This window comes from Klebsiella sp. C349492 (assembly GCF_042055345.1).
GTDB lineage: Bacteria > Pseudomonadota > Gammaproteobacteria > Enterobacterales > Enterobacteriaceae > Klebsiella > Klebsiella scottii.
In genome coordinates, this window is the sequence record NZ_JANQCE010000001.1 from 1,313,301 (window position 1) to 1,542,574 (window position 229,274).

A 229,274-nucleotide genomic window follows, 5' to 3' on the forward strand; every position below is an offset into this window, starting at 1 on the left:
GCCCGACAACAAAGTATTTTGCAAATGGTCATCGATAAAGGCCGCATGAGCGTGGCCGATCTCGCGAAGATGACCGGTGTCTCTGAAGTGACCGTTCGTCAGGATTTAAATCTGCTGGAAAAGCAGAGCTATCTGCGTCGTACCCACGGTTTTGCCGTTCCGCTGGATAGCGAGGACGTAGAGACGCGAATGATGACCTATTTCGCCATTAAGCGTGAGCTGGCTATGCGGGCCGCTACGCTGGTTTCTCCCGGCGAGACGGTGTTTATCGAGAACGGGAGCTGCAACGCCCTGCTCGCCAGGACGCTTGCCGAGCGTGGGGATATCACCATCATTACCGTCAGCAGCTATATCGCCCACCTGCTGAAAGAGACGCCGGGAGAAGTGATTCTGCTCGGCGGGATCTATCAAAAACGCAGCGAGAGCATGGTCGGCCCGCTGACCCGGCAGTGTATTCAGCAGGTCCATTTCAGCAAGGCGTTCATTGGCATCGACGGCTGGCAGCCTGAGACCGGCTTTACCGGACGGGATATGATGCGCGCGGATGTGGTTAACGCGGTGCTGGAAAAAGGCTGTGAGGCGATTGTGCTGAGCGACAGTTCAAAATTTAGCGTCGTGCACCCTTACCCGCTCGGCCCGGTTGGGCGCTTTAATCGCATCATTACCGATAGCAACCTGCACGATACCGCCCGCCAGCAGCTGGCTGAAAGTGGTTTAACCGTCGATATCGTCAACGTCTCCTGATCCCTCTGCGATCCCTTTCTCCGTCGCCCACCCAGGTGGGCGCAGGCCGCGTGGCGCCACGTCTGAGAGTATTCCGAGCCCCCAATTCAGACTTTTTACCTGCCGGTTAAATTTAAAGAAAGTAGAATTATTGTTAGCGATATAACAGGAAGTGACTATCACCCGCGTGATTAAAGTAACACCTGCGCAACTAAACTTCATGGAATACCCCTTAACTCATAGTTCACGCTATGCTTTAAAGGAAGTTGTATCCATGAATAGATTATTCAGGAGAAAATTATGATGACTTCAATGAGCAAAAAAATGGCTGCGGCAGTTCTGGCTGTAACAGTGGTAATGTCCCTGAGCGCGTGTTCTCACTGGTCAAAACGCGATCGTAATACCGCCATTGGCGCCGGCGCTGGTGCACTGGGCGGCGCGGTATTAACCGACGGCAGCACCCTGGGCACCCTGGGCGGCGCAGCGGTCGGCGGGATTATCGGTCACCAGGTGGGTAAATAAGTTTTAAATCAGTTCAAATAAAAAATAATTGCTCGCGGATTTGCTGACTCACGCACCGGAAAAAAATCAGGGCCACGGTATTTACCGTGGCCCTGTTGTTATTATCAGCCGCCGGCCAGCTTCACCTTCATACCCTTAGCTTCGAGCAGCGATTTTATCAGGTCGCGTTTGTCGCCCTGAATTTCAATCACCCCCTCTTTTACCGACCCGCCGCAGCCGCATTTCTTTTTCAGCTCAGCGGCCAGCTTCGCCAGCGCTTCATCATCCGCATCAATGCCGACGATCAGGCATACGCCTTTGCCTTTGCGGCCGCTGGTCTGGCGCTGAATACGCACCACGCCATCGCCTTTCGGGCGCTCGATAACCTGCTTTGGCTCATCGATACGTCCGCTCTCCGTCGAGTAAACCAGACGGCTGTTAGAATCGGTCATTATGCCCCCATATTCAGCGATGCGTTAATCTGGCGTAAGGTCGCCGCCGGGTCGGCAGACTGCGTCACCGGACGGCCAATAACCATATAGTCCACGCCGGCCGCCTGCGCCTGCTCCGGCGTCATAATGCGGCGCTGGTCACCCGCATCGCTGCCCTGCGGGCGAATGCCGGGCGTCACCAGCTTAAACGCCTGCCCCAGCTCCTGTTTGAAACGCGCCGCTTCCTGCGCCGAGCAGACTACGCCATCGAGGCCGCAGCGCTGGGTCAACGCCGCCAGTTTTGCCGCATGGTCGGCCGGAGAGAGCGTGATCCCCAGCTCCTGCAAATCGCTGGCCTCCATGCTGGTCAGCACGGTGACGGCAATCAGCAGCGGGGCATCTTTGCCATACGGCAGGAGAGCTTCACGCGCCGCGGTCATCATCCGCGCTCCGCCGCTGGCATGGACGTTGACCATCCAGACGCCAAGTTCGGCCGCCGCCGCAACGGCGTGAGCGGTGGTGTTAGGGATATCGTGAAACTTGAGATCGAGGAAAACTTCGAAATTACGCTGGTGCAAATCGCGAACAAACTGCGGCCCAAACAGCGTAAACATCTCTTTGCCGACCTTAAGGCGGCAGTCCCGCGGGTCGATGCGGTCGACGAACGCCAGCGCTTTATCGCGGTTATCATAATCGAGAGCCACAACAACGGGAGAGGATGTGACAACGCGAGAAGAAGATGTAGCAGTAGACGTCATGACCAGACCTTAATTGTTGATGGGCGCCGGGCTCGGCGCAAAAAAGGTAAACGGGCAGCATTCTACCTGCGATAAGGGGAAAATAACAGGCTGCGTTTCAGCGCCTGCCCGACGATGGCGGTTCGATGGCTTAACCGTGGGAAGGTTAAAAAAGCCATTAGTATGTTGTAACTAATGAGGGGCTTTTTTTAAATGTTACTGGCCGTCAAGGCCGCGAATCGGTTTGATGGTGGACCACGATCGGCAGGACGGGCAGTGCCAGTAGAGGGTGTGGGCGGTAAAGCCGCATTTTTGGCAGCGGTATCGCGGCTTGCTGCGTACCTGCTCGCCAACCATATCGCGCAGCACGCCGAGGCTCTCTTTCGCGCGCCCCTCTTCCGCTTCGTTAAGATGGTAGTCCATCAGCTTGTGGAAAACGCGCATCGTCGGATGGCGCTCCAGCTGACGGGTGACGTAGCTTTGCGCCGCTTCAATCCCCTCGCGCTGCTCGAGGATTTGCGCCAGCATCAGCTCGGCGGTCGCGCCGGTATTTTCATCGGCGCAGCGGCGCAGAAACGTTTCCCACTCGTCGATTTTGCCCAGCTGCTGGTAGCAGGTCTGGAGCATTTCGAGCGTCTCGCCGACCAGCTCTTTGTCCTGATTGATCACCCGCTCCAGGCTTTCGACCGCCTTCGGATAATCGCCCTTTTCCATCCACACCCGCCCCATCATAATGGATACCCGGGCGCTGTTGCGATCGGCCGCGGCGCCTTTTTTCAACAGCGACATAGCCTTGTCCATATCGCTGTTCGCCATCTGCTGCAGCGCCAGCTCGCACCAGAAGTTGGCGATATCCCCGCGATGCTTCTCTTTGCCCAGCTTCACCAGACGTTCGGCAACATCAATGGCGGACTGCCAGTCGCTGGTCGCCTGGTAAATTTGCAGCAGCTGCTGCAGCGCGCTAAGGCGAAAGTCGGTTTCATCCACCAGCTGTTTGAACATATCCTCCGCGCGGTCGTACAGGCCGGCGGCCATATAGTCGCGCCCCAGCTGCTGCACGGCCAGCAGGCGCTGATCGTAGGTCAGCGAAGCGCTTTCCATCAGGCTTTGGTGAATGCGGATCGCCCGGTCAACCTCGCCGCGGGAGCGGAACAGGTTGCCGAGGGTCAGGTGAGCTTCAACGGTGCCGGTATCCTCTTTCAGCATATCGAGGAACAGATCCACGGCTTTATCCTGCTGATTACTCAGCAGGAAGTTAACCCCGGTCACATAATCACGCGACAGGCGGCTAGCGTCGTCCTGTTTGGACTGTTGTGCACTTCTGCGCCCCATGTACCAGCCGTACGCGGCGGCTACGGGCAAAAGCAGAAACAACAACTCCAGCATAAACGATTATTCCTTCACCGCAGGGGTGCCTGCGTCGACTGGCGCTACGCCCGCAGGCGCAATCTGGTGCTCAAGGCGCTTAACTTTACGCTCAGCGCGAGCCAACGAAACCCGAACCCGCAGCCAGAAAAGGCCGCAAATCAGCCAGCCAATCGCAAACCCTGCCGCAAAGAGAACCGCCAGCAGCGTTGAAATCCGGAATTCACCCTGTGCGAGTAAATAGTTGAACGTAACCAGTTGGTCATTTTGCGCACCCAGCGTCACGGAGATGACGAAGATCGCGAGTACCAGTAAGAAAATGAGTAAATATTTCACACTACTTCCCGTTATGTGGGTTGCGCGAAAAAATCCCGCGTTCAGCCCTATAAAGTATCATTTTCGCTGCAGAGGTGGAATGGAAAAGCACGACACCACGACAGGATATGGGGTCGTATGGCGCGAAAAACAACTTTAGCCCTGTTTTAGCGCCCGTTTCTTAATATCCTGCGCCTCTTCCCCAGGCGGCGTCAGCGGGCCGCACAGCCGCTGAGTCAGCCAGGTGGCCAGCGTCACCAGCAGCCATGAGATAAGCGTAGCGACGAGCAAATCCTGCGGCCAGTGCATTCCCAGCGCCAGCCGGCTCCCCATCACCGCGGTAGCCCAGACCATCAGCAGCGCGATGGTCAGCCGGCGACGCCGCGGCCACAGCAGCCCCACGCCGAGCAGCGCCCAGCTGGCCGCAAACATGGTGTGTCCGGATGGAAAAGCAAAACCGGTCTCTTTCTGCCAGTGTTTACGTAAGAATTTAGGAATCCCCTGCTCCTGAACCAGCTGTTCATGCACCAGTTTAGCGCGTTCTTTGCGTTTTAACGCGTAGAATTGATCGACCGGAACCTGCTGCGTTTTTTCCAGCCAGATAACGAAGGGACGCGGCTCCTGCACCTGGCCTTTGATCCAGGACTTAATGCCCTGCCCGAGCAAAATGGCCGCCGCCAGAATCATAAACAGCACCACGGCCGCCCGCAGGCGAAATCGCAAGCACCATAAGAACCAGCCGCAAAGTATCGTATGGGTGATGATGCCCCACGGCTGAGTCACGCTTTCGGTAACCCAGTACAGCAGCTTTAACCCCCGCTGCGGAAGTTCCGGATGCCACTTCCAGCCGGCTAGCCAAACCACTGCGGGCATAATCATTAATAGTGCCGCACCGGTGGCGGTTCGTCTGGCAATCGACAGCATTTCATCTCCTTAATCCTTTCTGCCGACTATCATAACGGAAAGTGGTTCGTTTGTGCGCTTTACGCGCAGGCAGTAGTGCGTAATTAGGAGAACCTTACGGCCTTGTGGCAAAATAGCGGCAAACAGAAAGCACATTCAGGTGCTGACAAAGTCTGGAGAATCACATGCAGCTTAAACGTGTGGCAGAAGCCAAACTGCCAACCCCCTGGGGCGATTTCCTGATGGTGGGTTTTGAAGAACTGGCAACCGGGCAGGATCACGTCGCGCTGGTTTTCGGCGATATTTCGGGCCAGGCGCCCGTCCTGGCTCGCGTACACTCTGAGTGTCTGACGGGCGATGCCCTTTTCAGCCTGCGTTGTGATTGCGGTTTTCAGCTGGAAGCGGCGCTGTCACATATCGCCGAAGAGGGTCGCGGGATCCTGCTGTACCATCGTCAGGAAGGCCGCAACATTGGTCTGTTAAACAAAATCCGCGCCTATGCCTTACAGGATCAGGGCTACGACACCGTAGAAGCGAACCATCAGCTCGGCTTTGCCGCCGACGAGCGCGACTTTACGCTGTGCGCTGATATGTTCAAACTGCTGAACGTCGAGCGCGTCCGCCTGCTGACCAACAACCCGAAAAAAGTAGAAATTCTGACCGAGGCCGGGATCAATATCGTGGAGCGCGTGCCGCTCATCGTCGGACGCAATCCGAAGAATGCCCACTATCTGGATACCAAAGCCGCCAAGATGGGGCATCTGCTGAATAACTGATTCGGCACCATTAATTCAGGGCCAGCGATTGCTGGCCCTTTTTTTTTACAGCATATTGCGGATCACATAGTGCAGAATGCCGTCATTCTGATAATAGGTCAGCTCCGTAGCGGTATCGATACGGCAGCGGCAGGCAATCACCTCCTGCTTGCCGTCCGCCCCCGTTAGGGTTACCGGCACCGTTGCGCCGGGCTCTAGCGCCTGCAGCTGGCTGATATCAATCCGCTCTTCACCGGTTAGCCCCAGCGTTTTGCGGGTTACGCCCTGCGGGAATTCCAGCGGCAAAATCCCCATGCCTATCAGGTTAGAACGGTGAATACGTTCAAAGGATTCGGCGATCACCACCCGGACGCCGAGCAGACGCGGGCCCTTCGCCGCCCAGTCGCGGCTGGAGCCGGAGCCGTACTCTTTCCCGGCAACCACCGCCAGCGGCGTGCCTTCGTCCTTATAGAGCATGGCCGCGTCATAAATCGCCACCGGCTCGCTGCCCGGCAGATGTCGGGTCATGCCGCCTTCAACGCCGGGCACCATTTCGTTGCGAATACGGATGTTGGCGAACGTCCCGCGCATCATCACCTCGTGGTTACCGCGTCGCGATCCGTAGGAGTTAAAATCGATACGCTCAACGCCGCGGTTTTGCAGATAGCGCCCGGCGGGGCTTTCCGCCTTGATGCTTCCCGCAGGAGAAATATGATCCGTGGTCACCGAGTCGCCGAGCATCGCCAGAATTCGCGCGCCGCGAATATCCTCTACCGGTTTGGGCTCAACGCCCATCTCATCGAAGAACGGCGACAGGCGGATGTAGGTTGAGTCGCTCTGCCAGTCATAGGTATCTGAACGCTCGACGTCGATAGCCTTCCATTCAGGCGTACCTTCAAAGACCTCGGCATACTCTTTATGGAACATGTCGGTAGAAACCTGCTCTACCGCCTGCGCGATCTCCAGGCCGCTCGGCCAGATATCCTTCAGATAGACCGGCTGACCGTCTTTGCCGTCCCCCAGAGGATCGCGGGTCAGGTTGACGTTCATATTGCCGGCCAGCGCATAGGCCACCACCAGCGGCGGCGAGGCCAGCCAGTTGGTTTTCACCAGCGGGTGAATGCGCCCTTCGAAGTTGCGGTTCCCGGAGAGCACCGCCCCTACGGTCAGATCGCCCTTTTTAATCGCTTCTTCAATCGGCTCCGGTAGCGGACCCGAGTTACCGATACAGGTGGTGCAACCATATCCCACCAGATTAAAGCCCAGCGTATCGAGATAAGGGGTGAGTCCCGCATGCGCAAGATAATCAGAAACCACCTTCGATCCCGGCGCCAACGACGCTTTGACCCACGGCTTCGGCTTCAGGCCGAGTTCAACCGCCCTTTTCGCCAGCAGGCCGGCGGCCATCAGTACGCTGGGGTTGGAGGTGTTGGTACAGGAGGTAATGGCGGCGATGGCCACCGCCCCGTCCGGCAGCGAATATTGCTGTCCGTTCAGCGTATAGTCGACCGACCGTTTATCTTTCTGCGCGTGATTGACCTCCAGCTCCGTGCTGGCCGCAAACGCTTTCGGCACGTCCCCTAACGCGACGCGGTCCTGCGGACGCTTCGGCCCGGCGAGACTTGCTTCTACCGAGCCCATATCGAGCGCCAGGGTGCTGGTAAATACCGGCTCATCGCCGGTCATCCGCCACATTCCCTGCGCTTTGGCGTAGGCTTCCACTAACGCGACCTGTTCTTCACTACGGCCGCTCAGGCGCATATAGCTGAGAGTCACCGCATCGATCGGAAAGAAGCCGCAGGTTGCACCGTATTCCGGCGCCATATTGGCGATGGTTGCCCTGTCCGCCAGCGGCAGTGAGTCCAGTCCGTCGCCGTAAAACTCGACAAATTTACCCACCACGCCGTGCTGGCGCAGCATCTGGGTGACGGTCAGCACCAGGTCCGTCGCGGTGATCCCTTCACGAAGCTTGCCGGTCAGCTTAAAGCCGACGACGTCGGGGATCAGCATCGATACCGGCTGGCCTAACATTGCCGCTTCGGCCTCAATGCCGCCGACGCCCCAGCCGAGCACGCCGAGGCCGTTAATCATCGTGGTATGCGAGTCGGTGCCGACCAGGGTGTCGGGCCAGGCAAACCACTCCCCGTTGCGCTCTTCGCTCCACACGGCCTTGCCGAGATACTCCAGGTTGACCTGGTGGCAAATGCCGGTACCCGGCGGCACCACGCTAAAGCGGCTGAACGCCTGCTGCCCCCAGCGCAGGAAAGCATAGCGCTCGTGGTTACGCTCCATCTCCAGGCGAACGTTCTCTTCAAACGCATCATCGTTACCAAAGCGGTCCACCGTTACCGAGTGGTCAATCACCAGGTCGACGGGGGAAAGCGGGTTAACCTTAGCGGTATCACCTCCCAGGCGTTTCACCGCTTCGCGCATGGCGGCCAAATCCACCACCGCCGGCACGCCGGTGAAGTCCTGCATCAGTACACGCGCCGGTCGATAGGCAATCTCCCGGTCCGCGTGGGCCTGCTTGAGCCAGGCTGCCAGCGCGTGGATATCCTCTGCGGTGACCGAGTCACCGTCCTGCCAGCGCAGCAGGTTTTCCAGCAGTACTTTGAGCGATTTCGGTAAACGGGTCAGATCGCCCAGTTCTTTAGCGGCCAGCGCGAGGCTGTAATAGTGGTAGGTTTTATCATTGACCTGTAGCGCGTCCTTACTGGCTGCTCGTAGGGTTGACGACATAGCTCCTCCTTTATCTCAGGGATGGCATGCCCTGATGCTCCTCAGGGTTAATATTAAAGATAACACATACCAGGCATAACACTTTGATAACAACCCGAATTGCTAAAATCGGCGAAATCGTACAAAGATATTGCACCAAAATAGACAGCAGGTTTTTTGTGGTTATAAAGAGATGAGATCGCGAGGGATATTATTATTAGCAGGAAGAGCTCTGAGGAGCGAAATGCGAAAAAGAACTAATCGCCGGTTCTCTGACGATTAGTTCAAAGGAATGGATTATTGATTAAAAACCATCGTGGCGAAATATATCCTCCTTAATGCCGTTAGTTTATTAAAGTGAAATAAACACCGAGGTTCTTACTGTCATAAAAGTGACATTTTTACAAAGGCGGAAAAGCGTCGCTTAGCTCACGATCCAGACGTTACAGATGACTAGTGCAACGATACTCCAGAACATTGCAAGCCCGATGAACACAGCGCCCCAGGCCCGACTTCTCAACACAGGATCCACTTCCGTCTTGTCACCGGCCTGTGACATCGCCAACTTCATATAATCGATATCACTTATCATATCTTCACCACCAATCGTTGAAATTATCAGGTACAGTTAAATCTTAATTACGGACCATCTATTAATCCAGTGAATTTTGCCCGGAATTATTATCTTTAACCGTTATTTTGATCGGAGTAGGTATAATTGCAACCGTGTTAAAAGGAATAATGAAATTTGTGAGTTATACGAGGTTTACAATGTTAATTACGCGTCATTATAGGTATTGGCATCCCGGGGATGGGATGCCGAATATTTAGACAAATCATTTTTCCGGCAGTTTAATATCCTTAAACATCGCCTCAATATCTTCATTCGAGCGCAAAGCCACCGCCGTATCCACCACGTCGCGCGTCAGATGCGGCGCAAAACGTTGAATAAAATCATACATATAGCTGCGCAGGAAGGTACTGCGACGGAAGCCTATTTTCGTCGTGCTGTGGCTGAAGATGCCGTTGGCGCTGAGTTTGACGAGGTCCGGATCGGACACCGGGTCAACCGCCATGCTCGCAATAACCCCAACCCCCAGTCCCAGGCGAACGTAGGTTTTGATGACATCGGCATCGGTTGCGGTGAAAACGATGCGCGGCGTCAGGCCGGCGCGGTTGAACGCGGTATCCAGCTCGGAGCGCCCGGTAAAGCCAAAGGTGTAGGTCACCAGAGGATACTGGGCCAGCTCTTCAATCGTCACCGAGCCTCTGGAGGCGAGCGGATGCTCAGGCGTCACGACAATCGAACGATTCCAGTGGTAGCACGGCAGCATCACCAGGTCATCATAGAGATGCAGCGCCTCGGTAGCGATGGCAAAATCCGCATTTCCCTTTGAGACCGCCTCGGCGATCTGCGTTGGCGACCCTTGATGCATATGCAACGAGACGCGCGGATAGCGTTCAATAAAGCCCTTGATCACGCCAGGCAGCGCATAGCGAGCCTGGGTATGAGTGGTCGCCACGTACAGCGACCCCTTATCCGGCCACGTGTGCTCGCCCGCCACTGATTTGATGGCGTCAACTTTCGACAGCACTTCGCGGGCGATGCGGATAATCTCCTGACCGGCAGGCGTCACCTGAGTTAAATGCTTGCCGCTGCGGGCAAAAATCTGAATACCCAGCTCATCTTCCAGCATGCGTACCTGCTTGCTGATGCCGGGCTGCGAGGTATACAGGCCTTCGGCGGTAGAGGAGACATTCAGATTATGGTTAACAACCTCAACGATGTAGCGGAGTTGCTGTAGTTTCATGGCTGATATCCGTTAACGCGTAAAATGAATTCGCTTGATACAGTTTACGTTCAGGCCGCCCGTCGGCAGAGAGGCTACGCGCCGCTGCCGCCCCGGCGATTCGCCGCGCTGGCGCCACAAAGCGTCCTGAAACGAGAATGTAGTAAGACGATTTAATAATAAAAAAGGGATTAACTATAACCACTATATCATTTATATCTACAGTGTATAGACACTAACGGAAAATAATAAGGCGGTTATAAGGCCGGAGATGTGCGGCAAAACTTCAAGGATTTCAGCGACGAGCGGAAAAAGAAAGGGCCGCAGTGTGCGGCCCTTTTTAGGGGTAAGGCGCTTACTTTTTAGCTTCAGTCCATTTGCCGTCGATGTAGAAGGCTGACCAACCGGTGGCTTTGCCATCTTTTTCAGACGCAACGTACTGCTGCTTGGTTTTACGGCTAAAACGCACCAGCGTTTTATTGCCTTCCGGATCCTGCTGCGGCGCATCGGCGAGATAGCGCAGCTTCTCCGCAAGGCGGTCACGGAAGCGGAACAGCTCCTCAACCAGCGGCGCGCGGGTTTCGCGGGATTTCGGGAAGGTGTTCGCCGCGAGGAAGACGCCGGCAGCACCGTCACGCAGAACAAAATAGGCGTCCGATTTCTCACACGGCAGCTCCGGCAGCGGAACCGGATCTTCCTTCGGCGGAGCCACTTCCCCGTTACGCAGAATTTTGCGCGTATTCTTACATTCGTCGTTGGTGCAGGCCATGTACTTACCAAAACGCCCCATTTTCAGGTGCATCTCAGAACCACATTTTTCGCACTCAACTACCGGGCCATCGTAACCCTTAATGCGGAATTCGCCCTCTTCAATCTCATAGCCGTCACAGGTCGGGTTGTTACCGCAGACATGCAGCTTACGCTTAGGATCGATAAGGTAGCTGTCCATCGCCGTGCCGCATTTCTGGCAGCGACGCTTGGCACGCAGCGCGTTGGTTTCGGCGTCGTCGCCTTCCAGCACGTTGAGCACTTCGTTTTCCGGCACCAGGTTAATGGTGGTTTTGCAGCGTTCTTTCGGCGGCAGCGCGTAGCCGGAGCAGCCGAGGAATACGCCGGTGCTGGCGGTACGAATACCCATCTCGCGGCCGCAGGTCGGACAGTCGATGCTGGTCAGCACCATCGGGTTAGGCTGCATGCCGCCCTCTTCCGGGTCCTTCTCCGCCGTTTCCAGCTGAGCGGTGAAGTCACCGAAGAAGTGATCCAGCACCTGCCGCCACTCGGCCTGATGATTCGCCACCTGGTCGAGGCGGTCTTCCATTTGCGCGGTAAAGTCGTAGTTCATCAGATCGCGGAAGTTCTCTTCCAGACGATCGGTGACGATCTCACCCATTTTTTCCGCATAGAAGCGACGGTTTTCCACCCGAACGTAGCCGCGATCCTGAATAGTCGAAATGATCGACGCATAGGTTGACGGACGGCCAATACCGCGTTTCTCAAGCTCTTTAACCAGCGATGCTTCGCTAAAGCGCGCAGGCGGTTTGGTAAAGTGCTGCGCCGGGCTGAGCTCGACCAGACTTAAGCTGTCGCCCTGATTAACCACCGGCAGGACGCGATCTTCATCGCCCTTACGCAGCGCAGGCATGACTTTCGTCCAGCCATCAAAACGCAGGGTACGGCCACGCGCCTTGAGTTTGAAGTCACCGGCTTTCACCGTCAGGGTGGTGGAGTCGTACAGCGCTGGCGTCATCTGACAGGCGACAAACTGGCGCCAGATCAGCTGATAGAGCTTCAGCGCATCGGATTCCATGCCTTTTAAATCTTCCGCCATCACGTTCACATCAGAAGGACGAATCGCTTCGTGCGCTTCCTGCGAGTTTTCTTTGCTGGCGTACTGGTTGGCGTTCTCAGGCAGATACTTTTTACCAAAGTTATCACCGATGTAGCCGCGCACCATGCTCAGCGCATCCTGGCTCAGGTTCGTCGAGTCAGTACGCATATAGGTAATGTAGCCAGCCTCATACAGACGCTGCGCCATCATCATGGTTTTCTTCACCCCGAAGCCCAGACGCGTACTGGCCGCCTGCTGCAAGGTTGAGGTGATGAACGGCGCGCCCGGCTTGCTGCTGGTCGGCTTATCTTCGCGTTCCAGCACGCTGTAGCCGGCTTTCTCCAGCAGCGCGACGGCAGACATGGTCTCATCGCGGTTAACCGGACGGAACGGCTTGTCGTTCTTGTGCGTAACCTGCAGCGCTAAAGCATCTCCGCCTGGCGTGGTGGTGCTGGCGTCAATTTCCCAGAACTCTTCCGGTACGAAGGCTTTAATTTCGCGTTCACGTTCGACCACAAGGCGCACGGCAACGGACTGAACGCGGCCTGCCGAGAGGCCGCGAGCGATTTTTTTCCACAGCAGCGGAGAAACCATATAGCCCACGACGCGGTCCATGAAACGACGCGCCTGCTGGGCATTAACACGATCGATATTCAGTTCGCCCGGCTTGTCAAAAGCCTGACGGATCGCGTTTTTGGTGATTTCGTTAAATACGACGCGGCTGTAGCGTTTTTCATCACCACCGATAACTTCCCGCAGGTGCCATGCGATGGCTTCCCCTTCGCGGTCAAGGTCGGTTGCGAGATAGATGTGGTCGGCTTTTTCCGCCAACTGCTTGAGTTCTGAAACTACCTTTTCTTTACCCGGGAGTACTTCATAGTGCGCATCCCAGTCATGCCACGGGTCGACGCCCATGCGATTGACCAGAGCGCTACGTTCGTCCTTTTTAGGCTTTTTGGCCCCTTTGGTGGCGGTAGAGTCGGCGCTCTTTTTGGAAGCTGAGCCACTGGTCGGCAAATCGCGGATATGACCGACGCTGGACTTAACCACGTAGTCATTACCCAGATACTTATTGATCGTTTTGGCTTTTGCCGGGGACTCAACGATAACGAGAGCTTTACCCATATTCACCTTTACCTAATTTGATTCATCCAGGAATACATCGCACATTGATTCACCATCCGCTGGCGACGTCCGTCATATGTTGCGTCGTCGTCGAAGAATATCAACCCTCTGCACGTCCGGCCTCACGTCCATAAAACCAGATAGCCGGGTTTACTGACTTTGTTCAGTCAGGTGACATAGCACGAATAATTTTTGGCCGAATGTCAAGCGAATCTGCTGCCAGATCGCTGAAAGCGTCACACTGTACCTGATAAAATTCGTTACGCAACTTTATTAGCATGCAAAAGCAAATCCTGCCAGTAAAGTCATGTTTCTTAGGCTGTTGTCAGTACCCCTGCAGCGTCAATGGAAAATTTGCCCCTGCCCGCCGTGCGGCGTAGACTATTGCGCGAAGAATCACAGGAGGCCGTTATGCAAGGTACAACCCAACCAATCGATCGCCAGACGCTGCTTGAAAAAGCCAACAAACTTATTCGCGAACATGAAGATACGCTAGCCGGGATCGAAGCCACCGACGTCGTTCAGCGTAACGGCATTCTGGTATTTAGCGGCGAGTTTTATCTTGATGAGCAGGGTTTGCCTACGGCGAAGAGCACGGCGGTATTTAACATGTTTAAATACCTGGCGCATGCGCTGTCTGAAAAATATCATCTGGTCGATTAAGCCCTTGCTTTCAGCAGGGATCTGAACGAAAACGCGAGGCCTGGGCCTCGCGTTATTTTGTCTACATCAGCGGTTTTTGTCCCCGCTGCCACCAGCGCAGCAGCAGACGATCGGCGCTTTCAGCGGCGCTGCCGGTGAAGCGGTCAAACATCTTTTTCCTCTGCTGGTAACGCACGCTAATCACATCGTGGCTGTCTATCAGCCCCAGCAGCAGCTCATCGCTGGTTTCTACGGCATCGACCAGCCCTTTCTCCAGCGCCTGAACGCCGTACCAGTGCTCGCCGGTTGCCACCTGTTCAATATCCAGCGTCGGCCGCATTTTGTGGACGAAATCCTTAAACAGCTGATGGGTATCGTTCAGATCTTCCCGAAACTTGCGCCGTCCTTCATCGGTGTTTTCACCGAGCATCGTCAGGGTGCGCTTGTACTGCCCGGCGGTATGCAGCTCAATATCGATATCCTTATTTTTAAGGAAACGATTAATGTTAGGAATTTGCGCGACCACGCCGATGGAGCCGAGAATGGCAAACGGCGCCGAGACGATTTTATTGGCAACGCAGGCCATCATGTAGCCGCCGCTGGCGGCAACTTTATCTACCGCCACCGTCAGCGGAATTTGTTTGTCGCGAAGGCGCTGCAGCTGCGAGGAGGCCAGGCCGTAGCCGTGCACCACGCCGCCGGGGCTCTCCAGGCGGATGATGACCTGATCGCGCGCTTTCGCCGTGGCCAGAACGGCGGTGATCTCTTCGCGCAGGCTGCTCACCTCGTGGGCGTCCATGCTGCCTTTAAAGTCGAGCACCCAGGCACGGGGTTTGCCGTTTGGTTCCGTAGAACCGAGATTCGCCCGCGCTTTCGCGGCCTTGGCTTCCTGCTTGAGCTTTTTCTTTTGCGCTTTATGCCAAAGCTTCTGCTGCGGGCCGTCGAGTAAAGCCACCGCGAGCTCCTCCCGCATCTCTTTATACTGCTCGCTAAGGTTGGTGACCCGCAGTTCCCCGCGCTGTTTCTTGCGCTGGGCGAGGTTAACGATAATTGCGGCGACAGCCGCAATAGCGACGACAACAGTCGCTATTTTGGCCAAAAATAAGCCATATTGAGCAAGTAATTCCACGTTTTCACCTTGTGTTAACCACTGACGTTGAAGCACAGTGTACATCAGCCTTTGCCGGGAAGTCTCTGCGCTTTGTGTCGTGTGCGAGGCGCCTTCTTGTTTTTTTCAGCGACGATGAAATCGTTGCAAGATATTAATTCCGCAAAGAGTTTCCGCTTCGCCGATTGCAATACCCGGCCGTTTCAGGCATAAAACGCAAAAGTGAACGACCGAAGAGAAAGCGTGACCCGTCAGCAGGTCACCCAAGGAGTCACCGTGCACTATCAGCCGCAGCATCATTTATTGAAAGATCGCATCATCCTGGTGACCGGCGCCAGCGACGGGATCGGCCGCGAAGCCGCGCTGACCTACTCCCGCTACAGCGCCAGCGTTATCCTGCTCGGCCGTAGCGAAGAGAAGCTGCGCCGCGTGGCGCAGGAAATTGAGCAGGACGGCGGGATCCCGGCGCTCTGGTTTACCCTCGATCTGCTCACCTGCACCCCGCAGGAGTGCCAGCAGCTGGCACAGCAGATAAGCGTCCACTACCCGCGCCTCGACGGCGTACTGCACAACGCCGGTCTGCTCGGCGACGTCTGCCCGATGGATGAGCAAAAGCCGGAAGTCTGGCAGCAGGTTATGCAGGTCAACGTCAACGGCACCTTTATGCTGACCCAGGCGCTGCTTCCTTTATTACTCAAATCCGAGTCCGGTTCGCTGGTTTTCACCTCCTCAAGCGTAGGCCGTCAGGGTCGCGCCAACTGGGGTGCCTACGCGGCGTCCAAATTCGCCACCGAAGGGATGATGCAGGTGCTGGCGGAGGAGTATCAGAGCCGCCACCTGCGGGTCAACTGCATCAACCCGGGCGGCACGCGCACGCAAATGCGCGCCAACGCTTTCCCGACGGAAGATCCGCAAAAGCTTAAGACCCCCGCCGATATCATGCCGGTGTATTTGTGGCTCATGGGCGACGATAGCCGTCGCAAAACGGGAATGACCTTCGATGCCCAGCCAGGGCGTAAACCAGGAATTGTACAATGAGTGAAGAACGCCACCGCGAACGTCAGCAGCGGGTAAAAGATAAGGTCGACGCCCGCATAGCCGCAGCCCAGGAAGAACGCGGGATTGTTATCGTCTTTACCGGCAACGGTAAAGGTAAAACCACCGCCGGTTTTGGTACCGTCACCCGCGCAATCGGGCACGGCAAAAAGGCCGGCGTGATCCAGTTTATTAAAGGCACCTGGCCGAACGGCGAACGTAACCTGCTGGAGCCGCACGGCGTCGAGTTTCAGGTGATGGCGACCGGTTTCACCTGGAATACGCAGGATCGCGAAAGCGATACCGCCGCCTGTCTCGCCGTGTGGCAACACGCTCGCCGCATGCTCTGCGACGAAAGCCTCGACATGGTTCTGCTCGACGAGCTGACCTATATGGTGGCCTACGACTATCTGCCGCTTGAAGAGGTGCTTAGCGCGCTGCGCAATCGCCCGGCCCAGCAAACGGTGATTATCACCGGACGCGGCTGCCACCGCGAAATTGTGGAGCTTGCCGATACCGTCAGCGAATTACGCCCGGTTAAGCACGCCTTTGACGCCGGTATCAAGGCGCAGATGGGCATTGACTACTAAGCGCCAGCCTTTCCAGCAGCGCGTCGTTTAGCGCCAGGCACAGGCAATCCTCGCCCGGAGCCAGTACGCTTTCGAGACTATTTTGCCGGGAGATAAAGCGCTTACGGTACTCGGTCGGCGTCAGCCCGCAGTATTTTTTGAAGGCGGCAATCAGGTACTTATGCTCCTGAAAGCCGCAGCTATGGCTAATGTCGGTAATTGGCGTGCGGGTATCGCGCAGCAGCGTCTTCGCCTTGTTCAGCCGCACCAGCGTCAGATACTCCTTGAAATTATGCCGGCTCACCTTCTTAAACAGCCGCGAGAACCACGAATAGCTCATTCCGCTGCGGCTCGCCACCTCGCTCAGGGTCAGCGGCTGGTCAAAATGCTGGTTAATAAAGTCGATGCCTTTCTTTATCATCGCATCTTCGCGCAGGGAGCTTTCCGCCTGCGGCACCGCTTCCCCCGCCAGCACCAGCGCATCAAGCAGCAGATAGATAGTCGCGATGCGTTGAAACGGGGCGCGGTTGTCAATCAGCTGACTTAACAAACTCAGCAGCCGTTGACGCACCGCGCCATCGGCCTCGGTGCAGCTGCGCCCCTGAGTACACCAGCTCAGCACCGGCGCGGGATGCAGCTCATCGAACAGGCCCGGTGAAAACTGCACGGTCACCAGCTGGCTGCCGGCTTCCTCCGCGCATAATGAGTGCACCGCCTCGGCATTGATATACAGCATGTCTCCCTGGGCCAGATCCGCGCTCTGCTGGCCGACAACGATGGAAAATCGTCCCGTCAGCACGGTTATCAGCTCCGGCGCCGGGTGCCAGTGCGGTTCGCAGTAGCGTACCTCGGCGGCAAACGCATTCAGCTTCTCGGCATCAAAAGCAATCAGCTCATAGCCGCTGTTAACCGTATGCCGCCCGGCCTCGGTCGCCGAACGGGGGTGAGTGACTGAAAAGGGAAACATGCGCCATCTCCTGTAGTCGGACGATTATTCGCGCCCGGCAAGTACGCGATTCAGCTCGTCGCTGTCGATATCGAGCGCCAAAAACTCCGTCAGGGCGATCAGCAGGCCGCAGAAGAGATCAGGCGCCAGCTGGATCAGCCTGTCGCGGATCTGCGCCGGCGGCAGCCGGCTCTTGCGCGCAATCAGGGCAACCACCCGGTCAAGCGCCTCGGGCTGTTGAATCAGCTGCTGCAGCGAATTGTCATCCCGCAGCGGCACGTAGCGCGGCGGGCAGACCACATCGACTTCGGCGGTAAGAGGCAGATCGCGCGAGGAGCCGCCAATTCGCACCTGCCAGCGGCCCGGAGTGATAACCCAATCCGCCAGCCCCGGGTGATAGCAGGCCAGCTCAGCAACCGGCAGCTGCAGGCTGACGCGACGGCGCTCACCGGGAGCAAGGGCCACTTTACAGAAGGCCTTCAGCGCCCGCTCTTCGCGGAGCAGCTCACCGCCCGGCGCGCTGACGTACAGCTGCGCGATCTCTTTCCCCGCCCGATCGCCGTCGTTGGTCAGGGTGAACGACACGGTCAGCGTATCGTCAGCCCCGACGCGAGAGGCTGAAAGTTCTGGCTGGCCGTAGGTAAACCGGCTGTAGCTTAGGCCAAAACCAAACGGGAACAGCGGCGTCATCCGGCGTTTGTCATAGTAGCGATAGCCGACAAACAGCCCTTCGCCATAATGGTGGCGCAGGTTCTCTCCCGGGTAGTTCAGCCACGCCGGCGTCTCTTCCAGGGCGTTCGGCACCGTCACCGTCAGTTTACCGCAGGGGTTACGCTGGCCGAAGAGAATTTCCGCCACCGCCCTGCCCATGCCCTGACCGGCGAAGAAGGTTTCCAGCAGCGCTTTACAATCCGCCAGCCACGGCATCACCACCGCATCGCTATTGGCCAGCACCACCACCACGTTGGGCTGTACCGCCGCCACCTCGCGGATCAGGCGCTCATGTACCGCCAGAATATTTAGATCATGACGATCGCCGTTTTCGCCATCCTCGCCCACCGCGGTACTGACAAAGATAACCGCCACATCCGCTTCCTGCGCCACCGCCCGCGCCTGCGCCAGAGCCTGCTCATCGCAGCGCAAATCATCCGGCGCGCCAACCGCCCATGTGACGGAAAACTCGTCGCCCGCCAAATCGAAGATCTCATCCAGCGGGCGATCCAGCAAATAGGGAACCGTCGTGGCGCAGCCCGATCCCTGAATTACCGGCTCCTGCGCCGGTTTGCCCAGCACCGCAATCCGACGGCTGCGCTCCGGGGTCAGCGGCAGCAGATTGTCTTCATTTTTCAGCAGGACGATGGACTCCCCGGCCAGCTGCTGCGCCAGCTGGTGATGGGCCGCGAAATCGGCCTTAGTCTCCGGGCGACGGTGGCGCTGCACCTTCTCTAATAGCGCCAGCATTCTCCGGCAGGCGCGGTCGACTACCGCCAGAGGCACCTCTCCGGACTCGATCGCCGCCAGCAGCGTCTGCTTGTCGCGTCGGGTTTCCGGCATCGCCAGGTCGTTGCCCGCCAGCAGCGATGCCGGACGGTCCTTGATGCCGTACCAGTCGGACATCACCAGCCCGTCGTAGCCCCACTCATCCCGCAATACCTGGGTCAGTAAAAAGGGATCCTGCGAAGTCTGTACGCCGTTAAGGCGGTTGTAGGAGGACATCACCGTCCACGGCTGCGATTTCGCTATCGCCCGCTGGAATCCCGCCAGATAGATTTCCCGCAGCGCCCGCTCTTCGATTATCGAATCCATCTCGGTACGGCGATATTCAGAGTTATTGGCGGCAAAATGCTTCAGGCTGGCGCCCACCCCTTCGTGCTGCAGGCCGTTAATCAGCGCCGCGGCGATATCGCCGGAGATGACCGGATCTTCGGCATAATATTCATAGCCTCTGCCCGCCAGCGGCGTGCGGCGAATATTGATGCCGGGCCCCAGCAGGATCCCGACGCCCATCTGCTGACACTCGCGGCCCAACGCCTGGCCCATCTGATACACCAGCTCCACGTCCCAGCTACAGGCTAAGCTGGATCCGTTGGGAAAGCAGGTTGCCGGCAGCGAGGCGCTGAACAGCGCTTCGCTGCCGCCCTTCGCCGTTGGCTCCTCCGCGCTGACCTGGTCAGCGGTTTGGGTGATGACCGAAATAAAGTCATCCATGCTCCATTTTTCACTGCCGTCGATTTGTGCGCTGCTGTAGCGCACGCCGTAGGTTCCGTCGGTCATCACGATATCGTTGATGCCATGCTGCGGCAGCGATGCCGTGCGCCACAGGCCGCTGCCGGTCAGCAGCGCCACTTTTTCCTCTGCCGTCATCGCCGCAATCACGGTATTAAATTCACTCTTCATCTCTCTGGCTCCCTGAGGTTACAGCGCATTCTGCTTGCGCAGGCTAATTTTATGGACAATATCGCGGTAGGTTTTTTCATCCAGCGAATAGCACGCCACAAATATGGCGCTGAGAGCAAACATGGCACCGGGGAATAATGTCATCAAAATATTAATCCCGTTAATCGCGCTCGCCGTGATATTCCCTGCGTCATAATGATAATAGTCCAGCATCCATCCCGCGCAGCCGCCGCCAATCGCCATCGCGATTTTAGTGATGAAATTAAAGAAGCCGTAGATCGCGCCTTCACTGCGCACGCCGTGATGCCATTCAGCATATTCTACGGTGTCGGCAATCATCGACCACATCGCCACAAAGCCCATCCCCAGCGTAATGCTATACAGGCACACGCCGGTCATAATCAGCCACAGGTTATTTCCGGCCACAAAATACTGCATCATCACCCCCAGGATACCAATCCCCAGCGCAATCAGCGTCATTCTCTTTTTACCCATCAGGGCAATGACTTTTTCAGAAATAACCGTCCCGACGATATATGCCGCAGACTGAATCAAAAAGAAGGTCGCGGTATAGCCTTCGCTACCAATGATATATTTAATAAAGTAGATCGCTATCGCCATCCAGACGGTATAGGCGATATAGAAAAATACCGTAAACAGCGACAGGTTAAGCAACGGAATATTGCCCGTCACCGCACGCAGCATCTCGCGCAGCGTCGGCGCAGGCGCCTCATCCTCGTCTTCGCCCACCCGCTCTTTGGTCATGCCAAAACAGGCGAGGAACAGAAAGGTGGCCAGCAGCGCAAAGCACGAAACCGCGAAAACGTAGCCTGACTGTTTATCCGTAAACGGCGAAATTAGCAGATCGGCGGTCGTCGAAACAATTAAATAGCCGACGATCGCCAATACAAAGCGATATACCGACAATGACGAGCGCGAGGCTTCATGCTGCGTCAGGCGGTTAGTCAATGCCGAGTACGGCGTATTTACCGCGGTATACGCCAGGCAATATATCGTATAAGAGATTAAGGCAAAATAGAATTTCGCTTCGCCGCCAAACGGTACAAAACACAGCACCGTCAGAAAACCGAGCGGAATCGATCCGTATAATAACCAGGGACGCAGCTTGCCGTAACGACTGTGCGTTTTATCAATAGCAAAACCAATCAGGATATTAAAAATGGCATCAATTACCCGGGCAATAACAAATATCAGGCTGGCCTGCACCGCGCTGATGCCATAAATATTGGTATAAAAGAAGAGTAAAAACAGCGAAACGAAACCGAATGACAAATTAGAAGCAAAGTCGCCGAAGCCATAGCCTATTTTCTCTTTGACCCCGATAACGACATAACTGGCCGATAGTTTTCCTGCTGTATCCATTTTTGGCTACCTGTTTTTGTAATCAGTGTTGCCAGTATATGGCGTTCGCCGGCGCTTCACTTTGCGTTATTTGTCCGGGTATTTCCTGTTTTTTGTCTTTATACGGAAGTGTGAAAGGAATCACATGCGGGAGGGAAAATAAGCGTCCGGCGGGAGCCGCCGGACGTCACGACATCAATCTTTACTGCGACCAGCGGAGCGGCGGTTATTGCTGCTACCCACCTGGCTATGGCGTTTAACCGCGCGGCGGATCTGGTTCGCCTTCACGCGGCGGCGATCTTTCTCTACCGCCACTTTAGAGGCGGTTTCCGCCGGCAGCTCCACCAGCTCGCGCAGGTAGTTCGTCTGAGCCAGATCCAGCTCGGTATAGCCGCCGCGAGGCAGGCCTTTCGGCAGCAGAATATCGCCGTAGCGCACGCGGATCAGGCGGCTCACCTGGACACCAACCGCTTCCCACAGGCGACGAACCTCGCGGTTACGCCCTTCCGTCAGCGTGACGTTGTACCACTGGTTAATCCCTTCGCCACCGGTGAATTTGATGGTTTTGAAGGCCGCAGGGCCATCTTCCAGCTGCACGCCGCGCGACAGCTGACGCAGCTTGTCTTCATCGACCTGGCCGAATACGCGTACGGCATATTCACGCTCAACTTCCCGGCTCGGGTGCATCAGTCGGTTCGCCAGCTCGCCATCGGTAGTGAACAGCAGCAGACCGCAGGTATTCACATCCAGACGACCGACCGCGATCCAGCGCGCGCCGCGCAGCTTCGGCAAACGGTCGAAGACCGTCGGGCGACCTTCCGGATCGTTGCGGGTGCAGAGCTCGCCTTCCGGTTTGTAGTAGGCCAGAACGCGGCAAATTTGCTCAGCGGACTCTTTCACCGAAATCAGGTGACCATCGATACGAATTTTTAAACCAGGAACAATTTCTACGCGATCGCCGAGGGTAGCGATTTTGCCATCGACGCTGACGCGGCCAGCTTCGATTTTGGATTCAATTTCACGGCGGGAGCCGTGGCCAGCGCGTGCCAGCACTTTCTGTAGTTTCTCGCTCATTGAGCTTCCTTAAGGTGTCGCCTTCCCAGGCGTCTGATATACTTTATGAAACAACAAGTTAATAAAGCCATGACCTGTTGTTAGGTAAATACTTTTGTCCCGAAGGGGTACCGCAGCCGGAGTCTGATAACCGTCACGACTGAGACACGCCTGCAAACGTGGTCGCACATATTACACTAACTTCAAAATGAATGCTTCTTCAGGTTATATTCGCCGCACTCTGGCAGCGGCGCCCGGAGGTGGGCTGCATTGATTATGAACCAGCCGCGGTCATTTATCCCTGTCCCGGTGCGAAATCCTGCGCTATGCAGCAATAAAATGTCGCAAGCCTGCCGCCCGTAGTTGCTGTTGGCCACGCGACCACAAGCATGGCGCTCTCCCCTCCGGAGACTGCGGCGCTCAGTCGCCGCCCTTAGCGCCCCCGCTCTGCCGGTAATAATGCTGCGCGAGGATTTTCCTGATCCTCTCCGGCGCGAGCCCCTGCTGCATCAATGTCAACAGCGTCTGCATAATCGGTAAAACGTGGCGCAGATGCAGCATGTAGCCGTCGCAGAAGTAATTCTTATTGGGTCGTCCATCGTCGGACAGCATGAAGCGGTGCTTCGGACAGCCGCCGTTGCAGACCGGGCGGAGCGAACAGTTAAGACATTCGCGGCCGATGTTGGTCCGCTTACGCTGGGCAAAGGCGATATTCTGCGCCGAGTTAACCAGCGCGGAGAGGCTATCGTGGTTGATGTTGCCCAGCTTATGCTCGGGATAAACGAAATGATCGCAGGAATAGATATCGCCGTTGGACTCCACGATCGGATTGTCGCCGCAGGTTTCGCTCATCACGCAGGAGCCGGATCTGCCGGCTATTTTTGCCAACGTCTGCTCGAAGTTCATCACGAACGCGCTTCCCATATCGTTTTGCACCCAGCTATCGAAGATAGCGTTGAGAAAGCGCCCGTACGCTTTGGCCGGCACCGACCATTCGGTCACCCGGCACTGCGCGGAAAAATCAGGAGAAATCAGCGTCAGACCGTTGGCATCGGGCTGTGCGGCTCGCCGCTCCACCAGCGGAATAAACTGCATGTAGCGGCTGCCGATATGCTTAAGGAAACGGTAGATTTCCAGCGGCCGTTTGACGTTTTCCGCATTCACCACCGTCAAGGTGTTGAAGTCCACATTGTGCCTTTTCAGCGCCTCCAGACCGCGAATAACGGCGTCGAAGGTACTTTTCCCCCCGCGCGTCAGGCGATACGCATCGTTGCTGAGGCGATCGCCATCGAGGGAGAGACCGACGAGAAAACCGTGCTGTTTCAGGAACCGGGCCCAGTTATCATCGAGCTTTATCCCGTTAGTCTGAAAAATATTGTCGATGCGCTTCCCGCTGCGGTAGCGCTCCTGTAGCCGCAGCGCCTCGCGGAAAAAGTCAATCCCGAGCAGGGTCGGCTCGCCGCCCTGCCAGTGAAAATGAACCGTTTGCGCCGGCTGGCTGGCGATATTTTTCCGCACGTAGTTTTCCAGCGTCGCGCCGTCCATTTTCCAGCGGGCCTGCTGCTGCGGATAGAGCCGCCGCTTTTCCAGATAGTAGCAGTAGGTGCAATCGATATTGCACACCGACCCCGACGGCTTCGCCATCAGCTGAAACTGATTGATATGACTCATAGCCCGAGATAGCGAATAACCGCGGGTTTCGCCGGTTCGCCGCCGCGCGTGGTCACTCCATCCAGCCAGCTATCCAGCAGCTCCGGACGGCGTTTTAACTCTTCTCGCGCCGCCTCCTGCGCCGTTTGCTGCTGGTCCAGCATCCGGGCGATCACCGCGTTTTCCAGCCCGACGTTAAATGTCAGCTGGCTGTAAAAGCGATTCAGATTCGGGCATTCAGCGGCAAAATTCTTCCGCGTCACCGTATTCACCGTAGCGCTGCCATAGTTAGCGCCAAAATACCGGTCGCCGCCGCTGAGGTAGACCAGCCGGAAGCGCGTGTTCATGGCGTGCGGTTCCCAGCCGAGGAACGCGATCCACTGCTGACGCTCCACCGCGCGCGCCACCTGCGCCAGCATGCCGCTTTCGCTGGACTCGACTAGCGTCCAGTTTTCGAGGGCGAAATCATGCGCATCAAGCATCTTCTTCAGACTGAGGTTAGCCGGCGCGCCGGGGGCAATGCCGTAAATTTTATGGCCGAACTTATCGGCAAATTTTTGCAGGTCGGCAAAATCTTTTACGCCAGCGGCGGCGACGTAATCCGGTACGGCAAGCGTAAAGCGGGCGGCGGGAAGATTCGTGCCGAGCACCTTAATCGCGCCATCGGCGGTGAACTTACTGATAACCGGTTCCTGCGCGGGCATCCAGTTGCCGAGGAACACGTCGACCTGGCCGGTTTTCAGCCCCTGAAACGCCAGCGCCACCGACAGGTTTTGCACTTTTTGCTGATAGCCCAGCGCGTTCAGTATCGTCCCGGAAAGGGCGTTGGTCGCCGCAATATCCGTCCAGCCCGGATCGGACTGCGTAACGGTGGCGCAGCGCGCGTCATCGGCGGCGAAGCCGCTCAGCGGCAACCAGCCGGCAACCGCCAGCAGCATCAGTCGGGTCATGCGTTTCATTTTCATTATGATTCCTGGTGTTTCACGGGGGAAGGATAGCGGGCGAACGCCTCTTGCTCATCCAGGGTTTGATGGTTACGGATATAGCGCGTTGATGCGCGCTGAAACGGCTGATAGTCCCAGTTCGGAATGGCATCCCGTCCGGCGACCTGGGTCAAAAACAGCCGTTTTTGCTGACTGGCGAGCACCTGCTGGTAGAGGGCATCGAGATCCCAGCGCCCCCGGATTTCATCGACGAACGCCTGCACGACCGTTTGGTAATGCTCATTCGCCGCCAGGTTCACCCGCTCATGGGGATCGTCGCGTAAATTGAACAGCTGCGGCGCCTCGCTGGCGGAATGAATGTATTTCCACTCGCCCCGGCGAAACATCAGCATCGGCCCGAGCGCGCCTTCGGCCAAATATTCGCTCACCGCGCCGTCCGGCCCAGGCAGCCCCTGGAGATGCGGCACCAGGCTGTTGCCGTCCAGCGGGGCGATGGCCTGCGCTTTGCGATCTTCGCCGCTGGCAAGCTCGACAAGGGTGGGTAAAAGATCCACCAGCGATACGCTTTCGCTGACCCGACGGGCCGCGAAGCGCGCGGGGTTATGCACGATTAACGGCACGCGCACGGCGTTCTCGAAGAAGTTCATCTTGTACCACAGGTCGCGCTCGCCGAGCATTTCCCCATGATCGGCAATCACCACCACCACGGTATTTTCGGCCAGCCCCGTCTCTTCGAGGGTGCGCACCATTTCGCCAAAGCAATCATCAACGTAGGCCAGGGCGCCGTAGTAGGCGTGGCGGGCGCGCCGAATATGCTCATCGTGGATCAAGCCCGGTTCCAGCTGATACATGGCGCGCATTCGCGCCGAATGCGCATCGTCTGCAATATCTTTGCCGCGCGTGACGGGCATATCGATATCTTCTTGCGCAAAGCGATCGAGGTAGCGTTTGGGTATCGCGAAGGGATCGTGGGGATGCGTTAGCGAAAGGAGCAGCATAAACGGCTGCTCTTCGGGGCGACGGGCGGCGTCATACAGGCGCTGGCGGGCGAGGAATAATGCCTCATCATCGAAATCGAGCTGGTTGGTGCGCACGCACTCGCCGGCTTCCAGCACCGAGCTCATGTTGTGATACCAGTCGAGACGGCGTTCCGGGTGTTGCCAGTCCGGCGTCCAGCCGAAATCGGCGGGGTAGATATCCGTTGTCAGCCGTTCGTCAAAGCCGTGCAGCTGATCGGGGCCGCAGAAGTGCATTTTCCCCGACAGCCAGGTGCGGTAGCCCTGTTCGCGCAGATAATGGCAAAAGGTCGGCGAGTCGGCGTGGAACTCGGCGGCGTTGTCATACACCTGGTTACGGGAAATATACTGCCCGGTCATCAACGATGCTCGCGATGGCGCGCACAGCGGGCTGTTGCAATAGGCGGAATCAAATACCACCCCTTCACGGGCTAATTTATCTATATTTGGCGTCAAACTAACGTTATTCCCGTACGCTCTTAAGGCGCTGGCAGTTAACTGATCGGCCATCAGAATAACGATATTCGGTTTATTTATAAGCATGACCTACCTGCGAAGTAAAATAATTAATAAAACGTGTTAGCCTTATCTCATGTATCGACAGGCCCTGTGAAGGGGCTATTTTTTTATCATGGCATAAGGTGAATTTATGGCAGGGAAATTACAGCTTCCGCCTTTACAGGCGCTGGTGGTATTTGAAGCGGCGGCGCGTTTAGGTAATTTTACCGCTGCCGGAAATGAACTCGGGCTATCGCAGCCGGCGGTCAGTCAGCGTATTCAGATGCTGGAGAATCTGGTCAATTCACCGCTATTTGAACGCCGTCATCGCGGCGTTCAGCTGACCGAATCCGGCAATAGTCTGTATCTGATCGTCCGCAGCAGCCTGCTGGAAATCAGCGAGCAGCTCGAACGCACGCGCCTGCAGCGTAATGTCCTGCGCATCGATACCGATATGGGTTTTGCCAGCTACTGGCTGTTACCCCGTATGGAGAGGCTGCAGGCGCTAATTCCGGGGGTGGAGGTACAGATAACCACCTCGCCCAACGACTATAACCTTCGCGACAGCAGCGCGGATCTGGCTATCTATTTTGGCCAGGGCAGCTGGGCCGGAACGCAGAACCAGCGGCTGTTCCCTGAAATTGTCATTCCCGTTTGCAATCAAAAGATTAAGCAGGAAATGGCGCCAGCCGCCTCCCCCGAATCTCTGCTGAATTATCCCCTGCTGAAGCTGCCGGAATCCCGGCCCCAGCGCTGGATGACGTGGGAAGACTGGTTCCGCCAGCATCAGGTGCACGGGCAACACCAGGCCGCTTCCCGGACCTTCAACGCCTATTCCCTGGTGATCCAGGCCGCTCTGGAAGGCCAGGGGATCGCCCTCGGCTGGCAGCCCCTGATCGCGCCGTTTCTGGCCAGTAAACAGCTGGTACAGTGCGGCCCGATGCACCGTACCGAACGCGGCTATTACCTGATTTCCGCCAATGCTAAACCAGCCTCGGCGCAGCAGGAAAAGGTCAAGGCGTGGTTATTGGATGAAGCCTGGAGTTTTCACTCTTCCGGTCATCTAATCGCAGAAAACAAATAAGCTAATGCAGAAAACGCATATTGATTTAATGAAATACATTAGCGCTACCAACGGTTTTATATGTTAGCTTTTTAAGGCCACCCTAAAATAAATTTGACGCCATGTTACAACCTATATTTGAGTTACGGTCAGTTAATAAAAATTATTATTCATCCGGGAATAAACGTTTTTTCTCAACGACGCCCAAAAGCGCGGCGATTAATGCCTTGAGCGATATCAATTTAAAGATATATGGCGGAGAAATTTTTGTCATTGTCGGTCTTTCCGGCTCCGGCAAGTCGACGTTGCTGCGCACGCTTAACCACCTGCTCCCGGCCAGTTCCGGCTCGGTGATATTCCAGGGTAAAACGCTTTCCGCTCTCCGGGAGTCCGAGCTGATCGCCCTGCGTCGCCGTCATATCGGCATGGTTTTCCAGTCGTTCGCGCTGTTTGACGAACGCAGCGTGCTGGATAACGTGGCGTTCGGCCTCGAAGTGGCCGGCGAATCCCGGGATGTCCGCTATCGGAAAGCTCGCGACATGCTGGCAAAAGTCGGGCTTGGCGACGTTGCCGAACAGTATCCGCCTCAGCTTTCCGGCGGCATGCAGCAGCGGGTCGGTCTCGCGCGCGCGCTGGTCATGGATCCCACAGTGCTGTTAATGGACGAAGCATTTTCCGCGCTCGATCCGATTATTCGCCGTGACATGCAGACGCTACTTCTGTCGCTACAGGCGGAATCCCGGCGCACAATCGTCTTTGTCACCCACGATATGGAGGAGGCGCTGCGCCTCGGTACGCGTATTGCGATTATGGAAAAAGGCAAGCTGGTGCAGGTTGGCAAACCGGAAGAGCTGATCAACGCGCCTGCGACCGCGTATGTTCAACACTTTTTCTCCGGAGTCGACGTTTCGCGCTGGCAGCTCGCCGAAAGCTATGCCGATATCTGGACAGCGCGTCAGGAGCCATCATGAGCTACCCCCTCGATTTTAGTCGTCAGATTGACGCCGCCGTGCAGCGCCTGCTGGTACACGCCGGCGGCGGCTTTGACGGTTTCGCCCATGCTATCGACAGCTTCGCCGGGGGCATCGAGAGCGTAATAAATGCGCTTTCGCCGTGGGGGCTGGTGATTATCGCGGTCTGGCTCGGCGCGTGGCGAATTGGCAAAAGTTTCGCGCTGTTTGCCCTGCTTGCTTCGCTGTATATCATTTACAGCGGCTACAGCGAGCACGCGGCGGTGACGCTGGCGCTAACCCTGTCATCCACGTTTTTCAGCCTGCTGATCGGTATTCCGCTCGGGATCTGGAGCGCGCGACGCGCGGCTATCGGCAGCATCATTCGCACCGTGCTTGATTTTATGCAGACCATGCCCGCCTTTGTATACCTGATACCCGCGACGATTTTGTTCGGGCTTGGCCGCCCTCCGGGGATCTTCGCCACGATTCTGTTTTCTATGCCGCCGGTCGTGCGCCTGACCGATTTAGGCATTCGCCTGGTTAACGCTTCGCGCATCGAGGCAGGCATCGCCTTTGGCTGCACGCCGTGGCAGCTGCTGTGGAAAGTGCAGCTGCCCGCCGCGCAGCCCTCGATTATGGCCGGCGTGAATCAATCGATCATGATGGCCATGTCGATGGTTATCATCGCCTCGATGGTCGGGGCCGGTGGGCTGGGTAACGATATTTTGAGCAGCATTCAACAGCTGGAGATTGGCACTGGCCTGCAGAGTGGTTTCGTGGTGGTGCTGATTGCCATCCTGCTGGATCGGCTCTCCGCAAGCTTTGCACGACGCGGCGAGCCTTCTGGCGCCAGAAGGACGATTCTCGGCGGACTATTTCGACTCAGGTCAAAATAAAGCTACCTGCATCATGCGCCGATGGGGCAAGCCTGTCGCGATCCCGGCAGCCTGGATCGCGATGCTGCCGGGGAGGAGGGATTCCGTTACTGGAACGGCTTCACGTCGCCAACGCCTTCACGTACCACGACCGGCGAATCTTCGGTCAGATCGATAACCGTGGTCGGCTGCTGGCCGAGATAGCCGCCGTGGATAATCAGATCGACCAGCTTCTCCAGCCGATCCTTAATCTCTTCCGGATCGGACTCGGTGAATTCGCTGCCCGGCAGCATCAGCGAGGTGGAGAGCATCGGCTCGCCCAGGGTCTCGAGCAGCGCCTGGGCAATCGGGTTCGACGGCACGCGCATGCCGATGGTTTTACGTTTTTCCTGCAGCAGGCGACGCGGCACCTCTTTGGTCCCCTTGAGGATAAACGTGTAGTTGCCCGGCGTATTGTTTTTAATCAGGCGAAACGCCACGTTGTCGACAAACGCGTAGGTCGACAGCTCGGAGAGATCGCGGCACATCAGGGTGAAGTTGTGGCCGTCCGGCAGCTGACGAATGCGGCAGATCCGCTCCATCGCGCCCTTATCTTCAATCTTACACCCCAATGCGTAACCTGAATCCGTGGGGTAGACAATCACCCCGCCTTTACGCACAATCTCCACCGCCTGGTTAATCAACCGCGCCTGCGGGTTGTCCGGATGGATGTAAAAAAACTGGCTCATACTTCCCTCTCAATTTTATTCTGCGGCCGTTTCCCAACTGTGCCAGATCCCTTCTACACCTGCGGGTAGCCAAAGTTTCCGGCCCAGCTCAATCCACGGGCAGGGCTGATGGAAATCAGAACCCTGTGAACCCAGAAGACCAAACTGTACGGCGTACGCGGCAAGCTGCGTGCGCTCATGCGGCGCCTGCTGACATTGGGCCAGCTCCATCGCATCGCCGCCCTGCTCGCTAAAGTGGGCCAACAGCCTTTTCAGCCACTTGGCGGAGAGATCGTAGCGCCCGGGATGGGCGACAACCGCTTTGCCGCCAGAATGATGAATGACATCAATCGCTTGTTTTATTGTACACCACTGCGGCGGAACGTAACCGGTTTTCCCACGGGCGAGATATTTTTTAAAAACATCGGCCATATTGCTGGCGTGGCCTGCCTCCACGAGGAAACGGGCAAAATGCCCGCGGGTCACCGCCCCGCCGTCGGCAAGCTTCATCGCCCCTTCCCACGCCCCGGGAATTCGGGCCTTATCCAGCCGCTCGGCAATCATCTGCGCCCGCAGCTGGCGGCGCGCCTTCTGCTCATCAAGCAGGGCCAGCATCGCCGGATGCTCAATATCAATATTCAGGCCCACGATATGAATTTCATGGTTTTCCCACAGGGTTGAAATTTCCACCCCGGTCACCAGCGTCAGCGGCAGGCCGGCGCGGGCAATTTCCGCCCGCGCCGCAGGAATGGCCGCAACGGTATCGTGATCGGTAATCGCCAGCGTCCCGACCCGCATCTGGTGGGCGCGATGGACAAGTTCTTCTGGAGTCAGCCGCCCGTCAGAGGCGGTGGTATGGCTATGCAGATCGTAAATCACTGCGTAAAGGGTATCGCTCAAGATGACTCCTGCTGGACATGGACTTAAATAAGCGCATTATCATACCGACTCGCGGAGAAAATCTGCAAACAGGGGTTGACATTATCCCTCTGGACTAGTTAACTAGTACGCAAGTTCACATGAAGGGGTATCACGATGAAAACGCAAATTATCACTCTGCACGGCTGGTGGCGCACCTCCTGATAACGGGCGGCGTGATCGCGTTTTGCACTCAGCATACAGATACCCGGCCCGCCAATGAGCGGGCTTTTTATTGGACAAATTATTATACCGAACAGGCGAGAACAATAATGCAAACATCAAAACCGGCACTCGAGCTTCTCACCAGCGACGCCATCTATCGCGAAAACCCGACGGCGCTGTTCCACCAGCTGTGCGGCGCGCGTCCGGCAACCCTGCTGCTGGAATCTGCCGATATCGACAGTAAGGATGATTTAAAGAGCCTGCTGCTGGTTGACAGCGCGCTGCGCATCACCGCCTTAGGTGACACTGTCACCATTCAGGCGCTTTCCAGCAACGGCGCATCGCTGCTGGATTTACTCGACAACGCTCTGCCCTCCGGCATCGAAAATCTGCGTCAGCCGAACGGCCGGACCTTAACCTTCCCGCCGGTCAGCGCCCTGCTGGATGAAGACGCCCGCCTGTGCTCTTTGTCGGTTTTTGACGCCTTCCGCCTGCTGCAGGAGCTGGTGACCGTTCCGCACGACGAGCGCGAAGCGATGTTCTTCGGCGGCCTGTTTGCCTATGACCTGGTGGCCGGTTTCGAAGACCTGCCGCCTCTGGAAAGCGACACCGCCTGCCCGGACTACTGCTTCTACCTGGCGGAAACGCTGCTGGTTATCGATCACCAGAGCAAAAGCACCCGCATCCAGTCGAGCCTGTTCACGCCGCTGGCGAGCGAAAAGCAGCGTCTGACGCAGCGTATCGCCCAGCTTCGCCAGCAGCTCAACGAACCGCCGGCGCCGCTGCCGGTCACCGCGGTAGAGCAGATGACCTGCGACTGCGACCAGAGCGACGACGAGTACGGCGCCGTGGTCCGCAAAATGCAGCGCGCAATTCGCGCCGGCGAAATTTTCCAGGTGGTGCCATCGCGTCGCTTCTCTCTGCCCTGCCCGTCGCCGCTGGCAGCCTACGACGTGCTGAAGAAGAGCAACCCGAGCCCGTACATGTTCTTTATGCAGGATAACGACTTCACCCTGTTCGGCGCGTCGCCGGAGAGTTCGCTGAAGTACGATGCCGTCAGCCGCCAGATTGAGATCTACCCGATTGCCGGTACCCGCCCGCGCGGTCGTCGCGCCGACGGTTCGCTGGATCGCGATCTCGACAGCCGTATCGAACTCGAAATGCGCACCGACCATAAAGAGCTCTCCGAGCACCTGATGCTGGTCGATCTGGCGCGTAACGACCTCGCCCGCATCTGCACGCCGGGCAGCCGCTACGTGGCCGACCTGACCAAAGTCGACCGCTACTCTTTCGTGATGCACCTGGTTTCCCGGGTGGTCGGCGAGCTGCGTAACGACCTCGACGTTCTGCATGCCTATCGCGCCTGTATGAATATGGGCACCCTGAGCGGAGCGCCGAAGGTGCGCGCGATGCAGCTTATCGCCGCCGCCGAGGGCAAGCGTCGCGGGAGCTACGGCGGCGCCGTCGGCTATTTCACCGCCCACGGCGACCTGGATACCTGCATCGTGATTCGCTCTGCCTACGTGCAGGACGGCATTGCCACCGTTCAGGCCGGCGCCGGTATTGTCCTGGATTCAGTGCCTCAGTCAGAAGCAGATGAAACCCGAAATAAAGCCCGCGCGGTGCTGCGCGCAATTGCCCAGGCCCACCACGCTAAGGAGACTTTCTAATGGCCGACATTCTGCTGCTCGATAATATCGATTCCTTTACCTATAACCTGGCAGACCAGCTGCGCGCCAACGGCCATAACGTGGTGATTTACCGTAACTCGGTTCCGGCGCAGACCTTAATTGAGCGTATCGGCACGATGGACAATCCGGTGCTGATGCTCTCCCCAGGCCCGGGCACGCCGAGCGAAGCCGGCTGCATGCCGGAGCTGCTGACCCGGCTGCGCGGCAAGCTGCCGATCATCGGCATCTGCCTTGGCCATCAGGCGATTGTTGAAGCCTACGGCGGCTACGTGGGCCAGGCGGGCGAAATCCTGCACGGTAAAGCCTCCAGCATCGAGCACGACGGCCAGGCGATGTTTGCCGGCCTGACTAACCCGCTGCCGGTTGCCCGCTACCATTCGCTGGTCGGCAGCAATATTCCGGCCGGGCTGACCATCAACGCCAACTATAACGGGATGGTGATGGCGGTGCGTCATGATGCCGATCGCGTTTGCGGCTTCCAGTTCCACCCGGAGTCGATTCTTACCACCCAGGGCGCGCGTCTGCTGGAGCAAACCCTGGCCTGGGCGCTGCAGAAGCTGGAGCAAACCAATACCATCCAGCCGATTCTGGAAAAGCTGTATCAGGCGGAAACCCTCAGCCAGCAGGAGAGCCACCAGCTGTTTTCTGCGGTGGTGCGCGGCGAAGTGAAGCCCGAGCAGCTGGCCGCCGCCCTGGTCAGCATGAAGGTGCGCGGCGAGCAGCCGCAGGAGATTGCCGGAGCGGCCACCGCCCTGCTGGAAAATGCCGCGCCGTTCCCGCGTCCTGACTACCCGTTTGCCGATATCGTCGGCACCGGCGGCGACGGCAGCAACAGCATCAATATTTCTACCGCCAGCGCGTTTGTCGCCGCAGCCTGTGGGCTGAAGGTCGCGAAGCACGGCAACCGTAGCGTCTCCAGCAAATCCGGCTCTTCCGACCTGCTGGCCGCATTCGGCATCAACCTGGATATGAACGCCGATAAATCCCGCACCGCGCTGGATGAGCTGGGCGTCTGCTTCCTGTTTGCGCCGAAATATCACACCGGTTTTCGCCACGCGATGCCGGTCCGTCAGCAGCTGAAGACCCGGACGCTGTTCAACGTGCTGGGGCCGCTGATTAACCCGGCGCATCCGCCGCTGGCGCTGATTGGCGTCTACAGCCCGGAGCTGGTGCTGCCTATCGCGGAAACCCTGCGCGTGCTGGGCTACCAGCGGGCGGCGGTCGTCCACAGCGGCGGCATGGATGAGGTGTCGCTCCACGCGCCGACGGTGGTCGCGGAGCTGAATAACGGCGAGATCAAAAGCTATCAGCTGACCGCGGATGATTTTGGCCTGACGCCTTATCACCAGGAACAGCTGGCCGGCGGCACGCCGGAAGAAAACCGTGACATTCTGACGCGCTTACTACAAGGTAAAGGTGAAGCCGCTCACGAAGCCGCTGTCGCCGCCAACGTCGCTATGCTGATGCGTTTACACGGGCATGAAGACCTGAAAGCCAACGCCCGACAGGTGATTGACGTGCTGCGCAGCGGAGCGGCCTATGACAGAGTGACCGCATTAGCGGCAAGAGGGTAAATAATGCAGACCGTTTTAGCAAAAATCGTTGCCGACAAAGCGATTTGGGTAGAAGCCCGCAAGCAGCAGCAGCCGTTAGCCAGTTTTCAAAACGAGGTCGTCCCGACGCAGCGTAACTTTTACGATGCCCTTGCGGGGACGCGCAGCGTGTTTATTCTCGAGTGCAAAAAAGCCTCGCCGTCGAAGGGCCTGATTCGCCAGAATTTTGACCCGGCGGAAATTGCCGGAGTGTATAAGAACTACGCCTCGGCGATCTCGGTGCTGTGTGATGAGAAATATTTCCAGGGCAGCTTTGATTTTCTGCCCATCGTCAGCGCCATCGCGCCGCAGCCGATACTGTGCAAGGATTTCACCATCGATCCTTACCAGATCTATCTCGCGCGCTACTATCAGGCCGACGCCTGCCTGCTGATGCTGTCGGTGCTGGACGATGAACAGTATCGCCAGCTCGCCGCCGTCGCGCACAGTCTGAACATGGGCGTGCTGACCGAAGTCAGTACTGAAGAAGAGCTGGAGCGCGCCATCGCGCTGAAGGCGAAGGTGGTCGGGATCAACAACCGCGATCTGCGCGATATGTCGATTGACCTCAACCGCACCCGCCAGCTGGCGCCGCGTCTGGGCCATGACGTCACCGTGATCTGCGAATCCGGGATTCATACCTACGCCGAAGTTCGCGATCTCAGCCACTTTGCTAACGGCTTCCTGATTGGCTCAGCGCTGATGGAGCACGATGACCTCGACGCGGCCGTTAAGCGCGTGCTGCTCGGTGAAAACAAAGTCTGCGGCCTGACCCGTGCTCAGGACGCGCAGGTGGCCTATGAATCCGGCGCCCTCTACGGCGGGCTGATTTTCGTCCCTGGCTCACCGCGCGTCGTCAACGAGGCGCAGGCTAAAGAGATTATCCAGGCCGCCGGACTGCGCTACGTCGGGGTGTTCCGCGATGCGCCGCTCCAGGAGGTGGCTGACCGCGCAGAGAGCCTCCGGCTGGCTGCGGTTCAGCTGCACGGCAGCGAAGACCAGGCCTATATCGACGCGCTGCGTGCGCGGCTGCCGGGTCAAATCCAGATCTGGAAAGCGCTCAGCGTGGGCGACACGCTGCCGGAACGCAACCTGCAGCAGGTCGATAAATATCTCTTCGATAACGGCCAGGGCGGCAGCGGCCAGCGTTTCGACTGGACGCTTCTGCAAGGCCAGGACCTGCGTAACGTCCTGCTGGCAGGCGGACTCGGTGCCGATAACTGCGTAGAAGCCGCCAAAAGCGGCTGTGCCGGACTCGATTTTAATTCAGGCGTTGAGTCGCAGCCGGGTATTAAAGACGCCAGCAAGCTGGCCTCGGTTTTCCAGACGCTGCGCGCATATTAAGGAGCAATGCAATAATGAGTACTTTACTGAACCCCTATTTTGGCGAATTTGGCGGTATGTACGTCCCGCAGATCCTGATGCCCGCCCTGCGCCAGCTGGAAGAAGCTTTCGTCAGCGCGCAGAAAGATCCTGAGTTCCAGGCTGAATTTAGCGACCTGCTGAAAAACTACGCCGGTCGCCCAACGGCCCTGACCAAATGTCGTAACCTGACCGCAGGCACCCGCACCACGCTGTACCTCAAGCGTGAAGATCTGCTGCACGGCGGCGCGCATAAAACCAACCAGGTGCTGGGCCAGGCGCTGCTGGCGAAGCGCATGGGCAAAACCGAAATCATTGCCGAAACCGGCGCCGGACAGCACGGCGTGGCCTCCGCGCTCGCCAGCGCATTGCTCGGCCTGAAATGCCGCATTTATATGGGCGCTAAAGACGTTGAGCGCCAGTCGCCAAACGTCTTCCGCATGCGTCTGATGGGCGCGGAAGTGATCCCGGTGCACAGCGGTTCCTCCACGCTGAAAGACGCCTGTAACGAAGCGCTGCGCGACTGGTCCGGCAGCTACGATACCGCTCACTATATGCTCGGTACCGCAGCCGGCCCGCACCCGTTCCCGACCATCGTCCGCGAATTCCAGCGCATGATCGGCGAAGAGACCAAAGCGCAGATCCTTGAGCGCGAAGGCCGTCTGCCGGATGCGGTCATCGCCTGCGTCGGCGGCGGCTCCAACGCAATCGGCATGTTTGCTGACTTTATCGAGGAAACCAACGTCGGCCTGATCGGCGTGGAACCGGCGGGCCACGGAATTGAAACCGGCGAGCACGGCGCGCCGCTGAAGCACGGTCGCGTTGGCATCTATTTCGGCATGAAATCGCCGATGATGCAGACCGATGACGGCCAGATTGAAGAATCTTACTCTATCTCCGCCGGGCTGGACTTCCCGTCGGTGGGCCCTCAGCATGCGTTCCTCAACAGCACCGGCCGCGCCGACTACGTGTCGATAACCGACAACGAAGCGCTGGAGGCTTTCAAAGAGCTCTCCCGCCATGAGGGGATTATTCCGGCCCTGGAATCCTCCCACGCCCTGGCCCATGCGCTAAAAATGATGCGTGAAAATCCGGAAAAAGAGCAGCTGCTGGTAGTTAACCTGTCCGGTCGCGGCGATAAAGACATTTTCACCGTACACGATATTCTGAAAGCGCGAGGGGAAATCTAATGGAACGTTATGAGACGCTGTTTGCACAACTGAAATCCCGCCAGGAAGGCGCGTTTGTTCCCTTCGTGACGCTTGGCGATCCAAATCCGGCGCTGTCGCTGCAAATCATCGACACGCTGATCGAAGCGGGCGCCGACGCCCTGGAGCTGGGTATTCCCTTCTCCGACCCGCTGGCCGATGGCCCGACGATCCAGGGCGCAGCCCTGCGTGCGTTCGCCGCCGGCGTAACGCCGGCGCAGTGCTTCGAGATGCTGGCGGCGATCCGTCACAAGCACCCGACGATCCCCATCGGCCTGCTGATGTACGCGAACCTGGTGTTCAGCCCCGGCATTGACGCGTTCTATGCCGAATGCGCGCGGGTTGGCGTGGATTCCGTGCTGGTCGCCGATGTCCCCATCGAAGAGTCGGCGCCGTTCCGCCAGGCGGCGATGCGGCACAATATCGCGCCCATTTTCATCTGTCCGCCGAATGCCGATGACGAGCTGCTGCGCCAGATCGCCTCCTTTGGTCGCGGCTATACCTATCTGCTGTCGCGCGCCGGGGTCACCGGGGCGGAAAACCGCGCCGCCCTGCCGCTGCATCATCTCATTGAGAAGCTGCGCGAGTATAACGCCGCGCCGCCGCTGCAGGGCTTCGGTATTTCCGCCGCCGATCAGGTTACCGCCGCGATTGACGCCGGTGCCGCCGGGGCGATTTCCGGCTCCGCCATCGTCAAAATCATCGAACGTAACCTCAGCGATCCGCAAACGATGCTGGCCGAGCTGAAGGCTTTTGTGCAGGGCCTTAAAGCCGCCACTAAAGCGGCGTAACACCTCTACCGCCTGGCGGCTCGTCAGGCGGTTGTTTTTTGCTGCAGGCTGTCCGCGTATTTGCGCGTCAGGCGGAACAGCGCCAGCACATCCTCCTGCGTCCAGTCCATCAGCACCTGATTCATCAGCCGCGTTCTGGCAAGCGCAATGCGTTCAATCAGCGCCTTACCCTGCTCGCTCAAAGTCACTTCACTAATCCGTCGATCGCTGACGTTAGGCTGCTTCAGCGCCAGGTTCTGCGCCTCCAGCTTTTTCACCTGCCGACTAACGGTGGTGTAATCCCGTCCCAGGCTATCCGCCAGCTCAACCACGCCAACCGGCCCATAGCGCCCTATCGCCACCAGCAGCGGAAAAAGGATCTGATCGAGCTGCACCTCGGCGGCCTGCAGTATCTGCTCATCGCGCACCGGCAGATTCATCACGCGGATGATATCCAGCAGCGCCCCGTGAAAGTCGGTGATGTCGTAATTATTATGTGCATCTTGCATATATTATTTAACCCGGGGTATAGTGCCGCCATCTGATATGTGCATTTTACACGTAATTTCTTCCCGGAGGTAACACCATGAAAGCAGCCGTCGTATTTGAACTCCAGCAGGGCCCGGTGTGGGCGGACTTTGCCGATCCGCAGGCCGATGAAAACCATCTCCTGGTTGACGTACGCGCCGCCGCCATCAGCCATGTCGTCAAGGGCCGGGCGAGCGGCAAACACTATAGCTTTGACGGTCGTCTGCCCTTTGTCGTCGGCATCGACGGCGTGGGAACATTGCCGAACGGGCAGCGCGTTTACTTCGCCTTCCCTCGCGCCCCCTGGGGCAGCATGGCGCAACGGGCGCCGGTGGCCGCGGCTAACTGCCTGCCGCTGCCGGATGCGCTGGACGATGTTACCGCCGCCGCTATGGCCAACCCCGGGATGTCGGCCTGGGCTGCGCTGGTGAAACGCGCGGGCTTTATCGCCGGTGAGACGGTGCTGATCAACGGCGCCACCGGCAGCGCCGGCCAGCTGGCAATCCAGATCGCCCGCTATCTGGGAGCGAAAAAAGTGATCGCCACCGGACGTAACGCAGGGTCGCTGGCAACGCTCGACGCGGATGTCTGCATCAACCTGACCGCAGACGATCCCACTTTGCGGGCTCAGTTCGCCGAGCTTGCTGCGGGGCAGATCGACGTCGTCGTCGACTATCTGTGGGGCCCCAGCGCCGAACTGCTGCTACCGGCGCTGGCAAAAAGCAGCCCCGGCCATGCGCCGGTGCGCTACGTCCAGGTCGGCTCTCTCTCCGGGGCAGATATCTCACTCAACGGCGCGGTATTGCGTTCGGCGCCGCTGCAGCTGCTGGGAAGCGGGATCGGCAGCCTGTCAATGACCCAGCTGCTGGCAGCGACCGGGGAGATGCTGCAGGCCGCCGCGGCCGGCGGGTTTACTATCGCCACCACGCCGCTACCGCTGCGCGAAGTGGCGGCGGCCTGGCCTCGCGACAACAGCCAGAAGCGCAGCGTTTTTGTGATCGAGTAAAAAAAATCGCTTCCGCACAAAAGATGGGGTTGATATCTTAAATGAGAAACATTATCTTTCTCATTACCGAATAGTTGAGCAAAACACTCAGGTATTCGGTACGACATTGCTCACATTGCTTCCAGTATTTTTCGCCCGCATCCGTTGCGGGCTTTTTTTTGCTCTTATGACGCCTGACGACACACGCTAAGCACCTGCTGACGCAACCAGCGGTGGCCCGGCTCCTGCTCCTGTCGGGGATGCCACATCTGCGAAACGGTAATTTCCGGCGTCGGCACCGGAAGCTCAAAAACGGCAACATCGGCCGCAGGGCTATCGCCAATGTAGGACGCCGGGACCAGCGCAATCAGCCGTGAACGGCGGGCAACCGCCAGCGCGGCGGCGAAGCTGGGCACCACCGCGGCAATCTTACGCTGCAGGCCAAACCCGGCCAACGCATCATCAACCGGCCCCCGCACCATGCCATGACGAGACGTAATCACGTGCCCGCAGGAGATATACGCTTCCCGGGTCATGCTTGCCGATTGCGCCAGCGGGTGGCTCTTTGCCAGCACGCCGACGAAGCGATCGCGAAACAGCGCCTGCAGGCGGATTTCCGGCCCCATATTCTTGAGTACGCCAATCTCGAGGTCCACGCGCCCCTCGCGTAAAAACTGCGGGTCCTTCTCGGTCTTAGCCACAAATGTCAGCGTCACCCCCGGCGCATCCCGCGCGCAGGCAGCAATCAGCGCCGGAGCAAAGGTTTCGACGAAGCCTTCGTTGGTACGCAACGTGAAAGTTTGCTCCAGCGTCGGGAGATGGAGCGGCGCAAGGGAAGCATTCAGCACCGAGCGCATCTCGAACAGCACATTCTGGGTTCGCGCTTTGATATTTTGCGCATACGGGGTTAACACCATTTTACGCCCCGCCCTGACCAGCAGCCGATCGCCGGTCGCATCGCGCAGGCGGGTTAGCGTCCGGCTCATTGCCGATGCGCTGAGCCCCAGACGCCGCGCCGCGCCGGCAACGCTCTCTTCGGCCAGCAGAGCCTCCAGCGCAACGAGTAGATTAAAATCGGGGTCGGTCATGAGGTATCCTGGCGTAAGATATGGCGTGCGGCGCATGTTAACAGTGCATATGCTGCGCCTTCCGCCTGATATAACCTATGACTATAGTCAGATCCTCACTCTTTGTTGCGGATTTCTCCTATGACCCCTCTTGCTCATCACAGCGTTTTAATCGTCGGCGCCTCTCGCGGGCTGGGCCACGCCATGGCCGCCGAATTTTTGCAGCTCGGCTGGAACGTAATCGGCACCGTACGCGATATTCAGCATCCGACGCCGCTTCATCAGCTCGCGCAGGACAACCCCGGTCGGGTGCGCCTGGAAACGCTGGATATCTGCGACGACGAACAGCTGGCCGCGCTGGACCACAGGCTCTCGGGAAGTCGCCTGGAGATGCTCTTTGTCAATGCCGGAACCACCAACCGCGATCCTTCGCAGACCATCGGCGAAGTCTCCACAGAGGAGTTTATGCAGGTGATGCAGACCAATGCCCTGGCGCCAATGCGGGTCATAGAGCGCCTGCAGCGGCACGTTACCCCGTCGGGATTGCTCGGCGTGATGTCTTCCGGACAGGGGAGCCTCGGCAATAACCTTAGCGGACAGCGCGAACTGTACAGAGGCAGCAAGGCCGCGCTGAATATGTTTATGCGCAGTTTTGCCGCCCGCGCGGCTTCGGCGACGCATCCTATGGTGGCAATGGCGCCGGGCTGGATCCGCACCGCGCTGGGCGGCGGCGATGCGCCGCTGACCATCGAGGAGACCATCCCCAGCCTGATCAGGGTGCTGCTGGAAAAACGCCAGCGGCCGGGGCTGGAGTATCTGGATTATCAGGGACGCACCGTTCCGTGGTAATGCGTCACAGGACGACATTACGGGTGGAAGGCGCTCCGTAAGGCGGATACGTACGTAAGTCGTTCGCAGGTATCACAGCAGCACTGATCAGATAGCGACCAGTGCTGTTGAGAGGCTTAGAACCGATATCCCGCAGAGAACATAAACACCCACGGATCGATGCGGGTGCTGACCTTCTGGTCCACGCCGCCGGCTTTGAATTTCACGTCGGTGTCGATATCCATGTACCACACCGACATGTTGAGCAGCCAGTCGCGGTTAATCAGATAATCCAGCCCTACCTGACCGGCGGCGCCCCACGAATCCTTCAGGCTCAGATCGGACAGCCCGGCGTCTTTGCCGGTATCGTTAAAGTCTTCATTAAAGAAGGTGGTGTAGTTAATACCGGCGCCGATATAGGGACGCACTTTGCTTTGCGCATCGCCAAAATACCACTGCGCCATCAGGGTTGGCGGCAGCTGGTGCACCGTCGCGATGGTTCCCGTCGGGCCGGTACCTACCTTATGGCGGAACGGCGTGGCCGCCAGCAGCTCGATGCCGATATTATCCGTAGCCATATAGGTGAAGGTTAATCCCAGCTGAGTGTTATTACTGACGTTAAAACTACCCAGGCTATTTAACACGTTGTCAGAACCTTCCGTCGGACGAACGGTGGCCGAACCTGCGCGAATGAAAAACTCTCCGGCTTCGTGCGCCCAGACGCCCCCGGAAAGCGTACTCAAAATTAATCCTACCGCTGCTAACTTCTTCATACCCACTTCCTCATTATGGTTATTAAGCGCGAAGAATATACCCACAATGAGTTATGTTTGATCCAACATAGATCACACAAAATCATTAGTTTTAACATTTGTTGATCCAGATTAATTTTTGCGGTCGAATGTAATAAGCAAATGATTAGGCAGATCAATTTTTGGCATTTTCTGGCCCAGGCGAGCCATCGCCCCGCTTTTGCGGCGACAGCGACCGTGCCAAAAGCCATACTCAGCGGGATACGGCGCTCACTCCTCTTTACAAAGATATACTTAGCCTGGCGTGAGCAGAGGCTGCTACGCTGAAGCGATTTGCGGTACAATCGCCGGCTAGTTAACACCTGCAATACTCAAGGAGAGTGCATGTCTATCACGGCGAAGTCCGTCTACCGTGACACGGGAAATTTTTTTCGTAATCAGTTCATTACCATTTTGCTGGTTGCGTTGTTGTGCGCGCTAATAACGGTAGTCCTTGGCCACGCGTTTTCACCCAGCGAAGAGCAGCTCTCGATTCTGAGCGAAGGCGATAATCTGGCGGGTAGCGCAGGCTTGTTTGAGCTGGTGCAGAACATGACGCCGGAGCAACAGCAGGTTCTGCTGCGCGCCTCTGCGGCCTCAACCTTCTCCGGGCTGGTGGGCAACGCCATCCTTGCAGGCGGGGTTCTGCTGATGATTCAGCTGGTCTCCGCCGGGCAGCGCGTCAGCGCTCTGCGCGCGATTGGCGCCGCGGCGCCGGTTCTGCCGAAGCTGCTGCTGCTGATCCTGTTCACCACCTTCGTGGTGCAGATCGGGATGATGCTGGTGCTGGTGCCGGGCGTCCTGTTAGCCATCGTGCTGGCCTTTGCCCCTATTATGCTGGTACAGGATAAGCTGGGGATTTTCAGCGCAATGCGCGGCAGCATCCGCCTGGCGTGGGCGAATATGCGGCTGGTCGCGCCGGCGGTTCTCGGCTGGCTGCTGGCCAAAACCGCGCTGCTGCTGCTGGCTTCCAGCTTTGCGGTGCTGACGCCAAACGTCGGCGCGGTGGTGATTAATACCATCAGCAACCTGATTTCTGCGCTGTTGCTGATCTATTTATTCCGCTTGTATATGCTTATCCGCAACTAAATTTAACCAGGGTCGGGAAACCTCCCGACCCGCTCTGAACTACGGAACCTATGCATGAAGCAGTTTCTGGATTTTTTACCGCTGGTCGTCTTCTTCGCATTCTATAAGCTCTACGATATCTACGCCGCCACCACGGCGCTGATTGTCGCCACCGCGGTCGTGCTGATCTACACCTGGGTGCGCTATCGCAAAATTGAAAAAATGGCGCTGATCACCTTTGTGCTGGTCGCCGTTTTTGGCGGCCTGACGATTTTCTTCCATAACGACGAGTTTATTAAATGGAAGGTTACCGTCATCTACGTGCTGTTCGCAGGCGCCCTGCTGTTCAGCCAGTGGGTCATGAAAAAGCCGCTGATTCAGCGCATGCTCGGCAAAGAGCTGACGCTGCCGCAGCACGTATGGTCACGTTTGAACCTGGCCTGGGCGGTGTTTTTCATCCTCTGCGGGCTGGCGAATATTTACATTGCGTTCTGGCTGCCGCAGAACATTTGGGTCAACTTCAAGGTCTTTGGCCTCACCGCGCTGACCCTGGTTTTCACTCTGCTGAGCGGCGTCTATATCTATCGCCATATGCCACAGGATGATAAGTGATCGATAAAGGTAAAAACCTTTATCGATCAAATCGTTGATTGTGAATTTAAAACTAAAAAGCACGCTGCGGGTTCTGATAACGCGAAGCGTGCTTTTTTTGCGCCGCGGAGCGTTGACCCCGATCTGCTCGCGACGGGTTTGCGGCACTCACGGAGGCCGCCTCGCGAGCTAGGGTTTGTTCCTGTTGAGGGCGGCAAACCAATCATACTTCTGCCGCGTGCCGATCTCTTTTTCTCCCTCATCTAATTTGATGAGAAATCTGCGCTTATTGATGTCATCCAGGTTAAAGAAGTAAGGCGCCAGACGCTGCGATAAGGCCTCATACATTGCCTGCGCGATCCCTTCCCCGCCATCTTCCCCATGCTTCTCGAATTCATCTTTTATCGCCTGGAAATCGTCGTTCATACTAGCGTCCTCAACTTATTACCGAGGGAGTGAGTATGATTTAGCCGTCATACATTTTCCATACCCATTAATATTCAGCCGGCCTGGCAGCTGACGGCCAATAGCCGCGCGGCGATGGCTATTCTCACGCGGCGATTTTCATAGTAGCATCGCGCCAGATCTTCATTGACCACACAGAGTACAGAATGACAACAACAGACCTCGCCCCGAAGGGCGAAATGGTTTTACGCACCCTGGCGATGCCGGCAGATACCAACGCGAATGGCGATATTTTTGGCGGCTGGCTGATGTCGCAGATGGATATCGGCGGCGCGATTATGGCCAAAGAGATTGCCCACGGCCGCGTCGTCACCGTCCGCGTGGACGGCATGACCTTTTTGCGTCCGGTCGCCGTCGGCGACGTGGTGTGCTGCTACGCCCGCTGCGTAAAACGCGGCAATACCTCTATCACCATTAATATTGAAGTCTGGGTGAAAAAGGTCTCATCGGAACCCATCGGGCAGCGCTACAAGGCAACGGAAGCGTTATTTATTTACGTAGCGGTGGACAATCAGGGCAAGCCGCGCGCCATCCCCGGCGAGTGAAACATTGCCCGGCAGGCCGGGCAATCTATCGCTTTACAGGAAGCCGAGCAGCGAAAAGAAGAAGTAGCCGATAATAATAATCACCACCGGCAGAACGTACAGCGGGAAGTACTGCACGAGGATCGTATGGCGCGGCACCACGATACGTTCAGCGATTTGCTCCCGCGTCAGCCCTTCCGCGCCTTTGGCCTGTTCCAGAATCAGCTGATCCTCAACCCCTTCGCGAAGAAACTTCGCCTGGCGGCCCATCCGCGCGCCGGAGGCCTGCAGCGCCATCCCGACAAAGACCAGAATATAGATTATCCAGAAGCCAATATTCAGGCCGTGCTTAAAGTCCGGCAGCGGCGAGTTGTACCAGAAAAAGTTAAGAAACGGCGTATTGAAACGCATCATTTCAATCATTACGTGCGCAAAGTCCATCATCACCGCATCAATACCCGGCTTCTTCTCGCTATGCTCATACATAAACTTCAGTACGGAAATCAGCGTCGATATTACCGCGGGAATAAAGATGACCCACCCCAAAATACGTTTAAGTACTGCAATGCGTCCAGCTTGTTGATACGTCATGGGTTCCCCTTGTTTAAGACGCCTTCACTGCCAAGAACCAACCGGTCAGGTTCTAAGTCTACCTTCACTGGCGAATTTCGCCCAATAAAGCGCGGTATGATATACCATGAACGCAAATTGGTTATCGACTTACGCTACAGGAGAGGGACATATGTCAGCCAGGCGCCAAATTCATGCCGCAATCTTCGATATGGATGGATTACTGATTGATTCTGAGCCGCAATGGGATCGGGCGGAGCTGGAGGTGATAGCAAGCCTCGGTGTGGATATCAGCCGTCGCGGCGAACTGCCCGATATTCTCGGGTTGCGCATCGATTTAGTGGTGGACCTGTGGTTTGCGCAGCAGCCGTGGACGGGGCCGGACCGCGCCGACGTCACCGCGCGTATTATCAGCCGTGCCATTGAGCTGGTGGAAGCCTCGCGTCCCCTGCTGCCCGGCGTGCGTGAAGCCGTTGCGCTGTGCAAGGCGCAGGGGCTGAAGATCGGTCTCGCCTCCGCCTCGCCGCTGCGGATGCTGGAAAAAGTGCTCACCATGTTTGAACTGCGCGACCAGTTCGACGCTCTGGCCTCCGCCGAGCTGCTGGCGTACAGCAAACCGCATCCGCAGGTCTACCTCGACTGCGCGGCAAAGCTAGGCGTTGACCCGATGAACTGCGTGGCGCTCGAAGACTCGGTTAACGGCATGATCGCCTGCAAGGCGGCGCGCATGCGCTCAATCGTGATCCCGGCCGAGGAGCATAGTCATGACCGGAGATTTGCGCTCGCCGACGTTAAGCTGACAACGCTGACGGCGCTTAGCGTCAGCGACCTGCGCGGCTAAGCGGCCGGAGTGATGAGGGAGCAACGGCTGCCTCATCACATAAAATAAAACACCGTTTCATTTTTAATTGTTTTTTCCCTCTGGTGCCTCTATGCTGGCTGCAACGGCGTGTATTCACGCATACATCAGCATACGGAGGGACATATGGTACTTAACGCCTTCGATCTTACGGGTAAGGTCGCGATCGTGACGGGATGTGACACTGGGCTGGGTCAGGGAATGGCCGTGGGGCTTGCCCGGGCCGGGTGCGATATCGTCAGCGTCAACCGTAAGGTCCCGCACGAAACCGCAGAAAAAGTCCAGGCGCTGGGCCGCCGCTTCAGCGCGGTTCAGGCGGATCTCAGCCGCCAGGACGAGATAAGCCAAATCGTGGCTAAAGCCGTTGCCGCCATGGGTCGGATAGATATTCTGGTCAATAACGCCGGGACAATCCGTCGCGCCGATGCGCTCGATTTTAGCGAGCGCGACTGGGACGATGTCATGAACCTCAACCTGAAGTCGGTGTTCTTTTTATCCCAGGCGGTCGCCCGGCAGTTTATTCAGCAGGGCGGCGGCGGCAAGATCGTTAATATTGCCTCGATGCTCTCCTTCCAGGGCGGGATCCGCGTCCCGTCCTACACCGCCTCAAAGAGCGGCGTACTCGGCTTAACCCGCCTGATGGCCAACGAATGGGCGGGACATAACATTAACGTTAACGCCATCGCGCCGGGCTATATGGCGACCAATAATACCCAACAGCTGCGTGACGATAGCGAGCGCAGCAAAGAGATCCTCGACCGCATCCCCGCCGGGCGCTGGGGAGTAGCGGACGATTTGCAAGGACCGGTGGTGTTTCTCGCCTCGGCCGCGGCGGATTACGTGAACGGCTACACCCTGGCGGTGGATGGCGGATGGCTGGCGCGCTGACAATTTTGTGACAAAGAGTTACACCGTCACCTCTTTCGCACACTGTATAAAAACCCTATACTGTATGAATCGACAGTTTAGGGTTTTTATCATGACGGCGGAAGGCCATCTCTTCTTTTCTATCGCCTGTGCGGTATTTGCTAAAAATGCGGAGCTCACGCCCGTGCTGGCGCAGGGCGACTGGTGGCATATCGTCCCCTCCGCGGTGCTGACCTGCCTGCTGCCCGATATCGATCACCCTAAATCACTTCTGGGCCAGCGGCTGAGCTGGATCTCCAGGCCGGTGGCGCGCGCGTTTGGTCATCGGGGGTTCACCCACAGCCTGCTGGCGGTATTCGCGGCGATCACCCTTTTCTATCTGAAAGTCCCGGAAAGCTGGTTTGTGCCCGCCGACGCGCTGCAGGGGCTGGTGCTCGGCTATCTCAGCCATATTCTTGCCGACATGCTGACCCCCGCCGGCGTGCCGCTGCTGTGGCCCTGCCGCTGGCGTTTTCGCCTGCCTATCCTCGCGCCGCGCAAGGGCAACCAGCTGGAGCGCGCGCTGTGCATGGCGCTGTTTGTCTACGCGGTGTGGATGCCGCAAACTCTCGCCGAAAATAGCGCCGTGCGCTGGTCGTCCGGCATGATTAATACGCTGCAGATAACCTTTAATCGCTTCATTAGTCAGCAGACCGGACGATAAATAAACGAAATATCAAATTAGTTATAATCAATTCCATTTGAATATAAGTAATGAATTCCGCTTCTGCTAACCTTGCGCCATAAGAGCTGGTAAACAGGCCAGCCCAGGTAATAAAGATATCAGGAGAACGGGGATGAACTTTCCACTTATAGCGAACGTTATCGTGTTCGCGATTTTGCTGTTTGCGCTGGCCCAAACTCGCCACAAACAGTGGAGCCTCGCCAAAAAAGTGCTGGTCGGTCTGGTCATTGGCGTCGCGTTCGGTCTTGCGCTGCAGTTTATTTACGGTTCCGACAGCCAGGTACTAAAAGATTCCATTCAATGGTTCAATATCGTTGGCAACGGCTACGTGCAGCTGCTGCAGATGATCGTAATGCCGCTGGTATTCGCGTCTATTCTGAGCGCCGTCGCGCGCCTGCACAATGCTTCACAGCTGGGTAAAATCAGCTTCCTGAGCATTGGTACCCTGCTGTTCACCACCCTTATCGCCGCCCTGGTTGGCGTACTGGTGACCAACCTGTTTGGCCTGACCGCCGAAGGGCTGGTCCAGGGGAGCGCGGAAACCGCCCGCCTGAACGCCATTCAGAGCAACTACGCCGGTAAGGTCGCGGATCTCAGCGTTCCGCAGCTGATCCTTTCCTTTGTGCCGAAGAACCCGTTTGCTGACCTGACCGGCGCTAACCCGACCTCTATCATCAGCGTTGTTATCTTCGCCGCCTTCCTCGGCGTCGCTTCGCTGAAGCTGCTGAAGGACGACGTCGCCAAAGGCCAGCGCGTGCTGACCGCCATCGATACCCTGCAGGCCTGGGTGATGAAGCTGGTACGCCTGGTGATGCAACTGACGCCGTACGGCGTGCTGGCGCTGATGACTAAAGTCGTGGCGGGCTCCAACCTGCAGGACATCATCAAGCTCGGTAGCTTCGTTGTCGCCTCCTACCTTGGACTTGGCATCATGTTCGTGGTCCACGGGCTGCTGCTGGCGGTTAACGGCGTGAGCCCGCTGAAATACTTCCGCAAAGTGTGGCCGGTGCTGACCTTTGCCTTCACCAGCCGCTCCAGCGCCGCGTCCATTCCGCTGAGCGTGGAAGCGCAAACCCGTCGTCTGGGCGTACCTGAATCGATCGCCAGCTTCTCCGCCTCGTTTGGCGCCACGATTGGTCAAAACGGCTGTGCCGGCCTCTACCCGGCAATGCTGGCGGTGATGGTCGCGCCAACCGTCGGCATCAACCCGCTCGATCCGCTGTGGATTGCCACCCTGGTCGGGATTGTTACCGTGAGCTCCGCCGGTGTTGCCGGCGTCGGCGGCGGCGCAACATTTGCCGCGCTGATCGTCCTGCCGGCGATGGGCCTGCCGGTGACGCTGGTCGCGCTGTTAATCTCCGTTGAGCCGCTGATCGACATGGGCCGCACCGCGCTGAACGTTAGCGGTTCAATGACCGCCGGAACCCTGACCAGCCAGTGGCTGCGCCAGACGGATAAAACCATTCTTGAGAGCGAAGACGACGCGGAGCTGGCGCACCGTTAACCTCAGGTCGGGATAAAAAAAACCGCAGATAGCGCCCTATCTGCGGTTTTTTTATTGCTCAATTCTGCGCTCAGGGCGCCAGCTCGTTTTCCTGACGAGTTTGCGTCGCCCAGCGCTGCGCCGCTTCCGGCACGCTAAACGCAGGAGAGCGACGAAAGCGTTCCCCGAGCAAAATAAAGGCCACGTACTTACCCCGCAGCAGCCACACGTCGCGAAAACCGTCCATTTTGACGGCGTGTTCCGGCGGCGCTGGCTCCGCTCGAGGCACGTAGCTAATGACAGGGCGATTTTGTTGGCGAAGTGTTTTCATAGCTCATGGATTCACTAAACAAAGCGGGAACAGAACCGCCATCATAGCCGAAGATCCCCCTTTGCGTCGCCCCCTGCTTGCCACTCGTTTTGCTTCGACAAAACGCAATAGCCGTAACGCCCCATTGTCATCGGGGGTTGGGTTCAGCAACGACCGTTTGCCGTAACGGCGCGATGGTTAATGTGTTAACCCTGATGGCGGCGCTCCCGGCATAGCAAAAGGCCCGGCAGCGTCTCCCCTGCCGGGCCTTTACCGCGGGCCAATCCGCGCCTTATACGTCGCGGTAGGTCCCGAGACGATAGCCGCGTTCGGCCACAGCATATTTCAGCGCCTCGGAGGTCAGCACCTCCAGCTCAGCCAGCCGCGGGTAGCAGTAGGCGCTGCTCATGATGGTGTGGTCAATAAACGCCGGGTGGCACATCACTTCCAGCGACGCCTCTTCCCGCTGGATTGAATCATCCAGAGTCTGCAGGAACAACGCTTCAGAAATCGCGTCGCCATAGAACTCGCTGGCAAAGCCATCGCTGCTGCGCGCCGCATCCTGCGCCAGGCCGTCGCGCTGCGCCTGCTGACGGTCAATACGCAGCGCCACGCCCTTCTCGCGGGCAAATGCCGCCACGATGGGATAAATCTGCGCAATCATATGCACATGGTGATGGCTGTCGATATGCGTCGGTTCATAGCCAAACAGCTCGATAAACCGCTGATACTGACACTCCAGCTCGTGCGCGATCTCATCCAGCGGCAGGCTTCCCTCTTCCGCCATCTGCCAGATCCACTTCCCCAGACGCCCTTCGCGGGTGAGGCCCGGCATCGCGGAGAGCGGCTCGCCCAGCGTCAGGACGAAGTGCATCCCGACGCCCAGCTCCGGCACGCAGCGGCTGAGCTGGGCCGCGTGGCCGATTGCCGCGCCGTTAACCAGCGCGGTGGTCGAGGTCACCAGCCCGTTTTTGCAAGCTTCAATAATGCCGTAGTTCTGCCCCTTGCTGAGGCCAAAATCGTCGGCATTAACGATTAACACGCGTTCCATCAGCCGCTCCCGTTACTGTTTCAGTTTCTCAATCGTCGCCGCAAAGTTAGGCAGCCATTTTTCGTGGGCGAGGATCATTTCACGCGCCAGCATTTCGGCATCGCGGTCGGAGTGAATCAGCGGGCTCAGATTGAGCGCCAGCAGCACATCGTTCAGCTCGCCGCTTATCGCCGCCTGGCTCGCCGCCACTTCAAAGCCCTTGATGGTGTAAATCAGCCCCTGGACTTTTTCATCGAAACGGGTGATGCGCGGCGTCGGCTTCGCCCCGTCGCGGCCGAGCGTACAGGTCATTTCCACCGCCCAGTCGGCCGGGATATTATCGATGTGGCCATGGTGCGGAATATTCACGTAGTGCTCGGTCTGCTTGTCGTTGTAGATAGCGTTGATCACTTCGCAGGCCGCGTCGGAGTAGTATGCCCCGCCGCGCAGCTCCAGCTCCTTCGGCTTAACGTTGAGATCCGGATTTTTATACAGCTCGAACAGCTGTTTTTCCACCTTCTGCACCACCTGAGCGCGGGCACCGCCCTTATAGTACTCGCCCATTTCAATCGCCAGCATCTCTTTCGGCTTGAAGTAGTACAGCAGATAGGAGCACGGAATTAAGCGCAGGGAGCGAATCAGCCCTTCGCTGAACGGCAAATCGAAGATGTTTTTCACCGAGTTGGCGCTCAGGCTCCCGGACGCGACGCCGTCCAGCAGCTCGTCGAAGCGCGATACGCCGTTCACCAGCACGTCGCGCACAAACACGAGGTGGTTGAGGCCAAAGAGGTCGATATTCAGCTCATCGCCCGGGCTCAGTTGCAGCACGTCGGTAATAAACATTTTCATGCCGATCGGAATATTGCACACGCCGATAAAGCGCCGGAAGTTCGTATGGCGATATACGGCCTCGGTCACCATTCCCGCCGGGTTGGTAAAGTTAATTACCCATGCGTCCGGGCAGATCTCCTGCACATCTTTGACGATATCAAAAATCACCGGAATGGTGCGCAAACCTTTGAACAGGCCGCCGGCGCCGTTAGTTTCCTGGCCAAGATAGCCGTGGCTAAGGGGGATACGCTCGTCTTTTTCACGCGCCTTCAGCTGCCCAACGCGCAGCTGAGTGGTGACGAAGTCCGCGCCTTCCAGCGCCGAGCGGCGATCCAGCGTTTTATAGACTTTCAGCGGGACGCCGGCTTTTTCCACCATCCGCTCGCAGAGAGCGTGGATAATATCGAGCTTCTCCTGCCCTTCCGCCACATCCACCAGCCACAGTTCCGTAACCGGCAGCTCGTGATAACGCTTCAGGAATCCTTCGAGGAGTTCAGGGGTATAGCTGCTGCCGCCACCGATAGTAACGATTTTTAATTTCTGGCTCATTATATTCTCCCTTGTGGCGCCACGAATTGCGCGTAGCCCACTCTCCGTATCAATACGGACAGTTAATCTGAATATTTTCCAGCGCGGAAGGTTCCGCTCCGGTTAATTAACGATGGTAAGCTTCTTACGATAATTGCTTGGCGTAAATGAGGTCAGTTTTTTGAATGTTTTAATAAACAAACTGGGGCTACTGTAGCCTGATTCGTAAGCAATATCGGTTACCGAGTAGTTGGTAATTTCCAGCTGTTTCTTGGCGAAGTTAATGCGAATGTCATTAATAATCTGCATCGGCGTTTTACCATAATAGCGTTGGGTTGCCCGGGTTAAATATTCCTGAGTTTTCCCGGAGAGCTCGACCATCTGTTCCAGCGCCCCTTCGCCAAATTTATGTTTATCGTGCATATCCTCGACGGTATTTTTTAGCCACTGCGGAATGACATCCTGCACCGGCTCCTCGCGGTAGTGCCGTAAACGATTAATGGTGTAAAACGAGACCAGTTCAATAAATTCGTCAAATTCAGTTTCGCGAAAATTCAGCGAAGCAATCACCGATTCGATGTAGCTGAGAAAGGTGCTTTTGACCGCGTAGACCTGCGAAGCGACCAGCCCAAACGGCAGCAGCGGCAGATAGTGTTTCTCAAAGAAACTCCTGCTGATGCCGACGTTAAGAATGCGCGTCGCGCCAAACTCGTAAAAGCTTTGATGGTGCGACCCCATTGGGATGAATACAAAATCCCCGCGCTCCAGCAGCACCCGTTTGCCATTAATTTCCTGATAATAGCGCCCGGTTAAAACGATGGTGTATTCGTAATAGTCGTGCTGGTGAAGCCCGCTAACGCTTTCCGTCTTGTTGTAGATGACCACATGAAAGTTTTTCCCGTTGAAGAGCTGCTGTTCGCGGGCGGTACTGATTTCTGTGGTCATCATCTTTGGCTGCCTCATCGTGTAGATGGCCTATTGTACCTTCTCATGTAGCTCAATCAATTCGGCGACCAGTTCGCGGGCCAACATTGAGGTCATCAGATGATCCTGCGCGTGAACCAGCACCAGGCTGACCTTCATTTTCCCTTCGCCTTCATCGCTTTCAATCAGCTGAGTCTGTACGCGGTGGGCTTCGCTCAGCGCCACCCGCGACTGCTCCATCATCGCTTTAGCGGCGGCGAAGTCGCCCTGTTTCGCCTGCTTCAGCGCGGCATAGGCCAGGCTGCGGGCCTGTCCGGAGTTGATAATCAGCCCCATCACCACCTCTTCGAGGTCATTCTCAGGCATCTCTTCTGCTTCGATATGGTCCAAATCAAACATATTATTCCCTCATTTCTCAGGCGGTACGGGAAAGCTCCCGTACCGCTCGACATCAGAATTTCAGTGCGTTAGCGATATCTTCTTCGCTCTCTTCCTGCTCGATGGTGCTTTGCGCTTTATTGGAAATCGCGACAAATGGCAGGTAGATCAGGGTCGAGACACCAAGGTTGAACAGCGCCACCAGCAGAGCAGCGACGCTGCCGTTACTGTTAAAGAAGGCGCCCAGACCGGTCGGCATAGTCCACGGGGCCAGGTTGGTCACCGGAGGAATAATCCCCATGCTGTAGGCCGCCAGGGTGATGGCTGCCAGAATCGGCTGCACCAGCACGAACGGGATAAACATCACCGGGTTCATGATAATGGGCAGGCCGAACAGAATCGGTTCGTTAATCTGGAAGATGCCTGACGGCAGCGCCAGCTTAGCAACCTGACGATGGTCGGCACGGCGCGAGCCGATAAAGATGGCGATAATCAGGCCCAGAGTCGCGCCGGAGCCGCCCAGCAGGATGTACGAATCGAGCATCGGCTTGGCCCAGAAGTGGAACTGTTTGCCCGCCTCAATGGCCGCTTCAACGGAACCATACTGGTTATACAGCGCAATGTTTTCCAACGCCCACGGGGTCATGATGCCGTTATCCAGCGCGGTCAGCGCCAGCGAACCGTGTACGCCAAAGAACCACAGCAGGGAGTTGAAAATAACGTACGCCCAGCCGACAACGCTGCCCATCGCCGCCAGCGGCGTGGAGATGGAGTCCATAATAATCTGGTGGAAGTTGCTACCATACGAGGCCAGCAGCCAGGAGACGATGCCGAAAACCGACAGGATCAGGAAGCCTGGGATCAGCGCCGAGAACGAACGCGATACCGATGACGGCACGCTGTCCGGCAGGGTAATGACCCAGTTGCGACGAATAACGAAGGTAAACAGTTCCGCCACCACCAGACCGATGATCATCCCCGAAATAATATTTTGCCCGCCCAGCCAGTTGGCGCCCACGGCGTAAGCATCGCCGACGCTATAGGGAGTGACGGTCATAAATGCTGCGACGGCTAACAGCCCGGCGGCCATCGGGTCGACCTTGCGCTCTTCCGCCAGCGCCGAGCCGATAAAGAACGGCGCCATCAGCGACATAATGCCTAAGGTACCGTTATAAACGTTACCGCCGATAGCTTTAAAGCTGTTTAAGGTTTCAATGGTTGAGGCATCCAGGCGGACCCCCATTGAATAGAAGAAAGAGCCTTCACCAAAGCTGAGAAAGACGTTGTTAATTAATACGAACATGGCCCCGGCGAGGGTCAACGGCATTAATTTAATAAAGCCGTTTTTAATCGCATTAATGTGCGGTTGCTTTCCTATTTTAACAGCAAAAGGAAGGAGTACCTTTTCAAGCGAGTCAATCACTTTACTCATAGTCAATACCCTTTAAAGCCGTAATTGTGCGATTACGGCATAATGATGAAATTACTCTTTGACGGGAAAATAAACTCTTTATTATTCGGGCGGCCAGCACGGCAGATATTTCATTAAGCCGAAAATTCGCTTCGCCAGCGACCCGAAAGGTCGAGTTTTAAAATTAAATTATTGTGCAGCAGCTTTCTTAATGGCCGCAACGGCCGCTTTCAAAACACCTAAACCATCAACTTTGCCGTACAGCGCAGAGTCGATCACTTCCACCGGCTTATTGGACAGCAGCCGCTGAATCTCGGGAAGCATATACGCAATCTGTGGGCCTAATAAAATAACGTCGGCTTCCGGCCCCTTCTCCCCGGCGAGGGTTTCAGGAAATGCTTCAATAATGACCGGCACTTCATATTTTTCAGCCTGGGCACGCATTTTGGATACCAGCAGCGAAGTGGACATTCCAGCCGAGCAAAACAGATAGATATGTTTCTTTTCCATGAACGCTTCCTCAATTTGTAGAACCTGGCGGCCTTCTGGCAGAATATTATGCCGAAGAGCCGGGTAAGGCATGTCACTGTTCAATTGATATTGTTTATGCATTGAGTATACGACATCGCCTGCCGCCTGGATAATTCCTGGTTAAACAAAATTGTCTCTCATTGACCTCACGTTTTGACTACCCTCACATTTCCCTCAAATAATTCGCGCAATTAAATAAGAATCAGCGCGCATAAAAAAACCCGACCAATGGTCGGGCCTTCGTAGGGCTCAGTATCAAATACTACTTGCTGTTGCGCGGGTCCGTATCGTATTCCGAGCAGGTCTGATAGCCAGAGTTCATTACGTGACCGGTCTCGTCGAGAGCGACGAAGTAGGTCTCCATTTTACCATCCCGTTGACCCAGGATGTATGTCTGACAGGTGCCGCGGGCGTGAATCATCGTCACTTCAGATGACGGTTTGCCCGCCACCTGCAGTACCTGGGAGCGCGACATCCCTTTTTTGACATCTTTAACAACCGGCTGTGTGAACTGGTCTGCAGTACGATCGTAGGCTGTACACCCAGCCAGCATGGTCAGTACTGCCGCTGCGCCCATAAGTCCTGCTAAATTCTTATTCATATTCCGTCCTCTTTTATTTGGCGTGTGAATAAGCCTGGAATAAATATCGTTACTTTTCAAGCCGAAGGTTGATTTAAGCTAAATTTCAGGCCGATAGGGCCAGATTCACCCGCCGCACAATGCATCCTGCGGGCCGCAGTACGTACCATAAAAAAATCGTATGTCATTGATTGCCTTCTTTTGCAGCACTCAAAACGACGATCCTTGTCGTTTCAACGGCAAAGAGGTAGCTTTAAGCCATGCTGGTTGCCAAACAGATTCACTTTCCGGAGGGCGCGATGACGCTACAACAAGAAATTATTCAGGCGCTGGGGGCCAGACCCCAGATCGATACAGACGGTGAGATTCGCCGCAGCGTAGATTTTTTGAAGTCCTATCTGCAAACCTATCCCTTTATTAAGTCGCTGGTTCTGGGCATCAGCGGCGGCCAGGATTCAACCCTGACCGGTAAACTGTGCCAGCAGGCGATCAATGAGCTGCGGGCGGAGGGCGACGACAGCCGCCAGTTTATCGCCGTCCGCCTGCCCTACGGCGCGCAGGCGGATGAGCAGGATTGTCAGGATGCCATCGCCTTTATTCAGCCGGATCGCGTGCTGACGGTAAATATTAAGGGTGCGGTGCTGGCCAGCGAGCAGGCGCTGCGGGAAGCCGGGATTGAACTCAGCGACTTTGTTCGCGGTAATGAAAAAGCGCGCGAGCGCATGAAGGCGCAGTACAGCATCGCCGGCATGACCCACGGCGTGGTGGTCGGCACCGACCACGCGGCGGAAGCGATCACCGGCTTCTTTACCAAATACGGCGACGGCGGCACCGATATCAACCCTATTTTCCGCCTTAACAAGCGTCAGGGTAAACAGCTGCTGGCGCGGCTGGGCTGTCCGGAGCATCTGTACAAGAAGCTGCCAACCGCCGATCTGGAAGATGACCGCCCCTCCCTGCCGGATGAAGCCGCGCTGGGCGTCACCTACGATAATATCGACGACTATCTGGAAGGGAAAACCCTCGACGAGAAAACGGCCAAAATTATTGAAGGCTGGTACCTGAAAACGGAACACAAACGTCAGCCGCCGATCACCGTCTTCGACGACTTCTGGAAGAAATAATCCTCTCCGCAGCCCCGGCACCCGCCGGGGTTATTTTTTGCTCTTTTCGCCCGCCCCCACGGACTGCTATACTGGTTATATAAACAGCATCAGGAGCCATTGTGGTCAGAAGGCAATCCGCCCCGCGTCTGGAGTTTGAAGCGGCGGCAATTTATACATATCCCGAACATCTGCGTCCCTGGCTGGCGTCTCTGCCCAGCCTGCCGGGCGTCTATCTGTTTCACGGCGAAAGCGACACCCTGCCGCTGTATATCGGTAAAAGCGTCAATATTCGCAGCCGGGTGCTATCGCATCTGCGCACGCCGGATGAAGCCGCCATGCTGCGCCAGGCGCGGCGCATTAGCTGGCATCGTACCGCGGGCGAACTCGGCGCGCTGCTGCTCGAAGCGCAGCTTATTAAGGAGCAGCAGCCGCTGTTCAATAAGCGGCTACGGCGCACTAAACAGCTCTGCTCGCTGCTGCTGAGCGACTCCCGCCCGCAGGTGGTGTATGCCCGTGAGCTGGACTTTTCCCGCCAGGAGCATCTGCACGGCCTGTTCGCGAACCGCCGAGCCGCTTTGCAGGCGCTGACCAACCTCGCTGATGAACATCAGCTCTGCTACGGCCTGCTGGGGCTGGAACCGCTAAGCCGCGGCCGGGCCTGTTTTCGTTCGGCGCTGGGACGCTGCGCCGGCGCCTGCTGCGGTAAAGAGAGCGTCGAGGCCCATAACGCCCGGCTGCACGCCAGTATGGCGCAGCTGCAGCTGGTGTGCTGGCCCTGGCCAGGCCCGGTTGCGCTGGAAGAGACCGGGCCTGATATGACCCGCTATCACGTGATTCATAACTGGCTGTGGCTGGGGGCGGTCGAGACGCTAGCGCAGGCGCAAACGCTGACGCAGCTGCCGGCGGGCTTCGATCATGATGGCTACAAAATTCTCTGCAAGCCGCTGCTGCGCGGCGATTTTACGCTACATCCGCTCGGGTCAGCGTGATAAGAGGACGAAAAAAAACCGCCGGTCCTGCCCAAAGCCTGACGGCGTATGTTGGGCAGAACCGGCGGTCTTCATTCCGCGGGCTGAATTACTCAGCAGATGGAGGCATTTTACCTTCCGGCGCTTTACGATCTGTCAGATGCTTCTCAAAATTAGCATTGAACTGTTTTTTCTGTTCCGGCGTCAGAATGTTGTAAATCTTGTTCTGGGTTTCGATACGGGAGAGCGCCATATCTCTATGCTGCGCTTCCATCTTGTCGATTTGCGCTTCCGCTTTCGCCTTATCGAAGGTATCGCTGGCAATTAGCTCATGCATCGCGCGGCGCTCGTCGAGGGAAGGACGCTTCATATTTTCGCGCTGGCTTTTCATGATGTCGCGGATCTGCTGTTTTTGCGCATCGGTCAGGTTCAGGCCTTTAAACATCATATCGTGCTGGCCGCCGGGCATCCCTTTATGGTGCATCATTGGCTTGCTGTCGGTCGGGGTCGCGGTGGTATCCGCGGCGTGAGCAAGGTTAGCAGCACCCAGGGCCAGAGTAGAGGCAACAAACAGAGCAGTAATCTTCTTCATATTCAGTCCTTACTTTAAGTTATTCTCACGGCCTGGTGCCGTGTTGACGAGATAAACTTTACGACGTTTATCGTCAATTAGTCAGAGCAAGCGTAAAACAATGAAAGTGTAAAAAACATTTTCTCACCAATTGTGGAGAAAATAAGGAAAATGAGGAGGTAATTGCAACTAAAAATATTTAATAAGCTGTTTTATAAAGAAATAATGGAGATTATAAAGCAGCAGAGATTAAAAACAAAGCGGTTAGCCAGGAATAATCTGTAATCAAACGTCGGGGCACGAAAAAATAAGATTATACGATCCGGTTCACGGTGAAAATTTACGCCGCCGCCGCCGCCGCGGACGGGCAGCGGGCGTATTTATGTTCAGGACAACCGCTCCAGCATCAGCCCGGCCCGCAGGCCCAGCGCGACAGAAGGGTTTGGGAACAGGACATACTCCAGGGCCTTTTCCACCACGTAGCGGGTCTCACCATCTTCCGCCAGCAGCGTCCCGGCGCTAAACGGCGTAAAGTTGAGCGTCTGCGCCGGCATATGCAGCTGAAAATGTTCGCTGCCGCGGGTGATCTGCTGGACCACCCGATAACGCAGCGCTTCGTGCCCCTCTTCTACCGCCAGATCGCCGACCAGTAAGTGCATCAGCGCGCGCAGGGTGACGGCAAACCGCTCCAGCTCATTCGCGCCAAACGGCAGCGCCTTGCCCAGCTCAAGGGTGCAGGAGAGCGCCGCAAAGCGGTCGCTGCTGAAGTGGGTAAACGTGCCCGCCGGCTGCTGATGAAATACCAGCGCCTCCAGCCCTGCCGCGCCCAGCCAGCTCAGAAAACCGTCATCCCACGGAGTCTGTCGCGCCGGAAGCACCCCAAAGCGGAGGTGATGCGATCCGCGGATCGCGGTATGTAAATCAAGATGCCAGCGGGCGCCGCCAGCGTCGGCATAAAACCGCGTCAGCACCGTTTCCAGCCGCCGCGCCCGCCTCGTTTCATCGCTGGCGGGAAAGTCCTGCCAGCGTCCGCTGAACATACGGTTCATATCGCTGGCGAGGTAGCGCCTGTCGGCCCGCAGCGCCGGAGGGTTGCCCAACACCACCAGCAGCCGCCAGCGTAGCGGCAGCTCGCCGCTGAACAGCTGCCGCAGCAGAATATCGATCATCTCAACCGGCGCGGTTTCATTGCCGTGGAGCCCGGCGGAGAGCACCAGCGCCCGCTCGCAGCGCGCGTGCGGCGTGAGCTGTAAAATACCGCAGTCCAGCCAGTGCCAGCGGAAGTGCGCCGTTTCGCCGTGAAAATGGTGGGGCAAACGCCCCGCCAGGGTTAATGCCAGAAAGTCGTCCACTGCGTCTCCTTTATTGCTGGAACGGATAAACTGAACCGAGCTGCAAAATCTGCGTCAGTTGGTCAAGGGCCTCGCGCCCTTCGCTCAGCAGCTGCGGGTCAGCCAGATCCGCCTGCGTCAGACGATCGCGGTAGTAGCGCTCGACCCAGTCATTGAGCGCGATGAACAGGCGATCGTTCATCAGCACCGCCGGGTTAACCGCCCGCAGCTCGTCTTCCGTTAGCACCACCCGCAGGCGCAGGCAGGCCGGGCCGCCGCCGTTGGCCATGCTCTCCCGCAGATCGTAGACCTGCAGCTCGTCGATGGGGTTGTCCTGCTCCAGCAGCCGGTTCAGATAGCGCCAGACGCCGGCGTGCTCCTGCGCCTCCTGGGGCAAAATAAGCCGCATCGCCCCGCCGGGCTTGCTCAACAGCTGGCTGTTAAACAGGTAGGTCGCCACCGCCTCTTCGACCTTCACGGCGCTCGTCGGCACCACGACCGGCGTAAATCCGGCCACCAGCCCGGCCAGCTGGCGCAGCAGCTGGGGCTGACCGACAAACGCTTCTTCATGGCAAAACAGCACCTGCTGATTGCTCACCGCAATGACATCGTTATGAAAAACGCCTTTATCGATCACCGCCGGGTTTTGCCGGGCGAAGATAATCTGCCGCGGGTTGACCTGATTCAGCCGGGCGACGGCCTGGCTGGCCTCCAGCGCCTGACGCGCCGGATAGCGCACCGGCAGGCCGTCTCCCCCCTGCTCGCGGCCATAGACAAACAGCTGCAGGCCGGGCGCGCCGTACTCGCCGCCGAGCCGGTTATGGTTCGCCGCCCCTTCGTCGCCAAACAGCGCCACCTGCGGGAGCGCCGGATGCACGGCAAACCGCCGTTCGTCCGGGAAAATGGCGCGCAATAGCGCCTCGGTGGTCGGCGCCTCGCTGGCGCGGTGGAATTTGTCGTTCAGATTGGCAACGGTCAGATGCACTCTGCCATCCAGCGAATCGGCGGAGGGCGACACCGTCGCCGCGTTCGCCACCCACATTGAAGAAGCGGAGCTGACCGCGGACAGCAGGTCCGGCGCCTGCCGCGCGGCACGTTCCACCACCTGCGGATCGCTGCCGGTAAAGCCGAGCTGGCGCAGAAGCGCGACGTTCGGCCGCTCCTGCGGCGGGATCACCGCCTGCCGGTAGCCCGCGTCCGCCAGCGCCTTCATTTTTTTTAACCCTTGCTTCGCCGCCAGCTGCGGGTTCGATACCCGATAGCGATGCTTCGTCGACGCCTCGTTGCCAAATGAAAGCCCGGCGTAGTGGTGCGTCAGGCCGGGCAGGCCGTCAAAATTAACTTCCCACGCGTTCATCAGGCCGATCCTTGCCGGAAGTCGAGGCCCGGGCTGAGGGTTTCCGGCAGCGTCAGATCCGGCGATTCGAGGCTGGCCATCGGCCAGGCGCAATAATCCGCCGCGTACCAGGCGCCGGGACGATGGTTGCCGGAGGCGCCGGTGCCGCCAAACGGTGCGGTGCTGGCGGCGCCGGTCAGCGGTTTGTTCCAGTTGACGATCCCGGCCCGCGCTTCCAGCAGCAGCCGATCAAACTTCTCGCGCTCGGCAGAAACCAGCCCGCACGATAATCCAAAACGCGTGGCGTTCGCCAGCGCGATCGCCTGCTCAAATTCGTCATAGCGCCAGACGCACAGCAGCGGACCGAAGACCTCCTCATCTTTAACCTCGGCGACATCGGTAAGCTCGACGATCCCCGGGGTCAGCAACGAGGTTCCGGCCTCCAGCAGCCGCGGCTCCAGCAGCGTTCTGCCGCCGTTGGCGACATGCTGCAGCCAGGCCTGATGGACCTTCTGCGCCGCCTGCGGGGAAATTAAACCACCGAGGAACGGCTGGGGTTCAGCGTTCCACGCGCCGGGAACGAGCCGCTGCGCGACGGCCACCAGCCGGGCCAGAAACGCATCCCCGACCTCGCCGCGCTTCACCAGCAGACGGCGGGCGCAGGTACAGCGCTGGCCGGCGGTAATAAAGGCCGACTGGATGGTCAGATGCACGGCGGCATCAATATCCCGCGGCTCGTCAACGATCAGCGGGTTGTTGCCGCCCATTTCGAGCGCGAGGATCTTCTCCGGCTGCCCGGCCAGCTGGCGATGCAGCTGAAAGCCGGTAGCGGAGCTGCCGGTGAACAGCAGCCCGTCGATATCCGGCTGACCGCTCAGCGCTTCGCCGGTTTCGCGCCCGCCCTGCAGCAGGTTCAGTACGCCCGGCGGCAGGCCCGCTTCGGCCCACAGCTTAACTACCGCCTCACCGCTTTGCGGGGTCAGCTCGCTCGGTTTAAACACCACCGTATTCCCCGCCAGCAGCGCCGGAACGATATGGCCGTTCGGCAGATGGCCGGGGAAATTGTACGGGCCAAATACCGCCAGCACGCCGTGCGGCCGATGGCGCAGCGTCGCCGAACCGTCGCCCATGACGGTTTGCGCCTCGCCGGTACGGCTGTGGTAGGCTTTTAGCGAAATGGTAATTTTATTGATCATCGCGCCAACTTCCGTCGCCGCCTCCCAGCGCGGTTTGCCGGTTTCTTCGGCAATGATGGCCGTCAGCTGCGCTTTGTTGGCCTCCAGCAGGGCGGCAAACTTTTCGGCGATCGCCTGCCGGGCGCGAAACGGCTCTTTGGCCCAGGCCGGAAACGCGCGCCGGGCGGCCTCAACCGCCTGCGCAACCTGCCCGACGTCGGCATCATTGCCCTGCCATAGCTGTTCTCCACTCACCGGGTTCCTTTTACTGCGTGCCGGGCCGCGCCCGGTTTGCCAGTCGCCGTTAATCCATAGACTCATGACTTTTTCTCCTCAGGGATCAGGCGCACCATGCGGATACGGTCACCGGGGTGACATTTGAGGGCATCCAGCTCGCGGGCGCTCAGCAGCAGACGATCGCTATCGGGGTCGGCATGCACCAGCATCGCGCGAAACTGCTGATACTGCTCGTTGGCGACCAGGCACAGCGGCCACTCGCCCGGCGCCGGCTGTCCTTCAGCCACGGCGACCAGCCGACTTTTGCGAATCGCCCGCACCCGGTCAATATCGCACTCGAGGGTTGGGCCGCCGTCGAAAATATCGACATAGTTAAGATAGCGGAACCCCTCTTTCTCCAGCACCGCCCGGGCAGGGGCGGTTTGCGGATGCACCTCGCCAATGACCGCCCGCGCTTCATCGGATAAAAAGTCGATATAGAGCGGATGCTTCGGCATCAACGCGGCAATAAACGCCTTTTGTCCGGTGCCGCACAGATAGTCAGCGCGGGCAAACTCCATCGCAAAGAAGCGCTTGCCCAGGCTTTCCCAGAATGGCGAGTAGCCGCTGTCGTCGATGACTCCGCGCATCTCCGCCACCACTTTTTCGTTAAAGCGTTCGCGGAAGGCGGCCATGAACATAAAGCGCGATTTAGACAGCAGATAGCCGTTGCCTTCTTTACGCCACGCCGGGTCAAGAAACAGCGTGCACAGCTCGCTGCTGCCGGTGTGGTCATTGCTGAGAAACAGGGTCGGCAGCGCGTTATAGACGTTCAGCTCTTTCGAGGCGTGCACCTGCGTGCCGACGCGATAGTTGTACCAGGGATCGTTCAGCCCCACCGCCACCTCGACGGCGCAGATCCCCACAACCTTCCCGCTGGCCGTATCCTCCAGCACGAAGACATAGCCCTGCTCGCTTTTCGGCAGCTCGCCGCGCCAGGTTTTTTGCGAACGATCGATACGCGCCGCCAGCGTCGCTTCATCGGCCGGCAGCGACGTCAGGCCGCCGCCGGTTACCCCCGCAAGCGCCAGCAGGCCCGCCAAATCGCCCTGTTCCACCGGACGGATAACCATCATGATGACGCTCCCGCGAGAAAGTGGTGGCAGGCCAGCTCAAAGCGATCCAGACCCGCGTTAACCTCTTCCTCACTCACTATCAGCGCTGGCGCAAAGCGAACCACGCTCGCGCCGGCAATCAGGATCATCAGCCCATCCTCCGCCGCCTGGGTGCTGATGGCTTTTGCCTTCCCGGCGTACTCATCCTTCAGCACGCAGCCAATCAGCAGTCCGAGGCCGCGGGTCTCTTTGAACAGGCCATAGCGGGCGTTAATCGCCCCCAGCCGCTCGCTGAACCACTGGTGGCGCTGCTTAACGCCGTTCAAAACCGCCGGCGTATTGATAATGGAGAGCACCTCTCCTGCGACGGCGCAGGCCAGCGGGTTGCCGCCGTAGGTCGTGCCGTGGGTACCGACGGTCATCACGCTGGCGCATTTTTCGCTGGCCAGCAGCGCGCCAATCGGGAAGCCGCCGCCCAGCGCTTTGGCGGTCGACAGCACGTCCGGCGTCACGCCATAGTGCATGTAGGCATAGAGTTCGCCGGTGCGCCCGACGCCGGTTTGCACCTCATCGAAAATCAGCAGCGCATTATGGGCGTCGCACAGCTCGCGCAGACCACGCAGGAAAGCCGGGTCTGCCGGCACCACGCCGCCTTCGCCCTGCATCGGCTCGACGATGACCGCGCAGGTATCGTCGTCAATCAGCGCGCGGGCGGAGTCAAGATCGTTATAGACCGCGTGCTGGATCTGCGGAGGCAGCGGCGCAAAGTCTGCGGAATAGGCCGGCTGCCCGCCGGCGGAAACGGTAAACAGCGTCCGCCCGTGGAACGCATTTTTGAACGCCACGATGCCGCTTTTCTGGCTGCCGTAGCGATCGTGAGCGTATTTGCGCGCCAGCTTCAGCGCCGCTTCGTTGGCCTCAGCGCCGGAGTTGCAGAAAAAGACCCGATCGGCAAAGGTGGCGTCGATAAGCTGTTTCGCCAGCCGCAGCGCCGGCTCGTTGGTATAGCCGTTGCCGGTATGCCAGAACTTGCCGGCCTGCTCCGTCAGCGCGTTAACCAGACGAGGATGGGCATGCCCGAGCGCGTTCACCGCGATACCGCCGGCAAAATCGATATACTCTTTCCCCTGCTGATCCCACAGGCGTGAGCCCTCGCCGCGTACCGGAATAAACGCCGCCGGCGCGTAAACCGGCATCATCCATTGATCAAAGTTGCTACGCGTAATTGACTGAGACATATCGACCTCTTCCGGTAAATAAAAAGTATGCATAATGTTAAATATTATGAGTTATTACGCTGTAAATGTAGATTGCACGCATCGTGCCAGCCAGAGGAGAAAATGCATAAATTGAAGTTGATCGCGGAATATCAATAGCTTACAAAACTAAAATATTCACATTAAATGCATAAATAGTGAATAACAATCCGATTTACGGTGATGAACAGTGAATAAAATAGATAGTTTATTCATCGGTAAGATATAATTCTGTATTTGTGATCCTCTACGAAATTTATCGTAGATATTCGCCCTTTTTTGGCGCGCGGCGCGCCAGAATGGTGCAGGATTTAGCCATTCGCCGCCGTATTCCCGGCGTTGTGGACAATAAAATGCCTTCCGGCAGCCAGCCTGCCGAATTTCTGCTAACATCCCTGCACTATTCACCTTGCACAGTGGCAGCGACTATGAAATTTGTCTCTTTTAATATCAACGGCCTGCGTGCGCGCCCGCATCAGCTGGCCGCCATCGTCGACAAGCATCAGCCTGACGTCATTGGCCTACAGGAAACCAAAGTTCACGATGATATGTTCCCTCTCGAAGAGGTGGCAAAGCTCGGCTACAACGTGTTCTACCACGGGCAGAAAGGTCACTACGGCGTCGCCCTGCTGACCAAAGAAACGCCGGTTAGCGTGCGCCGCGGTTTCCCGGGCGATGATGAAGAGGCCCAGCGCCGCATCATCATGGCGGAAATCCCTTGCGCATCCGGTAACGTGATGGTGATCAACGGCTACTTCCCCCAGGGCGAGAGCCGCGATCACGCGACAAAATTCCCCGCCAAGGCAGCGTTTTACCAGAACCTGCAAAACTACCTCGATACTGAGCTGAAAAAGGACAATCCGGTGCTGATTATGGGCGATATGAACATCAGCCCGACGGATCTCGATATCGGCATCGGCGAAGAGAACCGCAAGCGCTGGCTGCGCACCGGTAAGTGCTCGTTCCTGCCGGAAGAGCGCGAGTGGATGGAGCGCCTGCTGGATTGGGGTCTGGTCGATACCTGGCGTCACGCCAACCCGGAAAACAACGAGCAGTTCTCATGGTTCGACTATCGCTCCAAGGGCTTCGATGATAATCGCGGTCTGCGTATCGATCTGCTGCTGGCAAGCACGCCGCTGGCGCAGCGCTGCATAGAAACCGGAATTGATTACGAAATCCGCGGCATGGAAAAACCTTCCGATCACGCGCCGGTCTGGGCTACCTTTAAGCCGTAACCCCCGCAGCCCCAACTCTCCGGCCGCGGCTGGCCGGAGAATCTGATTATCCTGAGCAAAATCAACAAAGCGGCGCCCCCGGCAATCTGCCCGGTGTCGCGTTATATATTATCGCCACGCGGTACCGGGCGCCGTTCTGGTGGCAGCGATCCCAGGGCGGTCGGGCACGGCATATCTCCAGCGGGCTAAGGGGTTGTCTGGTCGGCGCAAAGGCGGTGATAATAGGCCATTATTCCGTACAGAACGATGATTCAGATGCTAAAAACCATTGATGTTGTCGCCGCCATTATTGAGCAGGATGGCAATATTCTGCTTGCACAGCGTCCGCCGCACGCTGACCAGCCGGGAATGTGGGAGTTTGCCGGCGGAAAGGTGGAATCCGGCGAGAGCCAGGCGCAGGCGCTGACCCGCGAACTGCAGGAGGAGCTTGGCATCACCGCCCTTCCCGCCCGCTACATCGCCAGCCACCAGCGGGAGGTCTCCGGGCGGCTGATTCATCTCCACGCCTGGTGGGTGCCCAGCTTTAGCGGTACCCCAACCGCGCACTATCACAGCCAGCTGCGCTGGTGCTCGCCGCAGGAAGCCTTAACCTTCAACCTCGCGCCGGCGGATATCCCCCTGCTGGAAGCCTTTATCGCCCGTAGCGCCGCCGACCTTCCCCGCTGACCCCTCCGCTGCCGTCATCATCGTTTTTAGTTATGACAGCCGGCGGATTATAAATTTTGCTGTCAGGATAACTTTTCCTTGCTTGCCTAACGATTGCTGGTGTTATAGTCGGAAAATCGGCTTTTTCAAGGGCCGAACCATAATAAAAATACATAAAATCATTCAGGTTGCATCACGGCGGCAAAAGAGTCGCTCCCCGGCGGCTGACATCGGTAAGCGGCGGGGGTGAGCGAGCGCGGTCGGCAAAGAGGCAGACCTGACGGATGAGATGTATAAACGCAACCACAACCATAAGGGGAAGTTATATCTATGGATCAGACGTGCACTCTGGAAGGTTTTCTCGCCCGCGTTCAACAGCGCGATCCTCATCAAACCGAATTTGCTCAGGCCGTCCGCGAGGTGATGACCACCCTGTGGCCTTTCCTTGAGGAAAATCCGCGCTATCGCCAGCTCAATCTGCTGGAACGTTTGGTTGAACCGGAGCGGGCTATCCAGTTCCGCGTCGTATGGGTTGATGACCGCAATCAGGTTCAGGTTAACCGCGCCTGGCGCGTGCAGTTCAACTCCGCCATCGGCCCGTATAAAGGCGGCATGCGCTTCCACCCGTCGGTCAACCTGTCGATCCTGAAATTCCTCGGCTTCGAGCAAACGTTTAAAAACGCCCTGACCACCCTGCCAATGGGCGGCGGTAAAGGCGGCAGCGATTTCGACCCGAAAGGGAAGAGCGACGGCGAAGTGATGCGCTTCTGCCAGTCGCTGATGACCGAACTGTATCGTCATTTAGGCCCGGACACCGACGTACCGGCTGGCGATATCGGCGTTGGCGGTCGCGAAGTCGGCTTTATGGCCGGGATGATGCGTAAGCTCTCCAACAACAGCGCCTGCGTGTTCACCGGCAAAGGGCTCTCCTTCGGCGGCAGCCTGATTCGCCCGGAAGCGACCGGCTATGGCCTGGTCTATTTCACCGAAGCGATGCTTAAACGCCACGGTCTTGGCTTCGAAGGGATGCGCGTAGCGGTTTCCGGCTCCGGCAACGTGGCCCAGTACGCCATCGAAAAGGCTATGGAGCTTGGCGCGCGCGTGATCACCGCCTCTGACTCCAGCGGCACCGTGGTCGACGAAGCGGGCTTTACCCCTGAGAAACTGGCGCGCCTGTGCGCGATTAAAGCCAGCCGCGACGGTCGCGTTGCCGACTATGCCCGCGAGTTTGGTCTGAACTATCTCGAAGGCCAGCAGCCGTGGTCCGTGCCGGTGGATATTGCGCTGCCGTGCGCCACGCAAAACGAGCTGGACGTTGACGCCGCTCGCCTGCTGATCGCCAACGGCGTTAAGGCCGTGGCCGAAGGCGCAAATATGCCGACCACCATCGCCGCAACCGACCTGTTCCTCGAAGCCAACGTGCTGTTCGCTCCGGGTAAAGCGGCTAACGCCGGCGGCGTGGCGACTTCCGGTCTCGAAATGGCGCAGAACGCCGCGCGAATGAGCTGGAAAGCAGAGAAGGTTGACGCCCGTCTGCACCACATCATGCTCGACATTCACCACGCCTGCGTGGAGTACGGCGGCGAAGCGAAGCAGACTAACTACGTGCGCGGCGCCAACATTGCCGGGTTCGTTAAAGTGGCCGACGCGATGCTGGCGCAGGGCGTGATTTAACCCGCAGGCTTTCCCGGGTCGCGCGTATCCGGGAGAGCAGCTGATGGGTTCCTACGGATAAAGACCCCGGCCTGCGGGGTCTTTTATTATGGATTGTCGGCAGGCGCATCCGCCGCCGGCTTTTTGCCCTTCGTCCTGGCTTTCGGCTTGCCTTTGCTGAACTCCTTCTTACCGCCTCCCGGCGCAACGATACCGCGGAACTGGCGAGCCGGCGTGCTGCGCGCCTGGTCGATAAGCTGATAAAGCGTTCCCACCAGCGGCTGCATAAAGTCCTGATAGCGGCACTGCTTTTCGCTGATTTGCGTCAGCACCGATTCCCAGTGCGCGGTCATATCCGGCCTGGCGGCCATTTCGGGCAGGGAGTGAATCAGCGCGCGTCCTGCGTCCGAGGAGTGGATATAGCGCCCTTTTTTGACTAAAAACCCGCGTTTAAACAGCAGCTCAATAATTCCGGCGCGGGTCGCTTCCGTACCCAGGCCGTCGGTAGCGCGCAGGATCTTCTTCAGATCCTTATCCTGCACAAAGCGGGCAATCCCGGTCATCGCGGAGAGCAGCGTCGCATCGGTAAAATAGCGCGGCGGCTGGGTTTGCCGCTCCACCACTTCACCCTTTTCACACAGCAGCTCATCGTCCTTCGCCACCACCGGCAGCGGCGTACCGTCGTTCTCTTCATCGCGCTCTTTATTGCCCAGCAGCGCCCGCCAGCCGGCCTCGGCGAGGAAACGGGCCTTGGCAACAAACTTGCCGTTGGCGATCTCAAGGTCAATCTGGCATTTGCGGAATACCGCGTCCGGGCAAAACTGCATCAGGTACTGGCGTGCGATCAGGCCGTAGACCTTGACCTCGTTCTCCGTCAGCCGCACCTGGCTGCTGCGCGCGGTGGGAATGATGGCATGGTGCGCATCAACTTTTTTATCGTCCCAGCAGCGGTTGCGGATTTCCGGGTTAACCACCGGCTGGGGCAATAAATCCGGCGCGTGGACGCCAATGGCGTTGAGTACCGCATGGCGGCCGGCGAAGTGCTCCTCCGGCAGATAGCGGCTGTCCGAACGCGGGTAGGTGATCAGCTTGTGGGTCTCGTACAGCTTCTGGCAAATATCCAGCACGTTTTGCGCGCTGAAGCCAAAACGCTTTGCGGCCTCAATCTGCAGCGCCGAGAGCGAAAACGGCAGCGGAGCGGGTTCCGAATCCCGCTTATCGTTGTAGGCCGTGACCATCGCGGGCTGGCCGGTAATCCGCGCGACGACGTGTTCGGCCAGCGGGCGATGCAGCAGGCGCCCCTCCTCATCCTGCCAGGATTCGCAGGCATCGCTCGGCTGCCAGGTCGCGACGAAGCGCTCCTGCAGGGGAGTGACGATATGCGCCTTAACGTCGAAGAAATCCTTCGCCACAAAGTTCTCGATCTCTTCATCCCGACGCACTACCAGCCCGAGCACCGGGGTCTGCACGCGCCCAACCGAGAGAACGCCCTGATAGCCCGCGTTGCGCCCAAGCAGCGTGTAGGCCCGGGTCATGTTGATCCCATACAGCCAGTCGGCGCGCGCGCGCGCCAGTGCCGATACGCATAGCGGAATAAACTCGCTGTTGGCCCGCAGACGAGAAATCGCCCGCTCGACCGCCTGCGGGTTAAGATCGTTGATCAGGCAACGCTGCACCTGCTGGCGCTTTTCCGGCGCCAGCTGCAGATAGTCGAGGACTTCATCCACCAGCAGCTGACCTTCCCTGTCCGGGTCACCGGCGTGGATCACCTCTTCGGCGTCGCCCAGCAGCCGCTTGATGACGTTAAGCTGTTTGCTGACCGACGGTTTCGGCTGTAGCTGCCACTTATCCGGGACAATGGGCAGATCGACCAGGTTCCAGCGCGCGTAGCGCCCGTCATAGACATCCGGCTGCGCCTGCTCAAGCAGATGGCCAATACACCAGGTGACCACCTGCCCGTTGCCGCACTCAATATAGCCGTCGCCCTTGCGATGCGGCTTGGGTAACACCTCGGCAATGGCGCGGCCGAGGCTCGGTTTTTCTGCAATAAACAGCCGCATGTAATCAACGGATCTCGATCATGGGGCGTCCGCCGCGGGCGGTAACCAGCTCGCCGATAGCGGCCAGCGTCACGCCGGACGCCTCGGCCGCCGCGCGGACCTCGGCTTCGGCTTCCGGCGATACCGCCAGCAGCAGGCCGCCGGAGGTTTGCGGATCGCACAGCAGATCGCGCCACTCCGGCGGCATTTCGCCCATCAGGTGGCCGTAGCTGGCAAAATTCCGCCCGGTGCCGCCGGGAACCGCGCCGGCGAGAATGTACTCTTCCACGCCCGGCAGTTTCGGGATGTCGGCATAGTTCAGCTGCGCCTGTACGCCCGCCCCGCGGCACACTTCGCTCAGGTGCCCAAGCAGACCAAAACCGGTGACGTCGGTCATCGCCTTCACGCCATCAATATTGGCAAATGCGGAGCCGACGAGGTTCATCTGACACATGGTTTCGGTGGCCAGCCCCTGATGCTCAGGCTTGAGCAGCGATTTTTTCTCGGCGGTCGTCAGCACGCCGATCCCCAGCGGTTTGGTGAGGAACAGCCGGCATCCCGCCTCGGCGGTGCTGTTTTTCTTGATACGTTCGGTGGGCACCACGCCGGTCACCGCGAGACCGAAAATAGGCTCAGGCGCGTCAATGGAGTGGCCGCCGGCCAGAGAGATCCCCGCCTGCTGGCAGGCGAAACGGCCGCCGTCAACCACTTCGCGGGCGATTTCCGGCGCCAGGGTGTTAATCGGCCAGCCGAGGATGGCTATCGCCATAATCGGTTTGCCGCCCATAGCGAAAATATCGCTGATGGCGTTAGTCGCGGCAATGCGCCCAAAGTCGAACGGACTGTCGACAATCGGCATAAAAAAGTCGGTCGTGCTGATGATGGACGTGCCGTTACCCAGGTCATAGACCGCCGCATCGTCGCTGGTTTCATTGCCCACCAGCAGGTTGGGGTCAATAAATTTTGCCTGGTCACTTTTAAGGATAGTTTCCAGCACTTTAGGGGAAATTTTACACCCGCAACCGGCTCCGTGGCTGTATTGCGTTAAACGAATAGCTTGCTCGCTCATGGACATCTCCTGTCATTGCAATCCCGCTATGGTAGCGCCCAAACGTCGAGGTGGTAAGTACGACAGTCTGAAATCGCGAATAGTTGCTCATTAAGCACACAAATATGCGATTTTGCGATAGGGAGCCATTTTTTTAACGGCATTTTAACTTTTACTAAAAGATGACAGAAATGTGACAAAGAAACATTCTGCTCTCTCTGGACAGATAACAACGAAAGGAAATTTTGATGAAAAAGCGCGTTCTCGCCCTTTGCCTGGCAGGCCTCTTCTCCGTTAACGCTTTTGCCCTGGTGGCAACGGGTAACGATGCCACGACCAAACCTGACCTCTATTACCTGAAAAATGCGCAGGCCATCGATAGCCTGGCGCTCCTGCCGCCACCGCCGGAAGTGGGCAGTATTGCCTTTTTAAACGATCAGGCCATGTATGAGAAAGGACGTCTGCTGCGGGCGACCGAGCGCGGTAAGCTGGCGGCAGAGGACGCAAACCTTAGCGCAGGCGGCGTGGCGAACGCCTTCTCCGGCGCATTCGGCTCCCCGATCACCGAAAAAGACGCGCCGGCGCTGCACAAGCTGCTGACCAATATGATTGAAGATGCCGGCGACCTCGCAACCCGCGGGGCGAAAGAGAAGTACATGCGCATTCGTCCGTTCGCGTTTTACGGCGTTGCCACCTGCAACACCACCGAGCAGGATAAGCTGTCGAAAAACGGCTCCTATCCTTCCGGCCACACCTCTATCGGCTGGGCCACGGCGCTGGTACTGGCCGAAGTTAACCCGCAGCGGCAGAATGAAATTCTCAAGCGCGGCTACGAGCTCGGCGAGAGCCGGGTCATCTGCGGCTATCACTGGCAAAGCGACGTCGATGCCGCGCGCATTGTCGGCTCAGCGGTAGTGGCGACGCTGCATACCAATCCGGCTTTCCAGCAGCAGCTGCAAAAAGCGAAAGATGAGTTTGCGAAACAGCAGAAGTAGTCCGTAAGGCAGCCCGGCGGCAAGCGCCTGCCGGGCAATTCATGCTCAGAAACGCACGACGAACGGCGCGGTATCGGCGACGGCGATGCTGGTTGATGCTTTAAGCAGCGGCGTGCCCAGATAGAGGAAACCGACGATTTTATCCTGTTCGCGGCAGGCAAAACCTTCACGCACGATGGCGCTTTCGGTTAACGCCCCGCTGCGCCAGATACCGTTGAATCCCTGAGCGACCGCGGCCATCTGCATCGCCATGACCGCACAGCCCGCCGACATCTCCTGCTCCCACTTAGGCACCTTCGGATGATCCTCACAGCGGGCAACCACGGTGATAATCAACGGCGCCCGGAACGGCGCGCTGCGCGCTTTCTCTACGCCCTTTTCATCCTGCCCGGCGGCCAGCGCGCCTTTTTCCAACAGCTGGCTGAAGCGCTCGCGCCCTTCATCGGCAATAATAAAGAACCGCCACGGCTGTAATGTCCCGTGATCCGGGGCGCGCAGGCCGGCGCGGAGAATATTTTCCAGCTGTTCGCCGGCCGGAGCCGGTTCAGCCAGGCGTGAGGCGCTGCGGCGGTTAACCAGTAGGTCGAGAGCATCCATCTATGTGACTCCTGTGAGGTTATTTTTCATAAAATTAACATGCTCACGAATTTTGTTACAGCCCGACGGGTGATTCCTGCTGACAAGCGCCGATGGTCTCTTTAGGATAGCCAGACGCGGCAGCCCCTGCGGTTAGCCCACTTTTGATAATGTTAGGGAGAATACATGCGAACCCTTTGGCGACTGATTGCCGGATTTTTTAAATGGACGTGGCGAGTACTTAATTTTGTTCGTCAGCTCGCGCTAAACCTGGTTTTCCTGCTGCTGGTGCTGGTTTGCATCGGCATCTGGGCGCAGTTCAGCAGTACCACCACGGAGCATGCCGCTCGCGGCGCGCTGCTGATGGATATTACCGGCGTAGTGGTCGACAAGCCTTCGGCCAGCAGCAAGCTTGGCGTGATTGGCCGCCAGCTGTTTGGCGCCAGCTCGGACCGCCTGCAGGAAAACTCGCTGTTTGATATCGTACAAACCATCCGTCAGGCGAAAGACGACCGCAATATCACCGGCATCGTGCTGGATCTGAAGAATTTTGCCGGCGGTGACCAGCCGTCGATGCAGTACATCGGCAAAGCGCTGCGCGAATTCCGCGATAGCGGCAAGCCGGTCTACGCCATCGGCAGCAGCTACAGCCAGGGGCAGTACTATCTGGCAAGCTTCGCCAATAAAATTTGGCTCTCGCCGCAGGGCGAAGTTGACCTGCACGGTTTTGCCACCAACGGCCTGTACTACAAGTCGCTGCTCGATAAGCTGAAGGTGTCCACCCACGTTTTCCGCGTCGGAACCTATAAGTCAGCGGTCGAGCCGTTTATCCGCGACGATATGTCCCCGGCCGCCCGTGAAGCCGACAGCCGCTGGATTGGCGAGCTGTGGCAGAACTATCTCAATACCATCGCCGCCAACCGGCAGATCACCGCCCAGCAGCTGTTCCCCGGCGCCCAGGGCGTGCTCGACGGCCTGCGCAAGGTCGACGGCGATACGGCGAAATACGCGCTGGACAGCAAGCTGGTTGATGAGCTGGCAACCTCTACCGATATCGAAAAGGCGCTGACCAAACAGTTTGGCTGGAGCAAAGCGGATAACAACTATCGCGCCATCAGCTATTACGATTACAGCGTTAAGACACCGTCCGACCAGGGTGCCGCAATTGCGGTTATCTTCGCGAACGGCGCGATCATGGACGGTGAAGAAACGCCGGGCAACGTCGGCGGCGATACCACGGCGGCCCAGATCCGCGATGCGCGCCTCGATCCGAAGGTGAAAGCCATCGTGCTGCGCGTTAACAGTCCTGGTGGCAGCGTCAGCGCTTCGGAAGTGATTCGCGAAGAGCTGGCGGCGGCGAAAGCGGCGGGCAAACCGGTGGTGGTTTCTATGGGCGGCATGGCGGCATCCGGCGGCTACTGGATTTCCACCCCGGCGGATTACATCGTGGCGAACCCGAGCACCCTCACCGGCTCCATCGGCATCTTTGGCGTGATCAACACCGTTGAAAATACCCTGGGCTCCATCGGCGTACATACCGACGGCGTGTCCACTTCGCCGCTGGCGGATGTCTCAACCACCAAATCCTTGCCGCCTGAAGTGCAGCAAATGATGCAGCTGAGCATTGAGAACGGCTATAAGCGCTTTATTACGCTGGTGGCTAACGCGCGTAAGAGTACCCCGGAGAAAGTTGACCAGATTGCCCAGGGCCACGTCTGGACCGGCGAAGATGCCAAGGCCAACGGCCTGGTTGATAGCCTCGGCGACTTCGATGATGCGGTGGCGAAAGCCGCAGAGCTGGCGAAGCTGAAACAGTGGCACATTAACTACTACCAGGAAGATCCGACCTTCTTCTCAATGGTGGTTGATAGCCTGACCGGTTCCGTTCGCGCGTCGCTGCCGGCAGCGCTGCAGGCCTGGCTGCCCGCACCCGTCGCGGCGGCGGCCGATGCGGTGAAGGCCGAAAGCGACAAGCTGGCGGCATTTAACGATCCGCAGAACCGCTACGCCTTCTGCTTAACCTGCGCCAATATCCGCTAGCCCGCCCCGTTCGACATTAAACCCCGGCTATCGGCCGGGGTTTTATTTTTCCCCCGCAATAGCAGGTATACCCTAAATAATTCGAGTTGCATGACAAAACGGTTAACCGTTTTGAACAGCGCTTGCGCTGGCCCCGAAGGGGTGAGGCCGTAGGCCGAATCACGCGGCAAGCGAGCGAATCCCCGGGAGCATAGGCCACTATGTGACCGGGGTGAGTAAGCGCAGCTAACGCATCTGCAGCTCGAAGTATGACGGGTACGGGTATATACGCTGTATTTTTTTCGCGACCACTTTATACTGCGCCTGTCTACGTACAACCTAAGCGATGCTATGCACAAGAAATCGATTTACGTTGCCTACACCGGTGGGACCATCGGTATGCAGCGCTCCGAACACGGCTATATTCCCGTCTCCGGCCACCTGCAGCGTCAGCTCGCGCTGATGCCTGAGTTCCACCGTCCGGAGATGCCGGACTTTACTATTCACGAATATGCCCCGCTGATGGATTCGTCCGACATGACGCCGGAAGACTGGCAGCATATCGCGGAAGATATTCGCGCCCACTATGATGAGTATGATGGCTTCGTGATCCTCCACGGAACCGACACCATGGCGTTTACCGCCTCGGCGCTGTCGTTCATGCTGGAGAATCTGGGCAAACCGGTAATTGTGACAGGGTCACAAATTCCGCTAGCCGAGCTGCGCTCCGACGGGCAGATCAATTTGCTGAACGCGCTGTACGTCGCCGCAAATTACCCGATTAACGAAGTGGCGCTGTTTTTCAACAACTGTTTGTATCGCGGCAACCGCACCACTAAAGCCCATGCCGACGGGTTCAACGCCTTTGCTTCTCCGAACCTGGCGCCGCTGCTGGAGGCCGGGATCCATATCCGCCGCCTCGGGACGCCGCCGGCGCCGCACGGCGTGGGCGAACTGATCGTGCACCCGATTACGCCGCAGCCGATCGGCGTGGTGACGATTTATCCGGGGATCTCCGCCGACGTGGTGCGCAATTTTCTCCGCCAGCCGGTGAAGGCGCTGATCCTACGCTCTTATGGCGTCGGTAACGCCCCGCAGAACGGCGAGTTTATTCGGGTTCTGACCGAAGCCAGCCAGCGCGGAATTGTAGTGATTAACCTGACGCAATGCATGTCCGGCAAGGTCAACATGGGCGGCTATGCCACCGGCAACGCCCTCGCCCAGGCGGGCGTGATCGGCGGTTTCGACATGACCGTCGAGGCGACGCTGACCAAGCTGCACTACCTGCTGAGCCAGAATCTGAACGTTGAGGCCATTCGCCGCCTGATGCAGGAAAACCTGCGCGGTGAGCTGACTCCCGATGAGTAAGGAGCTTGTGATGACCAATCGTGCCCTGCTGTTGGTTGATTTACAAAATGATTTTTGCGCGGGCGGCGCGCTCGCCGTTCCGCAGGGCGATAGCACCGTTGATGTCGCCAACCGGCTGATCGACTGGAGCCTGGCGCGCGGCGAAATAGTCGTTGCCAGCCAGGACTGGCATCCGGCAAACCACGGCAGCTTCGCCAGCCAGCATCAGGCCGAGCCCTACTCGCAGGGCGAACTCGATGGCCTTGCGCAGACCTTCTGGCCGGATCACTGCGTGCAGCATAGCGCCGGGGCGGAGCTGCATCCGCTGCTTCAGCAGCAGGATATCTCCGCCGTGTTCCACAAGGGCGAAAATCCGGCGATCGACAGCTATAGCGCCTTTTTCGACAACGGTCATCGCCACAAAACCCAGCTCGACGACTGGCTGCGCGCGCGCGGGATCGCCGAACTGATCGTGCTGGGTCTGGCGACCGACTACTGCGTTCAGTTTACGGTGCTGGACGCGCTCGACCTCGGATATCGCGTTAACGTGATTACCGACGGCTGTCGCGGCGTCAATATCCAGCCGCAGGACAGCGCCCACGCCTTTATGGCTATGGCCGCCGCCGGCGCGACGCTCTATACCCTCAGCGACTGGCTGGAAACCCAGGCCTGATCCTTCGCCCGAAGCCGCCGCTTCGGGCCACTTCTTTGCGCCTCCTCTGAGCGATTCATTGAGCTAACTCGCAGATTCAACAGGCTATTGCTGATAGTGTGGGCGGGCTTTTTTTCGCCACGCCATTCCCGTGGCGTGTTTGCTTTTTTTAATGTCAAAGAGGATCGTCCATGAAACTTTTGCCTTTACTGGCAGCATTACCCCTGCTTTGCGCCTCAGTTGTCTCTGCTCACTCCCTGATGTCCGTCGGCTATTTTAACGGCGGCGGCGACGTGACCGCCGGTCCGGGCGGCGATATCGATAAACTGGACGTGCGCCAGATTACCCATCTCAACTACTCCTTTGGCCTGGTCTACAACGACGAAAAGGATGAAACCAACGCGGCGTTAAAAGACCCTGCCAGGCTGCATCAAATTTGGCTGTCGCCAAAAGTACAGGCTGATTTGCGCAAAATCCCCGCGCTGCGCCAGCAGAACCCGGAGCTGAAGGTTCTGCTTTCCGTTGGCGGCTGGGGCGCACGCGGATTTTCCGGCGCGGCGGCCAGCGAGGAGAGCCGCGCGGCGTTTATCCGCTCGGCGCAGGAGATCGTCGCGCAGTATGGCCTGGACGGTATCGACCTCGACTGGGAGTATCCGGTCAACGGTGCGTGGGGACTGGTTGCCAGCCAGCCGGCCGATCGCGATAACTTTACCGCGCTGCTGAAGGAGCTGTGGGCCGCATTTGGCCAGAAAAAGCTGGTGACCATCGCCGTGGGAGCCAACGCCGAAAGCCCCAAAAGCTGGGTCGATGTCAAAGCTATCGCCCCGCTGCTGGATTACATCAACCTGATGACCTACGACATGGCCTACGGCACCCAGTACTTCAACTCTAATCTGTACGACTCAACCCGGTGGCCGACGGTGGTGGCGGCGGATAAGTACAGCGCCGATTTTGTGGTTAATAACTATCTTGCCGCCGGTTTGAAGCCGGGCCAGATGAACCTCGGCATTGGTTTCTATGGTCGGGTGCCAAAACGGGCGGTTGAGCCGGGCATCGACTGGAGCAAACCCGATGCGCAGAAAAATCCCGTGACTCAGCCCTGGTTCGGAACCGAGCAGATCGCGCTGTTCAAATCCCTGGGCTTCGATCTGAGCAAAGATACCTACGTAAAGTACAACGATATCGTCGCGAAGCTGCTTAACGATCCGCGCCAGCGCTTTAGCGAGCACTGGGATGACCAGGCGAAGGTGCCGTGGCTGTCGGTGCAGTCGGCGGACGGCAAGGCGCTGTTTGCGCTGTCCTACGAAAACCCACGCTCCGTTGCGCTCAAAGCCGACTATATCAAGAGTAAGGGGCTGGCAGGCGCGATGTTCTGGGAGTACGGCGCCGATGAGCAAAACCAGCTGGCCAAACAGCTGGCCGAGTCGTTAGGGATTAAGCACTAACCTCATGATCGTTACCGCCCGCAGCGCGGGACGCGGCGCCCTGAAGGAGATGAGGTGTGTCGCGTCCGGCGATAGGTTATGATTGTCGCAATCGGCTGCGCCAGGTTTGGCGCAGCTTTTCATTTGCTACAGGAGGCATGGGGCTTTATGGCTTTTATCCCCAAAAACTACGCCCGTCTGGAAGTCGGTTATCGCGAAAAGGCGCTAAAACTCTTCCCGTGGGTCTGCGGACGCTGTTCCCGTGAATTTGTCTATTCGAATCTGCGTGAGCTGACGGTGCACCATATCGATCACGATCACGGCAACAACCCGGAAGATGGCAGTAACTGGGAGATGCTGTGCCTGTACTGTCACGACCACGAGCATTCCAAGTACACGGAAGCCGATCAGTATGGTTCAACGGTGGTGGCGGGCGAAGACGCGCAAAAGAGCGTCGGCGACGCGAAATATAACCCTTTTGCCGATCTTAAAGCGATGATGAACAAGAAGTAACCGGTCCGTAAAGCTTCAGCGCCCGGCGGCGAAACCCGCCGGGCCTGCGTAAGCAGCATACCAGCGCGAGCCGATCAGGATTTAAACGTCACAATAGGTTCTGGCAAAATGCCGAACTCCACTTTTAGCTCCTGCTTGCTCTTCATCACCATCTGTCCGTTGGTATCGATCGTCATATGCTGGGCCTGGACGTTGTGTCGCGCCTGCCACAGCATCACCAGCTGCAGGCTGTTCTCTTTCTGCTCCGGGGTTAACGCCACCCCATCCGGCCATTTTCCCAGCTCCACCGCCGTGGCCAGACGCTGATAAACTTCCGGGGTCATACTGTCGATAATTTGCTCGATATCCATCGTCCGCTCAACTCCGCATTGGAATAATTTGCTGAATCGTTTCTTTAGCCCTTGATCTGCTCGCCGTTATCATCGTCGCTGAAGCTTAACGAGGCCGAATTTACGCAAAAACGCTCGCCGGTCGGCTGCGGACCATCCGGGAAGACGTGTCCGAGGTGAGCATCGCATTTACCGCAGCGAATTTCCGTGCGCTGCATACCGTGAGAGTAATCGTTCAGATAGCGAATGGCCTCGTCGCTTACCGGCTCAAAAAAGCTCGGCCAGCCGCAGCCCGAATCGTACTTGGTTTGCGAGTGAAACAGCGCCGCGTCGCACACCAGGCAGTGGTAGACGCCGTCTCGTTTGTTGTGGAGCAGTCGGCCGGTGAACGGCGGCTCGGTGCCGTGATTCTGCGTCACGTAAAACTGCATCTCGCTCAACTCTTTTTTGAGCTCGTCCGAGGAGGGTTTATTCGACATGTGCATGCTTCTCGCTGTGAAAGGACAACTTTAACTGCTCGATTCTAACAAAACATTAACAATGAAGCGTGGACTTTTGTTCTAAACTTATTCGATGCCGATGGGCAGCTAGATAATTGTGACATAAATCACATTTTTATCTTTAATGACCTTTAAAATTCCGCGCGCAGTCCCCATATGGAATTGGGCTCAAAGGGAGAGTGAGGCAAATCAATCGCGCAAAGGTGTGCTCTGGATTGATTTGTCGCAATGATTGACACGATTCCGCTTGACGCTGCGTAAGGTTTTTGTAATTTTACAGGCAACCTTTTATTCACTAACAAATAGCTGGTGGAATATATGACTATCAAAGTAGGTATCAACGGTTTTGGCCGTATCGGTCGCATTGTTTTCCGTGCTGCTCAAGAACGTTCTGACATCGAGATCGTTGCAATCAACGACCTGTTAGACGCTGACTACATGGCTTACATGCTGAAGTATGACTCCACTCACGGCCGTTTCAACGGTACCGTTGAAGTGAAAGACGGTCATCTGGTCGTTAACGGTAAAAAAATCCGTGTTACCGCTGAACGCGATCCGGCTAACCTGAAGTGGGACGAAGTTGGCGTTGACATCGTTGCTGAAGCAACTGGTCTGTTCCTGACTGACGAAACCGCTCGTAAACACATCACTGCTGGCGCGAAAAAAGTCGTTCTGACTGGCCCGTCCAAAGACAACACTCCGATGTTTGTTAAAGGCGCTAACTTTGACAAATACGAAGGCCAGGACATCGTTTCTAACGCATCCTGCACCACTAACTGCCTGGCACCGCTGGCTAAAGTTATCAACGACAACTTCGGCATCGTCGAAGCGCTGATGACCACCGTTCACGCGACTACCGCTACTCAGAAAACCGTTGATGGCCCGTCTCACAAAGACTGGCGCGGCGGCCGCGGCGCATCCCAGAACATCATCCCGTCCTCTACCGGTGCTGCTAAAGCAGTAGGTAAAGTACTGCCAGAACTGAATGGCAAACTGACCGGTATGGCGTTCCGCGTTCCTACTCCGAACGTATCCGTTGTGGACCTGACCGTTCGTCTGGAAAAAGCTGCTTCTTATGAAGAAATTAAGAAAGCCATCAAAGCTGCTTCCGAAGGCGCAATGAAAGGCGTTCTGGGCTACACCGAAGACGACGTTGTATCTACCGATTTCAACGGCGAAGTTTGCACTTCCGTGTTCGATGCTAAAGCAGGTATCGCCCTGAACGACAACTTCGTGAAACTGGTTTCCTGGTACGACAACGAAACTGGTTACTCCAACAAAGTTCTGGACCTGATCGCTCACATCTCCAAATAAGTTGAGATGAGAACCTGATCCAAAAAGGCGACTTCGGTCGCCTTTTTTTATGGCTTAACTCAGTACCTGTACACCAAGGATTGCACCATGATTAACAAAATTTTTGCTCTCCCGGTTATTGAACAAGTTACTCCTGTCCTCTCCCGCCGCCAGCTTGACGACCTCGACCTGATTGTCGTTGACCATCCGCAGGTTAAAGCTTCCGTCGCCTTCCAGGGCGCCCACCTGCTCTCCTGGAAACCTGCCGGCGAAGAAGAAGTTCTGTGGCTCAGCGCAAACACCCCGTTTAAAAGCGGCATCGCGCTGCGCGGCGGCGTGCCGGTTTGCTGGCCGTGGTTTGGCCCGGCGGCGCAGCAGGGTCTTCCTGCCCATGGCTTTGCGCGCAACCTGCCGTGGACGCTGAAAGGTCACAATGAAGATGAAAGCGGCGTGATGCTGACCTTCGAACTGAAAAGCAGCGATAAGACCCGGCAGTACTGGCCGCACGAATTTACGCTCTACGCGCGCTTCAAGCTGGGTAAAACCTGCGAAATCGAACTGGAAGCGCACGGCGAATTTGAAACCACCTCCGCCCTGCATACCTACTTCAACGTCGGAGATATTGCGGCGGTGAAAGTCAGCGGCCTGGGCGATCGCTATATTGATAAGGTTAACAACGCCCAGGAAGGCGTGCTAAGCCACGGCGAGGAGACCTTCCCGGATCGTACCGACCGCGTCTATCTGAACGCGGATGCCTGCAGCGTTATTCACGACGGCGCGCTGAACCGCAGCATTGACGTTATTCATCACCATAACAGCAACGTGGTGGGCTGGAACCCTGGCCCGGCGCTTTCCGTGAGCATGGGCGATATGCCGGACGACGGCTACAAAACCTTCGTTTGCGTCGAAACCTGCTGCGTCACCGGATCGCAGAAAGCCAGCGAAGAAAAACCGTCTCGCCTGGCGCAAACTATCCGCGTCGCGAAAAGAGGCTAATGCCGCTGCGCTCCTGAACCGGAGACGCGGGATCAAAAACAGGGCGCAATCGCCCTGTTTTTTTACTGATGCCGCATGCGACGTTGTTCCGTTACCAGAACCCCACCAGCTTCATCCACGCGCCCCCCAGCACCAGCCAGATGAAGATAGACGCAATCGACACCACGAAACTGACGCCCCACCACTGACCCGTGGTGTTATAGCCGGAACCAAACAGAGCGGGCCCCGGGCCGCCAGAGTACTGCGTCAGCCCCATCGACAGGTTCGAGGTATAGCCCAGCACCAGGGCGGCGAAAAGCGGCGGCACGCCGACGGAAACGGCAACAGCCAGAAACGCCAGGTACATAGCGGAAATATGCGCCATCGCCGAGGCGAAGAAATAGCGGGTATAGAAATAGACCGCGACCAGCAGTAAGAAGACCGTTATCCACTCGAAGTGGCCGACATAGCCGACAATCCGCTCCGATATCCAGCTAATCATGCCGTACTTGTTGAGCGCGTTGGCCATCATCACCAGTACGGCGAACCAGAACATCGTATCCCAGGCCGTTTTTTCTTCAATAATGTTTTTCCACGACATGATATTGCTGACCAGCAGCACCATCAGCCCAATAAACGCGGAAAGGGTGGCGGGAATGGCAAAGAAAATGTCGCCCACCGTCCAAAGCAAGATCAGCAGGACAAAATCAAGCGCGAGGATTTTTTCCGCCAGCGACATCGGCCCCATTTTGCGCAGCTCTTCTCTGGCGATCGCGGGAATTTCCGGCGTTTTCTTCAGCTGCGGCGGATAAATAGCGTACAGCACCAGCGGCAGCAGGATCAAAGAGGCAATCCCCGGCACGATCGCGCCGACAAACCAGGTCGTCCAGGTGATTTCAATGCCCTGGCTTCTCGCCAGTTCGGCTATCAGCGGGTTACCCGCCATCGCCGTTAAAAACATCGTACAGACAATGGCGTCAATCTGAGAAACGCAGAGCATTAAAAAGGCGCCGGCTTTTCTGGCCGTCGCGCCAGGTTCCGACTGGTATGCGGTCGCAATGGACTGCGTAATAGGATACATAATGCCGCCGCCCCTCGCCGACGCCGAGGGAATGCCCGGCCCCAGGACAACGTCAGACAGGGCCAGACCATAGGCTACGCCCAGCATGCTTGAACCGCATTTGGAAATAAACCACAGCGCCACCCGCTTGCCCAGCCCCGTCTTAATCACCGCCCGGGAGATGAACATCGCGATACCAATCAACCAGATCGTACCGTTGGTAAACCCGGAAAGCGCCGCGATTTTGTCGCTTTTACCCGGCGAGAGAGGCGTCACCCCTAAAAATGCGGAGACGATCAGCGCAATCATCGTCACCGCCCCCATCGGCATCACCTTCAGGATGATGGCAAAGATCGTTGCGGCAAAAATAGCAAACATTTGCCATGCATGAATGGCCAACCCTTCAGGGGGAGGGGTAAACCAGATAATTGCGCCGAACAGGATTGTCAGGGCGGCTTTCCAGAGGGGAAAAGCCAGCTTCACGTCCAGAGGCTTGTTAGGTTCAGTCATGTCATTCTCCTTTTTCTTTTATCTTTAAAAGGATAATCACAACTGAGCATTGATATCCATCAACGAAACCCGCAGATGTCTTTGTAAAATCAGCGCCTTTACACCATATCTAAGGGCGTTTTGCGCCCCGGCGCCGGAAAGGCCCTTTCCATCACCGCGATATCGTTCTCATCCAGCACCACCTCGAGCGCGGCCGCGTTCTCTTTAACGTGCGCGATGCTTCCGGCCTTTGGAATCGTCATCACCCCTTTGTGGCTGATTACCCACGCTAACAGGAGCTGCGCGACCGTGACGCCCTTTTCCAGCGCCAGGCTGCTGAGGGCGGGATGATTCATTAAGCCATCGCGCAGGCGACCGGCCTGGGCCAGCGGGCTGTAGGCCATAACCGGCAGCTGCTGCTGCTGACACCACGGCAGCAGATCGTGTTCAATGCCGCGCGATGCCAGATGATACAGCACCTGGTTGGTCGCGCAGCGTCTGCCTCCGGGCACCTGCCACAGCGCCTGCATATCGTCGGTATCGAGATTGGAGACGCCCCAGCGGCGAATTTTGCCCTGAGCAACCAGCGCCTCCATCGCCTCGACGGTTTCTGCCAGCGAGAAATCACCCCGCCAGTGCAGCAGATAGAGATCGAGATAATCGCTCTTCAGACGACGCAGGCTGGCTTCACAGGCCTCGCGCATCCTGCGCCCACCGGCGTGCCACGGATAGACTTTGGAAACCAGCGTCACGTGGTCGCGCAGGCCGCGAAGCGCCTCGCCCACCACCTCTTCCGCCCCGCCGTCGGCATACATTTCGGCGGTATCGATAACCGTCAGCCCGAGCTCAACGCCCGCTCGCAGTGCAGCCACTTCCTGCGAGCGATGCGCGCCGTTTTGTCCCATATACCAGGTCCCCTGCCCGATGGCAGGAACCGCCTGCTGGTCGCCAAAGCGGCCCATTTTTACCGTCATCGCTACCTCCCGTCGCTTATTGCACCACCGTAATGCAAAACAGGGCGCTACGCCCTGTTTTGATGCACAGATGTGTCTATAAAGATGCACAATCAGAAAGTGTAGGTGATCCCGGTGGAGATCAGACCGCTCCAGGATTTGTCCACCATCGGGCTGTCGGTGATTTCGTCGGAGAGGCGGGTGTAGCGCGCCGCGCCGTATACGCTCCAGTCGCCGAGGAAGCGATAGTTTGCCGACAGTTCGAGATACGGGTTCCAGCTGCTATCCGGGTCGTAGCTGCGCATGCCGCTGCGATCGGATTCGCGCTTCGAAACGCCGTAGTAGTATTCGTTCTGGTTGTCGCTGCTCCACTCCACGCCGATACCCGGCGTTAAGGTCAGGTTGCCGTTGGTGTAGCGATAGAGCCAGGCCATGTCCCAGGTAATCCCGTTGCTTTTATCCAGCGTATCGCCGGCGAGGGTGGTACGCAGGAAGCCATACGGGGTGTTGTGGACATAAGACAGCCCGGCCATCATCGTCGATTTACGCCGATCCAGCTTACGCATCTGTTCGCTGTCGCTGTCGCCCGGCTTAAAGTACATCGGCGACCAGTAGGCGGTAACCGACAGCTTATCGCTCTCGTCATTCCATAAGTAGTAACCGCCGCCTAAGCCACGGAACCAAAAGCTGTCGCTCTCGTAGCTGATTGCCGGCACCGGGTAAACATCGACGTCATATTGCTTATACGGGCTTTCGACGATACCCACGCCGGCCCCCAGCGTTAACTTCCCGTCGGCGTGCGCTGCCGACACACAAGCCAAAAGGCACACGCCTGGTGCCAGAGATTTGATCTTCTTCACAATCCATATTCCCGTTTGTCAAATAATCCGCGCAGGCAGTTTAACGTCGTAGCCCTCATGCCTCAAATTCTTTACCCGTCATTACAAAAAATGACTCCCCCGCTCATCAATACAGGGTTTCGGACCTGCAGCTTCATGACAACACGATGAAGGCCCCCGGCAGGACGTGCGAAAAAGCGGCCTTTTTTAGGATGAGTTATTGATATGTCATTGAAATTGATTTTTCGCTGCATGCAAGTTTTCTAAATGCATCTACGCTTTAATTTAGAAGATGTCATTGCAGGGCACGTTATCTTAATCTTGTCGACAACCTGGCATAAGGGTTGCTGGAGAATCAGTAGACGTCGCGCTCTGCTTGCCTCTTCCGGGAGCACCCACTATTCATATGAACGCTCTCAACTTGTGCTAAATACGAAAGGACGGCATGCCATGAATATATTCGATCACTATCGCCAGCGTTATGAAGCTGCCAAGGACGAAGAGTTCACACTGCAGGAGTTTCTTACCATCTGCCGGCAAGATCGCAGTGCTTATGCCAACGCGGCAGAAAGGCTGCTGATGGCCATTGGTGAACCCGCAATGGTCGATACGGCCCTGGAGCCAAGGCTGTCCCGTCTCTTTTCAAACCGGGTTGTCGCACGCTATCCGGCATTTGAAGAGTTTTACGGTATGGAAGATGCCATTGAACAGATCGTTTCTTACCTGAAGCATGCTGCGCAAGGTCTGGAAGAGAAGAAACAGATTCTGTATCTGCTGGGGCCGGTGGGCGGCGGTAAATCATCCCTTGCCGAGCGTCTGAAATCATTAATGCAGCGCGTACCGGTTTACGTGCTGAGCGCGAACGGCGAGCGCAGCCCGGTGAACGACCATCCTCTGTGCTTGTTTAATCCGCGGGAAGATGCGCAGATCCTCGAGAAGGAATATGGCGTACCAACCCGCTATCTCGGCACCATCATGTCGCCGTGGGCGGCCAAGCGTCTGCATGAGTTTGGCGGCGATATCACCAAATTCCGCGTCATCAAGGTGTGGCCGTCGATTCTGGAGCAGGTTGCCATCGCCAAAACCGAACCCGGCGATGAGAACAACCAGGATATTTCTGCCCTGGTCGGTAAGGTTGATATTCGCAAGCTGGAGCACTACGCCCAGAACGATCCGGATGCCTACGGCTATTCCGGCGCCCTATGCCGCGCCAACCAGGGGATTATGGAATTCGTCGAGATGTTCAAAGCGCCGATTAAGGTGCTGCATCCGCTGCTGACCGCCACTCAGGAAGGCAACTATAACGGCACCGAAGGGATTTCCGCCCTGCCGTTTAACGGGATTATCCTCGCGCACTCGAACGAATCTGAGTGGGTGACCTTCCGTAATAACAAAAACAATGAGGCCTTCCTCGACCGCGTCTATATCGTCAAGGTGCCTTATTGCCTGCGCATTTCTGAAGAGATGCGTATTTATGAAAAACTGCTGAATAACAGCGAGCTGACCCATGCGCCCTGCGCACCTGGCACCCTTGAAACGCTGTCGCGCTTCTCGATTCTGTCGCGCCTGAAAGAGCCGGAAAACTCGAGCATTTACTCCAAAATGCGCGTCTATGACGGCGAGAGCCTGAAAGATACCGACCCGAAAGCGAAATCCTACCAGGAGTATCGCGATTATGCCGGCGTCGACGAAGGTATGAACGGTCTCTCCACCCGCTTCGCCTTTAAAATATTGTCGCGGGTATTTAACTTTGATCATGCCGAGGTTGCCGCTAACCCGGTTCATCTGTTCTACGTTCTGGAACAGCAAATTGAGCGCGAGCAGTTCCCGCAGGAGCAGTCGGAGCGCTACCTGGAATTCCTCAAAGGCTATCTGATCCCGAAATATGCCGAGTTTATCGGTAAAGAGATCCAGACCGCCTATCTCGAATCCTACTCCGAATACGGGCAGAACATTTTTGACCGCTATGTCACCTATGCGGATTTCTGGATTCAGGATCAGGAATACCGCGATCCGGATACCGGCCAGCTGTTCGACCGCGAATCGCTGAACGCGGAGCTGGAGAAAATTGAAAAACCGGCGGGGATCAGCAACCCGAAAGACTTCCGTAATGAGATAGTCAACTTCGTGCTGCGCGCCAGAGCAAACAACAGCGGACGCAACCCGAACTGGACCAGCTACGAAAAACTGCGCACGGTTATTGAGAAGAAAATGTTCTCCAATACCGAAGAGCTGCTGCCGGTCATTTCGTTCAACGCCAAAACCTCTACCGACGAGCAGAAAAAGCACGATGACTTCGTCGACCGGATGATGGAGAAAGGCTACACCCGTAAGCAGGTACGTTTGCTGTGCGAATGGTATTTGCGCGTACGTAAATCGTCCTGACGTGCGGCAAGCCCGATCGCTGCGGGGCAAAAAAGAGATACCAACAATTCGAGTTGCAGGGAGCCCCGGAGGTTTACTCAGGTAAGCGTCCGGGGTAAGCAACGCACAATGCGGCTTGAAGTATGACGTGTATGGTTGGCAAATGCAGTACGGGGGGCATATGACCTGGTTTATAGACCGGCGCCTGAACGGGAAGAATAAAAGTGCGGTGAATCGCCAGCGCTTTTTGCGTCGCTACAAGGCGCAGATCAAACAGTCGATCTCCGAGGCGATCAACAAGCGCTCGGTGACCGATATTGAGAGCGGAGAATCCGTCTCTATTCCGACGGATGATATCAACGAACCGATGTTTCATCAGGGTCGCGGCGGCCTGCGCAATCGCGTGCATCCCGGCAACGACCATTTTGTGCAAAATGACCGTATTGAACGACCGCAGGGTGGTGGCGGCGGAGGTAGCGGCCAGGGGCAAGCCAGCGCCGATGGCGAAGGCGAGGATGGGTTTGTCTTTCAGATATCCAAAGACGAGTATCTCGACCTGCTGTTTGAGGATCTCGCCCTGCCGAATCTGAAGAAAAACCAGCAGCGGCAGCTTACCGAGTTTAAAACGCATCGGGCGGGTTTTACCGCTAACGGAGTCCCGGCTAACATCAGCGTGGTGCGTTCGCTGCAAAACTCCCTGGCGCGACGTACCGCCATGACCGCCGGTAAGCGACGCGAGCTGCGCGCGCTGGAGGCGGATCTGGACTTCATCACTAAAAGCGAACCGGCACAGCTGCTGGAAGAAGAGCGGCTGCGTCAGGAGATAGCCGAGCTGCGGGCGAAGATTGACCGCGTGCCGTTTATCGATACCTTCGATCTGCGCTATAAGAATTATGAAAAACGGCCCGAGCCCTCCAGCCAGGCGGTGATGTTCTGCCTGATGGACGTTTCCGGCTCCATGGATCAGGTAACCAAAGATATGGCCAAACGTTTTTACATCCTGCTGTATCTGTTCCTCAGCCGGACCTATAAAAACGTCGAGGTGGTCTATATCCGCCACCATACCCAGGCAAAAGAGGTGGACGAACACGAGTTTTTCTATTCGCAGGAGACCGGCGGCACGATCGTCTCCAGCGCGCTGAAGCTGATGGATGAAGTGGTTAAAGCGCGCTACGACCCGTCGCAGTGGAATATCTACGCCGCGCAGGCGTCGGACGGCGATAACTGGGCGGATGACTCGCCGCTGTGTCACGAACTGCTGGCGAAGAACATCCTGCCGGTGGTGCGTTACTACAGCTATATTGAAATCACCCGTCGCGCCCACCAGACGTTATGGCGTGAATATGAACACCTGCAGGCGACCTTTGAAAACTTCGCCATGCAGCATATACGCGACCAGGAAGATATCTATCCGGTATTCCGCGAGCTGTTCCATAAGCAGAGTGCCAATACCACCAGCTAACGTAAATAAATCAGCCAGTTAATTATATTTTCTGGCTGATTTTCTATCCCTCGCACGCAATATTATTCTCCCGCTGACGCAATGGTTAGCGCCTGTTCCGGCATCATGCTCCCCTTTTCGTTTCCCGTACGCCGCGTCCTCGGTCGCGCCAGTATCAGGCTTAGCCAACGCCGGGGTTATTATCCCTGGGGACAGCGAGGACCTACCGTGCTAATTTGCTGCTTCGGCTTATTAAGAGGTTGAGAGTAATGAGAAAAAAGCTTCAGAACATGTGCTGGCTGCTGGGAGCTATCGCGGGCGGCGCATCAGCAGAGCAATTTGGCACTCCCGTATCAATCTGCCTTGATAATCACACGGTCCCGTTCATTAAAACGGATAAGCCAGCCATTGAGATTGTTGACGCCGCTTACCGGCAGTGCGAGGCCGCGCTCAGGCTGTGGAGAGACGAGCGCAAATCATTGCCTCCTGAAATGGTTGCCAAACAGGACCAGGAGTTTCATGACTTTTATGTCCATATGATTGAAATAAGGCGCAAGGCTCCGGCGGGAGCAGAATAACGGAAGCGGCGTTGCGTTGGCGGTCGTGAGTGACGCTTCGCCCAAAGCCGCCTCAGGCCATCCATCACCGGGGAAGATAATTCGGACTTTAAATCGACCCGCCGCGGGCCGCCTGAACAACAAGATGGCGCCGCATTACCGCCGGCCTGGCTATTCCTCCGGATTCACCCGGCAATTCATCAGGATATAGCGGGCGTCTTTTCGCTTATGCTGGTCGATTAAAGGGACCAGTCGTCTGAAATGCTCGCTGGCGCAATGCGCGTCAAGGGCCGCGTGGTCTGGCCACTCCTCAATAAAAATGAAATGTCCGGGATCCTTCTCATCAATATATAAATCATAAGCGATACAGCGCGGCTCTTTCTTCGTTGCCGATACCAGTTCCCGGTACAAAGGGAGAACGATTTCAACGCATTCGGGTTTTATAAAATCTTCGGCAGTGACTTTTAACATACGCGCCTCTTAGTTAAAACGAATACTGACTCGCCGGGGATGAATGATACCTCAGCGTCATCAGGCCCGTTCTCCGTTGGGATAGCGCTGACGCTGGTCATTTTCTGCAAGCATCATAGCCTTTGCTCTCGGGAAGTGCACGACGGTCCGCCCTTCCCTCGGGAAAGTCAAAGGAGGGTCGCGGGCAGTTTTATGGCAGAGGTGGACTACCGCAGCGGCCTGAGATGAGGGAGAGAAGCAGCAAATATAAACGGGGAGGTTTTTATATAGATTAAATTTTATCCAGACGTGGTAGACTGAAACACATTCATTGAAAGGTTAATCATCATGTCATTTCTCGATTACGCAATGAAGCTCATCGGTGGAACGTCCACCGCCACCTGCCCCATCTGCGGCTTAAAATCCCCCCAGCCTGCATCAAAGATTCGGTTAAAGCAGGCAATGCTATGCCCGGGATGTAAGGCCCTTTTTGTCTCGCCACGCTAACCCCTTACGCCGGCTCACGTACAAACCGGTGTTCTATACTGAAATAAAGACCGGCAGCTGTTAAATCCCTGATGCCTTACGCCCATCCTGAGAGAACGTTTCTGAACTGATTTCGCAACTGCTCCTGCGCGTTAATGTCGCATCAGAGCAACGCTATGAAAATGAATCCCCGAGCATGGTTTAGCCGCTCCCGTATGTCTACGAAAGCCCCTGAACTGGTGCCGTTTCCTGCCAACGACTCAACAAGCGAAAATAGCTTGCGCTCAGAGCTGTTTTCGACGCCTCAGATGGAACGTTACGGCCAGAAACTGGCGCATACTCATAAGTTGTCGCCGGACAAGCTGCCTTACTATCTTCTTAAACGGCTGGGGGATAATGAGGCTGCGATCACGCAAAACTGTTATGCGCTCAATGCCGGGAAAAAATCGAGCATCATGCCCGCGGGTGAGTGGCTGCTTGATAATTACTACCTGATTGAGGAACAAATCCGCATTGTCCGCCAGCATCTGCCAAAAAGCTTTGGCAAAGGCCTCCCGTCCCTGGCATCGCCTCACCACTGCCCGCGCATTTACGATATCGCATCTGAAGCTATTGCCCACGGAGACGGGCGCTGGGACGTGGCCAGCCTGACCAGTTATATTGCGGCCTATCAGCAGGTGACGCCGCTGACGTTAGGCGAGGTCTGGGCGCTACCGGGCATGCTGCGTCTGTCTCTAATCGAAAATCTGCGTCGCGTCAGTATGGAAGTAGTAAAAGCCCAGCAAGAGCGCAGCCTGGCAGATACATGGATTACGCGGATTTTCGAATGTGCCGAGAATACTCCGGCAGACTTAATCATGGTGGTCGCCGACATGGCGCGCGCGCGGCCGCCGCTGAGCAGTGCGTTTGTCGCAGAACTGGTACGCCGCCTGCAGGGGCGCGGCAATGCGCTGGCACTGCCGCTGACCTGGGTGGACCAGCGTCTTGCTGAACAGGGCGTGACAACCGAGGTTCTCATTCACCGCTTCAATCAACAGCTTGCGGCCAGCCAGCTTTCCGTCAGCAACAGCATCGCGGGCTTGCGTTTGCTGAGCGAAACGAACTGGGCTGATTTCGCCGAGGCAATCAGCGTCGTAGAACAGACATTGCGTCTCGATCCTGCCGGCACCTATTCCCGTATGCACTTTGATACCCGGGATCATTACCGCCACGTCATCGAGATCCTGGCCAGAGACAGTCGTTTCAGCGAGTCAGAGGTAGCCAGCCGGGTACTGGCGCTTTCTGTGGAAAATGCGCCCGGCACGCCGGGGCATCATATTGGTTATTATCTGGCCGGTGGAGGCCGCGAGCTGCTGGAAGTGCAGCTTTCCGCAGATACCTCAGGGCTGATACGCCTGCGGCATAGTTTCAACAAAATCCCCTTGTTGTCATGGCTTGGCAGCCTGAGCCTGCTGACGACAGCGGTGACGGCCGGAATTTTGCACGAAACCGCGCAGCAGGGAATGGGCTGGATGCTGATACTTTTGGCGTTGCCGCTTATTTTGGCGGTCAGTCAGTTAATGAACGATTTGTTGAGCGAAGCGACCACCCGCTTTCGAATACCCAGACCGCTGCCGCGAATGGATTTTTCCGCTGGAATTCCGGCGGATTGCGCGACCCTGGTAGTGGTCCCTTGTATGCTGACAAGTCACGAAAGCATCAGCAAGCTCCTCACCAGCCTGGAAGTGTGCTGGCTGGGTAATCAGAACGAAAACCTCCGCTTCGCCCTTCTTACCGATTTTGCCGATTCCGCCGTTGAAAAACCGCCAGAAAACAGCGGTCTGCTCAGACAGGCCATCGCGGAAACAGAGGATCTTAACCGCCGCTATCCAGCCAGCCGCCCACGCTTTTATCTTCTGCACCGACAGCCAGAATGGGCCCCCACGCAGGAAAAATGGATGGGTTATGAACGCAAACGGGGAAAGCTGGCGTTGCTGAACAACTGGTTGCGCCATCCCGCGGCGCAATTTTCCAGCGTCGCAGATGCGCCAGCGCATCTGTTGCCGGGTCATATTAAATATGTCATCACCCTGGACAGCGATACGGTGTTACCGCGCGACACGGCGCATAAGCTGGTCGCGACAATGGCGCATCCGCTCAACCTGCCAGAGTATGATCCGCTACGGCAGAGGGTCGTCAAAGGGTACGGCATTTTACAGCCCGGGCTGGCGGAGGAAATGCCGCGCAACGGACAGGGACGCTATGCCGCCATGCGCAGCAGCGTGCCGGGTAATAATCCCTATTCGATGATGTCTTCAGATATCTATCAGGATCTCTTCGGCGAAGGATCGTTCGTTGGTAAGGGCATTTATGACGTCGATATCTTTGTCCTGGCCACCGCCAACGCCTGCCCGGAAAATCTGGTCCTCAGCCATGATTTACTCGAAGGGTGCTACGCTCGCTCCGGGCTACTCAGTGAAGTTTTACTCTACGAGCAGTACCCGAACAACTATCTGTCAGACGTTGCCCGCCGCACGCGCTGGATCCGTGGCGACTGGCAGCTGCTTAACTGGCTCAGCCCGTACGTCAGAAAGGCGGATGGAACCCGGGATAAAAATCCGCTATCGGCGCTTTCCTGCTGGAAGTTATTCGACAATTTACGCCGCAGCCTGGTCAGCCCGTCTTTGCTGGCGCTTCTTTTTTGCTCCCTGCTGCTGGTCCCCAACCCGCTTTATTGGCTTGGCGCGCTGGCGCTGGTGTGGTTATTGCCTTCAGCGCTGAGCATCAGCCACGACCTTCTGCATAAACCTCTTCGTCGCCCTTTGCGGCTGCATATTCCACTCGTCGCGGCCGGGGCGCTGAAACGGTTTTCCCGTATCGGGCTCAATTTTGCGATACTGCCGCATGAGGCCGGATACTCATTGTACGCCATTGCCGTGACGCTCTGGCGTCTTGGCGTCAGTCAGCGCAATCTCATCCAGTGGACCAGCCACAGCCCCGACGGCCATCAGCCCGGCGTTTCGGTGATTCGTTTTTATCGGGCGATGTGGCTGAATGTTGTCGCCGGGGCGGCATTGACGATGATGACTTTTCATTTTTCCCCACGGCTTCTGACTATCGCTCTGCCCGTCGGCGTTCTATGGTGTCTGGCCCCCCTGCTGCTGAGCTGGCTAAGCCGCCAGCCTGAACGTAAGGCGATTTCGCTGAACCAGGAACAGAAGCAGCTGCTGCGTCAGACGAGTCGCGAAATCTGGGCCTTCTTTGAAACCTTTGCCACGGCAAAAGAGAACTGGCTTCCACCGGACAATTACCAGGAAATACCGCAGCCAACCATCGCACATCGCACCTCCCCCACCAATATCGGACTTTCCCTGATGGCCAATCTGACCGCCTGGGATTTTGGCTACCTGCCCGGGGGAGAGGTTTTACAGCGCGTGACGATGACTCTCGACTCAATGGATAAAATGGAACACTTCCGGGGCCATCTCTTTAACTGGTATGACACCCGCACGCTTGCGCCCCTCAGCCCACGCTATGTTTCGAGCGTTGACAGCGGCAATATGGCCGGCCATTTACTGACATTGCGCGAAGGCCTGTCCGCCATGCGTCATCAGCCGGTTTTGAACAGCGAGCAGATCCTGGCCGGGCTGAACGATACGATAATCATTCTGGAAAAACACTGGGGTCAGAACGCGCCAACCGGTCTGCGACTGCTGCGCAAGCACTGCCTGAACGCAGCGTCGCTGCCTCCGGCGCAGCTGTTCAGCGAACTTAAAAAAATGCGCGCCCAGTGTAACCATCTGACGACGCAGTGCGCTCAGGAGAGCAGCCTTGTGGTGCGCTGGACAGGACACCTTGAGCATCAGCTGGTGCAGCTTTGCCATGAATGGTCGCATTTGCTTGGCTGGATACCTCAGACGTATAGCGAACAGATGCTGCCGACATTGAGCTGGCTTGCCGGCGCGAGCTATTGCGGCGAAGGAACGCCTCCGGCATCGGCTACGGCGCTGGCCCGCATGCGGCTGAAGATTATCACTGAACTTGAACAGCGGCTGAACGATCATGCGAGAATGGATTTTGCTTTTCTGTACAGCGAGGCGACCAGCCTGCTCAGCGTCGGCTACAACTGTGATACGAACACACCCGATAAAAGCCATTACGATCTTCTGCCGTCTGAAATCCGTCTGACCAGTTTTCTCGCCATCGCGACTAACCAGCTGCCGTTAAAAAGCTGGTATGCCCTGGGACGGTTGTTCACCACCATTGACCATGAAACCGCGCTGATGTCGTGGAGCGGTTCGATGTTTGAATACCTGATGCCGAACCTGGTGATGCCCACCTGGCCCGGTAGCCTTCTCGATGAAATGAGCCAGTCCGCGGTTAAGCGTCAGATACGCTGGGGCAAAGAGCGTGGGGTGCCGTGGGGGGTATCGGAGTCCGGTTATCATGCTTTTGACGTTCAGCACAATTATCAGTATCAGGCATTTGGCGTACCGGGTCTCGGTCTGCGGCGAGGACTTGCTGACGATATGGTCATCGCCCCGTATGCGACACTGCTGGCGCTAACGATCTCTCCGCAGAAAGCCTGCGAGAATCTGCTCAGCCTGGAAAAAAACGGCGCGCGCGGCGAATACGGTTTTTATGAAGCGCTGGACTATACTCCCTCCCGCCTCGCAACCGGGCAGCTATATGCCGTCGTGCAGTCCTGGATGGCGCACCATCAGGGGATGGCATTTCAGGCGCTGGCTCACGTGCTGCTTAACGCCCCGATGACGGAGCGATTCATGTCCAGTACCGTCTTCCGCTCGGCGAGCCTGCTGTTACAGGAGCGCGTGCCGGATGCGGTCGATCTCTACAGCCCGCGCCGTCATTTCGAATCCCATGAAGGAAGGGTCAAACCCGTTCGCTACGAACCGCGTATTTTTACCGGAGCAGATACGCCGGTGCCTGAAGTTCAGCTGTTGTCCAACAGCCATTACCATCTGATGTTAACCCCCGGTGGCGGTGGCTATAGCCGCTGGAACAATATTGCCCTCACGCGCTGGAGCAGCGATACGACCCGGGATAACTGGGGAGCATTCTGCTATATCCGCGATTCGCAAACGGGCGAAGTCTGGAGCAATACCTGGCATCCCACCGGCAAAGACGCCGATAACGGCGACGAGGCGATCTTTACCGATGCCGGCGCTGAATACAGGCGTACTTTCGGATCGCTGAGTGTCAGAACCCAGATTGTGGTCTCCCCGGAAGATGATATTGAACTACGGCGGCTCACGCTGGTACACAGGGGGCGAATGCCGCGCGACCTTGAACTGACAACCTATTCCGAAGTGGTGCTGGCGTCCGACGCCAGCGATCGGGCCCATCCGGCATTCAGCAATTTATTCATCCAGACCGAGATTAACCCCGATCGTGACGCGATCCTGTGCCATCGCCGCCCGCGTTCGCTGGACGAACAGAACCCGTGCATGTTTCACATGGTGGTCGTGCATGGCAATAACAGTAAGAGCATCTCGTTTGAAACCGACAGGGCAGCATTTATTGGCCGCGGCAGAACCCCTTCAAATGCGCTGACAAGCGTAAAAAAAGGACCGCTCAGCAATACCTCGGGGGCCGTTCTTGATCCGATACTGGCGATTCGCCACGCTATCACGCTACTGCCGGGACAGCCCGTCACTATCGATATCGTTTACGGTATCAGCGAAAGCCGCCAGCACAGCCTGGCGTTGCTTGAAAAATACAGAGATCACCCCATCGCTGACCGCATCTTTGAACTGGCCTGGTCCCACAGTCTGGTGGTGTTACGCCAGATGAACGCCAGTGAAGATGATGCCACGCTGTTTAACCGTCTCGCCAGCGCGGTGCTTTACCCCTGTCACGAGCTGCGCGCCGACGGCCAGATTATCAGCCGTAACCGGCGAGGTCAGTCCGGCCTGTGGGGCTGGGCGATTTCAGGCGATCTGCCGATAGTGCTGTTCAGTATCACCAGCGAAGAGGGTATCGCCTCGGTAACAACACTTATTCAGGCGCACCGATACTGGCGCCAGAAAGGGCTGGAGGTCGATTTGGTGATCCTCAATGAGAGCCCCGGCGGCTACCAGCAGGCGCTGCAAAACCAGATTATGGATTTGATTTATGCCAGGTCGGGAGCCAGCCTGCTGGATAAATCAGGCGGGATTTTTGTCCGTAATGGCGAGCATCTCTCCGCCGAGGATAAGCAGCTTCTGATGAGCGTCGCCTGCCTGTACCTTGATGATCGAGCCGGCGGGCTAAGTGAACAGCTTAACCAGCGCATTCATACCCTAAAACCCCAGGCCAGGTTGCTAATTCCGCACCCTGCAGCAGAGGGCAATCGACATACCGACTGGACGCCTGATACCCATCAGCTGCGCCATTTCAATGGGCTCGGCGGCTTTTCTCAGGATGGTCGGGAGTATCAGATTGTCCTCAGGGAAAACGAGCCGACGCCAGCCCCGTGGTCAAATGTGCTGGCAAACGCCGATTTTGGCAGCGTTATCTCAGAGGCGGGACAGGCCTACAGCTGGTATGAAAATGCCCATGAATACCGCTTAACGCCCTGGGAAAACGATCCGGTGAGCGACCGCAGTGGTGAAGCCTTCTATCTGCGTGATGAAGAGAGCGGTGCGTGCTGGTCGCCGACGATACTGCCGGTGCGCGGCCACGGCGACTATTTGACCCGTCATGGTTTTGGCTACAGCGTGTTTGCCCACCGGGAGAGCGGGATAGACAGTGAGTTGACGATACTGGTCGCCGAACAGGCACCGGTTAAACTGGCGATCCTGACGCTCAGTAATAATTCGGGACGAACGCGTAAACTGTCCGTCACCGGCTATGCGGAGTGGACGCTTGGGGATTTACGAACCCGTTCGGCCTCCCATATCGTTACGTATCCAGTCAACATTTCTGGCGGTTGCGGGGTGATGGCCAACAACTTTTACGGCGCTAACGGCGGCGAGCGCACGGCATTTTTTGCCGTCAGCGGCTCCTACTGCTCGCTGACGGGCGACCGCCGCGAGTTTATTGGCCGAAACGGTTCATTGCAAAATCCGGACGCCATGAAGCTGCGTAGGCTCTCGGGGAAAACGGGGGCCGCGCTGGATCCCTGCGCAGCAGTACAATCCGCGGCCACGCTAATTGATGGCGACCAGAGAACGTTTATTTTTGTCCTTGGCGTGGATGAAAATCATAACCGGGCTCAGGAGACCCTGGCCCGCTATCTGAATGAGGATAACGTCCGCCAGGAGCTGAACAACGTTCACCGCTATTGGCATCACGTACTCGATAAAATGGTGGTCAATACCCCGGACACCTCCGTGAACTTACTGGTCAACGGGTGGCTGCTGTACCAGACGATGGCCAGTCGCCTTATGGCGCGTAGCGGTTACTATCAGTCCGGCGGCGCATTTGGTTTTCGCGATCAGCTGCAGGATACGCTGGCGCTCAGTCACGCCGCCCCGGAAAGGATGCGCGAACAGATAGTGCTGTGCGCAACACGGCAGTTTGTTGAGGGAGACGTGCAACACTGGTGGCACCCTCCTCACGGTAACGGCGTGCGTACACGCTGTTCGGATGACTATCTCTGGCTCCCGCTCGCAGTCTGTCACTATGTCGAAACGATCGGGGACACGGAAATACTGGAATTGAATATTCCTTATCTGCAAGGTCGCCCGCTCCATCCGGGTGAAGAGTCCGTCTACGACACGCCGGTCATCAGCAGCACCGAAGAGACGCTATGGTTACACTGCGTCAAAGCTATTCAGCATGGATTACGCTTCGGGCAGCACGGTCTCCCGCTGATGGGGGCCGGCGACTGGAATGACGGGATGAACCAGGTGGGCATTGAGGGAAAAGGTGAAAGCGTCTGGCTGGGCTTCTTCCTGTACGATATTTTACAACGCTTCGCTTCGCTTGCCGATCGGCGACAGGATGCCAGCGTCGCTTCAATGTGTCGTTCAGAGGCGCTGCGCCTGCAAAAAAATCTCGAAACCTCGGCATGGGACGGTGAATGGTACCGGCGAGGATATTTTGACGATGGTACTCCCCTGGGCTCAAAAGCGTCGCAGGACTGTCGAATTGATGCGATTGCGCAAAGCTGGTCGGTACTGTCCGGGGTCGCCAGCGAGGCGCGTAGCGTCATGGCGATGCAGGCGCTGGATAAGCATCTGGTGGATAACGAGGCCGGGCTAATCAAACTGTTAACGCCACCTTTCGATGGACACGGGCTGAATCCGGGATATATCCAGGGCTATCTGCCAGGAGTGCGGGAAAACGGGGGGCAGTATACTCATGGCGCCATCTGGGCGGTGATGGCGTTTGCCCGGATGGGGAATGCAGAACGCGCGTGGCAGCTGTGGTCAATGATCAACCCGATAAACCACACGCTGGATGCCGGTGGAGTGGAAAGATATAAAGCGGAGCCCTACGTCATGAGCGCTGATGTGTACAGCGTCGCGCCACATACGGGTCGTGCCGGATGGAGCTGGTATACCGGTTCCGCAGGCTGGGCATACCGTTTGTTGGCAGAGGAGCTGCTGGGGATAAAACGTTGCGGTACTTCCCTTACCGTTCATTCTCTGTTGCCGGACAACTGGCCGTCGTTTTCCATGACATATCAGTACGGCGACAGTCAGTATCACATTAGCGTTTCACGTGGCGTCGGGAAATACCAGGCCACTCTGGACGGCATCATCCTCCCCGATGACAGCATTCCGCTGATGGATGACGGACAATTCCATACCATTGATATCATTCAGAACTGACGCTGGCTTAGCGTGCGCATTAACGTCTGCCGTTAGTGCGCTGATTGTCCCGGAGAACATCAATTGCGGTCTTCATCGCGGTTTTGTCATCCCTTCTTTTTTGTTTGTCCTGCATCACCTGCAGGTACTCAAGCAACGTCCGGGTGTTAATGGGGCGGCCCTGTTTGCCGACGGCCAGCACGGCTTCACCAAGGATAATTTTCACTGGCGGCAATTGCGCCGGGTACCAGTCGAGGATGTCTTCTGATTTCATTATAAATTTCTCACGGAAGGGTATTATATCACAAATCACCCAGGTGGTCTGCGGGTCTGACTTGCTGATTTAGTAATAAATCCACATAACATTATCTAAATAATCTTGTTTAAAGGCGTATAATGAATATTACACTCCATAGAGTATCAATTTATGTCTTATACAAATGGACTCAGGCATTTTAAAGAGAGACCCGTTCACGTGGCTTGCCCGGTATGTGCCCACCGGGCCGATCAGAAAGCAGGTAAATTACGGAAAAATGCGGTTCTGGAGTGCCCCGCCTGCGGGCTATTATTCAGACCGTCAGAATGCTGGTGTATTGGAGGCTGATCGGCGGTCTCGCATTTGAAAGATACACAAATGGGAAAATGGCGACCTACCTGTTTTACTCCTGTAATGAAGGTCATGCTTATGAAAACCAGTAAAGTTGTTCTGATTGAAGGAGATATCATTGGCAGCCGTCTTTCCGGCGAAATAAATCAACCTTTCTGCATTCACAGGGTCAGATTTAGCAATGATAAATATGCGATTGTGCGGGTAGCATCAGGGCAGTGCTTCACGCCAGGGGAGATCATTGAACGGCACGGGAACGAATGGTTTTACAACCATGAAAAAATTCGCCTGCTCGGGTTTGAATACCTTGACGAAAAGGAATCCGCCAGACAATTCCATGAACATTACTGGCATATATAGAATAACCCAGAGGGATATTTTACTGATGCAAACCGAAAAGTTATAATTTCTGGCCCTGACTAAACTCTGCATTTTGGCGATTCTATTTAAATAGATGAGCATCATCAACGTTAACATACGCCGTTAAATATTAGCCCTACCGTTATTTATCCTGCGCGCCATAACATGCAGGCACATGAAAGAAAAAAGATACGAGATGTAAACGAGCCATACCCTTTTCGGCGGTATTGGCCGGCCCCTCACAGACGTAATTTCCGCTCCTCGCTCATAGCCGTCGTCATATGGCCTCGGGCCTGTCCGCTCCATGCCTGAAGCGGACGTTAATGTCAGTATCCTTAGACAGAGCCAGACGTGGAATCACTGCCTCTGATAATCAAACACTTCAAAAAAAACAATGTTATCAATAGCATAAGGGTAGTAAAGCAGAGTTAACTTTGGATATCATTTTTCATATCCGTATAAATTAATCCTACCTGACAAATATTCACCTAAATATACTTCACTGATTTTATTGAAGCCTTGCTCCGCGATTTTATCTTCTAACCAATCACTGTCTTTGTTAATAATTTCAAGCAGATCATGGTTAGCTAACCCATCTACTATAATTGGATAACGTATATTTTCATCGCCACTTTGGATAATAGTCAACTGCCCATTCTGTTCGAGAACTACGCGTTTTAGTTGCTCCACTTCATATATGCCATTTGCTCTTAATTTAAACATCAAATCATTTGCAGAAACACCATTCCTTAAACACTCTTTAACATTAACGCTGCCATTATGTACCAAAGTAATAGGCTTGCCATCAATAATTCGTTTAACGAAGCGATTATTCTCTTTTAAAAACTTAAGAACAAAAACAAGCAAAGTCCAGATAATTAACACTAGTATAAATTGTAGTACGGTTATCGATTCATTGTAAATTACGCCACCGATGATCCCGCCTAATACATAGTTTTGAACCTGATCCATTGCGGATGAGGGGGCCAGATTCCCTTTTCCCATGAGATTTATTTGAACAATCAAACACAGTATTCCCAGCCCCAACTTTATAATGATAGGTGTGTAAACAATCATTTTATTCCTCAATTTCTTATAATTTCTATTTCGGGATTTATTAACGAGACTTCTACTAACCTGTAAGTCTTTTGATCCACACTTAAGTTAATACGGTAATAGGAATCATTAATTTTAACAATGACGCCATCCGATAATTGTACTGAACTGGGAAAGATCGAGTTTACACTCACATCTTTTTCTTTTGATAACAACCTCACAAAATTAACCATTTGCGATGATTGTGAGTGTACATTTTGGCTATCTGTATAATCTGCATACTGAACACCCGAAATGAAGAGTAAAAATAAGAAGGCGATAATCGTTAAGTCCCGATATTTAGTCTGCAGGCGATGACGCATATACAGGCTAAAAACGACAATGAGGATAAACAAAGTGCTAAATATAATAATATATTTTAAATAATCATTTATATTAGACTGCATTTGTAGATAATTTATTCCATAAAACTTCATCTAGGCATAACTCCTGATTTTTTAAGACTCCCACCTTTATTATAGTGATTCATTGCCATTTTTCACGCTGATGTTACATAACAACTAATAATTATCAGCTATCATCTGAGGTCTGTCATTGATTTTTTAAGCTGAAGTATAGATAAGAAGTATAAATCATCGATGGTTTAAGTATCTGGCGAGGGCGGTAGTTGGTTCGAAAAATTCCCTGATTTCCATTAACAGCTTAATCAAAGGCGCACATGAATAATGTCTGCTGCTTGCTCAAAGCAGCCTCTTAGAGAGTTGCACACGGCGGCTTCGTGCAGCAGACATTACACACGGCGTATTGTTAAAAATTTGTGTTTATGGAGAACGATGGACGTCAGCCTGGCTCGGGGAAGAGGATGTGAATACCGGCCAGTTATGCCGGGAACACACCCCCATCCCATATGCTGCTGAGAGCTAGTAATAATGCCAGGCTGACCTGCCCGCGAATAACATAGCGGATTAAAGCCGTTATTTTATGGGGGTGATTTTCGTCACTGAGCCTGTTTGAGCTTTATCCCCGGTAGTACCATACATAGACACCAGATAAACGGCACCATCAGGCCCGGCGGTCAGGTGGTTTGGCGTATCATCCATCGGGATATTAGCGACCAGTTTACCGTCCTTGTCCAGAACAGCAACGGTTCCGCCTGCACGCGTGGCGGCGAAAACCTGCGACGTCACGGGATCCCAGGCAACAGAGACGCCCCCGGCGCCAATGTAAGTATCAGCGAGAACCTTGCCGTCCGCATCAAGAACCACGACATTGTTTGTCTCCTGGGAAGCGACGTAAAGACGGCCGGTCTCCGGATCGCGAGCGATGTCGGTTGCACCTTGCGCCTGAGGTATTTTCACCGTCGTGCTCTTGCCCGTTTTGAGATCAATCCAGCCCACCCAGGGCGTATCGCGGCTGACGCCATAGAGTTTCCCACCGGTACTGTCGAGGGCAAGATCTGTACTGTAAAACTGGTCGCGGCCGCGGTTCGTCACGAACTCCATCTGACCGATATGTTCCAGCGTTTTGGTATCATATACCTCGATAAAACCGGTCAGCGCTGCGCTGACATAAGCCCGATTGCGGGCTTCATCAATAACCACATCGCGTGGATGTGTGACCGACCCTTCCGGAAAGACTTTCACGACGGAAAGCGTTTTTGCATCATAGACGGTCACCGTCTCGGCAAGCGTGTTCGTCGTCCAGACATGATTATGGACATTATCAACACCGACGCCGAAGACACCAATTTGCTCACCCTTTTTGTCTTTAGGCAGAGTAGCCTCCGCTTCGACAGCCAGCGTTCCAGCGTTCAGCCTCATCAGGCGGCTACCATCCTTCGGGCCGCGTGCAGAGGTCACGAACAGCTTCCCGTCGGCCGAAACTGCCGACTGGTAAGCCCGCTCACCCACGGGAATTGTTTGTAGCCTGAAAGCCTCAGTGTTTTTCGGGGGAACAATTTGGGACAATTTCAACATAACCTGCGAAACGCTCGCGGGATTTTGCGTGATAACAGTGAGTGGATGAAGGCCTGTAGCGGCATCGGCCGGAACGGTTAGCGGAATAGTAAGGTTTCCCTTTTCGTCAGCGGTCAATGGTTTCGGTGTCAGGACTTCAGTGCCATTCAGCATGGTGACGGTCGTGCCCGCCTGCAGGCTCTTAATCGCTATGACAGTTTTATCTCCGGGCTTAACGGGAACGTCCCGTGACCCGGCACGGATACTGCCAGGGAACGTCGTGGTGGCAGTTGCCCATTGGCTATCGGCGTATGCCGCTGTGGCGGTTGACATCGCAATAGCGGAGGCCAACAGCACTGAACGCACTGAAATTCTTCTCATCTTATCTCCATAAATTGTATTGATGCTGCATCTCAACGCAGCCACCGGTTATACCCCATGCGCTGAGTCTTACCTTCTGCCATGAGAAATATGTCTTGTTATAAGCGCATTTAACATACCACACCGATGTAAATAGTTATCATTACTGTTTTGGGTGGTATCTTAAATGCAGGGCGTTTTATGTATAGCTTGTGAGCGAGCTGTAGATTTCCGCTTAGGGGGCGGCATTGTGCCTGAAGAGGACGTCGCGATATGTTCCGCTTTCGGCTCCGATCGGAGTGAGGTAACGTACAGGAATATTTTTACCGGACGCAATCAACATGCCTTCCATCGAAACGTTTATGACTTTCCTGTTAGCTCTTACACTTCTGGAGATCTCTCCGGGCCCAGACATGATGCTGACCATCGCGAGGGGAGTTGGTCAGGGAAGGCGTATCGCTTTGCTTACAGTCATGGGGAATGTTTTCGTTGCAGGATCTGTGCAGGTATCTTTTCTGGTTCTGGGGCTTGTAACCGTTGTTCACGCCTGGCCGGTTGCGCTGGATCTGCTGAGGTGGGTAGGTGCCGCTTACCTGATCTGGTTGGGATTTAAGATGATCGCGACATCAGGCACAGATACCCGACTGCGGAAAACAGTCAGAATTTCTGACTGGAATGCGGTCAAAGAGGGCGCGCTGAACAGCCTGACTAATCCAAAATCCCTTCTATTCATGTTTGCTTTTCTGCCCCAGTTCGTCGACCCCGCCGCCGGACCTGTCTGGCTACAGCTGCTTGTTTTAGGCGGTATACAAAAGCTGGCCGGGATTATATCTCTGGGTTCGGTCGCAATGGCGTCAGGAACGTTCGGAAACTGGTTAGGTAAACATCCTGCATTTATTAAATGGCAGGAGCGATTTACAGGTGTTGTCATGGTGGCACTTGGCGTTCGAATGCTATTTAGTGGTTCTGGTGTTGTATCGACACCTAAAAATTAAAACCCCCTCACCTGCCTGACACCGTAAGCACAACGTCGGTTTCTTACCCATAGCACGCGTCTTACGCCTCGGCCCGTACCCTTTACGCCAGGCGCAGACGTTGCTATGTATCATTGAACAAGAGCAGGTCAGTATTAAATACAGTATCAGGACAGCGAAATCTCAATAACTAAACGGTTCGCTGTACGCTCGTTTGAATGTAATGTCCTGAGGGAGTAAATTAATTTATAAATCAAAGGCATGCTTCAGAAACTGCGTGGCTGTCCTCGAACATGTGAAAACGGGTAATGAGACCATCTTCAATGCACATATCGAATACAAATTCGGTTTCAATCAACTTACCTGTTTTTTTAACGCGTGATGCAAGCTCACCGATAGCCACGACACGCTTATCTTTGATAAGTATATCTTTAATTTCAAAATGTTCTGATGAAATCTGCGTCCTGATTTGCGCATAGAATTCTGCCGCACCTTTTCTTCCGTGTTTGCGACCAATCCAGGGAACTACACGAGTATTTCCCGCAACCAGCCAGTCTACATTTTCACTAACCAGTTCAGCTATTTCATGAACATCTTCTGCCGTGGCTATACGATGAAAAAAAGCTTCCGTTACTGCCTGGGGAGTTTGAATTGTCATAACCTGTCAGTCTCAGTAATCGTAATTAAGGATCTTTAGATTAATTGATTGTCTTAAAAATCACCTTATCCTCAGGTGCTGTTCAGTGATGCAATTGAGGAGCCGTTGGCACATTACTCAGCCAGCTTCTCCTTCAAAGCAGCCCGTCATGCCAGCGTGAGCAGCGGGCTTAACGAAGATATTTTCCAGGCGCTCCCCTAATGGCGCCTGTGAAGTGGCCGGGGAAAATTCATGGTGAAAGACAGGCGTAGGATGAAACCACCACCAACCACCACGTGATTCGCCAAAGCCTTACGGGTGCGCAACTGACCGAAAGCTAAGCAGCCTGATGATCGAGCGCTATAGTCGATCAGGGCTAAACGGGACGAAAAAAAACCCGCAGAGATATGGGCGGGCTGATTCAAGAGCGTAAAATCCATTTACTGCAAATAACATCATAATAACCGGAAGTTATTATATGACGCCCGGCATAAAAATACGCCTCCCTGTTTGGGGGGGATTAAGGAGAGAACCAGCGTGCCATCGTCCATTCCGTGGATACCAAAATCGCGCAAGGCTGGTAACACATAATGCGTATATCAGTAAATCCCTCGCGAATTTCTTTTTAAAAATATCCATATTTGCCCGGACAGATTTGATAATGCCTCAGCCAACAGTGTTTCTCTATCATAATTAATGTATGCTAAGTTAAACCAGCATCTACTAAATGAGCTATTAAATATCTGGAGTTGACAATGAGACGGATACGCGCCCCTTTATATTCAGTTGTATTACTGTCCTGTTTATTTATTACTTCATGCACACACACAAAAGAGAATGAGGTGAAGAACGCACATGAAACCGTGTCAAAGGAATCCGATATAGAAAAGGGACAGCTGGATGATTTATTATCTATAAACAATGGGTTAGCCAGCCAACCAAACAGATCAAAACCGTATCGCTATTCTATACAGATACAAACCGCCATTCGGAGCAAAATAGAAAACTACGAAGTATACAAAGGGAAAGAATGTGACCTGAATATTAAACTATTTCGTGATGGCAGTGTTGAAGATGCAACCATCAATAAAGGTGACCCTGAGCTTTGTAACATGGTCCGAACCGTAGTATTAAACTCTCAGCTCCCGCCCCCGCCGGATGAAGAGACCTGGCTGAAATTCAAAAATATCAGGATGGAGTTCTTACCATAAAAAGTTAATGAATCCTCGCGGATTTGGCAGCCATCTTAGATATCTTTTCTGATGCACTCCACCCCGGTAAACGCACCGTCCCTTTCGACGGTGTTGCCAACCCCTAAGGTAAACCTTAACAAACCACCATATTGAAGGCCGGGAACACCCTTGTTTAAACACCAGCGTTTAGTTCAAAGACTTTGCATGCTGGTATATGTAAACCCTTCCCGGCTGTAGTGAAGCCACGCCGGGACGTCCAGCGATGAGAACCGCGTTTGCCCGCGCCAGAATACAGGCCCAGGCGCTACCGCGTTGAATTCATCGGCCCACCGACGGTACCAGGTGTTCACGGGATCGGTCCGGGTATGCTGTATTTCCGGGAACAGCCCGGTCTGAACGTCTGAAGACAACGGTAACGGGCAGAGCTCTCGGTGACCGCCGATAAAGTGCTTCCTCCACCGGCTATCAGCAGGCGTTGCTGAAGAATGAAAAACCCGTTCGACAAGTTCTGACTATGTGGGAACCATAAGCTGCAGCATTGGATAACGCTCCAACCATCTTTTGGCGGCAGCCCGCTGTTTAAATACGGGCAACTTTTCATCCGCAAACTGAGGCGTCGGCCTTAAACGAAGCTCGAACAAATCAGCGAGGCCATATGGGGCGATAATCTCAATAAGGCCCGTATCGCCGGTTCTGACGGCGACAGCCGTGGCCGTTTCAGGCCAGTAGCGGATAGCATTCTCCGTAGAGTGATACGGCGCATTGCCGCCATGGTGATGCATTCTGGCCTGGTTCTTCACCGACCAGTCGAACGTTGAGGTCATTTGGCTAAGCGTTGCTTCCAGATGGCGATCGTAATCAGGAGTGCAGCGCGCTGCGTCAAACCAGACAACATCAACGTCTCCGCAGACAGGCCGTTGGCCATATCCATGCAGGTGATCCCAGACCGCATCCCGCACAAATCCGGCGCCGATCCAGCCGTCGTTGAGCCTTAAGGTTTGAACGGCATAAAGAGCCTTCATCCTCCCGGGATCTTCTGACAACAATCTCTGTAACGCCTTCTGATATTCCATCGTCATCCTCAACAACACCATTATTGCAGAATATCTTAACTGCACTCTGCCGCTCGCGACATGCTTCAACGACCAGCGGCTCAAATAATGGCGGCGATGCCAGCGCTGTTCATCATATTTTCAATGCCTCACCCACGCTGCGGCAAAGATTCCACAGGCGATAGCAATTAAGGGCCGTTTAAGAACCAGCATCAGGATGGCGGTTGTCAGCAACGCCATCTGCGCGCCGCGGTCACCGGCTGCTGCTGTGGGAGCGAGAATTGCCACGAGTACGGAACCGGACATGGCCTGAATAAAGTTTTTTATTTTGCTGTTGAACGGCACAAAAGACATCACGTATACGCCGCCCCAGCGGGTAGCGAGCGTTACCAGCGCCATCGCGATGATAATAATTAAGGCACCTGCGTCCGACATCTCAATGTTCACTATTTTTACCTCCCGGCACGATCCCAACGATCCCTCCGGCCAGGGCTCCGGCAATGACGTGGCTATTTGCTGGCAACCATTTATAGGCCATCAGCGATGCGCCGGCCGCCACCGCCCAGATAATGAACGTCCGCGGGTTTCTTTCCCCCTCAAACACCATTGAGAGGAGAAAGCATCCCATCACCATATCGAGACCATAGCTTTTGGGATCGCGGATGGCGCTGGCGAAATAAAGCCCCGCCATCGTGCCGATAACCCAAAAAAACCACAGCGCCAGACCGCCGCCAAAGAGTAAACCCAGCCCCGGCGTTCCCCTGCTAAATGCCTGAATGGACATGGCCCAGTTCGCATCGGATGCGACCATCATGATCCCATAGCGCTTCGCCGGCGATAAATAACGTAACCAGGGGTACAGCGTGGCCCCCATTAAAAGATGTCTGGCATTAATCGCAAAAACGGTCGCCATAAGGGTGAATAACGGTACCTGCTCGCCCCACAGACTGAGCGTGGCGAACTGAGCATAGCCTGCGAAAACCAGCAGGCTCATCATGGTCGCCGTAAGATGGCTTAACCCTTCCTGCGACGCAGCGAGCCCAAAGGCGGCGCCAAAAACAGCCACAAATAATGAAATCGGCACCAGCTGGCGAAAACCAGAGCAAATTGATGAGCGGCTCAGCAGATATAAATCGGGGTTCTTTTTTGTCATCTCGGGCATCGTATTCTTCCGGTCGCGTAAACCTGAACTGAGAGTCACTATGCCTGCATTGCGCACTCAACAAAAACGCATAATAATTGATAATACTATTTGATTATCGAATACAAGGAACCAGCGTGCATTGTCAGGATCTGCAGATGGACTGGCTCAAATGCTTTGTCGCAGTCGTGGATGCGGGGTCGCTTTCTGCGGCGGCGCCTGAAGTTCATCGTTCCCAGTCGGCGGTCAGCATGCAGCTTAAAAAGCTTGAATCGGCTTTGGGTTGCCAGCTTTTACTGCGCGGCCCCCGGCAAAACCAGCTCACGCCTGAAGGACAAAAACTGCTGGGATATGCCCGGCGGATGCTCGATTTGCACGCTGAGACGCAGGCCGCATTTCACGGCGAGGAACTAACGGGGCGCATTCGCCTGGGCGTTCCGGATGACTATGCTGCAAAATACCTGACGCCAGCCCTCAAGAGATTTGCGCCAAACTTTGGCTCGATAGAGATCGAGTTAAGTTGCGAACAATCGACGTCGCTTATTCCTCGCGTGGAGAGCGGCGATTTAGACCTTGCGCTGGTCTCCCGGGAATATGCCAGCCAGGGGACTTTATTATTTTATGAACCGATGGTGTGGGTGGGTTCCGCGCAATTTGAGGTCTGGAGGCGCGACCCGCTACCTGTTGCGGTATATGAAAGCACAAGCATGGCAAAGCGCAGCGCTATCAACGCGTTAGCGCTACAGGGCCGGCGGTATAAAGTGGTGTACAACAGCTCCAGCCTCTCAGGCCAGATTGCGGCGGTGGAGAGCGGTCTGGCGGTCGCGGTCCTTACCCAGTGTAGCGCCCCGCCTCACCTGCAAATTTTGGGAAGGGAGCAGCTTTTGGGGCCGCTGGAGCCGATGGCCGTGGCCCTGTACCGAAGCCGGGCATCGAAAGACTCTTTGGCGGTCGGGAGTCTGTATGAGTCGCTGCTCAGGACGCTGAGAACATCGGCTGCGTACCCTTTCGCTCCCGGCAACCCTGAGCCGAGGTGACGGCCCGTCTTGTGTCATGAACGGGCGTGGTTAACGCCGTTGGTTCACCGCGCCCGGCGACAGATCCAGAGTCCCGGAATAATCGTCAGGATTGCGGAAGATCCGTACGATCTCCGCGTGTCGTCGGATGAGAGATAACGATAAATTCGACGGGAAATACGCTATCGTTTCTGGCCTGATGCTCTGAACCGGGAGGGATTTCTAACCCCTGCTGAGCGCAGATCTCGTGCCTCTTACCTGCCAGTTCCATTGTCAGCACGCCCTGAAGCACGAAGAAAAACTGTCTGGAAACGGAATGATAGTGTCGCTTTTCGTATGTGCCTGGCGGCATTTTTTCGTGAATGACCAGCATATCCTGGCGGTTTACCAGATACCAACCGTCGCAATTATCACCCCAGACATAATGCCCGGCGTTGTCTTTTGAAATCATCGCCCTGCTCCTTTTTTACGCTACCCGCATTTCAGGTAAGAGATTTACTCCGCCAGGTAGCCGCCATCAATGGGATAAACGCCTCCGGTACAGAACCCTGACTTTTCTGACAACAAGAACAGTATAAAATCCGCCACCTCCTGCATTTTAGCCATTCTCTTTACAGGATGGCTATTTGCAAACGCGCGTTGAATAGATGCCGGGAGCTCATTAATACGCGGCGTGCTGACGTATCCCGGGGCCACCGCATTTACCCGGAGGCCCTGTTCCGCAAACTCCAGCGCTGCCGTTTGGGTTAAGCCAATAACGCCGTGTTTGGCCGTGGTATAAGGTGCCAACCCTGGAATACCGACCAGCCCATTGACTGCGGATAAATTAACGATCGCACCGCCGCCGGATTTTACTATCTGCGGAATTTCATATTTCATACCGTAAAAAACGCTGCTCAAGGAGGTCGCGATCACCCTCTCCCAGTTTTCGATGGTCTGCTGCGTAATATTTTTATTATGATCGCCGGTTATACCTGCATTATTAACCGCATAATCAAGCCTGCCAAAACGGCCCACGGCTTCATCAATCATACGCTCCACCTGCGCCGGCTGCGAAACATCGCACGCGATGCCCAAGGCGGTCCGCCCGTCGGGTGACAACGATTTAGCCTTTTGCTCCGCCTGTTCGCGCGATCTGGAGACCACGATCACCTTCGCGCCCGATTTATGTAACTGCTCTGCGACCACCTCCCCGATACCGGCGGTGCTTCCGGTGATGACCGCGACTTTGTCCTGAAAATTCATGCTCGCTCCTGTAAAGAATCATGATGTTTTTGCTCTACAGCAGCATATAAAATGGCAGTGACAGCTTTTGTCAGTACTCATCATCCAGGCTAAGGCCCTCTTGCTTCCTCCATTTTCGCAACAGGTGGACCCTGCTTTCATTATATTTATCGGCAAGCATCGAGATCCGAACGATCCTGTCGGTTCTGAAATGACGGAAATCGCTTCGCAGCTCACACCATCCGGCCAGCAGCCAACACTCCTCCATATAGACCAGCGCCACCGGCCATATTACCCGGGAAGATCGCCGATCGTTTTTATCGCAATAGGTTATTTCAATTTTATTTCTGTAGTTAATTGCATGACGTAGCTCAGCAAAAAAAGCCTCATCTTTTTCATCCGGCCCGGTCAGAAAAGATTGATATTCGATGTGCTCCTTTAATTTATCCGGCATAACTGAGCGTATTTTAGCCAGCGTGCTTTTGGCGATCTTTTTAAAATCAGAATCGGTGTTATGACATACCCAGTTTAGCCCGAGAGTGAGGGCGTTAATTTCCTGCGGGGTAAAAGTCAGCGGGGGTAAATGATAGTCAGACTTAATAATATATCCAATGCCGGAACTGCCCTCAATACACACGCCCTGCTGCTGGAGCGTTTGAATATCCCTGTACACGGTACGCACACTTATTCCTAATTTTTCTGCAAGGGTCAATGCTGTTACCGGATACCGGTGCTCGCGCAGTATCTGGAGCAATTCAAGCAGCCTTTGCGTTCGGGTCATAGCGTTTTCCTGTTATACAGCATATGGCGCTCAGCGAACTTCCCGGCGCCTGGCTCGAATAAGGACGCGATACGCAGAAAATCACCGGCTCCCGGGTTTTGCCCGGCTTTAGCCCGCCGTAAATTTTTTGCGTCGGAGTTGCGCGGGCTCTCCTGCGGGACGCCGAGGATTATCACCATGTTCGCTCTTTCCCTGAAGTGGCCGATTGCCGACGGCATAACGTTTATCAACAGCGGCCCGATGACAGACTGCCGAAGAATACCTCATCCTGGATGCAGCTACATATCATTCCTTTAGCTGAGATATAGCCCGTAGAGTTTAAGAACGATTTATGCGCCCGTTCCTGCGGGTCTGTCCGCAATCCAGCCCAGGCCTCGTAGCGTCATGTGAACAGCGTCATCAAGAGGAGTATGCGGCTCGGAGCCCAGAAACTTATGTGCAGGCGCACCGGCTGACGCCCCAGGTAGCGCATCTCTAAAATTTCGCGCAAGGTCGCCCTGAAAGGCGCGGCCATATAAATGAACCACCAGGGAAATGGTTTTATTTTAGCCACGCCGCCATAGCTTGCCACGGCTCGCTGAATCGCTTTTATCATTTCCGCGCCATCGGGGTCCCGGTGACCTTGTATATGGAAGTCCTGCGGCGGTCATTGCCGAAGTTGATGCCATTAGCCTGATATCAGCTGGCAAACGCCGATGTCTCTTGTGCCAGAATACCGGGAGGTCGCTCTTTATCTCTCAGATAAATTACTTTACGATTTTATCTGTTGCGCTAGATAATCAACAGCAAGGTAACTTTCTCGAACATGAAAACGCAGACTCGACGGGAAATCGGAACCCAGCTTTCATTCGCGCTTTATGGCGCGGCCAGCCGGATGAACCGATTGCATAAGCCTTTCCTTGATCCGCTGGGGCTTACCTTCCCCCAGTATCTGGTCATGCTTGAACTCTTTCGTATGACTCCCCGCACGGTGGGTGAAATCGGTAATAATCTCGGCATGGACACCGGGACCATCACGCCGGTACTGAAGCGTCTTGAGCGCGCAGGGCGCATATGTCGTACCCGTGACAATACGGATGAAAGGCGGGTTCTCATCACCCTGACCGATGAAGGAAATGCCCTGCAGGACAAACTTTGGTGCATCAGTGGCAGCATAGAATCCGCCAGCCAGCTGTCGGAAGCCGAGCTTGAAGCGCTTCGTGACACCCTGAATAATTTTGCGCAACCGGCTAAAGATACCGCCAGGTGAATGACGCGGAACAAGAGAACAGAGATGACGTTAAATAACCCGGCAGGAACCAGCATGAAGCCAAAACAAGCGGAAATCATCCGCCAGTCCATGTCTCTGTTTAACAGGGAGGGATATCAGTCGCCAAGCATCGATCGTATTTCGGAGTGCGCGGGCATCTCCAAAATGACGTTCTATCGCTACTATCCGGATAAAGAAGCGCTCATCCTTGCCATTTTACAGCTGAAAGAGTACGAGTTTATGCAGGCTCTGCAGAGCATTACTGCGGATAAATCCTCCCCGCGGGAGAAGCTGTTTGCCGTTTTTGAGTACTATAACAACTGGTTCACCTGTGAGGATTTCCATGGCTGTATGTTTACCCGCGCGCTCTTCGAATATGGCACCTCATCCCCGGCAATCCGGGAGAAATGTTCGCAGTTTAAATCGCGCCTTTACCAATTTTTCCGCGATATTCTCGTGCTGATATTAAAACCGGAACCGGCGGAACGGGTGGCGATGATGATGCTCATTCTTATCGATGGCGCAATCGCCGCCCAGCAGGCAGAGTCGTCAGAGTGTCGGGAGATCCCCCCGGGAATGACGGCCTGGAGCGCGGCGAAAGCGCTTATTTACTCCGAAGGCGGGACGCTCTGACCTTCACACGGCGTCGGAAGCCTTCAGCGCCTGCAGGGACTCAAGCAGGCAATCGTAGTAATCGCAGCATGTTTGCAGACGCAGCGCTGCGCCCACGTAGACTTCCTCCAGTGCTGCCGGATATTTTTTGCCGATGGGAACAATCACGTTATTCAGCCATCCATCGGCATGACCGATATCCACCGTGATGTGTTCCGAGTAATAATGCACATCGCGTTCCGTCAGGCCAATGCGGCGGCACCCTTCGACGAGTTTCTGATACTGCGGCGGATCCAGTAGCTCCGTCATCGCCATCACGCCAAGCGATTTATAGTAATGCTGCCGGTTCACGCCGCCGAGCATGAACGCGTTATACCCGGCAAGCCCCTGCCACTCATACAGGTGAGCGAAATGATTTTCGGGTAAGGCGATATCTCTGCGTTTCAGTAGATCCTTATACAAATTGACGTGAGTGATTTCGTTACTTCCCTGCCCTATCTCATCCCAGAGGTTTTGGGCAATCTCTGCCCGCGTTTCCGGCAGGGAGCCCACCAGCCCCATCGCAACCAGATCGAAAAACAGAAGATTAAGCGCGCTATCGCTTTTGAAAAAATAATCTATTTGCGCTGCGGAAGCTGAAGCGGAGAGAAAGTCGAAAAGCGGATGGTGTGAGGCTGGATGCTTCTGACATAAATCACGAAGCTCATCCACGATATTACCGGCGTTAAGTACGGGCTTATGCGAAATAAAACGTTTCTTTTCCGCCCGAAGCCACTCTGACTCAATATAGGTCCTTACTGCGCTGAGCAGAGGGTGGAACTGGTTATTCGCCGGCGCGGATAGCGGCTCAGCCAGCCAGGCCTGATAAAGCGTGAACAGCGCGCCGTGGGCGCACTTTCGTGCTTCGGGATCGGCAGCGGAAAAAGCCCTGACGCAGGTATTCTCCGTAAGATGCCAGAGCCTGTCTGCAAGAAGCGGATTGGCCGTCAGTTTCAGCGACAGTGCATTGCTGTGGATGAGCTGGTCAATCATTTCATCCAGAGAAGGCATTGAGAGAGAGGAATTACGCTCGTTGCCGGTGACATCATTCGCAATGGTACGCATTAATTTATCCCTGTAAAATGCATGGTATATATACGTTATAGTACAGCCAAACATGCTGCAATGAGATTTTTATCACTTCCGTTAAAAACAGTTAACTAAATGATAATATTAATTAAAATTCAAAACTTCATTTTCATTTAAAAAAAAGTTGATGTTATTAAAATTTTAACGTTACCATTTAGTACAGTTTTAAGCGATGCAAGGAATTAGCATGCCTTATCTGTTACTCACGCTGGCGGCCCTGTTCTGGGGAGGGAATTATGTCGTAGGGCATATTCTCGTTCAGGGTGCAGATCCGATTCTGATGACCGAAGCAAGATGGGCGCTGACGGCGCTGCTGCTGGTTGTGCTTTATCATCGGCAAATCGGGGAGAGTCGCATGCTGCTGCGTAAAAACGCCGCCACGCTGCTGATCTTAACGCTCTGTGGACAGGTTAGTTTCCCCTTAACGCTCTATATAGGCCTGCAGACCACCTCCGCGCTGAACGCCGCGATCTATATGTCCGCGACCCCCTGCATGGTTCTTATTATTAATCGTCTTATTTTCCGCGACCGGGTTTCGGCACGTAACTGGTTGGGCGTTATCTTCAGTACGGCCGGCGTGCTGATCCTCCTTTTGCAGGGCAACCTGCTGCACCCGGAGGGACTGAAGAGTTTCAGGTCGGGGGATCTCTGGGCTATGGGATCGGCGCTAAGCTGGGCACTGTACTGTTCTCTGCTGCGCAATAAAGACCGACGCATCCCTGCGAACGCTTTCGTCGCCGTCAGCTCGCTTGTTGGCGCCCTTCTCCTGATTCCGGTGGTAATAGTCTGGCTATCGCGACAGCCGGCCATCTCCTTCAGCGCATATCACGATGCTTTTTTCCTCAGCGGCCTGGCGTACCTGGTTATTTTCCCCTCATGGCTGGCCTATTTATTCTGGAATAAAGGCATTGCCGCGATTGGCGCTACTCGCGGTGAAATTTACACTCATATAATCCCTCTTTCTGGCGGTATATTAAGCATCCTGTTTTTACATACCCAACCGCATTTATATCATCTGGCGAGCGCTCTGTTAATAATGACAGGGATCGGCATCTGTTCCATCGAGAAAAAAGCCATAAGAAATTAAATAACAATCCCCGATGATTTAACCCGCTAAATTAAGGAAGCATTTATTATGCTCAGGATGTATCTGTATCTTATTCTTGCCGCATCGGTATCGGCGCTGGCAACGGATATGATCGTGCCCGCGCTGCCGATCCTACAAACGGCCTTTAATACAGATTACTCAACCATCCAGTTGACTATTAGCGGCTTTCTTGTGATATACGCAGCGAGCCAGTTAGTATCGGGATTTATCGGTGATAAATTTGGTAAATTACGGGTACTGACGCTCAGCTTTGCCATTTTCCTCGCCGGAAGCATCCTCTGTTTTATGGCCGAGAATTTAATGATGCTCCTGTCTGGCAGGGTATTACAGGCCGTGGGCGCCGGTGCCGGCCCCGTGCTTTCAAAAGCCATCGCCAAAGAAACGTTCCCCCCGCTGAAGCTAAAACGCGCGCTTTCCGATATATCCTCAGCCAGTGCCGTCGTTCCTCTTATTGCCCCGCTGGCGGGCGCGGTGATCCTCGGGCATCTGAGCTGGAACGTGATTTTTCTGATCATGGCGCTATTTAGCGTCCTGACCATGCTACTGTCCCCGCGCGCCCTCGCGCATCACGATCGCGTAGCCACTTCCTCAACCGGCGGATTTATCACTCCGGCATTTATCCACGGAACCTTGCTGGTTTCGCTGATCCTGAGCTCACTGTTTTGTTATATCTCGCTGTCGCCGGCGATCTTTATGCAGCAGCTTGGTCTGAGTACGATGAACTATTCCCTGCTGTTTTCAGCATCGGTGTTGTTTTTCATTATCGGTAATCAGGCTGCGAAATTCGAACAGTTCATCAATCCGTGGGTTTTATTTTTGCTAAACGCCCTGTCGGTTGCGCCATTTATCCTCGGCAGCCACTCGCTTATTTTATGCATTGTCGGCGCGATGGTTTTTAACTTCAGCCTTGGCGCTTATTATCCGACCGCTAACTTTATCGCTCTGCAAATTAAAGGCAATAAGACGGGGGTTGCCGCATCCCTCACCGGCTTTATTCAAACAGCGAGCGCCGGAACGATTAGCTTTTTCGCGGTAAAACTGACGGATACCGGTATTGGTTTCGACAGGACGCTTGGCGTAAGCAGCTTATCGCTGGCGATCCTGTCTCTTCTGGTAGTCACTTCAATGAAGGTAACACAATGGAAAACTGGCAAAAAAAGAAAATAGACAGGCACCCTCGGCGACAGGGCTCCTGATGCTGGTGACGTGGCCGATCCTCGTCGATATCAATATGCGATTTCCCCAGGGAGCAAGCTTTCACACCTTCACGAAGGCGCTGCTCGGCCCCGGCGCCAGCGTAGTCATCGGTATCGCGTTTTGTGTTGTGCTTTATTTGCTCACCTATGCGTATATATCAGGCGCGGCGTCAATATTAAACGGCCTCTTGCCTCCCGCCGGGATGGGCCGCGGCTGGCTCCCGATTGCCCTGCTGTCGCTGACGACCTCGCTTATTCTGTGGGCAGGCGGCAGACTACCCGGCTATATTCTCTCCTGCCTGATTGCGGTGAAGTTTAGCCTCTTTCTGCTGCTGTTCGCAGGCGCTGCCGGCGGCGTGCAGCTGCTCAGGCTGATGGAAACCAGCCGTGGAACGTCGCTACAGCACTACCTGCCAGTCATTCCGGTATGTATTATTGCCTTTGGTTTTCATGGCAGCATTCCCTCCCTGACGAGGATGTACAGACGGGACAATCACCGCGCTATTACGCGGTCTCTCTATTACGGCTTTGCCGTTTCGTTGCTCATCTACGCCTTCTGGCTGACCATTATCATGGGAGTACTCACTCCTCAGGCTATTCAGCATGTCAGCGACGAAGGTGGAAACATCGGCGCGTTTATGGCGGCCCTCAACATCAACCAGCCCGCGTCCGGCACCGGTCTGATGTTCATATCATTCGGATGCATTGCCGTTTTGGCCTCTCTGATGTCAGCCTCAATCGGCCTGTGTGATTATCTTGAGGATATGCTTAATAACCGGTACCGCCGCGCCTCGCGGCCGCTGGCGATATTTCTGACATATTTTCCTCCGGCCCTGGCCGGCATTTTCACCCCGCAAGGTTTTTTATCTGCTCTGGCCTTTGGCGGACTCTCATTAGTGCTGTGGAGTATATTACTCCCGCCCTCCTTGCTCATTAAGGCCCGACGCTCGTCGCTGCCTCCGGTATATACCTTCCCGGGGAATAACCTCCTGCTGAAATTTATCATTGTCGTTGGCGCCATACTTTGGCTGCTGATGATTTACGCCTTTATTTAACGATAAAAAATTTAAGCATTCACAACGTACTTCATAAGGAAAAAATTATGTCTTTTGTTAAACGCCGCACGGCGGTTGCGGTTGCACTATCATCTCTCATGATGACCTGGGCTTGTCCGGGTTTCAGCGCCCCCGCCTCCTTCGCCGAGGATATCGGCGTTCATAAGGAAAATACTTTCCCGGCATGGTGGAAAGAGGCGGTTTTTTATCAGGTGTATCCGCGTTCTTTTAAAGATACCAACGGCGATGGCATTGGCGATATTCGAGGCATTATCGAAAAACTGGACTATATCAAATCACTCGGCATTGACGCTATCTGGATAAATCCCCATTACGACTCGCCGAATACCGACAACGGTTATGACATCAGCAATTATCGTCAGATCATGAAAGAGTACGGCACTATGGCGGACTTCGATACGCTCATCGCCGAAATGAAAAAACGAAATATGCGCTTAATGATCGACGTCGTCATCAATCACACCAGCGATCGGCATCCGTGGTTTATTCAAAGTAAAAGTGATAAAAACAATCCTTATCGTGACTACTACTTCTGGCGTGACGGAAAGGATAATCAGCCACCGAATAACTATCCTTCCTTTTTTGGCGGCTCGGCGTGGCAAAAAGAGGCGAAGTCAGGACAATACTATTTGCACTATTTTGCCAAACAGCAGCCCGATCTCAACTGGGATAACCCGAAGGTCCGCGAAGATCTCTACGCAATGCTCCGTTTCTGGCTGGATAAAGGCGTTTCAGGGATGCGCTTTGACACCGTGGCGACCTATTCAAAAATACCTGGATTCCCCGACCTGACTCCTGAGCAACAGAAAAATTTTGCCCAACAATACACCATGGGCCCCAATATTCATCAATATATTCAGGAAATGAACCGGGAGGTCCTTTCCCGCTATGATGTCGCCACCGCAGGGGAAATCTTTGGCGTGCCGCTGGATCGCTCGTCGCAGTTTTTTGACCGCCGGCGCCATGAGCTGAACATGGCTTTTATGTTTGACTTAATTCGTCTTGACCGCGACAGCAATGAGCGCTGGCGCCATAAGCCGTGGACGCTCTCTCAGTTCCGTCAGATCATCAGTAAAATGGATACCACCGTCGGGGAGTACGGATGGAACACGTTCTTCCTCGATAACCATGACAATCCCCGCGCGGTATCTCATTTCGGCGATGACAAACCGCAGTGGCGGGAAGCATCGGCTAAAGCGCTGGCGACAATCACCCTCACCCAGCGGGCGACGCCGTTTATTTATCAGGGGTCAGAGCTGGGAATGACCAACTATCCTTTTAAAAAGCTAAGCGAATTTGACGATATTGAAGTTAAAGGTTTCTGGCATGATTATGTCGAAAGCGGAAAAGTGACGGCAGCGGAATTTCTCGACAACGTGCGCCTGACCAGCCGGGATAACAGCAGAACGCCTTTCCAGTGGGATAACAGTCATAATGCAGGGTTTACGTCCGCTACGCCTTGGTTTCACGTCAATCCGAACTATGTGCAAATCAACGCTGAACGCGAGTTAACTGAGGATAAATCGGTGCTGAACTACTACAAACAAATGATTCACCTGCGTCATCAAATCCCGGCGCTCGTTTATGGCGCGTATCAGGACCTCAACCCGCAGGATAATACCGTTTACGCTTATACCCGAACCCTGGATAATGAACGTTATCTGGTGGTGGTGAACTTTAAAGAACAGCCGGTTCGCTATACCCTGCCGTCTAAGGACGCCGTTGAGCAGGTTGTTATCGAGACGAATCAGCGCCGTGATACAGCAAAAGAAAGTACCGCGATCGCATTGAGTCCGTGGCAAGCGGGGGTATATAAATTACAGTAAGCCTGTACAGGACATTATCGGCATTATGTTTCCGCAATGTATTGCGCTATTGGACACGCATAAAAATACGCGGGCGATGATGTTCCAGAGGTGATTAAATAAAACGCACGGCCCCCGGTATAATATGGAAAACGGTACCGGGGAAGCTATTTAAATTTATTAAAATCGCCGCCGGATGGGGGGCTGACGCGATTGAAAAATAGCCCATCCACGCTGAAACTCTCTCCCTTTCAGACACCGGGTTTGGGCATGATAAGCCCACCTGTGAACGAAAGCCATTCCGATGGAATATTCACGATTGCGCCAGCGTAGGGTTTGTCAACTACCATTACTGGCCCTCGATATACTCTCATTTCATGATAAATACCAGTGCGATTCTATGAGCTTAGCGTGATCGAGATCAAAGAATTGAATCTACATATTTATGAGTATGAATAATCGTAAACTTATGTAATTCCGAGGTGGTAGAAATGGCAGTTAAAGATTTTTTTGTGCAGACGGAACCCGGCCGGCGTCGTTATGGCGTCGCGTTATTTGTAGGTATTATTGCCGGGGTAATGTCGGCGTTTGTAAAATGGGGAGCAGAGGTTCCTTTGCCGCCGAGAACATTTTCCGGCGGCCGGGATGAGTTTAACCCGCCGTACATTTTCTTGCGTGATTATCTTGGCATTGATCCTACTCATACGGTCTACACTTTTTCAGAACACATTATTAACCCGGTCATGGTTACGCATATTATTTTCTCTCTGGTGTTCGCCATTGGTTATTGTGTAGTCGCTGAGGTATTTCCTAAAGTGAAATTATGGCAAGGGGCATGGGCGGGGATCGTCGCCACCATTGCTGTTCACTGGATCTCATTCCCGTTACTGGGCCTGACGCCATCATTGCTCAATATCCCCGCCAGTGAATATATCTCTGAACTTGTCGGACATATATTTTGGTTCTGGGCGATTGAGATGATCCGTCGCGATCTGCGTAACCGTATTACTCACCAACCCGACGCAGAAGTCCCTCTGAGCTCTCCGTTCAGGTAATCCGGACCGCACTGCAAAAATTGGCCTCAAGGGGGGAGTAAAGTGCACGATTTTTTTGCCCCCCTGCTCCCCGATAAGGGCTAAGGACGGAGTTCAGGTATGTTGTGTTTGCGAGCCTTGTGGGCAAGTTAATGCATCCTCACAAGGTACCCTGGGCACCTTTTCCAGCTAAGATCGCGGATCGCGACCGCCTGCGCTCCGCTGCTGTGCAAAGCCATGATGAAAATGCCCGACCAGCTTCATCGGGCATAGATAAGATTATCGGCAGGCGGGGCTTAATTCAGCGCCGGCCAGTAGCTGCGGTTAGCGACAATTAAATCATCGAGAATTGCTTTGGCCACCGAGGCGCTCGGCACCGTTTTAGATAAGGTTATTGCCTGCCAGAGCTTCTGATAGCTGCCCTCAACCCAGGCATCAACAACCAGCTTCTCGACGGCCACCTGCTGCTCCATCATCCCCTTCTGGAAAAGCGGGATTTTCCCCATCGCCAGCGGTTCCGGGCCGTTAATGCCCACCAGGCAAGGAACCTCAACCATCGCAGTATCATCAAAATTAGCGATAGCGCCGTTATTTTCCACAATCAACAGCATCCGCTCCTGAGTATTAAACGCGATTGCGCAGGCGAGGTCGACGATGAAGGTGGCGTGCGCGCCGGCATGGAAATGGGCGTCCCTCGCGCTCTGCCGAACGACTATCTCTCTGGCCATATCGAACACCTCTTTTTCTCTTCCCGCCATGACCTCGTTGGCGCGGGTAAAGTCAGGGTCGGAGTGGGCAACCTCGTAATCCGCATAGAAATAGTATTTCAGGTAGGTATTTGGCAGCGTCTCGGGATCGAGCGCAAAGACGTCTTTCACCTTTTTAAAGGTTTCAATCCAGCTCGGGGCTTTATGCTGAAAATCCTCTTTCGGACTGCAATAACCCAGCTCGGCGACATGACTCTTCAAGGCGGGCATTAAATCATTGCCGGCTTTATCCGTAATACTGGTCCACCAGCCGAAATGATTCAGGCCAAAATATCTCACGTTCATCTCTTTGCGCGAGGGAAGCCCAAGGATGTCGGCAAACAGCCCTTCAATCGCCACAGGCATGTCGCAAATATTGATGATTTTGGCCGCGGGCCGTAAGCGGCGTGTCGCCTCGGCAACGATAGCGGCCGGGTTGGAATAGTTAAGCATCCACGCCCCAGGCGAGTAGGCTTCCATATAGTCCACCAGCTCAAGCACGCCGGCGATGGAGCGCATACCATAGGCAATTCCCCCCGGCCCACAGGTTTCCTGGCCGATAACGCCATATTTGAGGGGGATTTTTTCGTCTTTTTCACGCATCTCATAGAGGCCAACGCGAATATGGGCCATCACAAAATCGACGCCGCTGAACGCCTCCTGCGGATCGGTGGTGAAGCTGAAGGCGACCTGAGGATAGCGCTCCGCCACCAGAATGGTACAAGCTTCGCCAATAACGCGCTGACGATCGTGATTATTGTCATAGAGCCGAATCTCACTCAGGGGGAAACGGTCCATATTTTCCAGCAGCATCATTACAATACCCGGTGTATAGGTGCTTCCGCCGCCGGCAATAGTGACAACAAATTTATCTTTCATTCTCCACCTCTTTATTCATGAATATCTAAATAGCTATTTACGGCATTGCGAACTTTATTTACCCCTAAGCCGTAGATAACCTGAACGTGATGACCATTGATAATGACGCTGGCGCCACCGCTATTCTTCAGTATGCTTTCCTGAATCAAAGCGGGGTCCCGCACGTCGACCCGAAGTCGGGTAAAGCAGCTCTCGACGGAGCAGACATTCTCTTTTCCGCCCAGCCCAAGGACGACCTGTTCACCGGATGCTTTACCGGCAGGAGCGGCGCTCGCTTGCTTTTCGCCGACGGGCTCTCCCTGCTCCTGGCCCGGCGTGTTCATCCTGAAGCGGGTGATCATGAATTTACCGACAAAGTACATCGTCGCCGTTTCCATTAAGCCGAGGACCACAAAGATGGGCCAGCGCGTCAGGTGCACGCCTGCCGGAATGTTATAAACAATGAAATCGATAATGCCGTTGGTCGCACATACCCGGACGTTAAGAAGCCAGGCAAGCATCTGGAAAAATCCATCCAGCAGCGAATAAACCAGCCAGAGCAGCGGCGCGGTAAAGATAAATAAAAACTCAAAAGGCTCGGTGATGCCGACCAGAAACGAGGTCACGATCAATGGAATCAGGGTGATTTTTAATTTCTGCTTATTTTCTGCTCTGGCGGTTTTATAAAATGCCAGGGCCATGCCCGCTGTACCAAATATTTTCACCATCCCGTAGGTTAAAAAACGCGCCGAATCGCTTAACGCGCCGCCGGTATTACTGGCGATTTCAGCGAGGAAAATGGGCTTCGCGCCGACCACCGTTTGTCCCTCTATCAGCAGCTGCCCGCCGATGGAGGTAAACACAAAGGGCGACCAGATCAGGTGGTGTAATCCTGTCGGAATAAGGAAACGATTAAGGAAACCATAGAGAAACACGCCCGCCGCACCGAAGGTTTTCATTACTCCGGTGAGAGCCGATATCCCATGTTCAACAATCGGCCAGAAATAAACGGTACCGATGGCAAACAGGCCCACCAGCGGGATCATGATGATAAGCACGAGCTTACTGTTGCCATAGATGGAGAATGCGCCGCGAAACTCGATATCTACGAATCGGTTGTGGATAAACGCCACGGCACAGCCAAGAATGATGCCGAGAAACACTCCCATATCAATAACCTGGAAGCCAAAAATAAAGGTTTGGCCGCTGCCGTATAGCTGCGCATTACTGCTGCCTGCGGCCAGTCGTTGAGTGAGGGTTAGCCAGCTGTTATTCGCCGCCAGATACATAAACCAGGTCATGGATGCAACGAAAGCCGCTTCCGCTTTACGGCTTTTCGCCAGCCCGCTGGCCAGCCCCAGGCAAAAGAAAAAGCCGAGATTATTCATGATTGCCCAAAGCATACTGGAAACATATTTACCCAGTAGATAAAGCGTGCTGCTTTCGGCCACCCATATTTTATTGCTAGTGATGCTGAGCAATGCAATCAAAAGGCCAATAACCGGCAGATATAAAACTGGCCCAATCATCGCTTTTGAAAAGTCCTGTAACTTTTTAACCCCAACCATTATCGACCCCTTTACCATCCGGCGCCTGCCAGCGCCGCGGAACATGGAACTCAGCTTATGTCGGGGTCGAAATAAATCAGATCGGCAAAATCATCATTTGTGATGAAAGTCATATACCTTTGAATGGAATAGATATATATGTAAAAGCCTGTTTTTAGATGACATTTCGATATCGGTAACGGTTAATTTATTTATTTTATTATTAATCAATGAATTAAATTATAATCTCGCAGCAACTCATCCATCAGAGACATCTATAAGTGATATACAAATCAATTGCAGGTGAGCTAAAAAATCGCATCAACAGCGACGAATACGAAATCGGGGATGCGTTACCCAGCGAAAAGACGCTGGCGCAGGAGCTTCAGGCTTCGGTGATGACTATCCGTAAGGCGCTAACGCTGCTTGAAGAGGAAAAACTGATAGTCAAACGGCACGGCAGCGGCTCGTATGTGGCGCGCAAGAGCAACTATCATGGAGGGGAGCTCGATGGGTTTAACTACCAGATGCATGTCGTCGGCGTGACCAATTATCGCAATAAGGTGATTGAATTCACCATGATCAACGCCCCTCTAGCTATCGCCCAGCAGTTAAAAATTGAGCCTGGGGAAAAAGTCTATTACGTCCGACGCATTCGCCTTATCGACGACGTGCCCATTCTGATTGAAAACAGCTATATCCCGGTGGCGATTTTTCCGTGGTTAAGCATCGGCAATCTGGAAAGATCGAAATTTAACTATTTCAAGAAAGAGTGCAATATTTCCATTCTCGAGAGCCATCGTAGCTATTCGCCGGTTCTGGCAACCCGGGAACAGGCGGAGTTCCTGCAGGTGCCGCAAAACAGCCTCCTGCTGCGGGTGCAGTCGCTCAGCTATGCGCAGAATAATATCTGCGTCGATTTATCCGATATCTACCAGAATACCAACAAATACAACGTCAAACATATCACCCGCCGTTAGAGCGCCGAGCCTCAGCTGGCGGCACGCTACGGCCCCGGCAGTCCGTTTGCATTTAGTTTGTCAGCACAGAGGGGCATATGTTTCCCCCTCTGCCGCACAACGCGCCGGATGCGGTATTTGACGCCCCAGGGATCGGGGCGCCGCTTCAGCTCACCTCGTGTTTATCGATGCGGCTACGCCTCATACGCCGCGGTATGGAAATCGATCTCCCACTGCAGCACCTCGCCGTACAGCGCTGACAGCGCCTGCTTTTCGCTTTCATTAAGCGCCATCGCGCAGCGGTCCAGCTCCTCCTTCAACCAGCGGGCCTGGCGGTAAAACTCCTCTTCCGCATGCATTTCTACCCAGCGCCGGAGGTCCGCATCGCTCTGGCTGCCCCCGCTCACCCGCCGGCACCAGTGGTAGTACATCCACTCCGCGCCGAACATCAGGGTAATAATCTGTTCATAGCTCCCCTCCCGGGCTATCCGCAGCATGCCGTCGCGAAAGCGGCGCACCCCGGGCCGATCGTCCGGATAGTCGGCGGGATTAACCCGGCGCTCGGCCAGTACCTGTTCAAACCAGGCGATCTGCGTGTCCACCAGCGCATTGAGGACGCCGATCAGCCAGCGCTGCTGGCGAATATCCGGCGCCTTGCTGACGCCGAGGGCAAAAATCGCAATCGCCGTAGCGACGAAGTTGCCCTCAAAAACCAGATAGCGGTTAAATACCGTCTCCGGCAGGCGGTCCTGCTCAATATCAACCACAAAGCGGTGCTGCTGCATCGCCTGCCAGACCTGCTGATGTTCACGCAGCAGGCGCTCGCTAAACGCTTCCATTACGCATCCTCCAGCACGGACTGGGCGACCGACATAAAGTGCTTAACCCGCGCCAGATCGACATCGTTCCACCAGACGCCGTCCACCTTCATGGTGCTGGCGACGATCACTCCCTGGGTGCGTCCGAGGATCTGGCAGACGTTAGCCGGCGTCACGCCGGAGCCCACCAGCAGCGGTAGCGCGGTTGCGGCGCGGATCTCATCGATTTCCTCCGTGGTGGCGCTATCGCCAGTGCGCTGGCCGGTGGCGATCACCGCGTCGGCCTCGAAGAAGTCCACGTCGCGGGTCAGCTCCTGAATCGAACGGTCGGCCACGATTGCGTGGCTGCCGTGCTTGACGTGGCTGTCGGCAAAGACGCGAATATGCTCCGCGCGCAGCTGGCTGCGATAGCGCAGCGCCTTCGCCGCCGCCCCTTCAATAAACCCCTCGTTGGCGATATAGGCATTGGCCCACTGGTTTACGCGGACGAAATCGGCCCCCCCCGCCAGCGCGGTAGCCAGCGCCGGAATAGCGGCGTTGGCCAGCACGTTAATGCCCAGCGGCACGCCGAAGCGCTCGCGAACTTTCTCGGTAATGACCGCCATCAGCGCCGATGTTTCAGGACCGATATCCTCTGGTTTGGAAAAGGGAATATCGCCGTGGTTTTCAACAATCAGACCGTGAACGCCGCCCGCAATATAATTTTCCGCATCACGAAGCGCCCGTTCAATAATACCACCTACTGATTTACCACGATATTTAGGCGTACCAGGAAAAGGGTCGCAGTGAATCACACCAATGACTACTTTACTACGTGAAAAAATATCTTGTATTGCATTGGTCTTTTCTGCTGATATAGAAGTCATGTTATCCATCCTGTTAAGGGAACACTATGCGTGTTTACGTTATCGGTAATATTACCGTAGATGAAACCTGGTCCATTTCGGATATCCCGAAAAAAGGCGCCTCAATTCATGGTATTAAAGTTTCGCAGGATCTCGGCGGAAAAGGCGCGAATCAGGCGATTATATTATCCCGCTGCGGCATAGATACACGCTTAATTGCGGCCACGGGAAATGACAGCAACGGAGCCTGGATACGCCAGCAGCTAATAAATGAACCACTGACGCTGCTACCCACCGGACATTTCAACCAACATAGCGACACCTCGATTATCTTAAATAGCGCCGACGGCGATAATGCGATTATTACCACTACCGCCGCCGCCGATACATTTAGCCTCGATGATATTATTCCGCATCTGGCAGACGGCGCTGCAGGCGATATTTTGCTGCAGCAGGGTAATTTCTCGCTGGAAAAAACGCGGGCTCTGTTTCAGTTCGCCAAAGCGCGCGGTATGACGACGGTATTTAATCCTTCGCCGGTCAATCCTGATTTTTCTCTCCTGTGGCCGCTGGTCGATATCGCGGTCGTCAATGAGTCAGAGGCGGAGCAGCTGCAGCCGTACGGCGTGCAGACCTTAGTCATTACCCAGGGCGCCGCCGGCGCCTGGCTGGTCCGCGAAGGCCAGCGCCGTTTCTCGCCCGCCGCCGCCGTCGAGGCGCTTGATACCACCGGCGCCGGCGACACTTTTCTCGCCGTCATGCTGGCCTCCGCGCTGCGGCGCGGAGTGGCGCCGGACGCCCTGGCGCTGGCTCATGCCAGCCGCGCCGCCGCCATCACCGTGAGCCGACGGGGGACGTTCAGCGCATTCCCCGACGGCCAGGAACTCGCCGCCTTGTTAGCGACGGGCGATGCCTGAAGATTACTTAAACAACGAGCGGTAGGTATCCACGTTCGCTTTGGTCACCACCGTAGCCGGAACCAGAATGGTTTTCGGCACGGTTTTACCCGAAGCGATCGCGTTCAGCGCCTTCAGGGCCTCAGCCCCCATCTGCTCAGGGTCCTGCTGCAGCACGGCGGTAACGTAGCCGCCGTCAATGCCCGAAATCGCCTTCGCCGTCAGGTCCCAGCCGAAGACTTTAATATCCTTCTGGCGCCCCTGGTTTTCCACTGCGGCAATGGCGCCCAGCAGAGCGGGTTCGCCGGTGGCGTAGATCGCCGTCAGATCCGGGTTACCGGTAATCAGGTTTTCCGCCGCGGTCATCGCTTTATCCTGCACGTTCTGCCCGTCGACTACGTTGGCGATGGTAATTTTCGGGTTGCTTTTCAGCGTCTCTTCAAAGCCCTTCTGCCGCTGGTTCTGAATCGCCGAGTTCAAGGCGCCGACGATACCCAGCCGCGCCTGGCCGCCCATCTCTTTCTGCACGTAGTCAACGAAGTATTTACCAATGATTCTGCCTCCTTCGATATTATCCACGCCGACCTGAGCCGCCTGAGGCCCCGCCGGTAATACGGCATCGATAGCAATCACCGGAATGTTAGCGGCGGCGGCTTCTTTTACCGCTGGCATAATTCCGTTAACGTCGATGGCGGCGACGAGGATGCCTTTAACTCCTTGCTGAATATAGTTTTCAATCGCATCATTCTGCGCGACGGGATTATCGTTGGAGTTGAAAATGACTAAATCCTTTCCGCTCGCTTTGGCTGCATCCTGCGCGCCTTTATTCATCAGATTAAAAAACAAAGCCTGCTGATTAATTTGAACTAAAGCATAGGTTGGATTGGCGGCACTGGCGGAAGAAATAAAACTAAGCGATGCCAGCAGAGACGTTGCAATAGCAATAGAACGCAGTTTTCCGGTGTTAAATAACATCATCAGTATCCTCATCGGGAATAGTTGATAGCCAGCAGAGTTCCGCGCCGCGGTGCGAACGCAGAAGGATTATTTTTTGGCGGGCAAATATCGTCCAGATGGCCAGAACGATCGTCGATTGTTCGGCTGGACCTGCTTAATTTCATTCCGGCAACCGGTCCGTGTCGGTGCGCGACTGGAATGACTTAAACGGGTTTGGGAATCACTTCCCGGATGATGCGGTAAACTGCCTATACAATTCTCCGCCGATTAAATTTTGTCAAGCATTTATTTAACGTCGTTGTTGCCCGAGAAATTGCTGTATTGACCGCGCTTAACTATGTTACAGATAGCCGACTCTGGTAGAAATGGCGCAGGAAATGAGTATAAAACGCGTATTGTTATCCGATGTGGCAAAGCTGGCGGGACTGTCGAAGGCCACTTTGTCTCGCTATATGAACAACAATATTGTGCTGCCGCAGGAAACTATCGACCGCATTGAAACGGCGATCCGCGAGCTGGACTATCGCGGAAATAGCCTGGCGCGCCGCCTTAGCAAAGGGGGCAGCGAAACCCTCGGGCTGGTACTCCCCGATATTACCAACCCCTTCTTCGCCGAACTGGCCGATGCCGCCGAAGAGGCCGCCTCGGCCAGCGGCTACAGCCTGGTACTGTGCATCACCCGCAATAATCCGGAAAAAGAGTGCCAGTTCATTCGCTGGCTGGATACCTGCCAGGTCGACGGCCTGCTGTTCACCACCAACCGCCCCGATAACGGCCTGCTGCGTAAAGAGATCCAGCGTCACGAGCGCATCGTTTTGCTGGACGAGGATATTCCCGGCAGCAAGGTGCCGAAAGTCTTTGCCGATAACGTCCAGGGCGGGCGGATTGCGACGGAAAAGCTGATCGCCGCCGGGCACCGCCGTATCGCCTTCGTCGGCGGGCCGGACAAGCTGATGAGCGTCCGTGAACGCTACCAGGGATTCTGCACCGCGATGGAGCAGGCCGGTTTGAGCTGGCCCCCCGAGTGGGTAATGTACGGCGACTACCAGCGCGAGTTCGGCCAGCAGGCGCTGCGGCACCTGTTCAGCCAGCCGCTTCGCCCCACCGCCGTCTTCGCCGCCAGCGACTATCTGGTACTTGGCCTGCTCGACGGGCTGCGCGCCTGCGGGCTGCAGGCGCCGGAGGCGCTGTCGCTGGTCGGCTTCGATGACGCAAACTATGCCGATTTTACCCAGCCGCGCATCTCAACCATTCGCCAGCCCGCGCGCGAGCTGGGCCGCACCGCGGTGAGCATCATGCTGCGCCTGCTGAATAACGAGAAAGATATCCCGGCGGAAACCCGCCTGCCGGTGGAATGGATCGGTCGCGATTCGATCAAGATTTGTTAAGCGCGTCCCAAAATGGCGCAAAAGCGCCCAGTTTTGGCGCAAAAAACGTTCAACTCAAAATCTGTTGATTATAATTAGTAAACCGGTTTACTTATAAACCGTTAATAAATTCTTTCTTTTACAGAGAGTTAAGTAATGGGGCTGCTGTGTTTTTTCTGCCCTGGCACGGATGCTGCAATGTTCTAACTGGCGAACAAATATCTTAAATAGCGTTTGACCTGACCGTGCTTGTGAAAGCTCCACTCCGCAGGTAAACCGGTTTACAAGGGTGTAAGCCGTGTTGGATGGAGTTCTTTTACCCGGAAGGGCGAACATTTTCCCGGCAATAGCGATGGGAGTGATCGGATGCAGCAGCCACAAACTACCCCGCCAAGGGTAGAGATGATCAATATCACCAAGACCTACGGGTCGATACGCTCATTGCGCGGCGTGAACCTGGAGCTGGCTCCGGGCGAAGTGCTGGGCTTAGTGGGCGATAACGGCGCGGGGAAATCAACCCTGACCAAAGTGCTATCCGGGGCGGTGATCCCCACCAGCGGCACCATCCGCATCGATGGCGAACAGCACCAGTTTACCAATCCGGCGGACTCTCGCCGCTGCCATATCGAGATGGTGTATCAGGATCTGTCGCTGTGCGACACGGTCGACGTCGCGGGTAACCTGTTTATGGGCCGCGAGCCGATGAAATCGGTGCTCGGCATCCCCTTCCTCGACGAGGCCAAAATGCACGCCGACGCGCGGGAGATGCTAAAGGGGCTGGGTATTTCTATTCCCGATACCCGTCTGCTGGTACGCAATCTCTCCGGCGGCCAGCGCCAGGCCATCGCCATCGCCCGCGCGGCGGCTTTTGACCCCAAGGTGCTGATTATGGATGAGCCCACTGCCGCGCTGGCCGTTGCGGAAGTGGAAGCGGTTCTGGAGCTTATCCGCCGCGTTTCCGCTCGCGGCGTAAGCGTCATTCTGATCACCCACCGCCTGCAGGACCTGTTCCTGGTCTGTGACCGGATCATGGTGATGTATGAAGGCACCAACGTCGCCGACCGCCGGGTGGCCGACACCAGCCTGAGCGATATCGTTAACCTGATCGTGGGCGAAAAATTCACCGCCCGCTCTGCGGCTGCACACTGAGGTAACAGGATGAGTATCATGAACTTAAGCAGCTCCCGCATGATCCAGCATTCGCTGCCCCGGCGCCTGCTGCATAACCACTCGGGCGTGGTCAGCATCGCGCTGTTTTTCGTATTCTGCTGCGTGGTGTTTTCGCTCATTACCAGCAACTTCCTTACCGGTACCAACTGGCTGAATATCATTCGCCAGAGCGCCCCGCTGCTGATCGTGGCGACCGCGATGACCCTGGTGATTACCACCGGCGGCATCGACCTGTCGGTGGGCTCCACCCTCGCGCTGGTGGGCGCGCTCTCCGCCATCGCCCTCAACAGCTGGGGTTTACCGTGGCCGGTGGTGCTGCTCGGCGGTCTGCTGCTCGGCGGATTAGTCGGCGCCATTAACGGCTTCTTTATTGCCTATGAAGGCATTCCGGCGTTTATCGTCACCCTCGCCACCCTGGCCGTTGTTCGTGGCATCGCGCTGCTGGTGACCCAGGGCTATTCGATTCCGGTTCCCGCCGACAGCCTGTTTACCTTTATCGGGCGCGCCTGGGTCGTGGGTATCCCCATGCCGGCGCTGATCGGCGTTATGGTTCTGGTTATCGGGCATATCGTGCTGAATCATATGCGCTTTGGCCGCTACGTTACGGCTATCGGCGCCAACGCCGAGGGCGCGCGGCGCAGCGGGATTAACACCAAAGCGGTGACTATGAGGGTGTACATCATCAGCGGAATGGCCGCCGCGCTGGCCGGAATGATTATTACCGCGCGCCTCGGCAGCGGCTCATCCAACCAGGGGGAAGGCTTCGAACTGCAGGTGATTGCCGCCGTGGTCCTCGGCAGCACCAGCCTGTTTGGCGGCTTCGGCACCATTATCGGCACGCTGCTCGGCGCGCTGTCGATTGCGGTTATCCAGAACGGGCTGATCCTGTCGCATATCTCGCCGTTCTACACCCAGATAGCCACCGGCACCATTATCCTGCTGGCTATCTGGCTGAACACCCGCATTCTTAACCCCACGCGATCTGCGGCGAAAGGATAGCTCATGAAAGGATCAATTTTTCGCCACCCTACTCCGCTGCCGGTCGGCGTCAGCAGCGGCTACGTAATGACGGTGCTCGGCCCGCTGCCGGTCAGCGAGATGGGCGTCACGCTGATGCATGAGCATATCCTGCTGGATGCCTCCGGCAAGTGGGTACCGCCCTGCTGCTGCAGCGATCGCCATCTTGCCGAAATGCCGGTGAAGATGGAAAACCTCGGCGAGCTGTCGCTGAATCCGCTGATCAGCCGCGATAACTGCCAGCTGTTTGACGTCGACGTGGCGATCGAAGAGCTGACCAAATATCGTGCCCTGGGCGGGGAAACGGTGGTCGACCCGACCAATATCGGCATCGGCCGCGATCCGCAGGCGCTGGCGCGCATCGCGCGTCTGACCGGGCTGAACATTATTATGGGCACCGGCTTCTATCTCGAGCCGTCGCATCCCGAGTGGGTGAAGAGCAGCAGCGTCGAACGGCTGACCGAGCGGCTGATCTACGACGTCGGCGGCGCGGAGGAGAAGCCGGAGATTGTCGCCGGGCTGATCGGCGAGATCGGCGTCTCCAGCCGCTTTACCGCGGATGAAGAGAAGTCCCTGCGCGCGGCGGGCCGGGCCAGCGCCGCGACCGGCGTGCCGATCGAGGTCCACCTGCCGGGCTGGGAGCGTCTGGGCCATCGGGTGCTGGATATTCTCGAACAGGAAGGGGCCGATCTGCGCCATACGGTGCTGTGCCATATGAATCCCAGCTTTGCCGACAAGCGCTATCAGCGCGAGCTGGCGCAGCGCGGAGCGTTCCTCGAATACGACATGATCGGCATGAGCTACTACTACGCCGATGAGTCGGCGCAGTCGCCCTCCGACGAGGAGAACGCCCGCGCCATCCGGGAGCTGATTGACGACGGCTATATCCAGCAGATTTTGCTGTCGCAGGACGTTTTCCTGAAGACCATGCTCACCCGCTACGGCGGCCACGGTTACGGCTACATACTCAAGCATTTCGTTCCCCGCCTGCGGCGCCACGGCGTCAGCGGCGAACAGCTTGAAACCCTGATGATTGGCAATCCCCAGCGGGTATTTGGCGGATAAAAAGGAAAGTTATAATGAAGAAGAAAGTTTTACTGGTCGGTGAATCCTGGACCAGCACCTCAACGCACGTTAAAGGCTTCGATCAGTTTGCTACCGCTACCTGGCACAACGGCGCGACGGATTTCCTGGCCGCACTGGCCGATAGCCACTATGCCATCACCTATATGCCGGCCCACGCGGCGGCAACCGAGTTCCCGCTGACGCAGGAGGAACTGCAGCAGTGGGATGCGATTATCCTGTCGGATATTGGCGCCAACACGCTGCTGCTGCACCCGGACACCTGGCTGAAAAGCCGCCGTACCGCCAACCGTCTGACGCTGCTGCATGACTACGTTGCTGCCGGCGGCTCGCTGATGATGATTGGCGGCTATTACAGCTTCCAGGGGATTAACGGCAGCGCGCGCTATCGCCATACCGCGGTGGAGAAAGTTCTGCCGGTGCGCTGCCTGGCGTGGGACGATCGCATTGAAACCCCGGAGGGCTGCTATGCCGAAGTGACCGAATCCCACGCGCTGTTTAACGATATTCCGGGCGAGTGGCCGTGGCTGCTGGGCTATAACGAAGTGGAAATGCACCCGGAAGGCAGGCTGCTGGCTACCGTTGCCGGCACCGGGCATCCGCTGCTGGCGGTGCGCGAATATCAGCAGGGGCGTTCGCTGGTGTGGACCAGCGATATGTCCGCACACTGGCTGCCCGAGGAGTTTGCCAAATGGCCCGGCTATCGCCAGCTGTGGATTAACTGCCTCGACTGGCTGACGGAACGCGGCTGATGGCGACCACCACCCTCGAACTGGCCCGGCATCTGCTGGGCTTTAACACCATCAATCCGCCGGGAAACGAAGCCGACTGCATGCGTTTTTTTGCCGACTGGCTTCGCGATAGCGGCTTCGAGATTTCGCTGTCGTCGTTCGGCGAAGGGCGCAGCAATCTGATTGCTCGTCTGCCGGGAGCGGCGCCCGGTAAACCGCTGGCCTTTACCGGCCATCTGGATACCGTTCCGCTCGGCAATGCGCGGTGGCGGTATGACCCCTTCGGCTCGCAGATCGAGAACGGGCGTCTTTACGGACGAGGCTCCAGCGATATGAAAGCGGCGATAGCGGCGTTCGCCGTCGCCTGCGTCCGGCGGCGGGAGGAGATCCTCGCCGGACTCGGCGCGGTGCTGCTCATCACCGGCGGGGAAGAAACCGGCTGCGACGGCGCGCGGGCGCTGATCGAGTCCGCTCCGCTGCCGGAGATCGGCGCGCTGATCGTCGGCGAACCCACCGCCAACTACCCGGTTATCGGGCATAAAGGGGCGCTGTGGCTGCGCGCGGAAACCCGGGGGAAAACCGCCCACGGGGCGATGCCGGAGCTGGGGATTAATGCTATCTATCTGGCGGCGGATGCCCTGGGTAAGATCCGCCATTTTTCGCCGGGTGCGCCGCATCCGCTGATGAAGCAGCCCACGCTGAACGTCGGGCGCATTGAGGGCGGGCTAAATATTAATTCCGTGCCGGACCGAGCGCGTTTTGATGTGGATATCCGCAGCGCGCCCAATTTACAGCACGCCACCATTCGACAGCGGCTGAGCTCGCTGCTTGGCGAGAGCGTGACGCTCTCCACGCTGGTCGATCTGCCCGCGGTGCTGAGCGAAGAGAGGCATGCATGGATAGCGCAGATTTATCGGCGCTGCCAGCCGCTGCACGACAGGCCGCTGGAGCCGCGCGTTGTGCCCTACTTTACCGACGCCTCCCTGCTGCTGCCCGCGCTGGATAATCCGCCCTGCATTATTCTCGGCCCCGGCGAACCGTCGATGGCCCACCAGACCGACGAGTACTGCCTGCTCAGCCGGCTGGACGAGGCTGAGCGGCTGTACGGGGCGATTATCGACGACTGGATGGACTAACGGCGCCAAAACGCTGCCCGCCCCTTCCGGATAAAGGCGGATTTTTTACTAAATAATCATCAGGGGCCGCCCTGCCCCTGCATCAGCCAGCTCCGCAAGGAAAGCGCAGCCGGCGCGGATGCCGAACGCGGTTTATCAAATAGCCTGCCCAGCGCCGGAGGCCGGCGTTAATGACCCGGCGGAGCGCGGGTAAATAAGGTCTGGTCACGCGCCGCAAAAGTTTCAATTTCACCCCGAGGGGAAATATTATATCTTCATCAATCATCTGGCACCGCCCAGCCGCGTAGCTCCAGCACCGCCCAGCGCTATGCTATTCATTGATTAACAATATTGAGGTTGATCATGCAGCATCTTGTCAGATTTGGTCGTATAGCCGCCGTGTTACCCGTTAAAAACATCATGATTGCCAAAGAGTTCTATATCAACGGGCTGAACTTCAAGGCCGTTTTTGAAAACGGAGATCCGCTGGGTTTTATGATAATAAAGCGTGAAGAGGCTGAGCTACATTTGACTCTCCAGCCGCGGCACAAAGCGTCCTCGTGGCCTGTCGCACATCTTCTGGTTGATGATGCAAATGCCCTGTACGCCCGTTGTCAGGAAATTGGCGCCAGGATTATTAAAGGCCTGGAAGATAAAGATTATGGTATTCGGGCATTTGTTTTCGCCGACCCGGATGGAAATCGTATCGATGTTGGGCAGATCCTGCAGAAGTAATTAAGGTCGGTTTTATAGCCAACCCCCATATGTCCTTATACCGGTAATTTTCCACCGCCATAATAGCGTCGCTGTCGCCATCCCGTCTGCGACGCTAATATGCCGGGCGCTTATCTTACTGCTTCAGCTTTACTTCCTGCGGTGGTAGCATTTTAAGGCTTTCTTTCCATAAGGACTTTAAATGAGCATCATTTATGTAGTTGTTTTAACTTATATAAAACCACTCGAAGAAGTTGATTCTCAAATACCTGCACATGTTGAGTGGCTTAAACAAGGCTACTCCGATGGCGTGTTTCTGGCATCAGGAAGAAGAATTCCCCGTAATGGCGGCGTCATACTTGCAAAATCTGACAGCCTCGAATCTCTGGAAGAACGTCTCAGCCAGGACCCATTCCAAAAATTAAAAATAGCTAAAGCGGAAATTATTTCCTTCGATGCCAGTATGAAGGCTCCGCTGCTCGAAAATATTTTCTGACTTTACATCGGCTCAGTAGCTCATATTGAGCCGCCCATAACGGAACATTCCCCAGTTTGAATCGCCGCCGGCGCCTGACTATGCGGAAAACACCGGTCATAAAGAGAGCAAGCAACGCGTTTCATCTCCGTCAGGCAGCAATCAGGTGAAAAGTGATGTTGATGCGGGGCCGGGATACTTTCGGACTGACGAAGTGCAGAGATTCAGGAAAGGAATCGCTGCCAGGCCCCGCTGTGGCGGTAAACTATTTATGCAGGGATAAACCCTTTATAACCTTATCCACCGCTTTTTTATGGCCGCGGATACCGATACCGACGAAGTCCAGATTATCCGCATCGGCGGCCATAAATACTTCGCGATTTGCCTCATCATGCCCGGTGGAGAACATGGCATGAATATAAGGAATGATGGTCACTTCCCGCTCCAGCGCCTTACGGTGAACCGCCTGCAGTTTTTCAAGGTCCGCTTCAAAAATCAGCATGGGCTGGCCGGACATGTTGCCATAATGCCGGCCTAGCGAATCGACGTAAGGTTTACCCATAATTTCCGGAGCCGCAGAAGCAATTCCCGTAGCCAGAAATGCCACAACATTCAGGCGCTGCCAGTCAGGTAAGTCATCTCTCACGATAAATGCAATTTTGGTGTCAAACGTCATTCAAATATTCCCGTCTTTAACTACGAAGCAGGCATGTTCACATGACGGCGGAATATCAGTATAGAACGTTTGAGCAGTGATTCTGGAATGCCGCAGGAGACATGCGGTAAGCGCGTCTGAACCAGCGGCCTAAATGACTTTGGTCGGCGAACCCCGTCTGCGACGCCACCAGCGACGGAGCAAATCCTCGGGCCAACAGCCCGCGCGCGGTGCGAAGGCGTAGCCTGACAAGATAGGCATGAGGCGACTGACCGAATGCAGCCTTGAACTGGCGGCTTAAGCGAAAGCGATCGATACCGCTGACCTTTGCCAGCTCATCAAGTCCGGGATTTCTTGCCAGATGCTCATACAAATAATCCCTGACCCGGTTCATTTTGATGCAAGAGTCGGTCAGCTCTTCCGAGGGCTTCAGTTCGACATGGGGTGTGAGGTGAGCCAGCAATCTGTCCAGACTTTCATCCCGCGCAAGCCTCCCCTCGCCGTTGTGTAGCGCATCAAAAGCCCGGGAGATCGACGCAATTAACGCGCGGTCATCCGTGAGGGTATGGCGAAAAGCCGCCTGTATTAGCGAAATATCCCCCATACCACGCTGGCGGAAGCTGTCCGACACCCACTGTTGCGGAATATACAACATGGAATACGTGAAGCCATCGCGTTGGGCGGCGTAACCATCATGCACAGCGCCGGGCTCGATGAGGATGGCCTTGCCCGGCGTGCTGGTATGTACCGTGCGATGGCAGCTGAAGCGCTGTGAACCCTGCAGGGTTACGCCCAGAAGTAGCTCTTCATGATCGTGGCTATCATAGGCGTGACCCGTAAAGTGGGCGTTAACGCTTTCGATGCCCGTTTCGGCATCACGACGAAAATCGAGCCAGTCTCCAGGCATCGCCTGCTCAGCAACTTCTGACATAACCACGCTCTGACAAAGATCGACGGAGAATCAGCCTGACTGCCTGCATTATTAGATGTTGTCCTGTTCAAATTCGGCTGCCACAAGACGGGACAACAGGTCCTGCAGCGTCGCCGCCTCCGCCTTCCCAAGTTTTTGTTCAAACTGCTGCTGCGCCTGCGCCCAGCTGGCATCCGACTCGCCGAGTTTTTCCCTGCCGGCCGGAGTCAGTGACACCAGACGCGAGCGCCCATCGGAGGGGTCTGCGTCGACGCTTATCAGGCCATCCCGCTGGAGAGGTTTGAGCGTATGGGCAAGTCCTCCCCGATCCATGACCAGGGCCTCAGCCAGATGGCTGACCGACAGGCTGCCAGCTCGCCGCAGCTGGGCCAGAATCGCCCTCTGGGTGGTCTTGAGCCCGCTTTCAGCCAAAATACTGTCGTAATATTGCGACAGACGTCGGGAGGCTTTGCGCAAGGTAGTGCAGTGACAACTTACACCAGACGACGCGCCGATACCCTCATTCTGAGACATACATCCCCTTCCTGATTAACGTTGACGTCTTGATTTTACCAGCATATGCTGATATTGCAAATAAGAGCATATGCACGTATTTTCAATCAGCCGCGAGGAGACGTTATGCCATTTGTTCGCATCGATTTACGTAAAGGGAAACCCGCCGACTATCGTCAGAAAGTAGCTGACGCGGTCTACGACGCATTGGTGAGCGTGGGCGTCCCGGAGAATGACCGTTTTCAGGCGATCGGTGAATATGAGCCGGCAGGGTTGATTTATGATCCGGGCTACCTCGGCATAAATCGCACCGATGACTTCGTTGCCATTCAGATAACCTGGAACGAAGGGCGTAACACGCAGCAAAAAAAGGCGCTGTACCGGGCCATTGCAGACGGACTCCACCACGCGGTGGGACTTCGTCAACAAGATGTCTTTATCAGTCTGGTGGAAGTCAAAAAAGAAAACTGGTCCTTCGGCAACGGTGAGGCGCAGTACGCGGACGAATGATCCCGGGCTACGGGGTGCGGTCAGAAGTGAAAAATAAAGTCGTTGATGACGTTTTATCAATTAACCTCGAGGGTTTTTAATGACATTTTCGCAAAATAAAAGCTTCTGGCTGATTACTGGCGGGGCGCTGGTCCTCTTTCTCTCCCTTGGGATAAGGCATGGATTCGGCCTCTTTCTGCATCCTATGAGCGCTGAGTTTGGCTGGGGACGCGAAGTTTTTGCGTTTGCGATGGCAATACAGAATATTATCTGGGGAGTTGCGCAGCCGTTTGCCGGGGCGCTGGCGGATCGCTTCGGGACTCGCAGGACCATCATCTCGGGGGCGATTTTTTATACTGCGGGACTGATGCTAATGGGGTTTGCGCATACCCCCCTGCTGCTCTCGCTCAGTACCGGATTACTGATTGGTATTGGTCTGTCCGGCACTTCATTTTCTGTCATTCTCGGGGCGATTGGCCGCGCCGTTCCCGCTGAAAAACGTAGCATGGCAATGGGGCTCACTGCCGCGGCGGGGTCATTTGGGCAGTTTGCCATGCTGCCCGGCAGCATGGTGCTGATCCAATGGCTGGGATGGGCATCGGCCCTGATCGCTCTCGGCATGGTTGCTATGCTAATGCTGCCCGCCGCGGCGCTGTTTCAGCGTCAGGAAGCGGCGCATTCTGAACCGCATCAGACGATGAGCGAAGCATTACGGGAAGCTCTGGGACACTCCGGATTCTGGCTTTTATCCCTCGGGTTCTTCGTCTGCGGATTCCAGGTCGTCTTCATTGGTGTTCACCTACCCTCATATCTTATGGATAACCATCTCCCGGTCATCGCCGGAACCACCACGCTGGCTCTGGTCGGTTTATTTAATGTTTTCGGGACCTATTTCGCCGGGATGCTTGGCAGCCGCTATTCAAAAACAAAGCTACTGAGTCTGATCTACATTGTCAGGGCGGTAATCATTACCTTGTTTATCTCGTTCCCGGTTACAACCTGGTCGGCCTACTGTTTTGGTATCGCTATGGGGCTTCTCTGGCTTTCAACCGTACCGTTAACTAACGGAACGGTAGCAACAATGTTTGGCGTAAGGAACTTATCAATGCTGGGGGGAATTATCTTCCTGATGCATCAGGCAGGCGCTTTTCTTGGCGGCTGGCTGGGAGGATATCTTTACGATATCACCGGAAGCTATAGCATTGTCTGGTACGTAAGTATCGTTCTCAGCGTTATCGCTGCGGCGCTGAACTGGCCCATTCGGGAAGTTTCAAAGCGTGCGCTGACGGGGCTGAAAGTATGAATTGTTCATTCAGGACCGTAGCGGCTTGCCTCATTCTGGCCCTCCTGCTGCTGATATTTCTCATGTGGCGAGAAAATAAAGACCTGATACTGCATATCGGCATGAGCCACTGCTTCTGATTAACTTTTCACTTTACAGAGCCGCGTCGCTGTTATTATCGTCAGCGACGCCTTCTTAATATCCTCATCTCCGTTCGGCATATTTGCTGCGTTTATGTTGATAGAGTAAATCGTCAGCTTTGAGCATCGCCTGCGCCAGCGTATCCCCCGACTGAAGTTGATACGCGCCCCAGGAAAACGCCACCAGCCTATCACGATCGATGGTGAGCAAATGTTCCTGCGCGCGGGCAATAACATCGCGGGATTTATTCAGGGAATAATCAATAAGAACCAGACAGAACTCATCGCCGCCCAGCCGTATTCCGTAGTCGCTCTTACGAATGGCGCTCCCCAGCGCTGAACCCAGCATCTGTATCGCTTTATCCCCCATATGATGGCCCTGGGTATCATTAATTTTTTTAAGCCCATCGCTGTCAATTGCAATAACCGTGACCGGGATATTTCGCTCAACGAGGGAGCGGATTTTTTGTTCAAACTCCGGCGTCATGATTTTTCTGTTACACAGTCCGGTCATCGCATCCGTCACGTTATCCCGGGAAAGCGATTCATGCCTGATTAACTGCTTACGAGCATAGCGACATAGCGCCCAGGTTCCCAGGATATAAAGCATGAACAGCCATAAATTGGCAATAATGACGTAGATGGCGTCCAGCTTCGCATGGAGGGTGTAATACTGGGTAAGCGAGTCTGCGTAGCTGATCAAATCATAAGTTTTGACGTAGGGTTTATGGAAAAAAATATGCGTTCCAGTCACATTATCAGTAACATACAACGAGAGGAAGCGCCACAGCAGCGGGCGATCGACGGTTTTAAACGAAACCACAAGATCGTTAATATTGATGTCTGTGATCAGAATGCCCTTCACCTTATCCCCCAAAAACACCGGGGTAAGCATGCTGATAATATTGTTTTGGGTATATCCATCATGATAGATATGAGACAACGTGCTTTCACCTTTAAGCAGGTCATTCAGGGCGTTGTCATCAATAGAAATGGTGTGCGCGCTGCGCGCAATATTGATGCTGCTATTATCGCCAACTAACCAGTTACTAAAAGTGTAATTCTGTGTATTAATCAAATGATTAATATAAATATAGTTATGAGAAAGATCGATATAGTATCTGATATTCCTGAAAGTATAACCGGCATAGTTTGAAAAGCTGTACTTCGATATAGCCGCGCTCTCCGCAGAATGAATAACCGCCAGCGCATTAATATCACCCGCCCATTCTTCACACGATTCATTGCGGGTTTGCAGGGTACCTTGCAGGTTATTTCTGTTCTTTTTCAGCAGATTGAAGCCGTGGATGTCGCCTTCAGTTTCAAGGGACTGACAGACATTTTTCCGTTCACGTTCGCTTGAGGGGGCAGAAAATGCCTGGGTATAAAATGCCCGCGAAAGCCGGGTGGCAATATTCTGGTTAATGGACTCTTCATGGAAAAGTGCTGATTTACCATTTTCGGCAACATATCCCATATAATTCTGCAAAGCACGCCCTTCACGAACGGCCAACGCGGTAAAAAGAGCCGTAGTGCAAACCACGATCAGTACGATTGCGCTGATATATTTTTGACTGGACAAGATGGCTAACTCCCTGTCGTACCACCAACAAGTGACGGCAATTATAGCACCAATCAATACCTTCTCACCCGGTAATGACCACGGGAAACATGTCCGTTGAGCTCAACCGGCCGCGAAATTCCCGGCCACGACGGTTTAAAGCAATATCGGGCAGCAAATACCGCCGGCGACGTGACGGCGCTGCCCGCAGAGAGCGATCCCGGTCAAGGCATTCAGCGCGCTACCGTGGCATAATGCGTGAATACCGTACGGTATAGTTATTCATTTTTTAACCAGCTAAGGGTTCAACATGAAGGTACTGACGCAAGCGCGCCGCGAGGGGATCGTGGCCGCCGCCGCCGAGGTGTTTCTGGAGGTTGGCTACGAACGTGCCTCAATGGATGAAGTAGCCAGACGTGCCGGTGGCTCGAAGGCCACGCTCTATAAATACTTCTCTTCAAAAGAGGCGTTGTTTGAAACGGTTGTGCGCAACTACAGCGCCAGGTTTCTCACCGAAGCGGCAAGCGGGCTGACTCAACCGGAAAACCAGCACCTCTCCCTGGAACAAAAACTCATCCGCTTTGGTGAAGATATGCTGCGGGTAGTGGCATGCGATAACCAGGCGCTGCAGATCTATCGCGTTGTGCTGGGCGAAGCCGGCCACTCCGATATCGGGAAACTGTTTCTGGAATCCGGCATCCGCCAAAGCATGGAGGCGCTGGCCCAGGAAATGCAGGCGGCGATGGAACGGGGTGAACTGGCGCCGTCGGAGCCAATGCTTCGCGCCATCCAGTTTACATCGCTGATCAAAGCGGAAACCGAGGTCTTGTTTTTCTTGCGCAATATGCCCGATTTTACTCAGGAAAAAGTCAGTGAGATGGTCAGGAATGGCGTGCGGCTGTTTCTCGACGGCGCGCTTAAAAAACCTGAATAGCCCCTGCCCGGCCAGCGGGCATGTGAAGACCGGGTTCGCCGCCGCGAACCCGGTTGTTTATACGCTAAGAAAGTTACGCTAAGAAAGATTAGTCACGGCGACAAACTGCCGCGCCCGTCGCCACCCAGTCCGTCGCGGTCTGTCCTATCTGGCTCGCCAGGCGCTCAACCACGCGCTGCCAGGCAGCAAACATCTGCGCCGGATCGCCGGAGAGAGTTTGCGACAGGTGGCTTTTGCACACCAGCCGGCGATTTTCGTCCCCTCGCTGCGTGGATAGGCTCCAGCCAGCATCCAGGCTGACGGCCTTGCCGGGCCAGCTATCAAAACGCCGAACCTGCAGCAGAACCCGTACCACAGGTTTGCTGTTATCCCGCGCCAGCCCCGCCACATCCACAGTGTTAAGCTGCTGCGTCATGCTGAGGGACAGCGCCGTCTGCAGCTCATCGCCCAGCGGGCTTAGCCAGCGATCGTTGTCCAGAACGACGATGCGACTGTCGCTTTGGCGAACCACAACTTGTTGAGTGTCCAGCTGGGCCGGAACGCCAACGGGCAGCAGATCAATCACAAAGTCGGCCGGCGCGACGGCGCGGGAAACGGGGTCAGAATTGACCAGCGAGTGGTAGCGCACCTGGGGAGATGAGCATCCTGCCGGCAGGCACATGACGCCGAGGATAAGACATAAAACGGTTCTCATGGTCGTTCTCCTGCCTTAAGTGAACGGGGATCGTTCAGCTCCGCATCTGCGGAGCGGCCCTGCAATAGCGATTCCGGCTGGCGATCCAGCTGGTTTGTCAGGCTGCGGACGGCCCGCAGCGTTCGCGTGGTCTCCTGTAAGGACTGCAGGAGGTTAATCATCAGGGGGGAATCTTCCGCCAGCAGGTTCCGCGCGTCTTGTGTCGTTTTCTGAGTCTGTTGCATCAGGCGGTTGGCGGCGGGCAGAGACTGATTGTTCACCATTCGCAGAGTTTTATTCAGCTCTTCCAGCGTGTTATTCATGTTGGTCCCGATCTTATCCAGCGGCATTTTGTTTATTTTCCTGGCGATATCCGTGAGCTGGTCCTGAAGGATTGTCAGCCCGCCATTCACGGTGGGCAGCTCAACCGGGCGCCTGGTCGCATCAAAGTTCACTTTTGGCGCATCCGGTAAGAAATCGAGCGAGATGTAAAGTTGCCCCGTCAGCAGACTGCTGGAAGTGGCCTGCGCTCGCAGCCCGTGCGCGATCATCTCGCGCGTGAAAAGGGCCGTATTGAGGTCCGTGTCGCCTGTTGGTTTCGGCAGCTTTTCCAGCACATTGCCCATCCGCGAGGGATAAACGTCAATATCCACAATGGTCGGAAAGCGATATCCGTCGGGGTTATAGTCAAGCTCGACGGCGGCAACGCGTCCGATCCGCACGCTGGAAAACTCAACCGGAGCGCCAATGTTCAGGCCATGTAAGCCGTGTTCAAAACGCAGTTGAAAACGCACCGGCGGACCATCCTCAGGCGCCATCGCGCTTTCCCGATCCGCTGCCAGTTTGTAACGCGTTTGCTTATAGAGCACGCCGCGGGTTGGGTCATCCGGCCTTGAGAACGCGATCCCCCCCGCCATGATGGCGGCGAGCGTCTGGGTTTTAAGCTGAAAACCGTCGCTCCCTACCGAGAGATCCACGCCGCTCACATTCCAGAATCGCGAATCCGCCGTGACCAGGCGGTCATAAGGGGCATCAATAAAGATGTTGAGATCGATTCCCCTGCCGTCTTTGCGCAGCTGCCAGGAGGTGACCCGCCCCACCGGAATGCGGCGATAGTAAACCGGAGAGTTAATATCCAGCGATCCAAGGTCGTCCGCTTCCAGCATAAACTGGCTGCCCGTCATGTCGTTGACGATAGCCGGAGGGGTTTCCATTCCGGTGAACTGGTATTTACTTTCATCGGACTTCCCTCTGTCCACGCCGATGTAGGCCCCTGACAACAGCGTATCAATGCCGCTGACGCCGCTCATCCCGACTCGCGGCCTGACCACCCAAAATCGGGTGTCGGCGAGCGCCAGATGCTGAGCGCTTCTGCCAAGCGTGACCCGTACTAACACCTGGGTGTTATCGGGGCTGAGGGTGATTTCCTTCACCAGCCCGACGGTGACATCTTTATATTTCACCGCTGTTTTTCCGGCTTCGAGACCGGCGGCGCTGCGAAACGTAATCACCACCTCCGGCCCGACTGACAGGCGTGCCTGGATAACCATCGACACGGCGACCACAAACGCGACCGCGGGGATCAGCCAGATGACGGCATTGCGCCAGCGGCCGTGACGAAAAAGAGGAATACCCGAAACAGGAGGCTTCATTGCTTGTCTTCCCATAGCGTTTTTGGTTTAAAACTCAGCGCACAAAACATAGTCAAAATGACCACCAGGCCGAAAAGCAGAATCCCAACCCGGGGTTCGGCCTCGCTGAGCACATGAAAGCGGAGCAGGCCGCACACTGCGGCCACCACCACCACATCCAGCATCGACCAACGGCCAATCCACTCCGTTATCCGGTACAGCCTGGCCCGTTCGCATCTGGCCCAGCGGCTCTTTCGGGCAGTTGAGATCAGCAATACGCTCATTGACAGAAATTTCAGGCAGGGAACCATCACGCTGGCAATAAAAATGATCGCCGCAATGCCCCACGACCCGCTTCGCCAGAAGGCCACGATGCCGGAAAGGATCGTGCTTTCACTGCCATGACCGAGAAGCGTTGTGTACATTACCGGGAAAATATTGGCGGGTACGTATAGGATCATGGAGGTTAAAAGCAGCGCCCAGCTCAAATGCGGACGCCCGGGCTGGCGGCCGGGCAGCACCGTCTGGCAGCGAGGACATTTACCACGCACGCCGAACGCCGTTTCGTCGGCGCACACCAGGCCACACAGAGAACAGCGGCACACCTGCATCTGACGGGCAAAGGGGGGATTACTCACCACGGCCCTTCTCCTCGACCGTAAGCAGATCCCACAGCGGACGCAGATCGTGGCTGTTGATGAGGACAACCAGCACGCAAGATAGGGCCAGCGCCCAACCGCCCGGCCCTATGGAGACATCCAGCAGTGACGAGAGCTTTATCCCGGCGACAAGAAACCCCAGCACGCCAACTTCCACCATGCTCCAGGGATGCAGCCACTTGAGCGCTCTCATAATGAAGATAAACGCCGGTGCCGGACGCGCGAAATACGCAAAGCTCAGCAGCCATACCGTTAGGGTTATCTGTAAGAAAGGGGCAATAACCAGAAGAAAAGCGGTACAGACCGCCATAATCGGATTGCCATCTCCGGCAGCCAGCGCCCATGCCACATTCCACAGCGTGACGTCGTTCGCCATCCCGTGAAACCCAACGGATATAACCGGAAAAATACAGGCCAGAAATAGGATGATTGCCGCCGTCAACATCAGGGGCAGTACATGGCCAGGCACACGCCGGTGACCACGCCATAGCACTGCGTAACAACGCTGGCAGAGCGCGATTTCGCCCGATGCGCAGGGTAATCTCTGGTAAACGCTGTCGCAATGTGGGCAGATGATCAGATGCGGGAATGTCTTCATAACGCCGGGCCGCCAGGACGTTGCTAATGGGGAAAATCACAGCCGGTTGCGCTTAAAAGCTTCCGGCTGCGCGTACTGTGTCTGAGGCTACCTGAGCGCTTCCGCCAGCTCTTCCGCCCCTTTTTCAATACCGACTTCTGCGGCGCTCAGCGAGCCGATGCTGGCAGAGATATTCATGGCATTCGGATACTGCCGGGCAACGTAGGCTTTCAGCAGTTCGTGGCTGTTTGCGTCATAAATTTCGACGGCATAATCCACCGAACCGCTCATCAGCCCCCGACCGCCGCGCACCGATTGCACAATGTTGTAGGGGCCCCCTGCCAGATCGAATTTGGTGAACGTTCCGATCACCTGCGGGGTGGTGTCAGCCCCGGTCAGCGTCAACTTCAGACGCAAGGTATTCGCCGCGGGCTCTTTGAGCTCTTTAAAGCGCGCGCTAAGAGCTTTGCTGAACTCCTGTTGCATGTGAGCGGCAAGCGTTTGGCGATCGGCCTGCGCCATATCGTCAAACTGTCCATCGTTGCCCTGATAAATTCTCACCGGGTCAATGATGATGCTGTCGTACTTACGCCAGTCCACCAGAGGCGAATAACGATATGGCATGCGATCGGCATTATCATCGGTGTTTGCCGTCAGCTTTGAAGCCGAGTCGATACCGCTGTAACGCACGGGCTCATTACCGGCACAGCCCGCCAACAGCAGGGTGACACCGATAACCGCCAGCCCACCGATTTGCCTTAACATCTTCATGTGCAGATCCTTTCGTTTTGGTTAAGGGCTGCGCCTACCGGCCAGCCTTGCGTAAAAACAGTCAAATTCACACTCAATGTGAACTGTACGGTTTAGTTTTGATCGCATCACTGAAATCTGTCAACTTAATTGTTCGGCGAAAATATTCTGTTTGGGAATTAACGCATAGATGCAGCGCGGATGGCTTTTTTGAGGAGAGCGGGTCGCGTATGACAACGCGGCGCCCGGCGCGGACAATGCGCCGGGCGTATTAGTTCATAACTCGTTGAAAAAAAGGTATTTAATGCCTCTTACGGGCCCGGATATGATATCTTTCGCCTTGCCGAACCATAGGAAGAACACCGTTGTGTCGCGCCAGGCGAAAGTTAGCCGGCGCCGATCATCAGGTTCAGGTTTTGCACCGCGGCTCCCGATGCCCCTTTGCCGAGGTTATCGAAGACCGCCGTCAGCAGTATTTGCCCGCTCTCAGGATTTGAAAATACGCCAAGTTCCATCTCGTTGCTGCCGTTCAGCCGCTGGGGATCGAGACGCTCAATCTCGCCGACGACTTCAGGCGCCAGCACCTTGACCAGATCGCTATGGCGATAATGCTGCGCCAGGCAGGCATGTACTGCTGCCGCATCGGCACGTTCAGGCAGCAGGCGCTGCTGTAGCGGCACGCTGAGGATAATCCCCTGGCGGTAGGCGCCGTAAGCCGGCATGAAAAACGGCGGCGTGGAGAGCCCGGCATAGCGCGCGATCTCCGGCACATGCTTGTGCCTGAGAGCTAAACCATACGCCTGAAAAGCAGGCCCGGAGCCTGCAGAACCGCCTTCGTACAGCTCAATCGCCGCCCTTCCGCCTCCTGAATAGCCGGATACGGCATGGATGGAAACGGGATAATCAGCGGGCAGCAGCCCGGCGTTCACCAGCGGGAGCAGGAGCCCAATGGCGCCGGTTGGGTAACAGCCTGGATTGGTTACGCGCTTCGACGCTCTGATGCGATCGGGCTGGTCGGCGCTCATCTCCGGGAAACCGTACGTCCACCCTGAGACGGTGCGATGCGCCGAACTCGCATCGATTACCCGCACCTGCGGATTCTCCAGCATCGCCACCGACTCGCGCGCCGCCTCATCGGGCAGGCACAAAATGGCGATATCGCAGCCGTTCAGCATCTCCGCCCGAAGGCGCCGATCTTTGCGCTGGGATACGGGCAGAGTCATCAGCTTAATATCTGAACGGTGGCGCAGACGATCGTGGATTTGCAAACCCGTTGTGCCCTGCTCGCCATCAATAAATACGTGAGTCATCGTCGTTTCCTTAAACCAGACAGAACTTCAGTGCATGAATGTTGTGCCTGGTTTAAGTATTGGTAAAGTTGAATTATCCTAACGTCAAATTCAGTTTTTCTGAGGTACGCTTATGCGGGAGATCAATCTCGATCAGCTGCGCACGCTGATCACCATTGCCGATACCGGCTCTTTCAACGAAGCCGCCCGCCTGCTGCACCTGGCGCCACCGACGGTCAGCCTGCATATCTCCGAGCTTGAAAGCCGCGTCGGGGCTAAGCTGCTCTCCCGCACCCGCGGCAAAGTCAGGCCGACGGCCATTGGAGAGAACATGGTCGCGCACGCCCGCCGGCTCCTTGCCGACGTCGCCTATGCGCTTGACGACATATCCCGCCAGGCTCAGGGGTTGAGCGGTCAGGTCAGGCTTGGGGCGTCGACCGGAGCCATTGCTTATCTGCTGCCGCGGGCGATTGAAAAACTGGCGCAGTCCCATCCGAGTATTGACGTACACATTACCGTCCTGACGTCGCAGCAGACCCTTGAGCAGCTGAAATCCGGTTCGCTCGATATCGGCATCGTGGCGCTTCCACAGCCCCGGAGCAGCGGCCTGAAAATTGATGCCTGGCGGCGAGATCCCGTTGTCGCGTTCCTGCCTGCGGACTGGGCGGCACCGGAGGTGGTGACGCCGGAATGGATGATTGCAAAGCCCCTGGTGCTGAACGGCTCCGGCACCCACCTGTCGCAGCTGACCAGCGGCTGGTTTGCCGATACGGGCCATAGCCCCACGCCGCGGATCAAGCTTGATTACAACGATGCCATTAAAAGCCTGGTGGGTGCCGGGTATGGCGCCACGTTGCTGCCTCTTGAATCGGGTACCCAGCTCTCCGCCGATAGCCGTATCGCCATTCGTCCCTTAAAGCCGGCGCTGTGGAGAGAGCTAGGATTAGCCTGGCGGGAGAGTGAAAACGAGCTATCGACGCAGCATCTGCTTGCAGCGCTGCGGGATCTGCAGCAGGAGTAGATTCACCGGAAACTGCCGAACGTGATTGCGGGAATGCCTGCCCCAGGTTTTATCTCCCCGGGGCGGCCTATCGGGCACGTCCATCGTCGGGCATAGGCCCCGCCGCCGAACTTTAGCGAGGGGCGGTAGCCCGGGCCGATTTTGCGCTTAGCGGTTTTTCAGCACCTGAGGATCGATCTGCGCCACGATCAGATCGGCGATATCGTGCTGCTGGTGTACCTTGCCGCATTTAACGATGATCTGCCGCGCGTTGTCATACCCCGGCGCCCACAGCCGGTTGTTCATCCGCACATCTTTATAGACCGCAACCAGCGGTTTCTTCCACGCCGCCGCCATGTGCACGATCGACGTATCCGGCGAGATAACCAGGTCGGCTTCGGCAATCAGCGCCATCGCATGATGCAGGGTTTTAAACGGATTCACGCTCACCTTCTCCGGCAGCGGAATGCGAATTTCGTTGCGATGATCGAGCAGAATAACGTTAACCCGAGGATACTCCGCCTGCAGCCTGGCGATAAGCGCCGACAGCTGCTCCTGCGACAGGCTGCGATCCTGATGGCCGGCAAAAATGTTCACCACCGCTCTGGGTCCGTCGATAGCGGCCAGATGCTGGCGAACCTGCTGGTGGACATCCTGCGGAATATGCAGGTCGTAGGTTGTGAGATGTTTCTTATCCAGATTCATATGCTCAGCAATAAAATCAAAGGTTTTGCTGACATGCCAGTTTTCACAATCAAATTTAAACGAGGTGGTGTAATGATTAATTGATGGCCATTTATTAAAGCCGAGCACTGATTTTGCTTTTATTTGTCGGAGAAGCAACATTCTGTGTACGGGCATATCAAACAAAGAGGGGTCAATAACGATATCGTACTTATTATTCGCCAGCTCATTAATAACAGACTGAGGAACATTGTGCGTAAACTTGCGCAGAAAAGCGGCGGAATCGACATTGTCAGCCTCATAGATGTGGCGGATTCGCGGGTTATGGCGCATCACCTGACTATTCGATTTGGTCAGCAGGAAATCCACGATATAGCCGGATTCATGAAGGCATTTGACCAGCGCGGAATCAACGACCACGTCCCCTACCGCGCCTTCGTTACGCATCAGCAGCACGGTTTTCGCCGAACTGACGTCGACCTCCCGACGGGTATGCTTGTCCCAGAACGCTTTAGCAATATAAACACGCATCACGTTGCGGACTTTCTTTATAAAATAATTACGGCGCCTGTTCAGTTCCCTTATTTTTTTGAACTTCCGGGGGGATACCTGCACCGCTGCGTTTTCCATCATCATAACCTCGTTACCACTATCAACAGCACCTCGTTAGTCTGATTAAGGACTAAAGAAAATGAGAAAAGTTCGCTTGATTAATAAATTCCTTTCGCTTTGAGCAGCGGGAGGATAGTAATACTTTTCACTATTCCAGCATATCGTTCCGGAGATAAAATGAGTGAAATATGAATTTAATGTGGAAGATCGCGGCAACGGCCGACGGTTTTCATCCGGCGCGGAGAAGATTAAACTTGCCGTTTTGTCCCCGGAGAGAACCGCGCATGAATGCACCTGAAAAACCGAACACCCACCGCCGGCTGCTGGCGTTACTCGACGAACGCCAGGCCCGCTACCGGCTGGTAGAGCATGAGGCGGTGGGAAAATGCGAGGCGGTTTCTGAAATTCGCGGCACCGCTCTCGGACAAGGGGCGAAGGCGCTGGTCTGCAAAGTGAAAGGCCACGGCATAAATCAGCATGTGCTGGCGATCCTCGCCGCCGACCAGCAGGCCGATCTCTCGCGCCTGGCGCTGCACATTGGCGGCAGCAAAGCCTCGCTGGCCAGCCCCGCCGAAGTCGATGCCCTGACGGCCTGCGTCTTTGGCGCCATTCCCCCTTTCAGCTTCCATCCGGCTCTGCGCCTGGTGGCCGACCCGCTGCTGTTCGAAAACTTCAGCGAAATCGCCTTTAACGCCGGACGGCTGGACAGGTCAATTATCCTCGATACGGCCGACTATCTCCGCATCGCCCGCCCCGAACTGGTCGCCTTTCGCCGGGAAGCCTGAGCGGTCTCGCATTAGCTGCCTCCTGAAAGCGCGCCAGCGTGACAAATAAGCCTGTTTATTCACGCTATTATGCGTAAAGTAGACGGGCTTATTATTTTGGCAAGGATCTCCTGACATGTTCGATACCACCCTGTTCGTGCTTCTGGGGCTGGCCGCGCTCGGCTTTATCAGCCACAACACCACCGTGGCAATTTCTATCCTGGTTTTAATTATCGTGCGCGTCACGCCGCTCAACGTCTTTTTCCCGTGGATTGAAAAACAGGGGCTGACGATCGGTATTATCATTTTGACCATCGGCGTGATGGCGCCCATCGCCAGCGGCACTCTGCCCCCCTCGACGCTGCTGCACTCGTTCGTTAACTGGAAGTCGCTGCTGGCTATCGCCGTCGGCGTGTTTGTCTCCTGGCTCGGCGGACGCGGCGTCTCGCTGATGGGTTCTCAGCCGCAGCTGGTCGCCGGACTGCTGGTGGGGACCGTCCTCGGCGTCGCGCTTTTCCGCGGGGTGCCCGTCGGCCCGCTGATCGCCGCGGGGATCATCTCGCTGTTTATCGGAAAGTCGTAGTCAGGCTGGCAAGATAGCGTCCGGGAGTTTGGCCGAGGCCCTTTTTGAACATGGTGATAAACGCGGTCGTCGAGTCATACCCCAGGCCGTGCGCGACCTGCTGCACCGTTTGCCCGCGGATCAGCATCTGCAGCGCCAGGATCAGCTGCAGCTGATGCCGCCAGCGGCGAAAGCTGAGGCCGGTTTCGCGAACCACCAGCCGCGCCAGGTTACGCTCGCTCATCGCGAACTCCGCCGCCCACTGGCCGAGGGTCTGCCACTGCGCCGGAGATACCGCCATCAGCTCCGCCATCTGGCGGATTTTCGGGTGCGCGGAAACCGGCAGCTGCAGATGCTCCTCCGGCTGCTGCGGAAGCTCGTCAAACAGCACCTGCACCAGCCGTCGGGTCGTGGGATTGTCACTCTCCGTCGCGCTGCGCCCGGCAAGGGTCAGGATCAGCTCGCGCACCAGCGGAGAGATCTTCAGCGTGCAGCTGCGCTGCGGCATCGGGGCCGCTCCCGGTTCGATAAACAAAAAGCAGATCCGCGCTCCCGGCGTTGCGCGGTTGCTGTGGGGCTGCTGGCCCGGGACCCACACCGCATACTGCGGCGGCACCATCCACATCCCGTTTTCCACCTCACAGGTTAGCGCGCCGTGCAGCGCCAGGATCAGCTGCCCTTTGCGGTGCTGATGGCGCGGAATAAACTGCTCATCCTCAACCACCTGAATATGAAACGCGAGGGCCGCTTCGCGCCCGCTGTCCGGGTCATAGCCGTCAAGACTCAAACCAATCATCAGATTGTCCGATATTAGCGATAATCTGTCATTTTAGCTTGATTTAAACAATCGGCAAACGCGCTATTGTAGCCACCCTGTTTACTGGTCTGAGATAGCCATGAGTTCTGTTCCTCCCACTGCCGGCCGCCGTAATCTGCTGCTGATTGCCGGTATTTTACTGATCGCCACCACGCTGCGCGTGACCTTTACCGGCGCCGCCCCGCTGCTGGACGCCATTCGCGCGGAGTACGGTCTGACCACCGCCCAGACCGGGCTGCTAACCACCCTACCGCTGCTGGCCTTTGGTCTGGTTTCGCCGCTGGCGGCAGGCGTAGCCCGCCGCTTTGGTATCGAACGCAGCCTGCTGATCGCGCTGGGGCTGATTTGCCTCGGTATTGGCCTGCGCTCGCTGCCTTCCGCCGCGATGCTCTTTGGCGGTACGACGGTGATCGGCTGCGGTATCGCCTTAGGGAACGTGCTGCTGCCGGGCTTAATCAAGCGCGATTTTTCGCAGCACGTCGCTAAGATGACCGGCGCCTATTCGCTCACCATGGGCGCCGCCGCGGCGCTGGGTTCGGCCGTGGTGGTCCCGCTGGCGCTGGCCGGCTTTGGCTGGCGCGGCGCGCTGCTCATGCTGATGGCCTTCCCGCTGCTGGCGCTGTTCTTCTGGCTGCCGCAGTCGCGCAGGCAGGTCGCCGCTCCGCTGACCGCGTCAGGCGCAATGCACAACCGCGGGATCTGGCGCTCGGCGCTGGCCTGGCAGGTGACGCTGTTCCTCGGCATTAACTCGCTGGTGTATTACGTGATAGTCGGCTGGCTGCCGGCAATTTTGCAGAGCCTTGGCTATAGCGAAGCGCAGGCCGGCTCCCTGCACGGTCTGCTTCAGCTGGCCACCGCCGCGCCGGGCCTCGCGATCCCGCTGATTCTGCACCGACTGAAAGACCAGCGCGGCATCGCGGTGCTGGTGGCGCTAATGTGCGCCGTCAGCTCCGCCGGGCTGTGGCTGGCGCCCGGGCAGGCGGTTATCTGGGCGCTGGTCTTTGGTTTCGGTTCCGGGGCGACGATGATTCTGGGACTGACGTTTATCGGCCTGCGCGCCAGCTCGGCGCACCAGGCAGCGGCGCTTTCCGGTATGGCGCAGGCCGTCGGCTATCTGCTGGCCGCCTGCGGACCGCCGGTGATGGGGAAAATCCATGATGCCAACGGCGACTGGCATATTCCGTTAATCGCCGTGGCGCTGAGCGCCGTGGCGATGGCCATATTTGGCGCCCTTGCCGGCCGCGCCAGGGAGATTAACGGCTAAAGCGCTCTTTTGCCCTCGCCCTGACGGCCCCGGCGTTCCGGGGTCGTCGTGCGGGCCAGGGTTAATTATTGGCTGGCGGCGCGTAAAAAGGCGTGTACCAGCGGCGACGGACGTCCGGCAAGCGCGTTGCGCTCGTGCTGGAACAGCGTCGCGACAAAGAACGGATGCGTCACCAGCTCCACCGCCCGAGTATCACCCTCTTCGTCCCAGCCCGTCACCCGCAGGTCGCCCTGCTCAAGCTCGCGGGCAAACTCCTCGGCAATACCGTAGCTGCAGTGATAGCCCTCTTCGATGCTGTCGCGGCCGTAGGCGCGGGCGATCAGCGTATTAGCGCGCAGCTCAATCGCCGCCGTTTTCTCCACCAGCGAGCAGCTCAGGGGCGCGATAACCATTCGCCCTTCGCTATCCGTTTCCGCATGCCCCGCATCCTGCCAGCCCATAACGTTGCGCGCATACTCGACGATCGCGTGCTGAAAACCGCCGCAGGTGCCGAGGAACGGAATGCTGTTTTCGCGCGCATAGCGGATCGCGATAAACGCGCCGGCGGCATTTTTATAGGGGCTGGCGGGAACGACCCAGATGGCGTCGTAATCGGCAAGCGCCTCGGCATCGTGGATATCGCTGGTCGCCAGCCAGTCATAGCGCAGGGGCAGTTCCAGCACGGCAGCAGCGTCGTCAATGGCGAGGGGAATCGCTTTGTGAGCAATAACGTCAGGGTTGTAGTCGCCAACCAGGGCAATACGCAGGGGAGTGTTCATAGCAGGGTCCTTATGTCAGAACGATTTTCGGGCAACACAAGGAGCCTCAGATTAGCGATCTCCCTCACGGAACACAATCCTTATTTTTCGCCCGTCGGACAATCGGCGTTTGGCGTGAGGGGCGTTATCCGCGGGGGAAATAAATAAAAAAATATAGCTTGTCTTTCACTATCCTGTTCAATTCCCGCTATTTATTTATCCCTTTTTCTGTAGCTATTTTGTTAAATAAAAAACAGTGTTATTACTATCGCAAAAAAGAAATTATTCGCTTTATTTATAAATTAGCCTGTTAAATAATCTGTAACGATTTATTAAGCAGTAGAGGCAGCAAGATGCGTTTCAGTACGATGTCCGATAGCGAAATTATCTCTGAACTGTGCCGCAGAATTAAAGAAACTCGCATGCAGCTCGGGCTCTCCCAAATTGAACTCGCCGAGCGCGCGCAGGTCGGGGCGGCAACCATCAAACGCGTAGAATTAGGTGAATCCGTTACCCTCAGCACGCTGATCGGAATATTGCGCGGTCTGGATCGGCTGCATCAGCTGGAGTCGATTTTATTCGATTCGCACATTCGAACTTTTAATGCGCAAATCAATGCCACCGCCCCTCCCCGCATCCGTATTCGCAAAAAAGCGCAGCCGCCAAAAGAGAAATGCGCCGTCGCCGAACAGGCCAGCGAAGCGAACGCCACCATTAACGAATGGTACACCTCGTCAGCGTCCCACAGCGTTGTCTGGTCTTTTCTGCCGTCGGAGGCAGAGAAAAAAAGCTAGCCTGATAAGGGAAACAGCCCGCGGGCTGGAGTAGTCGTTCAGGAGGAGGGCCGAAAAAAACCGCCTGCGGCGCAGGCGGCGTTGGCGGACTTCAGGATTCGCAGACCGCGACTTTAATCGCCAGCCCGCCGCGGGCGGTTTCCCGATATTTCGCGTTCATGTCTTTCCCAGTCTCAAACATGGTATCGATGACTTTATCCAGCGAAACTTTCGGATCGCTGGTGCGGTGCATCGCCATGCTGGCCGAGTTGATCGCCTTCACTGCCGCAATCGCGTTGCGCTCAATACAAGGTACCTGTACCTGACCGGCAACCGGATCGCACGTCAGCCCGAGGTTGTGCTCCATGCCGATTTCAGCGGCAATGCAAACTTTCTCCGGGCTGCCGCCCAGCAGCTCCGCCAGCCCGGCGGAAGCCATGGAACACGCCACGCCCACTTCTCCCTGGCAGCCAACTTCCGCGCCGGAAATAGAGGCATTCATTTTGTACAATATGCCTATCGCGCCGGCGGTCAGGAAGTAGCGCATATAGATTTCCGGCGTCACCGTTTTGATAAAGCGGTCATAATAGGCCAGCACCGCCGGCACGATGCCGCAGGCGCCGTTGGTGGGCGCAGTGACCACCCGTCCGCCGGAGGCGTTCTCTTCCCCCACCGCCATCGCGAACATGTTGACCCAATCCATTGCGCTAAGCGGCGTAATTGACTGGCTTTGGGGAGCCAGCACGCGGTGCAGCGCCGAGGCGCGACGCGGCACCTTTAACGGCCCCGGCAGAAGGCCTTCGGTACTCATGCCGCGGTTAATGGCGTTTCTCATGGTCTCCCAAATTTTCGCCATATTCTGCTCAACGCTGTCTCGTCCGTGGCGGGCGGCCTCATTTTTCATCATCACCGCGGAAATCGACAGGCAGTTGTCGTGGCAGTGCGCCAGCAGGTTGCGGGCTGAGTAGAACGGGAAAGGGATGTCGACTTCAGCATCCTGGCTCTTGCCGAACTCCTCCTCGGTGACGATAAAGCCGCCGCCGATGGAGTAATAGGTCTGGAAGTGGACGATTTTTCCGTCGCAAAGCGCCGTAATGCTCATACCGTTTTCATGCAGCGGCAGAAACTCATTATGAAAACGCATGCATTCCACCACCGGGAACGCAATTTCCCGCTGGCCCTCTTCAATACGCAGACGCTGCAGGGTATTAACGTCACGAATAATCGAGGGAATGGCGTCGATATCGACGGTATCCGGCAAATAGCCGGAGAGTCCAAGAATAATCGCAATATCGGTATGGTGGCCCTTACCGGTTAACGAAAGGGAGCCGTATACGTCCACCACCAGGCGAGTCACTTTATGCAGCAGGCCTTTTTCCTGCAGGGTATCGACAAAATGTTTCCCCGCCTTCATCGGCCCGACGGTGTGTGAGCTGGAGGGCCCGATACTGATTTTGAAAATATCGAAAACGCTAATCATGTGGCACCCATAGGGTTACAAAGCAAAACGAATGCGCCTCCTGTGACAGGAGGCGCCGGGGGCTTAGCTGAACAGAGAGTAGAAGATGGCGGAGATGGCAATCAGGCCAATCACCACCACAAACGCGTTGCTGATGTGGCCGCTGTACTTACGCATGGCCGGTACTTTATTGATGGCGTACATCGGCATCAGGAACAGGATCATGGCGATAACCGGGCCGCCGAGGGTTTCAATCATACCCAGAATGCTCGGGTTCAGGGTCGCCACTATCCAGGTGGTCACCAGCATGAACAGCGCGGTGATTTTGTTCAGCTTGGTAATCTCGATAGATTTGCCTTTACTGCGCAGAGACTTGATCACCATGCCGTTAAAGCCTTCACGCGCGCCGAGGTAGTGGCCGAGGAAGGACTTGGTAATCGCGATCATGGCGATAATCGGCGCCATCCATGCAATCAGCGGCGCGTTGAAGTGGTTCGCCAGGTAAGAGAGGATGGAGATGTTTTGCGCTTTCGCTTCCGCGAGGTTTGCCGGGGAGAGGCTCAGCACGCAGCTGAAGACGAAGAACATCACCGTCAGCACCATCATGATGTGCGCATAGCTGAGGATGCGGGCGCATTTACGCTCGGCGTCCTGGCCATACTCTTCACGTTTCGCCACCGCGAAGGATGAGATAATCGGCGAGTGGTTGAAGGAAAACACCATCACCGGAATAGCCAGCCACAGCGTCATCCACAGGCCGTTCCCCGTTGCGGAGGCGCTGCTCAGCGAGAGGGTATCCAGAACCGCACCGTTCCACTGTGGAATCAAATACAGCGCCAGGATCATCAGCGCCGCCACAAACGGGAACACCAGCACGCTCATCGCCTTAACAATCATTTTTTCGCCAAAACGCACAATGCCCATCATGCCCACAATTAAAATCAGCGACAAAATTGCGCGCGGCGGAGAGACCAGGCCAAGCTGATGGGTAATAAAGCTGTCGACGGTATTGGTGATCGCGACGCTATAAACCAGCAGAATCGGGTAAATAGCAAAGAAGTAGAGCAAGGTAATAAGCTTGCCGGCGCCAATGCCGAAATGCTCTTCCACCACTTCGGTAATATCTTCGCCAGGGTTTTTACCTGAGAGCACGAAACGGGTTAAACCGCGATGGGCAAAAAAGGTCATCGGAAATGCGAGAATAGCCATGATGATCAGCGGAATTAAACCGCCACCCCCGGCGTTAATCGGCAGAAAAAGAACCCCGGCGCCAATAGCCGTCCCGTACAGTCCCAGCATCCAGACGGTGTCACTTTTTCTCCAGCCGCTGCTCTCGCGAGCGACGAGGGTATTTTGAACGCTTTCCATAATATGGCCTCAATAATATAGAGTGGAACCCAATTTAACGGGCTCTGTTTCAGGTAATAAATCGCAGTGTTTGTTTTGCTATTTTATTAAACTAAGCCAAACTGATGTACATACGGCGATCACATAACCTGATTTATCACGAGGACTTTTAAAGTATCAAAAATAGCACCTGAGATTTAATATATTTTTAAGGTATCATTTTTAATACGTTATTATAAAAAGAACTTCAGATAGTCGCGAAATAATATATTACAAGAGCCGCGTGGCGTAGAGAAGCCCCGTTTTTTAAATAAAAAAAACCCGCAGAGATACGGGCTGATTCAAGAGCAAAATCCATTTGTAGCAATAACAACTCAATGTGTCCTGATCTATTCTATGCGTTGCACAAAAAAATAACACTCCTGATTCCAGGGGGATTGCAGCCGTTGCAACAAGACCACCCCCTGCCGGCAGCGACGCCCTGACACGCTTTGGCAGTCGGTCATGGCAGATGATAATATCTGCATTGCCAAACGCTGTGGGCTGCTTTGCGCGCCTGCCGCGATATCACTGAGGCATCACAGTGAATTTTTTATACCGGAGATACCGATGCTAAAACCACTTCCCATTATGGATGATGACGGGACGACCCGTTCGCTTTCGCCCCGGCCGGAGCAGCCTGGCGCTATTACCGGCGGTAAAATATTGGTGAGCGCCTGCCTGATGGGGTTTCAGGTACGCTATAACGGCAGCGGCAAGGCGCAGCTGGCCGAGACTCTGGCGCGCTGGCAGCGCGAAAACCGGCTGGTGATCCACTGCCCTGAGCTGGCCGCCGGGCTACCGGTGCCAAGACTGCCGGCAGAAATTCTCGATGCCCAGGGCGCGGAGGTGATGCAAAATCGCGGGCGCATCGTTGAAAGCGACGGCCACGACGTCACCGCGCACTATCAGCTGGCCGCCTGGCTGGCGCTGAAGGCCGCCCAGGAGGGAGGCTGTCAGGCGGCGCTGCTCACCGACGGCAGCCCGACCTGCGGCAGCCAGTTTATCTACGACGGCACCTTTAGCGGGCAGCGTAAGCCCGGCTCCGGCGTGGCGGCCGCCCTGCTGCGCCAACACGGTATTACGGTTTTTTCCGACGGGCAGATCCCGCAGCTGCTTGCCTGGATGGAACAGATGGAGAATAGCGATGATCCAATGTAAACGCGTCTACGATCCGGCTGAAGCCGGCGACGGCTATCGCGTGCTGGTCGACAGGCTTTGGCCTCGGGGAATTAAAAAAGAGGCTCTGCGCTACGATGAGTGGTGCAAAACCCTGACCCCCTCCGCGGAGTTACGCAAGGCCCTGCACGGTGAAGTCATCGATTTCGCCAGCTTCCGCGAGCAGTATTGCCGGGAGCTGGAAAGCCACCGTGACGAAGGATTGCGCCTTGCCGCGCTGGCTCGCCAGCAGCCGCTAACGCTGATTTACGCCGCCAAAAATACCCGGCAAAACCATGCGCTGGTGCTGGCTGAGTGGCTGGAAAACCTGCCTGCCGGCGAGGTTACGCCTTAGCGGGGTGATCCCGGCGCCACAGCTCCCATTCATCGAGGGTTTCCCCGCCGGGCAGCTTACAGTCGCTGCGTACGCCCTGCGGCGTCTGTACCGGTATCAGCTTACCGCCCTTCTGACCGCAGTAGACCGAGGCCGGGTTCGCCATGCCGATAGACTTCGGCGGCGGCGGCGCATCCTGCGGCTGCGGCTGTATCGCGCATCCGGCCAGTGCCAGAGGCAGTAGTATGGTCATCCACTTCATTTTGACTCCTTTTGTTGATCAAAGCCGCTATGGTGCCCTGATTCTTCACGGTTTCTCCATTTTAACTACACTTTTGCGCCGTAGAGTAGCGCTTGTTCTCTAATTGACCAGAGAACAGATCATTCCATAATCAATGAGTTTTCCCCGTCGCCCCCGACGGGGCTTTTTTCCCGCTGCGACCGCAGGTATTCCCTCAGCTAATGTGTTAAATTTGTTGTATCTATGTTTACTTTTCGCTGTTGGCCGTTTTCAGCCTTCTTTACCGGCGATAACGCTCGGCGATCGGGAGCCGTACATTCATGTCAGATTTTATTCTTGCCCGCGTCTCGCAAACGCTCGCCAACGAACATTCGCTGGAGCTGTTAGTGCGACAACTGCTTGAAATGTTGGAACTTGTGACCCGAATGGAGTCAACCTATCTGACTCGTATTGATCTTAGCGCTCAGCGCCAGCTGGTTATGTATGCGCACAACAGTAGCGAAATGACGATACCGGAAGGATTTTCCATAGCGTGGAATGAGTCGCTGTGCAAACGTGCCATCGATGATAACTGCCTGTTCAGCAACGACGTTGCCAGCCGCTGGCGCTCGTGCATTGCCGCCCAGGAGCTCGGTATCGCCACCTTTTTCAGCATTCCCGTTCGCCTGACCGACGGCTCATTGTACGGCACGCTCTGCGCCACCAGCCGTCAGAAACAGCCCTACAACCTGGAAGGTGAGCAGGTGATGAGCCTGTTCGCCAACCTCATCTCCCATTACGTTGAGAAAGAGACGCTGGTCGAACAGCTGCGCGCCGCCAACTCGGCGCTGGAGATGCACTCTTACACCGATGAATTAACCCGCCTACCCAATCGTCGCGCGCTGTTCAAGCACCTCTCGGCGATGTTCCCGCGCGCGCGCGAACTGCAGCGCAATATTTTACTGATCTTTATCGATCTCGATGACTTTAAGGCGATCAACGATCGGTTCGGCCATCCGTGCGGCGATAGCTTCCTGATCCAGATCGGCGAACGCTTAAACGCCCGCGTGCGCGAAGGGGATCTGGTGGGTCGCCTCGGCGGTGACGAGTTTTTGATTGTCGGGGCGGGTCTCGACGCCGAAGAGCAGCGGGCGTTTATCGCCGCTCTGCGCAAAGAGATCAGCGGAATTTACTTCCTGGCCGGGCATCGTATCAGCTACCCGGGCGCCAGCTTTGGCGTGATTGACGTCAATCCGCAAACGATGGATATGGAGAGCGCGCTGCGGGCCGCGGACGATGCGATGTATCAGGATAAAAAGTCGCGCCGTAAAGAGACCTTCCTGGATATTGACTAAACTGCCGGTATTTCCAGTATGATAGCGGACATCACTCGCATGCTCAGGGACAACACAATGAAATTGGGTATTCTTTTTCCGGTAGTAATTTTTATCATCGCCGTTATTTTTCTTGGCTGGTTCTTTGTTGGCGGCTACGCGGCACCGGGCGGCGCATCGTGAAAAAAAGCACCATTCTGATGGTTATTATCGCCGCTATCGCGCTAGCTGGCGTGCAATTTGGCTGGTGGTAACCGCCCTTTGCCGTCGCGCTTAAATTGCAGAGTTGTCTTATCCACTCAATAACTTAACGCGATACACTCACTTCACCAGCCGAACCCGCCGCCAGTCGCGGGCGGACGGCGGACTAACGGAGAAGTGAGAATGAAAAAACCGATCGTGTTGTCGTTGCTGCTCGCGCTATGCACGCTGTTATCGGGATGTATCGTTGATGATGGCTATCATCACAGACACCACCACCATCATTACGACGGAAGAGGCTGGTGAAAAAAGGCGGATCAAGGCGAACCGGCGTTCGCCTTGTTTCATTTAGTCCTGGCGGTCAGAACCTAAAAAGACGAAGCCCAGCGGAATGGAGAAAAGCAGCGTAAACACGATGCTGTAGACCGTCACCATCGCCCCTTGCAGGAAGAACATCGAGGTTGTCCACTCGGAGTACGGCATATTGTACTCACTCACCACGCCGCCAAACGTCGCACGTCCAACTACGGCAAGAGCGATGGCAAACACCACCGTTACCGACAGGAAAAATTTCTTACTGTTTTTATTGCTGATGAGCTTATGCAGAATCATCCGGGTTCCCTTTTATCTGACCGATAATCGGCTGTATATGTAACACCAACGCAATTAAAATTGAAGGGCTTTTGTTACAAGCCAGAGATTATTGCTGCCAGGCCGGCTCAGCGATACCGGCCGACCGTTTACGACTGCAGCGTCGCCAGGCGCGCAGCAAAACCGACAAAGATCAGGCCAATCAGGCTGTTGCCAATTTTGGCGAGCTTCTTTTTCGTTTTAACGTAGCGCGTCACAAAAGAGCCGGAAACAATTAAGAAGCTCATGTAAATAAAGCTAATCACTTCCAGGGTCAGCGCAAGAATAAAGAAGGCCAGGCCCGGCGTCTTCGCGGTAACGTCGATAAACTGGACGAAAAAGGAAACATAGAACAGGATAGCCTTCGGGTTGGTCAGGCTGAGGGTCAGCGAACGTTTCAGGATCGCGCTCGCCGGCTCGGCGTCGGTGTCGGCATGACCTTCCCGCTGCGTCAGCACCGCGTAGAGCATTTTCCCGCCCAGCCACAGCAGATAGATGGCGCCGAGATAGCGCACAATATTGAACAGTACCGGCGTCGTCTTAATCAGCGTGGCTACGCCGGCAAAGGCCAGCAGCATCAGCACCGCGTCGCCGATAAACACGCCGGCCGCCGCCAGATAGCCCTTCCGGACGCCGTGCGCGATGCCGGTTTTCAGGACAAAAAAGGTATTTGGGCCAGGCACCAGAATGATAAAAATAGCCCCGACCAGGTAGGTCAAATAGTTCAAAACACCAAACTCAGCGAACACACTGCACTCCTTCGCGTTCAACAAACAATATGATCGCGCTCACGTTAACGCAACTAACGTGATTTTGAAAGAGCTTACGGTGCCTGTTGGCTTAGTACAAAGAACCTTCGCCCAGCGGACGCGTTTTGAAACGCCGGTGAACCCACAGGTATTGCTCGGGCGCGCGCAGAATCTCTCTTTCGATAACCCTGTTGATGTAGCCGGCCGCTTCCTGCTTATCTTCGCCAGGATAATCGTCCAGCGTCTCGCTGATATATAAGGTGTAGCCTTGGCCGTTCGCTTTACGCACCATGCTGATGGTCAGCATTTTGGCGCCGGAGAGACGCGACAGGACGTAGGTACCGTTGGTCGTCGCGGCCTGCGGCACGGAGAAAAACGGGGCAAAGACGCTGCCTTTCGGGCCGTAATCCTGATCGGGGGCAAACCACACCGCTTCGCCGGCCTTCAGCGCGTGCACCAGGCCGGACAAATTACGGCGATCGATCATCGCTTTATTCGAGCGCAGGCGTCCACGGGTCTGCACCCACTCCATCAGCGGGCTGTTGTGCGGACGATAGGTCGCCATCATCGGCCGACACAGGCCCATAGTACGACCGCCGAGCTCAAGAGAAATAAAGTGTACGCCGACCGCCATTACGCCCTTACCAGCATTCATGGCCTTTTCGAGATTTTGGAGACCTTCTACGTCAAACCATTTCCTGACGCGCTCATCGCTCCAGAACCACGCCATGCCGGTCTCAATCAACCCCATTCCCAGCGACATAAAGTTCTGCTCGATCAGCTTTTCTCTCGCTTCAGCAGACATGTCGGGGAAACAGAGCTCAAGGTTTCTTCTGGCAATATGCTCCCGGCGTTTGAGGAAGCGTCGCGAGGCCTTACCGGCGGTGGTGCCGATGCTGTGCAGGAGCGGATAGGGTAATTGCACGATTGACCAGAGAATGGCCAGGCCAAACCAGGTCCCCCAATTGCGGGGATGCAAAAGACTCTTATTAAAAGCGGAAGGCATGATTTTTCCTGTAAACATCCTAAATGAGGTAACGCTTAAGGAAAAAACGATTCCTTTCATCAGTCGTTAGGCGGTACATATAGCTAGTACGACAATAGTAATCTGCCTAAATTCACTCGGGCAAGTAAAAATGAACAGGGAGGGGAAAAAAACATAATACCAGCATACTTGTTACAAAATGTAAATTAAAAATGAATAATAAATTAAAAGTATTCTTCTGTAAAATCATTTCCATGCTATTCATTTATGCAGGTGATGGGCCTGCACCTGCAGAAGAGCCCCTTTGTGCCGCCGCGCTCCGCCTCGCACCCGGCACCGCGCCCGTTCAGCAAAGGCCCGGCGCCCCGGCGCTGTCAGCGCGTTCAGCGCCCCCTGGCGCGGCGTAATAATGACGCGGGCCGGGACGCAGAGTAAGCAGCCGCGAGGTCCAGGGCGGCATCGGTGCGAATAATTCTCCCCGTTCATATTGGAACAAAAATTTATCGCCGGCGGGGAGAACAAAAATAAGACTCGGCTTATTTTATCTTCCTGACAAATAATGACAGATATATAAGGTTGCTTTTATTTCGAACGCTTATTCCGCATTATTTATGTACAGCAATGCCTTTCGCCGAACAGCAGGCAATAAAATTCAGCTGCCGCCGCTGACGCCGGAAAAAGCGCATCATCGCCAGAAAACGCGGACGATTCTCCCGCTTAAGCAGGCCATTACAGATGATTCTCAGCGCCTGGCTGAAACCTTCGTCTTTGATCAACCCCCGCGCCGACATCAGCGACATCGGCCCCGCGTGGCAGCGAACGGAGTCAAACCCCACCTCTTCAAAGAGAGACTGCCAGCGCGCCTGGCTCATGGGGCTGACGTGAGATTTGACCACCCCCTGCAGCTCCATGCGCTCCCCCTCCCCCAGCGCCTGCTGAGTGTACATAATATCGTGGGTCAGCAGGCGGCCGCCGGGTTTGAGCACGCGATAGTATTCCGCCACCAGCTTCTCTTTGGCTTTATCGGCATACATGGTCAGCATCGCCTCATTAATCACCACATCAAAGGTGGCATCGGGAAACGGCAGCCGGGTGGCGTTAGCTTCCATCACCAGCACCTTATTATCCACACCTTCCAGCACGATATTTTGCCGGGCCTTCGCCAGCGCATCTTTATCCATATCGATGGCGTACACGCGGCAGCCAAATCGTTTCGCCAGCTCTATCGAAGTGGTTCCCATATTACAGGCCACCTCCAGCACCGTACTCTCGGAGGATAAATCGGCCTGGCGGAACAGCCACTCCGTCGCTTCTACGCCGCCGGGCCGCAGCCGGGTTTTTCCCAGACTGGCTAAAAATGTGTGTCCGGCCTTTTCACTCGCATTCATCTGCAGCACCTCATGATTTATAAGATGCATTATAAATACATCATTATCTTTGACGAGGGAATATTGATAATGACTTTTATTTGCATTTGACCGTTCGCAAGCCGCTGCCGCGCGCCGGTAAAATCAATTGCAATTGATAACAATTACTTAAAGTAACCACCCGGCCTGGAGACGAACTTAACGCTGCGTTTTAATTGTAATGAGAAACATTCTCATATTAACATATGCGCTATCGTTCCATTTTTCTGAATTCGGCCATGTCCTCACTTTCCGCCACCGCCGCACCGCTGACGCTTGCTTCGCTGTATCACGCCCATCACGGCTGGCTGAAAAACTGGCTGACCGGCAGACTGCAATCCTCGTTCGACGCCGATGACGTCGCCCAGGACACCTTTATGCGGGTGATGGCCGGTGAATCCTTAACGACCATCCGCGATCCGAAATCCTTTCTGTGCACCATCGCGAAACGGGTGATGATCGATCTGTTTCGCCGCAATGCGCTGGAGCGCGCCTGGCTTGAGATGATTGCCCAGCTCCCCGAGGCGCTGGCGCCCTCTGCCGAGCTGCAGCAAATTCAGCTGGAAACGCTGCAGCAGATCGACGCGATGCTGGATGGCCTGAGCCAGAAGGCGCGGGAAGCCTTTTTACTCTCGCAGCTGGAAGGCCTGACCTACGCCGAGATCGCCGTACGCCTGACGGTCTCCGTCAGTTCGGTGAAAAAATATGTGGCCAAAGCGACCGAGCACTGCCTGCTCTTTCGCCTGGAGAACGGTCTGTGACCACGAAACTTACCGACTCGCGTCGCCAGGCCCTGCGGTCGGCCTCCCACTGGTATGCCCTGCTAAGCGACGGGCGCCCCAATCCGCAGCAGGAAGCCCGCTGGCAGCAGTGGTATGAGCAGGACCTTGACCACCGCTGGGCCTGGCAGCAGGTCGAAAACCTGCGTCAGCAGATGGGCCACCTTCCGGGCGCGCTTGCCAGCCGGGCCCTCAACGACGGTCGGGCAGCCCGCCGTCAGGTGCTGAAAGGATTGATGCTGCTGGCGATCGCCGGCGGGAGCTGGCGGCTGTGGGACAGCGAGCTGGCGGAGGGGCTTCGCGCCGACTACCGCACGGCCAAGGGGATAACGCGTCGCCAGCCGCTGGCGGATGGCTCGGTTCTGACCCTGAACACCGACAGCGCCGCCGACGTCTATTTCGACGCGCAGCAGCGCCTGGTGCGCCTGCGCTACGGCGAAATTGCCATCCGCACCGCCCGCGACGCTCTCCAGCGGCCGTTCCGCGTACAGACCCGCGACGGCAACCTCACCGCTCTGGGCACGGAGTTTACCGTTCGCCAGTTTGCCGATGAAACCCGCCTGGCGGTGCAGCAGCACGCCGTTGAGGTGCGATTAGCGCACGGCCAGTACCGGAGGGTGGAAGCCGGAGAAAGCCTGCGCTTCAGCGCTGAAGCCTTCTCCCCGATACAGACGCTGAGCGCCGGTGAAGATAGCTGGACTCAGGGCGTGCTCAGCTTTCGCGACCGCCCCCTGCGCGAGGTTATCGCCACGCTGTCCCGCTATCGCCCCGGCATTCTGCGCTGCGATCCCCGCGTTGCCGATTTACGCCTGAGCGGCACCTTCCCGCTGAACGATACCGGGACGATTTTGCAGGTTATTACGCAAACGCTGCCGGTAAAACTGCAGTTTGCCACCCGCTATTGGGTCACCGTCGTCCCCGCCTGAGAAAAAAAATACAAAAAATTCTCATTCTCCATTGTCCCTTTTCCCCTGCTCGTTCGACTTAACAGGTGAAAACAACCAAAACAATCGTGGAGAACACATGACGCCTTTACGCGTTCTACGCAAACCAATGCCTCTGGTGATGGCAATCCGTTTAAGCCTGCTGCCGCTGGCGGCGCTGGCCGCTGCGCCGGTCTTTGCCGCCGCTCAGTTTGATATCGCCGCCGGAGATTTAGATACCGCGCTCAATCAGTACGCCGCCCGCAGCGGCATCACCCTCTCAACCGACGCCAGCCTGACGCGGGGCAAGCATAGCGATGGCCTGCACGGCAGCTACGACGTTGAGGATGGTCTGCAAACGCTGCTGAACGGCAGCGGCCTGCGGCTCAAAGCGCTGGGCCATAACGCCTGGACGCTGGAGCCCGCACCCGTTGAGAATGAGGCGTCGCTGACGGTTATCGGCGACTGGCTAGGAGACGCGCGGGAAAACGATGTCTTTGAACACGCCGGCGCCCGCGACGTCATCCGCCGCGACGAGTTTGCCAAAACCGGCGCCGCCACCATGCGTGAGGTGCTGAACCGCATCCCGGGAGTCAACGCCCCGGATAATACCGGCACCGGCAGCCACGACCTGGCGATGAACTTTGGCATCCGCGGCCTGAACCCGCGCCTGGCCAGCCGCTCCACGGTACTGATGGACGGTATCCCGGTGCCCTTCGCCCCCTACGGCCAGCCCCAGCTGTCGCTGGCTCCGGTATCGCTGGGCAATATGGATGCCGTCGACGTTGTTCGCGGCGCGGGCGCCGTGCGCTACGGACCGCAGAGCGTTGGCGGCGTCGTTAACTTCGTCACCCGCGCTATTCCGCAGGATTTTGGCATTGAGGGCGGCATCGAAGGCCAGCTAAGCCCAACCTCCTCGCAGAACAATCCCAAGGAGACGCACAATCTGATGATTGGCGGCACGGCGGATAACGGGTTTGGCTCCGCGCTGCTCTATTCAGGAACGCGCGGCAGCGACTGGCGCGAGCACAGCGCCACCCGCATTGACGACGTGATGCTGAAAAGTAAATATGCGCCAAACGAGGTGCATACCTTTAACAGCCTGCTGCAATATTATGACGGCGAGGCCGACATGCCCGGCGGGCTCTCCCGCGCCGATTATGATGCCGACCGCTGGCAGTCTACCCGCCCGTACGACCGCTTCTGGGGGCGCCGCCAGCTCGCCAGCCTCGGCTATCAGTTTCAGCCGGACGCCATGCATAAGTTCAATATTCAGGGCTTCTATACCCACACGCTGCGCAGCGGCTACCTTGAGCAGGGCAAGCGCATTACGCTCTCTCCGCGCGAATACTGGGTGCGGGGGATCGAGCCGCGCTACAGCCAGAGCTTTACGCTCGGCGCTACCGCGCATGAAGTGGGCGTCGGCTATCGCTACGTGAATGAATCCACCCATGAGATGCGCTACTACACCACGACCGCCAGCGGCGAGCTGCCGAGCACCGCCAGCCCTTACGATCGCGATACCCGTTCCGGTACCGAGGCGCACGCCTGGTATATCGACGACCGCATTGATATCGGCGACTGGACGATCACCCCGGGCATGCGCTTCGAACATATTGAGTCCTATCAGGATAATAACCTGAAGGGCACCCGCGAGCAGGTCAGCTACAACGCCCCGCTGCCGGCGCTCAACGTGCTTTATCATCTCACCGACAGCTGGAATCTTTATGCTAACACCGAAGGATCGTTCGGCACCGTACAGTACAGCCAAATTGGCAAGGCTGTGCAGAGCGGCAATGTGGAGCCGGAAAAGGCCCGCACCTGGGAAATCGGCAGCCGCTACGACAACGGCGCGCTGAGCGCGGAAATGGGCCTGTTCCTGATTAACTTCAATAATCAGTACGACTCCAACCAGACCAACGATACCGTCACCGCGCGCGGTAAAACCCGCCATAGCGGGCTGGAAACCCAGGCACGCTACGATCTTGGCGATCTCACGCCACGCCTCGACAACCTGTCGGTATACGCCAGCTACGCGTACGTTAACGCCGAAATCCGTGAAAAAGGGGACACCTACGGCAATCAGGTCCCGTTCTCGCCGAAGCATAAAGGCACCCTCGGCGTGGACTATAAGCCGGGCAGCTGGACCTTCAACCTCAATAGCGATTTCCAGTCCAGCCAGTTTGCCGACAACGCCAACACGGTTGCGGAAAGTGCCGACGGCAGCACCGGCCGCATCCCGGGCTTTATGCTGTGGGGCGCGCGCGTCGCCTACGATTTTGGTCCACAAATGGCCAACCTCAACCTGGCGGTCGGGGTGAAGAATATCTTCGACCACGAGTACTACACCCGTTCATACGACGATAACAACAAAGGCATTTACGCCGGTCAGCCGCGCACCCTGTACCTGCAGGGGTCGATGAAATTCTGACGATGGCCGTTCACCGCCTCAGCCTGAGGCGGTGATGTTTGTGGATGATATCGGCGGGACGATCCCGGCGTCCCGCCATTCTGGAGTGAGTATGTTGGCTATTTTACGTCTTCTATTCGCCGCGCAGCTGGCGCTCAGCGGCGCGGCTTTTGCCGTGACGGTCGAGGATCAGCAGGGGCGATTTACCCTCGATACCCCCCCGCAGCGGATCGTCGTGCTGGAGCTCTCCTTCGCCGATGCGCTGGCGGCGGTTGACGTCAGCCCCGTCGGCATCGCCGACGATAACGACCCCGCGCGCATTTTGCCCGAGGTCCGCGCGCATCTGAAACCGTGGCAGTCGGTCGGCTCCCGCGCCCAGCCCTCTCTGGAGGCGATTAGCGCCCTGCGCCCGGACCTGATCGTGGCCGATAGCAGCCGCCATCGCGGTATTTACGCCGCCCTGCGGCAAATCGCCCCGGTGCTGCTGCTGAAGTCGCGGAATGAAACCTACGCAGAAAACCTGCAGTCGGCGGCCATTATCGGCAAAGTCGTCGGCCAGGACCCGCTTATGCAGCAGCGCCTGGCGCAGCATCGCCAGCGGATGGCTGATTTCGCCGGCCAGCTGCCGGCCGGCGCCAGCGTGGTATTCGGCACCTCCCGCGAACAGCAGTTCAACCTGCATTCGCGCGATACCTATACCGGCAGCGTGCTAAGCGCGCTGGGGCTGTCGGTTCCGGAGGCCATCGCCGGCGCGCCGATGGCGACGATCGGCCTCGAACAGCTGTTGGCCATCAACCCGCAGTGGCTGTTTGTTGCTCATTATCGGACGGAAAGCATCGTGCGTAAATGGCAGCAGGACCCGCTATGGCAGATGCTGCAGGCGCAGCAGAAGCAGCAGGTGGCCGCCGTTGACAGCAACAGCTGGGCGCGGATGCGCGGCATGTTTGCCGCCGAACGCATCGCCGCTGATGCGGTTAAAATTATTCACCACCAGGCGGTCGACGTGCAGCAATGAAATCATCCCGTTCCGCTTTGCTGGTCTGGGGGCTGCCGCTGGTCGGGCTGGCGGGTCTGCTGTGGCTGAGCCTGTTTAGCTATTCGGCGATCCCCGTTGCGCCGCTGGAGGCCTTGCAGGCGCTGCTGGTCCCCAAAACGCCCTCTCTGGCCCAGGCGCTGGTGCTTAATCTTCGTCTGCCGCGAAGCCTGGTGGCGATCGCGCTCGGCGGCAGCCTGGCGCTCTCTGGCTCTCTGCTGCAAATCTTAACCCATAATCCGCTGGCCTCGCCGTCCCTGCTCGGCATCAACAGCGGCGCGGCGCTGGCGATGTCGCTAACCAGCGCCTTCAGCCCGGCGCCGTTGGCGGGCTATTCTCTGGCGTTGATTGCCGCCTGCGGCGGCGGCGTCAGCTGGCTGCTGGTGATGGCGGCCGGCGGCGGCTGGCGTCAGGAGATCGACCGCAACCGCTTGATCCTGGCCGGGATCGCCCTGTCAGCGCTGTGCATGGCGCTGACCCGCGTTACGCTGCTGCTGGCCGAAGATCACGCCTACGGAATTTTATACTGGCTGGCCGGGGGCGTTTCGCACGTTCGCTGGCCGGAGTTCTGGCAGCTGTTTCCCTTTGCGGCGCTGATTATTCCCGGCGTATTTCTGCTGGCAAACTCCCTGAATTTACTCCACGTCGGCGATAGCACCGCCCACTCGCTGGGGGTGAATCTCTCCCGGCTGCGGCTGGCGATCAACGCGGCGGTGCTGCTGCTGACCGGCGCCTGCGTCAGCGTGGCGGGGCCGGTGGCCTTTATCGGCCTGCTGGTACCGCATCTTGCGCGCCTGTGGGTTGGCCAGGACTGCCGCGTTTTGCTGCCGATGGCGGCGCTGCTGGGCGGCATATTTATGCTGCTGGCGGATATTCTCGCCCGCGCGCTGGCCTGGCCCGGAGAGCTCCCGGCGGGCGCGGTGCTGGCGCTGGTCGGAGCGCCGTGCTTTGTCTGGCTGGTCAGGAGGCGCGGATGAAAATGCGCATCGCCTGCCTGCTGCTGGCGCTGCTGGCGTTAAACGCGATCTCCCTGCTTATGGGGGCCGTTCCGCTGCCCTGGCAGGCGCTGTTCGACGGCTGGCACAAAACCAGCGAGTACCACTACGTCCTGATGCAGTATCGCCTGCCGCGGGTGGTGCTGGCGCAGATCGTCGGCGCCGCGCTGGCGGTCTCCGGGGTGCTGATTCAGGGCCTGGTCCGCAACCCGCTGGCGTCGCCGGATATTCTCGGCATCAACCATGCCGCCAGCCTGGCGTCGGTCACCGCGCTCTATTTTATCCCGTCACTGTCCGTGCTGTGGCTACCGCTGGTGGCGTTTAGCGGCGGCATGGCGGCAATGCTGGCGCTGGTTGCGCTGGCCGGTTTTGCCCGTCCGATGCGCCTGGCGCTCACCGGCGTGGCGCTGTCGGCCTGCTGGGCCAGCCTTACCGACTACCTGCTGCTCTCCCGGCCCCAGGAGATCAATAACGCGCTGCTGTGGCTGACGGGCAGCCTGTGGGCGCGGGACGGCTCATTCGTCGCTATCGCCCTGCCCGTGCTGGCGATCCTGCTGCCGTTAAGCCTGCTGCTTAGCCACAGCCTGGATTTACTGGCGCTTGGCCATGAGCGGGCCGGGACCCTCGGCGTCAATCTCCGGCTGCTCCACCGCGGCGGCCTGCTGCTGGCGGTAGCCCTGACTTCGGTTAGCGTCGCCGTCTGCGGCCCGATCGCGTTTATTAGCCTGGTGGTGCCGCACCTCGTGCGCCGCTTTACGGGCGGCAGCCACCGCTACCTGCTGCCCGTTTCGGCGCTGACCGGCGGGCTGGTGCTGCTGTTGGCCGATCTGCTGGCCCGTACGATTCATCCCCCAATGGAGCTGCCGGCGGGCGTATTAACCGCCGTTATCGGCGCGCCATGGTTCATCTGGCTGCTGGTAAGAGTACGTTGAATGGAACTGAGAACTGAAAACCTGAGCGCCGGCTACGGCGCCAAACGCATTATCGACCGGCTGGATCTGACCCTTCCCGGCGGCCAGATCAGCGCCCTGCTCGGGCCAAACGGCTGCGGTAAATCAACCCTGCTGAAGTGCTTCTCGCGGCTGCTGACGCCGACGGCGGGTAAAATATGGCTCGGCGAGCGGGCCCTGTCGGGCTTTAGCCCGCGCCTGCTGGCCCGCCATTTGGCTTTGCTGCCGCAGCAGCACCATACCCCCGAAGGGATTAGCGTACGCGAGCTGGTCAGCTACGGCCGCAGCCCGTGGCTGCCGCTGTGGGGACGCCTCAACGCCGAGGATCGGCGGATCGTTGCCGACGCGCTTGAACGTACCGGCATGACGCCGCTCGCCGGGCAGCCGCTTAGCGAGCTTTCCGGTGGGCAGAGACAGCGGGCGTTTGTGGCGCTGATCCTTGCCCAGGATACGCCGCTGGTACTGCTTGATGAGCCGACAACCTGGCTGGATATCAATCATCAGGTGGAGCTGATGAAGCTGATGCGCGAGCTGCAGATGTGCGGAAAGACGGTGGTTACCGTCCTTCACGATCTTAATCAGGCCAGCCGCTACTGCGACCATCTGGTGGTGCTGGAAAACGGTAAAGTGCGGGCCCAGGGCCTGCCGGAGCAGGTGCTGACGCCCGCGCTGCTGCGCAACGTTTTCCAGCTGGAGGCGGAAATTCACCCCGACCCTATCTCAAAGCGCCCGATGTGCGTGATGAAATAGCGCACGCCTCCGGCTAACAGGGCGATCAGTAAGTATGGAAATAGTTCTGAATCACCTCCGGTTTACGCGTTTGCGTCAGGGCGGTCATCAGCAGAATGCGCGCTTTTGCCGGGTTCAGCGAGTCGGCCACCAGCCCAGGCTGGCTATCGTCGGCCGGGACCACGCCGCTGCCGGTACGAGAGGCGCGCACCACCACGATGCCGGCTTTTTGCGCTTTTTCGATCCCTGCGGCGCTGCGCACGGATACCGAACCGGCGCCGGTTCCGGCATAGACAATGCCGTCAACGTGGTGAGCAATCGCCGCATCGTACATATATTCCGGGTCGTCCTGATAGCCGTAAATGATCACCACCTTCGGCAGCGTATTCAGCTGACGAACGTCAAATACCGAACGCAGGGTATGAATCTTATCGACGCGCGTTTCAAACTGCGGCTTGCCGCCGACGATAACGCCCAGATAGCCCTCTTCCGGCGCTTTGAAGGTATCGAGGGAGTTGGCGTTGGTTTTGGTCACAAAGCGCGCGGCGCCGATGCGATCGTTCAGCACCACCATCACTCCCCGCCCCTTCGCCTCGGGATCGGCGGCAACGGTGACCGCCTCCAGCAGGTTCATCGGGCCATCGGCGCTTATCGCCGTTGCCGGCCGCATCGCCGCCGTCAGGACGACCGGCTTATTGCTTTTCACCGTCAGGTTGAGGAAGTAAGGCGTTTCATCCAGCGTATCCGTACCGTGGGTGATCACCACTCCGTCAACATCGTCTCTGGCCAGCAGTTCATTCACCCGCTTAGAGAGTTTGAGGATAATATCGCTGGTCATATTTTCACTGCCGATATTCGCCACCTGCTCGCCGTCCACCCGCGCAACCTTGCTCATTTCAGGCACCGCGTTAATCAGGGTCTGGACGCCAATTGCGCCGGCTTTATAGCCGGTAGTTTGGGTATTGCTGGCCGCCGACCCGGCAATGGTCCCGCCGGTGGCGAGGATCACGATATGCGGCAGGCGCGTTTCACTGGCAGCCAACGAACTCATTGTCAGTAACGCAATCGCAAGTAATGCTCTAAAATTCATATTCACTCATCCCCAAAATAGATATTAATCAAACTGGCGGAGAGTTAATGCAAACGGCTTGCCACTATTTATTTTCTTTTTACAGGCAAAATGGTTAACTATCGGGCAGTAAAGGCTTTTTCATTCATTTCTCGCGCAGATTTGGTGCAGCGATGCTCCAGGATGGGCATGTTTTGACAATGAAATCGCCGCCGGACTAAGCGTTTATTATTTTCGTCGTCCCGCTTCAGACGCGTTGCCATTAAATTATCACGACAGTAACGGCCATGATCGACCTATTTTATGTGGATATCGCGAAGAGGGAAAAACGATGCGTCTCGCCTTAAAATCAGCATTGATGCTTACCACTCGTGTCATACAGATAATCAATCCCGAACTCCATCTGCATATGCAGCGAACGGCCCTCATCGCCCTTGAGCTTTCGCTGGCGTTACGGCTGCCGCGTCAGCAGCAGCAGACCATCTTTTGCGCCGCGCTGCTGCACGATATCGGCGTGCTGGGCGATAAGCGGATGATTACCTCGCTCAATGCGATAGATAACCTTGACGATCCTCACCAGCAGCGAGGGGTGGAAATGCTCAGCGGCCTCGCCACCTTCGCGCCGATCCTGCCCATTATTCGTCACCACCACTTCAGCGTGGACTATAAAGGTAGCCTCGACGAGCATATCGTCTGTTTTGCCGACTCCTTCGAACGTCTGCTCTCCGCAGACGAGACGGCGACCGCGTATCAGACTGATATTATTATTGATAAATTCCGCACCCTGCATCAGGAGCTGGACCCGCAGCTGTGCCGTACCCTGTGTCAGCTGGCGAAAAAGGAGCACTTCTGGCTGCATCTTAATCCCGGCCATATCCAGCGGATGCTGGAAATTATCGGCCCGATTAACGATCTGTATATCGATATCGACGGCCTGAAGGATATTTGCTTATTGATTGCCAAAATCGTTGATACCTACAGCAGCTTCACCGCCAGCCACAGTATTATGGTCGGCGAAATATCCTGGCAGCTGGCACGCTACATGGATCTGCCGGTAGAAGAGTGTAAGAAAATCGAGGCCGCCGGCTACCTGCACGATATTGGCAAGATCTTTATCCCGCTAAATATTCTGGAAAAACAGGGAGAGCTGGCCCCGGAGGAGCGGCTGCAGGTGCGCGAACACAGCTATATGACCGGCGAGCTTCTCAGCGCCTTTAGCGAACTTGGCGAGATTATTAACTGGGCCGCCAACCATCATGAAAAGCTCGACGGCAGCGGATATCCGCTGCATCTGAGCGCAGATTATCTGCATCTGCCGGACAGAATCATCGCCGTCGCCGACATTTTTACCGCGCTGACCGAAAATCGCCCCTATCGCCAGGCGATGAGCTATCAGCAGGCATTACGGCTGATTGAAAACGATGTTATAAATGGCGCGCTGGATGCGAATGTTTTTGCCGTTTTACGCCAGCATGCCGCAACGCTCCATCGCGAAATTATCGGCAAAAAACGCGACCAGTCGCCACCGTGACCTGCCGGCAGCCGGCGGACAGGACGGGGTTCTATAATAAAAAATGACATTATAAATTCATCTGCACGCAAGGAAAACACGGGTGAGAATCGCCACCATGACCAACTGGGCCTACGGCATCACCGTCGCCCTGACCCTCGCCTCAGGCATTGCGATGCTGATGGCCTCAAACGCGGATACTGCCGAACGCCAGGCGGTGCAACAGCGCCAGATTTTCGACCAGCTCACCGAAGAAGTTGAAACGGACGCCTGGGCGCTTTCGGACCTCGCGCGAACCTATGTCATCAATAAAAGCCCTGAGGTCCTGGAGGAGTATCGCCAGCAGGCTCAGGTGATGACCGCCATCGAGCAGCGGCTAGGAAAGCTTAAAGATAACGGCGCGACCGCCGAGGAGCTGGGGCTGCTGCGCGAGGGGTTGCGGATTGCCGACGAGCTGCAGGACGAGCAGCAGGCGGCGCTGGCTAATATCGCCCGCGGTGAGGATAAAGACGCGGTCGGCCTGCTGTACGGTAAGCCTTATGAGCAGGAGCTGGAGCGGGTTCAGACGCAGATCGACCACTTCCGGCTGCTGCTGGAAGGCCGGGCCAACAGCGCTATTGCGCAAGCCACCGAAAAGTCCCATACCTGGCGCAGCCTGTCAGAGCTGATGGTTGGACTGACGGCGCTGATGTTCCTGTTTGTACTTGGTTTTATTCTGCAACGCCGGGTGCTGTATCCGGTTGTGCGCCTGAGCGATGTCGTGCAAAGGCTCGCCTCGCAGGATTATGCGGTCGAAGCGCCTAATTTCACCCAGATTGATGAGATTGGCGATATGGCGCAGGCGATCCGCATTTTCCGCGAGAACGGCCTGGCGCGCCAGCGCCTTGAACAGGAGCGCGACGCCGACTGGGCGATCCGCGAGCTGCTGGCGCGGATGACCCAGCGCCTGCAGGGATGCGAGTCTTTCGAGGATGTGATTAAAGTGGCCGAGCTTTTCGCGCCCAATATCGCGCCGGAGATCCCCGGGCGGCTGTATATTCTCGACCTCGACCCTTGGCAGATGCGCTGCGTCGCCCGCTGGCTCTCGCCGCCGGATGAACCGGAGGTCTTTCATCCCGAGAACTGCTGGGCCGTGCGGCGCGGTCTGAGCCATCCTCCGGTTAACGGCGAGCCGGATATTGCCTGCTACCACCTGCCGGAGTCGAGCGCGGAGTGGTCGCTTTGCGTCCCGCTGATTGCCCAGGGGGAAGCCATCGGCCTGCTCTCCTTCAGAAACGTCACGCCGGCCACGGCCCCTTCACGCGCCTATCTTGAGCTGATGGCCGAAGCGCTGGGCCTGGCGCTGGCGAACCAGCGCCTGCGCAACGCGCTGCTGGAAAAGGCGCTTTTCGACTCGCTGACCGGGCTGCGCAACCGCCACCACCTTGAAGACGCCCTGCATACCCAAATGAATCTGGCGGTACGCAACGGCACGCCGCTGAGCTGCCTGATGATCGATATCGACCACTTCAAAGCGATCAACGACAGGTATGGTCATGAAGCGGGTGATTTGGTGATTAAAAACGTGGCGTCCATCGTGCAGCGCGCGGTGCGCGATATCGGCATGGCTTTCCGCTACGGCGGCGAAGAGTTTTTAGTCCTGCTCGCCGGCACCAACGAAGAGTCGGCGCTGGCGTGCGCCGAGGATATTTACAACAACGTCCGCAACATGACGCTACGCTACGGCCTGAGCGAGATGGGTCAGATAGATGTCTCTATCGGGATTGCCAGCTTCCCGCAGCATACGCAAAGCGACAGCCTGCTGCGCGCCGCCGACGCCGCGCTGTATCGGGCAAAAGAGCTCGGCCGCTCGCGGATCGTCAGCTTCGGGATGCTCAAGACCGACTGACGGCGAGTCGCCTATCCCCGCTCAGCAACGTTCGCCAACCTCGCTTGCCGATCCGGCCTTTCAGCGGCAGGTTCGGAGCAGTATCCAGCTCGGGCGTTCAGAGACCGGCAAACGATGTACCGCGAGGGTCGAGGGACCTATGCATTGCTATCCCGCTGACGTTGTTCAATCCGCTGATAATGGCCTCGGTGAGCATCCGGGCCTTCAGCGGGATAAAGCGCCTGGCGGGATAGAGCGCATACAGCGCAAGCGGCTGCCAGCGGTAATCCGGCAGCACCTGGATCAGCGTTCCCTGTGCCAGCTGGCTGGCCACCAGCGGCTGCTGAATGCCGCCGATCCCGCCTCCCGCTTCCAGCGCGGCAATGAGCGAAAAGCTATTGTTGGCGCGGAAAACGGCGTTCAGGCGCACGGTCTCTTTTCCGCCCGGTCCTTCCAGCGTCAGCTCATCCCCGGCGGCCAGGCCGCTGTAGCGAAGCGTCCGGTGCTGCGCCAGCTCTGACAGCCGCGACGGCGTCCCTGCCTGCTGCAGATAATGCGGCGCGGCCACCAGCACGCGCTGAACTTTAGCCAGCCGTCTGACGACCTGGCTGAGCCCGGTGGGTTCTCCCAGGCGGATGGCAAGATCGATCCCTTCGCTCACCACATCGGCAAGCCGGTCCTCCAGCATCAGCTCGACGCTTAGCTGCGGATTACGCTGCTGAAAGGCGATAACGATCGGCGTCAGAAGATGCTGGCCGATCCCGGTGGGCGCCTGCACGCGTAGCGTTCCGCTGAGTTTTTGCTGCTGGCTGAGCAAGGTCTCCTCGGTCTCGGTCAGCGCATCGAGGATCGGGCGAATCTGCTGATAGTAGCGCTCGCCCGGCTCGGTGAGGGTAACCGAGCGGGTGGTGCGCAGCAGTAACGCCACGCCGAGGCTCTGTTCGAGGGCTATGACCTGCTGGCTGACCGCCGGCTGGGTCAGCCCCAGGCTACGGGCTGCGGCCGAGAGATTGCCGGTTTCAGCCACCCGGATAAAAATTTCCATCGCTTTGAGCTTGTTCATCATCTTCACTTCAAAGGTTTTGTTATTAATCTTATTACATATGCCTATCTTCTGCCTTCATCGCTAATGAATCATGCTCTGGCTTCACTTTCGACCCGAAAAGAGGTGCTTAGCATGAAGACTCAACAACATCAGCGTTTGGCCGTGGTTGCCGGCGCCAACGGCGTCGCCGGAAACAAGCTTATCGATGAACTGGAGCAGTCCGGCTGGCAGGTCATTGGGCTGTCGCGGCGGGGAGGCATCTCGCGTCCCGGCGTGCGCTACCTGGCGGTAGACCTGCATGACCGACAGGCGACGATGGCGGTGCTGGAGCATCTGGAGGTCAGCCATCTGTTTTATGCCGCCTATCAGCATGCCGATAGCTGGGCCGGGCTGGTGGAGCCGAATCTCAATATGCTGGATAACGCGCTCAGCGCCGCCGAGCAGTCGCCCCGGCTGGCGCACGTCAGCCTGATGCAGGGCTATAAGGTCTATGGTGCGCATCTTGGCCCGTTTAAGACCCCGGCGCGCGAAAGCGACGCGGGGCATATGCCGCCGGAGTTCAACGTTGCCCAGCAGGGGCTGCTGGAGGAGCGTCAGCGAGGGAAAAGCTGGCACTGGACGGCGTTACGCCCCTCCGTCGTGGGCGGGCTATCCACCGGCAACCCGATGAATCTTGCCCTGTCGCTGGCGGTATATGCGGCTATTTGCAAGGAGTTAAACATTCCGCTGCGCTTCCCCGGCAGGCCGGGCGCCTGGCAGAGCCTGATTGAGATGACCGACTCCGGCCTGCTGGCCAAAGCGACGCTGTGGGCGGCCACCAGCGAGGCGGCTGAGAACCAGGCCTTCAACGTCAATAACGGCGATCTGTTCCGCTGGCAGGAGATGTGGCCCCGCATTGCGGCCTGGTTCGAACTGCCGGTCGCCCCGCCCCTGCCGATGTCGCTGCGGGAGGTGATGGCGGATAAAGCGGCCATCTGGCAAAAAATGGCGGCAAAATATCGGCTCAGGGAGAGCGATATCGGCCAAATTACCGGCTGGGAATTCGTCGATTTTGTTTTTAGCTGGGACTACGACATGTTCGCCGATGGCAGCAAGATCCGCCGCGCCGGCTTCCATGATTACCGTGAAACCGAGCAGATGTTCTATCAGCTGTTTACCCGGTTTCGCCAGATGAGGCTCATTCCCTGAACGACGTATGCGCTCGTCAACCCGTGCTCAATGAGCCAGGCCGCGGCTGATTCGCCGTTAGCCGGCCGCCGCCTGCTCGCATACCTGAAATTTATCATCCAGACTTAAAGCAAAGACGTAGTCTGCGCAGGCATTGTGCTTTACACTGCGCGCTGCAAAAACTCAGTAGATAAACGATTAAGTAGGCGGTAATGGCGATGAACGGAACAATCACAACCTGGTTTAAAGATAAAGGTTTTGGATTTATCAAAGATGAAAACGGCGATAACCGTTATTTTCATGTGATTAAGGTCGCCAATCCGGAGCTGATTAAGAAAGATGCGGCGGTGACTTTCGAACCCACGACCAATAACAAGGGCCTGTCGGCCTATGCGGTGAAGGTCGTCCCGGAAAGCAAATATATCTATATCGCCGGCGAGCGCATTAAGCTCACGTCGATCAAGTCTTACCTGGTCTACAGCGAAGAAGTGCCTGCCGATATCCGTATCGATAAAGAAAATGCGGTGCTCTCGGTGGGGGCGCTGATGGGGAGTATCCGGCCGAAGTCAGCCGCCGAGCCGGGTGAAATGCGCGCGCTGAAAAAACTGGCGATCACCACCTTCCAGGGAACGACGCTAATCTTCTCGGAAGATGAGATAGACGTCGATGCCACGGTGAAAATGCTCAAGGTCTGAGATCGCGCGGAGCGGCCCCGTGCCGAAGGGCCAGGGCCACGTTCGCCAAAAGCTCTCCGCCCGCAAAACTGAATGAAAAGTCCTGCAGGACTTTTCATCTGCAAGCCGCGGCAAAAGCCGGCTTACCACATCAAATCATCAGGCACTTTAAAGTCGGCGTACGGATCGTCTTCATCCTGCTCTTCCTGACTCAGCGCGCTGTTTAAGACAATACTGTTCGCATCGCGCTGCGCAATTTTATCGGCGACGACGGCGGGGATAATCGCGTATTCACTCTCGCCGCTGCCCTCAGCAATCAGGCGCGCAATAGCGAGGCGGCCGTTAATCAGCTGGGCGTGGGTCGGCTTATCAACCACGATTTTTTTAATTAAATTGTTATCGGTGAAGTTAAAATCGATATTGCCTCTTGAGACGCTGATTCGGTTCATTTCAATCAGCTGCTTCACCTGAGCCTTATACTCTTTAGATAAGGCGGCCTGTTTTTGTTGTTCGCTTAGCTGCTTATCGCGCTCAAGCTGCGCCTTTTTGTTTTCTTCCACCGCCTCTCTCGCCTCACGCGCCTGAACGCGTGATTTTTTGGCCGTTCTTTGGACTTTAGCCATTTTTTTGCTGGTCACCAGACCCGCTTTTAGCATCTGCTCTTGTAAGGTAAGTTTTGTCATTTCCGCTTCTGAACCCGTTGAATAATGCGTGGGATTATACCTGTAATTTTTGCCGATGTACCAGGCTGCTGGCGCCGGTCGGGTGAAGAAAGCGACGCCCGCGTTTATCGACTCCTTTAATCCCGGACCGACGTCCCGGATGCCTGGCGTAGCGCTTGCGTCCTTAACTCTCATTATATATTTTAATCTTCGGCCCGTGCTGCCTGCCGCTCGCTTCCTTCGGGAAAGGGTGAAAGCACGTCATTATCCCACGTTGCTTAGCTCACATCTTGTGACGATCGGGGTTTGGTAATGCGAGCGCCAAAATACCCTGACGACAGGAGAAAAGATGTTTTCGATCGAGCAGGCAAAACTTATGGCGACAAAACTGCGCAACTCGCTTGAGTCGCGCAATGTCAAAATAACCCACTCTTCCGCGCTTGAAATCGTGGCGCAGCAGCTGGGCTATAAGGACTGGAATACGGCATCGGCACGGTTAGATCCCCCGGCGGCGCCCGCGTCCGTGTCTTTTGAAAAAAGCATTCCCATTTTACGCATGTTTGACGAGCGCAAGGCGCGGGAATTCTATGTGGATTTCCTCGCCTTCAGCGTTGAATTTGAACATCGTTTTGCGGCTGACCTCCCCCTTTATATGGGCATCGGCCGAAACGGCCTGCAGCTGCACCTCTCAGAACATCACGGCGACGCCAGCCCGGGTGCGACAATTTTTATACCGATGCGCAACATTGAATTGTTCAGGGATGAGTTAAGGCACAAAAATTACGGCTACGGACGGCCAGAAATCGCGCACCAGGATTGGGGAAAAACCCTTGAGGTTCACGATCCCTTTGGCAACAGGCTGCGTTTCTGCCAAAGCTGATCCCCGCGTCATCTCTTCGCAGCGCCCCTTCCCCCGTCGATTTCCGGGGGAAATCTTGCAGGCCGGGGGCGCGTGCGACGCCGCCGTCCCCGGCCTCATCCCGGATCATGAAGATGGCTCATGTTGTAATGAAATTAAGTCGCTTTCACTCATCCAACGCCTCTGGCATAAAATACACAATATTAACTTATTGACAACATGAAGAGTGGTGGCTGAGCAAACCAACCGCTGCTGAAAAACCACCGAAGAAATTCAGTTTTCATGTCAGAACCTGGGATACAAGATCGCGATGAATAAAGACTTTACGTTTACGGTTAAGAGCACTGTTTTCGATGAAAACTATAACCCTTCTGAAAATACGCGTATTACCACCAACTTCGCGAATTTAGCCCGAGGGAAAGAGCGTCAGCAGAATTTGCGCAATACCCTGGTGATGATTGACAATCGTTTTAATACGCTGGCGCATTGGGATAACCCTAAAGGCGATCGTTATGCCGTCGAACTTGAAATTATTTCTGTTGAAATGAATCTCGAAGCCAATGGCGAAACCTTCCCGGCGATCGAAATACTGAAAACTAATATTATCGATAAAAAGACCCAGCAACGCCTTGACGGTATTGCGGGGAATAATTTCTCGTCCTACGTGAGAGATTATGACTTTAGCGTCGTGCTGTTAGAGCACAATAAGAACCAGGCACAATTTAGCATCCCGGACAACTTTGGCGTTCTGCATGGCAATATATTTAAACATTTTGTCAACTCCACCGAGTATAAAGAGAAGTTTAAAAAATCACCGGTTATATGTTTAAGTATTTCAAGTAAGGACACCTATCAGCGGACCGGCAATCAGCATCCGGTATTAGGCATCGAATACCAGCAAAATGGTTCATCTTTGACCGAAGAGTATTTTGGCAAAATGGGCTTAGCGGTTCGCTATTTCATGCCTAAAAATAGCGCCGCGCCTTTGGCCTTTTATTTCACCGGGGATTTGCTGAGTGACTACACCGATCTTGAGCTGATCGCCACCATCAGCACAATGGAGACCTTCCAAAAGATTTACCGCCCGGAGATTTACAATGCCAACTCGGCGGCAGGACAATACTATCAGCCCAACCTGAATCACCAGGATCATTCATTGACCAAAATCGTTTATGACCGGGAAGAGCGTAGCCGGCTGGCTATTGAACAGGGAAAATTTACCGAAGAGCATTTCATCAAACCATACCAGAATATTCTTGCGCAATGGTCTGCTAGCTGCCCTCTTTGATTAATAGAAAATAAAGGTCATCCATTATGAAAACGTTATTACCGACTTCAACCGCCGGCAGCTTACCTAAACCTTCCTGGCTTGCGCAGCCTGAGACCCTGTGGTCGCCGTGGAAATTGCACAATGAGGAGCTCGTCGAGGGGAAACAGGATGCTCTGCGCTTGTCCCTGGAAGACCAGCTGCGTGCGGGCATCGACATCGTCAGCGACGGCGAGCAAACGCGGCAGCACTTTGTCACCACGTTTATTGAGCATCTCAGCGGAGTTGATTTTGAGAAACGCGAGGTCGTTAAAATTCGTAATCGCTATGATGCGAGCGTGCCGACGGTGGTTGGCGCCGTGGCTCGGCAAAAGCCCGTTTTTGTCGAAGATGCCCGATTTTTACGTCAGCTGACCACTCAACCGATTAAATGGGCCCTGCCTGGCCCCATGACGATGATCGATACGCTGTACGATAACCACTACAAAAGCCGCGAAAAACTCGCCTGGGAATTCGCAAAAATTCTCAATCAGGAAGCGAAAGAGCTGGAAGCGGCCGGGGTCGATATTATTCAGTTCGATGAGCCCGCCTTTAACGTCTTTTTTGATGAGGTCAATGACTGGGGGATCGCCGCTTTAGAAAGAGCCGTTGAAGGGCTGAAATGCGAAACAGCGGTACATATCTGCTATGGATATGGCATCAAGGCCAACACCGACTGGAAAAAGACCTTAGGCTCAGAGTGGCGCCAATATGAAGAAGCGTTTCCTAAACTGCAAACCTCTAATATTGATATCATCTCCCTGGAGTGCCATAACTCGCGCGTTCCCATGGATCTGCTTGAGCTGATCCGCGGTAAAAAAGTGATGGTCGGGGCCATCGACGTGGCGACCAACACCATCGAGACGGCAGAAGAGGTCGCCGGTACCCTGCGTAAGGCGCTGCAGTTTGTCGATGCCGACAAGCTCTATCCTTCTACCAACTGCGGCATGGCTCCCCTCTCCCGCCGGGTAGCCACGGGTAAACTCCATGCCTTAAGCGCAGGCGCAGAGATCGTTCGCCGGGAACTTGCAAACAAGTAACATCGCCAGATTATTCGCCATTAAGGGATGATGGCGATACTCGCGGACAGGCCGGCGACGAGCTCGATCCCCGCCGGTAGCGTGTCTATATGGATACGTACCGGCACTCGCTGCGCAAGCCGCACCCAGCTAAAGGTCGGGTTTACCTCCGGTAGACCCAGCCCGCCCGTCTCGTCATTGCTGTCGCCTATCCCGCGTCCGATACTCTCAACGTGGCCGGTTATGGCCGGTTCAAATCCCATCAGCGCGATCTGCGCGGTATCGCCCACGCGAATATGACGCAGCTTCGTCTCATCAAAATAGCCCACAATCCAGAAGCTCTGCGCATCGATAACGGCAACGGTGGTCACTCCGGCGGTGGCGTAATCACCGGGACGCAGCCTGAGATGCGTGACGTAGCCCGCGACCGGCGCCCGAACCGTGGCGTGGGATAAGTTAAGCTGCGCCAGCTCCAGCGACGCCAGCGCGCCATGATAGTTCGCCGCCGCGACGTTCGCCGCGCTGTCCGTTTGCTGGAGATCCTCTTTTGAAATCACGCTTCTGAGCTGCGCGCGTCTACGGGCGGCATCCTGGCGCATGGACATCTCATGGCGCCTGGCTTCAACTTCGGCCTGGGCGCTGACCACCGCCAGCTTCAGCCAGTGCGGATCGATCGTATAGAGAATATCGCCCTGATTGACCCACTGATTATCCCTCACTGCCACGCCGTTTACGGGCCCGGAAACATCCGGCGCAATCCGCACCACATCCGCACGAACCCGACCATCCCGGGTCCAGGGTTTCTCGGCATAATGCTGCCACATCGTGAAAGCCAGAATGGACGCCGCCGCGACCGCGCTTAGCGTCAGCGCGTAGCGGCTCAACAGAGATAGAAATGACTTCATGCTAATAACCCCAGCTCGTTAAGTCCCTGCATAAGCAGGAAAAAGGTAAAAATATAAGTTGCGAACCCGATCAGCGGGCGAGCGGGCAAACTGCGGTACAGCCTGCTGAAAGTGAAAAGCGGCACCAGCAGCAGCGTACACGCTAAGGCCACCAGAGCGACCACCAGCAGACCGGGGACGAAGACTCCGCCAAAATTAACGTCGCTCATCATCGGATGGCTCCCTGTTTTGTTCTCTCAAGGCACAGTGCAGATCAACCAGCTCGTCTGTCAGCCGGCGCGATGGATCATCCGTCGTCGGAGAATAACGCTCAGCTATGGCTTCGATTCGCTGGCGTAACGCCGCGGTGTTTTCCCTGCGGGCCAGCCGGGAAAGCAGCTCGTCAATCTCCGTTACCGCTTCACTCCCCATCTGAAGGCGTAAACGGCGTAACCGCATAACGCAGAGCCCCACGCGCAGATGGTGCAGCATTTGGTTGAGCGCCTGCCCCGACGATTGCCGGCTTCGCTGCAGGCGCGGCAGCAGGAGCGCCGTTCGGTCGATCATCAAATTCGTCCACCGCGCCTCATCCGGCGCAAAAGTTCCCTTCAGGCTGCGCCTGACGTCGCGCCGGCAAATGCGCAGCAGACGATTGATGGCGGAGTCTGCCTGCACCGTTTGCAGCGCGCTCATGCTCACCACGGCAAAACCGGTCGCGGCAAATAGGGCGATGACCGTATTGACCGCCACGGCGAAGTCTCCGCTGTAGTGGGCGCCTAGCTCGCACAAAATGGGCAGCGTCAGCGTAATCCCCATAGCCATAAACGTGGTGGGCGGCCGCGCCTGCAGCGATCCGGCCAGTAAATAGACCGGAGCAAGCGCCGCAACCAGCACGTTGAAATCGGTAATCTGAGGAAGGAGGACGAAGCTGTAGATCAGGCTCGCCGTCACGCCATAGGCTGAGCCGACGATATACTTCACGATATGGGGTGCCGGAGTATCGAAACTGCCAAACAGCGTGCAGCAGACCCCGAGAATGGAAACCGCCGTGCCGCCATCGGGCCAGGCAGAGTAAATCCATACCAGGCAGCCGCTCAGTATTATCGTGAAAGCCCCCAGCGCGGTACGCGCAGCCGCGAGGCCGTCGCGGTGGAAAACGTAGCCCTTTACCGCCCTGCTTTCGGTCGGTATTTGCGCGGGTTGCGCATGGCGGATGGCGTCAGCGAGTCGTTCGCACTGCAGCAGCAGGCTGATTGCCTGCCGGAGATGACGGGCCAGGCTCACCTGCAGCTCTTGTGCGAACGTCTGCGCATCCGAAGCGAGCCGCGCCGTTAGCCGGGCGCTGCGTTCTTCCAGCGCTTCTCCCGCTATTTTTCGCTCTCCCGCCTCCTCGCAGGCCAGCCATTTTATGACATCGTCCAGCAGCCGCTGCAGGTCGCCAGGTACGGCATCGATCGTCTGCAGGCGATCGCGCAATTCGCCGCTGACCACCAGCAGCTGCGCCAGCCGGTCATGGATGGCTTTTCTCCCCTTCAGGGCGGAACCCGGGAGCGCAAAGTCATAGGGGAGATGGTGATTGACCCCCTGCAGGAACTGCAGCGCCAGCGCCAGCCGCAGACTCTCTGAGGCCTCATCGGGTTTACCCGTTAGCGCGCGGGCGATCGTCTGGCGTACAGAACCCAGCGTTTCCGCTACCTTGCCGTTAAACAGTCCTGATAGCCGTTTTGGCAAAACGTACCTGTGGACAAGGGCGGCGCAGAGGATGCCGATCGCGATCTCCTGCACCCGGGTGATGGCGACATCAAAAATTGTGCCGGGAGCGAGTACCGCGGGAAAGCCAATCAGGCTGGCGGTGTAACCGGCCAATACATAGGCATAAGCGCGGGGCGTGCGTTCAAGCAGCGACAGGAAAAGACAGAAGGTAATCCAGCCGGTGAGCACCACGCTGCAAACTATCGGCGTATTGACAAAAACCGGCACGATTAAAACGGTTGCCCCGGCGCCCGCCAGCGTCCCTGTCAGACGATAGACGCATCTGCTCAGCGACGCGCCAACCGACGTTTGCGACACAATATAGACGGTAATGATGGCCCAGGAGGGCCTTTCCAGGCCAATAGATAAGGCGATGTAATAAGCCAGCATCGCGGCCGCAAAGCTCCTGGCGGAGTACAGCAAGGCATTGGCATCGCTCAGGAAGGCGGGCGAGGCCAGTATCGCTCCCGCACGACGGAAGACTACGCTTTTAGCCCGCAGCAGGCGGGACGGACGAACGTATATTTTGCTCATACCGGCAATTATTACCGGCTTGTACATCTCATTAAATACTATATTCTGTCAAAAAATCCCTAAATACTGCCAATACGATGCAACCTCAATACGCCACCACCTTCTTTGATCCTGACGCCGCCGGGTGCCCGGCGGTCGCCCGGCATCTTGATTTCGTTGACTACGCCGCGGAAGTGCCGGTCCACACCCACCGTAAGGGGCAGCTGATCATCGCGCTTTACGGCGCCGTTATCTGTCGCGCGGAAAATAACCTGTGGATCGTCCCCCCCGACTGTGCCGTGTGGATCCCCGGCGGCATCCCCCATAGCGCTAAAGCCACCTGGAATGCGCACCTCAACTATTTATTTATTGAACCCGGGGCCGCGGCGCTCCCGGATAGCTGCTGTACCCTCGAGGTTTCTCCGCTGATCAAAGAGCTGGTCGAGCGGTTAACCCGCGAGGACGTCGGGTATCCAGCGGATAGCCATGCGGCCAGGCTGACCCGGGTGACGCTCGATGAGTTAGCCGCTATGCCGCAGCAGAACTTCAGCCTGCCGGTCTCAGCCAATGCCAAAATACGCGCTATGGCCGATGCGCTGGTGAGCCATCCGGAAGATCGCAGCACGCAGCAAGAGTGGGCGAAGCGGCTGGCGCTCAGCGAGCGCTCGTTGGCGCGGTTGATGCAGCGGGAGACGGGACTGACCTTCGGGCGCTGGCGCCAGCAGCTGCATTTGATTATTGCGCTACAGGAGCTGGCCAGCGGTACGTCCGTACAAAACGTCGCGACGCAATTAGGCTATGAGTCCGTTAATGCCTTCATAACCATGTTCAGAAAAATGATGGGCAGCACGCCGGCGCACTATTTTGCCGAACGCAAAAAGGCGGCTTCCTGACCCTCGCGCGCGGATGAACCGCGGTTAAGCATATTCGCCCGTTTCCTTGCGGCATTCCTGCAAGATCGCGGCCCTGCTAACACTGAAGATATTTTTTCTGGCATATTTATGTGCTATGGGTATTTCGCCGCACCAACAACGAAGATAGCCATCGGCAACCCCGTTTATCTTATTGATTTGAGGAGTATCATGAACAATGTCATTCTCAGCATCATCGCGAAAATCTCTTCTATGGACGCGGAGAGCAAACAGCTTGCGGCTCAGGTTGAAGCACAGTCTTTACTGATCAGCGCCTTAATGCTTGCCATCGGCAAAGAAGGCGGCGTATCAGAACTGGTAGGCAGCGTCTCTAAGGCGATAAATTCGGTTCTTGAATCTTCCGAAGACCTCCTGAAAACGGACGCTGAGCTTCTTTTGACAAAATTCCATGAGCAAATCGCGCTAACGCAGCTGATCAGCACGCATGGCGATGAGATAAACCAGGAAGCGGCGGATAGCTCCTCCCCTTCATCCGATCAGCGCCCTGATTGAGCTCACGCGCCAATAGCTGGCCGATAAAACAAAAGCCACCCAGGCAAATCATCGTTGACGCGAAAACAGGCTCAGTAGCGGCCAGTTTGGTTAGCAGGGCTGAGGGGAATTTTTGCGCGGCATAAGAAACGGGAGCCATCGCCAGGAACGCTATCGCGCATTAATCGGCCGGACCGTAAATAATAGTGGGGGCAGCCCTCAGGCCGCCCACCATTAATTAAAACGACATGGTTACGCCGGCGTAATAAGCGCGACCCGGTTCGTTATAGGTTGAAGCCCCCGCGTTCTCACGGTAGATCTGCTTATCAAACAGGTTGTTGATACCCGCATTGGCGCGCAGATTTTTGGTGATATCGTAGTTAACGTTCAGGCCAACGATGGAATAAGGACTAATTTCACGTTGTGAAAGACCGTTATTGTTTTCAAGGGACGTTTCCGCATACTGGCGTGGTTTCTGGCGGCCATATTGCGTCCAGTTAACGTTCGCGCTCAGATCTTCAGTGGCCTGCCATTCCAGCTGGGAGTTGATGGTAAATTCCGGGATCACCGACAGCGGATTGCCGGTCTTCTTGCTTTCAGAACGGAACATGTAGGTGGCGTTAGAGCGCCACTCCAGCGTATCGGCAATCAGAGGAATGGTCAGGTTGCCTTCCAGCCCTTCAACGATGGCTTTACCCCCGTTCTCCCACTGCAGCACGTTATAGGTGCCGTTGGTGTAAATGACCGAGGTGCCGGACACGATTTTGTTTTTGTAGTCATTGCGGAAGTAGGTAATGCCAGCGGCGTAGCCGGCATGACTGAATTCAATCCCCACCTCTTTGTTCACGCTAATTTCAGGATCGAGATTATCGTTACCCAGTAAATAACATTGACTGAGGCCAATCGGGCAACCGTTGCCGCGCGTAGAAAGCAGGTAGCCCGGCGTTGACTGATACAGATTTGGTGCCTTGAACGAGCGTGCAATACCGGCTTTCATGGTGAAATATTCCCCCAGTCCCTGCGAAATATTCAGGCCTGGACTCCAGTTCGCTCCGAAATTATCGTGATAGTCAAAGCGCAGCCCCGGAATAATCTCGGTGCTGTCGGTCGCGGCAATATTATCCTCGAAATAGAGCGAGCTAATCGTTGCGGAATTTTTACTGCTGCGTTGAGAAGGATCGCCTGAGCTACCCGGTAAATAGAAGTTAGTGCTTGACGACTGCATGGAGGCCGGATCGTTGAGCTCATCGCGGTTCCACTCCGCGCCCAGGGTCACCGTTTGATCAACCAGCAGCTGCAGCGGGAAGTTGATTTCCCCGCCCGCGCGATAGCTTTCGAGACGGCTGGTCGAATAGACATCGCTGTTGATCATCCCTTCAACGCTGCCGGCAGTACCTTCTTTTAAACGCGTGTTATTGGTCTTTTCATAGTTAAAATTAAGTCTGGACGTTCCCCAATCCCAAATACCGTTGTGGGTGATGCCATAGTTTTGGCGATATAAACGGTTGGTTTCATTGCCATACAGCGATTCAACTAAACCGCCAGCGCTGCTATTACCATTGCTGTTTTGCGTATCACCCGCATAAATATTGCCCTGACGGCTATAGCTATAGGAGAAATCAACGATCTGGGCTGGCGTCATTTTCCAGGACAGCACGCCGCTGATATCTTTATTACGCACGCCTTCGCGACCGGCAGCATAGGAGCCGTTTTGTGCGGTATTGATGTCATAGGCATCGGCATCGGTGCGGTTGATATTGCCATACAGACGCATCGTTAGCGCGTCACCCGCCAGCGGGCCGCTGAGGTTGAAGTTCGCGCGGCGGGTGTCACCTTCTTTGCTGTTTTCCGGCTGATTGGTGAAAAGTGACAGCGAGCCGTGCCAGTCATTGGTGGGGCGTTTAGTAATAATATTTACCACGCCACCCGCAGCGCCAGAACCATAGCGGGCCGCTGCCGGGCCGCGGATCACTTCAATACGTTCCACCATTTCCGCTGGCACCCAGTTGGTATCGCCGCGAGAATCGCGTTCGCCGCGCCAGCTGTAGCGCACGGAGTTACGAGAACTCACCGGCACGCCATCAACCAGCACCAGGGTATTTTCCGGCCCCATACCACGGATATCGATTTGACGGTTGTTACCGCGGCTGCCGCTGGCGCCATTGCCGGTCAGGTTCACGCCGGGCATTTTGCGGATGATGTCGGAGAGATCGTTCACGGGAGGGCTTTTTTGAATGTCTTCTTCGGTGATGATCGAGACGCCGGGCTGCTGTTTCAGGCCCTGCTCAGCGGTGACGAGCATCGTTTCATCGTCAGCCAGTTTCTCCGTGGGTTCTTCCGCAAAAGCCGGTGAGGTGAGGAAGCCAGCCAAAAACAGCGCAATCGGGCGCTTCTTACATAAAGTTACATTCACTTAGATAATCCCCAGAAGAGTTAATATTTGTAAGTAAATGCTTATGATAATGAGAATGATTATCACTGTACACACAGTGAAATAGCTCCTCCTTTTTTTCTACATTATTTGATGGCTTTGCGCTTTATATGTAAATAAACGTAAGTGCGCTAATAAGTAAAATCGCAAAACGACACCTATAATAAGCAGGCAAAAAAAAGTCACTAATATGCTTATAAATCATAGCAATGGGAATAGTAATAACGTATTGAAATTATCTGGTTTTTCATTTAACTTCGGCGTTACGCCTGAAACAGCGTCCCTGGGTGCGGGTAAATTGAGGAGAAACTGTGCTCAGGATCATACAAACCTTTACATTGATCGTCATTATTTCGCTGATGCGTTCCCTCATCAACAATAGTGCACGGGTTACCGCCTGGTAACGCCGTAATACCGGTCGGGTGAATCAGTTAAATCTGAGGTTGTGACCTGGCCTCGCTCATAATCAGGAATTTCCGGTCAGGGCCCAGGGTCAAATAGCCTTTTCACTATCGTGGATATAGTGAGCCAACTTAATTTTGAATAAAGCGCAAACTGAGCAGAGATGCCTGACCGGGTTAATAGAGGAAGCATGCGAAATTGTTTTACGCTTTTACCCGCGAGGTAAGTCGCTTTAAGATGATTTTAAGTAAGAAAAAAACCGGATAATTGAAACTAATAAAAGTCAAAAATGAACAGCATATAATAAAAAACGGGAGCTCATTGGCTCCCGTTTTTGTCTAACCCAGAAACTGGATTACATGTTCGCGATAATCGCGTCGCCAAACTCGCTACATTTCAGCAGTTTAGCGCCTTCCATCAGACGTTCAAAGTCATAGGTCACGGTCTTAGCGGCGATAGCGCCTTCGGTGCCTTTAACGATCAGGTCTGCGGCTTCGAACCACTGCAGGTGGCGCAGCAGTATTACTCTAAAAGTCACATAACATTATGTTTATAATGCGTTTTAGTGGGTTGCAACGCGTTAAGTTATTGCATTCCATCGTAACTTTAACGTATTGATATATATTAATAAAATTAGTTTTGCAGAAGTATCTCTGATGATTAATGCATCAAGCACCCGACCATCGTCTAATCATACATCAGTGAAGACGTCGCCATCTCTTGACTATACCTTTCACCTAACGACAAACCAGTGCCCATGATTGACATACTCAACACCAGCGTCCATCGCCAGCAGATAGATGCCAGCCAATACCACGAAAATAATTGTTTCGACATTATTTTTTATTTTTGACAGCATATATCTATATTGCCTCATATAATTATCACATCTTCTATTATACTTCATGAGTGCAAAACAGCAGTAAAACGAAAACCTGTCTATCTGACAGTGCTCGATATTATAAAATACAAATTTTGATCTCGTGTTAATATCACAATAAAAATGATAAGCATCTGTGAATAATTTTTATTTTATTGTTTCATAAACAGTATCAAATTGTAATTAATGACAAGAATGAACAATTTGTTGATGCCCTGTTGATTATTATTTAGGTAATTTCATTATCAGCTAATGGAAATACACCATTTGCTGGATTAATTCTGTAACTGCTGTTTTGCCTCAGTATGTGATTCCTGGTGCTGAGGCTCTTTTTCTTATTATTTCATATACTCACATCACCTCTATTTTGATATGCAACCATCAATCATACCTACCAGTATATAATTGAAAATAAATTGTTAAAATATTCAAAACACATCAAACCTATGATGAACAGAAATATACAACACAAGATGTAGTATCGTTTATAACTCCGCACTACTAATGGATAGAGTATTTTTTATAAACATCAGTCGTATACGTTTCGTTTAAATAAAATATGGATGATTATACGAATGATTCTCTTTTTAGGAATGATTGACATGTAGGCAATAACACAACCTCGTAACAATATACAAATATTTTCACACATTCATAACAAGGCTTTTTATGACTACCCTAAAAGGAATCAAACCAGGAATCGATCTTTCCCCTGTTAAGATCGGTCTTGCACTCGCCATTTCAATGCTCTTAATGAATATAATCATGGGAATATTGTTCGGCGTATGCGATGAGTTTTTCAAAAATTATATCCACTCAGGTATGTCGCTACATCCCGATCTTTTCCCCAATGCAAAAAAAGATAGCATCACAATGTGGAAGATGGTGCAACGCGCTCATTATCATGCGGGTGGAATCGGCGCTTATGTGCTGGGCATGGTCATCATTACTGCATTAACAGACATGAGCTATTTGAGAAAAAAAATAACGTCCATCCTTTTGGGACTGTCCGTATTTTATCCCCTTGCCTGGCTTGCTATGTTCTTCTACGCCCCTGTGATCGGGAAAAAAGCAGCCCATAGCGTACTACCGGTAGAATTATTGACACATGTAGGATGTGGAGGACTAATTTTAGGAATAATATCATTGCTTTCCTGGTTGTTCATACCAAAAAAAATCATCAGGCAGGCAATCGCCTCTGACAAAAAAACGAAGCCTAAATAATGTTTAAGGCCGCAGACTTGCGGCCTTATTCAGATTCTAATCACATACTAAAATAGCAATTGGTTGTCATCAACTCATTAACTGTTTTCTAAATCTAAATTGAGAGGGCATCATTGTTGGACAGAAAGAAAACTAACATTATCGAAAAAATCATCACAAAACGACGGTCTTCCCCCCTGCAATGTAATATTTTGTCTATACTTTCGTCATTGACGATACATAATGAAGGAGCAGTGACTCTCCGTACGATCCGAACGTTACTGAGTGAAAAAATGTCTTGTCCGATACATGTCTCGAGCCTTCAAAGTTCTTGCCAGAGAATGGAATACTCGGGCTTGTTAAATCTGACACACATTTATGGTGATAAATTAGCCATCAGGTTAACTCCTTTCGGCAGATTGATTGCTGCGCGGATCGTTGAAGAAGGGGATGGATCAAATCTCGCATCTAAAAAAAGCCGACAATTTCTCTCGACTCAATTATCTTATAATCCTCCTGACTGGTGGATTAAAGGTCTGCCTGAGTGGTACAAGACTTGATGGACAGAACTGATACCAGACGTCAGAATAGACGATGAAAGTGTACCTGATAATGGACTGCGAAGACGGTTAACTCATCATACTGGGCCAGACTGTATTACCAGGGCCAGCGAGAAAAAGGAAAATCGCATCAAGCAGCTATCCGGGCTTTGGTGTTTAAATGGATAAGGATAATTTACCGCTGCTGGAAGGCCAAAACCCGGTACGACGAAGCGAAATATTTGCTGGCACTGGAAGCGCGAAAGTCGCCCTTACTAAAGCCATAAAAACTTGTCGAATATCTCAGGGCGTGAAGCAGACATTCACTCCGTAGTCTCTCAAGTGGTAGATTAAAACCGTACCGACAACAGGTTAAAAATGCAGAGTGTTTATGCTATCGTCACTGTGAATTTGTATAGTTATCATGGACATCATAAGATGAAGAAAGTTATCTTATTCCTTTGCCAGGGATTAGAAGAGTATGAGGCTAGTGTATTCACAGATACCATTGGCTGGACAACAACATACGGATTAGAACCCATAAAATTAGTGACAGTTGGTCTACGTCAAAAAGTTAAATGCGCCTGGAATTTCACTATCGAACCAGAATATCAACTACATGAAATTGATGATGATGGCTTTGACGCCATAGCTATTCCAGGGGGGATGAGTCGGGCCGGCTTTTATGAAGATGCATTTGATGAGCGGCTTCTAAATCTTATCCGAAAATTTAACGCAAAAAACAAAATTATTGCTTCTGTTTGCGTAGGTGCCTTAGCAATTGCAAAGAGTGGCGCTCTACAAGGAAGAGCGGGCACAACGTATCATCTGAGCAGTAAGCGTCAAGCGCAGTTGCTAGAAATGGGAGTCAATGTTGTTCAGCGCCCCATAGTGGTGGACGGAAATATTATTACGTCTCAGAGTCCGGCAACAGCTATTAATGTTGCATTTACTTTAATAGAAAAGCTGACATCAAGAGCTAATGTTGAACGAATAAAAGAAGGAATGGGATTTGAATCCCTCTCTATCGATCCATCCGGAATAATGTAGTCCGCCTTTCAAAGCAGATTGTCAGATTTGATTGTGTGCTGTTAGTGAAAACCGTCAGATCAAGTCTGAGCTAATACATTAAACAGCCCTGATTTGTATTATTACTTCCCCGCCCCTCACACCTGATGAGGGGCTTTTTTCAGCATGTTGTTCAGCTCACTATCTGGACAGCCGCTCCTCGAGCGTTTCCACCCGCGCCAGCAGTTCCTTGTTCGCTGCCAGCAGCAGGCCCAGCACTGCCAGCGGATCCAGCGCCTTGTGGCCGTCGCTCAGTGTGTTCACCAGCTCCGGCAGCACCTTTTCTACCTCCTGCGCGATTGCCAGTTCCTCATCGCCCATATTTTGCAGAATGAGACGGCGGCGGTAGGCCGGGTCGGCCAGTTTTTGCGGATCCTCGTCCGGCAGGCGGCGCAGGGTCATCTGCGGATTAACCTCGTGTTTCAGTTACATGAGTCAAATACGAAAGGATGTGAATGATTTCATTGCGTTTTAGCTATAGAATTGAAATGGGAAATCTTTGGATGCAATAGAACGTGCAATACATTGATGAAAGCCATCGCACATTTAACAAGAGGAATCTATGTACTCACCCCACAGAATGCATGAACGTTCGACATTTTTTAAGTATATGCCGTTGAATACGGGAAAGATTGTTCTTGATTCATGTAGCCTTAGATGGAGTTCCCCGGTCATATTTAATGATCCCTTTGATGTTCCAAGAGAAGTCATGGCAGGAATTAACGAGGTTAATATCGGTAAAGCTTTAGCTCGCAAGTTGATAGCAGAATTGATTAATCCTGGAGAAGACACCCAAAATTTAAATCCAAGAATTAGAACGATGTTAGGTGTTTACCAAACGCTATTTCCTTTAGGCATACCAGCGGAATTGATTGAAAAATTTCAAGAAACAGTAGATGCCCCACCTGTTGGACTTGGCGCTCCTGCGGCAATACAAGAAATGAGTGAGCTGTAGCTGAAAATGAAACTCGTCGCGCCTTGATCAGTAGCATCCGACGGCTCAGCGTGAATATCTCTGCCAGCTGCTTTATTGTCACCAGACTTTCGCTGCGGTTCATTATGTCCATGATATCCATCAGCTCCTGATGAGCTTTGTCCGGATATATGAGTTCAGCGGCTTCCCTTCCATCAGATCGTTGTATTCATTAGCCTGCTGCATTTTGTTTTCCTTACACCTTGGCCAGTGACTAAACCGAGATGCCGATGCCGGCGAACACAGCCATTTGAGAACATCGATATCCAGTACGCCCGTTTTTTAGGCCTGCACCTGTGTCTGGCTGGCGGTATCGATCTAAAGGCAGAGACATAAATCACTTTCCCTGCGGTTCTGCCGGGCGTTCCTAACCCAAGCCCAGCCACGGGGTCACCTTCAGCTTCTGTTCCGAGATCCAGGTATGAGCAGAGGTTAGGTAGGGCCCCCTACATACCAGAGAAAATCCCCATAGTCGTGACCAGCAGGCCAGAACCAACCTGCAGATTAACGTAATACGTCAACCTTACTTCGATCATATTTAACTCCGGCTTGGTCTAATGACTGGTTTAAGGCTAGTCATTAATTTAAGAGCATCGAAGTGTCTCAAAATTCAAAGGACAAATCTAAATGGAAACATAAAACAATTATAATAAATCGCACAACTGCTGACGCTGTGATTGCAATGCACTGTCGGTGCGGCTTCGAGGCCAGGGCAACGTAATAGGCAATGTGGCTCGGATTCGCCCTGGTCTCGGAGACATAACCACCACACGATCGGCAAGGTATAGAGCTTCTTCCACATCGTGTGTCACCAGCAAAATACTCAACGGTGTATGCTGACGAATGGTCACCAGTACATCCTGCAACTGCTGTCGCTTTAACGCATCCAGCGCCCCGAAAGGCTCATCCAGCAGCAATATTTCCGGCTGAGTGGCAAGACCACGAGCAATCGCCACGCGCTGTGCCATCCCGCCGGATAACTGATGGGGAAATACACGACCAAACCCGTTTAATCCCATCATGGACAGATAATATTCCACCTGTTTCGCTTTATACTCCGGCGTCAGCGAAAGTTGCTCCATGCCCAGTTCAATGTTCTGCGCCACAGTCAGCCATGGGAACAACCGCGCCTCCTGAAACACCAGACTTACCTGTGACGGTATCCCCTGTAATGGCTGATCATTGACGGTAATTGTTCCCAGCTCCGCACGCTCCAGTCCGGCGGCAAGCCTCAGTAGCGTCGATTTACCACAGCCGCTGGCACCAATAATCGCCACCAGTTCACCCGGTGCCAGAGTCAGGTCAATGTCCTCCAGCGCGGCCATCGGCTGCTGGTTAACAGTAAACGTTTTATGAATATGGCGAAATTGTAAGGTCATAAGGTTCTCACTGTCAGTCGTAGCGCCAGGCAGTCAGGCGGCGCTCAATCCGACCGATGGCCCAGGAAATAAAAGCGGCCACCAGCGCAATCAACACAATCCCCGCAAGGATGCGATCCGCCGCCAGCAGCTGCTGGGCGCGCATCATCATGCTGCCCAGCCCTTCGCCCGATGAGACGAAATACTCCGCGCCAATGGTCCCCACCCACGCATGCATCATGCCGAGACGCAGCCCGGTAAACAGGTGTGGCAACATTCCTGGCAGCACCAGGTGACGCAAGCGGGATAATGGCGACAGGCGCAAAGCCGTGGCGACTTCCTGTAACGTTGGCGGCAACTGGGCGATCCCTTGGTGCGTTGCTAACAGCACAGGGAAAAAGCTCGCCAGCGAAATAAAAGCCACCCGCGCACTCTCCCCGAGGCCAAACCATGCAGTGATCAGCGGCAGCCAGGCAAAAATAGCCACGCTGCGTAGCGCAGAAAATAGCGGTGTGAACACACGGTCAGCCCACGCGCTGCTGCCTGTAAACCCGCCCAGCAGTAACCCGGCAACAGCTCCCACCGCAAACCCCAGCAGCATACGCCACAGGCTGGCAGCCAGTTCGCTGGCCAGTATGCCCTGCAACAACCCGGAGCAGAGCGTTTGCCCTACCGTCAGCGGTGAAGCGAAAAAGGCGCTGTTCAGCCAGCCAACGGCACAAGCCAGTTGCCAGATCATAATTAATGTCAGCGGCAGCAGCCAGCCATAAAGATCGCGCGTGACGGGAGACGTTACCTTTCCCGCCCCAGTGACCGGAGCAGGCCAGGAGATCCAGCGTCGGCTGAGTGATAGCAGCAACCCCTCGCCAGCAAACCCCAGCACACCGATAACCACCACACAGACATACACCAGATCGAGCATAAACAACTGCCGGCTCTGCACCAGCAAATAACCCAGCCCTTCACTGGAGGCGAGTAACTCAACCGCAATTAGCGACACCCAACCCTGGGAAAACGCCAGCCGGATGCCGGTCATCAGGAAGGGCAACAGCGAGGGTAATACCAGCCGCTGCCCATATACCCATGGTGAAAGGCGCAAGCTGCGCGCCACCTCCTTCAGTCCCGGGGGGATCTGCTGCACTCCCGCACAGGTATAAAGCGCCACTGGCACGGTCACCGCTTTGATCAGCACAGTGAGCTTCAATGCTTCACCGATACCAAGCATCAGCATTAACAGCGGGATCCACGCCAGCGTCGGGATCTGCACCAGCACGGTAAAGAGCGGCATCAACAGGCGATGAACCGTCTGGCTCAAACCAAAGACCATGCCGAGCAAAAAACCCAGCGCAATGCCGCCCGCCAGCCCCACGGCCAACCGCCACAGACTGATGGGCAGCTCGCGCAGCAGATCCTCGCCAATAAAGTCACGGGCGCTCTCCAGCACCAGCGCCGGGGAGGGTAAAATCTGCTCGGACATCCAGCCATGAAGGCTGGCCTGCCACCAGCAGACTAATAGCCCGACAGGTAACAGCCAGCCGCTGCCCTGCTGAAGTAAACGCTGCTTAGCACTGAGCATCGGCTATTTCTGCGTTAACAGTGCCAGGCGGTGAATGCCGGACTGCTCAATATCCGCCAGCAACGCTGCCACTGTGCCGTAGCTGGCATCTTTATCCGCCTGCACCTGCACCACTACGTCGCTGTTGGCGCGCTGCGCCTCCGTCAACTGGCTCAGTAGTTGTTCACGCGCCATCGCCTGTTTATTCAAAAACAGCTGCTGCGTGCCATCGACGCTAACCACCAACGGATCGGGTCGATCCGCCGGGGCCACGGCAGAGGTTTTAGGCAGGTTGACAGGAATCGCGTTGGTCAGCATCGGAGCGGTAACAATAAACACCACCAGCAGCACCAGCATCACATCCACCAGCGGCGTGATATTCATTTCGCTCATAATATCGTCGTGATTGTTCGAAGAGAATGCCATTTATGCCGCCCCCCTCAACCCGTCGACCGTAAAGGCGGCCCCCTGAAAACCCTGCGCCTGCATCAGGCTGTAGACGTCATGCGCGAAGTCATCCATGTCCGCGACCGCCAGTTTCAGACGCCTTTGGAAGTAGTTGTAAATCAGCACCGCCGGAACCGCGACGGCAATACCAATGCCGGTTGCCACCAGTGCGCTGCCAATGGGCCCGGCGACAGTATCCAGGCTGGCGGAACCCGCAAGACCAATATTCCGTAGGGCGGCCATAATTCCCCATACCGTACCGAACAGACCAATAAACGGTGAAGTGGTACCGATACTCGCAAGCAGTGCCAGCCCGGATTCTAGCGTACGCCGCTCACGCTGGATCTGCTGTTGCAACGCACGCTCAACGCGATCCGGCAACTGCACTTCCAGCGTATTACGCCCTTTCAGGCGCTCCGGTGCATGCAGTGCCGCCTGCGCCAGGTTTGCCAGCGCACCGGGCGTTGAGTTTTGTGCCAGTGCCTGACGCAGATCTTCCTGCTGCCAGAACAGGCGGCGAAACTGCTGATTACGACGCTGCAAACGCAAATACTGCACCAGTTTCAGCGCGCCAACCGTCCACGTGAACAGTGAAAACAGCACCAGTACGGCAATGACCGCGCCTTCCGGTGAAGTTAGGTTAAAATGTTCGGGAGTCATCAAAAGTACCTCATGAATTAAGCGAAAAATCGATCGGAACAATGACCTGGCCGCTCACGGCCTCACTGCCCCGTTTAGCCGGAACAAACGACCAGCGCCTGACAGTGCCAAGCGCCGCCTCATCGAGTGCGCTTACACCGCTGGATTTGTAAATCTGGATTTCCGTTACTTTCCCTGCCGGGCTGACCTGCACTTTGAGCAATACGGTTCCCTCCAGCCCCCGGTTAATGGCACTTTCGGGGTACTCAGGCGCAGGGTTGTGCAAGTAATTGGCGTTCGCCAGCGGCGGCGTGACCGACGTTACCGGCGGTGCCGGGTTTTCCGGTGCCACCGCCGCATGTAGCGGTTTATTCGCCACCGCTGCCGCCGGTTGTGGTTTCGGTTTCGGCACGGCCCTCTTCTTCACCGGCTTAGGTTTCGCTTTCGTCTCAGGCCGCACTTTCGGTTTCGCGGCGGCGAGCGCATTTTCATCCACCTCTGGCGGTGCAGGCGGCGGTTCCACAACCGGTTCAGACACCACCTCCGGTGGTGGCGCCTCAACGGCAACAGGCTGTGGCCCAGCAAATTCAATCTCCATCGGTAAGGCCTGCGGTACGCTGACCGGCGGCACCGCGGGTGGCGCAGTGAGCAGCCACGGCAAAATTGCCGCGTGTAATCCCACAGCAACCGCCAGCGCCAGCAACTGGTCTACCGGGGTAAAAACCCGGCGTGTTTTTTTCGGCGTCAATAATGCATTCCCGGTAATTCCAGGTTCACCGGCACAGACAATCTGCGTCATTCTCTACAACTCCTGGCATTAATATTTTCTTAGGTCTCTGCTATTTAAAAGCAAATTGCCAACATGGCTAATGCGTATTTCGCATAGTTTATTTCCATTCTATGCATGACCGCTTACTTTCGCGCTATGCCTGATTTAGCGAATATCCAAAAATACAATGCCGATTTTTATATTAGCCAGCAGAATAACCATCCTTTAAATCTTGCCGCCTGGATAATCAATAAATAGCGGGTGGCAGCGTGAAATGTGTTCTTTCTCCGAAATGGCTGATGAATGCCTTGGTCAGTTTAAGCCTGGCCTGGTCGACACTGGCTGGTGCGACAGCCAATGAGATTCGTATTGCGGTATCGGATATTGGTGCCGGAGATAAACCCGCAGGCGGCGGGCTGGTGGATGTGATTTACAGCCAGAAATTGCTGGAGCAGGAGTTTGGTCGCAGTGGTATTTCGGTGCGCTGGCTGTTTATTAAAGGTGCCGGGCCGGTGATTAACGAAGGTTTCGCCAACCATCAAATTGATATGGCCTACCTTGGCGATCTCGCCAGCATTGTCGGGCGTTCGCGTGGACTGGACAGTAAAGTCATTGGCGTTGCCGCTCGTGGTATTAACCACTACCTGGCGGTGGCAAAAGGCACCAACATTCATACGCTGGAGGATTTAAAAGGCAAACGCATCGGTTTATTTCGCGGTACCGCAGCAGAATTATCGTTCGTTTCTGCGCTGGAGTCGCAGGGTCTGAAAGCCAGCGAGGTGAAAATCATCAACCTCGACTTTGCCGCGGCCAGCGCAGCGCTGGCCGCGAAACAAATTGACGCTACCTGGGGCGGGAATAACACACTAGCGCTGCGGGATAAGGGCGTGGCGGATATTCCACTGTCGACTCGCGATCTAAATGGAGCCGGTCAATTAAGTGGTCTGATCCTCGTTGAGGGGCAGTTCGCTCGTGCCAATAGCGATATTTTGCAGAGGATCGTTGAAGTGCAACGTAAAGCAGCGGCGTGGGCCAGCGAAGATAAAAATAAAGACGCGTTTATTCAGTTGTTGGCTAATCAATCTGGCTACCCACAAACCCTGTTGCGCGAAGAATGGGATGGTTTACCGCCATTATTCCAGCGGTTATCTCCTGACCTGGATGCGCAATTTGTATCGCAATTAACCAACTCGATCGATATTGCCCGGCAGACGAAACTAATTCGTCAGCCTGTCGATGTGAATCAATGGCTGGACAGTTCGTTTTTAAAAACAAATTAAAAGACGGGAATAATAATGATGAGAAGCAAATGGCATTATTCACTGCTTACCGCCAGTATTCTGGCGGGATTATCGACCGCGCAGGCGACTGATACCACCGGGACAACCACCAGCAACAGTGCAACTGACACCACAGTGCAACTGAAAAAAGTGAAGGTCAGTGCTTCGCGGCCACAGGTACGCCAGCAAACCACCCTCTCTTCACGTGTGGAGGGCAAAACGCTGGAGCAGGATCGACTGTATCGGTTTGAAGATCTTTCCCAGGCCATCAGCGGCGTGGATATTGCCGCCACCGACGCACTCGACACCCGGGTCACCATTCGCGGCATTGGCGATGGCGGAGGCAGCGAAATCAATATCGGTATGCCCAGTAGCGTCGGTCAATTTCTCGACGGCGTGCGCCTGTCGCGGCCGGGAATGCTGGCCAACGATCTGCTGGATATAGACAGCGTCAATGTCTTAAAAGGCCCGCAGGGCACGCTGTATGGCTTTAATACCAGCGCGGGTGCCATTGATATCCGCAGCCGCAAACCAACCTTCACCCCGGAATATTCGCTTGAGCAATCCGTTGGACAGCGGGGTTATGTGCAGTCAAAGCTGATGGCCTCCGGCGCGCTGACCGATACCCTCGCCGGGCGCATCAATCTCTCCCACACTGAAAAAGGCGGTTACGTCGATAATGTGCAAACCGGCAATAAGCTCGGCGGCAGCCGTAGCAATGGTGTACGGGGCCAGTTATTGTGGCAACCGGCAGATAACCTCGATGTGCGCTTTATTGGCGACTACAGCGAAGCCACAAGCTTCCCGGTGATGTCGCTGGTCGATACCCATGCGGTGAACGGAAACGATACGTTCCTTAATCGGGCAAGCCAGGTCGGCGCAACGGTGGTGAAAGGCCGCAAGGTGGCGCTGGACGATGAGTCCAAAACCCGCGTCACCCAAGGCGGCACCTCACTGGCGGCGGATCTGCGCCTGGATAGCGGTTACACGCTGCATTCACTCTCATCCTGGCGTTATTTCCGCTTTCTGCCGCAAAGTGCCGATGGCCTGAGTATCCCGCTGTATGCCAACAGTGGCGCAGATGTGCACGATCGCATCTGGGAACAGCGTTTCTGGTTCGATTCGCCTAAAGGCGGCGTCGTCGACTACACCGTCGGTATCGATTACTGGGGCGAAAACCTCGATACCTTCGCCCATGACCACTATTACAGTGGTTCCAGAGTCACAACCTGGTACGGCAATACCAGCAACACCGGTAAATATGTACAGCGTTTTGGCAAGCTGAATGACAATGCCGTCTCGCTCTACGCCAACAGCACATGGCACCTGAACGAGCAGTGGGACCTGATTACCGGCCTGCGCGGCACTTACGAGAAGAAAACTGGCTCTTTCCGCCGGATCAACAAAAACGATTTTGATTCCGGCAAGCTGTCGCAAACCAACCACCTGCCTGCTGCTACCGCCAGCCTCAACTGGTATGCGACACCCAATATCACCCCTTACCTGACGCTGGCCTATGCCGAGAAATCCGGAGGTCTGAATATCTCCTCCGGCGCAGCATCAAAAGCCGGTACGGATTCGCTGTATATCGATCCGGAGAAAACCCGTTCGGTTGAACTGGGGGTCAAAACCCACTGGCTGCAACGTAAAGTTGAATGGAATACCGCGTTGTTCTGGAGTGAAGTGCGTGACTTCCAGACCACCGCCTATGATGAAGAGACGCTCAGCAGTTATCTGATTAACGCGGGTAAATACCGCAGCCGTGGCATTGAGTCACAACTGGCGCTTTACCCGACAGAAGGCCTGAGCCTCGCCCTGAATGGCACCCTGCTTGATGCCAGCTACCTGGATTTCAAAAATGCCAAATGCCCGGCTGAAATCTCGTTGCAGGCAAATGCACCCGCCACCTGCGATCTAACCGGTAAACGCGTCTTTAGCTCGCCACGACTGAGCTGGAACGCCCGCGCCCGTTACGAGTGGAACGCCTTTGATAACCTGCAGGTGTTTGTTTCAGGTCAATACTCCTGGCGCAGCTGGACCTACGGCACGGTCGATAACTCCGACTACACGCGCATTCCGTCTTACGGCGTACTTAACCTCTCCACCGGGTTAAGCGGTAAGCAGGATAACCACACCTGGCGCGTCTCACTGTGGTTGCAAAACGCGTTGAATAAATCTTACTACCGGGTAATCAAAGCCGGTGATTACGGCTCCGCCTACGGGCAACTTGCGGACGAACGTCTGTTCGGCGTCACCGTGGGTTGGGACTTCAAAGGGTAAGGACTATGAGCGATTTTCCGTACTCACGCCGTCACTTCCTGCGTGACAGCGCCCTGCTCAGCCTGGCACTGCCGCTATGGTCAGGCTCGGGCCTTGCCGCCCCCCGGAAAAATGAGGCCAGTGCAATACCAGTGAAGGTGCAACTACACTGGCTGGAGCAACAACAGCCAGCGTCATTTAGCGGCGTGACCTGGGGCGTTCCGTGGACACAGGGCGCAGTACAAGCGCAGAGTGCGTTTGTACTGCAGGAGCAAGGCGGCGAGCGCGATCTGCAAAGCTGGCCGCTGGCCTGGTGGCCGGACGGCTCCGTTAAATGGTCGGCTCACGCGCTGGGGGGAGAGGTTCCATGTGGCGCACAGCTGAGCGTGGTACCTGTGCCGGAGAAACCCGTCGGGGCGTGCATCGCCACAGAAACCGACAGTGGCTGGATCATTGATACCGGCACTGTGCGGGCAGTGATCGCCCGCCGCGGCGACACGTTGGTGAAAGAGATTTGGCAGGATCAACGCCTGGCGCTGACCAATGGACGACTGGTGTTACGCACTCGCACCAGTGACGAAGCCGATGAAACGCAGACGGTCGACACGCTGGCCGGTCATGCAGATTCAGTCGTGCTGGAACAAAATGGCCCACAACGTGCGGTGCTGACGCTACGGGGAACGCACCGCAAAGGCAGCGATGCCGTGATTCAGTTTGTGGTACGGCTGTACTGGTATGCGGGATCCGGAACGGTGCGCGTGATGCATACCCTTCTCTACGACAACGAGCGGCCACAGCGGGCAATCAGCGGTGTGGGACTGGCATTTGATACACCGCAGCAGGCGGCGCTTCACGATCGGCACGTGCGTTTTGTTTCCGACCAGGGCGGGATCTTTCGCGAAGCGATACGTGGTCTGACCGGCCTGCGTCGAGATCCCGGCAGCGCGGTGATCGCAGCACAATTGCAAGGTGCTGCAACGCCTGCCCTGAGTGACTTTACGCCAATTGTTGCCGAACGGCTGGCAACGATCCCGGCATTTGGCAGCTATCGCCTGACGCAGCACCACCCCGATGGTTACCATATCCACAAACGCACCGGCGAAAATCAGGGCTGGGTGCTGTCGGCCACCGGCACGCGTGCCGGTGGCGTCGGCTATCTTGGCTCAGCGCAGGGCGGCGTAGCGTTTGGTCTGCGCAACTTCTGGCAGAGTTACCCGGCCAGCCTCGAGATTGCCCGCGCGCACACCGATCTCGCCACGGTGACGCTGTGGCTGTGGTCACCGTGGGCGGAAGCGATGGATATGCGTAGCTGGCATGATGAAATGGGGCTCGGCAGCTTTACCGCCCAGCGCGATGCGCTGGATATCACCTACGAAGATTATGAACCCGGTTTCGATACGCCGCACGGCGTAGCGCGCACCAGTGAGTTGTTTATCGACTTACTGCCACGCACGCCTGATGACAGCCATCTGGTGGCAATCGCGCAACGTATGCAACAACCGCCGCTGCTGGTGGCGCAGGGGGAAGACCTGTGGCGGGCAGGTGTGTTTGGCCCGGTATGGGCACCGGCCAGCGTTCTCGGCAAGCAGCATCAGCCGCTGCGCGAGCAGTTGGGCTGGTATTTCGACTTTTATCGCCGGGAAGTGGAACAGCGTAAATGGTACGGTTTCTGGGATTTTGGCGACGTAATGCACACCTACGATGGCGATCGCCACGTCTGGCGTTACGATGTTGGCGGTTATGCGTGGGATAACTCAGAGCTGAGCACCGATCTGTGGCTGTGGTACTACTTTTTACATAGCGGGCGCGCCGATGTGTTCCGCATGGCGGAGGCGATGACGCGCCACACCGGGGAAGTGGATGTTTATCATCTGGGGCGTTTTGCACCGCTCGGTTCACGCCATAACGTACGCCACTGGGGCGACAGTGCCAAGCAACTGCGTATCTCCACTGTGGCAAACCGCCGCTTTCTCTTTTACCTCACTGCTGACGAGCGGATTGGCGATTTGATGGATGAGCAGATCGAAGGGGTGCGGACGCTAAAAAGCGTGTCGCCTGGGCGCAAAATCGGACAGCAGCCCGCGGCAGATCCCCGTTTTGTCAGCCTCTATTTCGGCACGGACTGGAGCGCCGTGGCCGCTGCGTGGCTAACGGCATGGGAACGGCGTAATGATGACGCCATGCGCCAACGACTGCTCGCCAGCATGCGATCCATTGCCGCACAGCCACATGGCTTTTTCACCGGCTTAGCCGAAATGAACGCCGACAGCGGCGAATTTAAGCCCGCCCCGGTGGATCAGTTATTTATCTCCCACTTAAGCGCCGTGTTCGGGCTGGCGGAGATTTGCAGTGAATTACTGCAACTGCTGCCGGATGAAGACTTCACCCAGGCATGGCTTGATTACTGTCGCCTGTACAACGATCTGCCTGCATTGAGTAAGACAGTTGGCAAAGAGGTGAAAAAACTCAATCTGGTACAGGGCCACGCCCGTCTAACCGCGTTTGCCGCCTGGTACCAGCACGATAATGCGCTGGCGAAACGTGCCTGGCGCGAATTTGACAGCGGCGAAGGCGGCATTGCCCATCCCAATCAGCAGCAGCGCCTGATCCGACCGCCAGAAGTGCTGTACCCGGTGCAGGAAGCCGCCATCGACTCCAATATTGATAAACGTTCTGGCAGCACCGGTGAGACCAATCTTGCCACCAACGCCGTTGCGCAGTGGGGACTCACAGCGCTCTCGTTGCTGGCACTGCTGAACACCTCTTCGGATAAATAATGCAGGAAAAACCATGACGGATTTAAGTTACAGTGCAGGGATCGAACGATGTCACGGCCCCCAGCACCAATATGTGTTGAGTTGGGGACGAGATGAGCAAGGCCAGCCACAACGATGGCGCGTAGAGCAGGAGAAACCGCAGGATACAGCGATATTCGTGGATGCCAATACCCTGGAGATAGACAGCGCCGCCGGGTTAACTATGTGGCTGGACAAGCCCCTGTCCGGCACCTATCGCATTAGTTTTACCCGCGAAGTCATGATGCAAAACCGCCCTCATGACCGACTGTCTGACGTTAACCTGTTCTGGGCGGCGCGCGATCCGGCCAACCCGGACCTATTTACTCGCGACGGCGAGTTAAGCCAGTACGACGCGCTGGAGCTGTATTACGCCGGTATTGGCGGCAACTGGAATACCACCAGCCGTTTTCGCCGTTACGACGGTCGCGGTAAGCGCCAGTTGCTTGAGGAATTCACCGATGCCAGCCGGTTGCTACGCCCGCACCACGCTTATCATATGGTGATTGAAGTGGCGAATAACGCCACCCGCCTGTGGGTAGACGGTGAATTGTGGTTCAGCGCGGCCTACACCTCGCCGCCCGCGCCCGGATATTTTGCATTTCGAACTGTGTGGTCGCGGCAGGTGATCCGCAATTTTAGAGTAACGCCGTTGTAGCCGTCTCACGCTGACCGTGAATGGCTTCATCCACGTGCATAAACGTTTCCATCAGGGTGCGCGTCAGCCACGACAAGCGCGCACCCGCCAGCGAAACAATGCCATAGTGGGTATAAAACTCGTCGGTATCGTCATCCAGCCCGGCGATTTTCAGCATATTCAGCCCTTGTTGCGCGGCATCCTGTGAGTAATTGGTGGTGCCAATCGCATCCGAATGACGAACCACCTCAAGCAGACTGTAGCCATTTTCACATTCAATACTGGTACGAATATCCTGACGCCCACTAAGCTGTACCAACGCCCGGTGCAAGTTCGGCGGGCGGATCGTGGCGGCCAGCGGGTAACTGAACAGTTGTTCAACAGTTATTTCGTCCAGGTGTGCCAGTGGATGTTGCTGGCGACAGCAAAAACCCCAGCGGTGGCGGATCAGCGGTTGAACCTGAAAGCGTGTATCAAATTCAAAATTACGCGTATCGGCAACAATAAATCCGAACTCCCCCGCCTGTAATTTTTCGCCCAACGCCTGCCAGTTATCCACGCGAAATAGCAAACGTACGCGCGGATAATCGCGGGAGAACGCCCCCATCACCTGCGGTAATAACCAGGCTGCGGGAGCAGGCCCAAGACCAAAACGAATTTCACCGTCGTCTTTTTCATTAAATGCGGCAATATCGTTAAGGAGATCCTGACTGTGCTGTAAAAGCTGGCGGGCATGTTCCAGCACCAGCAGGCCTTTTTTGGTGGGCTCAAGTGGATTCTGACGGTTGATGAGTCGTGCACCAACCGTTTGTTCCAACGACTGAATACTTCGACTAAAAGCAGGTTGCGAGATCTTCATTGCCTGCGCTGCCGTTGTAAAGTTACGGAATTCAACGAGCGCAACGAAATGGCGAAGTTGGCGCAGTTCAATATTCATAGGTGCAAAAACCATAAAGTACAGAAATTAATTTTCAGGTTATGAGTTTCGTGAATGTAACTGAAAGAATTTAATATCATAATTATATACGCATATGGTTAGCAGGTAATTCTGGATGCTGAAGGATAGACCCAATTGCGCGGAGTGATTGAGGTAATCTCCTTCAGTCATGAGCAACTCGTAAGCCTGTCCTGACTATTAGTCATTGCAGGACAAGCAGCCTCCACTGCTACGATTCCTTTCGTTATAGAACAGAGATCTGGAAGTATTCAGAAATCCTCTGGTGTGTTATGCGCGTCCTACTCCGGTGCGGAAGGCCCCGAACTGCTTTTATACTTGCTTTCCTTATACACAGCATTTCCTTCCTATCCTAACGGCTCCCCCTAATGCATCATGACATCGGCCAGTGATTGGTCTGCATATAGTCCACCACGCTCACAAGGTCCCTTTTCTGTGTTTCGCCAGCACGTCAGCCTGTTTACCAAATTCGGGAACGTCCATCCTGGCCATTACCATATTCGTACCCTTGGCTGGTTTGTGGGTTGTCCACCTTGCGGCCGTATGCTGAGATTTGTCCTGCCTAAGAATGTCCCGACTGAACCAGAATCATATAATTAACATCTGAGAAATATATTTACGAAAAACAGGGCTATTTTAACCGTATATAAAGAAAATCACCGTTTTGGCTATCCCACCTAAGCCGCCTGTACACAATTCCTTTAATGGCGTGGGCTGGAGGGTGGTACAGGGCAGTGAAATTATCCCTCCCGCCCTGTCCCAACCCATACCACACGCTTATTTTTTATTCATGGCGAACGTTAACGTCTTTCGTGAGATGTTAAACCACACATTCATTCGGGTGGCCTGTTTTACCCTATATCCGCTTACCACCATCGCCACCATCACCGCTCCGTTCATGATGTATGCCGGGTGAGAAACGCTCTGCCCGTGGTTTTGCCTGTTAAAATCCTCAATGTGATGTTTAAGACCGTACGATGTCGGATTGTCGGTATTGAAATACTTCACCTGACTGTTCAGCAGCCCGAACCGTCGGATCCAGTCCAGGCAGTTGATCGCCGCCGTCATAAACGCCGGCTTTTCGGCGGGGTGAACCCACGTACTTCCCCGGTTATGCAACTCCAGACCATCACCGTTAAACGCCGGATAATTGGCCAGTAATCCGTTACCGCATGCCTTATTTCTGTCTCATCGTCGACACGTTCCCCCCCGGACTCCTTGCGCAAAGTAATCGGAGCCGCCGGGGCTGATACAGCGTTTCCCACGAAAAGGCCAGGCCTCCGCCATCTCAGGCGTTGACTGGTTACCGTCTTTCCTGTGTTTCTGTGCCTCAGTCCACTGGCTGGCATATTCGGTAAACGTCACCCGCTGCCCCTGACGCATCCAGTGAGCGATCATAATCAGGGTGCGTTCCAGACTCTGGTTATCTCCTGCCGCCCCACAACGGGTACCCGCTGGCAGGGCTGGACAGGTGGCGTGGAGCTGCAACTGCTGACGGCCAACGTCAACATCGCGCTGCAAAACATCGATATCGTGATACGCATCAGCTAATTCCTGTGTGTGTTTTCGGTCGAGCTGTGCCAGTTGTTCCTGGCGTACCTGCATATCGGTGATGGTGGCAGCCAGACTGTTAACGGCTTTCTGTGCCCTGTGTGCCATGGCACGCCAGCCGACTGCCTTGCCGTGGTAGTGGTCAACTACCCAGCCCAGTGAAAGAACGGCAGCGGCGAGCGCGGCAATAAGATATTTATTCATTCCTTAGCCCCTTCAGGCACAGCGTTTTCTCTTTGCCACGGCGTTCCACCAGACCGGGTAACACCACACCACCACCGTAAATCCAGCGGGTGAACTAATTACAGGCCTGCATCACCTGACCTTTGCTCAGCAGCGCAAACAGCATCGAACGGCGCATCGTCGGGCATCCCACATTGAATGTGATGGACATCACTGCCGAGAAGGTGTCATCCGTCAGCGATTTGCCGTCGACATACTCATTTACGCACCATTTAGCAGCACCGATGTTCTTTTCCCAGTCCCGGGCGATTTGCTGGTCGGTCTTCGGGGCGCCCGGCTTCACGTTGTGCATGTTCCCGATACCGTCGGTAATGATGCCTGCCGGGCAGGTGTACGGGTCACGGCGGCAGCCTTCAGCGTTGCCGATCAGCTCCAGCCCTTCCCGGTTGGTCCGCAGTGTGCCGTGTGACAACACAATATTGATAATCAACGTCACCGAGCAGGCGACGACGGCAACGCCGATATGACCCTTAGAGGCTCTTGCCATCATCCTGTCCCCGGCCCTGTTCTGGTGGTAGCGCGTCTTTCTGCTGCCGGGCCAGATGCTCTCAGTAAGCCCTGCTGTCAAGATTGCGGAAATGAGCGTTAATCACTGATATCACTACCGCCACAATAATTCCGCCCAGTACACCGACAGCACTCCACTCTTCCGGAGTGAAGTAATTCAGCAGCCCGGTGACAAAAGAACCGATGGCCACGCCATAGGAGGTGGCGGTCGTCACGTGATGCGTGTTCATTGACTGCTCCCTTAACGACGGCGACCGTAACGGCGGTAGGTGGTACGGGAATGGGTGACCGTCCGGGAGCGAGAGCCGTAATAGCTTTTTGGTCCGGTATAGCGTGGCGTCTGTAGTGATGTACCACAGTTGTGTGGCTGTGGTAGTTGTGGCCGCCACCGCTCATCAGGTGGCCCATCAGCATACCGCTGAGAAAACCACTGTCATGGTCATGCACCACCACCGACGGTGTCTGGCTCTGAACGATGACCGACTGCTGTGCCTGCGGCTGAGACAGAACCACCAGCGAGATGCCGGCGTGCCCGCGGTGTATTCGTTATCGTCACGACAGGCGTGCAGCAGCAACGCGGCAACGACAATGCCGCCCGCGATATACAGGTATTTTTTATTCATGGATTAAACCGGGAAAGTGGTTCAGCCCGTCGGGCTGGATTGACAACAAAGCGACCGGATATTGATACCCGCGGGCCTGAAAAAGAAAAAGGCCCACCGAAGTGAGCCTTTGAAAGGTATCGTGCAATATTGTGGTGCCGGGTGCCTCCCGGTGAGCATTTGGACAGCCTCCGTGGCTCGCGAGTAGTGAGTATCCATAAACTAGCGGCTATGGCTGCTGTTTTCGCCCCTCCGCTTAGGGGGATTCACCACAACGCAGAAGAAAATACCCCGTCGTGAATAAATAATTCCCAAACAACATATCACTATGTTTCGAAGGGTTGTTTACATACTAAATGAGAATAACTATCATCTTCGTATCCGGTAGACAGACATTCCGGCCCCTTAATGCTTTATTGCATAATTTGCTGCCCCACAGTTCCCACTATGGGCTTTTTTTCGGCGAGGATGCCATGTACAGTCTGAGGAAACAGCTAAGCCGGTATTCAGCCCGGTATACGTTGCTAACCGAATCACAGTCCATTCATTTCCCGTGGGAAATCTTCCGTAACACCCTGATAATGCATCAATGTGCAGCAATTGAGTTATGTCTGGCTGAAAGGGGCTGGACACTTCATGTGTGCCATGATGAAACGACAGGCTTCCTCATGTATATCGCAAGAAGCAAATACGGACGCCAGATTATCATCAGGTATCCGGACTATCAGAGAGAAATGGCGAAGATTAGATAGACTGGTCCGCCATCGGGGCCTCGAACCCCGGCCCCTACTTCCTGTCACAAAGCAATGCTCTTGCCTGGCTGAGCTAATGGCGGAATAGAAGATAAGGATATCGTCATGAATACTCGCATTCAACCCTGTATTTTGTACACCTAAATACGACAAACACAGAGTGATTAACTTTCTGACAGAACAAATGAAAAAGCCCACGCATAAGCATGGGCTCAAATAGAGGCGTGGTACTGAGAGCCTCTTATGTAAACCTTTGGTCAGCAACCATGATTAGTTAAGCTTTCAAAGATCATCGACCGCTAAATAACGTAAATGTGTTGTTGAGCCAGAATAACTGGTGGTTCTAGATCAGTCACCTAACCCGCGAGATTGCTACCAACTGTTTTTAACTTTACCGTCGACTGACTGATTACGCCTCACCCGAAGATGAACATCACCACAACGCCAATGATATTAACGTGATAAAACCAAACCTATCTTAAATAACTTATTCACTTCCTTGTATTCCTTTCTATTCGCATCAGTAGAAACAGAAATGTAACCAGAAGAAGGTAAACCATAAACTCAAAAATAACATCCAATGAGTTGTAAATCATTGAGAAATCATACCCTTCCACCCCATACTCATTATGAGTGTTCACAAAATTCTCTGCGGCATAAACAAGAAAGGCATCAGGTTCAAAATGTTGATTGGACTGAGATGCTGTCGTAAGCGTGTAACCAATAAATTCCGTAAGCATATCAGCAGGAACACCAATATTTTCCGCTGCAGATATAGCACAGACAACCAAATCGCTCTCGGACTGACGTTTCGCATCAAGTTTTATATGCGCATAATTTTGCGTTAGAAACTGATACAACTCGTTCAACTCATTTTCTGGAATCGAATCTACATTTATTGTTGAGTGATCGTCACATTCATTACTGAGATCATGAAAGACTTTAAGAAGCTCATCGTTTTCAAAGCCACTGTCTACATGTTTGATGATGTTATTTATCTTATGATGAATGAAGTCGTTTTCCGATGAAAACTCATTGACAAGTAACATTCCGACAACAAAAAGGAACGCAACCGCAACAACGATAAAGAAAGATTGAATAACAACATAATATCTGCCAGTATTTTTTCTAGACATAAAAAGCCATCCAAATAAAAAATATCAGGATAGCTCATAATTTCTAAACAGAACCTCTCGCAACTTTATATTCATTAAGAATCATTACAAACCTTCTCACCTTCTTTAATAACAGTTAAACGACAAATGGAATCACAATGCAACATTATTGTCACAAACAGTTTCAATGATTTATCCATTGGACTATAGATATTCCAGAACTGTTAAGGGTTAAGTCGAAGTCATTACTCTTAGCACAATAGCGAGTATAATTCGTTACGAATAGCTTTTTATGCAACTTTCATTATCCAGCTACGTGATCTCAAGCTTTGCCCCCGACATGATGATGCAGGCGGCAATAAACGTCTCCGCTATCATCAGTCTTTGCCTAATTTTTCCTTCAGAACATTTCTTCCAGCGGGAAATTGTGGACTTGGATACACCGTGCATGTAGTGAAGCATAATCAACTCAAGTTCATTATTGCGTCCTGTCTTTCTCAACATACCTACCGTCGTCGTCACAGCATGATGGCCGCGATTTGCCCTCTTTCTGGAGCAGACCTTTAAACCCAGCATCAATCGGTGACCAATCTACCTGGGAGCCTTCGTTTGACGCCCAGCCCCCCAGCGTTCCAGCACCTGTTGAATATCACGCATTATGTTCCCCTTCAGTCTCTCATCCCGATTTCACCCCAGCGCTTCGATGTTCGAACATCCCATATGTGTGCATCGTCCTCGAACAACGCATCCAGCAGAGCTTTAGTGAGGTTGTCGATGTCCGGTTTTTGCTGGTGCGGTTGACCATCCATCTCAGCTCGTTTCTTTTTGCTCCAGCTTTTCGGCATCGGCAGAACGAAAGTGATATGGGCGCCCGCCTCCGGTACCCGGATCTCATGGAGACGAACGTCATCACAATAATGCCGGTACCGGACAACAGGTGGACGTTCTTTCCACCTGTCCGACTGGGTCATCCGAGGTTTGCCCAATGGGGTGACAAGGTATTGAGCTACCCGGGGCCGGTTACGAAATAATTCAGGCCCCCCAGCTCATTGTGAACCTGCAGCAATAGCTCCGCTTCAGTACCGAACTTAGACTCCCAGATACGGCGGCCAGCATGGAAAGCCACAGCGTAACCACCGGTGCGATGGTGGATGTGGCAAAGTGGGATTGTTTTATAGTGATCGGCCCGCTGGCTGGTGCCCTGCCCAGTCCGGATATGATGAATCTCCGCCGGCGTATCCCCCAGACAGAGGTTACGGCACACTATGCAGCCCAGTGCAGACACTCGTGAAAGATATATGCGTTCTGCCTTAGTCATGCCGAGCCACCAGCAGAAAAGACAAATACACCGCGACAGGATGTGCGGTGTGGGAAGAAGTTCTGTTTTTGATGCGCCACCACTGTTATCTCCGTGATGGTGCGACAGGTTATCTGGTGTTCAGGCTGACGAGGTTAGTATACGTCACAACTCGTCAGGCTTAAAGTGCGTCGAAAGTTGTTGGTGTGATTCCTTGGTAATAAGAATTGCCTCTGCTGGGATCGGTATCACCGCATACGTACCATCCAAACTAGTAATGACTTCATAGCGACCAACGATAGTAATAAACTGAAGCAGTTCTTCGATATTCATATAACTTCCAACATAAAGTATTGCCGTTACAGGCCCTGTCCCTCCCTTCCCTGCACGCGGCTTATCGTGGCGGATTATATTTGTGAGATAACAGTTCACAATGTGCTGAACGCATCAACTGGTAATACAATGATGTAAGCAAAGAATAACTGAAATACGAATTCTAATTAAGTTTCATTTGACGATCGTTTAGAAAGGAACAAACCCTCATTTTCCACGGCATACTATCCGTCCATACATAATGATGTTAAAGGCATGACCAAAACGCAACGATTTAGTATTCTCAGGGCACTAACGAAATCTAAATATTGACACCTAATAATTTATCTGCATCATATTCACAACAAAAATAAACTAACAATCAACAACCATAGATTACAGTACAAAAACCATTTAATGTTAAAATTGAATGACGGTACATTGGTAATGAACGCTTAGTTTCAATACAGGTTCATTATTTTCATTGCTGCCTGAGGCTAACTAATACCACGACAAACGAGCTTTGGGATTTCCAAGCAATACATGTTTCATATACAACTACCGGGTAGAATTGCTCAACAAAAGGGAATGGCATATGACAAAAAAACAGAAAATCATTCACTTACAAAAGAACTCAGTTGATGAGTCTGACACCAAACCATTAAAATTCATGCTTGAACCCTTTCTGCAACAAGTCAAAGAAAAGTTGCGTCAAAAGGCGAGAAAGCGCAAATAATCACAGTATGGGCTCAGTAAAGCCACTATTCTTTTGCTTTTCTGAAAATATGTGGCTATTGATACACCAACAGCCACATTCTACTAATATAAAAACAATAACACGACTACCTACTCTTAGTGCCTTGGTGGCTCTCTATAGTTGAGCGTACTACCTCAGCCTCCACAGACTAAGTCATCATCTTATGCATTCAATCCAAAAGGCAAGGCTCTGAGGTTACACTTTTCCCCGTATCTCCTGTCGCATCGCTCCCGCTCCTTTTCCATGCATTTTTACTACAATTACCGTCTTTTCGCCTTGTCCAGAGCTTATCAAGTTGGTCTTTTTGAAGGTCCTGTGATTCAGGTCTCCGTGACCATCGTTTGGTACAAAGGGATTTTCGAGTAGATTTTTCCATAAAACTCTCCAGGTAGATATTGCCTAACTATTCCGTAGCTTATCCTTCAATGCTGAATTGATATTAGCATCGCCAGAAGAGAATTTATTTCAACCTTTGTTTATCTTTGTAAAGACGGGCTGTCGTTACATCAATACCTGCTTTGTCTAATTCGTTGAATGTTGGTATCCACTTGTAAAAAAGATATAACTGAGTCAGGTCTGAGGGAACAGATGCTCACATGGCATTATAACAATGGATGCCAGACATTCGCAGGGAGTTGCACTGATACACTGGCGGCGCTAAGGCCTGCTATCTACATTTCTACCTTAGGATCCTTGAGAACCATCATATAACCATCCGGAAATAACGAAAGCTTGCTGAACTTCAACCCAGATGTTTTGAGATCGGGCGTGTTAATGGCATCCAACAATCGGTACAGAGCATGAATTTTGTTGTTCTGATCGTTCTCTGGCGAATGTATTTAAACCCACTGGTTCAGATTTCAGTTTTGTGTCTTATAAAATGCCCTATATAAGCTTGAATTTCACACTCTGCCTTTTCCAGACAAGCTCTTTCACTATGTTCTAACATGCAATATGGGAGATGCGCAGCGCCCCCATAATTAACGAAGCAGTCATCAAGTCTGAGTCGTTCAGATATATCAAAAACAAAGCTGCCAATCTTATCTATTGCGTCAATCTCACCATGCATGTCTTCTTTTTTAATGTCAAATGTGATAATCAGTCTGTGCAGCGTCTCGATAGCCATACGCATAGTCTCCCAATATAAAGATTGATGACGGCAGCGACCCGCGATTCTATATCATCTTTCTTCAACAAAACGTCTACTAAGTGATAGTAAGTTTTCGTCTATAGTACCGGAATTTCGTAGTGATGGGCGTTAAGCGACAACGTAGCATTTCGCCTGGAACGGCTTTTCTATAGATTGCCCTCCCAGCCATATGAAGTTACAGGTATCCAACTTTACTGTTAAAACCAATAACCAGGGCACAGGAATCAACCATAACGTTTATCCAGCATTTACCTAGCTGTACCTATAATATCTTACCTCCGCAGCGCTATGATTGCTGAGATACTTTATTTACCGGAGGATAAGTTTTGTATTTTTTTTGATTATTGCCGCACTAATACTTGTTGGTATTTCAGCATACTGTATGTATTCCTATGTACAGGATAATCGTAAAAAAATTTACCAGCGAGGAAAAAATAATTCGGTTAGCATGAATCATGCTTTCTGGTAAGAATCTGGCCCACCCCAGGCCAGTTTTAACATGTGGTAACTCGAAAACCTGCCCTGTTCCAGATGGAATCTTACTGTTCCGAGAAAACCATTGATCGTCCTCTAATCTCGGCATTCCACTGTTCTGTTAACTTTTTTCGGGCCTTGCTTTCTGCACCAGCCATGTACGTTATACGGACTTCATAGTGCCCGTTCGGACATCTCAGCGAACCGAAACAGGCACCAAATGTATTGTTTTTCCAGCGAGATTCCGATGCCCAGTGACACACCGGGCATCTGGATGGTTTTACCAGTCCTGCCACGCCATCACCTCCTGAAGCAAATTCTCGTGCTTACGAACATGGCGGATCCCTTCCCTGAGTTCGGCGAGGCGTTCAGACTTTTCACGCGTACGGCGGATCTCACGATTTACCGCTGTCAGCATCTCAGAAAATGCACTGGTTTCTTCCTGGCTGGTAAACGACGGAATGGATCCTACTACCGCCGCTACAGCCTGCTCTGGCGCTTCATGTTGCGCAGATTCGGCCGTTTATTGCACAGACTCAGCCGGTTGTAGCTCTGGCTCTGACTCTGCAACAGGTTGAGGCAACGCAATGAGAGGAACCTCTACCCCGACCTTTTCGGACTTCGCGAGGTCTATGGTTTTCTGCTGCGCCGGAGTTTCACCCACAGGCAGTTCGGGATGGTCCGTCGGTTCTTCAGGTTCAGTAATCGGCAGCACAACAGGAAGTGACCACGTCACTTTTCTGCCAGTCTCATTTTTTTGAATACGCCCCTGCTTTTCAAAAAACCGAAGTGTCGAAACCATCCCGCGGGCATCGCGCTTAACCGGCCAAAGGTTGGAAGATATAGCCAGGATGCAATTCAGCGACATCTGGGATGGATACCTCCATGTTCAGCAATCAAAAACCGGATCTAAACTGGCAATTCCGCTGTCTCTTCGGTGTGATGCTAGAGGGTTAACTCTTGAAGATGTAATCTCTCGTTGCAGGGATAGGATCCTGAGTAAGTTTGTTATTCACCACCACCATACAACCTCGCAAGCAAAACGAGGTAACCCGGTAGCAGATAAAACCTTTTGCAGAAGAATTTCGTGACATATAAAAACGGGAGCTCATTGGCTCCCGTTTTTGTCTAACCCAGAGGCTGGATTACATGTTCGCGATAATCGCGTCGCCAAACTCGCTACATTTCAGCAGTTTAGCGCCTTCCATCAGACGTTCAAAGTCATAGGTCACGGTCTTAGCGGCGATAGCGCCTTCGGTGCCTTTAACGATCAGGTCTGCGGCTTCGAACCACTGCAGGTGGCGCAGCATCATCTCAGCGGACAGGATAATGGAACCTGGGTTCACTTTGTCCTGGCCGGCATATTTCGGTGCAGTACCGTGAGTCGCTTCGAACAGCGCGCACTCGTCACCGATGTTAGCGCCCGGAGCAATACCGATGCCGCCGACCTGCGCCGCCAGGGCGTCAGAGATGTAGTCGCCGTTCAGGTTCATACAGGCAATAACGTCATACTCGGCCGGACGCAGCAGGATCTGCTGCAGGAAGGCGTCAGCGATAACGTCTTTGATGATGATCTCTTTACCGGTGTTCGGGTTTTTGACCTTCTGCCACGGGCCGCCGTCAATCAGTTCGCCGCCGAATTCTTCGCGAATCAGCTCGTAGCCCCAGTCTTTAAAGGCGCCTTCGGTGAACTTCATGATGTTGCCTTTGTGTACCAGCGTCAGCGAATCACGGTCATTGGTGATGACATATTCGATAGCAGCACGAACCAGGCGTTTGGTGCCTTCTTCGGAGCACGGCTTAATGCCGATGCCGCAATGTTCCGGGAAGCGAATTTTCTTCACGCCCATCTCATCACGCAGGAATTTGATAACTTTCTCGGCTTCAGCGGAGTCAGCTTTCCATTCGATGCCCGCATAGATATCTTCTGAGTTTTCACGGAAGATAACCATATCGGTCAGTTCAGGATGTTTAACCGGGCTCGGTGTACCCTGGTAGTAGCGCACCGGACGCAGGCAGACGTAAAGATCCAGCTCCTGGCGCAGGGCAACGTTCAGAGAACGAATACCGCCGCCAACTGGCGTCGTCAGAGGGCCTTTGATAGCAACACGATAATCACGAATCAGATCAAGAGTTTCGGCAGGCAGCCAGACGTCCTGGCCATAAACCTGGGTCGATTTTTCGCCGGTGTAAACTTCCATCCAGGAAATTTTACGCTCGCCTTTATAGGCTTTCTCAACGGCGGCATCCACCACTTTCAGCATCGCTGGGGTCACGTCAACACCGATACCATCACCCTCGATAAACGGGATAATCGGGTTATTAGGGACGTTCAGCTTGCCATCTTGCAGGGTGATTTTTTGACCTTCCGCCGGAACTACTACTTTGCTTTCCATTAACCTCTCCTTCGAGCGCTTCTGGTTCTGCTCTTCCTTTTCACACTAACCGAGCGTTGGCTTTATCCGCCCACTCCGCTACCGGGTGATCCCGCTAACCGGAGATCCGCGTCCGTGCCGCCTTCTGGTAGCGCGAATCAGTTTGAGCAATATTTTTGTTAAAAAATTGTGATGAGCCTGTCGATACTACCTGAATGTTTGCGTCCATGAAAGGCATTCGTAATTAGGCTATAATGCGGCAATTGACGGGGCCTGAAAATACCATGCAGAAAACTTCATTTAGAAAACATCGCGTTGAGCGATTCAGCTCACAACAAGTCACCAGACAACGCAAAGAACGCCAACCAACCCGCGTGATCTTGTTCAATAAACCCTACGATGTGTTGCCACAGTTTACCGACGAAGCCGGGCGCAGCACGCTAAAAGATTTTATTCCGCAGTCCGATGTCTACGCCGCGGGCCGGCTTGACCGCGATAGCGAAGGGCTGCTGGTGTTAACTAACGACGGCGCGCTCCAGGCGCGGCTCACGCAGCCGGGCAAACGCACCGGTAAAATTTACTACGTTCAGGTTGAAGGCGAGCCGACTTCGGAGGCGCTGGAGGCGCTGCGCAACGGCATTACGCTCAACGACGGCCCCACCCTGCCTGCAGAAATTGAACGGGTCGCGGAACCTGAGTGGCTGTGGCCGCGCACTCCCCCGATCCGTGAACGCAAGGCGATCCCCACCAGCTGGCTGAAAATCACCCTCTATGAAGGCCGCAACCGCCAGGTACGCCGCATGACCGCGCACGTGGGCTATCCTACGCTGCGCCTGATTCGCTACGCTATGGGCGGCTATACTCTCGACGGCCTGAGCAACGGCCAGTGGCGCCAGGTCGAATAATCATCCCAGGAGTGGAATATGTTTAAACCGCACGTCACCGTAGCCTGCATCGTGCACGCTAAAGACAAATTTCTGCTGGTCGAAGAGACCATCAACGGCAAGGCGCTGTGGAACCAGCCGGCCGGTCATCTTGAAGCAGATGAAACCCTGGTGCAGGCGGCCGAGCGCGAGCTGTGGGAGGAGACCGGGATCCGCGCCACTCCGCAGCACTTTATCCGCATGCATCAGTGGATCGCGCCGGACAGCACGCCGTTTTTGCGCTTTCTGTTCGCCATCGAACTTGACGATACGTGCGCTACCGAGCCGCACGATAGCGATATCGACCGCTGCCTGTGGCTCAGCGCCGAGGAAATTCTCAATGCGCCCAACCTGCGCTCGCAGCTGGTAGCGGAAAGTATCCGCAGCTATCAGCACGATCCGCGCCACCCGCTGTCGCTGATCGGGGCCTTTAACTGGCCGTTTTAACACGCAAAACCGGAGCCGGCGCTCCCGGGACGCAGCGGCGCATTTGTCGCGCACGCGCGCTACCCCTGCGGAGATAAGGCCGGTCAGCGCAGCGGCACGCAAACTATGCCCCCTTGAGGGGGTGCCTGAGGCGCGACTGCGTGCTAGAATATGCCGCCTTGAAGTTCAATGTGGTGAGTATTCCAATGTCAGAAAATCCAAAAAAAGTGATCGTCGGCATGTCCGGCGGCGTCGACTCCTCGGTTTCCGCCTGGCTGCTGATCCAGCAAGGCTACAAGGTCGAAGGCCTGTTCATGAAGAACTGGGAAGAAGACGATGGTGAGGAATACTGCACAGCCGCCGCCGACCTCGCCGACGCTCAGGCCGTCTGCGATAAGCTCGGAATTGAGCTTCACACCGTAAACTTTGCCGCCGAATACTGGGACAACGTGTTTGAACTGTTCCTGGCTGAATATAAAGCCGGACGCACGCCGAACCCGGATATTCTGTGCAATAAAGAGATCAAATTTAAAGCCTTCCTCGAGTTCGCGGCGGAAGATCTTGGGGCCGACTATATCGCCACCGGCCACTACGTGCGCCGCGCCGACGTTAACGGTAAAAGCCAGCTGCTGCGCGGGCTCGACGGTAACAAAGACCAGAGCTACTTCCTCTACACCCTCGGCCACGAACAGATTGCCCAGAGCCTGTTCCCGGTGGGCGAACTGGAAAAGCCGCAGGTACGCAAAATCGCCGAAGAGCTGGACCTCATCACCGCGAAGAAAAAAGACTCGACCGGCATCTGCTTTATCGGCGAACGCAAGTTCCGCGAATTCCTTGGCCGCTACCTGCCCGCCCAGCCGGGTAAAATCCTCACAGTGGACGGCGAAGAGATCGGCGAGCATCAGGGGCTGATGTACCATACCCTCGGTCAGCGCAAGGGCCTCGGCATCGGCGGGACCAAAGAGGGCAGCGAAGATCCGTGGTACGTCGTCGATAAAGACGTCGAAAAAAATATTCTGGTGGTCGCTCAGGGTCACGATCACCCGCGCCTGATGTCGGTGGGGCTGATTGCCCAGCAGCTGCACTGGGTCGATCGCGAGCCGGTGAAAGGCACGCTGCGCTGTACGGTGAAAACCCGCTATCGCCAGACCGATATCCCCTGCACCGTCAAGGCGCTGGACGACGACCGCATCGAAGTCATCTTTGATGAGCCGGTTGCGGCGGTAACGCCGGGCCAGTCGGCGGTCTTCTACAGCGGCGAAGTGTGCCTCGGCGGCGGCATTATCGAACAGCGCCTGCCGCTGCAGGCCTGACAGACAGTTTTTACCGCCGATAGCTGAACCGGCTACCGGCGGCTTACAAGGAGTACGTGTGGCGAAGAATTACTATGACATCACGCTGGCGCTGGCTGGCGTTTGCCAGGCAGCCCGTCTGGTTCAGCAGCTGGCGCACCAGGGGCATTGCGATAGCGATGCCCTGCACGTCTCGCTGAACAGCATCATCGACCTCAACCCGGATTCAACGCTGGCGGTGTTCGGTGGCAGTGAAGCCAATCTTCGCCTCGGGCTTGAAACCCTGCTCGGCGTACTCAACACCGGCAGCCGTCAGGGGCTGAACGCCGAACTGACCCGTTACACCTTAAGCATGATGGTGCTTGAACGTAAGCTTGCGGCAGGCAAAGGCGCGATGGATACCCTCGGCAACCGTATCGCCGGCCTGCACCGCCAGCTGGAACATTTCGATCTGCAGTCCGAAACCCTGCTTAGCGCGATGGCGGGCATCTACGTAGACGTTATCAGCCCGCTGGGGCCGCGCATCCAGGTCACCGGTTCTCCCGCCGTGCTGCAAAGCCCGCAGGTGCAGGCGAAAGTTCGCGCCTCGCTGCTGGCCGGCATCCGCGCGGCGGTGCTGTGGAACCAGGTCGGCGGCGGACGTCTGCAGCTCATGTTTTCTCGTAATCGTCTGGTTAACCAGGCAAAACAAATTCTTGCTCATTTAACCCCGGAGTTGTGATCTATGGAATTATCCTCACTGACCGCCGTTTCCCCTGTCGATGGACGCTACGGCGATAAAGTCAGCGCGCTGCGCGGTATCTTCAGCGAATTCGGTTTGCTGAAGTTCCGTGTTCAGGTAGAAGTACGCTGGCTGCAAAAACTAGCCGCGCACGCAGCGATCAAGGAAGTTCCTGCTTTTGCTGCCGACGCAATCGGTTTCCTTGATAAAATCGTCGCCGATTTCAGCGTAGAAGACGCGCAGCGTATCAAAACCATCGAGCGCACCACTAACCACGACGTGAAAGCGGTAGAGTATTTCCTCAAGGAAAAAGTGGCCGACGTTGCCGAGCTGCACGCGGTTTCCGAATTCATTCACTTCGCCTGCACCTCCGAGGACATCAACAACCTGTCCCACGCGCTGATGCTGAAAACCGCCCGTGACGAAGTGGTCCTGCCCTACTGGCGCCAGATGATTGACGCGGTAAAAAACCTCGCAACGCAGTACCGCGACGTGCCGCTCCTCTCCCGTACTCACGGCCAGCCGGCGACGCCGTCCACCATGGGTAAAGAGATGGCTAACGTCGCTTACCGCATGGAGCGTCAGTATCGTCAGCTGAACCAGGTCGAGATCCTCGGCAAAATTAACGGCGCGGTCGGCAACTACAATGCCCATATCGTCGCCTATCCGGAAGTTGACTGGCACCAGTTCAGCGAAGAGTTTGTCACCTCGCTGGGTATTCAGTGGAACCCGTACACCACGCAGATCGAGCCGCACGACTATATTGCCGAGCTGTTCGACTGCATGGCGCGCTTCAACACCATCCTGATCGATTTCGATCGCGACGTGTGGGGCTACATCGCGCTCAACCACTTCAAGCAGAAAACCATCGCCGGAGAAATCGGCTCTTCCACCATGCCGCACAAGGTCAACCCAATTGACTTCGAAAACTCCGAAGGCAACCTCGGCCTGGCTAACGCCATGATGCAGCACCTGGCGAGCAAGCTGCCGGTCTCCCGCTGGCAGCGCGACCTGACCGACTCCACCGTCCTGCGTAACCTCGGGGTGGGTATCGGCTATTCTCTGATCGCCTACCAGTCCACCCTGAAAGGCATCAGCAAGCTGGAGCTCAACGGCGATCGCCTGCTCGATGAGCTGGATCACAACTGGGAAGTGCTGGCCGAGCCGATTCAAACCGTGATGCGCCGCTACGGAATCGAAAAGCCGTACGAAAAGCTGAAAGAGCTGACCCGCGGCAAGCGCGTGGACGCCGAAGGCATGCAGCAGTTCATCGACAGCCTGCCGCTGCCGGAAGATGAAAAAGTGCGCCTCAAGGCCATGACGCCGGCCAACTACATCGGCCGCGCGGCCACTATGGTTGATGAGCTGAAGTAAGCCCCGCTACCCTCTTTCCGCAAGGGAAGAGGGTTTTCCGACCTCGCGCGCCAGCGCCAGAAAAGCGGCCAGCCCGGCAGACGGATTGCGCCTTCCGGGATAGTAAAGACACAGCCCCGGAAACGGCGGCGTCCAGTCCGATAGCAGCCGAACCAGCCGCCCGGCGGCAATATCGTCAATCACGTTTTGCTCAAGAAAAAAACCGATCCCGACGTTTTCAAGGACCGCAGCGCGGGCCAGCGAAGCTTCATCCAGCGTCAGCGGGCCATCGACCTCCGGATGGACCACCTCCCCCTGCTTTTCCAGATGCCAGCGATAGAGAGAGCCGTCGGGCAGCCGCACCCGAATGCACGGATGATTTTGCAGATCCGCAGGCTCGCGCGGCGCCTCGCGGTTCATCAGATAGCCCGGAGATGCGACCACCGCATAGCGCTGCGGCTGCCCGAGGGAGAGCGCGATCATGTCATTGGGGATCAAATGCGCGACGCGAACGCCGATATCAAACCCCTCGGCGACGATATCAATCAGCCGACCTTCCGTCACCAGATCAACGTGCATCTCCGGATAGCGCCGCAGGAACTCCAGCACCAGCGGCGTCAGAATCGCGCGCCCGGCAAACGGCGGCGCGTTTATCCGCAGCACGCCCGAAGGGGTCTTCCGCCGCGAACGAACCTCTTCAAGCGCGTCGTGAACGCCCTGCAGCGAGGGGCCCATTCGCGCAATAAACAGCTGCCCGGCGTCGGTCAACGCCACGCTGCGCGAGGTCCGATTAAATAACCGCACGCCGAGGCTGGCCTCAAATTTGGCGACGGCATGGCTCAGCGCGGTGGTTGACACCCCGAGCTCAATGGCCGCCGCCCGAAACGTTCCGCGGCGGGCAATCGCCATAACAGCATCTAAATCCGTAAGCGCAATACGCGACATTATCCCGATTCCTTCATTGTGGCATCCCGGTTGGGCCCAATTGTTTAAATTATAAAGAGTTCTTACAGTAAGCAGGTCATTTAATTACCGGAGTTTATCGATGGATATGCCAGCAGCTGTACAGGTTTTTTTCACCGCCGACGATGCGGATTCTATTGCCGAAGCCTTCACCGCTGACGCCGTCGTCCGCGATGAAGGTCATACCTACCGCGGACGTCAGGCCATTCGGGCATGGCGGGTCGCGGCCAGAGAGCAATACCAGTTCGTTGCCGAACCCTTTGAAGCGCTGAGCCGTGACGATACCGTTACGGTGCGCGCTAAGGTGAGCGGTAATTTCCCCGGCAGCCCGGTGGTGCTCGATTACCGCTTCCAGCTGACGGATGCGCGCATCGCCCGTCTGGAGATTAAATAATGGCTGATTTTCTGACCTTCAGCGGCAAAAACGTCCTGATCACCTCCGGCACCAAAGGCGCGGGCGCGGCCACCGTCGCGCTGTTCAGCCAGCTCGGCGCGCGGGTGCTAACCTGCGCCCGCCATCCGCCCGCCGACCCCGCCGAGGCGCTTTTTGTCACCGCCGATCTGAGCGAGGAAGCGGGCTGCGCCCTGCTGGCAAAGCGCGTACAGGAGCAGCTGGGGGGTGTTGATATTATCGTGCATATGCTTGGGGGCTCTTCCGCGCCGGCGGGCGGGTTTGCCGCGCTGGACGACGCGCAGTGGCAGCGGGAGCTGGCGCTTAATCTGTTTCCGGCGGTGCGCCTGGATCGGCTGCTGCTGCCGGCGATGGTCGAAAGGAAGTCCGGGGTGATCATCCACGTCTCGTCCATTCAGCGGACGCTGCCGCTGCCGGAAGCAACCACCGCCTACGCCGCTGCCAAAGCCGCGCTATCGGTGTACAGCAAAAGCCTGTCCAAAGAGGTCTCGCCGGCAGGCGTGCGCGTGCTTAGCGTATCCCCCGGCTGGATTGAAACTGAAGCCGCCGTCGGCCTGGCCAACCGGCTGGCGGCGCAGGCGGGTACCGACTATGCCGGCGGACAAAAGATCATTATGGACGCCCTCGGCGGCATTCCGCTCGGCCGGCCGTGTCGGCCAGATGAGATAGCCAGTCTGATCGCCTTTCTGGCCTCCGACCGCGCCAGCGCCATAACCGGCGCCGAGTACGTTATTGACGGCGGCACCATCCCAACCGTATAAGCGCGCGCGGGGAATGGATTTTATTTGCCAGACGCCACGCGGCGGGTCGCAAACCAGAAAATGAGCGCCAGCAGGCTGACGGCGGCCCCCAGCATGCACACTCCTTGCCATCCGGCGACGGCGTAAACCGCCGTCGTACCGGCGGCCCCCAGGCCGCTGCCAACCGCATAAAACAGCATATAGAGACCCACCAGCCGGCCGTGGGCTTCGGGTCGGGTACGAAAAATCATACTCTGGTTAGTCACATGCAGCGCCTGGCCCCCCAGATCCAGCAGCACGATCCCGATAAGCAGCGCTACCGGCGACCACGCCATCAGCGATAGCGGCCACCAGGCGAGCAGCAGGATCACCAGCGCCGCGGCGCTGGTACGCTGCCCGTAGCCCCTGTCGGCCCACTTTCCGGCATGCCCGGCGGCCAGCGCCCCGATAACCCCCGCCAGCCCCAAAGCGCCGATCGCGGTATGGGAAAAGCCGTAGGGCGGCGCGCTCAGCGGCAGCACCAGCGCGGACCAGAAAATATTGAAGGCGGCGAACATCAGCAGCGCCAGCACGCCGCGAACCTGCAGTATTTTCTCCTGACGCAGCAGAGTCAGCATCGATGCCAGCAGCTGGGGATAGCTCAGCGTACTCTTTGCCGCCGCCAGCGCCGGCAGCCGTCGCCAAAGCGGAAGGGCAATACCCAGCATCAGCAGCGCGGCGAACAGATAAACCCCGCGCCAGCCGAAGAGATCGCTAATGCCGCCGGAGAATACCCGAGCCAGCAGCAGCCCGATAAATACGCCGCTCTGCGCGGCTCCGACCACCCGCCCCTGCTCGTGCGGCCTGGCCGCGCTGGCGGCATAGGCGATCAGGCCCTGCGTCATCGCGGTGCCCAGCAGGCCCACCGCCAGCATGCTGCCCAGCAGCATAAGCGCAGAAGATGCCGCGCTGACCGCAATCAGCGCGGCGATTAGCAGGATCAGCTGCGCGCCCATCAGCCGCCGGCGATTTAGCCGATCGCCAAGCGGCACCAGCAGAAGCAGAGCCAGCGCGCAGCCAATCTGGGTCGCCGTTACCACGCCTCCGACGGCGGCGTCGCTGATCGCAAACTCCCGCGCCAGGGCATCGAGCAGCGGCTGGGCGTAATAGACGTTTGCTACGCTCAGGCCGCTGGCGATAGCGAACAGCCATACCAGGCCGGTGGGCATAGCCGCCGCCGGGTCGGTGGGTGCCAGGGATGCAATAGATGCCTTCATGATTCTCTGCCTCAGCAATCTGGTTTCAAAATAAAACCATTTGAAGGCTAGAACATGTAGTTTTAAAATGCAACCAGATTACATGACGCCGAGGAGCGCGCATCGTGCCGCGTAAAATGATGAAAAACGAAACCTGTCCCGTCGCCCGCAGCGTGGATATTATCGGCGATCGCTGGTCGCTGCTGATCGTGCGCGACGCCTTTGATGGCATGAGTCGGTTTAGCGACTTTCAGCGCAGCCTGGGAATGGCGCGCAATATTCTCTCTGACCGCCTGCATAAGCTGGTTGATGCCGGTATTCTCAGGACCCAGGCCGCCTCGGATGGCACCGCGTATCAGGAGTACGTCCTGACCGCAAAAGGAGAAAGCCTGTTTCCCCTGGTGGTCGCGCTGCGTCAGTGGGGAGAGCACTATCTTTTCGCCAGCGGCGAGCCTCATTCCGTCCTGATCGATAAGCGCACGCGGCAGGCGGTTCCGCCAATGGCGCCGGCTGCCGAAGACGGCACCCCGCTGGCGCCTTCGGCGACCGAAGTCCGCAAAGTGCAGTCGGACGGATAACGGCCGGCGCCGCGCGTTTCAATATTCCGCCAGCTTATCAATGACCTGGTACAAAAATGGCGGCTCAGCGGGAAAACTCGCGAAAAATCAATTGAAATTCGTTATTTAACAGCCGTTTATATTCAACGTGTATAATTAGCGCTAAACTATTCAAATCAAATAATGAATATGGAGAACCGGCATGCGCGTACTCGTGGTTGAAGATAACGCTTTACTGCGCCATCACCTGAAAGTTCAGCTCCAGGAGTTAGGCCACCAGGTCGATGCGGCGGAAGATGCAAAAGAAGCCGATTACTATCTCGGCGAACACGTGCCGGATATCGCGATTGTCGACCTCGGCCTGCCGGATGAAGACGGCCTGTCGCTGATCCGCCGCTGGCGCAGCCACGAGGTGTCGGTGCCGGTACTGGTGCTCACCGCCCGCGAAGGCTGGCAGGATAAGGTCGAGGTGCTGAGCGCCGGGGCGGACGACTAC

222 protein-coding genes, 1 tRNA gene, 7 pseudogenes and 1 other annotated feature (2 of these 231 cut by a window edge) are annotated in these 229,274 nt (G+C 55.6%); of the genes and pseudogenes, 113 read left to right on the top strand and 117 right to left on the bottom strand.

From position 1 onward, the window contains the following. Together NWP14_RS06160 and osmB are read left to right on the top strand one after the other, a co-directional pair. Positions 1–744 carry the 3' portion of a DNA-binding transcriptional regulator YciT gene (locus NWP14_RS06160; RefSeq protein ID WP_331835383.1) on the top strand. The gene continues 6 nt to the left of window position 1, outside the view, so the window shows 744 of its 750 coding nt (coding positions 7–750); its start codon lies off the left edge, out of view; its stop codon occupies positions 742–744. A gap of 282 nt (positions 745–1,026) precedes the next feature. After that, a complete protein-coding gene (gene osmB, locus NWP14_RS06165) occupies positions 1,027–1,245 on the top strand; it encodes an osmotically-inducible lipoprotein OsmB (protein ID WP_026612282.1) in 219 nt (72 codons plus the stop codon). A 104-nt stretch (positions 1,246–1,349) separates the two neighbouring features. On the opposite strand, the gene yciH is transcribed toward osmB, so the two are convergent. The 5 genes from yciH to pgpB all read right to left on the bottom strand — a co-directional run bounded on the left by yciH (position 1,350) and on the right by pgpB (position 4,996). Then, on the bottom strand, positions 1,350–1,676 hold the full coding sequence (gene yciH, locus NWP14_RS06170; protein ID WP_095097078.1) for a stress response translation initiation inhibitor YciH: 327 nt from the start codon (positions 1,674–1,676) through the stop codon (positions 1,350–1,352). After that, positions 1,676–2,413 (bottom strand): orotidine-5'-phosphate decarboxylase, encoded by a 738-nt coding sequence (gene pyrF, locus NWP14_RS06175; protein WP_331835384.1) that lies wholly within the window; start codon positions 2,411–2,413, stop codon positions 1,676–1,678. Before pyrF ends, yciH begins: the two co-directional genes overlap by 1 nt. Positions 2,414–2,608: 195 nt before the next feature. Then, positions 2,609–3,778: a lipopolysaccharide assembly protein LapB gene (lapB, locus tag NWP14_RS06180; protein ID WP_095097072.1), complete on the bottom strand. Its 1,170-nt coding sequence runs from the start codon at positions 3,776–3,778 to the stop codon at positions 2,609–2,611. 6 nt (positions 3,779–3,784) lie between these two features. Next, on the bottom strand, positions 3,785–4,093 hold the full coding sequence (locus NWP14_RS06185; RefSeq protein ID WP_041145190.1) for a LapA family protein: 309 nt from the start codon (positions 4,091–4,093) through the stop codon (positions 3,785–3,787). 135 nt (positions 4,094–4,228) lie between these two features. Next, complete coding sequence (gene pgpB, locus NWP14_RS06190; protein ID WP_095097069.1) at positions 4,229–4,996, bottom strand: phosphatidylglycerophosphatase B; 768 nt, start codon at positions 4,994–4,996, stop codon at positions 4,229–4,231. A 164-nt stretch (positions 4,997–5,160) separates the two neighbouring features. Between pgpB and ribA the strand changes: the two genes are divergently transcribed. Next, complete coding sequence (ribA, locus tag NWP14_RS06195) at positions 5,161–5,751, top strand: GTP cyclohydrolase II (protein ID WP_041145188.1); 591 nt, start codon at positions 5,161–5,163, stop codon at positions 5,749–5,751. Positions 5,752–5,796: 45 nt separating this feature from the next. Here ribA and acnA read toward each other — a convergent pair whose 3' ends face one another. The 4 genes from acnA to topA all read right to left on the bottom strand — a co-directional run bounded on the left by acnA (position 5,797) and on the right by topA (position 13,191). Continuing rightward, positions 5,797–8,469, bottom strand: a complete 2,673-nt coding sequence (gene acnA / locus NWP14_RS06200) for an aconitate hydratase AcnA (protein ID WP_375214992.1) — start codon at positions 8,467–8,469, stop codon at positions 5,797–5,799. Between the two features lie 403 nt (positions 8,470–8,872). After that, the gene (locus NWP14_RS06205) at positions 8,873–9,040 is read right to left on the bottom strand and encodes a YmiA family putative membrane protein (protein WP_071844914.1); all 168 of its coding nucleotides are present in this window, start codon (positions 9,038–9,040) and stop codon (positions 8,873–8,875) included. Positions 9,041–9,284: 244 nt separating this feature from the next. Beyond that, positions 9,285–10,259 (bottom strand): HTH-type transcriptional regulator CysB, encoded by a 975-nt coding sequence (cysB, locus tag NWP14_RS06210; RefSeq protein ID WP_095097063.1) that lies wholly within the window; start codon positions 10,257–10,259, stop codon positions 9,285–9,287. Positions 10,260–10,593: 334 nt separating this feature from the next. Further along, positions 10,594–13,191, bottom strand: coding sequence for a type I DNA topoisomerase (gene topA, locus NWP14_RS06215; protein ID WP_095097060.1), 2,598 nt, complete (start codon positions 13,189–13,191; stop codon positions 10,594–10,596). Between the two features lie 411 nt (positions 13,192–13,602). On the opposite strand from topA, the gene NWP14_RS06220 reads away from it, so the two are divergent. Then, positions 13,603–13,854 carry a YciN family protein gene (locus NWP14_RS06220; protein WP_041145184.1) on the top strand — a complete coding sequence of 84 codons (252 nt, stop codon included), beginning with the start codon at positions 13,603–13,605 and terminating at the stop codon, positions 13,852–13,854. A gap of 61 nt (positions 13,855–13,915) precedes the next feature. Here NWP14_RS06220 and sohB read toward each other — a convergent pair whose 3' ends face one another. Further along, a complete protein-coding gene (gene sohB / locus NWP14_RS06225) occupies positions 13,916–14,962 on the bottom strand; it encodes a protease SohB (RefSeq protein ID WP_375214993.1) in 1,047 nt (348 codons plus the stop codon). 255 nt (positions 14,963–15,217) lie between these two features. On the opposite strand from sohB, the gene NWP14_RS06230 reads away from it, so the two are divergent. Both NWP14_RS06230 and cobO read left to right on the top strand, forming a co-directional pair. Further along, positions 15,218–15,979 (top strand): YciK family oxidoreductase, encoded by a 762-nt coding sequence (locus tag NWP14_RS06230; RefSeq protein ID WP_375215103.1) that lies wholly within the window; start codon positions 15,218–15,220, stop codon positions 15,977–15,979. Further along, the gene (cobO, locus tag NWP14_RS06235) at positions 15,976–16,566 is read left to right on the top strand and encodes a cob(I)yrinic acid a,c-diamide adenosyltransferase (RefSeq protein WP_095097048.1); all 591 of its coding nucleotides are present in this window, start codon (positions 15,976–15,978) and stop codon (positions 16,564–16,566) included. The genes NWP14_RS06230 and cobO overlap by 4 nt, the downstream gene beginning before the upstream one ends. On the opposite strand, the gene NWP14_RS06240 is transcribed toward cobO, so the two are convergent. The 7 genes from NWP14_RS06240 to betC all read right to left on the bottom strand — a co-directional run bounded on the left by NWP14_RS06240 (position 16,538) and on the right by betC (position 26,456). Continuing rightward, positions 16,538–17,512, bottom strand: a complete 975-nt coding sequence (locus NWP14_RS06240; protein WP_095097045.1) for an AraC family transcriptional regulator — start codon at positions 17,510–17,512, stop codon at positions 16,538–16,540. The genes cobO and NWP14_RS06240 overlap by 29 nt on opposite strands. 24 nt (positions 17,513–17,536) lie before the next feature. Beyond that, positions 17,537–19,888, bottom strand: coding sequence for a beta-glucosidase (locus tag NWP14_RS06245; protein WP_375214994.1), 2,352 nt, complete (start codon positions 19,886–19,888; stop codon positions 17,537–17,539). Positions 19,889–19,906: 18 nt separating this feature from the next. After that, the gene (locus tag NWP14_RS06250) at positions 19,907–21,271 is read right to left on the bottom strand and encodes an MFS transporter (protein WP_375214995.1); all 1,365 of its coding nucleotides are present in this window, start codon (positions 21,269–21,271) and stop codon (positions 19,907–19,909) included. A 174-nt stretch (positions 21,272–21,445) separates the two neighbouring features. Beyond that, a complete protein-coding gene (gene rluB, locus NWP14_RS06255) occupies positions 21,446–22,324 on the bottom strand; it encodes a 23S rRNA pseudouridine(2605) synthase RluB (protein ID WP_095097037.1) in 879 nt (292 codons plus the stop codon). A gap of 399 nt (positions 22,325–22,723) precedes the next feature. Next, positions 22,724–23,974, bottom strand: a complete 1,251-nt coding sequence (locus tag NWP14_RS06260; protein WP_375214996.1) for an anaerobic sulfatase maturase — start codon at positions 23,972–23,974, stop codon at positions 22,724–22,726. Next, complete coding sequence (gene choX, locus NWP14_RS06265; RefSeq protein WP_227503018.1) at positions 23,971–24,918, bottom strand: choline ABC transporter substrate-binding protein; 948 nt, start codon at positions 24,916–24,918, stop codon at positions 23,971–23,973. Before choX ends, NWP14_RS06260 begins: the two co-directional genes overlap by 4 nt. Next, a complete protein-coding gene (gene betC, locus NWP14_RS06270) occupies positions 24,918–26,456 on the bottom strand; it encodes a choline-sulfatase (RefSeq protein ID WP_095096997.1) in 1,539 nt (512 codons plus the stop codon). Before betC ends, choX begins: the two co-directional genes overlap by 1 nt. Before the next feature lie 106 nt (positions 26,457–26,562). Between betC and NWP14_RS06275 the strand changes: the two genes are divergently transcribed. The 3 genes from NWP14_RS06275 to NWP14_RS06285 all read left to right on the top strand — a co-directional run bounded on the left by NWP14_RS06275 (position 26,563) and on the right by NWP14_RS06285 (position 29,323). Next, positions 26,563–27,495, top strand: coding sequence for a LysR substrate-binding domain-containing protein (locus NWP14_RS06275; RefSeq protein WP_133597795.1), 933 nt, complete (start codon positions 26,563–26,565; stop codon positions 27,493–27,495). Between the two features lie 206 nt (positions 27,496–27,701). After that, positions 27,702–28,445, top strand: a complete 744-nt coding sequence (locus NWP14_RS06280; RefSeq protein WP_223261757.1) for an ATP-binding cassette domain-containing protein — start codon at positions 27,702–27,704, stop codon at positions 28,443–28,445. Continuing rightward, a complete protein-coding gene (locus NWP14_RS06285) occupies positions 28,442–29,323 on the top strand; it encodes an ABC transporter permease (protein ID WP_375214997.1) in 882 nt (293 codons plus the stop codon). Before NWP14_RS06280 ends, NWP14_RS06285 begins: the two co-directional genes overlap by 4 nt. An 86-nt stretch (positions 29,324–29,409) precedes the next feature. On the opposite strand, the gene NWP14_RS06290 is transcribed toward NWP14_RS06285, so the two are convergent. Together NWP14_RS06290 and rnm are read right to left on the bottom strand one after the other, a co-directional pair. Continuing rightward, the gene (locus NWP14_RS06290; protein WP_095096985.1) at positions 29,410–30,030 is read right to left on the bottom strand and encodes an L-threonylcarbamoyladenylate synthase; all 621 of its coding nucleotides are present in this window, start codon (positions 30,028–30,030) and stop codon (positions 29,410–29,412) included. A gap of 15 nt (positions 30,031–30,045) precedes the next feature. Further along, on the bottom strand, positions 30,046–30,909 hold the full coding sequence (gene rnm / locus NWP14_RS06295; RefSeq protein WP_076945376.1) for an RNase AM: 864 nt from the start codon (positions 30,907–30,909) through the stop codon (positions 30,046–30,048). Positions 30,910–31,044: 135 nt separating this feature from the next. Here rnm and trpL point away from each other — a divergent pair, with 135 nt between their 5' ends. The 6 genes from trpL (at position 31,045) to trpA (ending at position 37,736) form a co-directional block, all read left to right on the top strand. Continuing rightward, entirely contained in the window at positions 31,045–31,092 is a 48-nt protein-coding gene (gene trpL, locus NWP14_RS06300; protein WP_143350152.1) for a trp operon leader peptide, read from the top strand. Beyond that, positions 31,069–31,164 (top strand) — a sequence feature (Trp leader region). It overlaps the preceding gene by 24 nt. A gap of 35 nt (positions 31,165–31,199) precedes the next feature. Continuing rightward, complete coding sequence (locus tag NWP14_RS06305) at positions 31,200–32,762, top strand: anthranilate synthase component 1 (RefSeq protein ID WP_331835393.1); 1,563 nt, start codon at positions 31,200–31,202, stop codon at positions 32,760–32,762. Beyond that, positions 32,762–34,357: a bifunctional anthranilate synthase glutamate amidotransferase component TrpG/anthranilate phosphoribosyltransferase TrpD gene (gene trpD / locus NWP14_RS06310; RefSeq protein WP_095096979.1), complete on the top strand. Its 1,596-nt coding sequence runs from the start codon at positions 32,762–32,764 to the stop codon at positions 34,355–34,357. The genes NWP14_RS06305 and trpD overlap by 1 nt, the downstream gene beginning before the upstream one ends. Before the next feature lie 3 nt (positions 34,358–34,360). After that, a complete protein-coding gene (gene trpCF, locus NWP14_RS06315) occupies positions 34,361–35,719 on the top strand; it encodes a bifunctional indole-3-glycerol-phosphate synthase TrpC/phosphoribosylanthranilate isomerase TrpF (RefSeq protein ID WP_331835394.1) in 1,359 nt (452 codons plus the stop codon). Positions 35,720–35,733: 14 nt separating this feature from the next. Next, positions 35,734–36,927 (top strand): tryptophan synthase subunit beta, encoded by a 1,194-nt coding sequence (trpB, locus tag NWP14_RS06320; RefSeq protein ID WP_133597787.1) that lies wholly within the window; start codon positions 35,734–35,736, stop codon positions 36,925–36,927. After that, positions 36,927–37,736: a tryptophan synthase subunit alpha gene (trpA, locus tag NWP14_RS06325; protein WP_133597785.1), complete on the top strand. Its 810-nt coding sequence runs from the start codon at positions 36,927–36,929 to the stop codon at positions 37,734–37,736. The genes trpB and trpA overlap by 1 nt, the downstream gene beginning before the upstream one ends. A gap of 23 nt (positions 37,737–37,759) precedes the next feature. On the opposite strand, the gene NWP14_RS06330 is transcribed toward trpA, so the two are convergent. Continuing rightward, positions 37,760–38,224 (bottom strand): MarR family winged helix-turn-helix transcriptional regulator, encoded by a 465-nt coding sequence (locus NWP14_RS06330; RefSeq protein WP_375214998.1) that lies wholly within the window; start codon positions 38,222–38,224, stop codon positions 37,760–37,762. 77 nt (positions 38,225–38,301) lie between these two features. On the opposite strand from NWP14_RS06330, the gene NWP14_RS06335 reads away from it, so the two are divergent. Beyond that, positions 38,302–39,249, top strand: coding sequence for a zinc-binding alcohol dehydrogenase family protein (locus tag NWP14_RS06335; protein WP_375214999.1), 948 nt, complete (start codon positions 38,302–38,304; stop codon positions 39,247–39,249). A 164-nt stretch (positions 39,250–39,413) separates the two neighbouring features. Here the strand turns inward: NWP14_RS06335 and NWP14_RS06340 are convergent, their stop codons facing one another. Beyond that, positions 39,414–40,316, bottom strand: coding sequence for a LysR family transcriptional regulator (locus tag NWP14_RS06340; protein ID WP_375215000.1), 903 nt, complete (start codon positions 40,314–40,316; stop codon positions 39,414–39,416). Between the two features lie 120 nt (positions 40,317–40,436). Here NWP14_RS06340 and NWP14_RS06345 point away from each other — a divergent pair, with 120 nt between their 5' ends. Next, positions 40,437–41,144 (top strand): SDR family NAD(P)-dependent oxidoreductase, encoded by a 708-nt coding sequence (locus NWP14_RS06345; RefSeq protein WP_375215001.1) that lies wholly within the window; start codon positions 40,437–40,439, stop codon positions 41,142–41,144. A 116-nt stretch (positions 41,145–41,260) separates the two neighbouring features. On the opposite strand, the gene ompW is transcribed toward NWP14_RS06345, so the two are convergent. Next, positions 41,261–41,896 carry an outer membrane protein OmpW gene (gene ompW, locus NWP14_RS06350; protein ID WP_095096954.1) on the bottom strand — a complete coding sequence of 212 codons (636 nt, stop codon included), beginning with the start codon at positions 41,894–41,896 and terminating at the stop codon, positions 41,261–41,263. 363 nt (positions 41,897–42,259) lie between these two features. On the opposite strand from ompW, the gene NWP14_RS06355 reads away from it, so the two are divergent. Together NWP14_RS06355 and NWP14_RS06360 are read left to right on the top strand one after the other, a co-directional pair. After that, positions 42,260–43,003, top strand: coding sequence for a YciC family protein (locus NWP14_RS06355; protein ID WP_346431643.1), 744 nt, complete (start codon positions 42,260–42,262; stop codon positions 43,001–43,003). Positions 43,004–43,057: 54 nt separating this feature from the next. Next, the gene (locus NWP14_RS06360) at positions 43,058–43,594 is read left to right on the top strand and encodes a septation protein A (protein ID WP_045855040.1); all 537 of its coding nucleotides are present in this window, start codon (positions 43,058–43,060) and stop codon (positions 43,592–43,594) included. 168 nt (positions 43,595–43,762) lie between these two features. Here the strand turns inward: NWP14_RS06360 and NWP14_RS06365 are convergent, their stop codons facing one another. Continuing rightward, positions 43,763–43,999 carry a hypothetical protein gene (locus NWP14_RS06365; RefSeq protein ID WP_095096948.1) on the bottom strand — a complete coding sequence of 79 codons (237 nt, stop codon included), beginning with the start codon at positions 43,997–43,999 and terminating at the stop codon, positions 43,763–43,765. Between the two features lie 185 nt (positions 44,000–44,184). Between NWP14_RS06365 and yciA the strand changes: the two genes are divergently transcribed. Further along, positions 44,185–44,583 (top strand): acyl-CoA thioester hydrolase YciA, encoded by a 399-nt coding sequence (yciA, locus tag NWP14_RS06370; protein WP_095096945.1) that lies wholly within the window; start codon positions 44,185–44,187, stop codon positions 44,581–44,583. Between the two features lie 33 nt (positions 44,584–44,616). On the opposite strand, the gene NWP14_RS06375 is transcribed toward yciA, so the two are convergent. Then, positions 44,617–45,153 carry a YniB family protein gene (locus NWP14_RS06375; protein ID WP_095096942.1) on the bottom strand — a complete coding sequence of 179 codons (537 nt, stop codon included), beginning with the start codon at positions 45,151–45,153 and terminating at the stop codon, positions 44,617–44,619. 151 nt (positions 45,154–45,304) lie between these two features. Here NWP14_RS06375 and hxpB point away from each other — a divergent pair, with 151 nt between their 5' ends. The 4 genes from hxpB to NWP14_RS06395 all read left to right on the top strand — a co-directional run bounded on the left by hxpB (position 45,305) and on the right by NWP14_RS06395 (position 49,086). After that, complete coding sequence (gene hxpB, locus NWP14_RS06380; RefSeq protein ID WP_346431645.1) at positions 45,305–45,973, top strand: hexitol phosphatase HxpB; 669 nt, start codon at positions 45,305–45,307, stop codon at positions 45,971–45,973. Positions 45,974–46,117: 144 nt separating this feature from the next. Then, positions 46,118–46,879 carry a 2-dehydro-3-deoxy-D-gluconate 5-dehydrogenase KduD gene (gene kduD / locus NWP14_RS06385; protein ID WP_331835423.1) on the top strand — a complete coding sequence of 254 codons (762 nt, stop codon included), beginning with the start codon at positions 46,118–46,120 and terminating at the stop codon, positions 46,877–46,879. A gap of 91 nt (positions 46,880–46,970) precedes the next feature. After that, positions 46,971–47,561, top strand: a complete 591-nt coding sequence (locus tag NWP14_RS06390) for a metal-dependent hydrolase (protein WP_095098108.1) — start codon at positions 46,971–46,973, stop codon at positions 47,559–47,561. 133 nt (positions 47,562–47,694) lie between these two features. Then, positions 47,695–49,086 carry an L-cystine transporter gene (locus NWP14_RS06395; RefSeq protein WP_375215002.1) on the top strand — a complete coding sequence of 464 codons (1,392 nt, stop codon included), beginning with the start codon at positions 47,695–47,697 and terminating at the stop codon, positions 49,084–49,086. A 70-nt stretch (positions 49,087–49,156) separates the two neighbouring features. Here the strand turns inward: NWP14_RS06395 and cedA are convergent, their stop codons facing one another. The 8 genes from cedA to osmE form a co-directional block, all read right to left on the bottom strand. Next, positions 49,157–49,396, bottom strand: coding sequence for a cell division activator CedA (cedA, locus tag NWP14_RS06400; RefSeq protein WP_095096931.1), 240 nt, complete (start codon positions 49,394–49,396; stop codon positions 49,157–49,159). 271 nt (positions 49,397–49,667) lie between these two features. Continuing rightward, the gene (gene chbG, locus NWP14_RS06405; RefSeq protein ID WP_331835424.1) at positions 49,668–50,426 is read right to left on the bottom strand and encodes a chitin disaccharide deacetylase; all 759 of its coding nucleotides are present in this window, start codon (positions 50,424–50,426) and stop codon (positions 49,668–49,670) included. Positions 50,427–50,438: 12 nt separating this feature from the next. Then, entirely contained in the window at positions 50,439–51,785 is a 1,347-nt protein-coding gene (locus NWP14_RS06410; RefSeq protein ID WP_095096925.1) for a 6-phospho-beta-glucosidase, read from the bottom strand. Between the two features lie 102 nt (positions 51,786–51,887). Then, positions 51,888–52,727: a transcriptional regulator ChbR gene (gene chbR / locus NWP14_RS06415; protein WP_255430873.1), complete on the bottom strand. Its 840-nt coding sequence runs from the start codon at positions 52,725–52,727 to the stop codon at positions 51,888–51,890. A 12-nt stretch (positions 52,728–52,739) separates the two neighbouring features. Next, positions 52,740–53,087, bottom strand: coding sequence for a PTS N,N'-diacetylchitobiose transporter subunit IIA (gene chbA / locus NWP14_RS06420; RefSeq protein WP_095096918.1), 348 nt, complete (start codon positions 53,085–53,087; stop codon positions 52,740–52,742). Between the two features lie 52 nt (positions 53,088–53,139). Beyond that, positions 53,140–54,498: a PTS N,N'-diacetylchitobiose transporter subunit IIC gene (gene chbC, locus NWP14_RS06425; protein ID WP_095096915.1), complete on the bottom strand. Its 1,359-nt coding sequence runs from the start codon at positions 54,496–54,498 to the stop codon at positions 53,140–53,142. A 168-nt stretch (positions 54,499–54,666) separates the two neighbouring features. Then, positions 54,667–54,987 carry a PTS N,N'-diacetylchitobiose transporter subunit IIB gene (gene chbB / locus NWP14_RS06430; RefSeq protein WP_041145136.1) on the bottom strand — a complete coding sequence of 107 codons (321 nt, stop codon included), beginning with the start codon at positions 54,985–54,987 and terminating at the stop codon, positions 54,667–54,669. Positions 54,988–55,270: 283 nt separating this feature from the next. Then, positions 55,271–55,609 (bottom strand): osmotically-inducible lipoprotein OsmE, encoded by a 339-nt coding sequence (gene osmE, locus NWP14_RS06435; RefSeq protein ID WP_041145135.1) that lies wholly within the window; start codon positions 55,607–55,609, stop codon positions 55,271–55,273. A 278-nt stretch (positions 55,610–55,887) separates the two neighbouring features. Between osmE and nadE the strand changes: the two genes are divergently transcribed. Both nadE and cho read left to right on the top strand, forming a co-directional pair. Next, positions 55,888–56,712: an ammonia-dependent NAD(+) synthetase gene (gene nadE / locus NWP14_RS06440; protein ID WP_375215003.1), complete on the top strand. Its 825-nt coding sequence runs from the start codon at positions 55,888–55,890 to the stop codon at positions 56,710–56,712. 101 nt (positions 56,713–56,813) lie between these two features. After that, positions 56,814–57,683: an excinuclease Cho gene (cho, locus tag NWP14_RS06445; RefSeq protein ID WP_095096910.1), complete on the top strand. Its 870-nt coding sequence runs from the start codon at positions 56,814–56,816 to the stop codon at positions 57,681–57,683. 88 nt (positions 57,684–57,771) lie between these two features. Here the strand turns inward: cho and spy are convergent, their stop codons facing one another. The 6 genes from spy to NWP14_RS06475 all read right to left on the bottom strand — a co-directional run bounded on the left by spy (position 57,772) and on the right by NWP14_RS06475 (position 64,644). Next, positions 57,772–58,254, bottom strand: coding sequence for an ATP-independent periplasmic protein-refolding chaperone Spy (gene spy / locus NWP14_RS06450; RefSeq protein ID WP_375215004.1), 483 nt, complete (start codon positions 58,252–58,254; stop codon positions 57,772–57,774). A 365-nt stretch (positions 58,255–58,619) separates the two neighbouring features. Next, on the bottom strand, positions 58,620–59,585 hold the full coding sequence (astE, locus tag NWP14_RS06455) for a succinylglutamate desuccinylase (RefSeq protein WP_375215005.1): 966 nt from the start codon (positions 59,583–59,585) through the stop codon (positions 58,620–58,622). Between the two features lie 10 nt (positions 59,586–59,595). Next, entirely contained in the window at positions 59,596–60,921 is a 1,326-nt protein-coding gene (astB, locus tag NWP14_RS06460) for an N-succinylarginine dihydrolase (RefSeq protein WP_095096901.1), read from the bottom strand. Then, positions 60,921–62,396, bottom strand: a complete 1,476-nt coding sequence (gene astD, locus NWP14_RS06465; protein ID WP_375215006.1) for a succinylglutamate-semialdehyde dehydrogenase — start codon at positions 62,394–62,396, stop codon at positions 60,921–60,923. The genes astB and astD overlap by 1 nt, the downstream gene beginning before the upstream one ends. Then, complete coding sequence (gene astA, locus NWP14_RS06470) at positions 62,393–63,427, bottom strand: arginine N-succinyltransferase (RefSeq protein WP_375215007.1); 1,035 nt, start codon at positions 63,425–63,427, stop codon at positions 62,393–62,395. Before astA ends, astD begins: the two co-directional genes overlap by 4 nt. Next, complete coding sequence (locus NWP14_RS06475; protein ID WP_375215008.1) at positions 63,424–64,644, bottom strand: aspartate aminotransferase family protein; 1,221 nt, start codon at positions 64,642–64,644, stop codon at positions 63,424–63,426. Before NWP14_RS06475 ends, astA begins: the two co-directional genes overlap by 4 nt. A gap of 446 nt (positions 64,645–65,090) precedes the next feature. Here NWP14_RS06475 and xthA point away from each other — a divergent pair, with 446 nt between their 5' ends. From xthA to gdhA, 3 genes are all read left to right on the top strand, one after another. Further along, positions 65,091–65,897 carry an exodeoxyribonuclease III gene (gene xthA, locus NWP14_RS06480; RefSeq protein WP_375215009.1) on the top strand — a complete coding sequence of 269 codons (807 nt, stop codon included), beginning with the start codon at positions 65,091–65,093 and terminating at the stop codon, positions 65,895–65,897. A gap of 255 nt (positions 65,898–66,152) precedes the next feature. Next, a complete protein-coding gene (locus NWP14_RS06485) occupies positions 66,153–66,563 on the top strand; it encodes a pyrimidine (deoxy)nucleoside triphosphate diphosphatase (RefSeq protein ID WP_095098102.1) in 411 nt (136 codons plus the stop codon). 309 nt (positions 66,564–66,872) lie between these two features. After that, positions 66,873–68,216 (top strand): NADP-specific glutamate dehydrogenase, encoded by a 1,344-nt coding sequence (gene gdhA, locus NWP14_RS06490; protein ID WP_095096882.1) that lies wholly within the window; start codon positions 66,873–66,875, stop codon positions 68,214–68,216. Between the two features lie 86 nt (positions 68,217–68,302). On the opposite strand, the gene NWP14_RS06495 is transcribed toward gdhA, so the two are convergent. Together NWP14_RS06495 and selD are read right to left on the bottom strand one after the other, a co-directional pair. Beyond that, positions 68,303–70,255, bottom strand: coding sequence for a DNA topoisomerase III (locus NWP14_RS06495; protein WP_346431654.1), 1,953 nt, complete (start codon positions 70,253–70,255; stop codon positions 68,303–68,305). Between the two features lie 4 nt (positions 70,256–70,259). Next, positions 70,260–71,303, bottom strand: coding sequence for a selenide, water dikinase SelD (gene selD, locus NWP14_RS06500; protein WP_095096876.1), 1,044 nt, complete (start codon positions 71,301–71,303; stop codon positions 70,260–70,262). 227 nt (positions 71,304–71,530) lie between these two features. On the opposite strand from selD, the gene phoC reads away from it, so the two are divergent. After that, positions 71,531–72,277, top strand: a complete 747-nt coding sequence (gene phoC, locus NWP14_RS06505) for an acid phosphatase PhoC (protein ID WP_095096873.1) — start codon at positions 71,531–71,533, stop codon at positions 72,275–72,277. Positions 72,278–72,322: 45 nt separating this feature from the next. Here the strand turns inward: phoC and NWP14_RS06510 are convergent, their stop codons facing one another. Then, positions 72,323–72,874 (bottom strand): NAD(P)H nitroreductase, encoded by a 552-nt coding sequence (locus NWP14_RS06510; RefSeq protein ID WP_346431655.1) that lies wholly within the window; start codon positions 72,872–72,874, stop codon positions 72,323–72,325. A gap of 165 nt (positions 72,875–73,039) precedes the next feature. On the opposite strand from NWP14_RS06510, the gene sppA reads away from it, so the two are divergent. From sppA to yajD, 5 genes are all read left to right on the top strand, one after another. Further along, the gene (gene sppA, locus NWP14_RS06515; protein WP_331835433.1) at positions 73,040–74,893 is read left to right on the top strand and encodes a signal peptide peptidase SppA; all 1,854 of its coding nucleotides are present in this window, start codon (positions 73,040–73,042) and stop codon (positions 74,891–74,893) included. A gap of 330 nt (positions 74,894–75,223) precedes the next feature. Further along, positions 75,224–76,240 (top strand): asparaginase, encoded by a 1,017-nt coding sequence (gene ansA, locus NWP14_RS06520; RefSeq protein ID WP_095096864.1) that lies wholly within the window; start codon positions 75,224–75,226, stop codon positions 76,238–76,240. A 10-nt stretch (positions 76,241–76,250) separates the two neighbouring features. Next, positions 76,251–76,892 (top strand): bifunctional nicotinamidase/pyrazinamidase, encoded by a 642-nt coding sequence (gene pncA / locus NWP14_RS06525; RefSeq protein WP_095096861.1) that lies wholly within the window; start codon positions 76,251–76,253, stop codon positions 76,890–76,892. 170 nt (positions 76,893–77,062) lie between these two features. Further along, a complete protein-coding gene (locus tag NWP14_RS06530) occupies positions 77,063–78,316 on the top strand; it encodes a glycoside hydrolase family 18 protein (RefSeq protein ID WP_375215010.1) in 1,254 nt (417 codons plus the stop codon). Positions 78,317–78,463: 147 nt separating this feature from the next. Then, positions 78,464–78,808, top strand: coding sequence for an HNH nuclease YajD (yajD, locus tag NWP14_RS06535; protein ID WP_095096855.1), 345 nt, complete (start codon positions 78,464–78,466; stop codon positions 78,806–78,808). Between the two features lie 74 nt (positions 78,809–78,882). On the opposite strand, the gene NWP14_RS06540 is transcribed toward yajD, so the two are convergent. Continuing rightward, entirely contained in the window at positions 78,883–79,158 is a 276-nt protein-coding gene (locus tag NWP14_RS06540) for a YeaC family protein (protein ID WP_375215011.1), read from the bottom strand. Positions 79,159–79,202: 44 nt separating this feature from the next. Next, complete coding sequence (gene msrB / locus NWP14_RS06545) at positions 79,203–79,616, bottom strand: peptide-methionine (R)-S-oxide reductase MsrB (protein WP_095096848.1); 414 nt, start codon at positions 79,614–79,616, stop codon at positions 79,203–79,205. 339 nt (positions 79,617–79,955) lie between these two features. Between msrB and gapA the strand changes: the two genes are divergently transcribed. Next, positions 79,956–80,951: a glyceraldehyde-3-phosphate dehydrogenase gene (gene gapA, locus NWP14_RS06550; protein WP_045855008.1), complete on the top strand. Its 996-nt coding sequence runs from the start codon at positions 79,956–79,958 to the stop codon at positions 80,949–80,951. An 87-nt stretch (positions 80,952–81,038) separates the two neighbouring features. After that, a complete protein-coding gene (locus NWP14_RS06555) occupies positions 81,039–81,926 on the top strand; it encodes a D-hexose-6-phosphate mutarotase (protein WP_346431658.1) in 888 nt (295 codons plus the stop codon). A gap of 91 nt (positions 81,927–82,017) precedes the next feature. On the opposite strand, the gene NWP14_RS06560 is transcribed toward NWP14_RS06555, so the two are convergent. The 3 genes from NWP14_RS06560 to NWP14_RS06570 form a co-directional block, all read right to left on the bottom strand. After that, on the bottom strand, positions 82,018–83,475 hold the full coding sequence (locus tag NWP14_RS06560; RefSeq protein WP_375215012.1) for a DASS family sodium-coupled anion symporter: 1,458 nt from the start codon (positions 83,473–83,475) through the stop codon (positions 82,018–82,020). A 98-nt stretch (positions 83,476–83,573) separates the two neighbouring features. Beyond that, entirely contained in the window at positions 83,574–84,428 is an 855-nt protein-coding gene (locus tag NWP14_RS06565; protein WP_375215013.1) for an aldo/keto reductase, read from the bottom strand. 92 nt (positions 84,429–84,520) lie between these two features. Further along, on the bottom strand, positions 84,521–85,267 hold the full coding sequence (locus NWP14_RS06570) for a MipA/OmpV family protein (RefSeq protein WP_095096837.1): 747 nt from the start codon (positions 85,265–85,267) through the stop codon (positions 84,521–84,523). Between the two features lie 429 nt (positions 85,268–85,696). Here NWP14_RS06570 and yeaG point away from each other — a divergent pair, with 429 nt between their 5' ends. The 3 genes from yeaG (at position 85,697) to NWP14_RS06585 (ending at position 89,629) form a co-directional block, all read left to right on the top strand. After that, positions 85,697–87,631: a protein kinase YeaG gene (gene yeaG, locus NWP14_RS06575; protein WP_095096834.1), complete on the top strand. Its 1,935-nt coding sequence runs from the start codon at positions 85,697–85,699 to the stop codon at positions 87,629–87,631. 160 nt (positions 87,632–87,791) lie between these two features. After that, positions 87,792–89,072 (top strand): YeaH/YhbH family protein, encoded by a 1,281-nt coding sequence (locus tag NWP14_RS06580; RefSeq protein WP_375215014.1) that lies wholly within the window; start codon positions 87,792–87,794, stop codon positions 89,070–89,072. Positions 89,073–89,320: 248 nt separating this feature from the next. After that, a complete protein-coding gene (locus NWP14_RS06585; protein WP_375215015.1) occupies positions 89,321–89,629 on the top strand; it encodes a hypothetical protein in 309 nt (102 codons plus the stop codon). A 150-nt stretch (positions 89,630–89,779) separates the two neighbouring features. Here NWP14_RS06585 and NWP14_RS06590 read toward each other — a convergent pair whose 3' ends face one another. Then, positions 89,780–90,079 (bottom strand): putative quinol monooxygenase, encoded by a 300-nt coding sequence (locus NWP14_RS06590; protein ID WP_095096825.1) that lies wholly within the window; start codon positions 90,077–90,079, stop codon positions 89,780–89,782. A gap of 327 nt (positions 90,080–90,406) precedes the next feature. Between NWP14_RS06590 and NWP14_RS06595 the strand changes: the two genes are divergently transcribed. Both NWP14_RS06595 and NWP14_RS06600 read left to right on the top strand, forming a co-directional pair. After that, positions 90,407–90,565, top strand: coding sequence for a YnfU family zinc-binding protein (locus NWP14_RS06595; RefSeq protein WP_218029263.1), 159 nt, complete (start codon positions 90,407–90,409; stop codon positions 90,563–90,565). A 155-nt stretch (positions 90,566–90,720) separates the two neighbouring features. Beyond that, positions 90,721–99,303, top strand: a complete 8,583-nt coding sequence (locus tag NWP14_RS06600) for a GH36-type glycosyl hydrolase domain-containing protein (RefSeq protein ID WP_375215016.1) — start codon at positions 90,721–90,723, stop codon at positions 99,301–99,303. A gap of 19 nt (positions 99,304–99,322) precedes the next feature. Here the strand turns inward: NWP14_RS06600 and NWP14_RS06605 are convergent, their stop codons facing one another. Further along, entirely contained in the window at positions 99,323–99,556 is a 234-nt protein-coding gene (locus NWP14_RS06605; protein ID WP_095096819.1) for a hypothetical protein, read from the bottom strand. 153 nt (positions 99,557–99,709) lie between these two features. On the opposite strand from NWP14_RS06605, the gene NWP14_RS06610 reads away from it, so the two are divergent. Next, complete coding sequence (locus NWP14_RS06610; RefSeq protein WP_218029264.1) at positions 99,710–99,886, top strand: YnfU family zinc-binding protein; 177 nt, start codon at positions 99,710–99,712, stop codon at positions 99,884–99,886. Between the two features lie 81 nt (positions 99,887–99,967). Then, positions 99,968–100,249, top strand: a complete 282-nt coding sequence (locus NWP14_RS06615; RefSeq protein WP_095098099.1) for a hypothetical protein — start codon at positions 99,968–99,970, stop codon at positions 100,247–100,249. Positions 100,250–100,690: 441 nt separating this feature from the next. Here NWP14_RS06615 and NWP14_RS06620 read toward each other — a convergent pair whose 3' ends face one another. From NWP14_RS06620 to NWP14_RS06630, 3 genes are all read right to left on the bottom strand, one after another. Continuing rightward, complete coding sequence (locus NWP14_RS06620) at positions 100,691–101,326, bottom strand: DUF421 domain-containing protein (protein ID WP_331835441.1); 636 nt, start codon at positions 101,324–101,326, stop codon at positions 100,691–100,693. Between the two features lie 8 nt (positions 101,327–101,334). Further along, on the bottom strand, positions 101,335–101,781 hold the full coding sequence (locus NWP14_RS06625) for a DUF3290 domain-containing protein (protein WP_095096813.1): 447 nt from the start codon (positions 101,779–101,781) through the stop codon (positions 101,335–101,337). 498 nt (positions 101,782–102,279) lie between these two features. Then, the gene (locus NWP14_RS06630; protein ID WP_095096810.1) at positions 102,280–103,641 is read right to left on the bottom strand and encodes a YncE family protein; all 1,362 of its coding nucleotides are present in this window, start codon (positions 103,639–103,641) and stop codon (positions 102,280–102,282) included. Between the two features lie 320 nt (positions 103,642–103,961). Between NWP14_RS06630 and NWP14_RS06635 the strand changes: the two genes are divergently transcribed. After that, the gene (locus NWP14_RS06635; protein WP_331835444.1) at positions 103,962–104,615 is read left to right on the top strand and encodes a LysE family translocator; all 654 of its coding nucleotides are present in this window, start codon (positions 103,962–103,964) and stop codon (positions 104,613–104,615) included. A 232-nt stretch (positions 104,616–104,847) separates the two neighbouring features. Here the strand turns inward: NWP14_RS06635 and NWP14_RS06640 are convergent, their stop codons facing one another. Beyond that, positions 104,848–105,252: a nuclear transport factor 2 family protein gene (locus NWP14_RS06640; protein WP_375215017.1), complete on the bottom strand. Its 405-nt coding sequence runs from the start codon at positions 105,250–105,252 to the stop codon at positions 104,848–104,850. An 821-nt stretch (positions 105,253–106,073) separates the two neighbouring features. Between NWP14_RS06640 and NWP14_RS06645 the strand changes: the two genes are divergently transcribed. Next, positions 106,074–106,442 carry a cell envelope integrity TolA C-terminal domain-containing protein gene (locus tag NWP14_RS06645; RefSeq protein WP_157349084.1) on the top strand — a complete coding sequence of 123 codons (369 nt, stop codon included), beginning with the start codon at positions 106,074–106,076 and terminating at the stop codon, positions 106,440–106,442. Between the two features lie 173 nt (positions 106,443–106,615). On the opposite strand, the gene NWP14_RS06650 is transcribed toward NWP14_RS06645, so the two are convergent. The 4 genes from NWP14_RS06650 to NWP14_RS06665 form a co-directional block, all read right to left on the bottom strand. After that, positions 106,616–106,867 (bottom strand): plasmid SOS inhibition protein A, encoded by a 252-nt coding sequence (locus NWP14_RS06650; protein WP_375215104.1) that lies wholly within the window; start codon positions 106,865–106,867, stop codon positions 106,616–106,618. 69 nt (positions 106,868–106,936) lie between these two features. After that, complete coding sequence (locus tag NWP14_RS06655) at positions 106,937–107,497, bottom strand: nucleotidyltransferase family protein (protein ID WP_375215018.1); 561 nt, start codon at positions 107,495–107,497, stop codon at positions 106,937–106,939. Positions 107,498–107,617: 120 nt separating this feature from the next. Next, positions 107,618–107,923 carry an AzlD family protein gene (locus NWP14_RS06660; protein WP_095096799.1) on the bottom strand — a complete coding sequence of 102 codons (306 nt, stop codon included), beginning with the start codon at positions 107,921–107,923 and terminating at the stop codon, positions 107,618–107,620. Then, entirely contained in the window at positions 107,913–108,638 is a 726-nt protein-coding gene (locus tag NWP14_RS06665) for an AzlC family ABC transporter permease (protein WP_375215019.1), read from the bottom strand. Before NWP14_RS06665 ends, NWP14_RS06660 begins: the two co-directional genes overlap by 11 nt. Before the next feature lie 137 nt (positions 108,639–108,775). Between NWP14_RS06665 and NWP14_RS06670 the strand changes: the two genes are divergently transcribed. Beyond that, positions 108,776–109,654 (top strand): LysR family transcriptional regulator, encoded by an 879-nt coding sequence (locus NWP14_RS06670; RefSeq protein ID WP_157349082.1) that lies wholly within the window; start codon positions 108,776–108,778, stop codon positions 109,652–109,654. 85 nt (positions 109,655–109,739) lie between these two features. Here the strand turns inward: NWP14_RS06670 and NWP14_RS06675 are convergent, their stop codons facing one another. The 4 genes and pseudogenes from NWP14_RS06675 to NWP14_RS06690 form a co-directional block, all read right to left on the bottom strand. Next, positions 109,740–110,084, bottom strand: a complete 345-nt coding sequence (locus tag NWP14_RS06675) for a cupin domain-containing protein (protein ID WP_095096793.1) — start codon at positions 110,082–110,084, stop codon at positions 109,740–109,742. 44 nt (positions 110,085–110,128) lie between these two features. Next, entirely contained in the window at positions 110,129–110,878 is a 750-nt protein-coding gene (locus NWP14_RS06680; protein WP_095096790.1) for an SDR family NAD(P)-dependent oxidoreductase, read from the bottom strand. Between the two features lie 70 nt (positions 110,879–110,948). Next, complete coding sequence (locus tag NWP14_RS06685; RefSeq protein ID WP_095096787.1) at positions 110,949–111,638, bottom strand: YafY family protein; 690 nt, start codon at positions 111,636–111,638, stop codon at positions 110,949–110,951. A gap of 329 nt (positions 111,639–111,967) precedes the next feature. Beyond that, positions 111,968–112,272 (bottom strand): annotated as a pseudogene (locus tag NWP14_RS06690) (NAD-dependent epimerase); the annotation flags it as partial. Between the two features lie 171 nt (positions 112,273–112,443). On the opposite strand from NWP14_RS06690, the gene NWP14_RS06695 reads away from it, so the two are divergent. Together NWP14_RS06695 and NWP14_RS06700 are read left to right on the top strand one after the other, a co-directional pair. After that, positions 112,444–112,887, top strand: coding sequence for a MarR family winged helix-turn-helix transcriptional regulator (locus tag NWP14_RS06695; protein WP_223261755.1), 444 nt, complete (start codon positions 112,444–112,446; stop codon positions 112,885–112,887). Positions 112,888–112,941: 54 nt separating this feature from the next. Continuing rightward, complete coding sequence (locus tag NWP14_RS06700) at positions 112,942–113,520, top strand: TetR/AcrR family transcriptional regulator (protein ID WP_095096782.1); 579 nt, start codon at positions 112,942–112,944, stop codon at positions 113,518–113,520. A gap of 3 nt (positions 113,521–113,523) precedes the next feature. On the opposite strand, the gene NWP14_RS06705 is transcribed toward NWP14_RS06700, so the two are convergent. Continuing rightward, positions 113,524–114,603, bottom strand: coding sequence for an iron-containing redox enzyme family protein (locus NWP14_RS06705; protein ID WP_331835452.1), 1,080 nt, complete (start codon positions 114,601–114,603; stop codon positions 113,524–113,526). Between the two features lie 211 nt (positions 114,604–114,814). Here NWP14_RS06705 and NWP14_RS06710 point away from each other — a divergent pair, with 211 nt between their 5' ends. The 5 genes from NWP14_RS06710 to NWP14_RS06730 all read left to right on the top strand — a co-directional run bounded on the left by NWP14_RS06710 (position 114,815) and on the right by NWP14_RS06730 (position 120,867). Then, positions 114,815–115,714 (top strand): DMT family transporter, encoded by a 900-nt coding sequence (locus NWP14_RS06710; protein WP_095096776.1) that lies wholly within the window; start codon positions 114,815–114,817, stop codon positions 115,712–115,714. Between the two features lie 48 nt (positions 115,715–115,762). Then, positions 115,763–116,902 carry an MFS transporter gene (locus tag NWP14_RS06715; protein WP_095096773.1) on the top strand — a complete coding sequence of 380 codons (1,140 nt, stop codon included), beginning with the start codon at positions 115,763–115,765 and terminating at the stop codon, positions 116,900–116,902. A 28-nt stretch (positions 116,903–116,930) separates the two neighbouring features. Continuing rightward, positions 116,931–117,986 (top strand): aromatic amino acid transport family protein, encoded by a 1,056-nt coding sequence (locus NWP14_RS06720; protein ID WP_095096770.1) that lies wholly within the window; start codon positions 116,931–116,933, stop codon positions 117,984–117,986. Between the two features lie 98 nt (positions 117,987–118,084). Continuing rightward, positions 118,085–119,833, top strand: coding sequence for an alpha-glucosidase (locus tag NWP14_RS06725; RefSeq protein ID WP_370525526.1), 1,749 nt, complete (start codon positions 118,085–118,087; stop codon positions 119,831–119,833). Between the two features lie 470 nt (positions 119,834–120,303). Then, positions 120,304–120,867 carry a DUF1440 domain-containing protein gene (locus NWP14_RS06730; protein ID WP_095096765.1) on the top strand — a complete coding sequence of 188 codons (564 nt, stop codon included), beginning with the start codon at positions 120,304–120,306 and terminating at the stop codon, positions 120,865–120,867. A 275-nt stretch (positions 120,868–121,142) separates the two neighbouring features. Here NWP14_RS06730 and NWP14_RS06735 read toward each other — a convergent pair whose 3' ends face one another. Beyond that, positions 121,143–122,471, bottom strand: a complete 1,329-nt coding sequence (locus tag NWP14_RS06735; protein ID WP_375215020.1) for a 6-phospho-alpha-glucosidase — start codon at positions 122,469–122,471, stop codon at positions 121,143–121,145. Between the two features lie 11 nt (positions 122,472–122,482). Further along, positions 122,483–124,018, bottom strand: coding sequence for a PTS transporter subunit EIIC (locus tag NWP14_RS06740; RefSeq protein WP_375215021.1), 1,536 nt, complete (start codon positions 124,016–124,018; stop codon positions 122,483–122,485). Between the two features lie 260 nt (positions 124,019–124,278). Here NWP14_RS06740 and NWP14_RS06745 point away from each other — a divergent pair, with 260 nt between their 5' ends. Beyond that, the gene (locus NWP14_RS06745) at positions 124,279–124,977 is read left to right on the top strand and encodes a GntR family transcriptional regulator (RefSeq protein WP_095096755.1); all 699 of its coding nucleotides are present in this window, start codon (positions 124,279–124,281) and stop codon (positions 124,975–124,977) included. 173 nt (positions 124,978–125,150) lie between these two features. Here NWP14_RS06745 and NWP14_RS06750 read toward each other — a convergent pair whose 3' ends face one another. Both NWP14_RS06750 and NWP14_RS06755 read right to left on the bottom strand, forming a co-directional pair. Next, positions 125,151–125,795: a TenA family protein gene (locus NWP14_RS06750; protein ID WP_375215022.1), complete on the bottom strand. Its 645-nt coding sequence runs from the start codon at positions 125,793–125,795 to the stop codon at positions 125,151–125,153. Then, positions 125,795–126,640: a BtpA/SgcQ family protein gene (locus NWP14_RS06755; protein ID WP_375215023.1), complete on the bottom strand. Its 846-nt coding sequence runs from the start codon at positions 126,638–126,640 to the stop codon at positions 125,795–125,797. The genes NWP14_RS06750 and NWP14_RS06755 overlap by 1 nt, the downstream gene beginning before the upstream one ends. A gap of 26 nt (positions 126,641–126,666) precedes the next feature. Here NWP14_RS06755 and NWP14_RS06760 point away from each other — a divergent pair, with 26 nt between their 5' ends. After that, positions 126,667–127,536, top strand: coding sequence for a ribokinase (locus NWP14_RS06760; protein WP_375215024.1), 870 nt, complete (start codon positions 126,667–126,669; stop codon positions 127,534–127,536). Between the two features lie 3 nt (positions 127,537–127,539). Here NWP14_RS06760 and NWP14_RS06765 read toward each other — a convergent pair whose 3' ends face one another. Further along, positions 127,540–128,493: a substrate-binding domain-containing protein gene (locus NWP14_RS06765; RefSeq protein ID WP_095096744.1), complete on the bottom strand. Its 954-nt coding sequence runs from the start codon at positions 128,491–128,493 to the stop codon at positions 127,540–127,542. 344 nt (positions 128,494–128,837) lie between these two features. Between NWP14_RS06765 and NWP14_RS06770 the strand changes: the two genes are divergently transcribed. The 8 genes from NWP14_RS06770 (at position 128,838) to NWP14_RS06805 (ending at position 136,165) form a co-directional block, all read left to right on the top strand. Further along, positions 128,838–129,860 (top strand): LacI family DNA-binding transcriptional regulator, encoded by a 1,023-nt coding sequence (locus NWP14_RS06770; protein WP_095096741.1) that lies wholly within the window; start codon positions 128,838–128,840, stop codon positions 129,858–129,860. 381 nt (positions 129,861–130,241) lie between these two features. Then, positions 130,242–130,988: an ATP-binding cassette domain-containing protein gene (locus NWP14_RS06775; RefSeq protein WP_161795676.1), complete on the top strand. Its 747-nt coding sequence runs from the start codon at positions 130,242–130,244 to the stop codon at positions 130,986–130,988. A gap of 18 nt (positions 130,989–131,006) precedes the next feature. Beyond that, entirely contained in the window at positions 131,007–132,008 is a 1,002-nt protein-coding gene (locus NWP14_RS06780) for an ABC transporter permease (RefSeq protein ID WP_189339824.1), read from the top strand. Between the two features lie 3 nt (positions 132,009–132,011). Continuing rightward, positions 132,012–133,091 carry a phosphotriesterase gene (locus NWP14_RS06785; protein ID WP_241721710.1) on the top strand — a complete coding sequence of 360 codons (1,080 nt, stop codon included), beginning with the start codon at positions 132,012–132,014 and terminating at the stop codon, positions 133,089–133,091. A gap of 14 nt (positions 133,092–133,105) precedes the next feature. Continuing rightward, positions 133,106–133,861, top strand: coding sequence for a glutamine amidotransferase (locus tag NWP14_RS06790; protein ID WP_375215025.1), 756 nt, complete (start codon positions 133,106–133,108; stop codon positions 133,859–133,861). After that, positions 133,861–134,976 (top strand): M20 family metallopeptidase, encoded by a 1,116-nt coding sequence (locus tag NWP14_RS06795; RefSeq protein ID WP_375215026.1) that lies wholly within the window; start codon positions 133,861–133,863, stop codon positions 134,974–134,976. Before NWP14_RS06790 ends, NWP14_RS06795 begins: the two co-directional genes overlap by 1 nt. 342 nt (positions 134,977–135,318) lie before the next feature. Then, positions 135,319–135,690 (top strand): VOC family protein, encoded by a 372-nt coding sequence (locus tag NWP14_RS06800; RefSeq protein ID WP_095096723.1) that lies wholly within the window; start codon positions 135,319–135,321, stop codon positions 135,688–135,690. Between the two features lie 181 nt (positions 135,691–135,871). After that, positions 135,872–136,165, top strand: coding sequence for a YciI family protein (locus tag NWP14_RS06805; protein WP_375215027.1), 294 nt, complete (start codon positions 135,872–135,874; stop codon positions 136,163–136,165). Positions 136,166–136,409: 244 nt separating this feature from the next. Here the strand turns inward: NWP14_RS06805 and NWP14_RS06810 are convergent, their stop codons facing one another. From NWP14_RS06810 to NWP14_RS06820, 3 genes are read right to left on the bottom strand one after another with little or no spacing between them, the layout of a single operon-like run. Next, positions 136,410–136,820: a DUF2000 domain-containing protein gene (locus NWP14_RS06810; protein ID WP_133597636.1), complete on the bottom strand. Its 411-nt coding sequence runs from the start codon at positions 136,818–136,820 to the stop codon at positions 136,410–136,412. A gap of 55 nt (positions 136,821–136,875) precedes the next feature. Then, positions 136,876–137,730, bottom strand: a complete 855-nt coding sequence (locus NWP14_RS06815) for an AraC family ligand binding domain-containing protein (RefSeq protein WP_375215028.1) — start codon at positions 137,728–137,730, stop codon at positions 136,876–136,878. 51 nt (positions 137,731–137,781) lie between these two features. Continuing rightward, a complete protein-coding gene (locus tag NWP14_RS06820) occupies positions 137,782–138,243 on the bottom strand; it encodes a MarR family winged helix-turn-helix transcriptional regulator (RefSeq protein WP_375215029.1) in 462 nt (153 codons plus the stop codon). Between the two features lie 105 nt (positions 138,244–138,348). Between NWP14_RS06820 and NWP14_RS06825 the strand changes: the two genes are divergently transcribed. Both NWP14_RS06825 and NWP14_RS06830 read left to right on the top strand, forming a co-directional pair. After that, the gene (locus NWP14_RS06825) at positions 138,349–138,732 is read left to right on the top strand and encodes a tautomerase family protein (RefSeq protein WP_095096711.1); all 384 of its coding nucleotides are present in this window, start codon (positions 138,349–138,351) and stop codon (positions 138,730–138,732) included. Positions 138,733–138,811: 79 nt separating this feature from the next. Then, on the top strand, positions 138,812–140,014 hold the full coding sequence (locus NWP14_RS06830) for an MFS transporter (protein WP_375215030.1): 1,203 nt from the start codon (positions 138,812–138,814) through the stop codon (positions 140,012–140,014). Between the two features lie 183 nt (positions 140,015–140,197). On the opposite strand, the gene dgcJ is transcribed toward NWP14_RS06830, so the two are convergent. Further along, positions 140,198–141,715, bottom strand: coding sequence for a diguanylate cyclase DgcJ (gene dgcJ / locus NWP14_RS06835; RefSeq protein WP_346431681.1), 1,518 nt, complete (start codon positions 141,713–141,715; stop codon positions 140,198–140,200). Between the two features lie 96 nt (positions 141,716–141,811). On the opposite strand from dgcJ, the gene NWP14_RS06840 reads away from it, so the two are divergent. Together NWP14_RS06840 and NWP14_RS06845 are read left to right on the top strand one after the other, a co-directional pair. Then, a complete protein-coding gene (locus tag NWP14_RS06840) occupies positions 141,812–141,949 on the top strand; it encodes a hypothetical protein (RefSeq protein WP_331835468.1) in 138 nt (45 codons plus the stop codon). Positions 141,950–142,004: 55 nt separating this feature from the next. Next, positions 142,005–142,628, top strand: coding sequence for a TetR/AcrR family transcriptional regulator (locus NWP14_RS06845; protein WP_095096705.1), 624 nt, complete (start codon positions 142,005–142,007; stop codon positions 142,626–142,628). 88 nt (positions 142,629–142,716) lie between these two features. On the opposite strand, the gene NWP14_RS06850 is transcribed toward NWP14_RS06845, so the two are convergent. The 6 genes from NWP14_RS06850 to argC all read right to left on the bottom strand — a co-directional run bounded on the left by NWP14_RS06850 (position 142,717) and on the right by argC (position 148,228). After that, entirely contained in the window at positions 142,717–143,322 is a 606-nt protein-coding gene (locus tag NWP14_RS06850) for a membrane integrity-associated transporter subunit PqiC (protein ID WP_375215031.1), read from the bottom strand. Beyond that, positions 143,319–144,953 carry an intermembrane transport protein PqiB gene (locus tag NWP14_RS06855; protein ID WP_095096700.1) on the bottom strand — a complete coding sequence of 545 codons (1,635 nt, stop codon included), beginning with the start codon at positions 144,951–144,953 and terminating at the stop codon, positions 143,319–143,321. The genes NWP14_RS06850 and NWP14_RS06855 overlap by 4 nt, the downstream gene beginning before the upstream one ends. Next, positions 144,950–145,570, bottom strand: a complete 621-nt coding sequence (locus NWP14_RS06860) for a paraquat-inducible protein A (RefSeq protein WP_375215105.1) — start codon at positions 145,568–145,570, stop codon at positions 144,950–144,952. The genes NWP14_RS06855 and NWP14_RS06860 overlap by 4 nt, the downstream gene beginning before the upstream one ends. After that, complete coding sequence (locus NWP14_RS06865; protein ID WP_095096695.1) at positions 145,563–146,189, bottom strand: paraquat-inducible protein A; 627 nt, start codon at positions 146,187–146,189, stop codon at positions 145,563–145,565. The genes NWP14_RS06860 and NWP14_RS06865 overlap by 8 nt, the downstream gene beginning before the upstream one ends. Positions 146,190–146,276: 87 nt before the next feature. Beyond that, positions 146,277–146,939, bottom strand: coding sequence for a DUF3313 domain-containing protein (locus NWP14_RS06870; protein ID WP_095096693.1), 663 nt, complete (start codon positions 146,937–146,939; stop codon positions 146,277–146,279). A gap of 365 nt (positions 146,940–147,304) precedes the next feature. Beyond that, positions 147,305–148,228 (bottom strand): N-acetyl-gamma-glutamyl-phosphate reductase, encoded by a 924-nt coding sequence (gene argC, locus NWP14_RS06875; RefSeq protein WP_375215032.1) that lies wholly within the window; start codon positions 148,226–148,228, stop codon positions 147,305–147,307. A gap of 112 nt (positions 148,229–148,340) precedes the next feature. On the opposite strand from argC, the gene NWP14_RS06880 reads away from it, so the two are divergent. Beyond that, positions 148,341–149,228 carry a LysR family transcriptional regulator gene (locus NWP14_RS06880; protein WP_375215033.1) on the top strand — a complete coding sequence of 296 codons (888 nt, stop codon included), beginning with the start codon at positions 148,341–148,343 and terminating at the stop codon, positions 149,226–149,228. A gap of 147 nt (positions 149,229–149,375) precedes the next feature. On the opposite strand, the gene NWP14_RS06885 is transcribed toward NWP14_RS06880, so the two are convergent. Continuing rightward, on the bottom strand, positions 149,376–150,524 hold the full coding sequence (locus tag NWP14_RS06885; protein WP_095098081.1) for a glycosyltransferase family 9 protein: 1,149 nt from the start codon (positions 150,522–150,524) through the stop codon (positions 149,376–149,378). A 263-nt stretch (positions 150,525–150,787) separates the two neighbouring features. Between NWP14_RS06885 and NWP14_RS06890 the strand changes: the two genes are divergently transcribed. Together NWP14_RS06890 and NWP14_RS06895 are read left to right on the top strand one after the other, a co-directional pair. Beyond that, entirely contained in the window at positions 150,788–151,288 is a 501-nt protein-coding gene (locus NWP14_RS06890; RefSeq protein ID WP_095096685.1) for a YbaK/prolyl-tRNA synthetase associated domain-containing protein, read from the top strand. Between the two features lie 115 nt (positions 151,289–151,403). Next, positions 151,404–151,850 carry a DUF441 domain-containing protein gene (locus NWP14_RS06895; protein WP_045854946.1) on the top strand — a complete coding sequence of 149 codons (447 nt, stop codon included), beginning with the start codon at positions 151,404–151,406 and terminating at the stop codon, positions 151,848–151,850. Here the strand turns inward: NWP14_RS06895 and NWP14_RS06900 are convergent. Then, positions 151,834–152,628 (bottom strand): helix-turn-helix domain-containing protein, encoded by a 795-nt coding sequence (locus tag NWP14_RS06900; protein WP_189339838.1) that lies wholly within the window; start codon positions 152,626–152,628, stop codon positions 151,834–151,836. The genes NWP14_RS06895 and NWP14_RS06900 overlap by 17 nt on opposite strands. Positions 152,629–152,725: 97 nt before the next feature. Here NWP14_RS06900 and NWP14_RS06905 point away from each other — a divergent pair, with 97 nt between their 5' ends. Then, positions 152,726–153,910 (top strand): CynX/NimT family MFS transporter, encoded by a 1,185-nt coding sequence (locus NWP14_RS06905; RefSeq protein WP_346431685.1) that lies wholly within the window; start codon positions 152,726–152,728, stop codon positions 153,908–153,910. A 65-nt stretch (positions 153,911–153,975) separates the two neighbouring features. Here the strand turns inward: NWP14_RS06905 and NWP14_RS06910 are convergent, their stop codons facing one another. After that, positions 153,976–154,668, bottom strand: coding sequence for a CTP synthase (locus NWP14_RS06910; protein ID WP_375215034.1), 693 nt, complete (start codon positions 154,666–154,668; stop codon positions 153,976–153,978). Between the two features lie 332 nt (positions 154,669–155,000). Here NWP14_RS06910 and NWP14_RS06915 point away from each other — a divergent pair, with 332 nt between their 5' ends. Next, positions 155,001–155,441, top strand: a complete 441-nt coding sequence (locus NWP14_RS06915; RefSeq protein ID WP_095096673.1) for a helix-turn-helix domain-containing protein — start codon at positions 155,001–155,003, stop codon at positions 155,439–155,441. A gap of 91 nt (positions 155,442–155,532) precedes the next feature. Here the strand turns inward: NWP14_RS06915 and NWP14_RS06920 are convergent, their stop codons facing one another. Continuing rightward, positions 155,533–156,900, bottom strand: a complete 1,368-nt coding sequence (locus NWP14_RS06920) for an L-serine ammonia-lyase (RefSeq protein ID WP_095096671.1) — start codon at positions 156,898–156,900, stop codon at positions 155,533–155,535. A gap of 63 nt (positions 156,901–156,963) precedes the next feature. Beyond that, entirely contained in the window at positions 156,964–158,247 is a 1,284-nt protein-coding gene (locus NWP14_RS06925; protein ID WP_095096668.1) for an HAAAP family serine/threonine permease, read from the bottom strand. Between the two features lie 702 nt (positions 158,248–158,949). On the opposite strand from NWP14_RS06925, the gene NWP14_RS06930 reads away from it, so the two are divergent. Together NWP14_RS06930 and NWP14_RS06935 are read left to right on the top strand one after the other, a co-directional pair. Then, positions 158,950–159,426, top strand: a complete 477-nt coding sequence (locus tag NWP14_RS06930; RefSeq protein ID WP_375215106.1) for a DUF523 domain-containing protein — start codon at positions 158,950–158,952, stop codon at positions 159,424–159,426. Next, positions 159,413–159,778, top strand: a complete 366-nt coding sequence (locus tag NWP14_RS06935) for a DUF488 domain-containing protein (RefSeq protein ID WP_346431687.1) — start codon at positions 159,413–159,415, stop codon at positions 159,776–159,778. The genes NWP14_RS06930 and NWP14_RS06935 overlap by 14 nt, the downstream gene beginning before the upstream one ends. Here NWP14_RS06935 and NWP14_RS06940 read toward each other — a convergent pair. Then, positions 159,768–160,019, bottom strand: coding sequence for a DUF333 domain-containing protein (locus tag NWP14_RS06940; protein ID WP_375215035.1), 252 nt, complete (start codon positions 160,017–160,019; stop codon positions 159,768–159,770). The genes NWP14_RS06935 and NWP14_RS06940 overlap by 11 nt on opposite strands. A 299-nt stretch (positions 160,020–160,318) precedes the next feature. Between NWP14_RS06940 and NWP14_RS06945 the strand changes: the two genes are divergently transcribed. The 3 genes from NWP14_RS06945 to NWP14_RS06955 all read left to right on the top strand — a co-directional run bounded on the left by NWP14_RS06945 (position 160,319) and on the right by NWP14_RS06955 (position 161,818). After that, entirely contained in the window at positions 160,319–161,332 is a 1,014-nt protein-coding gene (locus NWP14_RS06945) for a sensor domain-containing diguanylate cyclase (protein ID WP_331850502.1), read from the top strand. 57 nt (positions 161,333–161,389) lie between these two features. Beyond that, on the top strand, positions 161,390–161,494 hold the full coding sequence (locus NWP14_RS06950) for a YoaK family small membrane protein (protein ID WP_041145046.1): 105 nt from the start codon (positions 161,390–161,392) through the stop codon (positions 161,492–161,494). A gap of 201 nt (positions 161,495–161,695) precedes the next feature. Then, entirely contained in the window at positions 161,696–161,818 is a 123-nt protein-coding gene (locus NWP14_RS06955; RefSeq protein WP_095096653.1) for a hypothetical protein, read from the top strand. Between the two features lie 42 nt (positions 161,819–161,860). Here the strand turns inward: NWP14_RS06955 and NWP14_RS06960 are convergent, their stop codons facing one another. The 4 genes from NWP14_RS06960 to NWP14_RS06975 form a co-directional block, all read right to left on the bottom strand. Next, positions 161,861–162,124: a DUF2534 family protein gene (locus NWP14_RS06960; protein ID WP_095096650.1), complete on the bottom strand. Its 264-nt coding sequence runs from the start codon at positions 162,122–162,124 to the stop codon at positions 161,861–161,863. A gap of 128 nt (positions 162,125–162,252) precedes the next feature. Further along, a complete protein-coding gene (gene leuE / locus NWP14_RS06965) occupies positions 162,253–162,891 on the bottom strand; it encodes a leucine efflux protein LeuE (protein WP_095096648.1) in 639 nt (212 codons plus the stop codon). A 91-nt stretch (positions 162,892–162,982) separates the two neighbouring features. Continuing rightward, on the bottom strand, positions 162,983–163,897 hold the full coding sequence (gene lpxP, locus NWP14_RS06970; protein ID WP_095096645.1) for a kdo(2)-lipid IV(A) palmitoleoyltransferase: 915 nt from the start codon (positions 163,895–163,897) through the stop codon (positions 162,983–162,985). 584 nt (positions 163,898–164,481) lie between these two features. Beyond that, positions 164,482–165,264, bottom strand: coding sequence for a class I SAM-dependent methyltransferase (locus tag NWP14_RS06975; protein WP_095098078.1), 783 nt, complete (start codon positions 165,262–165,264; stop codon positions 164,482–164,484). 257 nt (positions 165,265–165,521) lie between these two features. On the opposite strand from NWP14_RS06975, the gene fecI reads away from it, so the two are divergent. The 7 genes from fecI to fecE all read left to right on the top strand — a co-directional run bounded on the left by fecI (position 165,522) and on the right by fecE (position 173,122). Next, positions 165,522–166,043, top strand: a complete 522-nt coding sequence (gene fecI, locus NWP14_RS06980) for a ferric citrate uptake sigma factor FecI (RefSeq protein ID WP_095098075.1) — start codon at positions 165,522–165,524, stop codon at positions 166,041–166,043. Then, complete coding sequence (gene fecR / locus NWP14_RS06985) at positions 166,040–166,987, top strand: ferric citrate uptake sigma factor regulator FecR (RefSeq protein WP_331835477.1); 948 nt, start codon at positions 166,040–166,042, stop codon at positions 166,985–166,987. Before fecI ends, fecR begins: the two co-directional genes overlap by 4 nt. Before the next feature lie 97 nt (positions 166,988–167,084). Then, on the top strand, positions 167,085–169,415 hold the full coding sequence (fecA, locus tag NWP14_RS06990; protein ID WP_331835478.1) for a TonB-dependent Fe(3+) dicitrate receptor FecA: 2,331 nt from the start codon (positions 167,085–167,087) through the stop codon (positions 169,413–169,415). Positions 169,416–169,506: 91 nt separating this feature from the next. After that, positions 169,507–170,409 carry a Fe(3+) dicitrate ABC transporter substrate-binding protein gene (locus NWP14_RS06995; protein WP_375215036.1) on the top strand — a complete coding sequence of 301 codons (903 nt, stop codon included), beginning with the start codon at positions 169,507–169,509 and terminating at the stop codon, positions 170,407–170,409. After that, entirely contained in the window at positions 170,406–171,404 is a 999-nt protein-coding gene (fecC, locus tag NWP14_RS07000; RefSeq protein ID WP_375215037.1) for an iron-dicitrate ABC transporter permease FecC, read from the top strand. The genes NWP14_RS06995 and fecC overlap by 4 nt, the downstream gene beginning before the upstream one ends. A 2-nt stretch (positions 171,405–171,406) precedes the next feature. Then, on the top strand, positions 171,407–172,354 hold the full coding sequence (fecD, locus tag NWP14_RS07005) for a Fe(3+) dicitrate ABC transporter permease subunit FecD (protein WP_375215107.1): 948 nt from the start codon (positions 171,407–171,409) through the stop codon (positions 172,352–172,354). Further along, positions 172,355–173,122, top strand: a complete 768-nt coding sequence (gene fecE / locus NWP14_RS07010) for a Fe(3+) dicitrate ABC transporter ATP-binding protein FecE (protein WP_375215038.1) — start codon at positions 172,355–172,357, stop codon at positions 173,120–173,122. A gap of 25 nt (positions 173,123–173,147) precedes the next feature. Here the strand turns inward: fecE and fraE are convergent, their stop codons facing one another. Beyond that, positions 173,148–174,191, bottom strand: coding sequence for a fructose-asparagine asparaginase (gene fraE, locus NWP14_RS07015; RefSeq protein ID WP_375215039.1), 1,044 nt, complete (start codon positions 174,189–174,191; stop codon positions 173,148–173,150). A 310-nt stretch (positions 174,192–174,501) separates the two neighbouring features. Between fraE and NWP14_RS07020 the strand changes: the two genes are divergently transcribed. Both NWP14_RS07020 and NWP14_RS07025 read left to right on the top strand, forming a co-directional pair. Beyond that, positions 174,502–175,701, top strand: coding sequence for an HD-GYP domain-containing protein (locus tag NWP14_RS07020; RefSeq protein ID WP_095096621.1), 1,200 nt, complete (start codon positions 174,502–174,504; stop codon positions 175,699–175,701). 82 nt (positions 175,702–175,783) lie between these two features. Further along, complete coding sequence (locus NWP14_RS07025) at positions 175,784–177,568, top strand: diguanylate cyclase (RefSeq protein WP_095096618.1); 1,785 nt, start codon at positions 175,784–175,786, stop codon at positions 177,566–177,568. Positions 177,569–177,665: 97 nt separating this feature from the next. On the opposite strand, the gene NWP14_RS07030 is transcribed toward NWP14_RS07025, so the two are convergent. Then, positions 177,666–178,613: a LysR family transcriptional regulator gene (locus NWP14_RS07030; protein ID WP_375215040.1), complete on the bottom strand. Its 948-nt coding sequence runs from the start codon at positions 178,611–178,613 to the stop codon at positions 177,666–177,668. A gap of 111 nt (positions 178,614–178,724) precedes the next feature. Here NWP14_RS07030 and NWP14_RS07035 point away from each other — a divergent pair, with 111 nt between their 5' ends. Both NWP14_RS07035 and NWP14_RS07040 read left to right on the top strand, forming a co-directional pair. Next, positions 178,725–179,780, top strand: a complete 1,056-nt coding sequence (locus NWP14_RS07035) for an SDR family oxidoreductase (protein ID WP_375215041.1) — start codon at positions 178,725–178,727, stop codon at positions 179,778–179,780. A 191-nt stretch (positions 179,781–179,971) separates the two neighbouring features. Continuing rightward, the gene (locus NWP14_RS07040) at positions 179,972–180,454 is read left to right on the top strand and encodes a cold-shock protein (protein ID WP_095096609.1); all 483 of its coding nucleotides are present in this window, start codon (positions 179,972–179,974) and stop codon (positions 180,452–180,454) included. A 122-nt stretch (positions 180,455–180,576) separates the two neighbouring features. On the opposite strand, the gene NWP14_RS07045 is transcribed toward NWP14_RS07040, so the two are convergent. Then, the gene (locus NWP14_RS07045; RefSeq protein ID WP_095096606.1) at positions 180,577–181,116 is read right to left on the bottom strand and encodes a DUF2058 domain-containing protein; all 540 of its coding nucleotides are present in this window, start codon (positions 181,114–181,116) and stop codon (positions 180,577–180,579) included. A gap of 328 nt (positions 181,117–181,444) precedes the next feature. On the opposite strand from NWP14_RS07045, the gene NWP14_RS07050 reads away from it, so the two are divergent. From NWP14_RS07050 to NWP14_RS07060, 3 genes are all read left to right on the top strand, one after another. Beyond that, complete coding sequence (locus tag NWP14_RS07050; RefSeq protein WP_331835487.1) at positions 181,445–181,975, top strand: glyoxalase superfamily protein; 531 nt, start codon at positions 181,445–181,447, stop codon at positions 181,973–181,975. Positions 181,976–182,264: 289 nt separating this feature from the next. After that, positions 182,265–183,242, top strand: a complete 978-nt coding sequence (locus NWP14_RS07055; RefSeq protein ID WP_375215042.1) for a DUF1852 domain-containing protein — start codon at positions 182,265–182,267, stop codon at positions 183,240–183,242. Positions 183,243–183,268: 26 nt separating this feature from the next. After that, on the top strand, positions 183,269–184,300 hold the full coding sequence (locus NWP14_RS07060; protein WP_331850504.1) for a methionine synthase: 1,032 nt from the start codon (positions 183,269–183,271) through the stop codon (positions 184,298–184,300). Between the two features lie 20 nt (positions 184,301–184,320). Here the strand turns inward: NWP14_RS07060 and NWP14_RS07065 are convergent, their stop codons facing one another. Genes NWP14_RS07065 through NWP14_RS07075 form a run of 3 tightly spaced genes read right to left on the bottom strand, consistent with a single transcriptional unit; the run spans position 184,321 to position 187,449 of the window. Beyond that, entirely contained in the window at positions 184,321–185,184 is an 864-nt protein-coding gene (locus tag NWP14_RS07065; RefSeq protein WP_375215043.1) for an efflux RND transporter periplasmic adaptor subunit, read from the bottom strand. Then, on the bottom strand, positions 185,181–185,396 hold the full coding sequence (locus NWP14_RS07070; protein ID WP_375215044.1) for a DUF1656 domain-containing protein: 216 nt from the start codon (positions 185,394–185,396) through the stop codon (positions 185,181–185,183). The genes NWP14_RS07065 and NWP14_RS07070 overlap by 4 nt, the downstream gene beginning before the upstream one ends. Further along, entirely contained in the window at positions 185,380–187,449 is a 2,070-nt protein-coding gene (locus tag NWP14_RS07075; protein WP_375215045.1) for an FUSC family protein, read from the bottom strand. Before NWP14_RS07075 ends, NWP14_RS07070 begins: the two co-directional genes overlap by 17 nt. Positions 187,450–187,526: 77 nt before the next feature. Between NWP14_RS07075 and NWP14_RS07080 the strand changes: the two genes are divergently transcribed. Beyond that, positions 187,527–188,321 (top strand): helix-turn-helix transcriptional regulator, encoded by a 795-nt coding sequence (locus tag NWP14_RS07080; protein WP_331835492.1) that lies wholly within the window; start codon positions 187,527–187,529, stop codon positions 188,319–188,321. 189 nt (positions 188,322–188,510) lie between these two features. After that, positions 188,511–188,852 carry an anti-adapter protein IraP gene (gene iraP, locus NWP14_RS07085; RefSeq protein ID WP_375215046.1) on the top strand — a complete coding sequence of 114 codons (342 nt, stop codon included), beginning with the start codon at positions 188,511–188,513 and terminating at the stop codon, positions 188,850–188,852. 217 nt (positions 188,853–189,069) lie between these two features. On the opposite strand, the gene NWP14_RS07090 is transcribed toward iraP, so the two are convergent. Together NWP14_RS07090 and NWP14_RS07095 are read right to left on the bottom strand one after the other, a co-directional pair. Then, the gene (locus tag NWP14_RS07090; RefSeq protein ID WP_375215047.1) at positions 189,070–191,244 is read right to left on the bottom strand and encodes a TonB-dependent siderophore receptor; all 2,175 of its coding nucleotides are present in this window, start codon (positions 191,242–191,244) and stop codon (positions 189,070–189,072) included. Positions 191,245–192,019: 775 nt separating this feature from the next. Further along, a pseudogene (locus NWP14_RS07095) lies at positions 192,020–192,187 on the bottom strand (NADP-dependent isocitrate dehydrogenase); the annotation flags it as partial. A 1,026-nt stretch (positions 192,188–193,213) separates the two neighbouring features. On the opposite strand from NWP14_RS07095, the gene NWP14_RS07100 reads away from it, so the two are divergent. The 3 genes and pseudogenes from NWP14_RS07100 (at position 193,214) to NWP14_RS07110 (ending at position 195,336) form a co-directional block, all read left to right on the top strand. Beyond that, a complete protein-coding gene (locus NWP14_RS07100; protein WP_375215048.1) occupies positions 193,214–193,768 on the top strand; it encodes a hypothetical protein in 555 nt (184 codons plus the stop codon). 610 nt (positions 193,769–194,378) lie between these two features. After that, positions 194,379–194,573 (top strand): annotated as a pseudogene (locus NWP14_RS07105) (IS110 family transposase); the annotation flags it as partial. Positions 194,574–194,724: 151 nt separating this feature from the next. Next, on the top strand, positions 194,725–195,336 hold the full coding sequence (locus NWP14_RS07110; protein ID WP_375215049.1) for a DJ-1/PfpI family protein: 612 nt from the start codon (positions 194,725–194,727) through the stop codon (positions 195,334–195,336). A gap of 234 nt (positions 195,337–195,570) precedes the next feature. On the opposite strand, the pseudogene NWP14_RS07115 reads toward NWP14_RS07110, so the two are convergent. Then, a pseudogene (locus NWP14_RS07115) lies at positions 195,571–195,777 on the bottom strand (major capsid protein E); the annotation flags it as partial. A gap of 286 nt (positions 195,778–196,063) precedes the next feature. Between NWP14_RS07115 and NWP14_RS07120 the strand changes: the two are divergent. Further along, entirely contained in the window at positions 196,064–196,309 is a 246-nt protein-coding gene (locus NWP14_RS07120) for a hypothetical protein (protein WP_223261750.1), read from the top strand. A 662-nt stretch (positions 196,310–196,971) separates the two neighbouring features. Here NWP14_RS07120 and NWP14_RS07125 read toward each other — a convergent pair. Genes NWP14_RS07125 through NWP14_RS07145 form a run of 5 tightly spaced genes read right to left on the bottom strand, consistent with a single transcriptional unit; the run spans position 196,972 to position 201,125 of the window. After that, positions 196,972–197,706, bottom strand: coding sequence for an ABC transporter ATP-binding protein (locus NWP14_RS07125; RefSeq protein WP_095096577.1), 735 nt, complete (start codon positions 197,704–197,706; stop codon positions 196,972–196,974). A 13-nt stretch (positions 197,707–197,719) separates the two neighbouring features. Then, positions 197,720–199,261: an ABC transporter permease gene (locus NWP14_RS07130; RefSeq protein WP_375215050.1), complete on the bottom strand. Its 1,542-nt coding sequence runs from the start codon at positions 199,259–199,261 to the stop codon at positions 197,720–197,722. A gap of 3 nt (positions 199,262–199,264) precedes the next feature. Beyond that, complete coding sequence (locus tag NWP14_RS07135) at positions 199,265–199,666, bottom strand: biopolymer transporter ExbD (protein WP_095096573.1); 402 nt, start codon at positions 199,664–199,666, stop codon at positions 199,265–199,267. Next, the gene (locus NWP14_RS07140; protein ID WP_095096570.1) at positions 199,667–200,347 is read right to left on the bottom strand and encodes a MotA/TolQ/ExbB proton channel family protein; all 681 of its coding nucleotides are present in this window, start codon (positions 200,345–200,347) and stop codon (positions 199,667–199,669) included. Between the two features lie 10 nt (positions 200,348–200,357). After that, positions 200,358–201,125: an energy transducer TonB gene (locus NWP14_RS07145; protein WP_095096567.1), complete on the bottom strand. Its 768-nt coding sequence runs from the start codon at positions 201,123–201,125 to the stop codon at positions 200,358–200,360. Between the two features lie 269 nt (positions 201,126–201,394). Here NWP14_RS07145 and NWP14_RS07150 point away from each other — a divergent pair, with 269 nt between their 5' ends. The 4 genes from NWP14_RS07150 to NWP14_RS07165 are packed head-to-tail and all read left to right on the top strand — an operon-like array spanning position 201,395 to position 208,087. Further along, positions 201,395–202,375 carry an ABC transporter substrate-binding protein gene (locus NWP14_RS07150; RefSeq protein WP_375215051.1) on the top strand — a complete coding sequence of 327 codons (981 nt, stop codon included), beginning with the start codon at positions 201,395–201,397 and terminating at the stop codon, positions 202,373–202,375. Positions 202,376–202,390: 15 nt separating this feature from the next. Further along, positions 202,391–204,655, top strand: a complete 2,265-nt coding sequence (locus tag NWP14_RS07155; RefSeq protein ID WP_095096563.1) for a TonB-dependent receptor — start codon at positions 202,391–202,393, stop codon at positions 204,653–204,655. A 5-nt stretch (positions 204,656–204,660) separates the two neighbouring features. Further along, positions 204,661–207,411 (top strand): Tat pathway signal sequence domain protein, encoded by a 2,751-nt coding sequence (locus NWP14_RS07160; protein WP_375215052.1) that lies wholly within the window; start codon positions 204,661–204,663, stop codon positions 207,409–207,411. A 13-nt stretch (positions 207,412–207,424) separates the two neighbouring features. Beyond that, the gene (locus tag NWP14_RS07165) at positions 207,425–208,087 is read left to right on the top strand and encodes a DUF6250 domain-containing protein (protein ID WP_375215053.1); all 663 of its coding nucleotides are present in this window, start codon (positions 207,425–207,427) and stop codon (positions 208,085–208,087) included. Here NWP14_RS07165 and NWP14_RS07170 read toward each other — a convergent pair. The 11 genes and pseudogenes from NWP14_RS07170 to NWP14_RS07220 form a co-directional block, all read right to left on the bottom strand. Beyond that, positions 208,068–209,003, bottom strand: coding sequence for a LysR family transcriptional regulator (locus tag NWP14_RS07170; RefSeq protein WP_095096556.1), 936 nt, complete (start codon positions 209,001–209,003; stop codon positions 208,068–208,070). The genes NWP14_RS07165 and NWP14_RS07170 overlap by 20 nt on opposite strands. 795 nt (positions 209,004–209,798) lie before the next feature. Then, the gene (locus NWP14_RS07175) at positions 209,799–210,089 is read right to left on the bottom strand and encodes a hypothetical protein (protein WP_375215054.1); all 291 of its coding nucleotides are present in this window, start codon (positions 210,087–210,089) and stop codon (positions 209,799–209,801) included. Positions 210,090–210,209: 120 nt separating this feature from the next. Next, entirely contained in the window at positions 210,210–210,776 is a 567-nt protein-coding gene (locus tag NWP14_RS07180) for a lysis system i-spanin subunit Rz (RefSeq protein WP_375215055.1), read from the bottom strand. After that, positions 210,769–211,302, bottom strand: a pseudogene (locus NWP14_RS07185) (lysozyme). Before NWP14_RS07185 ends, NWP14_RS07180 begins: the two are co-directional and overlap by 8 nt. A gap of 61 nt (positions 211,303–211,363) precedes the next feature. Further along, entirely contained in the window at positions 211,364–211,552 is a 189-nt protein-coding gene (locus tag NWP14_RS07190) for a phage holin (protein ID WP_095096548.1), read from the bottom strand. A 1,126-nt stretch (positions 211,553–212,678) separates the two neighbouring features. Then, positions 212,679–212,759 (bottom strand) — tRNA-His (locus NWP14_RS07195). Between the two features lie 408 nt (positions 212,760–213,167). Continuing rightward, complete coding sequence (locus NWP14_RS07200) at positions 213,168–213,812, bottom strand: hypothetical protein (protein ID WP_375215056.1); 645 nt, start codon at positions 213,810–213,812, stop codon at positions 213,168–213,170. Between the two features lie 291 nt (positions 213,813–214,103). Then, positions 214,104–214,448, bottom strand: a pseudogene (locus NWP14_RS07205) (antiterminator Q family protein). Between the two features lie 11 nt (positions 214,449–214,459). Then, on the bottom strand, positions 214,460–214,762 hold the full coding sequence (locus tag NWP14_RS07210; RefSeq protein WP_095096538.1) for a RusA family crossover junction endodeoxyribonuclease: 303 nt from the start codon (positions 214,760–214,762) through the stop codon (positions 214,460–214,462). Between the two features lie 35 nt (positions 214,763–214,797). Further along, complete coding sequence (locus NWP14_RS07215; RefSeq protein ID WP_375215057.1) at positions 214,798–215,109, bottom strand: Ref family recombination enhancement nuclease; 312 nt, start codon at positions 215,107–215,109, stop codon at positions 214,798–214,800. A gap of 144 nt (positions 215,110–215,253) precedes the next feature. After that, positions 215,254–215,421 carry a hypothetical protein gene (locus tag NWP14_RS07220; RefSeq protein ID WP_331835506.1) on the bottom strand — a complete coding sequence of 56 codons (168 nt, stop codon included), beginning with the start codon at positions 215,419–215,421 and terminating at the stop codon, positions 215,254–215,256. Between the two features lie 574 nt (positions 215,422–215,995). Here NWP14_RS07220 and NWP14_RS07225 point away from each other — a divergent pair. Continuing rightward, positions 215,996–216,136, top strand: coding sequence for a hypothetical protein (locus NWP14_RS07225; RefSeq protein WP_157349080.1), 141 nt, complete (start codon positions 215,996–215,998; stop codon positions 216,134–216,136). A gap of 874 nt (positions 216,137–217,010) precedes the next feature. On the opposite strand, the gene NWP14_RS07230 is transcribed toward NWP14_RS07225, so the two are convergent. The 3 genes from NWP14_RS07230 to NWP14_RS07240 all read right to left on the bottom strand — a co-directional run bounded on the left by NWP14_RS07230 (position 217,011) and on the right by NWP14_RS07240 (position 218,649). Then, on the bottom strand, positions 217,011–217,283 hold the full coding sequence (locus NWP14_RS07230; RefSeq protein WP_375215058.1) for a hypothetical protein: 273 nt from the start codon (positions 217,281–217,283) through the stop codon (positions 217,011–217,013). 778 nt (positions 217,284–218,061) lie between these two features. Beyond that, complete coding sequence (locus NWP14_RS07235; protein ID WP_157349078.1) at positions 218,062–218,199, bottom strand: hypothetical protein; 138 nt, start codon at positions 218,197–218,199, stop codon at positions 218,062–218,064. A gap of 105 nt (positions 218,200–218,304) precedes the next feature. After that, a complete protein-coding gene (locus NWP14_RS07240) occupies positions 218,305–218,649 on the bottom strand; it encodes a hypothetical protein (protein WP_331835508.1) in 345 nt (114 codons plus the stop codon). On the opposite strand from NWP14_RS07240, the pseudogene NWP14_RS07245 reads away from it, so the two are divergent. Continuing rightward, positions 218,600–218,851 (top strand): annotated as a pseudogene (locus NWP14_RS07245) (integrase); the annotation flags it as partial. The gene NWP14_RS07240 and the pseudogene NWP14_RS07245 sit on opposite strands and share 50 nt — an antisense overlap. 75 nt (positions 218,852–218,926) lie before the next feature. On the opposite strand, the gene icd reads toward NWP14_RS07245, so the two are convergent. Further along, positions 218,927–220,177 (bottom strand): NADP-dependent isocitrate dehydrogenase, encoded by a 1,251-nt coding sequence (gene icd / locus NWP14_RS07250; RefSeq protein WP_095096514.1) that lies wholly within the window; start codon positions 220,175–220,177, stop codon positions 218,927–218,929. 233 nt (positions 220,178–220,410) lie between these two features. On the opposite strand from icd, the gene rluE reads away from it, so the two are divergent. From rluE to purB, 5 genes are all read left to right on the top strand, one after another. Continuing rightward, positions 220,411–221,061: a 23S rRNA pseudouridine(2457) synthase RluE gene (gene rluE / locus NWP14_RS07255; RefSeq protein ID WP_331835509.1), complete on the top strand. Its 651-nt coding sequence runs from the start codon at positions 220,411–220,413 to the stop codon at positions 221,059–221,061. Positions 221,062–221,079: 18 nt separating this feature from the next. Next, complete coding sequence (locus NWP14_RS07260) at positions 221,080–221,526, top strand: NUDIX hydrolase (protein WP_375215059.1); 447 nt, start codon at positions 221,080–221,082, stop codon at positions 221,524–221,526. A 185-nt stretch (positions 221,527–221,711) separates the two neighbouring features. Next, positions 221,712–222,818, top strand: coding sequence for a tRNA 2-thiouridine(34) synthase MnmA (mnmA, locus tag NWP14_RS07265; protein WP_143350133.1), 1,107 nt, complete (start codon positions 221,712–221,714; stop codon positions 222,816–222,818). 58 nt (positions 222,819–222,876) lie between these two features. Next, complete coding sequence (hflD, locus tag NWP14_RS07270; protein WP_041145013.1) at positions 222,877–223,518, top strand: high frequency lysogenization protein HflD; 642 nt, start codon at positions 222,877–222,879, stop codon at positions 223,516–223,518. 3 nt (positions 223,519–223,521) lie between these two features. Then, on the top strand, positions 223,522–224,892 hold the full coding sequence (purB, locus tag NWP14_RS07275) for an adenylosuccinate lyase (protein WP_346431701.1): 1,371 nt from the start codon (positions 223,522–223,524) through the stop codon (positions 224,890–224,892). A gap of 6 nt (positions 224,893–224,898) precedes the next feature. On the opposite strand, the gene NWP14_RS07280 is transcribed toward purB, so the two are convergent. After that, positions 224,899–225,816: a LysR family transcriptional regulator gene (locus tag NWP14_RS07280; protein WP_375215060.1), complete on the bottom strand. Its 918-nt coding sequence runs from the start codon at positions 225,814–225,816 to the stop codon at positions 224,899–224,901. Between the two features lie 100 nt (positions 225,817–225,916). Here NWP14_RS07280 and NWP14_RS07285 point away from each other — a divergent pair, with 100 nt between their 5' ends. Continuing rightward, a complete protein-coding gene (locus tag NWP14_RS07285) occupies positions 225,917–226,228 on the top strand; it encodes a nuclear transport factor 2 family protein (RefSeq protein WP_095096497.1) in 312 nt (103 codons plus the stop codon). Beyond that, positions 226,228–227,007 (top strand): SDR family oxidoreductase, encoded by a 780-nt coding sequence (locus NWP14_RS07290; protein WP_375215061.1) that lies wholly within the window; start codon positions 226,228–226,230, stop codon positions 227,005–227,007. The genes NWP14_RS07285 and NWP14_RS07290 overlap by 1 nt, the downstream gene beginning before the upstream one ends. Positions 227,008–227,027: 20 nt before the next feature. Here the strand turns inward: NWP14_RS07290 and NWP14_RS07295 are convergent, their stop codons facing one another. Continuing rightward, on the bottom strand, positions 227,028–228,242 hold the full coding sequence (locus NWP14_RS07295) for an MFS transporter (protein ID WP_375215062.1): 1,215 nt from the start codon (positions 228,240–228,242) through the stop codon (positions 227,028–227,030). 116 nt (positions 228,243–228,358) lie between these two features. Here NWP14_RS07295 and NWP14_RS07300 point away from each other — a divergent pair, with 116 nt between their 5' ends. Both NWP14_RS07300 and phoP read left to right on the top strand, forming a co-directional pair. Next, the gene (locus NWP14_RS07300; RefSeq protein ID WP_375215108.1) at positions 228,359–228,799 is read left to right on the top strand and encodes a winged helix-turn-helix transcriptional regulator; all 441 of its coding nucleotides are present in this window, start codon (positions 228,359–228,361) and stop codon (positions 228,797–228,799) included. A 181-nt stretch (positions 228,800–228,980) separates the two neighbouring features. After that, positions 228,981–229,274 carry the 5' end (the start) of a two-component system response regulator PhoP gene (phoP, locus tag NWP14_RS07305; RefSeq protein WP_041145006.1) on the top strand. The gene runs 381 nt beyond the window's last position, so only the first 294 of its 675 coding nucleotides appear in the window; its start codon is at positions 228,981–228,983; its stop codon lies off the right edge, out of view.

Coding starts and splice junctions, on each gene's coding strand:
- NWP14_RS06640 (WP_375215017.1), bottom strand. CDS start 105,252: ATGACAATTCAAACTCCCCAGGCAGTAACGGAAGCTTTTTTTCATCGT.
- NWP14_RS06890 (WP_095096685.1), top strand. CDS start 150,788: ATGAATGCACCTGAAAAACCGAACACCCACCGCCGGCTGCTGGCGTTA.
- NWP14_RS06615 (WP_095098099.1), top strand. CDS start 99,968: ATGAAAACCAGTAAAGTTGTTCTGATTGAAGGAGATATCATTGGCAGC.
- NWP14_RS06345 (WP_375215001.1), top strand. CDS start 40,437: ATGACCCCTCTTGCTCATCACAGCGTTTTAATCGTCGGCGCCTCTCGC.
- NWP14_RS06920 (WP_095096671.1), bottom strand. CDS start 156,900: ATGATTAGCGTTTTCGATATTTTCAAAATCAGTATCGGGCCCTCCAGC.
- NWP14_RS06655 (WP_375215018.1), bottom strand. CDS start 107,497: ATGGAATATCAGAAGGCGTTACAGAGATTGTTGTCAGAAGATCCCGGG.
- lpxP (WP_095096645.1), bottom strand. CDS start 163,897: ATGCCTTCCGCTTTTAATAAGAGTCTTTTGCATCCCCGCAATTGGGGG.
- sppA (WP_331835433.1), top strand. CDS start 73,040: ATGCGAACCCTTTGGCGACTGATTGCCGGATTTTTTAAATGGACGTGG.
- NWP14_RS06815 (WP_375215028.1), bottom strand. CDS start 137,730: ATGTCAGAAGTTGCTGAGCAGGCGATGCCTGGAGACTGGCTCGATTTT.
- betC (WP_095096997.1), bottom strand. CDS start 26,456: ATGCTTATAAATAAACCGAATATCGTTATTCTGATGGCCGATCAGTTA.
- trpD (WP_095096979.1), top strand. CDS start 32,762: ATGGCCGACATTCTGCTGCTCGATAATATCGATTCCTTTACCTATAAC.
- NWP14_RS06610 (WP_218029264.1), top strand. CDS start 99,710: ATGTCTTATACAAATGGACTCAGGCATTTTAAAGAGAGACCCGTTCAC.
- pyrF (WP_331835384.1), bottom strand. CDS start 2,413: ATGACGTCTACTGCTACATCTTCTTCTCGCGTTGTCACATCCTCTCCC.
- icd (WP_095096514.1), bottom strand. CDS start 220,177: ATGGAAAGCAAAGTAGTAGTTCCGGCGGAAGGTCAAAAAATCACCCTG.
- NWP14_RS06620 (WP_331835441.1), bottom strand. CDS start 101,326: ATGATTGTTTACACACCTATCATTATAAAGTTGGGGCTGGGAATACTG.
- NWP14_RS06785 (WP_241721710.1), top strand. CDS start 132,012: ATGAAAGGATCAATTTTTCGCCACCCTACTCCGCTGCCGGTCGGCGTC.
- NWP14_RS06935 (WP_346431687.1), top strand. CDS start 159,413: ATGATCCAATGTAAACGCGTCTACGATCCGGCTGAAGCCGGCGACGGC.
- chbG (WP_331835424.1), bottom strand. CDS start 50,426: ATGGAACGCGTGTTAATCGTTAATGCCGACGATTTTGGCCTCAGCAAG.
- NWP14_RS06960 (WP_095096650.1), bottom strand. CDS start 162,124: ATGATTCTGCATAAGCTCATCAGCAATAAAAACAGTAAGAAATTTTTC.
- NWP14_RS06895 (WP_045854946.1), top strand. CDS start 151,404: ATGTTCGATACCACCCTGTTCGTGCTTCTGGGGCTGGCCGCGCTCGGC.
- mnmA (WP_143350133.1), top strand. CDS start 221,712: ATGTCAGAAAATCCAAAAAAAGTGATCGTCGGCATGTCCGGCGGCGTC.
- NWP14_RS06510 (WP_346431655.1), bottom strand. CDS start 72,874: ATGGATGCTCTCGACCTACTGGTTAACCGCCGCAGCGCCTCACGCCTG.
- pgpB (WP_095097069.1), bottom strand. CDS start 4,996: ATGCTGTCGATTGCCAGACGAACCGCCACCGGTGCGGCACTATTAATG.
- NWP14_RS07280 (WP_375215060.1), bottom strand. CDS start 225,816: ATGTCGCGTATTGCGCTTACGGATTTAGATGCTGTTATGGCGATTGCC.
- trpB (WP_133597787.1), top strand. CDS start 35,734: ATGAGTACTTTACTGAACCCCTATTTTGGCGAATTTGGCGGTATGTAC.
- iraP (WP_375215046.1), top strand. CDS start 188,511: ATGAACAATGTCATTCTCAGCATCATCGCGAAAATCTCTTCTATGGAC.
- NWP14_RS06805 (WP_375215027.1), top strand. CDS start 135,872: ATGAGCATCATTTATGTAGTTGTTTTAACTTATATAAAACCACTCGAA.
- NWP14_RS06395 (WP_375215002.1), top strand. CDS start 47,695: ATGAACTTTCCACTTATAGCGAACGTTATCGTGTTCGCGATTTTGCTG.
- astB (WP_095096901.1), bottom strand. CDS start 60,921: ATGAACGCGTGGGAAGTTAATTTTGACGGCCTGCCCGGCCTGACGCAC.
- NWP14_RS07035 (WP_375215041.1), top strand. CDS start 178,725: ATGAAGACTCAACAACATCAGCGTTTGGCCGTGGTTGCCGGCGCCAAC.
- fraE (WP_375215039.1), bottom strand. CDS start 174,191: ATGAATTTTAGAGCATTACTTGCGATTGCGTTACTGACAATGAGTTCG.
- NWP14_RS06905 (WP_346431685.1), top strand. CDS start 152,726: ATGAGTTCTGTTCCTCCCACTGCCGGCCGCCGTAATCTGCTGCTGATT.
- NWP14_RS06755 (WP_375215023.1), bottom strand. CDS start 126,640: ATGACTTCTATATCAGCAGAAAAGACCAATGCAATACAAGATATTTTT.
- NWP14_RS06625 (WP_095096813.1), bottom strand. CDS start 101,781: ATGAAGTTTTATGGAATAAATTATCTACAAATGCAGTCTAATATAAAT.
- NWP14_RS07230 (WP_375215058.1), bottom strand. CDS start 217,283: ATGGCTATCGAGACGCTGCACAGACTGATTATCACATTTGACATTAAA.
- argC (WP_375215032.1), bottom strand. CDS start 148,228: ATGACTCACGTATTTATTGATGGCGAGCAGGGCACAACGGGTTTGCAA.
- NWP14_RS06850 (WP_375215031.1), bottom strand. CDS start 143,322: ATGAGAACCGTTTTATGTCTTATCCTCGGCGTCATGTGCCTGCCGGCA.
- astD (WP_375215006.1), bottom strand. CDS start 62,396: ATGAGTCTATGGATTAACGGCGACTGGCAAACCGGGCGCGGCCCGGCA.
- hxpB (WP_346431645.1), top strand. CDS start 45,305: ATGTCAGCCAGGCGCCAAATTCATGCCGCAATCTTCGATATGGATGGA.
- NWP14_RS07295 (WP_375215062.1), bottom strand. CDS start 228,242: ATGAAGGCATCTATTGCATCCCTGGCACCCACCGACCCGGCGGCGGCT.
- kduD (WP_331835423.1), top strand. CDS start 46,118: ATGGTACTTAACGCCTTCGATCTTACGGGTAAGGTCGCGATCGTGACG.
- nadE (WP_375215003.1), top strand. CDS start 55,888: ATGACGCTACAACAAGAAATTATTCAGGCGCTGGGGGCCAGACCCCAG.
- NWP14_RS07155 (WP_095096563.1), top strand. CDS start 202,391: ATGATGAGAAGCAAATGGCATTATTCACTGCTTACCGCCAGTATTCTG.
- NWP14_RS06705 (WP_331835452.1), bottom strand. CDS start 114,603: ATGCGTACCATTGCGAATGATGTCACCGGCAACGAGCGTAATTCCTCT.
- NWP14_RS07235 (WP_157349078.1), bottom strand. CDS start 218,199: ATGCTGACAGCGGTAAATCGTGAGATCCGCCGTACGCGTGAAAAGTCT.
- NWP14_RS06795 (WP_375215026.1), top strand. CDS start 133,861: ATGGCGACCACCACCCTCGAACTGGCCCGGCATCTGCTGGGCTTTAAC.
- NWP14_RS06790 (WP_375215025.1), top strand. CDS start 133,106: ATGAAGAAGAAAGTTTTACTGGTCGGTGAATCCTGGACCAGCACCTCA.
- NWP14_RS07200 (WP_375215056.1), bottom strand. CDS start 213,812: ATGTCTAGAAAAAATACTGGCAGATATTATGTTGTTATTCAATCTTTC.
- NWP14_RS07080 (WP_331835492.1), top strand. CDS start 187,527: ATGCAACCTCAATACGCCACCACCTTCTTTGATCCTGACGCCGCCGGG.
- NWP14_RS06630 (WP_095096810.1), bottom strand. CDS start 103,641: ATGAGAAGAATTTCAGTGCGTTCAGTGCTGTTGGCCTCCGCTATTGCG.
- NWP14_RS06810 (WP_133597636.1), bottom strand. CDS start 136,820: ATGACGTTTGACACCAAAATTGCATTTATCGTGAGAGATGACTTACCT.
- NWP14_RS07180 (WP_375215055.1), bottom strand. CDS start 210,776: ATGAATAAATATCTTATTGCCGCGCTCGCCGCTGCCGTTCTTTCACTG.
- NWP14_RS06830 (WP_375215030.1), top strand. CDS start 138,812: ATGACATTTTCGCAAAATAAAAGCTTCTGGCTGATTACTGGCGGGGCG.
- NWP14_RS06590 (WP_095096825.1), bottom strand. CDS start 90,079: ATGTTAAAAGTCACTGCCGAAGATTTTATAAAACCCGAATGCGTTGAA.
- NWP14_RS06250 (WP_375214995.1), bottom strand. CDS start 21,271: ATGGATACAGCAGGAAAACTATCGGCCAGTTATGTCGTTATCGGGGTC.
- NWP14_RS06335 (WP_375214999.1), top strand. CDS start 38,302: ATGAAAGCAGCCGTCGTATTTGAACTCCAGCAGGGCCCGGTGTGGGCG.
- NWP14_RS07240 (WP_331835508.1), bottom strand. CDS start 218,649: ATGTCGCTGAATTGCATCCTGGCTATATCTTCCAACCTTTGGCCGGTT.
- NWP14_RS06595 (WP_218029263.1), top strand. CDS start 90,407: ATGTCATTTCTCGATTACGCAATGAAGCTCATCGGTGGAACGTCCACC.
- NWP14_RS07055 (WP_375215042.1), top strand. CDS start 182,265: ATGAATAAAGACTTTACGTTTACGGTTAAGAGCACTGTTTTCGATGAA.
- purB (WP_346431701.1), top strand. CDS start 223,522: ATGGAATTATCCTCACTGACCGCCGTTTCCCCTGTCGATGGACGCTAC.
- NWP14_RS07030 (WP_375215040.1), bottom strand. CDS start 178,613: ATGATGAACAAGCTCAAAGCGATGGAAATTTTTATCCGGGTGGCTGAA.
- lapB (WP_095097072.1), bottom strand. CDS start 3,778: ATGCTGGAGTTGTTGTTTCTGCTTTTGCCCGTAGCCGCCGCGTACGGC.
- NWP14_RS06820 (WP_375215029.1), bottom strand. CDS start 138,243: ATGTCTCAGAATGAGGGTATCGGCGCGTCGTCTGGTGTAAGTTGTCAC.
- rluE (WP_331835509.1), top strand. CDS start 220,411: ATGCGGCAATTGACGGGGCCTGAAAATACCATGCAGAAAACTTCATTT.
- yciA (WP_095096945.1), top strand. CDS start 44,185: ATGACAACAACAGACCTCGCCCCGAAGGGCGAAATGGTTTTACGCACC.
- NWP14_RS06870 (WP_095096693.1), bottom strand. CDS start 146,939: ATGAAGATGTTAAGGCAAATCGGTGGGCTGGCGGTTATCGGTGTCACC.
- NWP14_RS06740 (WP_375215021.1), bottom strand. CDS start 124,018: ATGGTTGGGGTTAAAAAGTTACAGGACTTTTCAAAAGCGATGATTGGG.
- NWP14_RS06750 (WP_375215022.1), bottom strand. CDS start 125,795: ATGGAAGCGTTTAGCGAGCGCCTGCTGCGTGAACATCAGCAGGTCTGG.
- NWP14_RS06940 (WP_375215035.1), bottom strand. CDS start 160,019: ATGAAGTGGATGACCATACTACTGCCTCTGGCACTGGCCGGATGCGCG.
- NWP14_RS06260 (WP_375214996.1), bottom strand. CDS start 23,974: ATGAGTCATATCAATCAGTTTCAGCTGATGGCGAAGCCGTCGGGGTCG.
- NWP14_RS06305 (WP_331835393.1), top strand. CDS start 31,200: ATGCAAACATCAAAACCGGCACTCGAGCTTCTCACCAGCGACGCCATC.
- NWP14_RS06910 (WP_375215034.1), bottom strand. CDS start 154,668: ATGAACACTCCCCTGCGTATTGCCCTGGTTGGCGACTACAACCCTGAC.
- NWP14_RS07110 (WP_375215049.1), top strand. CDS start 194,725: ATGAAGAAAGTTATCTTATTCCTTTGCCAGGGATTAGAAGAGTATGAG.
- NWP14_RS07165 (WP_375215053.1), top strand. CDS start 207,425: ATGACGGATTTAAGTTACAGTGCAGGGATCGAACGATGTCACGGCCCC.
- NWP14_RS06865 (WP_095096695.1), bottom strand. CDS start 146,189: ATGAAGACATTCCCGCATCTGATCATCTGCCCACATTGCGACAGCGTT.
- yeaG (WP_095096834.1), top strand. CDS start 85,697: ATGAATATATTCGATCACTATCGCCAGCGTTATGAAGCTGCCAAGGAC.
- NWP14_RS06585 (WP_375215015.1), top strand. CDS start 89,321: ATGAGAAAAAAGCTTCAGAACATGTGCTGGCTGCTGGGAGCTATCGCG.
- NWP14_RS06555 (WP_346431658.1), top strand. CDS start 81,039: ATGATTAACAAAATTTTTGCTCTCCCGGTTATTGAACAAGTTACTCCT.
- NWP14_RS06955 (WP_095096653.1), top strand. CDS start 161,696: ATGAAAAAACCGATCGTGTTGTCGTTGCTGCTCGCGCTATGCACGCTG.
- NWP14_RS07285 (WP_095096497.1), top strand. CDS start 225,917: ATGGATATGCCAGCAGCTGTACAGGTTTTTTTCACCGCCGACGATGCG.
- NWP14_RS07070 (WP_375215044.1), bottom strand. CDS start 185,396: ATGATGAGCGACGTTAATTTTGGCGGAGTCTTCGTCCCCGGTCTGCTG.
- cysB (WP_095097063.1), bottom strand. CDS start 10,259: ATGAAACTACAGCAACTCCGCTACATCGTTGAGGTTGTTAACCATAAT.
- NWP14_RS06880 (WP_375215033.1), top strand. CDS start 148,341: ATGCGGGAGATCAATCTCGATCAGCTGCGCACGCTGATCACCATTGCC.
- NWP14_RS06635 (WP_331835444.1), top strand. CDS start 103,962: ATGCCTTCCATCGAAACGTTTATGACTTTCCTGTTAGCTCTTACACTT.
- NWP14_RS07300 (WP_375215108.1), top strand. CDS start 228,359: ATGATGAAAAACGAAACCTGTCCCGTCGCCCGCAGCGTGGATATTATC.
- NWP14_RS06930 (WP_375215106.1), top strand. CDS start 158,950: ATGGGGTTTCAGGTACGCTATAACGGCAGCGGCAAGGCGCAGCTGGCC.
- NWP14_RS07075 (WP_375215045.1), bottom strand. CDS start 187,449: ATGAGCAAAATATACGTTCGTCCGTCCCGCCTGCTGCGGGCTAAAAGC.
- NWP14_RS06695 (WP_223261755.1), top strand. CDS start 112,444: ATGAAAACGCAGACTCGACGGGAAATCGGAACCCAGCTTTCATTCGCG.
- fecA (WP_331835478.1), top strand. CDS start 167,085: ATGACGCCTTTACGCGTTCTACGCAAACCAATGCCTCTGGTGATGGCA.
- NWP14_RS06855 (WP_095096700.1), bottom strand. CDS start 144,953: ATGAAGCCTCCTGTTTCGGGTATTCCTCTTTTTCGTCACGGCCGCTGG.
- NWP14_RS06720 (WP_095096770.1), top strand. CDS start 116,931: ATGCTGGTGACGTGGCCGATCCTCGTCGATATCAATATGCGATTTCCC.
- NWP14_RS06780 (WP_189339824.1), top strand. CDS start 131,007: ATGAACTTAAGCAGCTCCCGCATGATCCAGCATTCGCTGCCCCGGCGC.
- NWP14_RS06375 (WP_095096942.1), bottom strand. CDS start 45,153: ATGACGTATCAACAAGCTGGACGCATTGCAGTACTTAAACGTATTTTG.
- NWP14_RS07140 (WP_095096570.1), bottom strand. CDS start 200,347: ATGACTCCCGAACATTTTAACCTAACTTCACCGGAAGGCGCGGTCATT.
- NWP14_RS06530 (WP_375215010.1), top strand. CDS start 77,063: ATGAAACTTTTGCCTTTACTGGCAGCATTACCCCTGCTTTGCGCCTCA.
- acnA (WP_375214992.1), bottom strand. CDS start 8,469: ATGTCGTCAACCCTACGAGCAGCCAGTAAGGACGCGCTACAGGTCAAT.
- NWP14_RS07100 (WP_375215048.1), top strand. CDS start 193,214: ATGACTACCCTAAAAGGAATCAAACCAGGAATCGATCTTTCCCCTGTT.
- NWP14_RS06285 (WP_375214997.1), top strand. CDS start 28,442: ATGAGCTACCCCCTCGATTTTAGTCGTCAGATTGACGCCGCCGTGCAG.
- chbC (WP_095096915.1), bottom strand. CDS start 54,498: ATGAGTAAAGTGATTGACTCGCTTGAAAAGGTACTCCTTCCTTTTGCT.
- NWP14_RS06560 (WP_375215012.1), bottom strand. CDS start 83,475: ATGACTGAACCTAACAAGCCTCTGGACGTGAAGCTGGCTTTTCCCCTC.
- NWP14_RS06245 (WP_375214994.1), bottom strand. CDS start 19,888: ATGAAGAGTGAATTTAATACCGTGATTGCGGCGATGACGGCAGAGGAA.
- NWP14_RS06605 (WP_095096819.1), bottom strand. CDS start 99,556: ATGAAATCAGAAGACATCCTCGACTGGTACCCGGCGCAATTGCCGCCA.
- NWP14_RS06240 (WP_095097045.1), bottom strand. CDS start 17,512: ATGTTTCCCTTTTCAGTCACTCACCCCCGTTCGGCGACCGAGGCCGGG.
- osmB (WP_026612282.1), top strand. CDS start 1,027: ATGACTTCAATGAGCAAAAAAATGGCTGCGGCAGTTCTGGCTGTAACA.
- NWP14_RS07050 (WP_331835487.1), top strand. CDS start 181,445: ATGTTTTCGATCGAGCAGGCAAAACTTATGGCGACAAAACTGCGCAAC.
- NWP14_RS07135 (WP_095096573.1), bottom strand. CDS start 199,666: ATGGCATTCTCTTCGAACAATCACGACGATATTATGAGCGAAATGAAT.
- NWP14_RS07210 (WP_095096538.1), bottom strand. CDS start 214,762: ATGACCCAGTCGGACAGGTGGAAAGAACGTCCACCTGTTGTCCGGTAC.
- NWP14_RS06540 (WP_375215011.1), bottom strand. CDS start 79,158: ATGGATATCGAGCAAATTATCGACAGTATGACCCCGGAAGTTTATCAG.
- NWP14_RS06995 (WP_375215036.1), top strand. CDS start 169,507: ATGTTGGCTATTTTACGTCTTCTATTCGCCGCGCAGCTGGCGCTCAGC.
- NWP14_RS07225 (WP_157349080.1), top strand. CDS start 215,996: ATGACAAAAAAACAGAAAATCATTCACTTACAAAAGAACTCAGTTGAT.
- NWP14_RS06680 (WP_095096790.1), bottom strand. CDS start 110,878: ATGAATTTTCAGGACAAAGTCGCGGTCATCACCGGAAGCACCGCCGGT.
- NWP14_RS06565 (WP_375215013.1), bottom strand. CDS start 84,428: ATGACGGTAAAAATGGGCCGCTTTGGCGACCAGCAGGCGGTTCCTGCC.
- chbB (WP_041145136.1), bottom strand. CDS start 54,987: ATGGAAAAGAAACATATCTATCTGTTTTGCTCGGCTGGAATGTCCACT.
- osmE (WP_041145135.1), bottom strand. CDS start 55,609: ATGAATAAGAATTTAGCAGGACTTATGGGCGCAGCGGCAGTACTGACC.
- NWP14_RS06800 (WP_095096723.1), top strand. CDS start 135,319: ATGCAGCATCTTGTCAGATTTGGTCGTATAGCCGCCGTGTTACCCGTT.
- NWP14_RS06775 (WP_161795676.1), top strand. CDS start 130,242: ATGATCAATATCACCAAGACCTACGGGTCGATACGCTCATTGCGCGGC.
- trpA (WP_133597785.1), top strand. CDS start 36,927: ATGGAACGTTATGAGACGCTGTTTGCACAACTGAAATCCCGCCAGGAA.
- NWP14_RS06770 (WP_095096741.1), top strand. CDS start 128,838: ATGGCGCAGGAAATGAGTATAAAACGCGTATTGTTATCCGATGTGGCA.
- NWP14_RS06675 (WP_095096793.1), bottom strand. CDS start 110,084: ATGATTTCAAAAGACAACGCCGGGCATTATGTCTGGGGTGATAATTGC.
- gdhA (WP_095096882.1), top strand. CDS start 66,873: ATGGATCAGACGTGCACTCTGGAAGGTTTTCTCGCCCGCGTTCAACAG.
- NWP14_RS07260 (WP_375215059.1), top strand. CDS start 221,080: ATGTTTAAACCGCACGTCACCGTAGCCTGCATCGTGCACGCTAAAGAC.
- NWP14_RS06485 (WP_095098102.1), top strand. CDS start 66,153: ATGCTAAAAACCATTGATGTTGTCGCCGCCATTATTGAGCAGGATGGC.
- NWP14_RS07120 (WP_223261750.1), top strand. CDS start 196,064: ATGGCAGGAATTAACGAGGTTAATATCGGTAAAGCTTTAGCTCGCAAG.
- NWP14_RS07145 (WP_095096567.1), bottom strand. CDS start 201,125: ATGACGCAGATTGTCTGTGCCGGTGAACCTGGAATTACCGGGAATGCA.
- fecE (WP_375215038.1), top strand. CDS start 172,355: ATGGAACTGAGAACTGAAAACCTGAGCGCCGGCTACGGCGCCAAACGC.
- NWP14_RS06365 (WP_095096948.1), bottom strand. CDS start 43,999: ATGAACGACGATTTCCAGGCGATAAAAGATGAATTCGAGAAGCATGGG.
- NWP14_RS06685 (WP_095096787.1), bottom strand. CDS start 111,638: ATGACCCGAACGCAAAGGCTGCTTGAATTGCTCCAGATACTGCGCGAG.
- NWP14_RS06390 (WP_095098108.1), top strand. CDS start 46,971: ATGACGGCGGAAGGCCATCTCTTCTTTTCTATCGCCTGTGCGGTATTT.
- NWP14_RS06290 (WP_095096985.1), bottom strand. CDS start 30,030: ATGAGCCAGTTTTTTTACATCCATCCGGACAACCCGCAGGCGCGGTTG.
- NWP14_RS06950 (WP_041145046.1), top strand. CDS start 161,390: ATGAAATTGGGTATTCTTTTTCCGGTAGTAATTTTTATCATCGCCGTT.
- NWP14_RS06220 (WP_041145184.1), top strand. CDS start 13,603: ATGCAAGGTACAACCCAACCAATCGATCGCCAGACGCTGCTTGAAAAA.
- NWP14_RS07150 (WP_375215051.1), top strand. CDS start 201,395: ATGAATGCCTTGGTCAGTTTAAGCCTGGCCTGGTCGACACTGGCTGGT.
- NWP14_RS07170 (WP_095096556.1), bottom strand. CDS start 209,003: ATGAATATTGAACTGCGCCAACTTCGCCATTTCGTTGCGCTCGTTGAA.
- NWP14_RS06735 (WP_375215020.1), bottom strand. CDS start 122,471: ATGAAAGATAAATTTGTTGTCACTATTGCCGGCGGCGGAAGCACCTAT.
- NWP14_RS06600 (WP_375215016.1), top strand. CDS start 90,721: ATGAAAATGAATCCCCGAGCATGGTTTAGCCGCTCCCGTATGTCTACG.
- ribA (WP_041145188.1), top strand. CDS start 5,161: ATGCAGCTTAAACGTGTGGCAGAAGCCAAACTGCCAACCCCCTGGGGC.
- NWP14_RS07130 (WP_375215050.1), bottom strand. CDS start 199,261: ATGCTCAGTGCTAAGCAGCGTTTACTTCAGCAGGGCAGCGGCTGGCTG.
- NWP14_RS06665 (WP_375215019.1), bottom strand. CDS start 108,638: ATGCCCGAGATGACAAAAAAGAACCCCGATTTATATCTGCTGAGCCGC.
- chbA (WP_095096918.1), bottom strand. CDS start 53,087: ATGTTTGATTTGGACCATATCGAAGCAGAAGAGATGCCTGAGAATGAC.
- choX (WP_227503018.1), bottom strand. CDS start 24,918: ATGAAAATGAAACGCATGACCCGACTGATGCTGCTGGCGGTTGCCGGC.
- astA (WP_375215007.1), bottom strand. CDS start 63,427: ATGATGGTTATCCGTCCGGTGGAACAGGGCGATTTGGCGGGCCTGCTG.
- trpCF (WP_331835394.1), top strand. CDS start 34,361: ATGCAGACCGTTTTAGCAAAAATCGTTGCCGACAAAGCGATTTGGGTA.
- xthA (WP_375215009.1), top strand. CDS start 65,091: ATGAAATTTGTCTCTTTTAATATCAACGGCCTGCGTGCGCGCCCGCAT.
- yajD (WP_095096855.1), top strand. CDS start 78,464: ATGGCTTTTATCCCCAAAAACTACGCCCGTCTGGAAGTCGGTTATCGC.
- msrB (WP_095096848.1), bottom strand. CDS start 79,616: ATGTCGAATAAACCCTCCTCGGACGAGCTCAAAAAAGAGTTGAGCGAG.
- NWP14_RS07060 (WP_331850504.1), top strand. CDS start 183,269: ATGAAAACGTTATTACCGACTTCAACCGCCGGCAGCTTACCTAAACCT.
- NWP14_RS06340 (WP_375215000.1), bottom strand. CDS start 40,316: ATGACCGACCCCGATTTTAATCTACTCGTTGCGCTGGAGGCTCTGCTG.
- NWP14_RS06700 (WP_095096782.1), top strand. CDS start 112,942: ATGAAGCCAAAACAAGCGGAAATCATCCGCCAGTCCATGTCTCTGTTT.
- NWP14_RS07215 (WP_375215057.1), bottom strand. CDS start 215,109: ATGACTAAGGCAGAACGCATATATCTTTCACGAGTGTCTGCACTGGGC.
- ansA (WP_095096864.1), top strand. CDS start 75,224: ATGCACAAGAAATCGATTTACGTTGCCTACACCGGTGGGACCATCGGT.
- NWP14_RS07125 (WP_095096577.1), bottom strand. CDS start 197,706: ATGACCTTACAATTTCGCCATATTCATAAAACGTTTACTGTTAACCAG.
- NWP14_RS06355 (WP_346431643.1), top strand. CDS start 42,260: ATGTCTATCACGGCGAAGTCCGTCTACCGTGACACGGGAAATTTTTTT.
- NWP14_RS06730 (WP_095096765.1), top strand. CDS start 120,304: ATGGCAGTTAAAGATTTTTTTGTGCAGACGGAACCCGGCCGGCGTCGT.
- NWP14_RS07220 (WP_331835506.1), bottom strand. CDS start 215,421: ATGAATATCGAAGAACTGCTTCAGTTTATTACTATCGTTGGTCGCTAT.
- NWP14_RS06475 (WP_375215008.1), bottom strand. CDS start 64,644: ATGTCTCAGTCAATTACGCGTAGCAACTTTGATCAATGGATGATGCCG.
- NWP14_RS06670 (WP_157349082.1), top strand. CDS start 108,776: ATGGACTGGCTCAAATGCTTTGTCGCAGTCGTGGATGCGGGGTCGCTT.
- NWP14_RS06845 (WP_095096705.1), top strand. CDS start 142,005: ATGAAGGTACTGACGCAAGCGCGCCGCGAGGGGATCGTGGCCGCCGCC.
- NWP14_RS07020 (WP_095096621.1), top strand. CDS start 174,502: ATGCGTCTCGCCTTAAAATCAGCATTGATGCTTACCACTCGTGTCATA.
- NWP14_RS06885 (WP_095098081.1), bottom strand. CDS start 150,524: ATGATGGAAAACGCAGCGGTGCAGGTATCCCCCCGGAAGTTCAAAAAA.
- cedA (WP_095096931.1), bottom strand. CDS start 49,396: ATGAAAACACTTCGCCAACAAAATCGCCCTGTCATTAGCTACGTGCCT.
- NWP14_RS06495 (WP_346431654.1), bottom strand. CDS start 70,255: ATGCGGCTGTTTATTGCAGAAAAACCGAGCCTCGGCCGCGCCATTGCC.
- rluB (WP_095097037.1), bottom strand. CDS start 22,324: ATGAGCGAGAAACTACAGAAAGTGCTGGCACGCGCTGGCCACGGCTCC.
- chbR (WP_255430873.1), bottom strand. CDS start 52,727: ATGAGGCAGCCAAAGATGATGACCACAGAAATCAGTACCGCCCGCGAA.
- NWP14_RS06580 (WP_375215014.1), top strand. CDS start 87,792: ATGACCTGGTTTATAGACCGGCGCCTGAACGGGAAGAATAAAAGTGCG.
- yciH (WP_095097078.1), bottom strand. CDS start 1,676: ATGACCGATTCTAACAGCCGTCTGGTTTACTCGACGGAGAGCGGACGT.
- NWP14_RS06330 (WP_375214998.1), bottom strand. CDS start 38,224: ATGCAAGATGCACATAATAATTACGACATCACCGACTTTCACGGGGCG.
- NWP14_RS06360 (WP_045855040.1), top strand. CDS start 43,058: ATGAAGCAGTTTCTGGATTTTTTACCGCTGGTCGTCTTCTTCGCATTC.
- NWP14_RS07290 (WP_375215061.1), top strand. CDS start 226,228: ATGGCTGATTTTCTGACCTTCAGCGGCAAAAACGTCCTGATCACCTCC.
- spy (WP_375215004.1), bottom strand. CDS start 58,254: ATGAAGAAGATTACTGCTCTGTTTGTTGCCTCTACTCTGGCCCTGGGT.
- NWP14_RS06710 (WP_095096776.1), top strand. CDS start 114,815: ATGCCTTATCTGTTACTCACGCTGGCGGCCCTGTTCTGGGGAGGGAAT.
- fecC (WP_375215037.1), top strand. CDS start 170,406: ATGAAATCATCCCGTTCCGCTTTGCTGGTCTGGGGGCTGCCGCTGGTC.
- pncA (WP_095096861.1), top strand. CDS start 76,251: ATGACCAATCGTGCCCTGCTGTTGGTTGATTTACAAAATGATTTTTGC.
- NWP14_RS06925 (WP_095096668.1), bottom strand. CDS start 158,247: ATGGAAAGCGTTCAAAATACCCTCGTCGCTCGCGAGAGCAGCGGCTGG.
- NWP14_RS06825 (WP_095096711.1), top strand. CDS start 138,349: ATGCCATTTGTTCGCATCGATTTACGTAAAGGGAAACCCGCCGACTAT.
- NWP14_RS06760 (WP_375215024.1), top strand. CDS start 126,667: ATGCGTGTTTACGTTATCGGTAATATTACCGTAGATGAAACCTGGTCC.
- NWP14_RS07040 (WP_095096609.1), top strand. CDS start 179,972: ATGGCGATGAACGGAACAATCACAACCTGGTTTAAAGATAAAGGTTTT.
- ompW (WP_095096954.1), bottom strand. CDS start 41,896: ATGAAGAAGTTAGCAGCGGTAGGATTAATTTTGAGTACGCTTTCCGGG.
- selD (WP_095096876.1), bottom strand. CDS start 71,303: ATGAGCGAGCAAGCTATTCGTTTAACGCAATACAGCCACGGAGCCGGT.
- NWP14_RS06915 (WP_095096673.1), top strand. CDS start 155,001: ATGCGTTTCAGTACGATGTCCGATAGCGAAATTATCTCTGAACTGTGC.
- NWP14_RS07160 (WP_375215052.1), top strand. CDS start 204,661: ATGAGCGATTTTCCGTACTCACGCCGTCACTTCCTGCGTGACAGCGCC.
- fecI (WP_095098075.1), top strand. CDS start 165,522: ATGTCCTCACTTTCCGCCACCGCCGCACCGCTGACGCTTGCTTCGCTG.
- NWP14_RS06765 (WP_095096744.1), bottom strand. CDS start 128,493: ATGATGTTATTTAACACCGGAAAACTGCGTTCTATTGCTATTGCAACG.
- NWP14_RS07175 (WP_375215054.1), bottom strand. CDS start 210,089: ATGACGGCGGCGATCAACTGCCTGGACTGGATCCGACGGTTCGGGCTG.
- topA (WP_095097060.1), bottom strand. CDS start 13,191: ATGGGTAAAGCTCTCGTTATCGTTGAGTCCCCGGCAAAAGCCAAAACG.
- fecD (WP_375215107.1), top strand. CDS start 171,407: ATGCGCATCGCCTGCCTGCTGCTGGCGCTGCTGGCGTTAAACGCGATC.
- phoC (WP_095096873.1), top strand. CDS start 71,531: ATGAAAAAGCGCGTTCTCGCCCTTTGCCTGGCAGGCCTCTTCTCCGTT.
- NWP14_RS07190 (WP_095096548.1), bottom strand. CDS start 211,552: ATGAACACGCATCACGTGACGACCGCCACCTCCTATGGCGTGGCCATC.
- NWP14_RS06945 (WP_331850502.1), top strand. CDS start 160,319: ATGTCAGATTTTATTCTTGCCCGCGTCTCGCAAACGCTCGCCAACGAA.
- NWP14_RS06275 (WP_133597795.1), top strand. CDS start 26,563: ATGGCAGGGAAATTACAGCTTCCGCCTTTACAGGCGCTGGTGGTATTT.
- NWP14_RS07065 (WP_375215043.1), bottom strand. CDS start 185,184: ATGAAGTCATTTCTATCTCTGTTGAGCCGCTACGCGCTGACGCTAAGC.
- NWP14_RS06975 (WP_095098078.1), bottom strand. CDS start 165,264: ATGAATGCGAGTGAAAAGGCCGGACACACATTTTTAGCCAGTCTGGGA.
- NWP14_RS06410 (WP_095096925.1), bottom strand. CDS start 51,785: ATGAGCCAGAAATTAAAAATCGTTACTATCGGTGGCGGCAGCAGCTAT.
- NWP14_RS06725 (WP_370525526.1), top strand. CDS start 118,085: ATGATGACCTGGGCTTGTCCGGGTTTCAGCGCCCCCGCCTCCTTCGCC.
- NWP14_RS07045 (WP_095096606.1), bottom strand. CDS start 181,116: ATGACAAAACTTACCTTACAAGAGCAGATGCTAAAAGCGGGTCTGGTG.
- NWP14_RS06205 (WP_071844914.1), bottom strand. CDS start 9,040: ATGATAAGTGATATCGATTATATGAAGTTGGCGATGTCACAGGCCGGT.
- NWP14_RS06715 (WP_095096773.1), top strand. CDS start 115,763: ATGCTCAGGATGTATCTGTATCTTATTCTTGCCGCATCGGTATCGGCG.
- gapA (WP_045855008.1), top strand. CDS start 79,956: ATGACTATCAAAGTAGGTATCAACGGTTTTGGCCGTATCGGTCGCATT.
- cobO (WP_095097048.1), top strand. CDS start 15,976: ATGAGTGAAGAACGCCACCGCGAACGTCAGCAGCGGGTAAAAGATAAG.